The sequence below is a fragment of the Agrobacterium cavarae genome (genome assembly GCF_004310285.1).
GTDB classification, from domain to species: Bacteria; Pseudomonadota; Alphaproteobacteria; order Rhizobiales; family Rhizobiaceae; genus Agrobacterium; species Agrobacterium cavarae.
In genome coordinates this window covers 341,989-513,880 of the sequence record NZ_SISF01000033.1, presented here as the reverse complement: position 1 = coordinate 513,880, position 171,892 = coordinate 341,989, and the positions used below count along the sequence as shown (strand labels likewise).

The 171,892-nt window shown below is 59.3% G+C and carries 161 protein-coding genes, 1 tRNA gene, 1 other RNA gene and 1 pseudogene (1 of these 164 cut by a window edge); 90 read left to right on the top strand and 74 right to left on the bottom strand.

Annotated elements, in window-relative coordinates; translation table 11 throughout:
- Window positions 1–190: 190 nt before the first annotated feature.
- Both EYC79_RS20845 and hisN read left to right on the top strand, forming a co-directional pair.
- Window positions 191–1,075: an N-formylglutamate amidohydrolase gene (locus tag EYC79_RS20845; RefSeq protein WP_113266680.1), complete on the top strand. Its 885-nt coding sequence runs from the start codon at window positions 191–193 to the stop codon at window positions 1,073–1,075.
- 341 nt (window positions 1,076–1,416) lie between these two features.
- Window positions 1,417–2,193 (top strand): histidinol-phosphatase, encoded by a 777-nt coding sequence (hisN, locus tag EYC79_RS20840; protein WP_130979374.1) that lies wholly within the window; start codon window positions 1,417–1,419, stop codon window positions 2,191–2,193.
- Between the two features lie 18 nt (window positions 2,194–2,211).
- Here the strand turns inward: hisN and EYC79_RS20835 are convergent, their stop codons facing one another.
- Window positions 2,212–3,153, bottom strand: a complete 942-nt coding sequence (locus EYC79_RS20835; RefSeq protein WP_130979373.1) for an alpha/beta fold hydrolase — start codon at window positions 3,151–3,153, stop codon at window positions 2,212–2,214.
- A 423-nt stretch (window positions 3,154–3,576) separates the two neighbouring features.
- Here EYC79_RS20835 and EYC79_RS20830 point away from each other — a divergent pair, with 423 nt between their 5' ends.
- A complete protein-coding gene (locus tag EYC79_RS20830; protein ID WP_062598884.1) occupies window positions 3,577–4,059 on the top strand; it encodes an Hsp20 family protein in 483 nt (160 codons plus the stop codon).
- Between the two features lie 142 nt (window positions 4,060–4,201).
- On the opposite strand, the gene EYC79_RS20825 is transcribed toward EYC79_RS20830, so the two are convergent.
- On the bottom strand, window positions 4,202–5,242 hold the full coding sequence (locus EYC79_RS20825; protein WP_130979372.1) for a bile acid:sodium symporter family protein: 1,041 nt from the start codon (window positions 5,240–5,242) through the stop codon (window positions 4,202–4,204).
- 199 nt (window positions 5,243–5,441) lie between these two features.
- On the opposite strand from EYC79_RS20825, the gene EYC79_RS20820 reads away from it, so the two are divergent.
- Window positions 5,442–6,302 carry a LysR substrate-binding domain-containing protein gene (locus EYC79_RS20820; protein ID WP_130979371.1) on the top strand — a complete coding sequence of 287 codons (861 nt, stop codon included), beginning with the start codon at window positions 5,442–5,444 and terminating at the stop codon, window positions 6,300–6,302.
- Between the two features lie 12 nt (window positions 6,303–6,314).
- Here the strand turns inward: EYC79_RS20820 and EYC79_RS20815 are convergent, their stop codons facing one another.
- On the bottom strand, window positions 6,315–7,370 hold the full coding sequence (locus EYC79_RS20815) for a threonine aldolase family protein (RefSeq protein ID WP_130979370.1): 1,056 nt from the start codon (window positions 7,368–7,370) through the stop codon (window positions 6,315–6,317).
- 374 nt (window positions 7,371–7,744) lie between these two features.
- Between EYC79_RS20815 and gltB the strand changes: the two genes are divergently transcribed.
- Complete coding sequence (gene gltB, locus EYC79_RS20810; RefSeq protein WP_130979369.1) at window positions 7,745–12,499, top strand: glutamate synthase large subunit; 4,755 nt, start codon at window positions 7,745–7,747, stop codon at window positions 12,497–12,499.
- Window positions 12,500–12,682: 183 nt separating this feature from the next.
- A complete protein-coding gene (locus tag EYC79_RS20805) occupies window positions 12,683–14,140 on the top strand; it encodes a glutamate synthase subunit beta (protein WP_062427885.1) in 1,458 nt (485 codons plus the stop codon).
- A gap of 59 nt (window positions 14,141–14,199) precedes the next feature.
- Here the strand turns inward: EYC79_RS20805 and EYC79_RS20800 are convergent, their stop codons facing one another.
- Window positions 14,200–15,162, bottom strand: a complete 963-nt coding sequence (locus tag EYC79_RS20800; protein WP_130979368.1) for a GlxA family transcriptional regulator — start codon at window positions 15,160–15,162, stop codon at window positions 14,200–14,202.
- Window positions 15,163–15,242: 80 nt separating this feature from the next.
- Here EYC79_RS20800 and EYC79_RS20795 point away from each other — a divergent pair, with 80 nt between their 5' ends.
- Window positions 15,243–15,911: a DJ-1/PfpI family protein gene (locus tag EYC79_RS20795; protein ID WP_130979367.1), complete on the top strand. Its 669-nt coding sequence runs from the start codon at window positions 15,243–15,245 to the stop codon at window positions 15,909–15,911.
- Between the two features lie 82 nt (window positions 15,912–15,993).
- Here EYC79_RS20795 and EYC79_RS20790 read toward each other — a convergent pair whose 3' ends face one another.
- From EYC79_RS20790 to EYC79_RS20780, 3 genes are all read right to left on the bottom strand, one after another.
- Window positions 15,994–16,188 carry a hypothetical protein gene (locus tag EYC79_RS20790; RefSeq protein WP_130979366.1) on the bottom strand — a complete coding sequence of 65 codons (195 nt, stop codon included), beginning with the start codon at window positions 16,186–16,188 and terminating at the stop codon, window positions 15,994–15,996.
- A gap of 153 nt (window positions 16,189–16,341) precedes the next feature.
- Window positions 16,342–17,580: an SGNH/GDSL hydrolase family protein gene (locus EYC79_RS20785; protein ID WP_130979365.1), complete on the bottom strand. Its 1,239-nt coding sequence runs from the start codon at window positions 17,578–17,580 to the stop codon at window positions 16,342–16,344.
- 90 nt (window positions 17,581–17,670) lie between these two features.
- Complete coding sequence (locus EYC79_RS20780; RefSeq protein ID WP_062427985.1) at window positions 17,671–18,894, bottom strand: lytic murein transglycosylase; 1,224 nt, start codon at window positions 18,892–18,894, stop codon at window positions 17,671–17,673.
- Between the two features lie 200 nt (window positions 18,895–19,094).
- On the opposite strand from EYC79_RS20780, the gene galU reads away from it, so the two are divergent.
- Window positions 19,095–19,985: a UTP--glucose-1-phosphate uridylyltransferase GalU gene (gene galU / locus EYC79_RS20775; protein WP_130979364.1), complete on the top strand. Its 891-nt coding sequence runs from the start codon at window positions 19,095–19,097 to the stop codon at window positions 19,983–19,985.
- 318 nt (window positions 19,986–20,303) lie between these two features.
- Here galU and EYC79_RS20770 read toward each other — a convergent pair whose 3' ends face one another.
- Complete coding sequence (locus EYC79_RS20770) at window positions 20,304–21,872, bottom strand: surface lipoprotein assembly modifier (protein WP_130979363.1); 1,569 nt, start codon at window positions 21,870–21,872, stop codon at window positions 20,304–20,306.
- A gap of 152 nt (window positions 21,873–22,024) precedes the next feature.
- Between EYC79_RS20770 and EYC79_RS20765 the strand changes: the two genes are divergently transcribed.
- Window positions 22,025–23,020, top strand: a complete 996-nt coding sequence (locus tag EYC79_RS20765) for a KpsF/GutQ family sugar-phosphate isomerase (RefSeq protein ID WP_130979362.1) — start codon at window positions 22,025–22,027, stop codon at window positions 23,018–23,020.
- Here EYC79_RS20765 and EYC79_RS20760 read toward each other — a convergent pair.
- On the bottom strand, window positions 23,017–23,991 hold the full coding sequence (locus tag EYC79_RS20760) for a DMT family transporter (RefSeq protein ID WP_130979361.1): 975 nt from the start codon (window positions 23,989–23,991) through the stop codon (window positions 23,017–23,019). The genes EYC79_RS20765 and EYC79_RS20760 overlap by 4 nt on opposite strands.
- Before the next feature lie 62 nt (window positions 23,992–24,053).
- Between EYC79_RS20760 and EYC79_RS20755 the strand changes: the two genes are divergently transcribed.
- Window positions 24,054–24,665, top strand: coding sequence for a TetR/AcrR family transcriptional regulator (locus EYC79_RS20755; RefSeq protein WP_130979360.1), 612 nt, complete (start codon window positions 24,054–24,056; stop codon window positions 24,663–24,665).
- A gap of 106 nt (window positions 24,666–24,771) precedes the next feature.
- Here EYC79_RS20755 and EYC79_RS20750 read toward each other — a convergent pair whose 3' ends face one another.
- The 6 genes from EYC79_RS20750 to EYC79_RS20725 form a co-directional block, all read right to left on the bottom strand.
- Entirely contained in the window at window positions 24,772–25,236 is a 465-nt protein-coding gene (locus tag EYC79_RS20750; protein WP_062427894.1) for an NfeD family protein, read from the bottom strand.
- Window position 25,237: 1 nt separating this feature from the next.
- Complete coding sequence (locus EYC79_RS20745; protein WP_062427895.1) at window positions 25,238–26,293, bottom strand: SPFH domain-containing protein; 1,056 nt, start codon at window positions 26,291–26,293, stop codon at window positions 25,238–25,240.
- Window positions 26,294–26,336: 43 nt separating this feature from the next.
- Entirely contained in the window at window positions 26,337–27,386 is a 1,050-nt protein-coding gene (gene hemH, locus EYC79_RS20740; RefSeq protein WP_062439715.1) for a ferrochelatase, read from the bottom strand.
- A gap of 551 nt (window positions 27,387–27,937) precedes the next feature.
- Window positions 27,938–29,920 carry a 5'-nucleotidase C-terminal domain-containing protein gene (locus tag EYC79_RS20735; protein ID WP_130979359.1) on the bottom strand — a complete coding sequence of 661 codons (1,983 nt, stop codon included), beginning with the start codon at window positions 29,918–29,920 and terminating at the stop codon, window positions 27,938–27,940.
- Between the two features lie 210 nt (window positions 29,921–30,130).
- Window positions 30,131–30,499 (bottom strand): outer membrane lipoprotein Omp10, encoded by a 369-nt coding sequence (gene omp10 / locus EYC79_RS20730; RefSeq protein WP_062439721.1) that lies wholly within the window; start codon window positions 30,497–30,499, stop codon window positions 30,131–30,133.
- A gap of 195 nt (window positions 30,500–30,694) precedes the next feature.
- Complete coding sequence (locus EYC79_RS20725; protein WP_130979358.1) at window positions 30,695–32,137, bottom strand: homospermidine synthase; 1,443 nt, start codon at window positions 32,135–32,137, stop codon at window positions 30,695–30,697.
- A 242-nt stretch (window positions 32,138–32,379) separates the two neighbouring features.
- On the opposite strand from EYC79_RS20725, the gene EYC79_RS20720 reads away from it, so the two are divergent.
- Window positions 32,380–33,288 (top strand): sensor domain-containing diguanylate cyclase, encoded by a 909-nt coding sequence (locus tag EYC79_RS20720; protein ID WP_113327463.1) that lies wholly within the window; start codon window positions 32,380–32,382, stop codon window positions 33,286–33,288.
- Window positions 33,289–33,354: 66 nt separating this feature from the next.
- Window positions 33,355–33,654, top strand: a complete 300-nt coding sequence (locus tag EYC79_RS20715; protein WP_245495326.1) for a putative hemolysin — start codon at window positions 33,355–33,357, stop codon at window positions 33,652–33,654.
- A gap of 64 nt (window positions 33,655–33,718) precedes the next feature.
- On the opposite strand, the gene EYC79_RS20710 is transcribed toward EYC79_RS20715, so the two are convergent.
- Window positions 33,719–34,354: an aminotransferase class IV family protein gene (locus EYC79_RS20710; protein WP_130979357.1), complete on the bottom strand. Its 636-nt coding sequence runs from the start codon at window positions 34,352–34,354 to the stop codon at window positions 33,719–33,721.
- 96 nt (window positions 34,355–34,450) lie between these two features.
- Complete coding sequence (locus tag EYC79_RS20705; protein ID WP_130979356.1) at window positions 34,451–36,301, bottom strand: M3 family oligoendopeptidase; 1,851 nt, start codon at window positions 36,299–36,301, stop codon at window positions 34,451–34,453.
- Between the two features lie 170 nt (window positions 36,302–36,471).
- On the opposite strand from EYC79_RS20705, the gene EYC79_RS20700 reads away from it, so the two are divergent.
- From EYC79_RS20700 to EYC79_RS20690, 3 genes are all read left to right on the top strand, one after another.
- The gene (locus EYC79_RS20700) at window positions 36,472–38,019 is read left to right on the top strand and encodes a sigma-54-dependent transcriptional regulator (protein ID WP_130979355.1); all 1,548 of its coding nucleotides are present in this window, start codon (window positions 36,472–36,474) and stop codon (window positions 38,017–38,019) included.
- Between the two features lie 207 nt (window positions 38,020–38,226).
- Window positions 38,227–40,104 carry a peptidoglycan L,D-endopeptidase MepK gene (locus EYC79_RS20695; protein WP_062427903.1) on the top strand — a complete coding sequence of 626 codons (1,878 nt, stop codon included), beginning with the start codon at window positions 38,227–38,229 and terminating at the stop codon, window positions 40,102–40,104.
- Window positions 40,105–40,721: 617 nt separating this feature from the next.
- Window positions 40,722–42,926 (top strand): ice nucleation-like protein, encoded by a 2,205-nt coding sequence (locus EYC79_RS20690; RefSeq protein ID WP_130979354.1) that lies wholly within the window; start codon window positions 40,722–40,724, stop codon window positions 42,924–42,926.
- Between the two features lie 479 nt (window positions 42,927–43,405).
- On the opposite strand, the gene pyk is transcribed toward EYC79_RS20690, so the two are convergent.
- Window positions 43,406–44,845 (bottom strand): pyruvate kinase, encoded by a 1,440-nt coding sequence (pyk, locus tag EYC79_RS20680; RefSeq protein WP_062427905.1) that lies wholly within the window; start codon window positions 44,843–44,845, stop codon window positions 43,406–43,408.
- Entirely contained in the window at window positions 44,845–45,327 is a 483-nt protein-coding gene (locus EYC79_RS20675) for a DUF1036 domain-containing protein (protein WP_062427906.1), read from the bottom strand. The genes pyk and EYC79_RS20675 overlap by 1 nt, the downstream gene beginning before the upstream one ends.
- 194 nt (window positions 45,328–45,521) lie before the next feature.
- Between EYC79_RS20675 and EYC79_RS20670 the strand changes: the two genes are divergently transcribed.
- The 3 genes from EYC79_RS20670 (at window position 45,522) to EYC79_RS20660 (ending at window position 47,034) form a co-directional block, all read left to right on the top strand.
- The gene (locus EYC79_RS20670) at window positions 45,522–46,310 is read left to right on the top strand and encodes an N-formylglutamate amidohydrolase (protein WP_130979353.1); all 789 of its coding nucleotides are present in this window, start codon (window positions 45,522–45,524) and stop codon (window positions 46,308–46,310) included.
- A gap of 14 nt (window positions 46,311–46,324) precedes the next feature.
- Window positions 46,325–46,630: a DUF1244 domain-containing protein gene (locus EYC79_RS20665; protein WP_062427908.1), complete on the top strand. Its 306-nt coding sequence runs from the start codon at window positions 46,325–46,327 to the stop codon at window positions 46,628–46,630.
- A 149-nt stretch (window positions 46,631–46,779) separates the two neighbouring features.
- Window positions 46,780–47,034 (top strand): DUF2312 domain-containing protein, encoded by a 255-nt coding sequence (locus EYC79_RS20660; RefSeq protein ID WP_062427909.1) that lies wholly within the window; start codon window positions 46,780–46,782, stop codon window positions 47,032–47,034.
- Window positions 47,035–47,315: 281 nt separating this feature from the next.
- Here EYC79_RS20660 and EYC79_RS20655 read toward each other — a convergent pair whose 3' ends face one another.
- From EYC79_RS20655 to EYC79_RS20635, 5 genes are all read right to left on the bottom strand, one after another.
- On the bottom strand, window positions 47,316–47,921 hold the full coding sequence (locus EYC79_RS20655; RefSeq protein ID WP_130979352.1) for a tetratricopeptide repeat protein: 606 nt from the start codon (window positions 47,919–47,921) through the stop codon (window positions 47,316–47,318).
- A gap of 100 nt (window positions 47,922–48,021) precedes the next feature.
- Window positions 48,022–48,147, bottom strand: a complete 126-nt coding sequence (ykgO, locus tag EYC79_RS20650; protein WP_003497670.1) for a type B 50S ribosomal protein L36 — start codon at window positions 48,145–48,147, stop codon at window positions 48,022–48,024.
- A gap of 134 nt (window positions 48,148–48,281) precedes the next feature.
- Entirely contained in the window at window positions 48,282–49,361 is a 1,080-nt protein-coding gene (locus EYC79_RS20645; RefSeq protein ID WP_130979351.1) for a 5-(carboxyamino)imidazole ribonucleotide synthase, read from the bottom strand.
- Window positions 49,358–49,825 (bottom strand): 5-(carboxyamino)imidazole ribonucleotide mutase, encoded by a 468-nt coding sequence (gene purE, locus EYC79_RS20640; protein ID WP_205654450.1) that lies wholly within the window; start codon window positions 49,823–49,825, stop codon window positions 49,358–49,360. The genes EYC79_RS20645 and purE overlap by 4 nt, the downstream gene beginning before the upstream one ends.
- Before the next feature lie 76 nt (window positions 49,826–49,901).
- Window positions 49,902–50,105, bottom strand: coding sequence for a YdcH family protein (locus EYC79_RS20635; protein ID WP_062427987.1), 204 nt, complete (start codon window positions 50,103–50,105; stop codon window positions 49,902–49,904).
- Between the two features lie 506 nt (window positions 50,106–50,611).
- Between EYC79_RS20635 and EYC79_RS20625 the strand changes: the two genes are divergently transcribed.
- Window positions 50,612–50,788 (top strand): YdcH family protein, encoded by a 177-nt coding sequence (locus EYC79_RS20625; RefSeq protein WP_082447303.1) that lies wholly within the window; start codon window positions 50,612–50,614, stop codon window positions 50,786–50,788.
- Between the two features lie 142 nt (window positions 50,789–50,930).
- Here EYC79_RS20625 and EYC79_RS20620 read toward each other — a convergent pair whose 3' ends face one another.
- Window positions 50,931–51,695: a sulfite exporter TauE/SafE family protein gene (locus EYC79_RS20620; protein ID WP_062439758.1), complete on the bottom strand. Its 765-nt coding sequence runs from the start codon at window positions 51,693–51,695 to the stop codon at window positions 50,931–50,933.
- A gap of 180 nt (window positions 51,696–51,875) precedes the next feature.
- On the opposite strand from EYC79_RS20620, the gene EYC79_RS20615 reads away from it, so the two are divergent.
- From EYC79_RS20615 to EYC79_RS20595, 5 genes are all read left to right on the top strand, one after another.
- The gene (locus EYC79_RS20615; RefSeq protein WP_130979349.1) at window positions 51,876–52,529 is read left to right on the top strand and encodes a thiamine phosphate synthase; all 654 of its coding nucleotides are present in this window, start codon (window positions 51,876–51,878) and stop codon (window positions 52,527–52,529) included.
- Between the two features lie 8 nt (window positions 52,530–52,537).
- A complete protein-coding gene (locus EYC79_RS20610; protein ID WP_245495325.1) occupies window positions 52,538–53,773 on the top strand; it encodes a tetratricopeptide repeat protein in 1,236 nt (411 codons plus the stop codon).
- A gap of 451 nt (window positions 53,774–54,224) precedes the next feature.
- The gene (locus EYC79_RS20605; RefSeq protein WP_062599050.1) at window positions 54,225–55,025 is read left to right on the top strand and encodes an inositol monophosphatase family protein; all 801 of its coding nucleotides are present in this window, start codon (window positions 54,225–54,227) and stop codon (window positions 55,023–55,025) included.
- Window positions 55,026–55,408: 383 nt separating this feature from the next.
- Window positions 55,409–56,431 carry a hypothetical protein gene (locus EYC79_RS20600; protein ID WP_062427917.1) on the top strand — a complete coding sequence of 341 codons (1,023 nt, stop codon included), beginning with the start codon at window positions 55,409–55,411 and terminating at the stop codon, window positions 56,429–56,431.
- Between the two features lie 2 nt (window positions 56,432–56,433).
- Complete coding sequence (locus EYC79_RS20595) at window positions 56,434–57,465, top strand: peptidoglycan -binding protein (protein WP_062427918.1); 1,032 nt, start codon at window positions 56,434–56,436, stop codon at window positions 57,463–57,465.
- A 159-nt stretch (window positions 57,466–57,624) separates the two neighbouring features.
- Here EYC79_RS20595 and EYC79_RS20590 read toward each other — a convergent pair whose 3' ends face one another.
- Window positions 57,625–59,415, bottom strand: coding sequence for an ABC transporter transmembrane domain-containing protein (locus EYC79_RS20590; protein WP_130979348.1), 1,791 nt, complete (start codon window positions 59,413–59,415; stop codon window positions 57,625–57,627).
- Between the two features lie 236 nt (window positions 59,416–59,651).
- Here EYC79_RS20590 and rpmE point away from each other — a divergent pair, with 236 nt between their 5' ends.
- Window positions 59,652–59,873, top strand: coding sequence for a 50S ribosomal protein L31 (rpmE, locus tag EYC79_RS20585; RefSeq protein WP_062427919.1), 222 nt, complete (start codon window positions 59,652–59,654; stop codon window positions 59,871–59,873).
- 588 nt (window positions 59,874–60,461) lie between these two features.
- On the opposite strand, the gene rcdA is transcribed toward rpmE, so the two are convergent.
- The 3 genes from rcdA to EYC79_RS20565 all read right to left on the bottom strand — a co-directional run bounded on the left by rcdA (window position 60,462) and on the right by EYC79_RS20565 (window position 62,804).
- On the bottom strand, window positions 60,462–60,974 hold the full coding sequence (rcdA, locus tag EYC79_RS20575) for a protease adaptor protein RcdA (protein WP_062427920.1): 513 nt from the start codon (window positions 60,972–60,974) through the stop codon (window positions 60,462–60,464).
- A gap of 352 nt (window positions 60,975–61,326) precedes the next feature.
- Window positions 61,327–61,524, bottom strand: a complete 198-nt coding sequence (locus EYC79_RS20570) for a DUF1192 domain-containing protein (protein WP_130979346.1) — start codon at window positions 61,522–61,524, stop codon at window positions 61,327–61,329.
- The gene (locus tag EYC79_RS20565) at window positions 61,521–62,804 is read right to left on the bottom strand and encodes an MFS transporter (RefSeq protein WP_062427922.1); all 1,284 of its coding nucleotides are present in this window, start codon (window positions 62,802–62,804) and stop codon (window positions 61,521–61,523) included. Before EYC79_RS20565 ends, EYC79_RS20570 begins: the two co-directional genes overlap by 4 nt.
- 249 nt (window positions 62,805–63,053) lie before the next feature.
- Here EYC79_RS20565 and EYC79_RS23545 point away from each other — a divergent pair, with 249 nt between their 5' ends.
- Complete coding sequence (locus EYC79_RS23545; RefSeq protein WP_165457088.1) at window positions 63,054–63,209, top strand: hypothetical protein; 156 nt, start codon at window positions 63,054–63,056, stop codon at window positions 63,207–63,209.
- Window positions 63,210–63,351: 142 nt separating this feature from the next.
- Here the strand turns inward: EYC79_RS23545 and EYC79_RS20560 are convergent, their stop codons facing one another.
- The 6 genes from EYC79_RS20560 to tkt form a co-directional block, all read right to left on the bottom strand.
- Entirely contained in the window at window positions 63,352–63,831 is a 480-nt protein-coding gene (locus EYC79_RS20560) for a 2TM domain-containing protein (RefSeq protein WP_112358528.1), read from the bottom strand.
- A gap of 235 nt (window positions 63,832–64,066) precedes the next feature.
- Entirely contained in the window at window positions 64,067–65,092 is a 1,026-nt protein-coding gene (locus tag EYC79_RS20555) for a class I fructose-bisphosphate aldolase (RefSeq protein ID WP_130979345.1), read from the bottom strand.
- Window positions 65,093–65,358: 266 nt separating this feature from the next.
- Window positions 65,359–66,561, bottom strand: coding sequence for a phosphoglycerate kinase (locus tag EYC79_RS20550; RefSeq protein ID WP_062598855.1), 1,203 nt, complete (start codon window positions 66,559–66,561; stop codon window positions 65,359–65,361).
- Window positions 66,562–66,665: 104 nt separating this feature from the next.
- Window positions 66,666–68,483: a potassium/proton antiporter gene (locus tag EYC79_RS20545; RefSeq protein WP_130979344.1), complete on the bottom strand. Its 1,818-nt coding sequence runs from the start codon at window positions 68,481–68,483 to the stop codon at window positions 66,666–66,668.
- Window positions 68,484–68,676: 193 nt separating this feature from the next.
- A complete protein-coding gene (gap, locus tag EYC79_RS20540) occupies window positions 68,677–69,687 on the bottom strand; it encodes a type I glyceraldehyde-3-phosphate dehydrogenase (protein WP_113271630.1) in 1,011 nt (336 codons plus the stop codon).
- Window positions 69,688–69,832: 145 nt separating this feature from the next.
- Window positions 69,833–71,815 carry a transketolase gene (tkt, locus tag EYC79_RS20535; protein WP_130979343.1) on the bottom strand — a complete coding sequence of 661 codons (1,983 nt, stop codon included), beginning with the start codon at window positions 71,813–71,815 and terminating at the stop codon, window positions 69,833–69,835.
- A 388-nt stretch (window positions 71,816–72,203) separates the two neighbouring features.
- Between tkt and EYC79_RS20530 the strand changes: the two genes are divergently transcribed.
- From EYC79_RS20530 to EYC79_RS20500, 7 genes are all read left to right on the top strand, one after another.
- The gene (locus EYC79_RS20530) at window positions 72,204–72,476 is read left to right on the top strand and encodes a DUF4164 domain-containing protein (RefSeq protein WP_062427932.1); all 273 of its coding nucleotides are present in this window, start codon (window positions 72,204–72,206) and stop codon (window positions 72,474–72,476) included.
- Between the two features lie 12 nt (window positions 72,477–72,488).
- Window positions 72,489–72,866 carry a cell division protein ZapA gene (locus tag EYC79_RS20525; RefSeq protein WP_062427933.1) on the top strand — a complete coding sequence of 126 codons (378 nt, stop codon included), beginning with the start codon at window positions 72,489–72,491 and terminating at the stop codon, window positions 72,864–72,866.
- 79 nt (window positions 72,867–72,945) lie between these two features.
- Window positions 72,946–73,103: non-coding RNA, 6S RNA (gene ssrS, locus EYC79_RS20520), on the top strand.
- Between the two features lie 276 nt (window positions 73,104–73,379).
- On the top strand, window positions 73,380–74,642 hold the full coding sequence (locus EYC79_RS20515; protein WP_062427934.1) for a hemolysin family protein: 1,263 nt from the start codon (window positions 73,380–73,382) through the stop codon (window positions 74,640–74,642).
- On the top strand, window positions 74,642–75,238 hold the full coding sequence (locus tag EYC79_RS20510; RefSeq protein WP_130979342.1) for a 5-formyltetrahydrofolate cyclo-ligase: 597 nt from the start codon (window positions 74,642–74,644) through the stop codon (window positions 75,236–75,238). Before EYC79_RS20515 ends, EYC79_RS20510 begins: the two co-directional genes overlap by 1 nt.
- Window positions 75,235–76,059, top strand: coding sequence for a TIGR00282 family metallophosphoesterase (locus EYC79_RS20505; RefSeq protein WP_062598851.1), 825 nt, complete (start codon window positions 75,235–75,237; stop codon window positions 76,057–76,059). Before EYC79_RS20510 ends, EYC79_RS20505 begins: the two co-directional genes overlap by 4 nt.
- Window positions 76,060–76,202: 143 nt before the next feature.
- Window positions 76,203–77,042, top strand: coding sequence for an MBL fold metallo-hydrolase (locus EYC79_RS20500; RefSeq protein ID WP_205654442.1), 840 nt, complete (start codon window positions 76,203–76,205; stop codon window positions 77,040–77,042).
- Between the two features lie 89 nt (window positions 77,043–77,131).
- Here EYC79_RS20500 and EYC79_RS20495 read toward each other — a convergent pair whose 3' ends face one another.
- Window positions 77,132–77,635 (bottom strand): pyridoxamine 5'-phosphate oxidase family protein, encoded by a 504-nt coding sequence (locus EYC79_RS20495; protein WP_062439797.1) that lies wholly within the window; start codon window positions 77,633–77,635, stop codon window positions 77,132–77,134.
- Window positions 77,636–77,840: 205 nt separating this feature from the next.
- On the opposite strand from EYC79_RS20495, the gene EYC79_RS20490 reads away from it, so the two are divergent.
- Entirely contained in the window at window positions 77,841–78,587 is a 747-nt protein-coding gene (locus EYC79_RS20490; RefSeq protein WP_062427939.1) for a YebC/PmpR family DNA-binding transcriptional regulator, read from the top strand.
- 206 nt (window positions 78,588–78,793) lie between these two features.
- Here EYC79_RS20490 and EYC79_RS20485 read toward each other — a convergent pair whose 3' ends face one another.
- Window positions 78,794–79,795 carry an LLM class flavin-dependent oxidoreductase gene (locus EYC79_RS20485; protein WP_130979340.1) on the bottom strand — a complete coding sequence of 334 codons (1,002 nt, stop codon included), beginning with the start codon at window positions 79,793–79,795 and terminating at the stop codon, window positions 78,794–78,796.
- 217 nt (window positions 79,796–80,012) lie between these two features.
- On the opposite strand from EYC79_RS20485, the gene ruvC reads away from it, so the two are divergent.
- The 20 genes from ruvC to glmM all read left to right on the top strand — a co-directional run bounded on the left by ruvC (window position 80,013) and on the right by glmM (window position 97,597).
- Window positions 80,013–80,525 (top strand): crossover junction endodeoxyribonuclease RuvC, encoded by a 513-nt coding sequence (gene ruvC / locus EYC79_RS20480; RefSeq protein ID WP_112358521.1) that lies wholly within the window; start codon window positions 80,013–80,015, stop codon window positions 80,523–80,525.
- A gap of 51 nt (window positions 80,526–80,576) precedes the next feature.
- The gene (gene ruvA, locus EYC79_RS20475; protein ID WP_113227196.1) at window positions 80,577–81,194 is read left to right on the top strand and encodes a Holliday junction branch migration protein RuvA; all 618 of its coding nucleotides are present in this window, start codon (window positions 80,577–80,579) and stop codon (window positions 81,192–81,194) included.
- 75 nt (window positions 81,195–81,269) lie between these two features.
- Window positions 81,270–81,551, top strand: a complete 282-nt coding sequence (locus EYC79_RS20470) for an AbrB/MazE/SpoVT family DNA-binding domain-containing protein (RefSeq protein ID WP_062439812.1) — start codon at window positions 81,270–81,272, stop codon at window positions 81,549–81,551.
- Window positions 81,548–81,952, top strand: coding sequence for a PIN domain-containing protein (locus tag EYC79_RS20465; protein ID WP_130979339.1), 405 nt, complete (start codon window positions 81,548–81,550; stop codon window positions 81,950–81,952). Before EYC79_RS20470 ends, EYC79_RS20465 begins: the two co-directional genes overlap by 4 nt.
- A complete protein-coding gene (ruvB, locus tag EYC79_RS20460) occupies window positions 81,949–82,989 on the top strand; it encodes a Holliday junction branch migration DNA helicase RuvB (RefSeq protein ID WP_062598848.1) in 1,041 nt (346 codons plus the stop codon). The genes EYC79_RS20465 and ruvB overlap by 4 nt, the downstream gene beginning before the upstream one ends.
- A gap of 2 nt (window positions 82,990–82,991) precedes the next feature.
- A complete protein-coding gene (locus tag EYC79_RS20455; protein WP_165457087.1) occupies window positions 82,992–83,885 on the top strand; it encodes a metallophosphoesterase in 894 nt (297 codons plus the stop codon).
- A 54-nt stretch (window positions 83,886–83,939) separates the two neighbouring features.
- Entirely contained in the window at window positions 83,940–84,158 is a 219-nt protein-coding gene (locus tag EYC79_RS20450; RefSeq protein ID WP_062427947.1) for a hypervirulence associated TUDOR domain-containing protein, read from the top strand.
- A gap of 85 nt (window positions 84,159–84,243) precedes the next feature.
- The gene (locus tag EYC79_RS20445) at window positions 84,244–84,810 is read left to right on the top strand and encodes a DinB family protein (RefSeq protein WP_130979337.1); all 567 of its coding nucleotides are present in this window, start codon (window positions 84,244–84,246) and stop codon (window positions 84,808–84,810) included.
- 15 nt (window positions 84,811–84,825) lie between these two features.
- Window positions 84,826–85,338 (top strand): NUDIX hydrolase, encoded by a 513-nt coding sequence (locus EYC79_RS20440; protein ID WP_130979336.1) that lies wholly within the window; start codon window positions 84,826–84,828, stop codon window positions 85,336–85,338.
- Entirely contained in the window at window positions 85,335–85,859 is a 525-nt protein-coding gene (locus tag EYC79_RS20435; RefSeq protein WP_245495324.1) for an NUDIX hydrolase, read from the top strand. The genes EYC79_RS20440 and EYC79_RS20435 overlap by 4 nt, the downstream gene beginning before the upstream one ends.
- Window positions 85,852–86,292 (top strand): tol-pal system-associated acyl-CoA thioesterase, encoded by a 441-nt coding sequence (gene ybgC, locus EYC79_RS20430; protein WP_130979334.1) that lies wholly within the window; start codon window positions 85,852–85,854, stop codon window positions 86,290–86,292. Before EYC79_RS20435 ends, ybgC begins: the two co-directional genes overlap by 8 nt.
- Window positions 86,293–86,557: 265 nt before the next feature.
- Window positions 86,558–87,277, top strand: a complete 720-nt coding sequence (gene tolQ, locus EYC79_RS20425; RefSeq protein WP_062427952.1) for a protein TolQ — start codon at window positions 86,558–86,560, stop codon at window positions 87,275–87,277.
- A gap of 34 nt (window positions 87,278–87,311) precedes the next feature.
- The gene (gene tolR, locus EYC79_RS20420; protein WP_062439827.1) at window positions 87,312–87,776 is read left to right on the top strand and encodes a protein TolR; all 465 of its coding nucleotides are present in this window, start codon (window positions 87,312–87,314) and stop codon (window positions 87,774–87,776) included.
- A gap of 8 nt (window positions 87,777–87,784) precedes the next feature.
- On the top strand, window positions 87,785–88,969 hold the full coding sequence (locus EYC79_RS20415) for a hypothetical protein (RefSeq protein ID WP_130979332.1): 1,185 nt from the start codon (window positions 87,785–87,787) through the stop codon (window positions 88,967–88,969).
- A 77-nt stretch (window positions 88,970–89,046) separates the two neighbouring features.
- A complete protein-coding gene (gene tolB / locus EYC79_RS20410; protein ID WP_062427955.1) occupies window positions 89,047–90,360 on the top strand; it encodes a Tol-Pal system beta propeller repeat protein TolB in 1,314 nt (437 codons plus the stop codon).
- A 312-nt stretch (window positions 90,361–90,672) separates the two neighbouring features.
- Window positions 90,673–91,209 carry a peptidoglycan-associated lipoprotein Pal gene (gene pal / locus EYC79_RS20405; protein ID WP_062427956.1) on the top strand — a complete coding sequence of 179 codons (537 nt, stop codon included), beginning with the start codon at window positions 90,673–90,675 and terminating at the stop codon, window positions 91,207–91,209.
- A gap of 157 nt (window positions 91,210–91,366) precedes the next feature.
- On the top strand, window positions 91,367–92,383 hold the full coding sequence (gene ybgF, locus EYC79_RS20400; RefSeq protein ID WP_062427957.1) for a tol-pal system protein YbgF: 1,017 nt from the start codon (window positions 91,367–91,369) through the stop codon (window positions 92,381–92,383).
- A gap of 20 nt (window positions 92,384–92,403) precedes the next feature.
- A complete protein-coding gene (tilS, locus tag EYC79_RS20395) occupies window positions 92,404–93,732 on the top strand; it encodes a tRNA lysidine(34) synthetase TilS (RefSeq protein ID WP_130979331.1) in 1,329 nt (442 codons plus the stop codon).
- Window positions 93,733–93,862: 130 nt separating this feature from the next.
- Window positions 93,863–95,809, top strand: coding sequence for an ATP-dependent zinc metalloprotease FtsH (gene ftsH / locus EYC79_RS20390; protein WP_062427959.1), 1,947 nt, complete (start codon window positions 93,863–93,865; stop codon window positions 95,807–95,809).
- Window positions 95,810–96,244: 435 nt separating this feature from the next.
- On the top strand, window positions 96,245–97,597 hold the full coding sequence (glmM, locus tag EYC79_RS20385; protein WP_062426211.1) for a phosphoglucosamine mutase: 1,353 nt from the start codon (window positions 96,245–96,247) through the stop codon (window positions 97,595–97,597).
- 370 nt (window positions 97,598–97,967) lie between these two features.
- On the opposite strand, the gene EYC79_RS20375 is transcribed toward glmM, so the two are convergent.
- On the bottom strand, window positions 97,968–99,920 hold the full coding sequence (locus EYC79_RS20375; protein WP_418123453.1) for a putative bifunctional diguanylate cyclase/phosphodiesterase: 1,953 nt from the start codon (window positions 99,918–99,920) through the stop codon (window positions 97,968–97,970).
- Window positions 99,921–100,423: 503 nt separating this feature from the next.
- Between EYC79_RS20375 and EYC79_RS20370 the strand changes: the two genes are divergently transcribed.
- From EYC79_RS20370 to EYC79_RS20340, 7 genes are all read left to right on the top strand, one after another.
- The gene (locus EYC79_RS20370) at window positions 100,424–101,218 is read left to right on the top strand and encodes an outer membrane protein (RefSeq protein WP_062598840.1); all 795 of its coding nucleotides are present in this window, start codon (window positions 100,424–100,426) and stop codon (window positions 101,216–101,218) included.
- Between the two features lie 208 nt (window positions 101,219–101,426).
- Complete coding sequence (locus EYC79_RS20365; RefSeq protein WP_130979329.1) at window positions 101,427–102,605, top strand: phosphoserine transaminase; 1,179 nt, start codon at window positions 101,427–101,429, stop codon at window positions 102,603–102,605.
- An 80-nt stretch (window positions 102,606–102,685) separates the two neighbouring features.
- On the top strand, window positions 102,686–104,281 hold the full coding sequence (gene serA, locus EYC79_RS20360; protein ID WP_062598839.1) for a phosphoglycerate dehydrogenase: 1,596 nt from the start codon (window positions 102,686–102,688) through the stop codon (window positions 104,279–104,281).
- Between the two features lie 204 nt (window positions 104,282–104,485).
- Window positions 104,486–105,562 carry a Tim44 domain-containing protein gene (locus EYC79_RS20355; RefSeq protein WP_130979328.1) on the top strand — a complete coding sequence of 359 codons (1,077 nt, stop codon included), beginning with the start codon at window positions 104,486–104,488 and terminating at the stop codon, window positions 105,560–105,562.
- 366 nt (window positions 105,563–105,928) lie between these two features.
- A complete protein-coding gene (locus EYC79_RS20350; RefSeq protein ID WP_111848828.1) occupies window positions 105,929–107,116 on the top strand; it encodes an OpgC family protein in 1,188 nt (395 codons plus the stop codon).
- A 190-nt stretch (window positions 107,117–107,306) separates the two neighbouring features.
- A complete protein-coding gene (gene mnmA, locus EYC79_RS20345; protein WP_130979327.1) occupies window positions 107,307–108,503 on the top strand; it encodes a tRNA 2-thiouridine(34) synthase MnmA in 1,197 nt (398 codons plus the stop codon).
- A gap of 134 nt (window positions 108,504–108,637) precedes the next feature.
- Window positions 108,638–108,714, top strand: a tRNA-Met gene (locus tag EYC79_RS20340).
- 172 nt (window positions 108,715–108,886) lie between these two features.
- On the opposite strand, the gene EYC79_RS20335 is transcribed toward EYC79_RS20340, so the two are convergent.
- Window positions 108,887–109,741, bottom strand: a complete 855-nt coding sequence (locus tag EYC79_RS20335; RefSeq protein WP_130979325.1) for a hypothetical protein — start codon at window positions 109,739–109,741, stop codon at window positions 108,887–108,889.
- Window positions 109,742–110,300: 559 nt separating this feature from the next.
- Between EYC79_RS20335 and EYC79_RS20330 the strand changes: the two genes are divergently transcribed.
- Window positions 110,301–110,867 carry a serine O-acetyltransferase gene (locus tag EYC79_RS20330; protein WP_113181028.1) on the top strand — a complete coding sequence of 189 codons (567 nt, stop codon included), beginning with the start codon at window positions 110,301–110,303 and terminating at the stop codon, window positions 110,865–110,867.
- A 159-nt stretch (window positions 110,868–111,026) separates the two neighbouring features.
- Here the strand turns inward: EYC79_RS20330 and EYC79_RS20325 are convergent, their stop codons facing one another.
- The 3 genes and pseudogenes from EYC79_RS20325 to EYC79_RS20315 form a co-directional block, all read right to left on the bottom strand.
- Complete coding sequence (locus EYC79_RS20325; protein WP_130979324.1) at window positions 111,027–111,716, bottom strand: GDSL-type esterase/lipase family protein; 690 nt, start codon at window positions 111,714–111,716, stop codon at window positions 111,027–111,029.
- 199 nt (window positions 111,717–111,915) lie between these two features.
- Entirely contained in the window at window positions 111,916–114,048 is a 2,133-nt protein-coding gene (locus tag EYC79_RS20320; RefSeq protein ID WP_130979322.1) for a hypothetical protein, read from the bottom strand.
- Between the two features lie 315 nt (window positions 114,049–114,363).
- Window positions 114,364–115,020: pseudogene (locus tag EYC79_RS20315) on the bottom strand (outer membrane protein).
- Window positions 115,021–115,484: 464 nt separating this feature from the next.
- Between EYC79_RS20315 and EYC79_RS20310 the strand changes: the two are divergent.
- Window positions 115,485–115,874, top strand: a complete 390-nt coding sequence (locus EYC79_RS20310) for a hypothetical protein (protein ID WP_062598830.1) — start codon at window positions 115,485–115,487, stop codon at window positions 115,872–115,874.
- A 69-nt stretch (window positions 115,875–115,943) separates the two neighbouring features.
- Here the strand turns inward: EYC79_RS20310 and EYC79_RS20305 are convergent, their stop codons facing one another.
- The 8 genes from EYC79_RS20305 to EYC79_RS20270 all read right to left on the bottom strand — a co-directional run bounded on the left by EYC79_RS20305 (window position 115,944) and on the right by EYC79_RS20270 (window position 122,240).
- Window positions 115,944–116,147 carry a CsbD family protein gene (locus EYC79_RS20305; protein WP_130979321.1) on the bottom strand — a complete coding sequence of 68 codons (204 nt, stop codon included), beginning with the start codon at window positions 116,145–116,147 and terminating at the stop codon, window positions 115,944–115,946.
- An 82-nt stretch (window positions 116,148–116,229) separates the two neighbouring features.
- Entirely contained in the window at window positions 116,230–116,502 is a 273-nt protein-coding gene (locus tag EYC79_RS23635) for a hypothetical protein (RefSeq protein ID WP_205654440.1), read from the bottom strand.
- Between the two features lie 198 nt (window positions 116,503–116,700).
- Complete coding sequence (gene dps, locus EYC79_RS20295) at window positions 116,701–117,216, bottom strand: DNA starvation/stationary phase protection protein Dps (RefSeq protein ID WP_280956501.1); 516 nt, start codon at window positions 117,214–117,216, stop codon at window positions 116,701–116,703.
- Window positions 117,217–117,417: 201 nt separating this feature from the next.
- Window positions 117,418–117,678 (bottom strand): hypothetical protein, encoded by a 261-nt coding sequence (locus EYC79_RS20290; RefSeq protein WP_062425157.1) that lies wholly within the window; start codon window positions 117,676–117,678, stop codon window positions 117,418–117,420.
- 129 nt (window positions 117,679–117,807) lie between these two features.
- Entirely contained in the window at window positions 117,808–119,325 is a 1,518-nt protein-coding gene (locus EYC79_RS20285; RefSeq protein ID WP_062425156.1) for a tripartite tricarboxylate transporter permease, read from the bottom strand.
- Between the two features lie 91 nt (window positions 119,326–119,416).
- Complete coding sequence (locus EYC79_RS20280; protein WP_062439864.1) at window positions 119,417–119,911, bottom strand: tripartite tricarboxylate transporter TctB family protein; 495 nt, start codon at window positions 119,909–119,911, stop codon at window positions 119,417–119,419.
- On the bottom strand, window positions 119,908–120,852 hold the full coding sequence (locus EYC79_RS20275; RefSeq protein WP_111848846.1) for a Bug family tripartite tricarboxylate transporter substrate binding protein: 945 nt from the start codon (window positions 120,850–120,852) through the stop codon (window positions 119,908–119,910). The genes EYC79_RS20280 and EYC79_RS20275 overlap by 4 nt, the downstream gene beginning before the upstream one ends.
- Before the next feature lie 320 nt (window positions 120,853–121,172).
- On the bottom strand, window positions 121,173–122,240 hold the full coding sequence (locus tag EYC79_RS20270; RefSeq protein ID WP_245495323.1) for an ABC transporter substrate-binding protein: 1,068 nt from the start codon (window positions 122,238–122,240) through the stop codon (window positions 121,173–121,175).
- Between the two features lie 124 nt (window positions 122,241–122,364).
- On the opposite strand from EYC79_RS20270, the gene EYC79_RS20265 reads away from it, so the two are divergent.
- Window positions 122,365–123,045 carry a response regulator gene (locus EYC79_RS20265; protein ID WP_062439870.1) on the top strand — a complete coding sequence of 227 codons (681 nt, stop codon included), beginning with the start codon at window positions 122,365–122,367 and terminating at the stop codon, window positions 123,043–123,045.
- Window positions 123,042–124,415, top strand: coding sequence for a sensor histidine kinase (locus tag EYC79_RS20260; RefSeq protein ID WP_130979318.1), 1,374 nt, complete (start codon window positions 123,042–123,044; stop codon window positions 124,413–124,415). Before EYC79_RS20265 ends, EYC79_RS20260 begins: the two co-directional genes overlap by 4 nt.
- Window positions 124,416–124,470: 55 nt before the next feature.
- On the opposite strand, the gene EYC79_RS20255 is transcribed toward EYC79_RS20260, so the two are convergent.
- From EYC79_RS20255 to hmuQ, 4 genes are all read right to left on the bottom strand, one after another.
- Window positions 124,471–124,833, bottom strand: coding sequence for a hypothetical protein (locus EYC79_RS20255; protein ID WP_113305969.1), 363 nt, complete (start codon window positions 124,831–124,833; stop codon window positions 124,471–124,473).
- Between the two features lie 203 nt (window positions 124,834–125,036).
- Window positions 125,037–125,921, bottom strand: a complete 885-nt coding sequence (gene purU / locus EYC79_RS20250; protein ID WP_112520849.1) for a formyltetrahydrofolate deformylase — start codon at window positions 125,919–125,921, stop codon at window positions 125,037–125,039.
- Between the two features lie 217 nt (window positions 125,922–126,138).
- Window positions 126,139–126,678 carry a heme utilization cystosolic carrier protein HutX gene (gene hutX, locus EYC79_RS20245; RefSeq protein WP_418123437.1) on the bottom strand — a complete coding sequence of 180 codons (540 nt, stop codon included), beginning with the start codon at window positions 126,676–126,678 and terminating at the stop codon, window positions 126,139–126,141.
- Window positions 126,675–127,022, bottom strand: a complete 348-nt coding sequence (gene hmuQ / locus EYC79_RS20240) for a heme-degrading protein HmuQ (protein WP_130979316.1) — start codon at window positions 127,020–127,022, stop codon at window positions 126,675–126,677. Before hmuQ ends, hutX begins: the two co-directional genes overlap by 4 nt.
- Window positions 127,023–127,206: 184 nt before the next feature.
- On the opposite strand from hmuQ, the gene EYC79_RS20235 reads away from it, so the two are divergent.
- From EYC79_RS20235 to EYC79_RS20225, 3 genes are read left to right on the top strand one after another with little or no spacing between them, the layout of a single operon-like run.
- Window positions 127,207–128,094 carry a heme/hemin ABC transporter substrate-binding protein gene (locus EYC79_RS20235; protein WP_130979314.1) on the top strand — a complete coding sequence of 296 codons (888 nt, stop codon included), beginning with the start codon at window positions 127,207–127,209 and terminating at the stop codon, window positions 128,092–128,094.
- 11 nt (window positions 128,095–128,105) lie between these two features.
- Window positions 128,106–129,179: a FecCD family ABC transporter permease gene (locus EYC79_RS20230; RefSeq protein ID WP_376782323.1), complete on the top strand. Its 1,074-nt coding sequence runs from the start codon at window positions 128,106–128,108 to the stop codon at window positions 129,177–129,179.
- Window positions 129,176–129,958, top strand: a complete 783-nt coding sequence (locus EYC79_RS20225) for a heme ABC transporter ATP-binding protein (RefSeq protein ID WP_130979312.1) — start codon at window positions 129,176–129,178, stop codon at window positions 129,956–129,958. The genes EYC79_RS20230 and EYC79_RS20225 overlap by 4 nt, the downstream gene beginning before the upstream one ends.
- 9 nt (window positions 129,959–129,967) lie before the next feature.
- Here EYC79_RS20225 and EYC79_RS20220 read toward each other — a convergent pair whose 3' ends face one another.
- On the bottom strand, window positions 129,968–130,333 hold the full coding sequence (locus EYC79_RS20220; protein WP_130979388.1) for a YbaN family protein: 366 nt from the start codon (window positions 130,331–130,333) through the stop codon (window positions 129,968–129,970).
- A 256-nt stretch (window positions 130,334–130,589) separates the two neighbouring features.
- On the opposite strand from EYC79_RS20220, the gene EYC79_RS20215 reads away from it, so the two are divergent.
- Both EYC79_RS20215 and ung read left to right on the top strand, forming a co-directional pair.
- A complete protein-coding gene (locus EYC79_RS20215; protein ID WP_062425142.1) occupies window positions 130,590–130,985 on the top strand; it encodes a VOC family protein in 396 nt (131 codons plus the stop codon).
- 24 nt (window positions 130,986–131,009) lie between these two features.
- A complete protein-coding gene (gene ung, locus EYC79_RS20210) occupies window positions 131,010–131,702 on the top strand; it encodes a uracil-DNA glycosylase (protein WP_130979311.1) in 693 nt (230 codons plus the stop codon).
- A 100-nt stretch (window positions 131,703–131,802) separates the two neighbouring features.
- On the opposite strand, the gene EYC79_RS20205 is transcribed toward ung, so the two are convergent.
- The gene (locus tag EYC79_RS20205; RefSeq protein ID WP_130979309.1) at window positions 131,803–132,222 is read right to left on the bottom strand and encodes a hypothetical protein; all 420 of its coding nucleotides are present in this window, start codon (window positions 132,220–132,222) and stop codon (window positions 131,803–131,805) included.
- 314 nt (window positions 132,223–132,536) lie between these two features.
- Between EYC79_RS20205 and EYC79_RS20200 the strand changes: the two genes are divergently transcribed.
- Window positions 132,537–133,481, top strand: coding sequence for a VOC family protein (locus tag EYC79_RS20200; RefSeq protein ID WP_130979308.1), 945 nt, complete (start codon window positions 132,537–132,539; stop codon window positions 133,479–133,481).
- A gap of 60 nt (window positions 133,482–133,541) precedes the next feature.
- A complete protein-coding gene (locus EYC79_RS20195) occupies window positions 133,542–134,153 on the top strand; it encodes an alpha/beta hydrolase (protein ID WP_130979306.1) in 612 nt (203 codons plus the stop codon).
- A 53-nt stretch (window positions 134,154–134,206) separates the two neighbouring features.
- On the opposite strand, the gene EYC79_RS20190 is transcribed toward EYC79_RS20195, so the two are convergent.
- The 3 genes from EYC79_RS20190 to EYC79_RS20180 form a co-directional block, all read right to left on the bottom strand.
- Complete coding sequence (locus EYC79_RS20190) at window positions 134,207–134,788, bottom strand: transglycosylase SLT domain-containing protein (protein ID WP_062598816.1); 582 nt, start codon at window positions 134,786–134,788, stop codon at window positions 134,207–134,209.
- A gap of 103 nt (window positions 134,789–134,891) precedes the next feature.
- A complete protein-coding gene (locus EYC79_RS20185) occupies window positions 134,892–135,746 on the bottom strand; it encodes a TrmH family RNA methyltransferase (RefSeq protein WP_130979305.1) in 855 nt (284 codons plus the stop codon).
- A complete protein-coding gene (locus EYC79_RS20180) occupies window positions 135,736–136,122 on the bottom strand; it encodes a hypothetical protein (protein ID WP_111850334.1) in 387 nt (128 codons plus the stop codon). Before EYC79_RS20180 ends, EYC79_RS20185 begins: the two co-directional genes overlap by 11 nt.
- A 40-nt stretch (window positions 136,123–136,162) precedes the next feature.
- Here EYC79_RS20180 and EYC79_RS20175 point away from each other — a divergent pair, with 40 nt between their 5' ends.
- Both EYC79_RS20175 and rpoH read left to right on the top strand, forming a co-directional pair.
- Window positions 136,163–137,185 (top strand): RluA family pseudouridine synthase, encoded by a 1,023-nt coding sequence (locus EYC79_RS20175; protein WP_062425134.1) that lies wholly within the window; start codon window positions 136,163–136,165, stop codon window positions 137,183–137,185.
- 262 nt (window positions 137,186–137,447) lie between these two features.
- Window positions 137,448–138,350 (top strand): RNA polymerase sigma factor RpoH, encoded by a 903-nt coding sequence (gene rpoH, locus EYC79_RS20170; RefSeq protein WP_062425133.1) that lies wholly within the window; start codon window positions 137,448–137,450, stop codon window positions 138,348–138,350.
- Between the two features lie 301 nt (window positions 138,351–138,651).
- Here the strand turns inward: rpoH and EYC79_RS20165 are convergent, their stop codons facing one another.
- Window positions 138,652–141,060 (bottom strand): nucleoporin FG repeat-containing protein, encoded by a 2,409-nt coding sequence (locus EYC79_RS20165; RefSeq protein WP_130979303.1) that lies wholly within the window; start codon window positions 141,058–141,060, stop codon window positions 138,652–138,654.
- A 70-nt stretch (window positions 141,061–141,130) separates the two neighbouring features.
- A complete protein-coding gene (locus tag EYC79_RS20160) occupies window positions 141,131–142,429 on the bottom strand; it encodes an adenylosuccinate synthase (RefSeq protein WP_062425131.1) in 1,299 nt (432 codons plus the stop codon).
- Between the two features lie 219 nt (window positions 142,430–142,648).
- Here EYC79_RS20160 and EYC79_RS20155 point away from each other — a divergent pair, with 219 nt between their 5' ends.
- A complete protein-coding gene (locus EYC79_RS20155) occupies window positions 142,649–143,536 on the top strand; it encodes a DMT family transporter (protein WP_113274146.1) in 888 nt (295 codons plus the stop codon).
- Window positions 143,537–143,592: 56 nt separating this feature from the next.
- Here the strand turns inward: EYC79_RS20155 and EYC79_RS20150 are convergent, their stop codons facing one another.
- Entirely contained in the window at window positions 143,593–143,832 is a 240-nt protein-coding gene (locus EYC79_RS20150; protein ID WP_062439919.1) for a hypothetical protein, read from the bottom strand.
- A 196-nt stretch (window positions 143,833–144,028) separates the two neighbouring features.
- A complete protein-coding gene (locus EYC79_RS20145) occupies window positions 144,029–144,745 on the bottom strand; it encodes an SDR family oxidoreductase (protein WP_130979301.1) in 717 nt (238 codons plus the stop codon).
- Window positions 144,746–144,876: 131 nt separating this feature from the next.
- On the opposite strand from EYC79_RS20145, the gene EYC79_RS20140 reads away from it, so the two are divergent.
- Together EYC79_RS20140 and EYC79_RS20135 are read left to right on the top strand one after the other, a co-directional pair.
- On the top strand, window positions 144,877–145,809 hold the full coding sequence (locus EYC79_RS20140) for a LysR family transcriptional regulator (protein ID WP_130979300.1): 933 nt from the start codon (window positions 144,877–144,879) through the stop codon (window positions 145,807–145,809).
- A 154-nt stretch (window positions 145,810–145,963) separates the two neighbouring features.
- Window positions 145,964–146,692 carry a 3-keto-5-aminohexanoate cleavage protein gene (locus tag EYC79_RS20135; RefSeq protein WP_130979298.1) on the top strand — a complete coding sequence of 243 codons (729 nt, stop codon included), beginning with the start codon at window positions 145,964–145,966 and terminating at the stop codon, window positions 146,690–146,692.
- Window positions 146,693–146,790: 98 nt separating this feature from the next.
- Here the strand turns inward: EYC79_RS20135 and EYC79_RS20130 are convergent, their stop codons facing one another.
- Together EYC79_RS20130 and EYC79_RS20125 are read right to left on the bottom strand one after the other, a co-directional pair.
- Window positions 146,791–147,900, bottom strand: coding sequence for a coiled-coil domain-containing protein (locus EYC79_RS20130; protein WP_130979297.1), 1,110 nt, complete (start codon window positions 147,898–147,900; stop codon window positions 146,791–146,793).
- Between the two features lie 266 nt (window positions 147,901–148,166).
- Window positions 148,167–148,763, bottom strand: a complete 597-nt coding sequence (locus EYC79_RS20125) for a DUF1134 domain-containing protein (protein ID WP_062425158.1) — start codon at window positions 148,761–148,763, stop codon at window positions 148,167–148,169.
- A 335-nt stretch (window positions 148,764–149,098) separates the two neighbouring features.
- Between EYC79_RS20125 and chpT the strand changes: the two genes are divergently transcribed.
- A complete protein-coding gene (gene chpT / locus EYC79_RS20120) occupies window positions 149,099–149,758 on the top strand; it encodes a histidine phosphotransferase ChpT (protein ID WP_130979296.1) in 660 nt (219 codons plus the stop codon).
- A gap of 112 nt (window positions 149,759–149,870) precedes the next feature.
- Here the strand turns inward: chpT and EYC79_RS20115 are convergent, their stop codons facing one another.
- Both EYC79_RS20115 and ctrA read right to left on the bottom strand, forming a co-directional pair.
- Window positions 149,871–150,206 carry a GNAT family N-acetyltransferase gene (locus EYC79_RS20115; protein ID WP_245495331.1) on the bottom strand — a complete coding sequence of 112 codons (336 nt, stop codon included), beginning with the start codon at window positions 150,204–150,206 and terminating at the stop codon, window positions 149,871–149,873.
- Window positions 150,207–150,484: 278 nt separating this feature from the next.
- Window positions 150,485–151,189: a response regulator transcription factor CtrA gene (gene ctrA, locus EYC79_RS20110; RefSeq protein WP_062425123.1), complete on the bottom strand. Its 705-nt coding sequence runs from the start codon at window positions 151,187–151,189 to the stop codon at window positions 150,485–150,487.
- A gap of 445 nt (window positions 151,190–151,634) precedes the next feature.
- Between ctrA and EYC79_RS20105 the strand changes: the two genes are divergently transcribed.
- Window positions 151,635–151,985 carry a flagellar export protein FliJ gene (locus EYC79_RS20105; RefSeq protein ID WP_062425122.1) on the top strand — a complete coding sequence of 117 codons (351 nt, stop codon included), beginning with the start codon at window positions 151,635–151,637 and terminating at the stop codon, window positions 151,983–151,985.
- A 308-nt stretch (window positions 151,986–152,293) separates the two neighbouring features.
- Here EYC79_RS20105 and sciP read toward each other — a convergent pair whose 3' ends face one another.
- Window positions 152,294–152,569, bottom strand: coding sequence for a CtrA inhibitor SciP (sciP, locus tag EYC79_RS20100; protein WP_062426213.1), 276 nt, complete (start codon window positions 152,567–152,569; stop codon window positions 152,294–152,296).
- Between the two features lie 357 nt (window positions 152,570–152,926).
- Window positions 152,927–153,703, bottom strand: a complete 777-nt coding sequence (cysQ, locus tag EYC79_RS20095; protein ID WP_130979295.1) for a 3'(2'),5'-bisphosphate nucleotidase CysQ — start codon at window positions 153,701–153,703, stop codon at window positions 152,927–152,929.
- A 375-nt stretch (window positions 153,704–154,078) separates the two neighbouring features.
- Between cysQ and EYC79_RS20090 the strand changes: the two genes are divergently transcribed.
- From EYC79_RS20090 to EYC79_RS20060, 7 genes are all read left to right on the top strand, one after another.
- On the top strand, window positions 154,079–154,981 hold the full coding sequence (locus tag EYC79_RS20090; RefSeq protein ID WP_062426214.1) for a branched-chain amino acid ABC transporter permease: 903 nt from the start codon (window positions 154,079–154,081) through the stop codon (window positions 154,979–154,981).
- 4 nt (window positions 154,982–154,985) lie between these two features.
- Entirely contained in the window at window positions 154,986–156,380 is a 1,395-nt protein-coding gene (livM, locus tag EYC79_RS20085; protein ID WP_111850344.1) for a high-affinity branched-chain amino acid ABC transporter permease LivM, read from the top strand.
- Entirely contained in the window at window positions 156,380–157,246 is an 867-nt protein-coding gene (locus tag EYC79_RS20080; protein WP_130979294.1) for an ABC transporter ATP-binding protein, read from the top strand. Before livM ends, EYC79_RS20080 begins: the two co-directional genes overlap by 1 nt.
- The gene (locus EYC79_RS20075; RefSeq protein WP_062439933.1) at window positions 157,246–157,971 is read left to right on the top strand and encodes an ABC transporter ATP-binding protein; all 726 of its coding nucleotides are present in this window, start codon (window positions 157,246–157,248) and stop codon (window positions 157,969–157,971) included. Before EYC79_RS20080 ends, EYC79_RS20075 begins: the two co-directional genes overlap by 1 nt.
- Before the next feature lie 253 nt (window positions 157,972–158,224).
- Window positions 158,225–158,578 carry a DUF6867 family protein gene (locus EYC79_RS20070; protein WP_062426612.1) on the top strand — a complete coding sequence of 118 codons (354 nt, stop codon included), beginning with the start codon at window positions 158,225–158,227 and terminating at the stop codon, window positions 158,576–158,578.
- 116 nt (window positions 158,579–158,694) lie between these two features.
- On the top strand, window positions 158,695–159,813 hold the full coding sequence (locus EYC79_RS20065; RefSeq protein WP_062426218.1) for a branched-chain amino acid ABC transporter substrate-binding protein: 1,119 nt from the start codon (window positions 158,695–158,697) through the stop codon (window positions 159,811–159,813).
- 259 nt (window positions 159,814–160,072) lie between these two features.
- Window positions 160,073–160,309, top strand: a complete 237-nt coding sequence (locus EYC79_RS20060; RefSeq protein ID WP_062426219.1) for a hypothetical protein — start codon at window positions 160,073–160,075, stop codon at window positions 160,307–160,309.
- Window positions 160,310–160,560: 251 nt separating this feature from the next.
- Here EYC79_RS20060 and EYC79_RS20055 read toward each other — a convergent pair whose 3' ends face one another.
- The 5 genes from EYC79_RS20055 to EYC79_RS20040 form a co-directional block, all read right to left on the bottom strand.
- Entirely contained in the window at window positions 160,561–161,094 is a 534-nt protein-coding gene (locus tag EYC79_RS20055) for an AAA family ATPase (protein ID WP_130979293.1), read from the bottom strand.
- A 254-nt stretch (window positions 161,095–161,348) separates the two neighbouring features.
- Complete coding sequence (locus EYC79_RS20050; protein WP_062426221.1) at window positions 161,349–162,260, bottom strand: response regulator transcription factor; 912 nt, start codon at window positions 162,258–162,260, stop codon at window positions 161,349–161,351.
- The gene (locus EYC79_RS20045) at window positions 162,257–165,652 is read right to left on the bottom strand and encodes a hybrid sensor histidine kinase/response regulator (RefSeq protein WP_130979291.1); all 3,396 of its coding nucleotides are present in this window, start codon (window positions 165,650–165,652) and stop codon (window positions 162,257–162,259) included. Before EYC79_RS20045 ends, EYC79_RS20050 begins: the two co-directional genes overlap by 4 nt.
- 21 nt (window positions 165,653–165,673) lie before the next feature.
- Window positions 165,674–165,859, bottom strand: coding sequence for a hypothetical protein (locus tag EYC79_RS23540; protein ID WP_165457085.1), 186 nt, complete (start codon window positions 165,857–165,859; stop codon window positions 165,674–165,676).
- 10 nt (window positions 165,860–165,869) lie between these two features.
- Window positions 165,870–166,904, bottom strand: coding sequence for a glutamine synthetase beta-grasp domain-containing protein (locus EYC79_RS20040; RefSeq protein WP_062426224.1), 1,035 nt, complete (start codon window positions 166,902–166,904; stop codon window positions 165,870–165,872).
- Between the two features lie 500 nt (window positions 166,905–167,404).
- Here EYC79_RS20040 and EYC79_RS20035 point away from each other — a divergent pair, with 500 nt between their 5' ends.
- The 4 genes from EYC79_RS20035 to urtC all read left to right on the top strand — a co-directional run.
- Entirely contained in the window at window positions 167,405–167,590 is a 186-nt protein-coding gene (locus tag EYC79_RS20035; protein WP_062426225.1) for a DUF2735 domain-containing protein, read from the top strand.
- A 195-nt stretch (window positions 167,591–167,785) separates the two neighbouring features.
- Window positions 167,786–169,075, top strand: coding sequence for an urea ABC transporter substrate-binding protein (gene urtA / locus EYC79_RS20030; RefSeq protein ID WP_130979289.1), 1,290 nt, complete (start codon window positions 167,786–167,788; stop codon window positions 169,073–169,075).
- Window positions 169,076–169,314: 239 nt separating this feature from the next.
- The gene (gene urtB / locus EYC79_RS20025; protein ID WP_130979287.1) at window positions 169,315–170,922 is read left to right on the top strand and encodes an urea ABC transporter permease subunit UrtB; all 1,608 of its coding nucleotides are present in this window, start codon (window positions 169,315–169,317) and stop codon (window positions 170,920–170,922) included.
- Window positions 170,919–171,892: the 5' portion of an urea ABC transporter permease subunit UrtC gene (gene urtC, locus EYC79_RS20020; RefSeq protein ID WP_130979285.1), read on the top strand. The gene runs 196 nt beyond the window's last position; the window shows 974 of its 1,170 coding nt (coding positions 1–974); the start codon lies at window positions 170,919–170,921; its stop codon lies off the right edge, out of view. Before urtB ends, urtC begins: the two co-directional genes overlap by 4 nt.

Here is a 171,892-nt window from a genome sequence, read left to right as displayed (position 1 = left end):
TCTGAACCATATAAGTGACCGTAACTACAGAATTATTGGGATACCCTATCGCGATTGTACCATTGTCGGAGTAAATATCATGTGAATGGTAGAATCACGAGAGGGTGACTGCCTGCCAGTATGGACTTGCACTGGCGCAACTGGCAACATGATGCGTCTGGCAGAATTATGACATGGTAAACGGGACGGCATGGACTGGGTGACGGGCGAATATGAATTGTTCGAGGTGCGCGAGCCCACCGTGCACAGCATTCCCTTCGTCTATAACTCCCCTCACAGCGGCCGCTGCTACCCGGTCTCCTTCCTCGAAGCCTCGCGGCTGGATTCCTATGAGATCCGCCGCTCGGAAGATTGCTTCGTCGACGAGCTCTTTGCCAGCGCTCCCGACCTCGGCGCGCCGCTGCTGAAAGCCAATTTTCCCCGCGCCTATCTCGATGTCAATCGCGAGCCCTATGAGCTCGATCCGCGCATGTTCGATGGGGCACTGCCATCTTACGCCAATATCGGCTCCATGCGGGTTGCGGGCGGTCTCGGTACCGTGCCGCGCATCGTGGCGGAAAATATGGATATCTACGCCCACCGGCTTTCGGTGGAAGAGGGACTGGCGCGCATCGAGGGCATCTACAAGCCGTATCATACGTGCCTGCGCCGGCTGGTTTCACGCACCCATGCCAATCACGGCATGGCTGTCTTGATCGATTGCCATTCCATGCCCGGCAATATTCGTCTCGCAGGCTCGAACATCCGTCCCGATATCATTATCGGCGATCGTTACGGCACGAGTGCTTCCGCCGAGATTTCCCGTGCGGCACTGCATTTTCTCGAAGAGCTCGGCTTTACCGCCGTGTGCAACAAGCCCTATGCCGGCGGCTTCATCACCGAACATTACGGTCGGCCGATCCGCTCGCTGCATGCGTTGCAGATCGAGGTCAACCGTGCGCTTTATGTGGACGAGAAGACGTTTCTGAAAGCGGCGGATTTTCCGGCCATGCAATCGGCCCTGGAAATCTTCATGCGCCAGTTGGCGGCTTTCGTGTCGGAATACGCGATCGACATGGCGCTCGCCGCCGAATAAGGCGCTCAACACCCTCTCATTGTTCAACTGTTCCTGCCCTGCCGTTTTCGCATGGGCAAAAAAAAACCGCGCCTTCGCGCGGTTAAGTCTAGGGAGGAAACACCCAAGGAGGGTATTTACAGTCAAAGACTGTGATCTTCAGAGTAGAGAAATCTGCTTAATTGTCAATCATTTTTATTTTTGATTAAAAAATGCACAGCAATAAGGCGTTTGCTTTTCTGCTGTGCGAATTCTCAGATAATATGCCCTGCGCCTGAGCAATTTCACGTCTTGTTTGGGAGTGGACGAGAGACGGTCCAGCGCGCTATGTCTCTCTTCCATAAGAGACGCCGGGGACTTCCATGCTGCCAGATCGCAATTTCTTCTTCCGCCTTGCCGATGCCGCCAAGGCCGAGACGCTGCCCCGGTTTCGCACCGGCATCGCCGTCGATAACAAGCAGGCTGGCGGCTATGATCCGGTGACGGAAGGCGACCAGGCGGCGGAAGCGGCGATTCGTGCTTTGATCACCGAGCATTTTCCCGATCACGGCATTCTTGGCGAAGAGCATGGCAGCATCGGCCTTGACCGTGAGCATATCTGGGTGATCGACCCGATCGACGGCACCCGCGCCTTCATTTCCGGTGTGCCGGTCTGGGGAACGCTGATCGGCTTCCAATCGGGCGGGCGCGCGAAGATGGGTCTGATGGACCAGCCCTTTACCGGTGAGCGCTATTTCGCCGATGGGAACAAGGCCTGTTACAAGGGGCCGGAGGGTGAGAAGCAGATCAAGACACGGGCGTGCCAGTCGCTATCGGATGCCGTGCTCTTCACCACCTCGCCGCATATCTTCACGGCCGACGAGGCCAAGCGTTACGGCCAGATTCAGGACAAGGTGCGGCTCTTCCGCTATGGCGTGGATTGCTACGCCTATGCGCTGCTGGCCGCCGGTCATGTGGATCTCGTGATCGAATCCGGCCTGAAGCCCTATGATGTCGGTGCGCTGATCCCGATCATCGAGCAGGCGGGTGGCATCATCACCACCTGGGATGGCGGACGACCGGAAGGCGCGGGGCGGATCATCGCTGCTGGCAGCAAGGCTGTGCATGAGGAGGCGCTCGCGCTGCTCTCAGACCTCTGACCCTTCTGGAGTGGGACGCTATTCGTCCGGCGCGAAGAAGGCGTCGATCGCCGCAAGCGCCTGGGCACGGTAGATATCGCGTTCCTGAAACAGTTCGTGGCGCGCGCCAATGACCGGGATCAGCTGGGCTGCGCGGAAATTGCGCGACAATTCCTCCTGCACCGCATAGGGCGTGATGGTGTCGAGAACCGGGGCCAGCAGCAGGGTGGGAATGGTGATGCGGGTCAGGTGATCCTGCCGCGTCACTTTCGGCATGATCTTCATCACCTCATAGAGCCAGCGGGCTGTAGGCCTGCCGATGAAAAGCTCCGGATGGCTGTTGGCAATCGCAATGTTGCGGGCAAAGCGGTCGGCATCCGAGGTCAGCGGGTTGCCATCGAAATCCCGTTCGCGATTATCCCTGCCCAGTTGCTTGCCGCCAAAACCCGTCCATGTCAGCGCCGTGGCAACGGTCTTGATCCAGCGTGGCGAAACGGATTGGCCCCCAAGCCCGACAAAGGGCGAGCAGAGCGCCATGCGCTCGATGCGGTTGGACAGTTCCGGCGCCATGGAGAGCGCGATCAGCCCGCCGGTGGAGTGTGCTATCAAGAAGAAGGGCAGGCGGGTATCCGGCAGCACCACCTGTTCCAGAAAGAGCGATACATCCTTCTGGTAGTCGGAAAAACGGCGCACATAGCCAGCATCCGCCTTTTTCAAAAGCCGCGCCGAGCCGCCCTGGCCGCGCGTGTCGAAGGTGGCGACCCAGAAGCCCTTGGCCGTGAGATCGCGGATCGTCTCGAAGTATTTCTCGATCGTTTCATTGCGTCCGTGCAAGAGCACGATGGTGCCACGCGCGACCGGCCGCTCGGAGCGGAAGATCGCGTAGCGCAGGCTCTTCTTGCCATGGCCTTCAAAGGTTCCGACATGGTGGTTGTCGGGCACAGGGTTGCCTTTGGTCTCATGGAGAATGGCTTCGGTCATCGATATCCTGCCTCGGGGCAAATCGTGGTCGTGCGGAGAGGTGCTTCAAGGGGATAGGTTGAGCGATTGTGTCCGTCAAAGGAAAACATGCGCAAAACGGACGAGGCGGAAAAAATTGCCGGAACCGTCGGTTTAGCAGTCGCGGTTCCGGCCAGTCGGACAAAGAAGAAGGGACGATGCTTCTCTGCCCTCGAAGTTGCCTTCGATGGAGTGGTTCTAGCGGGCGCTCAATGAACGGATCTGGAACCTGCCATTCAGAAATCGTTCAGGTGTGTCGAATGCTTTTTTCCCTCTTGAACTGCCAAAACACCATTCCCACCTATTGCTTACGGTCGCCAGAACGGGGCCGTATCAAGGTTTCTTTCATCGCCAGAACGGGATGGAGAGCCGCTATCGCAAACAGTCGCTTCTAAGGAGGACACCATGCGTCACGTTGATTTTTCCCCACTTTACCGCTCCACCGTCGGTTTCGACCGTCTGTTCTCGATGCTCGACAGCATCGGCCAGCCGGAGCAGGCTCAGGCCTACCCGCCCTATAATATCGAGCGGACCGGCGAGAATGCCTATCGCATCACCATGGCGGTTGCCGGCTTCGACGAGACTGAACTCAGCATCGAATCGCGCGCCAATGTGCTGACCGTCAAGGCCGAGAAGGCTGAAGACACCAAGGCATCCGAGGGCGACTTCCTCTATCGCGGCATTGCCACGCGCGCCTTCGAGCGCCGCTTCCAGCTTGCCGACCATGTGGAAGTGCAGAATGCTTCGCTGAAGAACGGTCTTCTGCATATCGACCTTCTTCGCAACATTCCCGAAGCCATGAAGCCCCGCCGCATCGCGATTGCGACCGACGCATCGGACGCGCCGAAGCAGATCGAGGCACAGGTAACGCCAACCCAGGTGAACTAAACCTCGAGGTTAGCGCGTGAATGAGAAGACGGCTCCCGCAAGGGGGCCGTCTTTTTTGCGTTTCTGGATCGACGAACACACTCTGTCGTCATCCTCGGTACTGGCGCGAGGATCGACTGTCCTGAGCGGCGGGCAGGGAGACTTACGATGCTGTCTTGGCTGCGATCGCCGTCGCCTCCGGTGCATCTGCCACGGGCGCCGCGATCTTTGCGGCTTCCGCTTCCTTTGCCTTCTTCGCATAGTGCTGTGCAATCACGGCGCAGGCCATCAGCTGAATCTGGTGGAAGAGCATGATGGGCAGCACGATGGCGCCGATGCTCTGGCCGGCGAAGATGGCGCCTGCCATCGGCACGCCGCTCGCAAGGCTCTTTTTCGACCCGCAGAAGGTGATGGTGATTTCATCTTCCTTCTTGAAGCCAACCAGGCGGCTGCCAAACATGGTGAGGCATAGGACAAGGGTCAGCAGAACCATGTTGATGCCGATCACGACGCCGATGTCGCGCAAGGTGAATTGGTTCCAGATGCCTTCCACCACCGCATCGCTGAAGGCGAGATAGACGACCATCAGGATCGAGCCGCGATCGACAGGGGCCAGCAGCGTCTTGCGGGCGCGTATCCACTTGCCAATCCAGGGCTGCAATGCCTGGCCGGCAATGAAGGGAAGCAGAAGCTGCAGGAAGATCTGGCCGAACGCATCGAGCGAGAAACCGCCGCCATGGCCGCCAACGGTAAAGAGGAAGCCGACGAGAAGCGGCGTCAGGAACATGCCGAAAATGTTGGAGGCGGATGCCGCGCAGATTGCCGCTGGCACGTTGCCGCCGGCCATTGAGGTAAAGGCGATGGACGACTGCACGGTGGAGGGAAGCACGCAGAGAAAAAGGACACCCATATAGAGCGGCTGCGGCAAGATGCTGTCTGGAATATAGCCTACCGCAAGTCCGAGAAGCGGGAAGATGCCGAAGGTGACGAGAAGAATGACGATGTGCAGGCGCCAATGCAGCATGCCCGCCACCACGACGTCTCTCGATAGGCGCGCGCCATGGAGGAAGAAGAGCAGCGCGATAGCGCATTTCGTCGCGATGGAGAAGTAATGTGCCGGCTCTCCGCTGATCGGCAGCAGCGACGCGAGGATGACGGTGGCGACCAGCATCATGGTGAAGCGGTCTGGCAGGAAGCGGCTCATGGCGCGGCCTTTCTAGAATGTGGTGCGCAGAGGGGCACGGCGCTCTGCAATCGTTTGATCCGTCGTAGCCGATCTAAAGCGCCAGGACCATGAAAGATCCCGCAACCTCCAAGCCGGTTTGCGGATTGAAATCGGCCCTACTATCGCTCATCATGAAATCAGATGCAAAAACTAACAGTTATCACGTTTCGAGATAGCCATGCTGAACCTCCAACATCTTGCAAGCTTCGTCACGCTGGAGCAGACGATGAGTTTCACCCAAACCGCCGAACGGTTGGGGATCGGCCAATCGACCGTCAGCCAGCACATCCAGCGGCTGGAAGCGTCGCTCGGCCAAAAGCTGATCGCCCGTGATACCCATCGGGTGCGCTTGACGCCGGAAGGTGAGGCGCTTCTTGGCTATGCCCGCAATATGTTGGATCTCAACAACAAGGTCGCGGCCCTCTTTGGCGAGAGCAGGCTGCGCGGTCGCCTGCGTCTCGGGGTCTCGGAGGATTTTGTCGCAAGCCGTCTCACCGTCATTCTGGAGGAGTTCACGAGGCTCTATCCGCTGGTCGATCTGGAGCTGACGGTATCGCTCTCCGGCGTGCTCTATCAGATGCAGGACAATGGCGAACTGGATGTCGTGCTGGCGAAGCGCCGGCTTGGCGATCAGCTCGGTCATTTCCTTTATCGCGAACCGCTGATCTGGCTTGCCAAGGACCCGGATGCGATCCTAGCCCGCAAGGAAGCGCTGCCGCTCATCGCCTTCCCGCCGCCAAGCATCACACGCAAAGCCGCGCAAGAAGCGCTCGATCGGGCTGGCGTTGCCTGGCGGATCGTCTGCACCTGCGGAAGCCTCAGCGGGCTGACGGCAGCCGCCCGCGCCGGCATGGGCGTTCTTGTCCAGCCTCGCAGCATGGCGCCGTCCGGCTTGCGGGAGTTGCCGCAAGGCAGTCTGCCATCGCTGGAAGACGTGGAGTTCGTGCTGCAGCCGCGCAGGGGCGCGGATGCAGAACTGGTGCGGGCGCTGTCGTCGCTGGTCACGGCGAAGGGGATGGTCCCGGGCAGTTATGCTTGAGCGTGCAGCTTCTTACGCCCGACCGCAAATGCGCAAAAACGAATCCACATCGCTCTCTTCCGTCGCAAAGCTGGTAACGAGGCGGATCAGCTGTTCGTTTTCGCCGACCGGCTGCTGCATGTCGTGCGGGACGGGCCAGTCGTAGAAGCTGGCGCCGGCATCGCGGGCAGCCTTGGCAGATTGCTTGTCCAGTACGACGAAGAGTTCGTTGGATTGTGTGGGCCAGGCGAGGCGGGCGCTGTTGGAGGCCGAAAGGCCGTCACGCAGGCGGTTGGCCATGGCGTTGGCGTGGGCGGCAAGCTCCAGCCACAGGTCGTTCTGGAAATAGGCGTCGAACTGGGCTGCCATGAAGCGGGTCTTGGAGAAGAGCTGGGCGGAGCGCTTGCGGATGAAGGGCAGGTCTTCTGCCATTTTCGGGTCCATGTAGACGATGGCTTCCGCGCACCAGCAGCCGTTCTTCGTGGCGCCGAAGGAGAGGATGTCGACACCACGCTTCCAGGTCATTTCGGCAGGCGTTGTATCGAGCGCGGTCAGTGCATTGGCAAAGCGCGCGCCATCCATATGCAGCGGGACGCCAGCACCCTTGGCGATTTCGGAGATCGCGGAAATTTCATCGAGATCGTAAATAGTACCTTGCTCTGTCGCCTGCGTCATGGTCACCAGCATCGGCTGGCCCTGGTGAATGGAGCCCGGCGGAAAGCGGTCGATGGCGGCTTTCAGGTTCTTTGGCAGCATCTTGCCGTTTGGCCCTGCCACCGGCATCAGCCGCGAGGCATTGGAGAAGTAGATCGGCGCGCCGCACTCGTCCTCGATCACATGGGCTTCGGAATGGCAAAAGGCGATGCCGCCGGGGCGGGCGACGCTTGCGAGCGCCAAGGAGTTCGCCGCCGTGCCCGTGCCGACGAAGAAGACAGCGACTTCGCGCTCAAAGACTTTATTGAACTTCTTCTCAATCGCCTGGTCCAGTTCGCTGGTGCCGTAAGCGGCGGCAAAGCGGGTGGATTCCTTCATCAGCCGCTCGTTGATGGCCGGGTGGGCGCCAGCCCAGTTATCAGAGGCAAAAATCATCGTCAGCACTTTCAAGCATGTTGCGGGCAGGAATGTCGCGCGGTTGGGATGTTTGGCAAGACTAGGTCCGTGGTTTTACGAGCATATTTCAGCCAAGGCAAATCCGGTAATGAAAGCAATTATTTCGATACCCGCGGAGAAGAAAATTACGCGTTGCTATCTTCTGTTGAAATTTCACGTCACAATGGTTCTCTATAAATTAACGGCATCCCCTTGCGGAAGGTGGGTGTTTCTGTCATTGTTCAGACAGAATTAAGACAGCATTGCTGTCCTAAATTGAAATGCGGAGACGGATTTGGCTTTCAGGATTGAAGCCGGGTCGGCCTCCGCCTCTCTGCGTGACACCATGCAACGAGTTTGCAGGAGGGATGAAAATGACCATACGGCTGGAAGGCGAAAACGCCCAAGGACTTCAGACCCTGGCACTTCAGACGAATGACTGTCCGAGCGACGCGCCGAAGGCGATCGCGCCTCGCGCCACGATTGGCGGTCTTCCGGCCAAGCAGGGTCTTTACGATCCGCGCAACGAGCACGATGCCTGCGGCGTCGGCTTTGTTGCACATATGAAGGGTCAGAAGTCGCACCAGATCGTCAAGGACGGCCTTTTCATCCTTGAGAACCTGACGCATCGCGGCGCCGTCGGTGCCGACCCGCTGATGGGTGATGGCGCTGGCATCCTCGTGCAGATCCCCGACCGCTTCTTCCGTGAGGAAATGGCAAAGCAGGGCGTGACGCTGCCGAAGGCTGGCGAATATGCCGTCGGTCACATCTTCTTCCCGCGCGATCCGGAACGCATCGAGCATTATAAGAAGGTGATCGTCGATGTGATCGGCGAAGAAGGCCAGCAGTTTCTCGGCTTCCGCGACGTGCCGGTGGACAATGCCTCGCTCTCCAAGGCGGCGGACATTGCCGCGACCGAACCGCATCACGTGCAGGTCTTCATCGGCGCGGGTCGCGAAGCTGCGACCAATGCCGAATTCGAACGCCGTCTGTTCCTGATCCGCAAGGTTCTGTCGAACCGCATCTATGATGCCGGCGGCGGCAAGGAAGCGCAGGATTTCTATCCCGTGTCGCTCTCCTCCTCGACCATCGTCTACAAGGGCATGTTCCTGGCCTATCAGGTCGGCGCCTATTACAAGGACCTCGCCGATCCGCGCTTCGAAAGTGCGGTTGCGCTTGTTCACCAGCGGTTCTCCACCAACACCTTCCCGTCCTGGAAGCTCGCCCACCCCTACCGCATGGTTGCCCATAACGGCGAAATCAACACGCTGCGCGGCAACGTCAACTGGATGGCGGCGCGTCAGGCTTCGGTCTCGTCCGAACTCTTCGGCGACGATATCTCCAAGCTCTGGCCGATCTCCTATGAGGGTCAGTCAGATACCGCCTGCTTCGACAACGCGCTGGAATTCCTGGTGCGCGGCGGCTACTCCATGGCCCATGCGGTCATGATGCTGATCCCGGAAGCGTGGGCTGGCAACCAGTCCATGTCGGCCGAGCGCAAGGCATTCTACGAATATCACGCGGCCCTGATGGAGCCATGGGATGGTCCCGCTGCCGTTGCCTTCACCGATGGCAAGCAGATCGGTGCGACGCTCGACCGTAACGGTCTGCGTCCAGCCCGCTACCTCGTCACCGATGACGACCGCATCATCATGGCGTCAGAAGCCGGCACGCTGCCGGTGCCGGAAGAGCGCATCGTCAAGAAGTGGCGTCTGCAGCCTGGCAAGATGCTGCTGATCGACATGGAAAAGGGCGAGATCATTTCGGATGAGGACGTCAAGCACGAGCTTGCCGCCAAGCATCCGTACCGCACCTGGCTCGATCGCACCCAGCTGATCCTGGAAGACCTGAAGCCTGTGGAGCCGCGCGCGCTGCGCCGCGACGTGTCGCTGCTCGATCGTCAGCAGGCCTTCGGTTACACCAGCGAAGACACCAAGCTTCTGATGTCTCCGATGGCGACCACCGGCCAGGAGGCTGTCGGCTCCATGGGCACTGACACGCCGATCTCGGCCATGTCGGAAAAGTCCAAGCTGCTTTATACCTATTTCAAGCAGAACTTCGCGCAGGTCACCAACCCGCCGATCGATCCGATCCGCGAAGAGCTAGTGATGAGCCTTGTCTCCTTCATCGGCCCGCGCCCGAACCTTCTGGACCATCAAGGTGCAGCCCGCGCCAAGCGTCTGGAAGTGCGCCAGCCGATCCTGACTAATGGCGATCTGGAAAAGATCCGCTCCATTGGCCACACGGAAGACCGTTTCGACACCAAGACGCTCGACTTCACCTATGATGTGGAGCGTGGCGCCGAAGGCATGCCGGAAATGCTCGACCGTCTGTGCGAGCGGGCGGAGTCTGCCGTACGTGGCGGTTACAACATCATCGTTCTGTCCGACCGTCAGGTTGGTCCGGACCGCATCGCCATCCCGGCGCTGCTGGCAACGGCCGCCGTGCACCATCACCTGATCCGCAAGGGTCTGCGCACCTCGGTCGGTCTCGTTGTCGAAACCGGCGAGCCGCGCGAAATCCATCACTTCTGCCTGCTGGCCGGCTATGGTGCGGAAGCGATCAACCCCTATCTCGCCTTCGACACGCTGCTCGACATGCACAAGCATGGCGCCTTCCCGAAGGAAGTCTCCGACGATGAAGTGGTCTATCGCTACATCAAGGCGGTGGGTAAGGGCATCCTCAAGGTCATGTCCAAGATGGGCATTTCCACCTACCAGTCCTATTGCGGCGCGCAGATCTTCGACGCTATCGGCCTGTCGTCGGAATTCATCGAGCAGTATTTCTTCGGCACCGCCACCACCATCGAAGGTGTGGGCCTGAAGGAAATTGCCGAAGAGACCGTGACACGCCACATGGCGGCCTTCGGCAAGGACCCGATCCTTGCCAACACGCTCGATATCGGCGGCGAATATGCCTATCGCATGCGCGGCGAAAGCCACGCCTGGAGCCCGGATTCGGTTGCCACCCTGCAGCATGCCGTGCGCGGCAACAGCCAGGAGCGCTACCGCGAATTCGCCGAAATGGTGAATGACAGCAACCTGCGCATGAACACCATTCGTGGCCTGTTCAAGCTCAAGGGCGCCGAGCAGTCTGGTCGCAAGCCGATCTCCGTCGATGAGGTCGAGCCGGCGGTCGATATCGTCAAGCGCTTCTCCACCGGTGCGATGTCCTTCGGCTCGATCAGCCGTGAAGCGCATACCACGCTTGCGATTGCGATGAACCGCATCGGCGGCAAGTCCAACACGGGGGAAGGCGGCGAAGAGTCCGACCGTTACATGCCGCTTCTCAACGGCCAGCCGAACCCGGAACGCTCCGCCATCAAGCAGATCGCCTCCGGCCGCTTCGGTGTGACGACGGAATATCTCGTCAATGCCGACATGCTGCAGATCAAGGTCGCGCAGGGTGCCAAGCCCGGCGAAGGCGGTCAGCTGCCCGGCCACAAGGTGGATGCAACGGTCGCCAAGACCCGCCACTCCACGCCGGGTGTTGGCCTGATTTCGCCGCCGCCGCACCACGACATCTATTCGATCGAAGATCTGGCACAGCTGATCTACGACCTGAAGAACGTCAACCCTGAAGCCGATGTTTCGGTCAAGCTCGTCTCCGAAGTGGGTGTCGGCACGGTTGCTGCCGGTGTCGCCAAGGCGCGCGCCGACCATATTACCGTGTCCGGCTTCGATGGCGGCACGGGAGCATCGCCGCTCACCTCGCTGAAGCATGCCGGTAGCCCATGGGAAATCGGCCTTGCCGAAACTCAGCAGACACTGGTGCTGAACGGTCTTCGTTCGCGCATTGCGCTGCAGGTGGATGGCGGTCTGAAGACCGGTCGCGATGTCATCATCGGCGCGCTTCTGGGTGCCGACGAGTTCGGCTTCGCCACCGCGCCGCTGATTGCGGCAGGCTGCATCATGATGCGCAAGTGCCATCTGAACACCTGCCCCGTGGGCGTCGCCACGCAGGACCCGGTTCTGCGCAAGCGCTTCAAGGGCACGCCGGAACACGTCATCAACTACTTCTTCTTCGTTGCCGAAGAAGTGCGCGAAATCCTCGCTTCGCTTGGTGTTTCCAGGCTGGACGAGATCATCGGCGCTTCGGAGCTTCTCGAGAAAGATGAGATGCTGGCGCACTGGAAGGCACGCGGGCTCGATTTCAGCCGCATCTTCCACAAGGTGGACGCGCCGAAGGAAGCGACCTACTGGACCGAGCGCCAGAAGCACCCGATCGACGACATTCTCGACCGCAAGCTGATCGAGAAGTCCATGCCGTCGCTGGAAAACCGCGAGCCCGTGGTCTTCGAAGTGCCGATCAAGAACGTCGACCGCTCCGCCGGTGCGATGTTGTCCGGCGCGCTTGCCAAGCGCTGGGGCCATAAGGGGCTGAAGGACGATACGATCCATGTGACGCTGCGCGGCACCGCTGGTCAGTCCTTCGGCGCATTCCTGGCACGTGGCATCACCTTCGATCTGGTGGGTGACGGCAACGACTATGTCGGCAAGGGTCTGTCTGGTGGTCGCATCATAGTGCGTCCGCCGGAAAATGCCCGCATCGTTGCGGAAAACTCTATCATCGTCGGCAACACCGTGCTTTACGGCGCGATCACCGGCGAGTGCTACTTCCGTGGCGTGGCCGGCGAACGTTTTGCCGTGCGCAACTCGGGTGCGATTGCCGTTGTCGAAGGCGTGGGCGACCATGGCTGCGAATATATGACGGGCGGCATCGTCGTGGTTCTGGGTGAAACCGGCCGCAACTTCGCAGCCGGCATGTCCGGCGGCGTGGCCTATGTTCTGGACGAGACGGGCGACTTCGCCAAGCGCTGCAACATGGCAATGGTCGAGCTGGAGCCGGTTCCGGAAGAAGACGACATGCTGGAAAAGCTGCACCATCACGGCGGCGACCTCATGCACAAGGGACGCGTCGACGTTTCCGAGGACATGACACGTCACGATGAGGAGCGCCTCTACCAGATGATCTCCAACCACTTCCACTACACCAACTCCACCCGCGCCAAGGACATCCTTGACCGCTGGAGCGAGTTCCGTCCGAAGTTCCGCAAGGTCATGCCGGTCGAGTACCGCCGTGCGCTTGAGGAAATGGAGCGGCTGAAAATGGGTGTTGCGGCGGAGTAAATCCGCCGCTTGGCAACGGTTCATCGACTGATTTCGCTGCTCATCGCACTCGCCCTACCAGCGGCGATGTGGGTAGCCAGCGGCGAAATCAGATTTGAGTTTATCGTGCTGGGGGCGATCATGGGCATCGCTTACTGGTACTGGGGTCCGAGCGGGACCCTGCTTTGATGTGAGGAAAGTAACATGGGCAAGGTTACAGGTTTTCTGGAGATCGATCGTCAGGTTGGCAAATACCAGCCGGCGTCGGATCGTATTCGCCATTTCCGGGAATTCACCATTCCCATGTCGGATGCCGAGGTGCAGAAGCAGGCGGCGCGCTGCATGGACTGTGGCATTCCCTATTGCCATGGCCCGACCGGCTGCCCGGTGCACAACCAGATCCCCGACTGGAACGATCTGATCTATAACAACAATTGGGAGGAGGCGATCCGCAACCTCCATTCCACCAACAACTTCCCGGAATTTACCGGCCGTGTCTGTCCGGCTCCTTGCGAGGAAGCCTGCACGCTGAACCTCGAAGATGCGCCAGTCGCGATCAAGACGGTGGAACAGGCGATTGCCGACAAGGCCTATGAGCTTGGCTTCATCGTGCCGAAGCCCGCCACGGTCCACACCGGCAAGAAGGTCGCGATCATCGGTTCCGGCCCGTCCGGTCTTGCCGCTGCCCAGCAGCTTGGCCGTGCCGGTCACGAGGTGCATGTCTATGAGCGCGAAACCAAGGCCGGTGGCCTGCTGCGCTATGGCATTCCCGACTTCAAGATGGAGAAGAACTTCATCGATCGCCGCGTCGAGCAGATCAAGGGCGAAGGCGTCACCTTCCATTACGGCGTCAATGTCGGCGTCGACATGAGTGCAGAACAGCTGATGGCCGAGCATGATGCCGTGCTCTATTGCGGCGGCTCGGAAACCCCGCGTCCGGCCGGTATCGGCGGCACGGAGTTCCATGGTGTTCACGATGCCATGCCCTATCTGGTGCAGCAGAACCGTCGCGTCGGACGCGAAAATATCGACAGCGTCGGCTGGCCTGCCGATCCGATCCTTGCTGGCGGCAAGCATGTCGTCGTCGTCGGCGGTGGCGATACCGCGTCTGACTGCGTCGGAACCGCCTTCCGCCAAGGTGCCGTCAAGGTGACCCAGCTCGACATCCGCCCGATGCCGCCGGAGAAGGAAGACAAGCTTGCCGTCTGGCCCTACTGGGCAACCAAGATGCGCACCTCGTCCTCGCAGGCCGAAGGTGCCGCGCGTGAGTTCCAGGTGGCAACGCTTGAATTCGTCGGTGACGAGGATGGTGTTCTGACGGGCGTGAAGTGCTGCCAGGTGGATGAGCGCCGCAAGCCGATCGCCGGCACGGAGTTCATCATCAAGGCGGACCTCGCCTTCATCGCCATCGGCTTCTCCGGCCCCTTCACCGATAGCATTTTGAAGGAACTGGACGGCAAGCTGACGCTCAACACCGACCGTCGTGGCTCCACCAACGTCGTTGCCAATGATCGCGACTACAAGACCTCGATCGACAAGCTCTGGGCAGCCGGCGACGTGCGCCGCGGCCAGTCGCTGGTCGTCTGGGCCATCCGCGAAGGACGCCAGGCGGCGCGCGCCATCGACGAAGCCCTGATGGGAAGCTCGGTTCTGCCGCGCTGATCAGCGGCTCATCTGTCAGATTATCAAGCGCCCGGGACATCGTTCCGGGCGTTTGTGTTTCACTCCGCCGCCATGAACCGCTCGCGGTACGCTTGCGGGCTGACCCCGAAGCGGCGCTGGAACAGGCGACGTAGCGTTTCCTCGCTGCCGAAGCCGGCGCGGCGGGCAGCGCGCGAGACCGGCTGCGCTTGTTCCAGGAGGCGCCTTGCGGTTTCCAGACGCATTTTCTCCAGCGCTTTGGCCGGTGTCACTCCGGTCAGTTCGCGGTAGTGGCGGGAGAAACTGCGCAGGCTCATCCCTGCCTTGTCGGCAAGATCGCCAAGTGACAAGTCCTGCGTGATGTTTTCCATCATCCAGGCATGCAAGCCATCGAAACGCCCGCCTTCATCCTGAAGCGTGAGGGCCGCGCTGAATTGCGACTGCCCGCCGGGGCGCTTGAGGAAGACGACGAGCTGGCGCGCGACGGCGAGCGCGACATCGCGGCCGAGATCGTTTTCCACCAGCGCCAGTGCCAGATCGATGCCGGCCGTAACACCGGCAGAGGTCCAGATGCTGCCGTCCTGAATGAAGATCGGGTCGGGATCGAGCCGGACCTTGGGGAAGCGTTTCCGGAACTCGCCACAGCGCTGCCAGTGCGTGACTGCGCGTCTGCCGTCCAGCAGCCCGGTACGGGCCAGCAGAAAGGCACCGCTGCAGACCGATGCCGTTCGTCGCGCCACCTTGGAGCGCTCTGCGATCCAGCTGATCAAAGCCTGATCCTCGCAGGCACGGTAAACGCCCCAGCCACCGGGAACGATCAGCGTGTCGATCGGCTGGTCGCTTAAGGGCAGGGGAGAGGTGCCGATCGGCAATGCAGAGGATGTGACGATCGGATTGTCAGCGCCGACGGCCACGGGCTGATAGGGCGCCGGCTTTCCGGCGTGCAGATAGAAATCATTGGTCGAGGCGAAGACCTGCAAGGGGCCGGCGACATCCAGAAGCTGGACGTCAGGGAAGGCGAGGATTTCGATGCGGCGGGTCATTTTGGCCTGAAGCGTGGGATGAATGGCAATCTCGCCAAACGATGCGCGCCTATCATGCTCTCGTCAACAGGAGAGTTCACATGACCTATCGCTTCGGTTTCCTCGTCTTTCCGAATATCCAGCAGCTCGATCTGACCGGGCCTTACGAGGTCTTTGCGTCGGCGCAAGACAGCGCGGTGCATCTGGTGTGGAAGGACAAGAACCCGGTTCGCTCCGTGACCGGGATCAGCTTCACGCCGGATGTCGATTTCGACGATAGCCCGCAATTTGATGTGCTCTGCATTCCGGGCGGCGGGGGCGTCAATGCGCTGCTTGGCGATGAAGAGGTGCTAGAGTTTATCCGCAGCCAGGCAAAGGGCGCGCGCTTTATCACCTCCGTGTGCACCGGCTCGCTGGTGCTTGGCGCTGCCGGACTGCTGAAGGGCAAACGGGCGGCGACGCACTGGAACGCGATGGATTTTCTGCCCCATTTCGGCGCGACGCCCGTTCATGAGCGCGTGGTGAAGGACGGCAATCTGATCACTGCTGGCGGTGTGACCTCCGGTATCGATTTCGGTCTTTCGCTTCTGGCCGAGTTGATGGGCCGGGAGGAAGCTGAGATCGTGCAACTGTCGCTGGAATATGCGCCGGCGCCGCCCTTCCATTCGGGCACCCCGCAAGAGGCGTCGCCCGATATTCTGGACAAGGCGAAAGGTCGGATCGCGCGCTCACGTCAGGAGCGGGAACGGCTGGTCGGCCAGATTGCTTGATAGCGGTGGCTCACCAGCGCATCCCCACAAAAAAACGGCCCCCGTGCATCTGCGCGAGGGCCGTTTTCCACATGTGTGGACATCAATGCTTGTTCTTGTGGCTCTGCTGGCCGGCCTTCATGTGCTGCTCGGGCGAGCCACCCTGCTTGCCGCTGCTCTTGCTGTCCGCCGAGGACTTGGAAGATGCGCTGCGGGTTGTTGCCTTGTCGTCGCTATTCTTGTGCGACTGCTTGCCGGCTTTGACGTGCTGTTCGTGCGTGCCACCTTGATTGGCCATGACGGTATACTCCTCATATCCATCTTTTTATGCAAGGCCTCATGCCTTGCCGGGCGTTAACACGAGGCCAGCGTCGATCGTTCCGATTTTAATATTTCGTGATGACAAAGATCGTCGTTCGGGTAGCCGACTACCGTTTTTCCCGCAGGACGTTCATTTCGCGGCGGTTTCATCCGTTGGCGGCATGCGATAATCATCCACGCGGCCAAGCGGCGCATCTTCCATCAGTCCGCGCTTCGTCAGTCTTTCGCGTGGTGTTTCGACGACGGAGAATTTCGCAGGCGCCTGCTTTCCGCCCAGCAGTGCGTCGCCACCGTCGAGGTCAGGGTCGGTCAGGCTGATCGGTTGAGTACGTACCTGCTGCGCATCGATGCCCATAGCGGGCAGCGAGGTGAGGGAGGGCAGGTTGCTGCCGTCCAGCGTGCCGAGGCCGGGCTCGGCACTATCCAGATGGCGGCGGACGAATTTCTCCACGTAGAAGGCAAGCTTCTGCTTTCCGGCCTGCGTCATGCCGATGCCATCCGCTTCGCGCAGACGGGCCTGCTGGCCGTTCACATCATAGCCGGTGGTCACGTATTTGCCGCCTTCATCGACGAAGCCATCCCAGACATCGACGAACTCGCCGCCGAGCTTTTCGATATGGCTGCGGTAAAGCCGGTTGAACCCGACGAAATCGGCCGTCAGCGATGGCGACTGGAAGGCGGGCAGGCCGACCCAGAGCACCGGCACCTGCTGGCGCTTGGCAAGCGTGATCAGCGCATCGATGCGCCGCTCATATTCCTTGAACCAGATCTCGGTGCCGTATTTCTCCTTGGTGCCGCCAATGTCCATGGCCTGACGGTCGTTGGAACCCATCATGATGACGATGGTGGCGGGCTTGGTGTCCTTGATGAATTGCGGAAGGTTGGCAAACCAATCGTAGTAATCGGAGCGCACGAGGCCGGATGAGCCATTGGCGCGCACATCGATGGCAATGCTCGCCGAGGTCTCGAAGGTGGAGACCAGCGCTTCGCCCATGGCGCCGGCGAGAAAATCACCGACGACGAGAACACGTCGGGCATTCTCCAGCTTCTCCACCGGTGCGGGCTTGGCGGTGCGCATCTGCACCACCGAGGGCGTGCTGCGCGGTGCGGCAGGCCTGGTGACGGAGCGGCTGGAATTTTGCCGCTGCGGGGCTGCCTGCCGGCGCTGCTCGCGGCGTTCGGGCGCATAGAGACGATCATTATATTGGTTGGGGCCGCCGAAGAGCATTTCCATCAGCGTGCGGCGCTCGCGATACTCCTGCGCAATAGCAGGTGCTGTCCAGGAGGGCAGGCTGAATGTCACGACAAGAAGCGCGACGCTGCCGCGCTTCATGATCTTTGCAAAGGGTCCTGCTTCTCTTGTGGTCATGGCGTGATGTTCCCGAGACGGTCCCATTGATTATATTCTAATGTACGAGGCTCGTCAGGACTTTTATCCGCTAGGCGATCGGTTGCCCGATCAGTTACGAAGCGCTCTCAGCAAGGTCTGCGATGGCTCGCCGTCATTTTGCAGGCCCATGCGTTTCTGGATGGCGCTGATTGCCGCTTTGGAGCCGGAGCCGAAATTGCCGTCGATTTCGCCATCATAATAGCCGAGTTCCTTCATGCGCGTCTGAAGCTCGAACTTCTCCTTGATGTCGAGCGTGCCATTCGGGCGCGGCCACTTCTGCTGCATGCCGCCGAAACCGGCAATCTCGTCGGCCAGAAGGCCGACGGCCAGCGCGTAGCTGTCCGACGCGTTGTAGCGCTTGATGGTGAAGAAGTTCTTGGTCATCAGGAAGCCCGGACCGTTGGAACCGCCTTCGAGCTTCAGCGTCGCGCGATCCGAACCGCGCGGGAAACCCTTACCATTGGGGCGGAAGAAGCCGAGCTTCTGCCATTCGGCCAGGCTCTTCGTCTGGTCCGCATAGCGAGCACCACCCGCAGGCACGGCCGTCTCGTAGCCCCAGGTGCGGCCGGGCTCCCAGCCGTTCTTGGCCAGAAGATTTGCAGCGGTTGCCAGCGCATCCGGCACGGAATGCCAGATGTCGCGCTTGCCGTTACCGTCCGCATCGACCGCATAGAGCAGGTAGCTCGTCGGGATGAACTGGGTGTGGCCCATGGCACCCGCCCAGGAGCCGGTCAGCTGCTTTGGCGTCACATCGCCCGACTGCAGGATTTTCAGTGCGGCAATCAGCTGGGTGCGGGCAAACTTGGCACGCTTCGGGTCGGAATAGGCGAGCGTCGCCAGTGCCTGAGGAATATTATGCAGGCGTTCGGGCTTTTCCAGCACCGCGCCGTAATTGGATTCCATCGACCAGATGGCGAGGATGACGTGCTTGTCGACGCCGAAATTGCGCTCGATCCAGTTGAGCGTCGTGGCGTGCTTCATCTTCATCTCGCGGCCGATGCGCACCGTGTAGGGGTTCACGCGGCTGTCGAGATAATCCCATATCTGAGTGGTGAATTCGGGCTGGAAGGTTGCCTTGCGCAGCGCGTCCGGATCAGGTTCAGTTACGCCTGCAAAGGCTTTCTGATAGGTCGCGCGCGAAATGCCTTCCTTGGCGGCTGTGGCATAGAACTGGTTGATCCATTGTTTGAAACCCGCATCTGCACTTGCAGTGACGGGCGTCAAAGCAATGGTCAGGCCTGCGAGTGCCACGCAGCCAAATTTACGGACGCCGGAAAGGATCATCTTTTTCATCGTCAGTCTTTCGTTTCTCTCGAATGTCAGTTCGATTGCGAGATACGCATCGGGCTTCACGATGGGGTACCAAATTAAAGTCAACAAATTCTTTACCATTAACGATAGGTAAGGTCACGCTTTGCAAAAACTTGCCACTTTTGTCATAACAAGTTCGTGTGCGTTACTTAAATGCCGTTGAAATCTCTGAGGAGGGATGTGTGGTAGAAAAAAAGAAAATTCGGAAAGCGGTCTTTCCGGTGGCTGGCCTTGGCACCCGTTTCCTGCCGGCAACCAAAGCTGTTCCGAAGGAAATGCTCACCGTCGTTGACAAGCCGGTCATCCAATATGTGGTGGACGAAGCGGCTGAGGCTGGTATCGAGCATTTCGTATTCGTGACCGGACGCGGCAAGGGCGTGATCGAAGACTATTTCGATATCCAGTTCGAACTGGAGCAGATGCTGCGCGAGCGCAACAAGAATGCCGAACTGACGCTGCTGACGAACATTCTGCCCAAGGCCGGCACGGCCAGCTTCACCCGCCAGCAGGTTCCGCTCGGTCTTGGCCATGCGGTCTGGTGCGCCCGTGACATCGTCGGCGACGAGCCTTTCGCGGTTCTTCTGCCCGACATGATCATGACCGGCGACAACAAGTCCTGCCTCAAGGGCATGGTCGAGCTCTACGATCAGAGCGGCGGCAACGTTCTGGCGGTCGAAGAATGCGCACCGGAACTCGCCCATCGTTACGGCATCGTCGCGCCCGGCGAAGAGATCGGCAACGGTTTCCGCATCATCGATATGGTGGAAAAGCCCGCCAAGGGCACGCAGCCATCGAACTACTTCATCAATGGCCGCTATATCCTTCAGCCGGAAATCTTCACGCTTCTGGAAACGCAGGAGCGCGGTGCCGGCAATGAGATCCAGCTGACCGACAGCATGCTGAAGCTTTTGAAGCAGCAGGATTTCACCGCTTATCCGTTCCGCGGCGAGACCTACGACACCGGCGCCAAGGATGGCTTCATTCTGGCAAACCTCGCTTTCGCCCTGCAGCGCGAGGACATCCGTCCGCTGATCGAAGGCCCGCTGAAGGACATCATCGCCAAGATGGGCTGATGACCGTATCGCTCCTGACCTGCCATGTCGGACTTGGTCCCAAGTGGCGGGGGAGGCATCGGTTCTGAAAAACGTCAATCCCGGCATCGTGCCGGGATTTGTTTTTGTGGCATAGGCCCACACTTGTCCGGTGCCATGGTCGGGGCTCGTTCAGTCAAACCAAGTCTTTGGTCTGAAAAGACTTTTCTTGCCGCGCAGACGCGCGTCGGCTGGATTCCTGTGACAAGCACAGGAATGAGGGTGCAAACGATAGCTATGGCTCATTAAACCGGACAGCAGTGGGTCAAGCTGAAGGATCACCCTGACAGCACCAACGGCCTATCGCTTGAGCGTCAGGCCAGCGCCGATGCGCCAATTGTGGTTGTTGGTCACGGGCGTGGTGTCGTAGCTGACGTCGGTGGTGAAATCGAGGTAGCGGTTGATATTCCAGGTCAGACCGGCACCAAGCGTATATTTCGTCTCGTCCCTGATGCTGGAGGTCTGGAAGTTGCGGTGTTCCAGTCCGGTCGTCAGCCGTGCCACGAGGTCATAGCGCAATTGCTGGATCAGGCCGACGGTCAACTGACGCGTCACCCAGCCGCCCTCAGGGCCGCCGGCAAAGTCTTCGATGTCCGTCTTCAGGCCGAAGTTGACGTCCGTTCCGCGCATCGGCGACCAGGTCAGTGTGCCATCGGTGGTCAGCGCGTTGACGGATGCCAGGCGGCTATCGTCATAGTCGCGCCGAAGAAGGCCGACGGCCACTTCGCCGCGCCACTTCTCGCCAAGATCGATCTGCGTTCCGACCTTCGCGCCATAGGAGACGGATGAGCGCTGGTAGCCGGTTCTGTCTGTCTTCTGGTCGTAGGAGCTGAGCGCCCCTGTCGCTTCCAGGAAGGGAATGAGGGCGGGCGACACTTCATAACCGACACGTCCGCGGACGGCGGCACCTGAGCGATCGCGATCGGACAGGCTGATCGGCTGGCCGTTGAGCCCCTTGGCGTCGGTATAGACGGTGCGCGACAGATCGAGTGCGGCAAGCGTCTTGACGAGGGCGACATTGTGCTCGATCGATGCACCGGTGGTGAAGAGGTGCTCGCCGCCCTGCACCGCCGCACCGGTAATGGCGTTCGGATCGGTTGTATCCTCGCGGCTGAAGGTGTAGCCGGCTTTCAGCCTGGCTGTCGTCTGGTCGGCCAGATCGAGGCGCAGTTCGGCCTGCACATTGGCGCTCGGACTTTCGCCCGCGCTGCTGCCGCCGAGATTGCGCTCGTAGATCCCTTCGCCGGTGACGGTCAGCGCATGGCGGGACCAGTCGCTCGTCAAGGTGCCGCGAATGCCGGTCGCCAGATAATTGCGGTTGGTCGATCCTGTGGCAAATGTCTTGTTCTCATGGTTGATCGTCTGGCTGATGGAGGGGCGCAGCGTCAGCGTGCCGATGCGGATGCCGGGCGCGGTGCCATCATCGATCGCAACCTTTTCGCCGCCGTCAAGCGTGGTCTCATAGGTGTTTTCCCGCCGATCGACCGGTTCTATCGCTTCATCGACTGGCTCCGCCACGGCGCTGCCAGGATCGACGCTTGTGCGCGTACCGTTCGTGGTCGTGGTGCCGGTGGTCGGTCTCGGCGTGGGAACGACGGTCGCGGCAGGCGTCGGGTTCTTGCCGGAGGCCGGATCGTTGGCATAAGGGTCGGCGCTTTGCAGCCCGGCAGGCTGCACCGGCGTGTTCCGATCCGTATTCTGTCCGGTATTCTGGCCCGTGTTCTGGCCTCTATTCTGCCCGAGCGTCTGCGCCTGCGCGGGCAGGGGCAAGGCGAGGGAGAGGGACGCGCACAGCGACAGGCAGGCCGGCAGAGCGGCGGCTGCTCTGCGCAACGTCTTTTGACGTAGCGCGGTGCTGTGAGAGGTCATGCGTTTCACCCGGTTCGGTATCTTGGTTACTCAAAGGTAAAGTCGCATGGTTAATATCTGGTTGATTATGCGCCCTCTTTCGGCTCACCATCAGGGGCAGGAGCGGATTTCGCCAATAGACAGGCAAAGACGAAAATAGTAACAGTCCCGCCATGACCACGAGATCTGCTGCCCTGACCGAAAACAACGCCATCGAGTCTGCGCTGAGAACCGTTTCGATCGAGCGGAACGGGTTGGCGGCGCTGGAGACTGCGCTTTCCGGAGAGCTTGGCGACGCCTTTGCCAAAGCCGTCGATGTGATCGGCAACATCACCGGGCGGCTGATCATCACCGGTGTCGGCAAGAGCGGCCATATCGGCGCCAAGCTTGCGGCGACCTTCGCCTCCACCGGCACGCCTGCCTTCTTCGTGCATGCGGCGGAAGCCAATCATGGTGATCTGGGCATGATCGGTGGCAATGATGTGGTGCTGGCGATTTCCAAGGGTGGCGAGAGTGCCGAGCTTCGCAGCATCATCAATTACACCCGCCGCTTTGCCATTCCGCTGATCGCGCTGACCTGCGCCAAGGGCGGATCGTTGGCGAAAGCCTCCGATATCGTCCTTCTGATGCCGGATGAGGAAGAGGCCTGCCCGCACCGGCTGGCGCCGACCACATCCACCTTGATGCAGCTTGCCCTTGGCGATGCGCTGGCGATTGCGCTTCTGGAAGCACGCAAGTTTACCGCTGGCGATTTTCGCGTGTTTCATCCCGGCGGAAAGCTCGGTGCCAGCCTGACGCTTGTTGGCGACATCATGCACACCGGCGAGCGCGTGCCGCTGGTGGCGCAGGGGACCCCGATGGCCGAGGCGATCCGGGTTCTGGCGCAGAAGCATTTCGGCTGCGTTGCGGTACTGGATGAAGATGGCCGCCTTTGCGGCATCGTCACCGAGGGCGACATGGCGCGCAACCTGACGCGCAATCTGGCGGAACTGACGGTAGACGACATCATGACACGGACGCCGAAGACCGTGACGAAAGAGGTTCTGGCGACGGCTGCACTCGCCACGCTCGAGAAGCACCATATCGGCTCGCTGATCGTCATCGATGCCGACAAGCGGCCGATCGGCCTCGTTCACTTCCACGATCTGCTTCGCATCGGCGTGGCTTAATCCCCCGTCATCGCAGGCTTGCGTCTGTTGCCGTAAAGCGTGAGCAGGAGACCCGCCGCGACAATCAGCGTCGCCCCCATCACGGTTTGGAGGGTGGGCACGTCTCCAAATATCAGAAAGCCCAGAATGCTGACCCAGATGAGGCTCTGATATTCCAGCGGCGCCAAGAGAGACGCCGGCGCAAGACGATAGCCTTCCAGGAACAGCACCTGCGCGAGCACGATCTCTATTCCCAGGATCGCGCACATGCCGATTTCGAACCAGCTGGCTGGCATGGTCCAGTCCATCAGCAGGCCGCTGACCAGACAAAAGACGAGACCCGTCGTCAGCAACTGCGCCTGCGTGCTCTCTCTCGTCGCGGCCTTGCGGGTGTAGACAACCGTGAGAGCCCAGAACAGGCCGGAAGCAAAAGCAAGGAGCGTTGGCGCGAGGTTGAGGGAACCGGCCGGGTTGGCGGCGATCACCGTGCCGATCATCCCCATGACGACCGCTGCCCAGCTTGCTCTTCCCACCTTTTCGCCGAGGATCGGTATGGAGAGGACGACGATGATCAGCGGGGCTGTGGCGTAAAGCGTCGTGACCTGTCCAAGCGGCATAAGCTTGGCCGCGGCGAAGAAACAGAAGGTGCAGGCGATTTGAAACAGTGCCCTCAGCGCTGTTGCCCACTTATAGGGGCTCTTGATGACCTCCCGGCACGCGGCAGGCTTTATCACGAGGGTGGCAACCACCATCACGAAGCTGCGGATGAAGATGAGCTGCCATACGCCGAACAGGTCTCCCATCCACGTCATCGTGGCATAATGCATTGAGTACATCATGTAGGAGCCGCAGACCAGGATGATGCCGAGTGCGGTTTTCTCGCGGGTGATGGTCACCGATGACGTTGCGGCGTTTTCTTCGTGCACCTGCAGACATTGAGGCGTGGCGGGACCTTCGCGAGGGGTGCTGAGTATGATGGTTTCATTTGACATCGGCCACCCACAAACCCCTTAATGCCTCAATGTGAATCACATAGTAGACCGGTCGTCTAGTCATGGCACGAGAGAATGCGACACGACACAAGCTTATTTGCGAAGGGCTGGAAGGCCTGATGGCGCATGGCTATGAGGGGGTGGGTATCGGGCCGATCCTTGCCAGTGCGGATGTCCCAAAGGGATCGTTCTACCATTTCTTCAAAAGCAAGGACGATTTCGTCGGCGCGATCATCGAGCATTACGCCGAGATTTGGGACGGGCGGCGCAAAGACATCTTTGCCGATGAGAGGCTGAGTTCGCTGGAACGTCTCGATGCCTATCTTGCAGTGCTGGAAGGTACGATCCAGGAAGAGCACCCAGCAGGCGGTTGTCTGCTTGGCGTCTTGGGACAGACCATTTCAGGCCGAAGCGCCATGCTGCGGGCGAAGCTCGCTGAGGCTTACCGTTCCTGGGAAAACAGCATCGCGGGTCTTCTTCAGGAGGCGGAGAAGGCTGGAGAGTTGAGGGCGGGTGTCGATCCGCAAATGGCTGCCGTGGAGCTGATCGACGCTTATGAAGGTGCGATCATCCGCGTCAAGCTGAACGATGATCTGGAAGCCTTTGCGCGTTTTCGAAAATTGGCGATCGCGAAACTGCGTCGTGACCGCGATGAGCAGGTCCGCAGCGCATAGAGCCAGCCGAAGGCGACAAATCGGCCGACATCGGCCTTACGTCATCGCCCGAGAGTGTTTCTAGCCAACACGGAAACGTGCTTGTGGCTTAACCCTTTGAGCGGCGTCAGCCTTCAGCCTTCTCCACCGTCAGGGTGCGGCCATGGGCCGAGGCGATGCGCACGCGCGTGCCGGCGGGCTGGTCGGTGCCTTGGACCGGCCACCAGGTGTCATCCAGACGAATGCGGCCGCGGCCTTCGGTGATCGGCTCCTGAAGGGTGGCCGTGCGGCCGATGAGGCTTGCCTCGCGCTGGTTGAGGAAGGGTTCGTCGGTTGTCGCATGCTTGCGGTCATAGTAGCGGCGACCGGCGATGGCGAAGACGACGGAGAGTGCTGCAAAGAGCAGGAGCTGGATCTGCCAGCCCCAGAAACCCATGTCCCACAGCGCCAGAGACAGCGCGCCGACCACCAGGGCAGCCGCACCGATCCAGATCAGGAACACGCCGGGTGCCGCCAGTTCCGCCACCAGCAGGATGGCCGCCAGCAGCCACCAGCTCCAGGGACCGAGATCGGCGACGAGTTTCTGGATCATGTCACTTGTCCGTCGGGCCGGCGAAAGGGTTTGGAACGGTCACGTTGACCGTCTGGCCGCTGGGGCGGTTGGATGGCGGAACGGAGGAACGGCTTGTCGTGGCGCGGGGCGCTGGTGGCGGGGTCGTGCCGTCATTGTCCCTGCCGAAGACCTCGCGGGCAATGGCGCCGATGCCGCCGAGCGAGCCGATCAGCGAGGAGGCTTCCATCGGCATCAGCACGATCTTGGAATTGGTCGCCTTGCCGATATCGGCGAGCGCCTCGGTGTATTTCTGGGCGATGAAGTAGTTGATGGCGTGGATATCGCCGGCGGCGATCGCTTCCGAAACCATGCGGGTCGCATTGGCTTCGGCTTCTGCCAGACGTTCGCGCGCCTCGGCATCGCGGAAGGCGGCTTCGCGCTGGCCTTCGGCCTCCAGAATGGCCGATTGCTTGGCACCTTCGGCGCGCAGGATCTGCGCGTTACGCGAACCTTCCGCCTCCAGAACCTGGGCGCGCTTTTCACGCTCGGCCTTCATCTGGCGGGCCATGGAGGTGACCAGATCCTTCGGCGGCGCAATATCTTTGATTTCGATGCGGGTGACCTTGATGCCCCACGGGCCGACCGCTTCATCGACGACGCGCAGCAGGCGGTCATTGATCGCATCGCGGTTGGACAGAAGCTCGTCGAGGTCCATCGAGCCCATGACGGAGCGGATGTTCGTCATGGTCAGGTTCTGGATGGCGAATTCCAGATTGGCGATCTGGTAGGCGGCCTGGGCGGCGTTCAGCACCTGGTAGAAGGCCACCGCATCGGACGACACGCTGGCATTGTCCTTGGTGATGACTTCCTGGGTTGGAATATCCAGCACCTGCTCCATCACATTCATGCGTGCGCCGATCCGCTCGATGAAGGGGGTGATGATGTTGAGGCCGGGCTCCAGCGTGCGGGTGTAGCGGCCAAAGCGCTCCACCGTATAACGGTATCCCTGCGGCACGGTTTTGATACCGGCAACCAGCGTCAGGATGACAAGAACAACCGCCGCAATGACAAAAATATCGAAACCGCTCAAGTCCATTCCTGCTCTCCTGTTCAATCACCGGGCGAAAGAAAGGGTGGGATCAGACCCAGCCCTGCAATTCCTTGCGCACAACTTTTTCGAGAACCCGCATACCATCCGCACTGTCGTTGAGGCAAGGAATATGGGTGAACTTCTCGCCGCCATGGTGGAGGAAGCTCTCGCCCGCTTCGCCGGCAATTTCTTCCAGCGTCTCAAGACAATCGGAAACGAAGCCGGGATTCATCACGGCAATGCGCTTGACGCCTTCGCTTGCCAGCCTCTCCACCGTCTTGTCGGTATAGGGCTGCAGCCACTCTTCCGGTCCGAAGCGAGACTGGAAGGTGATGAGGAAGCGGTCCTTGTCCAGACCCAGCTTCTCGCGCAGCAGGCGACCGGTCTTCATGCACTGGCAGTGATAGGGATCGCCCTTCCTGAAGTAGGATTGCGGAATGCCGTGGAAGGACGCAATCAGCTTTTCAGGCTCCCAATCCAGCGTCGCCAGATGGGCCTTTACCGAGCTGGCCAGAGCATCAATATAGGTTTCGTCATCGTGATAGGGCGGCACGGTGCGCAGTGCCGGCTGCCAGCGCATCTTCATCAGATGCTCAAAGGCCTTGTCGTTGACGGTGGCCGTGGTCGCGGCGGCATATTGCGGGTAGAGCGGGAAGAGCAGGATCTTCTCGCACCCCTCGGCCTTCAGCGCATCGATCTTGGAGGCGATCGAGGGCTGGCCATAACGCATGCCCCAATCGACCACCACATTCGGCAGGTCGGTCAGTGCTTTTGCCATCAACTCGGACTGGTTGCGGGTATAGGTGCGCAGGTAGCTTTCGTTCTTCTCGTGGTTCCAGATTTCCTCATAGGCCTTGCCGACCTTTTGCGGGCGCTTGTTCAGCACGATGCCGTAGAGGATCGGATACCAGAAGAGGCGCGACCACTCGATCACGCGCTTGTCGCTCAAGAACTCCGCGAGGTAGCGGCGCATGGACTTGTAATCCGTGCCATCCGGCGTGCCGAGATTGACGAGAAGAACGCCGACCTTGCCGAAGGAAACCTTCGGATGGTCCTTGGGCAGGTGGCTTGCGGGGAAAGCGGTGATATCTGCGGCCATTAACTTGTCCTGAACTCTCATGAATCGCGGAAGACTACGTCCGCTTTGATCTCTTGGATCAATCTTTAGACCATCAATCCCCTGATCTGAATTGATTTTTGACAAAGCGCACGTGGCATATCAGCGCGATGCGGGATGATTGAGCGGTTGACGCCCCGTTGCGAGGGCCGCGGCATTGGCATTGTCCCTTCCGGGCACTCGTAAGCCGGTGGAAAGATGGATCCTCGGGTCAAGTGTAAAGACCGGACACATCCCTGACATCTGTTCGGAGACATCCCTGACACTTTTGCCGGATGGCAGAGGAGGGGTTGGATCCCGCTTGGCAAGATCGGCGAAACAGGCAATCCGGTTAAAGGTCCTAAGATCGGCGGATGGTCCATTGTGAATCTCGGACGACGAAAACCTCTCGACCGTCATCCTCGGGCTTGACCCGAGGATCCATCTTGTCAATGGCTTGCGGGCGATCATGTCCACCCTCGGCCCGGGGACGAGTGGAAAACCAAAAGCCGGCCCGCAATGCGAACCGGCTCTTGTCATCAATCAACCAAAGATCAGTTGGCCGGGATGGTCAGCTCTTCGCCCACCTCGATGTGGTTTGGACGGCGCAACTCATTGGCTTCGGCGATCTTCTTCCAGTCGATGCCCTTGCCGTATTTCTCCTCGGCGATCTTCCACAGCGAGTCGCCCTTGGTGACGACATATTTTGCTGCCGCGGTGGCGGCTGCCGGTGCGGATGGCGTCGTGGTGGAAGGAGCAGCCGGAGCTGCAGGTGCGGCGGTAGACGGCGCTGGTGTTGCCGGTGCTGGCGTGGCGGGAGCCGGTGCAGCAGGAGCAGGCGCGGGTGCCGCAGGAGCCTGAGCCGTGGTGGCCGGAGCGGGTGCTGCCGGTGCGGCGGGCTGCTTTGGTGGGGCGACGTAACCGGCAGGCGTTGCGTCTACGATGCGACCGTCCGTGTAGGGCTTGTAAGGGCTGTGCGCGCCGATATAGGCAGCCACCGCATCTTCCAGGCTCGGTCCGAAGTCATAGGGGTTGATCGCCTTGGTGGCGAAGGTCTTGAAGCCGTCGCCGCCGGTGCGGGTGTAGTTGTTGGTCACGACGCCATAAGTCTTCTCCGGGTCGAGCTTGACGAAGTTGTCGCCTTCCTTGACCTCGACGGAGACGATGCGGCTTCCGGCAGGCTTGGAACGATCGAAGGTGTATTTCAGGCCCGACGCCTGGACGAAGCGACCCGCACCTTCCTCGATCTGGCTTGCGCCATTTTCGAGAGCCGCGACAAGGTCGGCGCCCTTGATCTGGAAGGTGGCGATGGAGTTCTGGAACGGCAGAACCGTCAGAACTTCACCCATGGTGACCGGGCCGGCATCGATGGAGGCGCGAAGACCGCCGCCGTTCTGGATGGCGATGGTGATGCCCTGATCCTTCACGCGGTCAAGCAGCGCGTCGGCAACGAGGTTGCCCATCGAGCATTCCTTGGCGCGGCAGACCTCACGCGAGCCGTCGATCGGGGCTTCGCTGACTCCGATTTCCTTCTTCTTCATCTCTTCCAGCGGTGCGGCGAGTTCTGCCACGCGCTTGTTGTAGGCATCGTCCTGGGCAACGGCTGCGTCGAGCAACTTCGGTGCGCCGCTGACGGATTTTACCACGCCGTTATCGTCGAAGGTGACGGCGAGATCGCCGAGATATTTGGAGTAGGCATAAGCGGTGACGACCGGAACATCGACGCCCGATGGGTTCTTGACCATGGTCGGGTAGGGGCCGGCGGCCTTCGGATCGGTGCTGGAGAGCAGCGTGTGGCTATGGCCGCCGACGATGACGTCGATGCCATCCACTTCTCTCGCGATTTCCTGATCGCGCACATAGCCGACATGCGAAAGCAGCACGATCTTGTTGACGCCCTGGTCCTGCAGTTCCTTCACCGCGCCCTTGAGATAGGCGACCTCATCCTCGAAGGAGACCTTGTCGCCCGGAGAGGAGGTTTCGCCCGTATCGGTGGCGAGAACGGACACCACGCCGACCTTCTGGCCGCCCATGTCCTTGACGACATAGCCCTTGAACTTGTCCTTCAGTTCCGAGCCGTCGGCAATCTTGGTGTTGCCGGAAATGATCGGGAACTTGGCGGCGTTGATGAACTTCAGAAGTTCTGCCGGGCCATCATCGAATTCATGGTTGCCGATCGCCATGGCGTCGAAGCCGATGCCGTTCATGAATTCGGCAACCGGGCCGCTCTTGTACTGCGTATAGAAGAGCGAGCCCTGGAACTGATCGCCGGCATCGAGAACCAGAATATTGGCGTTCGGGCCAAGCTCGGCGCGACGCGCGTCGATCGCGCCCTTCACCCGGGCAATGCCGCCAAAGCATTCTTTCTTTTCCGTCTCGGCAGCCGAGCAGGTGGAATCATATTTGTTGATCGGCTCGATGCGGGAGTGAAGATCGTTGATATGCAGGATGTTGAGTTGATAGTCGGCAAGTGCTGCACCCGCCGAAAGCGCGACCACGGACGCGGTCATCAGGCTAAATCTCAAAATCCTGTTCATCAGTCTCTCTCCTGTTGATGTCGTGCTTTTCGTTTCAGACCGTCAACATTCACAGCTAATGCAAGACTGTGACAGCCATTCGAAGGCATGTTTCCATCTTGAAGCATCTGCCGCAAGTAGAATTCTTGTGGTGGAGTGACAATAAAAAAACGCGCGCTACACGCGCGCGTTGAATAAGAGATCGCTCTTTATTCGGTGGGGCCTTTCGGCTCAGCCCTGACGAGTCAGAGTGAACTGGCTGTTGGTATCCGTCGTGCAGTTCAACTGACCGGGGGAAATCAGGGCGCAATTGACGCGCGACTGGGTGTTGCGCACCAGCGAGGTCATGTTGATCTCGTAAAGGGTGGGGGAGATCGCCACGTAGGTTCCGGATGCCAGAAGCGTGTTGGTGTCGGAGGAACGGGTGGAGAAGGACCCGTTCTGGAACGTGGAGACGATGCCGTTACGGTCGATCCAGCGGCCATCCACTGCGGGGCGCTGCGAAATCGACGGCATGGGCCGCATGGGGCTTGAGGCTGGAGCACAAGAAGAAACGGCAACTGCAGCCAACAGCAAGGCAACACTTGTCTTGAAATACATTATTCTTTTCTCCTGCGATTCTTCAGCCAATGGTTAATGACCATGGCGCGAGTTCCGGTTTATTGCAAGCGAACGACAGGCGATACACACCGGTTCCGGCATCGCACCACAAAACCGCAAGCGTGGCAAAACTGCATCAATGCGCAGCGGGACGCGCTCAGGTTTTGGCCTGAGCGCCTTCCTTTCCATCAGGGCTCAGCGCACCAGAATGTTGCGGAACTGCCAGGGGTCGTCCTTGTCGATATCGTCCGGGAAGAAGCCGGGACGACCGTCCAGCGGGGTCCAGTCGGTGTAATGGCCTTCCACCGGGCCGAGATAGGGCTTCTGGATTTCGAGGCAGCGGCGATAATCCATCTCGTCCGCTTCGACGATGCCGACGTCCGGATTTTCCAGCGCCCAGACCATGCCGGCCAGAACCGCGGAACTGACCTGAAGGCCGGTGGCATTCTGGTTGGGGGCAAGCTTGCGTGCCTGTTCCAGCGTCAGGCGCGAGCCATACCAGTAGGCGTTCTTCTCATGGCCGTAGAGGAGCACGCCGAGCTCGTCGGCGCCATCGACCAGTTCGTCCTCCGTCAGCACATGCTGCACGGCTTGCGCCTGTCCGCCATTGCCGAACATCTCGTAGAGAGACAGAACCGCGTCGTTGCAAGGGTGGTAGGCATAGTGGCAGGTGGGGCGGAAGGCGACCTTGTCATCCTCGTCGCGCACGGTGAAGTAATCGGCAATCGAGATCGCCTCGTTGTGGGTGACGAGCAGGCCATATTGTGCGCCATGGGTCGGGCACCATGTGCGCACGCGGGTATCGGCACCGGGCTGCTCCAGATAGATGGCTGCCTTCGATCCCTTCTTGTGCTTCCTGGCGTTTTTCGGCTTCCACGTTTCGTGGCTGCCCCAGCCCAGTTCGGCGGGCTGCAAACCTTCGGCGATGAAGCCTTCCACCGACCAGGTGTTCCAGAAAGTGCCAAAGGGTTTGGGCTCGCGGGCGCGCTGCGTGTCGCGCTCTGCCACATGCACGCCCTTGACGCCCAGGGTCTGCATCAGCTTTGCCCAGCCTTCGCGGTCGCCGGTTCTCGGCTCCTCGATCTCAACGCCCATATCACTCGCCAGATTGACGAGCGCCTGCTTGACGAACCAGGAGACCATGCCGGGATTGGCGCCGCAGGTGGAAATGGCCGTCGTGCCGCCGGGATGTTTTTCCTTGGCTTTCAGCATGGTCTGGCGCAGCCGGTAATTGGTGCGGGCAGAATTGTCGGCCTTGTCGTCAAAGTAAAAGCCCGGCCACGGCTCGACGACGGTGTCGATATAAAGCACGTCGTGCTTGCGGCAGAGCTTCATCAGATCGACGGAGGACGCATCCACCGACAGGTTGACGCAGAACCCGCCCTTGCCGCCTTCGACCAGCGGCGTCATCACGTCCTTGTAATTATCCTTGGTCAGATGGGTGCGGATGTGGCGAATGCCTTTCTCGGCCAGATCATCGGCGATGTCCTCGCGCGGATCGATGACCACGAGTTTCGTCCGGTCGAAGGTAAAGTGCCTTTCGATCAGCGGAAGCGTGCCACGGCCGATAGAGCCGAAACCGATCATGATGATGGGGCCGTTGATCTCCCCGTAGATCGGGTATGCAGCTTCCGTCATTTCAATTCCCTTCGTAAACTATGGTCTAAAACCAGATTATCCATTCGTATCAATAAAGTACAACCACATGACGCGAATATGAAGCACGTCTTCATTCTCTCTTTACTATCGAGAATGATGCATCCTTTCTCGCAATCGCAATTTTGACACGAGCCGATATAATTGTCTGCTAAATAAGCGGCCATGAGGGACGCTGGCCGGATTTCAGGTGACGAATGTTCCGTCATGATGAGCAGTCTTATATCGGCGGTCTTCTGGAGCGCGTGGCGGCGTTGCAAGACGTAACGCCTGTTCTTATCGCGCTCTACGATACGGAAGACCGCGTTCGCTATGCCAACCGGGCCTTTCGCGAAGCCTTCCATCTTTCCGAAGACAGCTTTCCCACCTGGGCCGAGATCATCCGTTTGAATTATCAGAACCGTCAGGGCCTGATCATCAATACAAGGGATTTCGAGGCCTGGCTTCTCTCCGCTCAATCCCGGCGCGGCAAGCAGGCCTTTCGCGGGCTCGAACTCGATATGCATGACGGGCGCTGGATCTGGATGACGGAGACGGTGGAAACGGATGGCTGGATGCTGTGCGTCGGCACCGACATCACCGCACTTCGTCAAAACCAGCGTAGTCTGCGGCAGGATCGCGACCTTGCGCTGCGCGCCGCGCAGACCGATGAGTTGACCGGAACCTCCAATCGACGTTTTGTTTTCGCTCGCCTGGCAGATCACGCCGAAAATGTCGACAAGGACATCGAGCCCCCGTTCAGCATTTCCATCATCGATATCGATCTGTTCAAGGGGGTCAACGACCGCTTCGGTCATCAGGGTGGCGATGCGGTGCTGCGCGACTTCGTCAAGCTTGCCCATTCGACCATTCGCCGGCCGGACTATTTTGGCCGTGTCGGCGGCGAAGAGTTCATGCTCGTGATGCCACGAACCGGACTGGAAGAATGCGCCTCGATCGTCGGACGCATTCTGGAAAAAGCGGCAGAGTCACGACCCTTCGCCGACCATCCCGAATTTTCCTATAGCTGCTCGGCCGGCATTGCGCTCTACAAGGCGGGTGAGGGCAGCAACGAACTCTACCATCGCGCCGATCGGGCGCTCTATCTCGCCAAGCAGAATGGCCGCGCCCGGCTTGAGTGGATTGTCAATTAGCGCTAAACATTAAAGTCTTTTCTAAATCATGGGCTTAGTCACAGATCGGTCCAGATCGACGTGATAGTGCCGGGTGTCGCATCATCGATCATTCAAGAGGAAAATGTAATGAAAACGATATTGCTCGCTCTTTCCGTCAGTGCAACGATTTTTGGCCTCGGCTCGAGCGCAATGGCAATGAGCAATCCTGCTTCAGATTTCTGCGCGAAGATGGGCGGTCGTTCCGTCAGCGCCAAACTGTCCTCCGGTGACGAAATCGGTTTGTGCTACCTGACGAAAAACAAGATCGTTGAGGAGTGGACATTGTTCCGTATGTTCGATGGTAAAGTTCCCGCGAAGTCGAAGAACCCTTTTCTCGCCAAATGAGACTGAGGTTTCAGTGATTGTCGACCGGGCTCTATTTAAATCCGGTCGATCATCCCTGCTCGAACTAGACCAGTTCGGCCGGCACCAGCCCGTGCAGCGAGTTGCCGACGAAAATCTTCCTGCCTTGCAGATCTTCGGGCTTCAGCGCCTGTCCACGCGCCTTGCGCTCGCGGATAAGATCTGCGCGCAAAACACCCGGCAGAATGCCGCTATCGAGCGGTGGGGTCAGCAATTGGCCGTCCGGGCCTTCGACAAAGAGGCTGGTGGCGGAGCCTTCGCAGATTTCACCACGCTCGTTGAGAAGCAGGACCTCGTCAGCCTCCTTGGATGAAAACTCGGCACGCGCGGCATCATAGGGTTCGCGCCGCGAGGATTTGTGCCGGTAGAAAGTGTCGCTGGAATCGAGCCTGGTCTTTTCAGCGATCTTCAGCCGCCAGACAGCATCCGGCGCAAGCGGCTGAAAGGGCTCTGCGGCAATCTCCAGCTCGCCCTTGTAGTTCATCACCAGAGCGACCTTCAGAGGGCCGTCGCCGTTCACGGTTGTTTTGAGTGCCGAGGCCGGATCTTTCGGCGGGCGAAAACCCAGCGCATCGGCAGACCGCAGCAGGCGGCGCAGATGCTGTTCCAGCCGCTGGAAGCCGCTTTGCGGCTCCCATCGCAATGTTTCCCTCAAGGTAAGGTCAGCGGGCTTGCGCTTCATGCTCCTGGTCCGTCTTCTGCATCTGTTCCGACGGGATATAAAAACCGGCGAAGCTTGTCCGAAATGGGAGCGTCGCCGATTTTTGTTGTCACGGTCTCATTTTGACGGCGCGTCGAGGGCTTCCAACTCGTCGATCAGCCCTTCGATCATCGACAGACCCTTGCTCCAGAAGGAGGGGTCGGTCGCATCAAGGCCGAAGGGTTTCAGAAGCTCCGAATGGTGCTTGGTGCCGCCAGCCTTCAGAAGCTCGAAATACTTCGCCTGGAAGCCCTCGTCGGCATTCTGATAGACGGCATAGAGCGAGTTCACCAGGCAGTCGCCAAAGGCGTAGGCATAGACATAAAAGGGCGAGTGGATGAAGTGGGGGATATAGGTCCACCACGTCTCGTAACCCTCCGAAATGCGGATCGCCGGCCCGAGGCTTTCTTCCTGCACCGACAGCCACAATTCACCGATCTGCTCGGCGGTCAGTTCACCCTCCTTGCGGGCGGTATGCACCTTGCGCTCGAATTCGTAGAAGGCGATCTGGCGAACGACGGTGTTGATCATGTCCTCCACCTTGCGCGCCAGCATGGCCTTGCGCTCGCGCGGATCGGTGGTGGCTTCCAAAAGCTTGCGGAAGGTCAGCATCTCGCCGAAGACCGAGGCCGTCTCGGCAAGGGTCAGCGGCGTGGCGCACATCAGCGCACCCTGCTCACCGGCTAGAACCTGGTGCACGCCATGGCCAAGCTCGTGGGCAAGCGTCATGACGTCGCGCGGCTTGCCAAGATAATTGACCAGAACATAAGGATGGGCGGACGGCACCGTTGGATGGGCAAAGGCGCCCGGCGCCTTGCCGGGGCGGGCGGGCGCATCGATCCACTCCTCATCGAAGAAGCGGCGGGCGATATCGGCCATTTCCGGGGCAAAGGCGCCATAGGCGGAGAGCACCATATCCTTCGCGTCACCCCAGGGGATGATGGCGTTGGACGTATCTGGAAGCGGCGCGTTGCGATCCCAGTAGTTCATCTGCTCCATGCCGAGCCAGTTGGCCTTCATCTTGTAATAGCGATGCGACAGACGCGGATAGGCCTCGCGCACGGCAGCCGCGAGCGCATCGACCACCTCGCGCTCGACGCGGTTTGCCAGATGGCGGCTGTCGGCAATGTCTTCGAACTTGCGCCAGCGGTCGGAGATTTCCTTGTCCTTGGCCAGCGTGTTGGTGATCAGCGTGAAGACGCGCAAGTTTTCCTTGAAGGTGGCGCTGAGCGCGGCTGCCGCCTTGCGGCGCGTTTCCGGATCCGGCTCCTGCAGCATGTTGAGCGTCGGCTCGAGCGGCAGGGCTTCGCCGTCAACGTCAAAGCGAAGGTCGGTCATCGTTTCGTCAAAGAGGCGGTTGAAGGCGGCTGCACTCGTCATGGATTTTTCCAGGAACAGCTGCTCCAGGCTGTCATCCAGCTGATGCGGCTTATCCTTGCGCAGGTCCACCAGCCACGGCTTGTAGTGCGCCGCAAGCGCATCCTTGTCGAATGCGGCATCGATCAGCGCATCGTCGATGCGGTTGAGTTCCAGCGGGAAGAACAGAAGGTGCGAGGCGATATCGGTGAGCTTGGCTTGGGCATCGCCGTAGAGCTTTCCATTGGCCGGGTTCGACGTATCGGAAAAGTAGGTGAGGCCCGCAAAGGAACCGATGCGGCCGAGAATGTCGTCCAGTGCTTCATATTCCTTCAATGCCGCACCGATGCCCTCATCGCCCGAACGGCTGGCGGCAGCTTCAAGCTTGCCCTTCCATTTCGTCTCGAATGCCTTGGCATCGCTCTCGGCCTTTTTCAGGTCGCCCTTGTATTCAGCGGAATCGGCTGAGGGGTAAAGATCGGAGAGCTTCCAGACCGGCAGGTCGCCAAGAGCAGCGCTTGCGCTTTCGGCGGGAGAGAAGGCAGGCATGGGGGTCGATGTCGTCAAGGTCATGAAACGCGTCCTTTTTGTCTTCGCATCGAAGCATATGGGTGCCTTTGTTTCCTGTGGCAATGCTTAAAATGCAAGCAATTCTCACAACCCGATGTTGAAGTCTTGCGTGGCAAAGTCGAGCCAAAGAGCCTGCATGAGGCAGGTTCATAAACCGGAAACCGGAGCTCGAAATGACCGTTCACGTTCTCATTGTCGAAGATGATCCCGTCCAGCGCCGTGTGCTGAAACAGGCCGTGGAGCAGAATGGACATGCGTGCCTGTTGGCCGAGGGCGGCAAGGCGGGCCTTGGGTTTTTGAAAACACGTGGGTCGGAGATCGGTGTCGTCGTCATCGATCTGGCGATGCGCGGGCTGGACGGTCTTTCCTTCATCCAGGCGGTTCACGATCTCGGCATGGACGTTCCCGTTGTCGTCCAGACCGGGCAGGGCGGCATCGACGCGGTTGTCGAGGCCATGCGGGCAGGCGCTTTCGATTTCGTCGTCAAGCCGGTTTCGCCCGAACGCCTTGGAACGGCGATTGCCGGTGCGCTGAAATCCGACGATCCAAAGGGTCGATCCCTGCGGCGCGCGCGCCACCAGCCGATTGGTCTTGCGGATATCGTGTCAGCCAGTCCTGCGATGGCACGGGTGGTGGATCTGGCAAAACGCGCCAGCCACTCCACCATTCCGGTGGTGCTGGAAGGCGAGGCGGGTGTCGGCAAGGAGATGATTGCGCGCGCCATCCATGCGGGCAGCGACCGGGCGACGAAGCCCTTCGTCATTTTGAACTGCAGCGCGATTGCGCCTGAACTGATCGAGAGCATGCTATTTGGCGGCTCAACGATGGATGAAGGTGAGGCTGGCGAGCGCCAGCAGGCCAAGTTCCTGCAGGCCGATGGCGGCACGCTGTTTATTGATGAGCTTGGCGATCTGCCGCTCGAGGTGCAGGTGAAGCTTCTTCGGGCAGCGCAAAGCGGAGAGATCGAAGCCGCGGGATCGTCCAGGCGCCGCAAGGTGAATGTGCGGCTGATTTCCGCCACGGCGAAGAACCTGATCGAAGAGGTGAAGGAAGGCCGCTTCCGCGAAGACCTTTATTACCGCCTCAATGTCTTCCCCATCACCATTCCGGCATTGCGCCGCCGCAAGGAAGACATTCCCTTCCTGGCGCGCACCTTTGCCGAACGATTTTCCCTCGAGCAGAAACTGCCGCAGACGGTCGGCGTCAGTGCCGCAGCACTTGCGCTGCTGACCGCCTATGACTGGCCGGGCAACATCCGCCAACTGGAAAATGCCGTCTTCCGCGCAGCCGTTCTGGCGCAGGGCCGCGAGCTGGCACCAAGCGATTTCGTCCAGATCACCGCGCAGGTTCCAGGCTTCGAAGGCAATGCGCGAGAGGCAGGCGCACACGCCGCGGATCGGTCCGTGGCTGGAACCGCGCCTTCGCTGGTCGAGGTCAAGGCATCTGAAGCACCGGGTACGCATGGGACTGCAAGCGAGGAGGCAGACGTGGAGAATGATGGCGTTTTTCCCAGCGGCAGTCTGATCGCCAGTACCGATGAGACCGGCAATGTGCGCACCATTGCCGAAATCGAAGAGGAACTGATCCGGTTCGCACTGCGATTCTACCGCGGACAGATGAGCCAGGTGGCGCGAAAACTCGGTATCGGGCGCTCTACTCTCTACCGGAAGTTGAAGGATTATGGCATTGATCCCGATAATCCGATGCATGACGCGGCATGACGATGAGGGATGAAACCTAAATTAGGCGTTCGGATTTTTGTTAACCCCTGAGCAAGGATATTCGCTTACCCTTCATAAACCTCTTGTTAGTTGTCTGTTCACTATATAGAGGAAGGTTGTATGTGTGTGGCAAATTTGCCATCGTGTCACCGTAATTGAGGTTCAAGTGGGACAATGTGACAAATTGTCTGCCAGGCGGGGATCGAATTGCCATATCTGAATCGGAATAACGCGCATGCGGGCAAGTCTGCGCGCGGCTTGATCAAAGATATATGCACGAAGCTGTCGGCACGCGTTGTCACCGTTGCGTGCCTGATGTTAGCCGCAATGCCCATCTTCAGCGTTTCAGCGACGGAAGCCGCCGCCGAGACACGCAGTTTGAAGCTCTATTATATCCACACCAAAGAAAAAGCCGTCATCACATTCAAGAGAAACGGCAAGTACGATCAAAAGGGCCTGCAGGAACTCAATCGCTTCCTGCGCGACTGGCGTCGCAACCAGCCCACCAAGATGGATCCGCGCCTTTTTGATCTGGTCTGGGAAGTGTATCGCCGCTCCGGCGCCACGGACTACATCAACGTCGTTTCCGCTTTCCGCTCGCCTGAGACCAATGGCATGCTGCGTTCGCGCACTAAGGGTGTTGCCAAGCACAGCCAGCACACGCTCGGCAAGGCGATGGACTTTTTCATTCCCGGCGTGAAGCTCGCCCGCTTGCGTGAGATCGGCATGCAGATGCAGATCGGCGGCGTCGGCTTCTACCCAACCTCCGGCTCGCCCTTCGTCCATATGGATGTCGGCAATGTCCGTGCATGGCCGCGCATGAGCCGCCAGGAACTCGTTCGCATCTTCCCGAACGGCAACACCATTCACCTTCCCGCAGACGGAAAGCCGCTGCCGGGTTACGATCAGGCTCTGGCCGATTACAAGAAGCGCGTGAGCTCTTCGTCCATCCAGGTGGCGAGCACCGCTGGCTCCGGACCTGCGACATCTTCTTCCGGCGGCAAGCGCAAGACTCTTCTTGCAGCCCTCTTTGGCGGTGGCGACGAGGATGAAGATTCCGAAGAAATCGCGACACCTGCACCTGCCGGTCGTTCGCCTGCCCCTGCTCCTGTAGCGGAAGAGGCGGAAGAAGCCCCGGTCGCGGTGGCCTCTGCGGCGCCCGTGCCGAGTGCCGTGAATGCGCCGCTTCCGACCGCACGTCCGGCCTTCCGTGGCGAAGAAGCTTCGACTGGCCTAGCGACGGCGCTTTATTCGCCAGGTCGCAATGCCGCTCAGGATGCGCTCCAGGCTGCGACCACGCCAACACCGACAGCCGCACCGGCTGAACAGAAGTTCGCCGATCTGGCCGAGGTCTCGGTTCCGGTTCCGACCCTGCTTGGACCGCGCGGCATGCGTGGTGATGCTCAGGGTTCGGTCATGACGGCGTCACTCGATTCTGAAAATGCACCGGCCGATGCGCTGGTCGCCCATGTGCCGGTTCCGGCCAATCGTCCGGCTGTTGCAGAAGCACTGATCGCCTCTGCCAATGCCGATACGGAAGGCCAGGATGACGTAGCCGACAGCCAGGCATCGCTCTCTCCGACGGTGATTGCTGCTCTGGAACAGAGCGGACAGGATGCACGCTCTGCCGTGACGGCTGCTGCCATGCCGACGGCTGCACCATTCCCGTCATCGGCTGCTGCCTATGCTGCACCGACCCCAGTTGAGGCGCCGCGCCAGGTTGCCAAGCTTGATCCGATGGTGACGCCGAAGGCAAAGAGCTTTGGCGACGAGTTCGATCCGAAGCCAGCGGCTGCCAACAATAGCGGCCTCAATGCCGGCCTGCCGACCAAGGGTGGTCGCCCAAGCAAGCAGGATGCCGTCGTATCGCAGCAGGCCATGGTCAGCGGTGGACGCCTGACGCAGGAAGCGATTTCCGATTGGGCGCTCAGCCAGAACAAGGGTGCGACTGTCCGTGCGGTGAAGGCACCACGCGTCAGCAACCGCATGCTGAGCCACGATATGTCGGCCTCGAATGCGAGCTTCCGCCAGGGTGCCAAGGCGATCGACTCCAGCCGCTTCAGCTCACCGGTCAGAATGCCTTAATCAGCTTCTGCAGAGCATAAGATAAGTGACGGCGCGGAAATCGACATCGATTTTCGGGTCGTTTGTTTTTGCAGGCGACCACGCTGTGTCTCACCAAAGCGCCGTGCGTCCTACTGGACGCACAAAGGACTCTTTCCTTTTTGAATCGACGCATCGTGCTTTTGCGAAAATCAAGGCCGATCTTCGGGCCGATGCTGTAGAGAGTCCCCACGGAGAGGGCGTCTCAGGCGATTGAGACAATGTCTGTTCTTGCCGAAGCGTGCGCGGAGCTTTCGTCAGCCACGCTGTCACCTTGACGGGCGTTGATGGCGCTGTTAACGCTTTTTTCATTGCTTTGTTTGTCGCGGCGAAAGTTATGTGTGTCTCGCCGCACGTCATTTGTTTTAGGTCGCGCAAAGGCAGTGGTCTTGAGAGACGCTGCACGCATGAAGCTCTTTCAATGCGCCGGTTCTGACGAACCATGTCCCTGATGAATTCCGTGTTCCTGTGTCGATAAAAGACGCGCCGCAAGGCCGTTTTCAATCTCGTCTCAACGCTCTTTCCTTCGGCCACGGGCACGAAACGCGTTGAGGCTGGTTCGTCGTCACATGGGCATGCCACTCGACGGTATACGCGCCATGACCACGATTTCCTTGCTCGCCACACGCCAGATCGCCATGCTCTCCACCTCCGTGATTGCGGGGTTGACGAGTGCCGATGTCGACGCGCTGAGTTCGGCGCAGATCAAGGCGCTGACCAGCACGCAGATCGGCGCGCTCAATACCTCCGTGATTTCGTCGCTTTCCTCTGCCGATGTCGGTGCCATCGCGCCGAAGTCGATCATCGGTCTGACCCTGTCGCAATTGATGGCCATCGGCACGACACAGGTATCCGGGCTGACGACAGCGCAAGTCGCATCGCTCTACAGCAGCCAGATCGATAATCTATCGAGCGCGCTGATCGAAGCGTTGAACTCGGCCCAGGTGGGTGCCTTGAGCAGCGCACAGCTCGCGGCGCTCTCGTCTGCCGAGATCAACAGTTTCACCACCGATGAACTGGCCGCCATCAAGAAAGTCAATATTGGCGGACTGTCGAGCGCCGTCATCGCCGGGCTGTCGACGACGAAGTTTGCGGCGCTGACGCCTGCCCAGCTTGCCGCATTCAGTTCAACGCAGATGAGCGCCTTGACGAGTGCGCAGCTCGCAGCGCTGACGCCGGCGCAGATGGGTGCATTGACGCCGAAGCAGATCGCCGGGCTTTCGACCGACGTCCTCCATAGCCTCAGTTCCGGGCAGGTTGCCGGCCTGACAAACCGTCAGATGTCGGCACTCTCCGCCACCCAATTTGATGCTCTCAGCAGTGCCGGCCTTGCAGCCCTTGGCAGCCAGCAGGTGAGCGGATTGACAGCCGCACAGGCGGCAACGCTGACGGCCGCCGAGCTCAACAGCTTCTCAGCCGATGAGATCGCAGCGATCAAGAAGAACGTCGTGGCGGGCATCAGCACCGCCGCGATTGCCGGTCTTTCCACCAGCCTTGTCTCGGCAATCACGACGGCGCAGATCGCCGGCCTGAATTCTGCGCAGTTGAGAGCCCTGACGGCAGCCCAGCTTGCCACGCTCTCGAGCGGGCAGATCGCCGCGCTGAAGCCGGACCAGATCGCCAGCCTCACCACGGACGCAATCGCTGCCCTGAATGATGCGACCCTGTCGGCGCTCACCACGCGCCAGATTTCTTCGCTGACCGCTGCGCAATTCGACGTCTTGAGCTCCGACGACATCGCGCTCTTGAACGAAAATCAGGTCGCCGGCCTGACCTCCGCGCAACTCGCCACGCTGTCCTCTGCGGAACTCAACCGCTTCACCACGGCAGAGATCGCCGCTCTGAAAAAGGGTGCTTTGACAGGGCTGTCCACGGCGGCGATTGCTGGGCTCTCCACCACCCTGATCGCGTCAATGACGACAGCCCAGATCTCGGCCTTGACGTCCTCGCAGTTTCAGGCGCTGACCTCCTCCCAGCTTTCGGCGCTGACGGCGACACAGATCTCCGCGCTAAAGCCGCAGCAGGTCGCCAACCTGTCGACCGCGGTGATCGCGGGCTTGAGCGACGCGACGCTTTCGGCGCTCACCACACGCCAGATTTCGGCGCTCACCACAGCGCAATTCGGGTCGCTCGACAGCGCGGATATTGCGCTTCTCAGCGCAGCCCAGGTCGCGGGACTGACCTCGGCGCAGCTTTCAACACTGTCTGCGGCAGAACTCAACAGCTTCACCACGGCGGAGATCGCAAGCCTGAAGAAGAACGTGTTGGGCGGCTTGCCGACAGCCACCATCGCCGGCCTTTCCACCACCTTGCTGTCGGCGATGACGACAGCCCAGATTGCGGGCCTTTCCAGCGCGCAGGTCAACGCCTTGACCTCTGCTCAGATTTCGGCGCTGACGCCGAGCCAGTTCGCGGCGCTTTCGACCACTCAGATCGCGACGCTTTCCACTGCAACGATCGCCAATCTCACCACGGCGACGCTTGCGGGCATGAGCACACGCCAGATTGCCTCCCTGACGACGGCGCAGTTCGATGCACTGAGTTCCGCTGGTATCGCAGCACTGACCGAAACTCAGGTCGGCGCTCTCAACAGCACGCAACTGGCAACCTTGTCGGCTGGTGAACTCAACAGCTTTACCACCGCCGAAATCGCCGCCATCAAGAAAAAGGCGATTGCCGGGCTCAGCACAGGCGCCCTGAGCGGCCTCGACACCAGCCATCTCTCTGCCTTCTCGTCCAGTCAGGTGGACGGGATGAGCCCCGCGCAGGTCGATATCGTGATCGCAGCCTATCGGAGTGTGTGATCGAGAGATGGGTTAAGGGTAAGGATTGCCGGAAAACGGCACCAGCCTCCGTCCTCAGTGCCGCGATCATCATCGCAGTTCTGAAGCCCTCCTTCGAGTGCGGCTTGGCTGCGGCTGCGCGGACCTTACAAAATCCCTTCAACGCGCCATCCCGGACGCGATCAGAGATTAAGCACGACCAGTCTCAGGGCACAGCAGACATTTTCACTTTGCGCATGTAACGGGCTGGTGTCCGACTCAAGCAAGGCGGAAGGGATGAAACCCAAAAGCATGTCGCGCAATAGTGCGCAGCGGTTTTGCGATAACGACATGCGATAACAAGAACCTAAAGCGTTTGAGCGAATCTGAAAGATCGCGACACGCTTTAACAGAAACTTCCCAAGCACTCGGAGTGGATTGGGGCAGCGTCGCTGCGCATCAAGCGCGAAACGGCGAAGGACAAGAGGGCGGAGCTTCGCTCTCGCCCTCTTTCACTGCGATCAAACGCCGCTCTGGCCGTCCTGGGCAATATAGGCGATGCGGACCATGTTGGTGGCGCCGGGCGTGCCGAGGGGGACGCCGGCCGAGATGATGATGCGATCGCCGGGCTTGCCGAAGCCTTCGGCCACGACGATGCGGCACGCGCGGTTGACCATGTCGTCGAGGTCGCTGGCATCCCCGGTGACGACGCAGTGCAGGCCCCAGACAACCGACAGACGGCGCGCCGTCTGAATGATCGGCGAGAGTGCAATGATCGGAACCTGCGGGCGTTCACGCGCGGCGCGAAGGCCGGTGGTGCCGGACGAGGTGTAGGTGACGATGGCCGCGAGGCGCAGCGTCTCGGCAATCTGGCGGGCAGCGAGCGAAATCGCGTCGGCACCAGTCGCCTCCGGCTGGGCGCGCTGCGCGTAGATGATGTTGGAGTAGTGCGGGTCCTGCTCGACGGTGCTGGCAATGGAAGCCATGGTGGAGACGGCTTCGACCGGATAATCGCCGGAAGCGGATTCAGCCGACAGCATGATCGCATCCGCGCCTTCGAAGACGGCGGTAGCGACGTCGGAGACTTCAGCGCGGGTCGGGACCGGTGCAGAAATCATCGATTCCAGCATCTGCGTCGCAACAACGACCGGCTTGCCGGCGCGGCGGCAGGCGCGGGTCAGCTGCTTCTGGATGCCGGGAACGGCTTCGAGCGGCATTTCCACGCCAAGGTCGCCACGGGCCACCATCAGTGCGTCGGAGAGCTCGATGATCTCTTCGATGCGTTCGAGCGCCTGCGGCTTTTCAATCTTCGACATCAGGCCGACACGGTTGCCGGCAATCTTGCGCACTTCCGCCAGGTCTTCCGGGCGCTGGACGAAGGACAGCGCGACCCAGTCGACTTCTTCGGTTGCGAGAACTGCGGCAAGGTCGGCGCGGTCCTTGTCGGTCAGAACGCCAACGCCGAGCAGCGTGTCGGGCAGGCTGATACCCTTGCGGTCGGAAATCTTGGTGCCGGAAACGACGGTGGTGACGATGCTCTTGCCGTCGCACTTTTCGGCGCGCAGATGCAGCTTCCCGTCATCGATCAGCAGGCGGTCGCCCGGCTTGACGGATTCGAGAATTTCCGGATGGGGCAGGAACACGCGGTTCTTGTCGCCAGGGGCTTCGTTGTTGTCGAGCGTGAAGGTCTGGCCAGCGACGAGATCGACCTTGGTATCGGCAAACTTGCCGACGCGCAGCTTCGGTCCCTGCAAATCCGCCAGAATGCCGATCGGGCGGCCGTTGCGGCTCTCGACAGAGCGGATGCGCTGGATCAGCGTGCGCATCACGTCATGGCTCGCATGGCTCATATTGATGCGGAAGAGATCGGCGCCGGCAAGATGAAGCTTCTCGATCATCGCCTCTTCTGCCGAAGCGGGGCCAAGAGTTGCAAGGATTTTGACTTTGCGGTTACGCTTCATCAGTTCTGACTTTCCTGTGTTCCTGGCGTGTCCGAAAGCTGGACCATCCAGCTTCCCTGTCGGCCAGTATCGTATTCCTTGAAGCCCATGCGCTGGAAGCTGCGGGCATAGCAATCATCGACGCCGTTGATCTTGAACTCGTTTTCGGCCACGCACATGTTGACGTCGCCAGTCCAGCGCCCGCCGCGGGCCGCATCCTCGGCGTAGAGATAGTAGTAGCGCGATTGCAGCTCACCCTCGATCAGCGTGGCGCATGTGGAGGCAGGCACCTGCCACCAGCCTTCGCTGACCCAGCCTTCCTTTGCGCGATAGCCGATGGCAACGCCGACAAGGTTCTGCGTGCTGTTGCAGACGCGGAAATCCGCCAATGCCGGCTGCGCTATCAAAAGGGGAGAAGAGAGGACGGCGGCTGCGGTGAAAATGCGGATCGCGCGCCGATGTTTCTCGAGGAGAGCGGGGAATGTGTATGTCACGGCGTCCATCCGGATTCCATGGTTATAGTGAAAACACTTCTAGGCGCGGAGGCCCAAGAATGTCAACGCGAGTTTAATCGATTATATTATCAGGTCGGGTCTCTGGTGCGGTGCTGTCGATGGCCGTTTACCCGTGCAAACTTGCGCGTGGCGTCAAGCCATGCCATCAAGCGTCTCTCCCTTAGCTGCCCCAGAAATCAATTATGCCAGACTTTCAGCCATACGAAATCATAGAAGGCGATTATGACAAAGGCATGGTTTTGCTTGCAGACCATGCCATGAACCTTCTTCCACAAGCTTACGGCAATCTCGGTCTACCGCAAGCCGCGTTCGAGCGCCATATCGCTTATGACATTGGTGTGGAAGGTTTGACCAGAAAGCTTGCGGCTAGTCTTGGCGTGCCTGCCGTTCTCGGCCGCTTCTCGCGTCTGTTGATCGATCCCAATCGCGGCGAGGACGATCCGACGCTGATCATGAAGATTTCCGATGGCGCCGTCGTGCCGGGCAACCATCCGATCACGGACGAGGAGTGGGAGAGGCGGCTCGAAACCCATCATCGCCCCTATCACAATGCGGTTGATACGGTTCTGACCAGAACGGCGCAGACGTCTGGCAAGGCACCACTGGTGTTTTCGCTGCATTCCTACACGCCGTTCTGGAAGTCCGTTCCGCGTCCCTGGCATGCGGCGGTTCTGTGGGACACGGACCACCGTGCCGTTCACCCGCTGATTGAGCATCTGAGGGCGAGCGGCGATATTCTTGTGGGCGATAACGAGCCTTATGATGGCGCGCTGAAGGGTGACACCATGTATCGCCACTGCATGATGAAGGGCATCCCGCACGCGCTTCTGGAAGTGCGCCAGGACCTGATCGGCGATGAGGCTGGCATTGCCGCCTGGGCTGATCGTCTCGCTCCCATTTTTGCCGCAATGAATGACGATCCCACCCTGCATGAGTACAAGCAGTTCGCCTCGCGGACTGGTCCTTATTGAAAGGCGACATCGATATGAGCGAGCTTGACGAGAAGCAAAGAACTGAGTTCGAGGCAGCCGCCTTCCGCAGGCTGGTCAACCATCTGCGCAATCGCCCTGAGGTGCAGAATATCGACCTCATGAACCTTGCCGGCTTCTGCCGCAACTGCCTATCCAACTGGTATGCGGATGCGGCAAAGGATGCCGGTACCGATCTCAGCAAGGACGAGGCGCGCGAGATCATCTACGGCATGCCCTATGAAGACTGGAAGCGTCTTCACCAGAGCGAAGCGAGCGATGGCCAGAAAGCCGCCTTCGAAGAAAACCGCCCGAAGGAATAGCTGTCTCCCACCCGATTAGGCTTGACGTGAGGCCTTTCCACGGGCAGTTCACCAGCCGGGAATTTTGGCTGCCTTTGATGAGCAGCAGGCGAAGATTTCGCCGCACAGAAACGGGCTCGAAGCGAGCCGAACTATTGAAGGATCATGGAATGGACGAAACAGCCACAACCGAAACCGTCGCCGCCGCCGAACTTCGCCAGTTCATCGAGCGCGTCGAACGCCTCGAAGAAGAGAAGGCGGCAATCCAGGGTGACATCAAGGATGTCATGGGTGAAGCCAAGGGCCGCGGCTACGACACCAAGGCGATCCGCACCATCATCCGTCTTCGCAAGAAGGACGCCAATGAGCGCATCGAGGAAGAGACGATCCTGCAGACGTACATGGCTGCGCTTGGGATGGAGTGAGCTTCGGGCTTGCTCGATAAGTGACCTGTTTAATCGCCGCTTCTGCGGCGATTTTGCTTTTTGGAAGGCGCATGGATTGCTGTGGCGCCGACCTCTCCATCGTCATGCTCGGGTTTAACCCGAACATCCATCTCCGTTGCATTCGCGTCGACGGGTTTGGATCCTCGGGTCAAGCCAGAGGAGGACGGCAGAGTGTGGCGCAGCGCCGTCACCAGTGATAGTGACTGTACCGAACGGGCATCAACGACGCCCCATCCCGCAGGGCAAAAGCGACAGGCGTATCAGCTGCGCGTGCCAGCCAGCTTTTCGGAAAGCTCGCCCATTTCCTTCTGCGCTTCCTTGTCGGCGGGGTAGAGCGTCAGGTAGCGCTCCCATACCTTCATCGCGGTCTCATTGCGCTCTGAGCTTTCCAGAATATTGGCGAGACCGGCAAGGGCGGGGAAGAAGCGGGGTTCTTTTTCCAATGTGCTGTTGAGGTCGGCCATGGCCTTGCGGGTGTCGCCATCGGCCAGATGTATCATGGCGCGGCGGTACCAGGCGCCGGCGTAGTCCGGGTCGAGGAAGATGGCCTGGTCGAGGAAGTCATAGGCTGCGGCGCTGCGCTTCTGTTCATTGGCCTCTTCGGCCCATTGCATCAGCAGATTGATGGTGGGGCTGCCGGAATCGCTCCACTGGCCAACGATTTCGGTGGCGATGACGCGGGCCTTCTTGGCGTCGCTCTCCTTCTTCAGATTGTTGAAGAGATCGCCGACCGGGTCTTTGGAGGCAGGCTGCTCAGGCTGAGGCGCTGTCGTTACCGGCTCCGCAGCATGGGCGGTAAGCGTCGCGGCCGGGGCAAGCGGGCTGAGCGAGGCGAGGAGGAGGGCACAAAAACGAAATTGGCGCATGCGGATCACGATAATCCGTATGCGCCAATTAGGAAATCGAATTCTGTCTGCTATCAACAAAGTGATCCGCCTTTTCAAACGGAGCACTGCAGAAACGCAATCAGCCCTGACGAGCCTTGAAGCGTGGGTTCTGCTTGTTGATGATGTAGACGCGGCCCTTGCGGCGAACCAGACGGTTGTCGCGGTGACGAGCCTTAAGCGCTTTGAGCGAGTTCTTGATCTTCATTTTTCTGGTCCGCAGTTTGGCGGGCTTTCGCACGCATAATCTAAACAATCAAAAGCGCGCAACGGGGCGCGCCTTTTTCGGTTGGCAGGCAGATACCCTTTCAGCACCGGCCTGTCAACACGCTACGCAAGCTTTTACCGGGAAAACCCCGGCTTTCCAGCCTTGGTGAGTTGCGTCACATGGCCCATCTTTCGGCCCGGACGGGCCTCCGTCTTGCCGTAAAGATGCACAAGGCAGTCTTTTTGGCTCAGCCAATCCGGCACGCTGTCGATGTCGTCGCCAATCAGATTGGTCATCACGCAATCGGAATGACGCGCGGTGCTGCCAGGCGCCAGGCCCGCGACGGCGCGGATATGCTGCTCGAACTGCGAGACCACGCAGGCCGCTTCCGTCCAGTGACCGGTATTGTGGACGCGCGGCGCCATCTCATTGGCCACCAGCGAACCATCCGCCAGCACGAAGAACTCGATGCCGACGACGCCCACATAGTTCAGCGCGGCGAGCAGCTTCTGCGCCGATTCGACCGCAACTGTTCTTGCCGCGTCAGAGAGATCGGCGGGAATCGTCGACGTATGGAGAATGCCGTTCAGGTGAACGTTTTCGGCCGGATCGTAGCAGGTGACGGTGCCATCCTGAAAACGTGCGGCAATGATGGAAATCTCACGCTCGAAGGGAATGAAACTTTCGAGAATCAGCGGCACCTTGCCGAGCGCATCGAAGGCGCCGGTCAGATCTTCCCCGCCCTTGAAGACGCGCTGACCCTTGCCGTCATAGCCCATGCGCCGCGTCTTCAGCACACCCTTGCCGCCGAATGCTGCAAGTGCTGCTTCAAGACCCGCCTGATCGTCCACGGCGCGGAAATCGGCTGTGGGGATACCGCAGCCATTGAGGAAGCGTTTTTCCGTCAGGCGGTCCTGCGAGGCGCTCAGCGCTTCAGCCGGCGGATAGACCGGCACAGAGGCGGCGAGCGTTTCGGCCGCGACGACGGGCACGTTTTCGAACTCGTAGGTCACGACATCGCAGAGGCTTGCCAGTTCGGCGAGCGCCTTTTCGTCATCGTAAGCCGCAACGATCTGGCGGTTGCAGACCTGCGACGCCGGACAATCGGCCTGCGGTTCCAGCACGACGGTGCGGAAATTCAGGCGGGCGGCTGCCATGGCCAGCATGCGGCCAAGCTGGCCGCCGCCGATGATACCGATGGTGGACGATTTCATTGCGGGGCGTCCATGGGATATTCGGCAACGATGGCCGTCTGACGGGCGCGGTAATTGTCCAGCCGGTCGGCCAGATCCTCGTCGAAAAGCGCCAGCACGGCGGCGGCCAGAAGGGCGGCGTTGATGGCGCCCGCCTTGCCGATGGCAAGCGTGCCGACCGGAATGCCCGCCGGCATCTGCACGATGGAATAGAGGCTGTCCTGTCCGGACATGGTTTTCGACTGAACGGGAACGCCGAAGACGGGGAGAGGGGTCAGCGCTGCCGTCATACCGGGAAGATGGGCGGCGCCGCCGGCACCGGCGATGATGACCTTGAAGCCCTCATCCTTCGCATTGGTGGCGAAATCGAACATCCGCTCCGGCGTGCGGTGGGCGGACACGATGCGCGCCTCATATTCGATATCGAGCGCATCCAGCGTATCGGCGGCGTTTTTCATGGTCTCCCAGTCAGACTGGCTTCCCATGATGATGGCGACGGGCGGCGTTTCGGTGGTCAAGCGGCCTCTCCTTGTCCAGAGGGTTGTCAGGGTCCAGAGCTTATCAGGCGATGATATCCGGAATGATCTGATCTTCGATCTGGGTCATCTTGTCCTTGATGGCCAGCTTCTTCTTCTTCATCCGTTGAATTCTGAGCGCTTCGCAATTGGTCTGGATCATCGCGTTGATGGCCGTGTCGTAATCCTCATGCTCCTGCCTCAGCCTTGCCAGCGTAAGCCGGACGTCCGCCTGTTCCTGGTCGGCCATCTCGTCGTCCCCATTGTAATGAACCGGACCGCCATCCGGCATCTCTGTTGTTGGTCTTCGTGCCTGTACCATCAAATGGCGGTAACGGGAAGTTTCCTTAGAGCGCTTCCTTGTCAAATGGCAACGTTCTGCCGGAGCAGGTTTTCGTCAGGGCAAAGGCGATTGGCGAAGGGCATACCCAAAGGTACGGCCGAGCCGATCGCCTTTGATCCTGGCGGAAAAATCCCCGGCCCTTCGGGTTGGTTGAAACGGGCCACCTGCTTGCCCGGACGGCTTGGCCGTATGCGTTGGCTACGGCACGCGCCATCCGGACAATCAGTCGATCCCGTTTGAACCAACAGAACTGTTTCCATTTAACAAGGAAGCGCTCTTATAGCATTTTTGCCGCACTATTGCCCCGATTTCGCCTTCGACAAAGCGCGCTTTCCGTGTCACAGTGCTGTCGTAAACCTGAAACTCCAGCGATGGAGCGCTGGAGGTAGGTTCAACAAGGAAGGACGTGCCGCATGACCATTCAGGCTCATATTGCATCGCTCGAAAAGAAACACGGTGCTCTGGAGGAAGAGCTCGAGAGTATTCTTGCTTCCCCGTCTTCCGACGATCGGGAGATTGCCAATATCAAGCGCAGAAAGCTGCGTCTTAAGGACGAGTTGCAGAGGCTGAAAGCGACCACGAAACATTGATTTTCAATAACTATTGAGACCGCAGGGCGAGTTTTCGCCTGAGAAGCGGTAAAAGTTCAAGGCCCTGGTTGCAAAGCGCGATCAGGGCCTTTCCGTTTTGTCTGTAGGAGGCTGCGGATGCATGCGCCGCAAGGGACATTTGTTACGCCGGCAAGCCATCCCAGAGCAGTTTCAACGCCGCGATAAACGCCATTCCATACATCAGCGGATAGAAGACGGCGGGCTTCATGTATTTGACAACCTTCGCACCTGCAAATGTGGCAATCATCGCCACCGGCAGCAGCGTGGCCGAGGTGGTGAGGTTGGTGGAATCCAGCGCCCCCAGCGCAAAATAAGGAATGAGCTTGATCGCATTCATGATGGCGAAGAAGCGCACGCTCATGCCGGTATAGGTCTTCGGATCCAGCTTGAGCGGCAGCACATAGATCTGGAAGGGTGGACCACCGGCATGCGCGACAAAGCTTGCATAGCCGGAAAGTGACGACCAGAGCGTGGCGGCAGCCGGTCTCTGCGGTTTTGGCGCAATCTCCTGTCCGCGGCGGGCGCGGAAGGTCTCGTAGAAATAGCGCAGCACGAAGAGGATGGTGACGGTTGCGACGACGAGGCGCATCGCGTCGGGAGAAATCAGCGTCGAGGTAGCCCAGCCGAGCGCAATGCCGGCAATGGCGCCCGGCAGCATCAACAGCAGCGTTTCCCGGTGGTTGTGGTGACGCCACGCCCAGAGCGCCACCAGATCCATGACGATCAGAATGGGAAGGAAGATCGCCGCCGCCTGCACCGGCGGCACGGCCAGCGCCATCAGCGGCACGCCCATCAAGGCCAGGGCACCGCCGAGCCCGCCTTTCGACAGGCCGACCAGAACGACAGCGGGAATGGCAACAAGGAAGAAATGGAGATCGAGCGACATGGTCAGGACTTGAGATGAGCGTGTGAGACGACCATTGGAACAGGCCGCGGGGGGAAAGGACGACAAAGAGTCCAGCTATGAACTGTTGATCCTTCGTGCAGTCCGGTTTATCGGAAACAGTATATGAAAACGAGTGCAGATTGGCGATGAAGCGTTCTTTCTGCGGAAAATGGAAAAATCATGGGTTCTCCTGAAGATCGCTGCCGTCTGGTTCTGATCGTGCCGCAAGCCGAAGATGCTGGCCTGCAAGCCAAGGCGCTGGAGGATGCCCTGAGGGGCGGCGACGTCGCCTCCGTCATCATTCCCCAATACGCTCTCGATGACGACAGCTTCCAGAAACGCGCGGAAGTGCTGGTGCCGATCGTGCAGGCGGCGGGTGCCGCAGCGCTGGTTGCCGGTGACAGCCGCGTTGCCGGCCGCGTGAAGGCCGATGGTCTGCATGTGATAGGCGGCGTGGAGCCGCTGGCGGAAGCGGTGGAAAAGTTCACGCCGAAGATGATCGTCGGCGGCGGCAATGCCGATGACCGGCACAAGGCGCTGGAGCAGGGCGAAGCGAACCCGGACTATATCTTCTTCGGCAAGCTGGAGGGTGATATCAAGCCGGAGCCACACCCGAAGAACGTCGCACTCGGCGAATGGTGGGCGTCGATGATCGAAATTCCGTCGATCGTCATGGGCGGTTCGGATGTCGCCTCGGTGGTTGCGGTTGCCGAAAGCGGCGTGGAATTCGTGGCACTGCGCCAGGCCGTCTTCGCTCACGCGGGCGGCGCGGCGCATGCCGTTGCCGAAGCTAATGCATTGCTTGACGAAAAAGCGCCACGGTTTGGCGGTTGATACGGGCGATGATCCTTCGCTTGCTCCGCCTTTCCCCATCGATCTCGCTTCTGGCGATGGCTTTTGCCATCACCGCGACCCCTGCCTTTGCGCAGGGCCAGGCTCCAGCGGCCGGCCAACAGCCAGCGCCGCAGCAGGGTGAGCCGCAGGCAAGCCCTGATCTTTTGCCGGGCCTTCAGCCGCAGGCGCAAGGTGTCGATGGCGCCGGCGAGGAAGACACCGATTTTGGACCGGTGGTGAACCAGGAACCGGACGTGCTGTCGCGACCGACAGACCAGGATGCCGATCCGCTGCGGAAAGGCCGGGTGACCGGCGGCGATCAGAAGGATCTCCAGCCTTCGGAGGGCGTCACCGTCTATCAGCGCATGGGCGCCGAGCTTCCGCCGCTGCCGAAGGAAAAGGAATTCAAGGGCAAGATCGACGAGGCCTATGGCCATTACCAGCGCGGTGAATATGTGCAGGCGCTGGACAAGGCGCTGACGCGCGCGCAGGACGGCGATGCCGCAGCGCAGACGCTGGTCGCTGAAATGATGAGCCGCGGCCTCGGCATTGCCCGCGACGACAAGACCGCCACCTTCTGGTACGAGCAGGCCGCCAAGAATGGCGATCCCGTTGCCATGTTCAAATATGCGCTGATCCTGATGGAAGGCCGGCTCGTCAAGCACGACAAGACGCTTGCCGACGACTACATGCGCCGTGCGGCTGAGGCAGGCAATCCGGAAGCCGAATTCAACTGGGCACAAATCCTCGTTTCCCAGACGCCCGGGCCAAAGGGTCTGATGGCGGCGCTGCCCTTCTATGAGAGGTCGGCGGAAAAAGGGATTGCGGATGCCCAATATGCCGTGTCGCAGATCTATTTGAACGTGCCGGAGGTGCCGAAGGAAAAGAAGGCAAAGGCGCGCGAATGGCTGACGCGTGCCGCAAAGGCGGGCTTCGATACCGCGCAGGTCGATCTCGGCATCTGGCTGGTCAACGGCACGGCCGGCGATCGCGATCTGGAAGAAGGTTTTCGCTGGCTGAATGGTGCCGCTCAGCGCGGCAATGTCGTGGCGCAGAACAAGGTGGCGCATCTCTACATCCAGGCGCTCGGAACGCGCCCCGATCCGATCGAGGCGGCCAAGTGGTATGTGCTGTCGCGCCGCGCAGGTCTAAAAGACCCGGGGCTGGAAGATTTCTATCTCGGCATCGAGGACAGTCAGCAGAAGCAGGCGATCGACGCGGCCAACAAGTTCCGGCCCAACTGAGGGCGAAGGCGCCGCCACGGCTCACGAGGCGAACGGGTCGTCCTTTTACTGTTTCAATTGTTGGGAGGCCCACCGTCGCACGACGTTGTGATAACGCCGAACCTCTCTTCACCGTCATCCTCGGGCTTGACCCGAGGATCCACTGTCGAACCGTTAAGCAGTTGAAAAAGATGGATCCTCGGGTCAAGCCCGAGGAGGACGAACGAGAGGTTTTCACACTTGATCACAGGATTATCTCAACCGGTACTTCGAGACGCTTGATTGGCGTCAAGGCCCCGGAAAAGCAGATGCGCCGTGTACCGTGGCATTTCACCTTTTTGCGCGACTATGCTTTAGCCTTGAATTTCGGTGCGTTTTGTGGTCTTGAACCCGCAAATCTAAAATAGAAACCAATATGCCTGCCTGCCCCGATCTTGCGCGGCCGGTTCAGCCACCTTCCAGGAATGTTTTCATGGCCCGTTCAGCCCTTCTCAATGTCATGGTTCAGGCCGCCTTGAAGGCGGGAAAATCTTTGTCGCGTGACTTCGGTGAAGTGCAGAACCTGCAGGTATCGGTCAAGGGACCGAGCGACTTCGTGTCCCAGGCGGATCTGAAGGCTGAAAAGATCGTTCGCGAGGAGCTGATGAAGGCACGTCCGACCTATGGCTTCCTCGGCGAAGAGGGCGGCGAGGAAATCGGCACCGATGGCGCCCATCGCTGGATCGTCGATCCGCTGGACGGCACCACCAACTTCCTGCACGGCATTCCGCAGTTTGCGGTCTCCATCGGTCTGGAGCGCAGCGGCGAAATCGTCGCCGGCGTCATCTTCAACCCGGCAACGGACGAGCTTTACACCGCCGAGCGTGGCGGCGGGGCGTTCCTCAATGATCGCCGCATTCGCGTTGCGGCCCGCAAGCAACTTTCCGACAGCGTCGTCTGCTGCGGCGTTCCGCATCTCGGCCGCGGCAACCACGGCAAGTTCCTCGTCGAACTTCGCCATGTAATGGGCGAGACCGCAGGCGTGCGCCGCATGGGTGCCGCTGCTCTCGACCTCGCCTATGTCGCAGCCGGTCGCTTCGACGGCTTCTGGGAAGCGGAACTGTCCCCCTGGGACATCGCCGCAGGCATCGTGCTCATCCGCGAAGCCGGCGGCTTCGTTTCCGATATGGGCGGCGCGAACAGCATGCTCGAAAGCCGCAGCGTGGTTGCGGGCAACGAGTATATCCAGAAGGCGCTGCTGGACGTCGTCAACCGTCCGGTTCCTGGCCGCTGATAGGGACCGAGGCGTCTCCTCTGACGCCCCCATTCCTGTGCCCGTCACAGGACTCCGGTCGGACCAAATCTTTGGTTTGGAAGAATGTTTTCTCGTCGCGCTGACGCGCGACGGCTAAGCTTCCCGTGACGGTACAGGAGTGAGGGTGGGTCAAGGAATCCTTGCTCAAGGCACTTGCCCGGTCTACCGCGACGCCTATGCGTTCGATCCCTACGGTACGACCGAACCTCACCTTAGCCTCCCTTTCATTCTTTGAAAAAGCTTTGTTCTCAAAAGGCTTTTCACTTCAATTCGTCGTAATTTTACTCTAGCTTCCGCTCCGAACCATGTTGATGCCCCAGTCTTGAGGGCAAGGTCATGGCAGCATCAAAGGAACGGGCCCTATGGCGGATACGGAACTGCTCGATGTCGGCGTCGAGAAACCGCTGACGAAAGAATATCATCACAAGCTGTCCAGCCCGACGCCGTTCTTATGGACGATGATGATCTTCCTCATCATCGTTGCCTTCCTTGCCGCCATTCTCTTCCGGCAGGCCCAGTCAGCCTTCATGACCAATCCGGGTCTGAACGGCTTCATTCTCGGCGTTCTCGCCATCGGCATCGTTCTGGTGTTCATGCAGATCTTGAGCCTGCGCCCCGAAGTGCGCTGGTTCAACAATTTCCAGGCGGCCGGAAGCGTCGACAAGGCCGGGCGTCCGCCGAAGCTCCTGGCGCCGATGCGGGCGCTGATCGGCAAGCGCGGCGAAGTGCGGGTCTCGACCGTCACGCAGCGCTCCATTCTCGATTCCATCGCCACGCGTCTGGATGAATCGCGCGACACGTCGCGCTATCTCATCGGCCTTCTGGTCTTCCTCGGTCTGCTCGGTACCTTCTGGGGTCTGATCGGCACGATCGGCGCCATCAGCGACGTCATCCAGGGCCTCGATCCGACATCCGGCGACAGCAGCGATATTCTCTCCTCGCTGAAATCCGGCCTGACGGCGCCGCTGTCGGGCATGGGCACGGCGTTTTCGTCCTCGCTGCTCGGTCTTTCCGGCTCGCTGATCCTCGGCTTTCTCGATCTTCAGGCGGGCCGCGCGCAAAACCGCTTCTACACGCAGCTGGAAAACTGGCTGTCGTCTGTTACCGATCCGGGCGTCGATCTGTCCGTTGATGGCAAGCCCGTTGCGGCGAGCGGTGCGGCGGGTACCGAGCGTTCACTTGCCGCCATGCATAATCTGGCGGAGGGCATTCAGGGGCTGGTGAAGAATATGCGCGGCGAGCAGCAAATGCTGCGTGACTGGATCGAAGCGCAGCAGGAGGAATCCAAGGCGCTCCGTCGCACGCTTGACCGTCTCACTGCACGAATGGATGCCGACCAGAAGGCGGCCAGGCGATCCACTCCCCACGATAACGGGAGCGCGTGATCATGGCGCTTGCGCGCAACCGCCGTCGCGACAGAGGTATCGATTACTGGCCGGGCTTCGTCGATGCGCTGTCGACGCTGCTCATGGCGATCATGTTTCTGCTCACCGTCTTCGTTCTTGCACAGTTCGTGCTCTCGCGCGAAATCTCCGGCAAGGACGAGGTCATGACGCGCCTCAACAACCAGATTGCCGAGTTGACCGAATTGCTGGCGCTGGAAAAAGGCAGCAAGCAGGATATCGAAGACACGCTTGCCAATCTGCAATCGACCCTTGCGCAATCTGAAAACGAACGCTCGCGTCTGCAGGCGCTACTCGATTCCGGTGCGGGCAACAGTTCCGCCGCCAATGCCCGTGTCGGGCAGTTGACGGGTGAGCTTGAGGATGCGCGCGAAGCCGGTGCCAGAGCCTCGACGCAGATCGAATTGCTGAACCAGCAGATCGCCGCACTCAGAGCTCAGATCGCTTCCGTCGAGGCGGCACTGCAGGCGTCGGAAGCCAGGGACACATCCTCTCAGGTGAAGATCGCCGATCTCGGCCGTCGTCTGAACGTGGCGCTGGCGCAGCGCGTACAGGAGTTGAACCGCTATCGCTCCGACTTCTTCGGACGCCTGCGCGAAATCCTCTCGGACCGCGAGAACATCCGCATCGTCGGCGACCGCTTCGTCTTCCAGTCGGAGGTCCTGTTTCCGTCGGGCGGCACGGATCTCAATCCGGAGGGGCAGGTGGAAATGGCGAAGCTTGCCGCAGCGCTGATCGATCTTGCCAAGGAAATCCCACCGGAGATCAACTGGGTGCTGCGTGTCGATGGTCACACCGACAATGTGCCTCTGTCCGGCTCCGGACGTTTTCGTGACAACTGGGAGCTATCGTCGGCCCGCGCCACCTCCGTCGTCAAGTTCCTGATTTCCAAGGGCGTGCCGGCCAACCGTCTGGTCGCAGCCGGTTTTGGCGAATATCAGCCTTTGGCGGAAGGCGAGACGCCGGAAGCCCGTTCGCAGAACCGCCGTATCGAGTTGAAGCTGACGGAGCGCTGATCCTCTTGGGGCGATGGGGGGGCGCTTTGCGCTCGCATCGGGATCGCGGCCTTTAAAGCGTGTCGCGATCTTTCTGATTCGATCCCCAACGATTTAGTTCTGTACTTGATCGCGAGTCGTTATCGCAAAACCGCTGCGCAGTTCTGTGCGGACCATGCTTCAAGCCGCGTCGTTGGCGTCCGTGTTGAATTGCAGGCGTGCCAGCTTGGCATAGAGACCGCCCTGGCGGATTAGGCTTTGGTGCGTGCCTTCCTCGATGATGCGGCCTTCATCTATCACCAGAATGCGGTCGGCCTTGAGCACGGTCGCGAGGCGGTGGGCAATGACGATGGTGGTGCGCTTGGCGATCAGCTCGTCCAGCGCCTTCTGCACCAGCGTTTCACTTTCGGCATCCAGCGCTGAGGTCGCTTCATCCAAAAGCAGGATCGGCGCATCGCGCAGGATGGCGCGGGCAATGGCGATGCGCTGGCGCTGGCCGCCGGAAAGCGTGACACCGCGTTCGCCGGCCACGGTGTCGTAACCTTCCGGCAGTCTGGCAATGAAGCCATCCGCCTGCGCGGCGAGCGCTGCTGCCCGGACCTGCTCACGCGTGGCATCCGGTCTGCCGAAGGCGATGTTGTCGTGGATGGAGGAGGCGAAGATCGCCACATCCTGCGGCACAATGGCGAGCCTGGAGCGCAGCTCCTTCAAGGTGACGGAGCGGATATCGGTGCCGTCGATGGTGATGCGGCCGGATTGCGGATCGTAGAAGCGCATCAAAAGCGAGAACACGGTGCTTTTTCCAGCGCCCGACGGGCCGACGATCGCCACTGTTTCGCCGGCGGCGACGTGGAAGGAAAGGTCGGAGATAATCGGTTTGCCTGCACCCTTCGGATAATGGAAGGCCACATGCTCGAAGCTTGCTTCGCCGCGCGGCGGAACGGGCAGCAAAACGGGGGAGGCCGGTTCTTCGACGGGGGACTTCTCCTCCAGCAATTCAGAGAGGCGTTCGGCTGCACCTCCTGCCTGCGACAGCTCGCCCCAGACTTCCGAGAGCTGACCAAGCGAGCTTGCGGCGATGACGGAATAGAGAACGAACTGGCTGAGCGTACCGGCGGAGATCGCGCCGGTCAGGACGCTATGCGCGCCATACCACAGAATCGCGACGACGCTGCCGAAGACCAGGCTGATGGCAACGGCCGTTAGAATGGCGCGAGCGCTGATCGCCGCGCGGGCGCCATGATAGGCCTTCTCCACGGCGGCATCGTAGCGGCTGTTTGCCAGCATCTCGGCATTGAAGGACTGGATGGTGCGGCTGGCGGAAATCGTCTCGGAGGCGAAGGCAGACGAGGCGGCAAGCGTATCCTGCGTGGTTCTGGAACGCGAGCGCACCGAGCGGCCAAAGGCGATCAATGGAAAAACGATGAAGGGAATGGCGAGAAGTGCAAGACCCGCAAGCTTCGGGCTGGTATAGACCATCATTGCCACGGCGCCGAGACAGAGCAGGGTGTTGCGCAGCGCCACGGAAGCGGACGAGCCGAAGGCGGAGCGGATCTGCACCGTGTCTGCGGTAAGGCGCGAGGTCAGTTCGCCGGAATGGTTGGTATCGAAGAAGGCCTGCGACAGCGAGGTCAGATGGGCGAAGACATCACGGCGCAGATCGGTCACCACACGCTCGCCGATGATCATCACATAATAATAGCGCATGGCGCTGGCGAGCGCGAGAATGATGGCGATCGCCAGCAGCATGGCAAAATAGTTGTTGATCATCGCGCCATCGGTCGCTTCAAAACCGTGGTCGATGATGCGGCGCACGGCAAGCGGTAGCGCAAGCGTGGTGGCGGAAGACAGCACGAGCGCAAAAAGGGCCGCGGCAACCAGACCGCGATAGCGCTTGAGGTAGGGAAACAGGCTTGCCAGAGGTTTCAGCGTCCTGCGCCTTGCGGGCTTGTGTGCCTCAATGTCTGCCACGTGCATTACTCCTTGGTGCCGCAGGATCAACAGGTCCGGCGGCGACGCCGTTTTGGCGTCTTGATATGTGTCTTGCCGTGATCGGCAGGCACTTGTTATCTCGGCGCCCTTCATGTATAGGCTCCGCATCAAATTGGGAAGCCATGGCCTAAAGGGCTCAGGTTTCATTTATTGAATCGGCTCAGTTGACGCAATTGCGGCAAATGGTCCGCACCCACTTACGCAGGAAGATTGTCATGAAGGCTGAAATCCATCCCGACTATCACATGATCAAAGTTGTCATGACCGATGGTACCGAATACGAAACCCGTTCGACCTGGGGTTCCGAGGGCGCAGTTATGAACCTCGAAATCGATCCCAGATCCCATCCGGCCTGGACTGGTGGCAACCAGCAGCTGATGGACCGCGGCGGTCGCGTTTCCAAGTTCAACAAGCGTTTCGGCGGCCTCGGCCTCTAATCCGTTTGATCATGGACGGCAAAATAACCTCGGAGCGATCCGGGGTTTTTTGTTGTCTGGATGGCGGAGCGAGCCTACGGGACGGGCTCAAGGGACAAGATGTGGCCGGCTGGTCTGCGTCGAGCTCGCCATGTGACGCGGAGGCTCCCGTCCACGATCATGCATTGAGGTTCAACTTCTCCTCACCGTCATCCTCGCCTGAAGGGGACTGCCGTGGATTAACTGGCGCGCCAAAAACCTCGGTCCTCATTCCTGTGCTTGTCACAGGAATCCAGTCAGACCAAGTCTTTGGGCTGAAAGAACGCTTCCTCGCCGCGCAGACGCGCGTCGGCTGGATTCCTGTGACAAGCACAGGAATGAGGGTGGAGGGGAGAGCGTTACCTACAGCATTGGTCAAGGCTGATGGCGGCAACCGAGAGGTCTTCGCGTTGATTATGGGGCTTATCCAGGCATGGTTCCAAGAACCGGATTAGGCGCCAAGAAGCCAAAAAAATCAGATCCGTCTTACCCCGTGGCGGGCGAACCCCAGACAACAAAAAAGCAGGCCGGAGCCTGCTTCTTCAAAATCATGCGTCGGGAATAGCGCGTTCAGTTGCTGTTGAACGCGGTGCGCAGCAGGTTGAGCTGTGCCTGAACACTGTTTTCGTTGTCCGGTACCTTTGCTTCCGACGGGCGGTAGATTTCGCGGTCGAGAAGGGCAACGCGGTTCTGCAGGCGAAGCGAACGCTCGACGAGATCGCGGAAGGATTCCGGCAGGTCGTTCCAGCCTGGGGCATTGCGATCGACGTTGAAGTTGTCGAGGCGCACCTTGTTCTTTTCGTTGAGAACCTGGTCGCGGGTCATCTCGCCATTGTTGACGGCGCGCTGCAGCAGCAGCCAGGAGGCCATCTGCATCAGGCGGGTGGTGAGGCGCATGGACTCCGCGGCATAGAGCACCGATGCCATGCGCGGCAGCACCTTGGAGGCTGCGCGACCGGAGCCATCGAGGTAGCTTGCCGTTTCTTCCACCAGGCCCATGCCCTCGGCATAGAGAGTCTTGAACTGGTTCGAGGCTGCGGCGCGGCCGGCGAAGCTGATGGTATTCAAAACCTGTTCCGACATTTCTTTAATCCCTGCTTACGCATGATACGGTGAGGCAACGGAGTTAGCGGGTGAATTGTTCCGGCCTTTGTATTTTCAGGATGATACCAATACCGCAAATGCGCAAGCTGATTATTAAAGAAAGGTTAATACCCACAGTTTTGCAGGTTTTCCAACAGAATAAAAAAAGAGCCGCAAAAGCGGCTCTCAAGGTAAAACAGGGAGAAAAATCAGACCAATTCGCCGATAGGAGAAACTGCCTGAGGTTCAGCAGAACTGAACATGTATAGTAATCTCTCAGAAAGCTTAATATTGGGTTAATGGTAAACGAAAAACTGTCTCGCGGGGTAACGTTTGCTCGGCATTCTTGCTCTCATCTGGTGCGAAACAGATTTTCCGCGGCCTTGCGGCCCGCCGACTTCTTCTCCTTTTCACCCTCCAGCCGTTCGATTTCAGCTGACAGAATATTGATGCGTGCGGTCAGTTCATCCACCGAAAGCAGCGTCAGGTCGGCGCCGATGATATGCGTGGAGTTCTGCTTTTGCGGAAGATCCTCGTTGAAGATACTCATATTCCTGCTCCCTTCTGCAAATCTGCTTCCTCTTCAGGATATTGCGGTGCTCTGGGGTCCAGCGAAGCGCTTTCCGGTGTCAGTAGCGGCGCAGGGGCCGTCGGCATGGTGGAGAAGTTATCCTTCTCCGCGGTGGTGAGCGCGGCGCGCTGCCTCGAGCGGAAGATAGAATAAGCCGTAATCAGAAGATGCGAAACCGCTGTCACCAGAAACAGCGCGTAAGGACCAAAGGAGGTCATGATCGGGCCACCAAGCGTCGGGCCGATAATGGTGCCGATGCCGTAAAGCAGAAGCAGGCCGCCCGAGACTTTGACGAAATCTTCCGAGGAGGCGAAGTCGTTGGCGTGTGCGACCGCAATCGGGTAGAGCGCATTGGCGGCGGCACCATAAACGCAGATCATTCCAATCAGCACGTAGACATGTGTCGGGTGGATGATCGCAATCGCAAGGCCCGCGACGGCGGCGAGCGCCGAGAGGCCTGCCAACACGAAACGACGGTCGATACGGTCGGACAGCTTGCCGGCCGGAAATTGCGCGAGCGCGCCGACGAAGATGGTGGAGCTGACCATGATGGCGATGGTGGTGGGATCAAGCCCCGCACGCGCGCCGAAGACAGCGGCAAGCGTACCATAGGCGCCATTGGCGATGCCAACCAGCAGGATGCCGACGAAGGATACCGGCGAATTGCGGTAGAGCGCCCGAAGATCGAGCTTGACCTTCTTCAGCGGCTGCGGGCTCTCTGCTTTCGACAACATGGCTGGAAGGATCGCGACGCAATAGATGATGGCGCAGACCATGAAGAGCGATGTATTGCCCACATGGCCGAAGGGGATGACGAGCTGTCCGGCCACCACGCCGAAGAGCGTAATGGCAATATAGAGCGAGAAGATCGCGCCACGGCTTTCATTGGTGGCGCGCTCGTTCAACCAGCTTTCGATGATCATCGAGGTTCCGGCGGTGCAGAAGCCCGTCAGGGCACGCAGGGCAACCCAGGACACGTCGTCGATGAAGAGGCCGGTCAGGAGAACGGTAAGGCAGATGACCGCAACGAAGCTGCCGAAGGCACGGATGTGGCCGGCCCGGCGCACGATGGCGGGTGCGACGAAACAGCCGATGACGAAGCCTGCCGCCCAGGAGGTGCCGAGAAAACCGAGCACTTCGTTGGAGTAACCTTCTTCCGAACCGCGCACCGGCAGAAGCAGGCCCTGCAGGCCGTTGCCAAGGAAGAGGAAGAGGGTGCTGGTGAGAAGAGCGAATACGGGTAGAATATTTCTGCTCATAAAGTCTCTCTCATGCTGATGCTATTGCCGGTATCATGCGGAAGATGGTGCGAATAAGACGCCGCCATGGTGAGCATAAAAATGTCCACCCTGTGACGATGTAGAATGAGTTTGACATTTGGCTCACGGATGCGGCAAGCCCCTAAATAGACATTTGCAGTTGAACCGGCGGCAGCTGCCAAGGGTTCCCTCAGAAGATGGCAGAAACGGTGGCACACAGCTTGCCCGATTGAGCCAAAAGGTTGCGTGATGACGAAGGCGATCGGCCTTTTGCTACTTCTGGCCATGGGTATCCAGCTCATCCGCCCGCTCGGATTCCCGGGCTTTAGACGACGCGCCGATTTTTGGAAGATCGCCGTGGTGGCCTTTGTTCTGTGGACGCTGGTGCTGCTCCTGCGGCCTTGAATTTTGGCGCTCCCATCGATGATGGAAGCGCCTGCAGCATCGGCCCGAAAATCGCTCTCGATTTTCGGAAAGCACGATGCGTAGCTTCAAAAAGCCAAAGCGTCTTTTGTGCGTTTAACAAAACGCACGGCGCTTTAGATGATCAGAGCTTGCGCCCGAGATAATCCTCGACCTTCTTGCGCTCCCATGCGGCATTGAGGAAGGGCACGAGGTCGAAGGTGGTCATGCCGTTCATCGCAAGGGCGACACCCCAGCCGAGGGCCGGCCAGATGGCCCAGAAGTAATGGGGGCTGGTAACAAGGTTGATGACGACCAGCATGGCGATGACCAAGACATATTGCGCGACATGCAGGTAGAACTTCTTGATCTTTCGCACGCGCTCGAACGCAATGGCTTCTTCGGCTTCTCTGGAGTCGACAGCAATGCTTTGCATATCCGTTTCCTTTTCTACGGTCAGTTGCGACACGTCGATCTCGAAGACGGATGCCAGCGTGGCGAGCGTTTCCAGGCTCGCGGATTGGCCGCGCTCGATACGCTGAATAGTGCGCACGCTCAAGCCACTGACGATTGCCAACTGCTCCTGCGACCAGCCACGCTGTAGCCTGAGTTTCTGTACCAGCATTACTTTCTCCAAGGTTCGACGCGGTCGACATTTCCGCAAACCGCCATCGATCACCACGCCATCCGCCCGACTGTCGGGTTGCTGTCGGGACGGTGACGGGCCTGTCATGGCGGCATACTGCGCCGGGCGAGCGTGAATTTGAAGAGCGGCGAGCCGCCGCGAAAAGAAAAAGCCGCTCGAAAGGAGCGGCTTTCCGGTACAGTCTTAGATAGGGCTTACGTAGAGAGGAGCGACGTCACGCCGCCTTCTCAAGCTCCTGCTTCCAGTTGCCGCGCGCTGCCAGAGAATTCATCTCGGCGCGGTGGCGGAAGGCGCGCTGGCCGGCTGCGACATTTTCCTGCTTGCCGCCCCAGGCATGGAGTGCTGCTTCCTGCAATGCGCGGCCATAGGAGAAGGTGACCGACCAGGGCAGGTCATAGCCGGCATTGATAGCCGAGAGGTGGGCTGTGGCTTCTTCCGATGACTGGCCGCCGGAGAGGAAGGCGATGCCGGGCACAGTGGATGGCACGGTGGCATTCAGCACCTTCACGGTCTTTTCGGCGACCTCTTCAACGCTTGCCTTGCGGGCATTCTTGCCGTCGATCACCATGTTGGGTTTCAGGATCATGCCTTCAAGATCGACGCGGGCATCGTAAAGATCGGTGAACACGGTGCGCAGCACCCATTCGGTCACCTCGGCACAACGGTCGATGCTGTGGGTCCCGGGCTTGCCGTCCATCAATACTTCCGGCTCGACAATCGGCACGATACCGGCCTGCTGGCAAAGGGCTGCATAGCGGGCAAGCGCCTGGGCATTCGCCTTGATCGCCCCCCATGTCGGAAGCCCATCACCGATCGCGATCACACCGCGCCATTTGGCAAAGCGCGCACCGGCCTCGTAATAGATCTTCAGGCGATCCGCCAGGCCATCAAGGCCCTCGGTCACCGTCTCGCCGGGAAAGAAGGTCTGCGGCTTGGCGCCCTTATCCACCTTGATGCCGGGAACGGCGCCGGCGGCCTTGATGATCTCGACGAAAGGCGTGCCATCGGCGGCCTTCTGGAAGAGGGTTTCCTCGTAGAGAATGACGCCGGAGATGCATTTCGTCATCGCCTCTTCGGTGCGGAACAGCATTTCGCGATAATCACGGCGGCTGGTTTCGGTCGATTCCAGACCGATCGTATCGAAGCGCTTCTTGATCGTGCCGGTGGACTCATCCGCCGCCAGCAGTCCCTTGCCGTTCGACATCATTTTTTGTGCAATATCTTGAAGACGTTCGGTCATGTGCAGTTCTCCCAATACATAATCATACTCAGATACCAGACAGAGGCAGAAAGATGGCAGGCTAAAGCCTTGAATCGTTTGAAAAGGTTTTGATGTGTCAACGTTTTTTAAGGCTGTCTACGACGTGTGAAATCGGCGAAAAAGAAGACGCTTGATGCGCCGTTTGGTTCCGAAGACGAGGTGGTTGCTGAAGCAATAAAAAAACCGACGCCGGTTGTGGCGTCGGTCAATCGTTTTTCACTCAGGCGCCTCTTGGTAGAAACGCGTTACTTCTGTTCCTGCAGAATGGCGACGCCGGGCAGGACCTTGCCTTCCATCCATTCGAGGAAGGCACCGCCGGCTGTCGAGATGTAGGTGAAGTCTTCCGCAACGCCCGCATGGTTCAACGCTGCGACCGTATCACCGCCGCCGGCGACGGAGACGAGCTTGCCGGACTTGGTGCATTCGGCGGCATGACGGGCGGCAGCGACGGTTGCCGTGTCGAAGGGTTCGATTTCGAAGGCGCCGAGCGGGCCGTTCCAGACCAGCGTTTCGGCGCGGGAGATCCAGCCCTTGATGGCTTCGACCGATTTGGGACCGACATCGAGCACCATGGCGTCTTCGGGGATGGCGTTGATATCGACAATCTCGTTGGCGGCATTGGCCTTGAACTCGCGAGCAACGACGCCGTCATCCGGCAGCACGATGGCGCAGCCAGCTGTCGCGGCCTCGATCATGATCTGCTTTGCGGTTTCGGCCAGATCATGCTCGCAGAGCGACTTGCCGACCTGCGTGCCGCGGGCGGCTAGGAAGGTGTTGGCCATACCGCCGCCGATGACGAGTGCGTCGACCTTCTTGACGAGGTTCATCAGGAGATCGATCTTGGTGGAGACCTTGGCGCCGCCGACGATCGCAACGACCGGGCGGGCAGGGGCGCCAAGACCCTTTTCCAGCGCTTCCAGTTCCGCCTGCATGGTGCGGCCGGCATAGGCCGGCAGATGGCGTGCGAGACCCTCTGTGGAGGCATGGGCGCGGTGGGCGGCGGAGAAGGCGTCGTTGACGTAGACATCGCCATTCTTGGCAAGCTCGGTGACGAAGGCCGGATCGTTCTTTTCCTCGCCCTTGTGGAAGCGGGTGTTTTCCAGAAGCAGGATATCGCCATCATTCATCTTGGCGATGGCGTCTGCAGCAGCCGGGCCGATGCAATCGGTGGCGACGTGGACGGCGTGGTCGAGAACCTCTTCAAGCGCAGGCGCAATCAGCGACAGCGACATGTCGGCAACCGGCTCACCTTTCGGGCGACCGAAATGGGCGAGAAGAATGACCTTGGCGCCCTTGTCCGAGAGCTCCAGAATGGTGGGTGCCACGCGTTCCAGGCGGGTCTTGTCCGTCACCTTGCCGTCAGCAACCGGCACATTGAGATCGACGCGAACAAGAACGCGCTTTCCGGAAATGTCGGTGAGGTCGTCAAGGGTCTTGAAGGCGGGCATAGATCAATCCTGTAAAACGTGTTTGAAACAATGTCTTCGGGCGCGACCATACTATGCCTGACCGACGACGCAAGGCGTTTTCGTCACGATGCCATGACGCGCTTTCACTTCGCGTTCAGGCGCGCGCGGCGCCTTTCCTTGCGGTGCTCGCGGGCACGGTGGATGATGTCTTTCAGGCTGATGAAGATCGGCAGCGTGGTCGCCGGTTCGACCGGTTCGAGCGAAATGCCGATGCTGGAAATCGCGTGGTTTTCATCGAGATCGCGGACGATCAGGATCAGCGAGCCAAGACGGATGCGATCGGCATATTCGGCCTTTCCGCCAAGGCGGGTTTCGATCAGTTCGCCAACGGTGAGGGACTGCTCCTGCGCTGTGATCAGCCCCGGCCCGTAGGATGCATCCAGTTCCGTCGCCGGGCGTTGCGGCGAGATGGCAAAGGTGCCGAAAATGTCTTCGTCATCGGCGGTTACCGGCTTGGCACTGGCAAAGAGGCGGTCGAGCAGCCTTGCATTGCTGGGGATGACGAAGAGATAGACGAGATCGTTTTCCCGAAGCCTGCCGGCATATTGATAGCGGATGGAGGTGCCGTCGCGCACGACCAGAGATGGCATGGCCCAGCGGGGAATGCGCTCGCCCTGCAGGATCGCGCTGCCCTTGGCCACGCGGTAGGAGATCAGCTCGTGGGTTGCCGTGCCGGGCAGATCCACTTCCAGCTTGTCCACCTCGCCCATCCGTGGCGGCACCACGAGGCCAAGACGGGTTGCGACGGGCTTGATCGTCCAGCCCTGCAAGAGAAGCGAGACCAGCACGATGATGAAGGCGGCGTTGAAATAGATCTCGGCATTGTTGAGCCCCCCAAGTGCGGGCAGGATGGCGAGCAGAATGGAGACGGCGCCACGCAGACCCACCCAGGCAACGAAGCTCGTTTCCTGCTGGGTGTAGTTGAAGGGCATGAGGCTCAGCCACACCGCAAGCGGTCTTGCGACGAAGATGAGGAAGAGCGCAAGCAGGATGGCGGGAATGATGATGGCTGGGAACTGCGAGGGTGTCGCAAGCAGGCCGAGCATCAGGAACATGATGATTTGCGCCAGCCATGTCATGCCTTCGTGGAAACGGCGGATGGCGCCCTTGGCAAAAATCTTGCGGTTGCCCGAAACGATGCCCGCGACGTAGACGGCGAGGAAGCCACTGCCGTTCAACGCGCCGGTGAAGGAGAAGACGAGGAGCGCTAAGGCCAGAACGAGGATGGGTGCGAGCCCGCGATCCATAGTGAAGCGGTTGACGACCTTGACGATCATCAAGCCGCCAAGCACGCCGAAGATCAGGCCAAGTCCCATTTCTTCGAGGAACATCAGCAGGAAGCCGGTATCGAAACCCGCCAACCCCTTGCCGCGGCCAACGACCTCCACTAGGGCGATGGTCAGAAAAATCGCCATCGGATCGTTGGTGCCGGACTCCACTTCCAGCGTGGAGCGCACCTGGTCGCGAATATGGATGCCGCCGATGCGCAGCAGGAAGAACACGGCTGCCGCATCGGTGGAGGCGACGATGGAGCCGAGCAGCAGTCCTTCCAGCCAGGAGAAACCGAGCAGCAGCGCAGCAGCGCCCGCGAAGAACACCGCCGTCAGGACGACACCGACCGTGGCAAGTGTGAGGGCGGGCCGGGACGAGAGCCGGAAGGTCTGTAACGGCGTGCTGAAACCGGAATCGAAGAGGATGACCGCCAGCACCAGCGAGCCGAGCATATAGGCCAGCGCACTGTTGGTGAATTCGATGCCGAGACCATCCTTGCCCGCGGCAAGGCCGATCATCAGGAAGAGAAGCAGCAGGGGCGCGCCGAAGCGATAGGCGATCAGGCTGGAAAAGGCGGCTGCAAGCACAAGGACGTTGGCGACCAGCAGCAAGAGATAAAATGATTCCAATGCCCTAACCTTTGCAAACGATGCTTTGAAGCTGGCGCACAGCCTCCCGTCTGCGACTACCGAATCTTGTCAGTGATTGTTCAGGTTGAAAATGGACCAGAGCAAGGCGGGAGTGCCAGCGCCGGCGACGGACCCATAAAAAAACCGGCGGGATTGCTCCCACCGGTTCTTTGGATTGTCATCGACCGCCAGATCAGATGGTCTTGGCGAAAGCCACGGCCGTGTCGGACATGCGGTTGGAGAAGCCCCACTCGTTGTCGTACCAGGAGAGCACGCGCACGAAGTTGCCTTCCATGACCTTGGTCTGGTCGGTGGCGAAGATCGAGGAGTGGCTGTCGTGGTTGAAGTCACGCGAAACCAGCGGCTCGTCGGTGTAGCCGAGAACGCCCTTCAGCGCGCCGTTCGACGCAGCCTTGATGGCTTCGTTGATTTCTTCGACCGAGGTTGCCTTCTTGGCGACGAACTTGAAGTCGACGACCGAGACGTTTGGTGTGGGAACGCGGATCGAGGTACCGTCGAGGCGGCCCTTGAGGTGCGGCATGACGAGACCGACCGCCTTGGCAGCACCGGTCGAGGTCGGGATCATCGACAGCGCTGCAGCGCGGGCGCGGTAAAGATCCTTGTGCATGGTGTCCAGCGTCGGCTGGTCGCCCGTGTAGGAATGGATCGTCGTCATGAAGCCGTGGTCGATGCCGATCAGGTCATCGAGAACCTTGACGACCGGTACCAGGCAGTTGGTGGTGCAGGAGGCGTTGGAGATGACGAGGTGGTCCTTCGTCAGCTGGTCGTGGTTTACACCAAAGACAACCGTCAGGTCGGCGCCGTCGGCTGGAGCCGAAACGATGACGCGCTTTGCGCCAGCGGTCAGGTGCGCGGCAGCCTTGTCACGGGCGGTGAAGATGCCGGTGCATTCCAGCGCGATATCGACGCCGAGTTCGCCATGCGGCAGCGTTGCGGGGTCGCGAACGGCGGTGACCTTGATCGGCTTGCCGCCGCCAACGGTGATCGTGTCGCCTTCGACCTTCACCTCGGCCGGGAACTTGCCGTGAATGGAGTCGTAACGCAGCAGGTGTGCATTGGTCTCGACAGGGCCAAGATCGTTGATGGCGACGACTTCGATGTCGGTGCGGCCGGATTCGACGATGGCGCGAAGGACGTTACGGCCGATGCGGCCGAAGCCGTTAATGGCTACTTTTACAGTCATTTACAGTCTCCCGATCAATAATTTACGTCTGAATGGAATAGCTTGGGCGCGAAGTGGTGAAGGCGTATGGCGCGCTTCACCGCTTGCGGCGGTCGACGACCGAAGGTCATGGCGTGCAAGCCGCCCTGATCTTCGGCCAATGGGATCAGCCGAGCTTTTCTTCGGCTGCGGCGACAACCGCTTCCGCGGTGATGCCGAAATGCGGGAAGAGGTCCTTGGCCGGTGCGGAGGCACCGAAGGACTGCATGCCGACGAAAGCGCCGTCATTGCCGATGAAGTAATCCCAGCCCTGGCGAATGGCCGCTTCGACGGCGATCTTGACCGGCGCGTCGCCGATAATCGCCTGACGATAGGTTTCCGGCTGCTCCTTGAAGAGTTCGAAGCAGGGCACGGACACGACGCGGGCGGAAATGCCCTTGTCCTTCAGCGTTGCGGCGGCCTTCAGCGCAAGCTCCACTTCCGAGCCGGACGCGAAGATCGAGACCTTCGCGTCGCTTGCCGAAACCAGTTCGTAGGCGCCGTAGGCAACGAGGTTCTTCTCCTCATAGTCCTTGCGGGCCGGCGTCAGGTTCTGGCGTGTGAGTGCCAGCGCGGAGGGACGATGCTTTTCATGCAGGGCAAGCTGCCAGGCTTCTGCCGTTTCCGTCTCGTCTGCCGGGCGGAAGACCAGAAGGTTCGGAATGGCGCGAAGTGCTGCGATCTGTTCCACCGGCTGGTGGGTCGGGCCGTCTTCGCCAACGCCGATCGAGTCATGCGTCAGGACGTGAACGACGCGGATGCCCATCAGTGCGGCAAGGCGGATCGACGGACGGCAATAGTCCGAGAAGATCAGGAAGCCGCCGGAGTAGGGGATCAGACCGCCATGCAGCGAAATGCCGTTCATGGCCGCAGCCATGCCGTGTTCGCGGATGCCGTAATGCATGTAGCGACCGGAGAAGTCGGTCGGCGTGATCGACACCATCTGGCTGGTCTTGGTGTTGTTGGACGGTGTCAGGTCGGCGGAGCCGCCGAGCATCTCCGGCACAACGCCGTTGATGACTTCCAGCGTGTCTTCAGAAGCCTTGCGGGTGGCAACCGTCGGGTTGTTGGCCGCAATTTTCTTCTTGAAGGCGTCGATGGAGCTGTCGAAGTTGCCGGGCAGATCGCCGGCGAAACGGCGCTTGAATTCGGCCTTCTTCCCACCCTCGACCGCTTCCAGGCGGGCTTCCCACTCCTGGCGTGTCTTGGTGGAGCGCAGGCCTGCCAGACGCCATGCGTCGAGCACGTCTTCAGGAATGACGAAAGGTTCGGCTTCCCAGTTGAGATGCTTGCGGGTTGCAGCGATTTCTTCTGCGCCGAGCGGCGAGCCGTGCACCTTGTGGGTGCCGGCCTTGTTCGGGGCGCCGAAGCCGATCGTGGTCTTGGCGGCGATGAAGGTCGGACGATCGGACTTGTGGGCTTCTTCGATGGCCGCGGCAATCGCTTCCGGATCGTGACCGTCGATCTCGATCGTGTGCCAGTGAACGGCCTTGAAGCGTTCGATCTGGTCGGTGGAGTCGGACAGGCCGACTGCGCCGTCGATCGTGATGTTGTTGTTGTCCCAGAAGAGCACGAGCTTGTTCAGGCGCAGATGGCCGGCAAGCGCGATCGCCTCATGGCTGATGCCTTCCATCAGGCAGCCGTCGCCGCACAGAACGTAGGTATAATGGCTCTGCAGGTCGGAGCCGAATTCTTCTTCCAGCTTGCGCTCGGCAATCGCCATGCCGACAGCATTGGCAATGCCCTGGCCAAGAGGACCGGTGGTGGTCTCGATGCCGGTGGCATGACCATATTCCGGGTGGCCGGCGGTCTTGGAGCCGAGCTGACGGAAGCGCTTGATCTCGTCGATCGTCATGTCTTCGTAGCCGGTCAGATACAGGCACGAGTAGAGCAGCATGGAGCCGTGGCCGGCGGACAGCACGAAACGGTCGCGGTCGGGCCAGTGCGGCGCCTTGGGATCGAATTTCAGGTAGCGGGTAAAGAGAACGGTGGCGACATCCGCTGCTCCCATCGGCAGGCCGGGGTGGCCGGAATTGGCCTTCTCCACAGCATCCATGGCAAGAAATCGGATTGCATTGGCCATCCGGTCGTGTTTGTCGCGAGAAATCATGGCTTTTCCGTTTGTTCCGGGTGAAAGGAGATAGTCGTTCTAACTATCCAAAAAGCGGGTTGATCCATAGCAGGTAGGGCGGCTCTGTCAATAAATCCAGCCTGATGTTGCGGTTCGATCGGTCACAAAAATCGTTTCGCATCAAAAGATTCGCTCGCCGCCCTTGGCCACATTCGATCTCGCGCAAGCTTCGCGCCGCGCTGTGGCCATAATCAGGCAGGGATGGCGAAGCCCATGTTTGCGACTTTGCATTCATCCACAGCCCAAAGTGCTTGAATGTATTGGTTTGATTGACGCGGGCGCAAAACGGGTAATATCGTATCAATGCCTTGAGTGACATCGGGCGGCAACGATTCGGGCGTGCCGCTTATGCGGTTTGGAAGAAACGATGACGGCGGAAAAAACAATACAAGTCGCGCTGTCGGAGCTCAGCTCCGCAATCACCAGCCTTGAAAACGCCCTCGACATGCGCCTGGAGCGCCAGCGGGAAAGTGCCGAGGTGGAGGGTGAGGTCAAGCGCGTGCACGTGGATCGTGCCCGTCTTGCACAGGAGCTCGACCAGTCGCAGTTCCGCGCCAATCGCCTGGAAGAGGTGAACCGCGAGGTCTCGCGCCGCCTGGTGACCGCCATGGAAACCATCCGCGCCGTACTGGACAGATAAGAGGAGGCCCGCATGGCTCAAGTCACCGTGATGATCGACGGCAAGGCCTATCGCATGGCCTGCGAAGCCGGGCAGGAAGACCACCTGACCGATCTCGCAGCGCGTTTCGACCGCTATGTCGGCCATCTGAAGAGCCAGTTCGGCGAAATCGGCGATCTGAGGCTGACCGTCATGGCCGGCATCATGATTACCGACGAGATGTCCGAGCTGTCGCGCAAGATCGAAGCGCTGGAAAACCAGGTGGCGTCCTTGCAGCAGAACCGCGACGGCATGGCCGAAAGCAAGGCGAAGGCCGACGAGCAGATCGTGCTCGCCATCTCCGATCTCGCCATGCGGCTGAACGGCATTACCGAGAAACTGGTGGAGAGACCGAAGCCTTCGGTCAATTGAGCTTGCGAGCGTAAGGCTGCCATCAAGATTGTCTTCGATAGCCTCTTTCGAAACGGACCGATCCATCATATATAGAGCGTGCGTTCTGCGCTTCTCGACAGGAACCACAATCCCTGGGGCCATACTCGATCCAAAGGGAGCTGTCCCTGGCCAGCCTCGTGGGGCTGGACACACGGTGCCCACCTACGTTTGTAGGCACCCAGGATCGTAAACATCCATCGGTCGTCGCGGACGCACTTTATCATTTTTGCCTTATGCTGCCGTGCTCATTTCTGGCGTGGCAACAAACCATCGGTTTCAAATCGCGTCCTTTTGCTTGAACGGGATGCCACGATTATTTTATCCGCTTTACGATGAAAGCTTTGCAATGGCGCTATGTTGTCATTGCATTGGTGGAACAAATCTTTATTATTCGGATTGGTATGTCCGTTCAGCCTGTCCTCAAGGCGAATGCGGTTGCAACCGCGACGTGCCGTTCAACAGCCCAAAGAGCTAAACTTGTTTACTGAAATTATGATCGTGGTCCTGCTCACCGTATTGAACGGGGTGCTCGCCATGTCCGAGCTTGCTGTCGTCTCTTCCAGACCGGCGAGACTTAAAGTGCTGGCCGCTCAAGGCAGCAAGGGCGCCACGATGGCGCTCAATCTTTCTGAAAATCCCGGACGGTTTTTGTCCACCGTGCAGATCGGCATTACGCTGGTCGGCGTTCTCTCCGGTGCCTTTTCAGGCGCCACACTTGGTGCCCGCTTCACGCTTTGGCTCGCTGAACAGGGCGTGCCGGACCGTGCCGCCGATGCGCTTGGCGTCGGCGTCGTGGTTGTTGCCATTACCTATCTATCGCTGATCGTCGGCGAGCTTGTGCCGAAGCAGATCGCGCTACGCGACGCTGAGAAGGTCGCGGCCCGCGTCGCGCCTGCCATGGTGTTCCTGTCGAAGATCGGCGCGCCCGTCGTCTGGCTTCTCGACAAGTCGGGCAGGATCGTGCTTGCCCTTCTCGGTCATAGCGGTGAATCCAACGCTTCCGTCACCGATGATGAAATCCGCACCGTTCTGGCCGAAGCGCACAGTGCCGGCGTGATCGAAACCGAGGAATCGGCGATGATCACCAGCGTCATGCGCCTGGCCGACCGCAATGCCCGCGGCCTGATGACGCCGCGTCGCGATGTGGAAGTCGTCGATATCGAGGATACGGCTGAGGAGATCCGCGAGCAGCTTCGTGCCACCCAGCGTTCGCGCCTTCCGGTGCGCAACGGTGCCTCGGATGAAATTCTCGGCGTTCTCTTCGCCAAGGATGCCTTCGATGCGCTGGCGTCCGGCAAGGAACTCAACATTCGCGAGTTGCTGCGTGAAGTGCCGGTTGTTTCCGACCTCACCAGCGCCGTTGACGTCATCCAATCTCTGCGCCGTTCCACGGTGCATATGGTTCTCGTCTATGACGAATACGGCCATTTCGAAGGCATAATCAGCTCCGGCGACATTCTGGAGGCCATTACCGGTGCCTTCCAGGAGGACGACGGCGAAGAGCCTGCGATGGTGGAGCGCGAGGATGGCAGCTTCCTGGTTGCCGGCTGGATGGCGGCCGATGAGTTTGCCGATCGCATGGGCTTCCAGATCGATGAGGATGCCGAGTTCGAAACCGTCGCCGGTCTGGTGCTGGACGAGTTCCGCCGCCTGCCGGAACTGGGCGAGCACATAACCCGCAACGGCTGGCGTTTCGAGGTTATCGATCTCGACGGCCACCGCATCGACAAGGTCCTGGTCAGCCGGGCTGCGTGATGAACGAAGCCGGTTCTCTGACAAAAGCGCAATTGCGTCTCGAGCGTCTCGCCCTGCGGGACGCTCTTTCCGTTGAGGAGCGCCAAACAAAAAGTCTTGAGATGGCGCAGTTGGGTGCGCAGGCTCTGTCCTTTAGCCCCGGGACGATCGTTTCCGGTTTCATGCCGATCCGCTCCGAAGCCGATACCCGGCCGCTGATGGAAGCCCTGCGCGACAAGGGCGCCACGCTTTGCCTGCCGGTGATGCTCGACCGCGAGACCATCGTCTTTCGCACCTTCGCCCGCAACGCCGAACTGGTGAAAACGGGCTTCGGCACGAGCGGGCCGGATGAAAGTGCCGCCGTCCTCGATCCGCATATCCTGCTCGTGCCGCTTTCCGCCTTCGATGGCCACGGTCAGCGCATCGGCTATGGTGCCGGGCATTATGACCGCGCCATTGCCCGACTGCATGCAAAAGGACTGGAACCACTGTTGATAGGCATTGCATTCGATTGCCAGGAAGTGCCATCAGTGCCGGCTGAAGCGCATGACGTTGCGCTGGACGCGATTTTGACCGAAAGCGGCTTGCGGCATTTTTCTGGCAGGGCAGGGGCATGAGACTACTTTTTCTCGGAGATATGGTGGGCAAGACCGGACGCACGGCCGTCTGGGAAAAATTGCCGGGGCTGATCTCCGACCTGAAACTGGATTTCGTCATCGTCAATGGCGAGAACGCCGCTGGCGGCTTCGGGATTACAGAAGACATCTATCTGGAAACGATCAATGCAGGCGCGGATGTCGTCACCACCGGCAACCATGTCTGGGACCAGAAGGAAGCGGTGTCATTCTGCGAGCGCCACGACCAGTTCCTGCGGCCCGCCAACTACCCGAAGGGCACGCCCGGCAAGGGTTCCGGCCTGTTCTATGCCCGCAATGGCGCGCGTGTGCTGGTTGCCAACATCATGGGCCGCGTCTTCATGCATCCTGAGCTGGATGATCCCTTCAGTTCGGCGGAGAGCATTCTGGCGGCCTGCCCGCTTAAAGAGCAGGCGGATGCGATCATCTTCGATTTTCACGCGGAAGCGACCAGCGAGAAGCAATGCTTCGGCCATTTCGTCGACGGTCGCGCCAGCTTCGTCGTCGGCACGCATACGCATGTGCCGACCGCTGACGCCCAGATCCTGAACGGCGGAACCGCCTATATGTCGGATGCCGGCATGTGCGGCGATTACGATTCCTCGCTTGGCATGGAAAAGGAAGAGCCGATCAACCGGTTCATTTCGAAAATGCCGAAGGGTCGCTTCGAGGCGGCCAGTGGTCCTGCGACATTGTGTGGCGTTGGGGTCGAGATTTCCGATAGCACCGGGTTGGCGGAGAAGATCGCGCCTTTGCGGATCGGACCGAGACTGGCGGAGACTGTGCCTGCGTTTTGGGCTTGATGGGTTTGCGGCCGGTTCGGGGGTAAGCTACGCCCAACCCGTCCAATGACAACAATGTGAGCGCGCCCCAACGCTTACACCTAGACGAACCCCCATCCTTGCCGCATCTTTTCGTCCATTCGCCTTTTCCGGGGAGTGGTGCCATGCCTCGCATGTTCATGCCTGCATTGATCGCCATGCTGTTCAGCGCCGTGTCTGTCGCGGCGCAGGAGCCTCCCGATCGACCGCCCGTCAGCCAGTGCCAGGCGATTGCGCAGGCTCTTCCCCGCGTCACGTTTGCGAGCTTCAAGCCGACCGATGTCAAGAAGGCCCAGTTGAGCGACCGCGAGGAGGTGAAAATCCAGTATATCGGGCATTCGACCTACACCATCGAGTCGCCAGAGGGTGTGGTGATCGCCACCGACTATAATGGCGTCTATCGCCCGCCGGTCATGCCGACCGTGGCGACGATGAACAATGCGCACACCACGCATTATACCCTCTCGCCGGAGCCTGAGATCAAATATGTGCTGCATGGCTGGAGCGATGTGCCGGGTGACAAGGCCGTGCACAAGCTGGAGGTGGGCGACGTCTATATCCGCAACGTCACCTCGGATATTCGCAACCGCTGGGGTGGCGGCGGTCTTCTGACGAAGGACGGCAATTCGATCTTCATTTTCGAGGTGGCGGGCCTTTGTATCGGCCATCTCGGGCACCTGCATTACGAGCTGACGGAAACCCAATATGCTGAGATCGGCAGGCTGGATGTGCTGATGGTGCCAGTCGATGGTGGGTTGACGATGGGTGCCGACAGCATGAGCCGGATCGTCAAGCGGCTGCGCTCAGCGCTTATCCTGCCCATGCACCAGCCGAGCGCGCTGGAGCGGTTCCTCGTCGCCTTCGGCCCACAGTTCAAGATTGCCTATGCCAGCGATCCGGTGATCCGCGTCTCGATGCGCAATCTTCCCAAGCAGCCGCAGATCCTCGTGCCGCAGGGCATGTAGCCGCATTGGCGCAAACGTCATACGTTAAAGCAAAAACGCCGCGCGTCCCTAGGATGCACGGCGTTTTTCCAGACAAGTTTAGATCAGGATTACGCGAAGGTCAGGTGCTGGCGAACACCGACATCCGGCATCTTTTCATCGGACATATTGGCCTTGGCGATTTCCCAGCCGAATTTCAGCGTGCTGTCGGTGGACGCCCAGATATCGGCATCGTCCACGTGAAGAGCCAGCATGACGAGCTGCGGGTCGCTCTTGCCGTGCTCATACCAGGCGGCGGTGACGGAGTTCCAGTATTCGTCGAGCTTGGTCTTGTCGTCGCGCACTTCCAGCTTGCCGGACAGGCAGGCGTGATAATCATGATCCTTGCCGATGACACAGAAGTGGGCACGCGAACCGGACTTCAGCGACTGAACAAGGTCGGTATCCTTCTTGGAGAAGAACCAGATGGTGTTGGTCTTCGGATCGGCATGCGGTGCCATGGGCTGCATGTGGTTGTGGAGACCTTCCAGACCCAGCATGCCTGCATGGACGGAATTGATCTCGTCCCAAAGCTGACGGGCGGGTTGTTCGCGTGCTTCAGTCAGACTTACCATTCAGTGATCTCCTTGCGGTTCCTGTTCCTTCCGGCAGCGATCCGGTCATGATCGCGCCGCCTGTGATCACAACGGCGGGAGAGGATTTCTGTTCCTTGCAGCGCTGTCATGTGGATGCGAGAAGAAGGGGGTTACGGGCTTGAACAGCCGCGCCATCGCACTTATAAAGCCCACAATCCAAACAAACGATCCGATCAGGGGTGCCATGGCTGGCCATTCACAGTTCAAGAACATCATGCATCGCAAGGGGAAACAGGATTCGATCCGTTCGAAGATGTTCTCCAAGCTTGCGCGTGAAATTACCGTTGCAGCCAAGTCCGGTCTTCCGGACCCGACCATGAATGCTGCTCTTCGCCTGGCCGTGCAGAACGCCAAGGCGCAGTCCATGCCGAAGGACAATATCGACCGCGCCATCAAGAAGGCATCCGGCGCGGATGCGGAAAACTACGATTCCGTCCGCTACGAGGGCTACGGCCCAGGCGGCACGGCGGTCATCGTCGAAGCGCTGACCGACAACCGCAACCGCACGGCATCCAACATCCGCTCGATCTTTACCAAGGCCGGCGGCGCGCTGGGTGAAACCGGTTCGGTTTCCTTCTCCTTCGACCGCGTTGGCGAAATCACCTACAAGGCGTCGGTTGGCGATGCGGACAAGGTGATGGAAGCGGCGATCGAAGCCGGTGCCGAAGACGTGGAAAGCAGCGAAGACGGCCACACGATCATCTGCGGCTTTGAAGACATCAACGAAGTCTCCAAGGCGCTTGAAGCCACGCTCGGCGAAGCCGACAGCGTCAAGGCCGTCTGGCGTCCGCAGAACACCGTTCCGGTGGATGAGGAAAAGGCGCAGTCGCTGATGAAGCTGATCGACAACCTTGAAGACGATGACGACGTGCAGAACGTCTATTCGAACTTTGAAGTGTCCGAAGAAGTAATGGCGAAGCTGTCAGCCTGATATCGGCTTCGACCATTCCGCGACGTCATCCTCGCCCATGAGGCGAGGATCTAACCCACGTGTGACGCGTCGAAAGTGTGGATCCTCGCCTCAAGGGCGAGGATGACGCTGGAGAGGGGCACAAGCCCGCTCCATCGACCTGATGATGAAGCAGCGACAAGCGGTCGGCTTCTATCAAATGCAGGGACAGGATTGCATCCTGGCTTTTACGCGGCCTTCTTTACGCCATTTCGTACCTCGGCGAAAACCTCGACAGACCGCAGCCGCTTGTTGATGTCGTGGATCGGCATGGAGACGATCAATTCATCTGCGCCGGTTTCGCCCAGGAACTGCTGCAGTTTGCGGTCGATGGTCGCGTGCGAGCCTACGGCGGCGTAACGCAGCGTGTGTTCGACCGTGATCCGCTCCATGTCGTTCCAGTAGCCATCCATGCTCTCGACCGGCCGCGGGAAGGGCGTGCGGACGTTCTTGCGCAGATTGACGAATTGCTGCTGGGCCGAGGTGAAGAGATGCCGGGCTTCCTCATCCGTATCCGCACCGACGCCCATGATGCCCACCATGACATAGGGCTCCGAGAGCGTTGGTGACGGCTGGAAGCGTTCGCGGTAGATGGCGATGGCATCCATCAGCATATCGGGCGCGAAATGCGAGGCGAAGGAATAGGGCAGGCCAAGGGCTGCGGCCAGATGGGCGCTGTAGATGCTGGAGCCCAGCAGCCAGATCGGCACGTTTGAGTTCACGCCCGGCACGGCAAGGATCGCCTGATCCGGTTCGGGCGCGCCGAGATAGCGTTGAAGCTCGACAATATCATGCGGAAAGTTTTCGGCTCCGGCATCGAGATTGCGGCGAAGTGCACGCGCCGTGCGCATATCCGTTCCGGGTGCACGACCAAGGCCAAGATCGACACGGCCGGGCAACAGTGCTGCCAGCGTGCCGAACTGTTCAGCGATCACCAGTGGAGAGTGGTTGGGCAGCATGACGCCGCCCGAGCCGACGCGGATGCGCGAGGTTGCGGCACCCACATGGGCAATCACGATCGATGTGGCGGCACTTGCGATCCCCGGCATGCCGTGATGCTCGGCCAGCCAGAAACGCTCATAGCCGTGTTCTTCCGCCTTGATTGCCATGCGGCGGGAGTTATCGAGCGCCTGGCTTGCGTTCTCCCCATCGCCAATCGGGGACAGATCGAGAATGGAAAAGGGAATCATGGCATGCTCCTTCCGGTTCCGGCCTTTATTTAGGACCTTATTTAATGTGTGGCGTCGTGTTTGCCATCCTCGTCGTAGCGAATTGATCCATGGTTCAAAAAAACTGACGGCTTAAGCGTGGATGGAGATCCGCTGGCGCGGCGCATTTTCTCATTGAATGTTTTTGTTTTGTTCACTTATGGCTGGCAGGTTTCCTGACCAGACGATAGGGTGAGACATGCAAAACGCGATTCGAATTATCGGCATTGATCCGGGCTTAAGGCGTACCGGCTGGGGCGTCATCGAGACGATCGGCAACAGCCTGCGTTTCGTGGCGTCCGGCACGGTAACGTCCGATGGCGACATGGACCTCGCCTCGCGCCTTTGTCAGCTGCATGACGGGCTGGCGGATGTCGTTCATTCCTATCAGCCGGATGAAGCGGCGGTGGAGCAGACCTTCGTCAACAAGGATGCGGTGGCGACCCTGAAGCTTGGCCAGGCGCGTGGCATTGCCATGCTCGTTCCCGCCCGTGCGGGCCTGCATGTGTCCGAATATGCGCCGAATGCCGTGAAGAAGGCGGTGATCGGTGTGGGGCATGGTGAAAAGCAGCAGATCCACATGATGCTGAAAATCCTGATGCCGAAGGCCGAGTTCAAGGGCAACGACGCCGCCGATGCCCTGGCGATTGCCATCTGCCATGCGCACAACCGCGGGGGCGACCGGATGCGCCGGCTTCTTGCTGCGGGCTAAGCGGGCGTTCTTCGGCTTTTCACCTCTCTCTCAAACATCACGGATGCGACGATGATCGGCAAACTCAAAGGCACCATAGAGGAAATCGGCGACGACTACGTTCTCGTTGACGTTCATGGCGTCTGCTACGTGGCGCATTGTTCGGCGCGCACTCTGTCCAGGCTTGGTTCCGCGGGCGAGGCGGTGGTGCTGTTCATCGAGACCTATGTGCGCGAGGACCAGTTGAAGCTTTTCGGCTTCATGAGCGCTCTTGAGCGCGAGTGGTTCAATCTGTTGCAGAGCGTGCAGGGTGTGGGCTCCAAGGTGGCGCTTGCGGTTCTCTCTACCCTCTCGCCGTCCGAACTCGCAAACGCCATCGCACTGCAGGACAAGGCTGTTGTCTCCCGCGCACCCGGCGTTGGCCCGAAGGTTGCGATCCGCATCGTCACCGAATTGCGCAACAAGGCGCCGGCCTTTGCCGGAGAGGCGGCAGGTACCATCGGTCTCAAGCAGGAAATCGGCGAAGGCGCGGCACCCGCACCTGTGGCCGATGCCGTCTCGGCTCTGACCAATCTCGGCTACTCCCGCGACCAGGCCGCCAATGCGGTGGCTGCCGCCTTGAAGAATGGTGGTGAGGGTGGCGATAGCGCCAAGCTGATCCGATTGGGCTTGAAGGAGCTTTCGCGATAAATCGGACATTTGTGTTTCTGGCGGATGAATGATAAGATTTCCGCCATATGAAGTTTTTTCTTACGGGTGCTTATAATGGGATGGGAAGTTGTCGTTTCGTCGAAGGGGCAGGTGACGTTGCCGAAAGACATGCGTGAAGCGCTCGACCTCAGGCCCGGTGATCAGGTCGTCTACTCCATCATCGATGGCGAAGTGGTGCTGACGCCAAAGAATGTTGATTTCAATGATCTCGCTGGCCTTTTAGGTAAGCCTCCCAAGGGCCGTGCCACCTTGGAAGAAATAGACGAGACCGTCAGCAAGGCTGCAGGCCATAACGTCGTCGATACCGATGATGATCAGGCGGATGCCGCTGCATGATGGTCTATGGCGTGGATACGAACGTCGTTCTTCGTCTTTTCGTTGATGATGAGCCAGGCCAACGGGAAGCAGCGCTGCGTTTCGGAGCAGGGATTGGCCGCGACTACACTGTCTTCGTAACGCTTCTCACTCTGATCGAGCTCAGTTGGGCTTTGAAGTCACAATACGGTTTCGATCGACGACAGATCAGCTTGGCCATTCGCAAGTTGCTGCACACAAGGGGTTTGGTCGTTGAAGGACACGATAAGGTCGTCACAGCCGTCCGTCTGGTTGAGCGCCATAATGCCGACTTCACGGACGCGCTTATCGCGTGTCAGTCGCTCGGCGAAGGCTGCAAAACGATTTATACCTTCGACATCAAGGCAGCGCGAAAAATACCCGGAATGGAACTTTTGACATGAGTGAGGCTGCACGGCTGATTTCTTCTGAGAAGCGCGGCGAGGATATCGACACGACGCTGCGCCCGCAGACGCTGGATGATTTTACCGGCCAGGCGGAGGCGCGCGCCAATCTGAAGATTTTCATCGAGGCAGCGAAGAACCGCGGCGAGGCGCTGGACCACGTGCTCTTCGTTGGCCCGCCAGGCCTCGGCAAGACGACGCTGGCGCAGATCATGGCGAAGGAGCTTGGGGTCAATTTCAAGTCCACCTCCGGCCCGGTCATCGCCAAGGCGGGCGATCTTGCAGCACTTTTGACGAACCTTGAAGAGCGCGACGTTCTGTTCATCGATGAAATCCACCGGCTGAGCCCGGCGGTGGAGGAAATCCTCTATCCGGCGATGGAGGATTTCCAACTCGATCTGATCATTGGCGAGGGGCCTGCGGCACGCTCGGTGAAGATCGATCTGTCGAAATTTACCCTTGTTGCCGCCACCACGCGCCTTGGTCTCTTGACCACGCCGCTTCGCGACCGTTTCGGCATTCCGGTGCGGCTTTCTTTCTACACGGTGGATGAGCTGGAACTGATCGTGCGCCGTGGTGCGCGGTTGATGGGTCTGCCGATGACGGATGAGGGCGCGCGCGAAGTTGCGCGCCGCGCGCGTGGGACGCCGCGTATTGCCGGGCGCTTGTTGCGCCGCGTGCGCGACTTTGCCGAAGTGGCCCGCGCCGAGGCTGTGACCCGCGAGATTGCCGATCAGGCGCTGACGCGGCTTCTGGTCGACAATATGGGTCTCGATCAGCTGGATATGCGCTATCTGACGATGATCGCAGTGAATTTCGGCGGCGGGCCAGTTGGCATTGAAACCATCGCCGCCGGTCTCTCAGAGCCTCGCGATGCGATCGAAGATATCATCGAGCCCTATATGATCCAGCAGGGATTTATCCAGAGAACGCCACGTGGCCGTATTTTGACCGCGACAGCGTGGAAGCATCTCGGTATGCAGCCGCCTAAGGATCTGGAAGCGGCGCAGTTTCGCCTATCTCTCGAGGACGAGTAAATTTGATCACGCGTCGAGCGCTTCTTAAAATGGCCGCGACTGCCAGCGCAGGCTTCTTTTCTCTTGGGGCCTATGCAGGTGGTGTCGAACCTATGCTGCGGCTTGCCACGACGCGCTATCGCATCACCCCACCCAACTGGCCGGCCGGGCAGAGCCTGCGCCTCGTCATCCTTGCCGATGTGCATGCCTGCGAACCGTGGATGTCAACGGAACGGATTTCGGGCATCGCCAACTATGCCAATACGCTTGGCGGAGATATCATTCTGCTGCTTGGCGACTACGTCACCGGCATGCAACGCTTCATCACCGATATCGTCCCGCCAGCGGAATGGGCAAAGGCGCTTTCCGGCTTGACCGCACCCTATGGCGTTCACGCCGTGTGCGGCAATCATGACTGGGCGCAGGATGCCGAAGCCCAGAGGCTGCGGCTGAAGGAAACCGTGTCGCACAGGGCGCTTCGCGCCGTCGGTATCACCGTTCATTCCAACACCGCGATCCGAACGGGGAGCGAAGAGCATCCCTTCTGGATCGCTGGACTTGAGGATCAGTGGGCCTTTCGCGAAAGTGGCGAGGCTGTCGGGCTCGACGATCTTCCCGGAACGATGGCGCAGATTACCGATGACGCGCCGATCATCATGATGGCCCATGAGCCGGACATTTTCCCGACGATCCCGGAGCGAGTGTCACTCACCCTGTCAGGTCACACGCATGGCGGGCAGGTCAATCTCTTCGGCTGGCGACCTGTCGTGCCATCGCTCTTCGGCGAGCGATATGCCTATGGGCACAAGGTGGAGAACAATCGCCACCTTGTCGTGTCGGGCGGGCTTGGTTGTTCCGGCGCCCCGATCCGCTTCATGTCGCCGCCGGAAATCGTCGTGATCGATCTGGTCGGCTGACGGAACCAGATGACCGCCACCGCCTTTTCCCGTTCTTTCAATGGGAGAAGCCGCATGACGACATATCGCAAAGGCACCAAGGTCAGCTGGAAGTGGGGCAATGGCAAGGGCGAGGGCAAGGTGGCCGAAAGCTTTACCGAGGATGTCGAACGCAAGATCGACGGCTCGACGATCAAGCGCAAGGCCAGCAAGGATGAACCTGCCTATCTGATCGAGCAGGAAGATGGCGGCAAAGTTCTGAAGAGCCATTCGGAGCTCGACAAGGCGAGTTGAGCCGACACCTCGCCGCCACTGATGAAAAAAGGCTCAAGGCGCGATCGCCTCGGGCCTTCGGCCGATATGCAAAAGGGGTGGCGAGATGACCTATGATTCAACGCGGATATTCAAAAAGCTGGCGCGCAACAACAGGCTTGCCAATCTGCGCCTGCACCACGCCTGTCTTCAATTAACCGCTGATGAGTTGGTGGCACCGCGCACCAGCTTTTTTCCGACGATCCGCAAAACGCTGAACCACATATACCTGGTGGATCTCTTCTATCTCGATGCGATGAAGGGCGGATCGTTGGGGCATAGCGTTTTCGGCGAGCCTGAGCCCTATAGCGACATGGCGTCCTTGGCAGAGGCGCAAGCGGCACTCGATATGGATCTGATCGCTTTCGTCGACGGCCTCGACGCGGACGGGCTTGCCGCTACGGTCCAGGTTCATCGGGGTGGGCGGGTACAGCAGGATCGCTGTGACGATATTCTTTCGCACCTCTTTCAGCACCAGACGCACCACCGCGGTCAGCTTCATGCGATGCTCTCCGGCACGCGCCTCAAGCCGCCACAGCTGGATGAATTTATCGTCGGTGACGATGCGCCTGTTCGCAAAACGGAATTACAGGCATTAGGATGGACGGAAACTGATTTGATGTTTCCTGTTTAATCCTTTGGATACCTGATGGTTGAAGACACCCGCATTCGCATGAAATTCAAGCCGAAGCGCATTTTCCAGATGCGCGTCGCAGGCATCGCCTTTCGCAACGGCCATGTGCTGGTGCACCGCGCAACCCATGAGAAATTCTGGACCTTTCCCGGCGGGCGCGCCGAAATGGGCGAGCGATCGCAAGAGACGCTGGCGCGCGAAATGGTGGAAGAACTGGGTGCCGAGGTCTCCGTTGGGCGGCTGCTGTGGGTGGTGGAGAACTTCTTCCACTACGAGGGCAAGGACTGGCACGAGCTTGGCTTCTATTACCTGATGGACCTGCCCGAGAGCTTCCCCTTCGATGAGGAAAAGATCGTCCACCGGGTTCAGGACGGCAAGAATGCGCTTGAGTTTCGCTGGGCCAGGGCGACGACAGAAGCATTGACGGCACTCGACATCCCGCCCTATTTCATCGCCGCAGAGATCGAAAACTTGCCCGCCTCCACACGCCACGTGGTCTGGGATGACGGCAATCTGGACGACAAATGAGCGACCCTCAACCGCGCCACATGATCCGGCTGGACCACAAGCCGCAGCTCTTCAGCTTTCGTGTGGCAGCCCTGATTTTCCATGAAGGCCATCTTCTGGTGAACCGGAGCGTGGCCGATCGTTACTGGGCGCTGCCGGGGGGCCGGGCCGAAATCGGGGAAAGCACCGACGAAACGATCCTGCGCGAGATCGAGGAAGAGCTGCATGTGAAGGCGCGCATCGAGCGTCTCGTCTGGTCGGCAGAAAGCTTCTTCACTTACGGCGACTATCAGGCGCATGAGATGGCCTTCTATTATCAAATCCGGCTGGAAGAGGCGTTTCCGTTTCATGAGAATGATATCGTTCACCGCGTCGCCGATGGCGGCGAGGTGGAGTTCCGCTGGTTGCCCGCAACTGCGAAAGCCCTGCGGGAAAACGATCTGCGTCCGATCTTCATTGCCGATAGTATAGAGGCACTGCCGGAGCGGCATCGGCATGTGATCGTGCGCGAAGGCAATCAACCCAGGACAGACAATGACTGACATCACCGTTTCCCTTTCCGGAGAGTTGATCGAGCTTGGCCACAGGCTGGTGCAGCGGGTCTATTACGAGGACACGGATTTTTCCGGCCTCGTCTATCACGCGCGCTACCTTCATTTCCTCGAGCGCGGCCGCACCGACTATCTGCGCTGCCTTGGCTGCGAGCAGAGTGCACTCCTGACGGCGGATGAGGAGGGGCTGGTCTTTGTCGTTCACCGCATGGAGATCGACTTCAAGACACCGGCGCGGATGGACGATGTGCTGACCATCACCACCATCACCGAAAAGGCGGGCGGGGCAAAGATGGTGCTGAACCAGGAGATCCGTCGTGGCGAGACGCTGCTGGTTGCAGCGAAAGTGATCATTGCCGTCATCAACGCCAAAGGAAGACCAAGACGTCTGCCGGAGACGGTCGCGGAGAAGTTTTTGAAGTAAACCGGAGGGCGGGACAGAAAACCCGCCTGCGGCCCCATGTTTCGTAACACTCCCTTAACCATAATGTAGTCTTACTGAAACGCCCGGTATTTGTGGGCTATGCGCCTTCCTTTTACCAAATTTACCGGCGAATAAGGCGTACTGGCACTTATCGGGGCAAAGGCGACGGGCTGGCGGATTTTCAACCGCGACGCTTAACGCATCAATGCGTGTTTGAATCGCCCGGTCATGCACCGGGCGTTTGGATTCGGGGATTGGAATATTTATGGAACAGGCAGGTTTGGCAGCGGCAACGCATGATGTGAGTCTTTGGGCACTGTTCATGCAGGCAGGACTCATCGTCAAGCTGGTGATGATCGGCCTCTTAGCCGCCTCGGTTTGGACGTGGGCCATCGTCATCGACAAATATATGAGCTTCACCAAGGCGCGGCGCCAGTTCGATCAGTTCGAACAGGTGTTCTGGTCCGGCCAGTCGCTTGAAGAGCTCTACCGCACCCTGGCCGAACGCCAGAATGGCGGCCTTGCGGCGATCTTCGTGGCCGCCATGCGCGAATGGAAGAAGTCCTTCGAGCGCGGCGCACGGTCTCCGATCGGTCTGCAGATGCGTATCGACCGGGCCATGGATGTGACAATGTCACGCGAAGCCGAGCAGTTCGAAGCGCGTCTCGGTTCGCTGGCGACCATCGGTTCTGCCGGTCCGTTCATCGGTCTTTTCGGTACGGTTGTCGGTATCATGACCTCGTTCCAGGCGATTGCCGGTTCGAAGTCCACCAACCTTGCGGTCGTGGCGCCCGGTATTGCCGAAGCGCTTCTGGCAACCGCAATCGGCCTCGTGGCCGCTATTCCGGCGGTCATGGCCTACAACAAGTTCATGGCTGACGCGCACAAGCTTTCCTCGCGCATGGAAGGTTTTGCCGACGAGTTCTCCGCGATCCTGTCTCGCCAGATCGACGAGAAGCTGCAGACGCGTCAGGCCGCGCAGTAAAACGCAACGCCGAAAGCCAGTGGAGTAAAACGCGATGGGTATGTCAGCAGGCGGTAGCGGTGGTGGTTCGGGCGGTCGTCGCGGCCGTGGACGCGGTCGTCGTGGCGGCGGCGGTGCGATCAGCGAAATCAACGTGACGCCCCTCGTGGACGTCATGCTGGTGCTGCTCATCATCTTCATGGTGGCAGCACCGATGATGACGGTCGGCGTGCCGGTCGATCTGCCGCAGACCTCTGCCTCCGCTCTGAACTCGGAAACGCAGCCGATCACCATTTCGGTCAATGCCAATGGCCAGATCCATCTGCAGGAAACGCCGATCGAAGCGGCGGAAGTGGCGGACAAGCTGAAGGCGATCGCCACCACCGGATACAATGAACGCGTCTTTGTGCGCGCCGATTCCGTCGCCGCTTACGGCGTTGTCGCGGATGTCATGGCGCGTATTCAGGGTGCGGGCTTCAAGAATATCGGCCTCGTAACGCAACAGAAACAGGACAATTGACCTCGGCGATGAAGGGTAGCATTACCACATCTGCGATCGTGCACGCCTCGCTGCTGGCCTTTGCCCTTGTGTCCCTGGGCTCGCCGGCACCGCTCGAGGTGTCTCAGGCCGAGTCGATGCCTGTCGAACTCGTGTCCGTCGAGGAAATGACGCAGATTCAGCAGGGTGACAAGAAGGCGCCGAAGGCGGAGAAATCGGCGCCGGTCCCGACCACGCGTCCCGACACCGTGCCCAATGCGCAGAATGTCGGCAACAACAATGCCGACCTCGATGCGCCGCCGACGCCAACCGAAAAGCCCAACAACAATGATAGTGCTGCCGCTCCGCCCAAGCAGGAGCAGCCGGCACCCGTGGTCGATACCAATCCGAACGACGTCAAGGACATCGTGAAGGAAGAGACCGCGCCGAAGCCGCAGGAGATCGCGGCCCTTCCACAGCCAAAGCCTGAAATCGCGACGCCGCCGAAGCCAGCCGAGCCACCGCCAGCCGAGCAGAAGGCCGAAGAGCCGCCTCCGCAGAACCAGGAACCGGCAGAAATTGCCGTGCCGCAGAACGTGCCGCGCCCCAATGCGCGTCCGCAGCCGCCGGAACAGAAGCCGGAGCCGCCAAAGCCCGAGCCGCAGAAGCCGGCTGAGCAGAAGCCTGCGGAAAAGCCGACTGAAAAGAAGACCGACCAGGCCAAGGCCAATGAAAAGCCTTCCGACAAGAAGGTCTCCGATCGCAAGCAGGAAACGGCAAAGGCTGCCGCAACCCAGCAGAGCGAGTTCAATGCCGATGAAATCTCTGCACTTCTCAACAAGCAGGCGCCTTCCGGCGGTGGCGCGAAGCGCTCCACCCAGACGGCAGCCCTTGGTGGCAAGAAGACGATCGGCACGGGCCTCAGCGCCAGTGAGATGGATGCTCTGCGCGGGCAGATTTCCAAGAACTGGTCGATGGTTGCCGGCCTGACCGATGTGGCGCAGGTGGTCGTTGAAGTCCGCGTCCATCTCGACAGATCGGGTGAGATCGTTGGCCAGCTTGAGGTTTCGGCGACAGGCGGACCGGACGGAACGCGCCGTGCGGTGGAAGGCAGCGCAAGGCGCGCCGTCACCCGATCCGCGCCCTTTACCAATCTCCCACCGGATAAGTACGACGGTGAAAAAGGATGGAACACCTTGTTGTTGACGTTCACGCCGGAAGACTTCGGTGTCTAAGCAGCCGCTTTCGGCGCCGGGCATCCGTATTCCAATCGATGTGCAATTTATGAAAAAAAGCTGAAAGGCTTGTCTCGATGATCAAGTTCTCTTTCCTTCGCGCGATGATGGTGGCCTCCGGCCTCATCCTGTCGTTCGTTGCGATCACTCCAGCCAACGCGGAAGTTCGGCTCAATATCACCAAGGGCAATGTGCAGCCGCTGCCGATTGCGATCACCGATTTCATGTCGGGTGACGGCATCGGTGCGCAGGTTTCCGCTGTGGTTGCGGCAGACCTGCAGCGCTCCGGCCTGTTTGCGCCGATCAACAAGAGCGCCTTCATCGAAAAGATCAGCAATCCGGACCAGTCCCCGCGCTTTGAAGACTGGAAGGTCATCAATGCCCAGGCACTGGTGACGGGCCGCGTGACGAAGGAGGCCGATGGCCGTCTTCGCGCCGAGTTCCGTCTGTGGGACACCTTTGCCGGCCAGCAGATGATGGGTCAGCAGTTCTTCACCCAGCCGGAAAACTGGCGCCGCGTCGCTCATATCATCGCCGATGCCATCTATGAGCGCATTACCGGTGAAAAGGGCTACTTCGACACCCGCGTCGTTTTCGTTTCCGAAAGCGGCCCGAAGCAGCAGCGCAAGCGTCAGCTCTCCATCATGGACCAGGATGGCTTCAACGTTCGTAACCTGACCAACACCAACGATCTGGTGCTGACGCCGCGCTTCTCGCCGAACCGGCAGGAAGTCACCTATATGTCGTTCGAAGGCAACCAGCCGCGCGTCTACCTGCTGCAACTGGAAACCGGACAGCGCGAAGTCGTCGGCAACTTCCCGGGCATGACCTTCTCCCCGCGCTTCTCGCCGGATGGTCAGAAGGTGATCATGAGCCTTCAGCAGGAGGGCAATGCCAATATCTACACGATGGATCTGCGCTCGCGCACCACGACGCGTCTGACGAATACCGGTGCGATCGACACGGCACCGTCCTATTCGCCGGACGGCCAGCGCATCGCCTTTGAAAGCGACCGTGGCGGACGCCAACAGATCTATGTGATGAATGCCGATGGCTCGGGCCAGACGCGTATTTCCTTCGGCGACGGGTCCTACTCTACGCCGGTCTGGTCTCCGCGCGGCGATCTGATTGCCTTTACCAAGCAATCGGGCGGCAAGTTCTCCATCGGCGTGATGAAGCCAGACGGTTCTGGCGAGCGCATTCTGACGTCCGGCTTCCACAATGAGGGACCGACCTGGGCGCCGAATGGACGTGTGCTGATGTTCTTCCGTCAGAATGCCGGCGCCGGTGGTCCGCAGCTCTATTCCATCGATCTGACAGGTTATAACGAGCAGATGGTCAAGACCCCGACCTATGCGTCCGACCCTGCTTGGTCGCCACTGCTTGACTAAAGCGTATTGCGATCTTTCAGATTCGCTCCCTGCGCATTAGGCCTTGTTCTTTCGCATGTCGTTCTCGCAAAGCCGCTCTACCGTTTTGCTTCGACCATGCCTGATAAATACCCGCCACAGCATCTCGAACCGGAGTTGTTGTGGCGGTTTTGTGGAGAATACCGGGAATGCGCCTCTTTCTTGCCGCAAAATGCTGTGAGGGAGCAGAAAAGTGGGACATTTCCGTTTTGTTAACCATAAGCGTTCGGGGGCCGTTAACCTCAATCGGTTAGCGTCTGGCAACGTTATCGAAATCCTAAGGAGAGACCGGCGATGAGCCGTACACAAACTTCGGCGCTTAGCCCAATGCAGAAAATCGCCCGCAATCCGGCTGTTATCGCTCTGACGCTTGCTCTGGCGCTTGCCGGTTGCGCGAACAAGAAGAACATGCCGAACAGCGCTGGCGAGCTTGGCCTCGGCGGTGGTGCTGGTTCCGCAACGCCTGGTTCGCAGCAGGACTTCACCGTCAATGTCGGCGACCGCATCTTCTTCGATACCGACTCCACCTCGATCCGCGCCGACGCACAGCAGACGCTGCAGCGCCAGGCCCAGTGGCTTGCTCGTTACCCGAACTACGCCATCACGGTTGAAGGCCATGCCGATGAACGCGGCACGCGCGAATACAACCTGGCGCTCGGTGCACGCCGTGCGGCCGCCACCAAGGAATTCCTGGCATCCCAGGGCGTTCCGGCCAACCGCATGAAGACCATCTCCTACGGCAAGGAACGTCCGGTCGCCGTTTGCGACGACATCTCCTGCTGGTCGCAGAACCGCCGCGCGGTTACCGTTCTCGGTGGCGCAGGCATGTAATTGCCTCGCGCAATCGTGATGAAATTTGCAAAGGCGGCCCTCGGGTCGCCTTTCGTTTTTTTCATAGTTTGGCCGAAGTTAAGTTGCTTTTTCATCGCAGATGGAAAAAATCCGGAGTTGCGCCGCTGGGGCGCAAATCAATGAGACAGGAAGCACTATGAAGAAACTTGTCGTGGCGGGAATGCTGGGGCTTGCAGCCTGCACCGGCTTCAGCGGCACTGCAGTGTCGCAGCCGTTGTTTGGCTGGGGTGGGAACCCTAGCACGACCAATTCGCGGGCTCCGGTGGTCAATGTCCAGGCCAACGAGACCTACCGCGTACAGCAGCTTGAAGAGCAGATCCGTCAGTTGAACGGTCGTATCGAAGAGATGAGCTTCCAGCTTCTCCAGATGCAGGAAACCATTCGCAAGGCGCAGGAAGACAATGAGTACCGCTTCCAGGAACTGGAAGGCGGCGGCAAGTCCTCTGCACCGGCTGCAGCACCCAAGAAAAAGGCCGAGGCGGATCTTCCGCCTGCAGGCTCTTCCGCCGGTCCGTCTGACGATGTCGCAACAATTATCGGAGAGCCGTCCACCAACGGCGCTTCGGTGCCAGGCAGCGCAGCACCCACCGGTCCGCGGTCCAACGCGGCACCCGGCGAGACGACGCTTGGCTCGATCGAGCTCGATTCGCGTGGCCTGCCGGTTGGCGGCACGCTGAATTCCAGTGCCAACAATTCTGCAGGCGCGCTTCCAGGTGTAAGCACGGGTGGCAAGTCCACCAGCACCGATCCGGTCAATACCGCGGCGCTGACCAGCGAAAACGATATCTACCAGGCGGCTTACAGCCATGTGCTTGCTGGCGATTACAAGCAGGCGGAGCAGGGCTTCGAACAGTATATCCAAGGCTATCCCAACGGCTCGAAGGCGGCGGATGCCAGCTTCTGGCTTGGCGAAGCGCAATATTCCCAGGGCAAGTTCACCGCTGCGGCGAAGACCTTTCTCGACGGACACAAGAATTACGGCAAGTCTCCCAAGGCACCTGAAATGCTGCTGAAGCTCGGCATGTCGCTTGCCGCACTTGATAACAAAGACACCGCCTGCGCCACGCTGCGCGAAGTTCCGAAGCGCTACCCCAGCGCCTCCAAGACCGTTCTTGGCAAAGTTACCAGTGAACAGAAGCGCATCGGCTGCTGAGCCTGCTCGCCGCCCCCGCTATGGCACCCCTCTCTTCTCCGCTAGCGCCGATCGAGGCAGCGCGGAATCTTCTAGAACGCATTTCAACACCCGCCCTTCTTCTGGTGGCGGTCTCAGGTGGAAGTGATTCCACCGGCCTGCTTCTTGCCCTTCACGAGGTTTTGCGTGTCTCCGGTCGAGACGATGTCCAGCTTCATGCCGTGACCATCGACCACGCTTTGCGCCCCGAAGCGGCGGATGAAGCGCAAGCCGTTCAATCCTTGTGCCGCGGGCTGAATATTCCCCATGACATCCTTCGCTGGAATGACAAGAAGCCGAGAACCGGCATCTCCGCCGCAGCGCGGCTCGCGCGGTATCGGCTGATCGGAGAGGTCGCCGAGACGATCAGCGCAACAGCCATTGTGGTCGGACACACGCTGGACGACCAGCGCGAGACAATCGCGATGCGCAGTCAACGAAGCGCGCAGGCTGGCATGCCCGGCCTCTCCGGCATGGCGGATGCGGTTCTCTACAATGCCCGCCACTGGGTGCTGCGCCCGTTCTTGAGCGTGCGGCGCGAGGATATTCGCGACTATCTCGCCGCCAAAGGGCAGGGCTGGTTCGATGACCCCAGCAATGAAGACGACACGTATGAGCGGGTGCGCGTGCGCAAGCTCTCAAGGGATGCCGAACCACCGTCCCGAGAGCCGTTGCTCGACAGGACGGAACTCGCATCCCGCGCCGCGGCTTTCGTCTCTGGCGCGGTGCAGGCTTATCCGGGTGGTCTGATCAAGCTCAGCGCCGATTGCCTTGGCGATGATCCCGCCGTCATCCGCTATGCCCTTACTGCGCTCACTTGCGTTGCAGGTGGCCGCGCCTATCCGCTTGCAGCGGAGAGCATGGACCGGGTGATGGCCTTCGTCACCGCCAGAGAGCCAGGCAGGCTGACGGCAGGGCGAGTCATCTTCGACCGGCGCAAGGATGGGTTATACCTGATGCGCGAGAACCGGGACGTGCCGACGATCACCGTTGCTCCCGGCGAGACCGCGAGGTGGGATGAGCGGTTCGAGATCGTCAATCATTCTCTGGCTCCGGTGACCGTTTCCGGCGGGGCGGTTGCTCACGGAGAGGATACCACGCTCACCACCGTTCCGGCTGGCGTGCTGAAACGCGCGAAGCTCTCGCAGCCACGTGTTACTCCGGAGGGTGCAGGGCAGGGGGAGGCTGATCTCCGATCGATCACCATGCGCCCATTGCTAGCTCCCTACGACCTGTTTCTCCCGCGCTTCGACCTCGATTTGGCCAACGCAATTGCGCTCAGTCTCGGGCGCGGCGTCTATCCGCAGCTTCCGCTGCAAAGTTTGTGGTAAATTTCGCAGAGTTTTTACCGCAAAACACATCTCCTTCCTCCCTTCGCCTTGGCAACCGCAACTGTCCTCCTTATGTTAGGGGCAACATAATGGCGGGCGGTCATCCGTCCGTTGGAGTTCGGGGAGTTCAATGAACCCAAATTTTAGAAATTTCGCCCTGTGGGCGGTGATTGCTCTTCTGCTGATTGCTCTTTTCAGCATGTTTCAGACGTCGCCGTCTCAATCCGGCTCGCGCGAAATTCCATATTCGCAATTTATTCGTGATGTCGATGCAGGCCGTGTCCGTGAAGTGACGGTAACGGGCAACCGCGTTCTTGGTACCTATACCGAGAATGGAACGACCTTTCAGACCTATTCGCCGGTCATTGACGACTCGCTGATGGACCGTCTTCAGCAGAAGAACGTCACCATTGTCGCGCGTCCTGAAAGCGATGGTTCCTCCGGTTTCCTGAGCTATCTCGGTACGCTGTTGCCGATGTTCCTGATCCTTGGTGTGTGGCTATTCTTCATGCGGCAGATGCAGGGTGGATCGCGCGGCGCGATGGGCTTTGGCAAATCCAAGGCGAAGCTTCTGACGGAAGCACATGGCCGCGTCACCTTTGACGATGTCGCCGGTGTCGACGAAGCCAAGCAGGACCTGGAAGAAATCGTCGAATTCCTGCGTGACCCGCAGAAGTTCCAGCGTCTCGGCGGCAAGATCCCGCGCGGCGTGCTGCTCGTCGGTCCTCCCGGTACGGGTAAGACGCTTCTGGCGCGCTCGGTTGCCGGTGAAGCCAATGTGCCGTTCTTCACCATTTCCGGTTCCGACTTCGTTGAAATGTTCGTTGGTGTGGGTGCATCCCGTGTCCGCGACATGTTCGAACAGGCGAAGAAGAACGCGCCCTGCATCATCTTCATCGACGAAATCGACGCCGTCGGTCGCCATCGTGGCGCCGGTCTTGGCGGCGGTAATGATGAACGCGAACAGACGCTGAACCAGTTGCTGGTCGAGATGGACGGCTTCGAGGCCAATGAAGGCATAATCCTGATCGCCGCGACCAACCGTCCCGACGTTCTTGACCCCGCACTGTTGCGTCCAGGCCGTTTCGACCGTCAGGTCGTGGTGCCGAACCCGGATATCGTCGGTCGCGAGCGCATTCTGAAAGTGCATGCGCGCAACGTGCCGCTGGCGCCGAATGTCGATCTCAAGGTGTTGGCCCGTGGCACGCCCGGTTTCTCCGGTGCCGATCTGATGAACCTCGTCAACGAAGCAGCCCTCATGGCCGCGCGCCGCAACAAGCGCGTCGTCACCATGCAGGAATTTGAAGACGCCAAGGACAAGATCATGATGGGTGCGGAACGCCGCACGACCGCCATGACCGAGGCCGAAAAGAAGCTGACCGCTTACCACGAGGCAGGCCACGCCATCACGGCGCTGAACGTGCCGGTGGCCGATCCGCTGCACAAGGCGACGATCATTCCGCGCGGTCGCGCGCTCGGCATGGTCATGCAGTTGCCGGAAGGCGACCGCTACTCGATGAGCTACAAGTGGATGGTGTCGCGCCTTGTCATCATGATGGGCGGCCGCGTTGCCGAAGAACTGACCTTCGGCAAGGAAAACATCACCTCGGGCGCATCCTCGGATATCGAGCAGGCGACCAAGCTTGCGCGTGCCATGGTGACGCAGTGGGGCTTCTCCGACGAACTCGGACAGGTTGCCTATGGCGAGAACCAGCAGGAAGTCTTCCTCGGTCACTCCGTGTCGCAGTCGAAGAATGTTTCCGAGGCAACAGCGCGGACGATCGACAGCGAAGTTCGCCGTCTGATCGACGAGGCTTACACTGAAGCGCGCCGCATCCTGACCGACAAGCACGACGAGTTCGTGACTCTTGCCGAAGGCTTGCTCGAATATGAGACGCTGTCGGGCGAAGAGATCAAGTCGCTGCTGAAGGGCGAAAAGCCTGCCCGCGATATGGGCGACGATTCGCCCCATAACCGCGGCTCGGCCGTGCCGAAGGCGGGCGCCAAGAAGGATGGCCCGAACGAGGCGAAGGGCGATGGCGAAGCGGAAGGCGGCATGGAGCCCCAGCCGCACTGAGTTTCGTGCATAAGTTTACGACGGGAAGGCCGCTTCGAAAGAGCGGCCTTCTTGTTTTTTAGGTGTCGCCGGCGACGCTTGCTTGTCCAAAAGCTGTCGCAAATTTTTCCGTCGTCATGGTCGGGCTTGACCCGACCATCCATTGGCAACAACCGTAAGCGATTGAAACATATGGATCCTCGGATCGAGCCCGAGGATGACGCAGGGTGTGGGGGCGGCGGCGCCAGTACCATAGCTTCCCGTCTGTAATCAGCCCCTCTTATTGTTGTCGCTTCGCCCGCGAAGCCTCCGCTTTCCTGGGGAGAACCTGGGCCGGTCACGACATATATTTCGTTTTTGCGGTAATTTACGTGCTGCCAGACTCGCTTTGTGGCATCTAGCGAAAAAAGGTTGCCGCATCTTAGTGCACGGCGCCGCCATATATTTGGAGTTCACATGACACGTCGCTATTTCGGAACTGATGGCATTCGCGGGCAATCCAACGTTTTCCCCATGACGCCGGATCTGGCGATGCGGGTGGGGATTGCCGTCGGCACGATCTTCCGTCGTGGCCATCACCGTCATCGCGTCGTGATCGGCAAGGATACGCGTCTGTCCGGCTATATGCTGGAAAACGCCCTGGTCGCCGGTTTCACCGCCGCCGGTCTCGATGTCTTCCTGCTCGGCCCGATCCCGACTCCCGCCGTTGCCATGCTGACCCGCTCGCTTCGTGCCGATATCGGCGTGATGATTTCCGCCTCGCACAATCCCTTCGCAGATAACGGCATCAAGCTCTTCGGCCCGGATGGCTATAAGCTTTCCGACGAGCTGGAGCTGGAAATCGAAGACCTGCTCGACAAGGACATCCATGCACAGCTTGCCAAGCCGCATGAGATCGGTCGCGCCAAGCGCGTCGACGGCGACATTTATCGCTATATCGAATTCGTCAAGCGCACCCTGCCACGCGACGTGACCTTGAGCGGGCTCAGGATTGCAATCGACTGCGCCAATGGCGCGGCCTACAAGGTTGCACCGACAGCGCTTTGGGAGCTCGGCGCCGAGGTCGTGACCATTGGTAACGAGCCGAACGGCACCAACATCAATTTCGAGTGCGGCTCGACGCATCCGGACGCGTTGCAGAAGAAGGTGCATGAAGTGCGCGCCGATATCGGCATCGCGCTCGATGGCGATGCCGATCGTGTCATCATCGTCGATGAACGGGGCCAGATCGTCGATGGCGACCAGTTGATGGCGACGATCGCCCATAGCTGGGCCGACGACAATATACTGCGTGGCGGCGGCATCGTCGCAACCGTCATGTCCAATCTCGGCCTCGAACGCTTCCTTGGCGACAAGGGGCTGACGCTGGCGCGCACCAAGGTGGGCGACCGTTACGTGGTCGAGCACATGCGCAACCACGATTTCAATGTCGGCGGCGAGCAATCCGGCCATATCGTGCTTTCCGATTACGGCACAACGGGCGATGGTCTTGTCGCGGCGCTTCAGGTTCTGGCGCGCGTCAAGCGCTCGGGCAAGACGGTCAGCGAAGTGTGCCGCAAGTTCGAGCCCGTGCCGCAGCTCTTGAAGAATGTCCGCATTTCTGGTGGCAAGCCTTTGGAGAACCCGGTGGTGAAGCAGGCGATTGCCGATGCCGAAAGCGCGCTTGCCGACAAGGGCCGTCTCGTCATTCGCCCATCCGGCACCGAGCCGCTGATCCGCGTCATGGCAGAAGGCGATGACAGTGCCCAGGTCGAGCGGATCGTCAACGATCTGGTCGGTGTGATTGGCAGCGTCAAGTCGGCGGCTTGAAGGTAATCAACTGATAGGACGGGGAAAGGTAACGTCTTTCCTCATTCCTGTGCTTGTCACAGGAATCTAGCCGCCGCGCGTCTGCGCGGCGAGAGGAGTTCTTTCAGACCAAAGACTTGGTTTGACGGGATTCCTGTGACAAGCACAGGAATGACGAACGTAACTATCAATGCTCCCGTTCCTTCGTCGCCGTCGCGGTGCAACTCGTCGAAGACACAGAAAAGATAAGCTCGATCAAAGACATACGTCGTACGTCACAACATCGAACCGGACAGCAATGGGTCCAGACCAAGGGTGATCAAGAGGCGAGGTCAGAACGCCTCGGTATTTTTGCTGCGCTTGCTTTGCCGCCCGCTTGCCTATGACCGCGTCACGCCCACTGCTGAAGGCTGTCCTCAACACATCCGTTCAGAAAGGCATGCACATCATCCGCCTGGATCGGACGGGAAAAGACATAGCCCTGCACCAGCGTACCGCCGAGCGCCTTGATGACGGCGAGTTCGGCCTGAGTTTCGACGCCCTCCACAATCGTGTCCAGGCCCATTTCACGGCTGAGCGTCAGCAGCGAGCGGACGATGTTGTAGCTGGCGTCGCTATCCTGAATGTTTCTGACGAAGCTGCGGTCGATCTTGAGCTTGGTCAGCGGTAAAGAGTGAAGCGAGGTCAGGCTCGAATAGCCGGTGCCGAAATCGTCGAGCGAAATGCCGCAGCCGATCTTTCGTAGCATCTCGACGGATTTGCGTGCCTGCCGGGTGTCGTGAATGATCGCGGTTTCGGTGATCTCGAGATCCAGCCGCTGCGGGTCGAAGCCGCTATTGGCGATGATGGCGATGATGCCAAGCGTGGCTTCAGAGCTGTTGATGTCCTGGGCAGAGAGATTGAAGGACAATCGAATGTGCTGCGGCCATGTCTTCGCAGCGGCCAATGCCTTTTTCAACAGCGGTTTGGTCAGCATGTTGATGATGCCGGCGCGCTCTGCGATCGGAATGAACTGTGCCGGTGGGACAGTACCGAGAAGCTTGCTGTTCCAGCGCGCAAGCGCTTCGAAACCGACTGTCTTGCCGGAGTTGACGTCGAGGATCGGTTGATAGACCACCGACAACTCGTTTGCGAGATCGGCTTGCCGCAGCGTCTGCTCCACGCGCGCATCGCGGTGGATTTCGACGATATGCTTGGTGGTGAACAGGGTGCTGTTGCCGCGATGTTCGCGCTTGCTCTGGTAGAGCGCATAGTCGGCCCGGTCGAACAGTTCCTCGGGCGTGGACGCCACATCCGGATAGATGGCGATGCCGATCGAGGCGGAAATCATGATCGTCGCATCCGGCGTTTCAAAGGGGATGCGGAGTTTGGAGCCCATCAGGTTTCCCGCGGCAAGAACGGTATTCTCGTTCACCTGACCGGAGATGATGAAAGCAAACTCATCGCCACCCAAGCGCGACAGGAACATGCTTTCGGCGTTGCAGACGTCTTGCAGCCTCTCACCGACCTCTTTCAAAAGCCGGTCGCCAGCGGAGTGCCCGTAAAGGTCGTTGACGGGTTTGAAGCCGTCTAGATCGATCACACCGACGGCGAGGCGATGATTTTCCGCCTGGGCGAGGGTGAAGGACGTGTCGAGATGATGAAAGAAGGCGCGGCGGTTCGGGAGTTCGGTCAAGCTATCGATATTGGCGAGCTTGAGGTTCTCGTTGCTCAGGGCTTCGGTCTTCTGCTGCGCCAGCACCATTTGCTCGAAATTATCGTAGTTGATCTTCAGCACGACCAGCATGCCGAAACAGACGAGCAGAATGTTGATGGCTGTGGCAATGAGCGTCAGGTGCCCGGTGGATGCGAAGAAAACGACGAAGGTGCCGTTGACGATCGCCGTGACCATGAGGGCGGCAGAGCGCACATGCATCATGCAGAAGATGCAGGAAATGACGGTGATCGCCATATAGAAGGCGACATGTGATTTCTGGAAGGCGTCCCCATAGGGATAGAGAAGACAGGACCATGTGGTAAAGGACGCGGCAATTACCGCCCCAAGGATGTTGATCCGCCTCATGCTGGATGCGACAGCCGCAATGGGCGGAGTATCACCTCTAGACCGTAGCCAAAAGAGGATGCGCGCCCCGCACATCACGGTGAAGAGGCATGGGACGCCAAGCGACAGCAGCCTCGGCGCGGTGTGCAGATAGGTTAAGGCCAGCGCCCACGTGCTCGAGAGTAGAATGAAGTACATCATCGGCATCTGCTGGCTGAAGGCCACATATTGCGCTCTCAACAACACCGGATTGTCCCGAGGTGTGGGAGAGAAGTCGAAGATGCTTTTCAGATTGGTTTTCAACGAAGGCCACTCTCGAACAGTTGTTGTGTCGTCTTCTCAACGGGATTGTCGTGATGCAGTTGCTAGCGAACGCTGTGAGTGGCTTCGTCGTGGTCGCTTGTGGGGACGATGACGGGCAAAGTCTAAACGTTCTGCGTTTGAACCATCTGGAAGGGTCTAAGTTTCCCGATGTTCACACACGTTTCGTTTTATACTGTGTGCCGGTTAATACTGTTGTCTATCAAAAGGGAATAATTCTACAGAAACGTACCGGTTCGGCGCAGCGGCGTAGACTTGCTGACGTGCAGCTTTTGGATGTGCTGGAGCGCATTCCTGCGTGTGAATGCGCACTTTGAGGTGTAGACGTTGCTTCCTTTAACCGGGTGTTGACTGTATTTATTAGCAAAACGACCTGTACTGGCCGTGATATTAATCGTCACTTAACCAATTTCCTTCATGTTTCATAAGTGAAGAATTCACTGGTGTACGCGCCGTTCGCGTATGCCGTTTATGGAGCCGCCCACATGAAGAAGAGCCTGATCGGTGTCGTTGCCGCTCTGATGGCAGGTCAGCACGCACTCGCTGCGGATGTCTATCAGTCAGCCCCACCAGCCTATATTGAGCCCGCACCGGAAATTCAGGTGAAGGAAGCAAGCGGCTGGTATCTGCGTGGCGATGTCGGCTATTCCTTCAACAAGTTCCGTGGCGGCAGCTTCAACCGGGCAGTGTCGGCATCCGCGATGGAAGATGTGAGCTTTACCAGCACGTCCCAGAAGGACAGTGTCCTCTTCGGCGCAGGCGTGGGCTACCAGATCAACAATTATCTGCGAACCGACCTGACCCTCGATTATCTGTCGAAGTCGAAATTCCGGGGCTCCGCTCCAAGCCTCGAGTCGCACACCTCGCTGCAGGCCTTTGGCCTGATGGCGAACGCCTATGTCGATCTCGGCACCTATGGCCGTGTTACCCCCTATCTCGGTGCAGGTATCGGTGGCGCGCATGTGAAGTGGGATACGTTCAAGACCGATTCGGGTTGCTGCGAATTCGATGGCAAGGGCAGCTGGCGCTTCGCTTACGCTTTGATGGCCGGTGCCTCGGTTGATGTCACCTGCGACTTCAAGGCCGATATCGGCTATCGCTTCCGCCAGATCGGCCAGGGCGAAATGTTCGGTCTCAATGGCGCTGCTGGTCCTGGTCGCGACAAGGGCTTGACCTCGCATGAAATCCGTCTCGGCGGCCGCTATGTCTTCAATGGCTGCGATACCGCACAGTACATGCCACCAGCCGATATTCCGGTTCAGCCTGCCGTTTACAAGTAAACGTCACAGACCGACTATAGACTTCGACCGCTCGTATCTCATCGATACGGGCGGTTTTCGTTTGTGCGGTTATCGGCTTCTGGCGCAGATCGGACAAAATTATCGAAGCTTGCGACATATTCCGCTTGACGGAAACGGGCGAGAGGAATAGCAACGGTGTCAGGACACTCCACCCTAACGTGGAGCGCCTATCTGGAAGGATAGTCAAATGACAGATATAGTGAAGCCGGACGTGCGTCCGGGCAATACGCATTTTTCTTCAGGTCCCTGCTCGAAGCGCCCCGGTTGGTCGCTTGAAGTTCTCGCCGATGCACCGCTTGGCCGTTCGCATCGTGCCAAGGTTGGCAAAGCCAAGCTGAAGCAGGCCATTGATCTCACCCGCGAAATTCTGAATGTTCCCGCCGATTATCGTATCGGTATCGTTCCCGCATCCGACACCGGCGCCGTTGAAATGGCCCTGTGGTCGCTGCTTGGCGAACGCGGCGTGGACATGGTTGCCTGGGAAAGCTTCGGTGCCGGCTGGGTGACCGATGTCGTCAAGCAGCTGAAGCTCAAAGATGTTCGCAAGTTCGAGGCCGATTACGGCCTCCTGCCGAACCTTGCAGAGGTCGATTTCGACCGCGACGTGGTCTTTACCTGGAACGGCACCACCTCCGGTGTTCGCGTTCCCAACGCCGATTTCATTCCCGCCGATCGCAAGGGCCTTACCATTTGTGACGCAACCTCTGCCGCATTCGCGCAGGATCTCGATTTCGCCAAGCTCGATGTTACGACCTTCTCCTGGCAGAAGGTTCTGGGCGGTGAAGGTGGCCATGGCGTCATCATTCTTTCGCCACGCGCCGTCGAGCGTCTGACGACCTATGTTCCCGCCTGGCCACTGCCGAAGATTTTCCGCATGACGTCCGGCGGCAAGCTGATCGAAGGCATCTTCACAGGTGAGACGATCAACACGCCCTCGATGCTCTGCGTTGAAGACTATATCGATGCGCTTCTCTGGGCGAAGAACCTGGGTGGCCTCAAGGCGCTGATCGCCCGTGCCGATGCCAATGCCAAGGTCATCTTCGACTTCGTCGCCGAGAACAACTGGATCGCCAATCTGGCGGTTGCCGATGAGACGCGCTCCAACACCTCCGTCTGCCTCAAGATCGTCTGCAAGGATGTTGCAGCCCTTGATGCTGGCGCCCAGGCCGATTTCGCCAAGGGCATGGTTGCCCTTCTCGAAAAGGAAAACGTCGCGCTCGACATCGGCGCCTATCGCGACGCGCCGTCCGGCCTTCGCATCTGGGCTGGTGCGACCATCGAAACGGCCGACATGAAGGCTGTGATGCCCTGGTTGAAGTGGGCTTTCGAAACGCAGAAGGCAACGCTTGCCAAGGCTGCGGCCTGATCAATTCCGGCCCTGCGCGTTGCAGGGCCGCACACACTTTTCGCTTTCACGCATAAACCGCTTTTCAAGGAGCCCACACCATGGCACCTCGCGTACTCGTATCTGACGAACTGTCGGAAACCGCCGTTCAAATCTTCCGCGACCGTGGCGTCGAGGTCGATTTCCAGCCGAAGCTCGGCAAGGACAAAGACAAGCTTGCCGAAATCATCGGCAATTATGATGGTCTGGCCATCCGCTCTGCCACCAAGGCGACGGAAAAGCTTATCGAATCGGCCAAGAACCTCAAGGTCATCGGCCGCGCCGGCATCGGCGTCGATAACGTCGATATCCCCGCTGCATCGCGCCGCGGCATCATCGTCATGAACACGCCTTTCGGCAACTCCATCACCACGGCAGAACACGCCATCGCGCTGATGTTTGCCGTTGCCCGCCAGCTTCCGGCAGCGGATACCTCCACCCAGGCCGGCAAGTGGGAAAAGTCGAAATTCATGGGTGTCGAAATCACCGGCAAGACGCTCGGCGTCATCGGTGCCGGCAATATCGGCTCCATCGTCTGCTCACGTGCGCTCGGTCTGAAGATGAACGTGCTGGCTTACGATCCCTTCCTGTCGCCGGAACGCGCACAGGAAATGGGTGTGACCAAGGTCGAGCTCGATGAGCTTCTGGCCCAGGCCGACTTCATTACGCTGCACGTGCCGATGACCGACAAGACGCGCGGTATTCTGGGTGCGCAGAACCTTGCCAAGACCAAGAAGGGTGTCCGCATCATCAACTGCGCCCGTGGCGGTCTGGTGGATGAGGCAGCGCTTGCCGACGCCATCAAGTCCGGCCATGTGGCTGGCGCCGGTTTCGACGTCTTCGAAGTCGAGCCTGCAACCGAAAGCCCGCTTTTCGGCCTGCCGAATGTGGTCTGCACGCCGCATCTCGGCGCGTCCACCACGGAAGCACAGGAAAATGTCGCGCTGCAGGTTGCCGAGCAGATGTCGGATTACCTCGTCAAGGGTGCGGTTTCCAACGCCATCAACATGCCTTCGATCACCGCTGACGAAGCGCCGCGTCTGAAGCCCTTCATCAAGCTTGCCGACGTCCTCGGCTCTTTCGTTGGTCAGGTGCAGGAAAGCGCCACCAAGGAAATTGAAATCCTGTATGATGGTGCAACCGCCAACATGAACACCAAGGCGCTGACGAGCGCGCTTCTGGCCGGTCTCATCCGTCCGCAGGTGGCAGACGTCAACATGGTTTCCGCACCGATCATGATCAAGGAAAAGGGCATCATCCTCTCCGAGGTCAAGCGCGACAAGACCGGTGTCTATGACGGCTTCATCAAGCTCACCGTCAAGACCGAAAACCAGGTTCGTTCGGTTGCCGGCACGGTGTTCTCGGATGGCAAGGCCCGCTTCATCCAGATCAAGAACATCAACATGGATGCCGATGTCGGTCAGCACATGATCTACATCACCAACACCGACGTGCCTGGCATGATCGGCTTCATGGGCACGACGCTCGGTGAGGCAGGCGTCAACATTGCAAACTTCCAGCTTGGCCGCGAAGCCAATGGTGGCGATGCGATTGCGCTGCTCTATGTCGACGGCCCCGTTTCGGAAGAGGTGCTCGACAAGCTGCGCGCCAACCCGGCCATCCGTCAGGTCAAGCCACTGACATTCAACATCGACTGATCGGCGAGAGCCTTCTTGACCGTTTTAGCCCGGTGCGGATCCTATCTGCACCGGGCTTTTTATTGCGCGATGAAGCGTAAATCTACCGAGGATTGCATATCACGAAATATTTATGGTTCTCACCCTCAAAACAAAGACCGATAGTTGCTATATGCCTTTTGTTCTTTGTCGCTCAATGGGAGGGCGACCCAACAGGAGATGACGATGTTTGCTGCCATTCGGCGCTTTAAAGGTTTGTTCGCAGTTGCCGCTCTGGGGATTGCGGTTTCGTTCGTGGCTGTCGATATGGCAGAAGCGCGCCGCGCGAGCGGCGGTTTCGGCAGCCGCGGCACGCGGACCTTTTCGGCACCGCCCGCAACCAATACCGCACCGGGCCAGGCCGCGCCGATGAACCGCAGCATGACGCCGAACACGAACCAAGCGACCCAGCCAAATGCAGCGCAGCCGGCACGTCCAGGCGCGCAGGCGCCGCAGCAGAACCGCGGCATGTTCGGTGGCATGATGGGCGGTCTCATGGGCGGCCTGTTGATGGGCGGCCTGTTCGGCATGCTCATGGGTGGCGGCTTCGGCGGTCTGGCTGGCTTCTTCGGAATGCTGCTGCAGGGACTGCTGATCGGCGGTCTCATCATGCTCGCCATGCGTTTCTTCGCCTCGCGCCGCAAGGCCGCTGAGCCCGCTTATGGCGGTGCAGGCGGCTCGAACAACGCGCGCAGCGACTATTCCGCCAATCAGCCCCAGGGCCATGGTGGTTTCAAGATCCCGCAGATGGGCTCGCGTGCCGGTGCCTTTGGTGGCGCTGCTGCCGCAACGGCGGCTGCCGAATCCGTGGTTGCCAAACCCGTACCGCATGAAAATGCCATGTCCGAAGGCGACGAAATCGGCGTGACGCATGGCGACCTCGAAACCTTCCAGCACATGCTGCAGCAGGTTCAGTCCGCTTATGCTGCGGAAGACTACGGTACGCTACGCAAGCTGACGACGCCGGAGGCCATGTCTTATCTTGCCGAAGAACTCAGCGACCATGCCACGAGCGGCGTGAAGAACGATGTACGCGATGTGACGCTCTTGCAGGGTGACGTTGCCGAAGCCTGGCACGAAGAGGGCCAGGATTACGCGACCGTTGCGATGCGTTATTCGGCGATCGACATCATGCGCGACCGCGCCACCGGCAAGGTCATCGAAGGCAATGAGCACGAACCGGAAGAATCGGTCGAGATGTGGACCTTCGTTCGCAAGGGCGGATCCGACTGGCAGGTGGCCGCAATCCAGGCCGCTGCGTAACGCGCATCGATTTCTTCCAATGATTTATGGCGCCGGGGTCAGACCCCAGCGCCTTTTTCTTTTTTGCCGCTTTGCACTGGTGAGCAGGCGGTTCAGGCGACCGGCGTGAAATGGGGGAGGGACGGTGCCCAACCTTGTCCACGTATTGCCTTTTTTCGTTCATCCCGCATTCAGTCGCGGCCTTCTAACCAGACAGGCACACGTCAATGTGAACCGCTCGCGTTTTAGCAAATGCGCGCATAGGCGGAACTCCCGCCTTTTATTCGCGTTGACAATCCGAACTTCGGGCCGACCTTCGGACAACACCCGAGCAGAGGAACACGGCGACCAGCCACAGCGCGGTCCGCGAAATGGAGAGCTTTAACGATGAAACGCTTCGACCTGATCGACGGGATGCGCGGCTATTTCCTCGTCTTTATGCTGATCAACCATCTGGTCTTCGCAGGCGGTTTCTGGCTGGTGGAAATCAACCATCGCCAGTTTGCCTTCGTTGAGGACGCACAGGGCTTCGTGTTCCTGTCCGGCCTTCTGATCGGCATGGTGTATGCCCGCAAGATGGTGAAATACGGCTACGAGGCCGGGCGCGACATGATCTGGAACCGTGCGCTCGAACTGTACAAATACGCGATGGGACTGGTGATCGCCGTCCTCTTCGCACGCATGGTCATCCCGCACGCTCCTTATATCTGGTACAATTGGCTCGGCATGACGTCCTTTGACGATCCGCTTCGTCTGGCGGCCATAGCCACCTTCCTGTTCCAGCCGACCTTCATGGACATCCTGCCGCAATATATCGTCTACATGATCTTTGCGCCCTTCCTGGTGAAACTGTGCATCGACGGCAAGTGGGCCTATGTCATGGCCGGGTCTCTGCTGGTGTGGATGGCGGGACAGCTTGGCCTGCAGCAGCTCTTCACCGCGCCGATGAACGAGATCGTCAAGGGCGTGGACGAGCAGGGCATTCGCGTCAGCTTCAACCTGTTTGGCTGGCAGCTGGTGTTCTACACGGCACTGGTACTCGGCGCGATGACTGCGCAAAACCGTATTCCGTGGACGAAGATATTCTCGCCGGAGCGTAGCTGGATTGCCAAGGCCGCGCTGATCGTCTGCGTGTTCTTCGTGCCGCTGCGCATTGCCACCGCCTGGAACCTGATGCCGGAATTCGTGCTCGGCAAGTTCTCGACCATGGAAATCCGCGCCGACTTCGGCCCGGTTTACCTGATCAACTTCCTTGCCGTCGGTGTTGGCCTCACATGGCTCATCATCGCCGGTCCAAAGCATCACAACCCGATCGTGCAGAAGATCGCCGCTGGCGTCATCTGGGTGCTGTCCCTGAAGTTCCTGCAGCTTCTTGGTCGCCACTCGCTGCAGGTCTATGTGTGGCACGTCGCCATCGTCTACGGCATCTACTATCTGGATGGCCGCACGGCAGAGCTGACGCAGATCCAGAAGACAGCGATTGCCGTCGTCGGTATCGCGATGCTGGCGATCCCCGCTCTCTGGCGCGAACGAGACAAGTGGATCGGCAACAGCCAGAAGACTGCTGGCGCCTGATCCGGCAACGCAACGACAAATCCTCTACGGGGTGGCACGTGCCGCCCCGTACTTGCGTTTAAGGGCTTTTCTTTCTATATGCAGCGCTTGAAAATCCAAGCTTCCATGCCTCTCTTGAGGCGGAGCCTCATGGATTTGACGACAGGCGGCGGGGCCTTTACCCCCGTTATGACTGACGATTGGAAAAACCTTGAATACGCTCGACTTTGACAAGAAGCCGGAAGATACCCGGATTGTCGTTGCCATGTCCGGTGGCGTCGATTCCTCCGTGGTGGCTGGCATTCTCAAGCGTGAGGGCTATGACGTCCTCGGCATCACCCTGCAGCTTTACGACCATGGCGCCGCCGTTCATCGCGCTGGCTCCTGTTGTGCGGGCCAGGATATCGACGATGCACGCCGCGTGTGCGAAACGCTCGGCATTCCCCATTACGTGCTGGATTACGAAGCGCGTTTTCGTGAGACGGTGATCAACCCCTTCGCCGAAGCCTATGCCATGGGCGAAACGCCTGTGCCCTGCGTGGCCTGCAACCAGACGGTCAAGTTCGCCGATCTGCTGGCCACCGCGCAGGAACTGGGTGCCGACGCGCTGGCAACCGGCCACTATATCCGTTCGCGCCGCAACCCGGTGGCGGGCAACCCCAACCGCCGCGCGCTCTATCGCCCGATCGATAGTGACCGTGACCAGAGCTGGTTCCTGTTTGCAACGACACAGGAGCAGATCGATTACCTGCGCTTTCCTCTTGGCGGCCTCTCCAAGGCGGAGACGCGTGCGCTGGCGGAAGAGATGGGCCTGGTGGTGGCCAAGAAGGCTGACAGCCAGGACATCTGTTTCGTGCCGCAGGGCAAGTATACCGACATCATCAACAAGCTGAAGCCGAATGCAGCCCTTGTGGGCGATATCGTCCATCTGGATGGCCGCGTGCTCGGCCGCCACGACGGCATCGTGCATTACACGATCGGCCAGCGCCGCGGCATCGGGGTCGCAACCGGCGAGCCACTCTATGTCGTCCATCTCGACGCCCGCGGACGCCGCGTCATCGTCGGCCCACGCGAGGCGCTGGAGACCCACCGCGTCTATCTGCGCGACATGAACTGGCTCGGCGACGCAGCACTTGAAGAGGATGCGGCCGGCGGCTTTGCCTGCTATGCCAAGGTCCGCTCCACCCGCCCACCGGCGGAAGCCGTTCTCCATACCGACGAGAAAGGCATCTATGTCGATCTCGCCGTCGGCGAGGCGGGTATCGCACCCGGTCAGGCCTGCGTTCTCTACTCCGCACCGGGCGCGGACGCGCGCGTCTATGGCGGCGGTTTCATCGAGCGCTCGGAACGCTCGGCAGAGGCCGAGGCATCGCTCAAAGCTCTGCTCGCCAACCCGGTCGCAGCCTGAAATCGGCACTCCGGCCAAGTCTGTCGAAAGACTGACTTTTTGCGCATCTTGCGCTTGACACTTTAGGGAGCGGCACCTTATAAGCCGCTCATCCTGATGAAACGGGCCGCACATCGCAGCTTTGTTTCCCTCGTGGCGGGGTAGCTCAGGTGGTTAGAGCAGCGGAATCATAATCCGCGTGTCGGGGGTTCAAGTCCCTCTCCCGCTACCATTCTTTACGTGTTCATACCGAATACATGGGTAATAGTTTCTACCTAATGTACTCTTTGGCGCTGTATTCTGTAGCGCGATTTCGGAATTTTGACACGAGAAACTGGAATTTTGTTTATTCCTAACCCGTGTCAAAGCGTCTAACGCGACTTCAAATTGGTTTACTCTCTCGATTAAAGTGTCACGAGCTCGCAGTAGCTCGCTGCCTCAGGACTAACGATGTCATGGTAGCCGGTCACTCCTGTCTCAGTGGCCCAAGTAAACCGGAATTCTTTCTGATGGGAATACCGCTCAGGTTTCAGGAAGGCCCGCGCGGGACCGAGCATATCCGCGAAGTCGGTACCCAATATGATGTCTCGGTTATCTCCCTCTTCAGGAATGTCCTCGTTAGTCAGGCCAACTAGAACTCGCCCATCACTATAGACGCATCTGGCAAAGTGGCATTCAAGTCCACCGAGGGTCTCCGATATAGCCATGCCGAAAGCTTCGGGGTCCTTGATCCTAATCGCTGCATCGTAGCCGAACTTTTCAATTACAACTGGCGCCGCGTCGCCTGCGAAGCAGCATAGTATCCATTCATTCAACCCCCCAATCACTTGGCGCACAATAGTGCCACGATTTCCAATTCCGAACATGATGGTTTCACCTTCGGATCTGTCACCGATCTCGGGGTGCTCGTATTGTCGGAAATGAGCGATTGAACCTAGCCGCAGCTTGCCGGTCTCAAGGAAGGCTCTTGCATGATCGGAGCGCATCATTTTAATAATCGGTCTAGCAGGTATCCGATCAATCTTCATGTCAAGCACATAGGTGAGTTTAGGCGAATTCCCGGGAAGCCTGCGTTGTAGTTTCCTCGCCATCTCTTTCATCTCATCCTCTGGGAGACGGCCTCGTAACATGATCATTGAGCCGAGGGCCGCGATCCCATCAACAACAGCTACAGGCGTGCCATCAATCGTTTCAACGAATTGTCCGTCCCGCATAAACGTCGCAGTAAGTCCGTCTTTTATCACTAAGTCTCTAGCCATCTGATTCCCCTCCGTTGTGGCTATCGAGAATATCGAGTGCATCACGAGCGATGAATAGATCATCAGCCACTGACGCTGCTTTGTGGAAGACTTTGATTGCTCTGCGCAGATCTGGATAACTTCACAATTTGATCAAGATGGTCTGTAAGTTCAGAGATATTAATAAACGTAACCATTCAAACCTCCGCGACAATGTGGCGAAATACTACGCATTGACGCAGGGCTCATCCATATCGATTTTATAGCTTAGCGTTGCGCGCCATTACGGCGCGTAACGCCTGTAGTTGTTCACTAGGAGCTTCTACACCTCGACGAATGTCCAAGGCATTCTCGACCGCTTCCTGAAGTCGACGAAATCGAGCCTCTGCACGCACACCCTGCAATGGGCATGAAAGAAGGGTGTCCGCATTCTGTGGCTGGCATCCGCATTCGGCTATGCGACCTTGAAACCTCTAGTTTAAACCACAATCCCACCGTCGCGCCAGGAAGTGGTAAGGGTTCATCATGAAATATAAAGAGAGAAAAGAAGGAGACTAGCGTGTATTGAGAGGTGTCTAACATGCTTAAGCGCGATCATAGGGGAGTATCGCATATGCATTGGAGAGAAGACCTAAATATTAACACGAATAAGTTGTCTTTGGCGCAGGCGGTTATCAGATATTTTATATCACCGAGTTTCAAGGTCGTTACCCGCTACCGCATGTACCGGTGGCTTTACCAGCGCGGATTGCTCGGCCGTATTCTCCACAAGCCGCTATTCGTGGCCAATGTCAAAATGGGTGCGTATATCTCGCCGAAAGCTGTAATCGGCAAAGGATTTCACCTGCCGCATCCAGTGGGCATTGTAATCGGCGAAGGTGTCAAACTGGGCGACAACGTAACGATCTTCCAAGGCGTTACGCTCGGTGTCTCGAAGGAAGGCAAGGGAGATTATCCCACGCTTTCTAATGACGTCACTGTCTACGCAAACTCGGTTCTTGTTGGCGAGATTAATGTGGGCCCCGGCGCTCAAGTTGCCGCTCTGAGCTTCGTGAACGAGGACGTTCCAGGAGGAATGGTGGCTGCGGGTTCGCCGGCAACAATGAGAAACCCGCGTGACCGGCTCCCCGTATCCTTGAACGGCTGAACACGATCGTAAAGACGTCTCTCGCGCCCATCGTCTCAATGGGAGCAGCCCCGGGCGAGCCCATGTGGAGCGATCCAATGTGTATGGAGTACGCTCTCCCGGGGCGTCTTTTAATGGTGTAATGGACTGGTGTACGCCATGGGGTGTCGCTTGGCAGTCCTAGAGTAACAGACGGGACTGCTCGTCTTGAAAAATGAATTCCACTGCCTGTTTCCACAGCAGGTATCCATCGTAATTTAAGTGTACGTAATCCACGCTTTGCGCTTCGGTCAGTTCTCGCCCGTTCGTTACGGACTTGTTGACATCTACAAAGGTGCATTTCTCAGATTTACAAAGCTGTCGTTGCCGCTCGATGAGTTGAGAAATGAGCTCGTTTGCGGCGGGACGGCGCGTCATGATTGTCGATTGCAGAAATACGGTGTTCCCATCCTTATTCAGTTGGCGAACGATCTCTGTCAAATTGTGCATAATGTCGTCAACGCCCACTCCGGCCAAAATGTCATTGACGCCACCCATGACGAGCACGCGGTTACGGGTTATATTCAGGCTTTTGACCCGCTCAAGCATTCCACTTGTTGTGTCTCCCGCCAGTCCCAAATTGAGTATATCTGAGCGATTAAGCAAAGCTGGCCAATTGGCGAACTGGGTCAGCGAGTCGCCCATCATGACGAACCGAGACGATGGCATCCCACTCGCTAAAACAGCTTTGTATTGAACGTGAACCTGATCTTCGGACAAAGGTTTGCCGAGGGTCATCCATGCGGCTTTTCGAATTCCACCTCGGACCACGCTGCTGGATTGATCAAGAACAGCTCCAGCGGCGATCAGTACGCCAGCGGTCACAAGCATAGAGGCCCATCGTAAGAATTTGCGCAAGTCATCCCCCCAGACGCGAACATCTTTTATTTAGATGTTTTTATATTAGAGGATTCTTTTATTACTTATTTCGATCCCGTCAACAGGGAGTATGAGAGCTTTCGAAATAACACATTAAAAAGATCTGCGGGCTTCAGCTTGGAGTGAAGTCGTCTGCATTTTGCAGGTGCAATCAAGTCGATTCCTGCACCTTGTACCAATTTGCTTGCACCTTACGGACATCCTCATCAGAAAGCGGTCGATCTGCAATTGCCAGATAAGCTCTGTTTGCTTTGGCCTGATTTTGGTAGGGCACCGACTGCAACCGTTCATCACCGTCTCCGTGAACGACTGGAGCGTAGGGCATTTCGGCTATGCTTCCGTCCATGTGCCCGAATGGCTGTACGCCGCCGCCGCTGACGTAAAGCCGGTTCTTTGCCGTGAAGAATTTCATGTGGTCGGGGGCGTCTTCGTAATTATAGACGGCCGAAGGCTCGTGCACGTGAACCATCAGTTGTTCCTGACCGACCTTATAGAGGTACTGCAGGTTATCGCGCGTCTGCTGCGGAAGCGGCGCATCGAACTTTATAGGCGAAGAGTCATCGATATTCTCGAGGACGGATGCGGTTAGCGTCAGGTCCTGATTGTCCGTCTGAGACGTGTTGATCACCTCATTGGTGAACCTGCGGATCAGGGCAGTCCAATAATTGTATTTTAGCAATGTCTGCATGAGGCCGTCGTAGTTAAATTTCGTCGTAAGATCGGCGAGTTTACGGCGTGCGACGACACTTGCGGCGTCCTTTGTAGCAGACGGCTTGGTCGCAACCGCCGGCACAGCATGATGATGTCCCAGCATCCAGATTGCGTCTGACCGCGTATCAGCCTGCGGATCACCTTTCGACAGACTCCACGTTACCTGTACGTTGTTATCGGCTGCTCCGCTTTCGAGCATCGCGAACGATAGAATCGTGAAGCCGTTGCGACCGAGGTTGAACGTCTCTTCCGACCTATAACTGTTCAAATTACTGTTGTCGGGGCTATGAATGCCTTGAAGGCCCGTATCCGGATCGGTGTAGCCAAACTGGAGCGTACTGTTTGTATTGAATATCAAGTTCACGTTTCCGCGCTCGCCGGCAACTCGCCCGGTAGAAGGGTCTGCCCTGCGCATGTCGATCAGGTCGATATTGAACAAAGCCTTGACCTCAGCGAGTGTCGCCGCAAGATGCTGCTGGCCAATAAGCGCCATGCGCGCCTGGATAGCTCGGATTTGCCCCATTGACCTATTTTTTGTGACGACAACGCCGCCGACCAGGATGTTGCCGCGGTTGCGCTTCGACAGTTTTTTGTCGCTGCCGGAAAAGATAGAGCCGATAGCGAGATCAGGGTTGTCCATCGATCCACCCAGAATAGCAGATGTCTGAGCTTCGCTGAGGGCCACATCCTTCGTGATTGCGCCATTCTCGAATTCCCGATAGCGGGTGGATGAGAAAATGTGGGTGGTTACATATTGCGCGTTCTTCGGGAACCGATAGGTCGCGCCTGATTTTTTGCCGGTTGCTGAAATGGTCGTGCCGCCAGTGGCGATGCTCACGCGATCAGGACCGGAGCCACCGCCACCAGCGTAGGCTTGGAACCGGTTCGCCTTGCCATTGCCAAGGGTGACAATGTTGTTACGAGCGTTCAAACCATCGAGCGGATCGTTTCCATTCGGAACGCCCCTCATGACGTCTTGTGCAGAGGACATGCGTTGATTGGGCGACCAAAGAATATGAACCTCGAACTGTTCTCCTGAAGACAGATGTATGGGTAATGTCACCGACAAGGCGCTCGCGCCTGCGAGATCGATTCCCGTGCCACCCCGATCAGTTAACCTTACCTCCTGTGCATCACTGCCTTTCCGCATCGCTGTGGCGAAGCGGGGGACGATGCCCGCAGCGCTCATGACGGGCGTGCCATCTATGGCGACCATGGTCAGTTGAGAGCCATTTTGGTCAGGCCAAGACAGGAAACCTGCATTTGACGGAATTGCTGACACCGTTTCTCGACCAAGCGCGTCACATCCATTTTGGAAGACTGCACCCGTGTCGATATCCGTTCCCTTGACAGTCGGGGAGGTCCAATCGGCGACCATCCGGGCATTACCGAAGGCGGCAATAGTGCTCGCCTTGTCGGCCTTGGCGATCGGTGCGTCGAGCGGGATACCAGCGCGAGGCGCCGTTGCCGTCATTGCCACCGCACGTCCTGTGCTTTTCGCAAGCGATGGGGCTATTGTGCCAGCCGAGAGAACACCAAGGCCAAGGATCAGATTTCTACGATTGCTGTCCAATGCGAGCCTCCGCCGCTCGGCCTAACGATACCGATGGTCTCGTACTGTCAGACAGATGATAGCCGCAACCGGCTCACCAATGCTAGTCTCGGAACCCGCAGCACCAGCCGTCAGCTTTCAATGTGCTTGTTGCAGCATTGAGGCAGGTTACTATCCCAACCGCGCTATCTTGGTTCAGCAGAACAATCGATGCTGCTGCCTGCAGAGATAGAGACAGGAGAATGCCCGATAGGCCTACCTGTGGGGTAGGATCGCACCAGACAAAAAGCCCGGCGCAGTGGCCGGGCTTTCTCAGATCAACGTGTACTTCTAACCTTAGAACTTCACGCCAAGACCGACGCGGATCGCGTGTTGGTCGACGTCGGAGTTGAGCGTTGCGCCGCCACCGAGGTCGAAGTCCTTGTCGCCGAAGTCGGTGTAGCGGTATTCGATGCGGCCGAACATCATGTCGGTGAAGGCGTAGTCGACGCCCACGCCAACGGTGTAGCCGTTGAAGGTTTCCTTTTCGCTGGCGCCTGGGACTTCAGCGAAGCCACGGGCATAGGCCCAGCCGGCGGTACCATAGACCAGTGCGCGGTCGAAGGCGTAGCCGACGCGGCCGCGGACGGAGCCCTGCCAATCGAGACCGTAGTCAACCGTGGCGATCCCGCCGAGGTCTGCCGTGTCATCGGCCCAGTTCTTTTCGAAGTCCGCTTCAAGGCCGACGACCCAGTTGTTGCCGAGTTCGTGGTTGTAGCCGACGAAGCCGCCGAGAAGGCCGCCGTCAACGTCAGCAGAGCCGGTTGCGCCGAGGAGCGAAACGTCCTGGTTGGCCCAGTTATAGCCGCCCTGAATACCGATGTTGAAGCCGGTCCAGCTGAAGGCAGGGGCAACGTCGGCGACGGGTGCAGCCGGGGTTTAGTAAACGGCGTCCGCTGCCATGGCGGTGGAGGCTGCGAGAAGGAATGCCAGTGTGGCGATCGTCTTTTTCATGGTCTTTACTCCCTTATATGAGAGAGTACTAAAACGCATTTTGGTTGAAAAATCTGTAGATTTTTATGCAACAGTTAGCGATCGATAAGCCAAAAAATCCCTTTGAAGTTGCGTTGCGGTTTGCGCGCGCAAAGGAGTTCAAGCTGTTCGTTGTCGTGGCAGCAGGGAATAGGCGTTGTCAGTATGCCCGGCCTTGCGCCGTGCCTTGTATATTCCAAGATCAAATAGGCCCTAATACTTGTAAATGCATACAAATCTTGGGAAGATTTGCTGCGTCCAGCTTCTTTCTGCGCACAAATTTCGTTGATAGTGTTGTTTTTATGAAATCGACACTTCACCCGGCGCGCATATAAATGTTAGGGTCTCCTTAAGTTCCCCGTACCGGCAATAGCGCCACGGATGTGCGCAAGCGGTCTGCGCCTCCTGAATGATTGACGGGGGGCGATCAGGATTTGGAGTGGGACATGGATTGCCTGTTGGGCAGGGACCCAAGTGAAGTTGGGTATCATACGTGGGACATCATCGAGAACCGATTGTCGCTCGATCGCGTCTGCGCAGCGATGTGTGGCGTACCAGAGGCGGAAGGGGCAGAGGGGATTCCGATCGAGGCCTTTTTGATGAAGATCGACCTTGCCAATAGGGAGCGGGTGGCGAAGGCCATCCATGACAGTCTTCTCTACGGCAATTTCTACCAGGAAGAATATCCGGTTGAATATGAGCCTGGTCTGTTTCGTCTCGTGCGGGTGGGCGGTCGGTTGATCTACGACCGGGACGGCGTGCCTCTCAGGGGGATCGGCTGGATGGTGGATGTCAGCCCCGAAAAGATACTGGGCGAGGGCATCACCCGCCAGTAGCGCAATCCAAACGTGAAAACGGGCCGCGTGTTACGCAGCCCGTTCTCGGATAAATTTGCTAGTGTGCGGTTACCAGCCCTGGCGGCCGTACCAGCTGTCGACGTCGCTCTTGACGCGATCCTTTTCAACGCCATAGCGCTCCTGGATCTTACCCTCCAGCTGGTCGCGCTTGCCTGCGATCTGGTCCAGATCATCGTCAGTGAGTTTGCCCCACTGCTCCTTGATCTTGCCCTTGACCTGCCTCCAGTTACCTTCGACGCGGTTCCAGTCCATGGTGGTGTCTCCTCTATTGCATTCTGGAGATATAACGGGCGCATGAAGCTGTGGTTCCAATAAATGAATGATTGATAATTCGTTAAAATCTGATTCGACATCCGATTCGATCAGGTGTAAAAATTAAGTGTTCATGGAAATTAACATCGTTTGTCAGCATGTTGCGGGAGGATGAGCCTTGTCGTACGCGGCATTTCAACGAGTCGGCGGACAGTTGTCGCCCCAGCAGGTCACGGATCTGCAGACTATATTTGACGGTGTTTGTTTCGAATGCTTGGAGGATCGCAGCAGTCAGGTGGCGAATGAATGTGCCGCCGTGCTGATCAGAAGCGCCCAGCGCGGCATTCTTGATCACGACATGCTTCGGGACATCGGCCGCGCAGTCTTGCGGCGGCACTAAAGCGCGTCGCGATCTTTCAGATTCGCTCCTTCGCTTTAGGCCTTGTTTTGTCGCATGTCGTTATCGCAAAACCGCTGAACACTTTTGCGCGACATGCTTTAGTCCGCACTATCTTGGTGAAAGCGCCCGGTCTTGGCCGGGCGCTTTGTCGTGTCAGGCTTTTTCCTGCACGTGGGCTTCAAGGAACCACAGCGACTTGTCGAGATCGCGCGAGGCGGCAGTGAAGATATCCGCCGTGCTGGCGTCGCCTGCCTCATCCGCCTCATCGATCGACTTGCGCACCAGATTGGCGACATCGCCATAGCGCTCGATCAGCTCATCCAGATGATCATGGATCTTGTAGATATCGGTCGGGTAAGCCTTGAGCTTAGTGGTGGACGAGACCGCCTGAAGGCTGCCGAGTGCGGTGCCGCCGAGCTGGACGGCGCGTTCTGCGATAATGTCGGTGTGGTTGTCGATCAGCTTGCGGAAGCTGTCGAGAAGCTCGTGCACGGCAATGAACTGCGAACCCTTGAGGTTCCAGTGTGCCTGCTTGGTAAGGAGTGCCAGATCGATCATCGAAGCCAGCGCTTCGTTCAAAAGCCCGATCACCGTGGATTTGGTGTTGGAGGGCAGGTCGTTTCTGGTCTTGTGGGCTTTCATTTTCTTCTCCTGGACGGTCGCGGCGATGCGCCGCTTGTGCTGTTCAGGAGAGGAACGGGCAGCGGCTTGTGATGTTCCGTTGCCGTCAAAGGGACGAGGGAAAATTTGCGCGGCGCTTAAAGCGTGTCGCGATTTTCAGATCCGCTCCATACGCTTTAAGTCCTTGTTTTGTCGCATGTCGCGCAAAACCGCTGCACACTTTTGCGTGGACCATGCTTTAGCGCGCGGTCAGTTTTCCGGATAGTCGCTGATGATCTCGCGGCGCAGAAGGGTCAGCGAACGGTCCGGCTCGATCCGATAGGTTTCCAGCGCAAGGCGTCCGTCGCCGGTGCGGAAGCTATGGCTGAAGGTGGAGCCTGCCGGCGACTTCACCAATCTCTCTCGCGGCTGGCCGCCATAGGTAATGCTGCCAGGAATGGGTTCGACGGTGGACCCGGCTGTGGAGCAGGAGGCAAGCGCCAGAACGAGGAGAAGGCCGAGTTTACGCATGGTGGCTCCCGTTGAATGTAGGTGAAGTATGAGAGTGTAACTCAGGCTCTTCGCGTCTGTTCCAAAGGAAAGAGCCCCGCATCGTGCAAGATACGGGGCTCTTTGTCTTGGGAGGTGTTCTGGTTACGATCAGTCTTCGTTGGCCGCAAGCTGCGTCAGAACCTGGCCGCGTCCGCGAATACGCATGATCAGCGGAACGATGAAGGCTGCTGCGGCGACGAGGAAGAGGCCGACGGCGATGGGCGAGGTGAAGAGGACGCTCGGGTCACCCTGGCCGATGGCAAGTGCACGGCGCAGCTGTTGTTCGGCAAGCGGGCCGAGGATGAGGCCAACGACAGCCGGCGCGATCGGATAGCCGAAGATGCGCATGATATAGCCGAGGATACCGAAGGCGAGCAGCATGCCGAGTTCGAAGACCGATGGATTGGCGCCGATGGTGCCGAGCGTCGCAAACAGCAGAATGCCGGCATAAAGCCATGGCTTCGGAATGGTCAGCAGCTTCACCCACAGGCCGATCAGCGGCAGGTTGAGAACCAGCAGCATGAGGTTGGCGATGAAGAGGCTGGCGATCAGGCCCCAGACGAGCTGCGGATTGGTGGCAAACAGCAGCGGGCCGGGCTGCAGGCCATATTGCTGGAAGCCCGCGAGCATGATGGCGGCGGTTGCCGTGGTGGGCAGGCCGAGCGTCAGGAGCGGAACGAGCGTGCCGGCTGCCGATGCGTTGTTGGCCGCTTCCGGACCGGCAACGCCTTCGATGGCGCCTTCACCGAATTCTTCCGGATATTTGCTCAGCTTCTTCTCCGTCGCATAGGAGAGGAAGGTACCGATTTCCGCACCGCCCGCAGGCATCGCACCGATGGGGAAGCCGATCAAGGTGCCGCGCAGCCATGGCTTCCAGGAGCGTGCCCAGTCCTGCGCGCTCATCCAGATGGAGCCCTTGACGGCTTCGATCTTGTCCTGGCCGGTCTGGCCCTGAGCAACGATGAAGAGCGTCTCGCCAATGGCGAACATGGCAACGGCAAGCGTCGTGACTTCGACACCATCGAGAAGGTCCGGAACGCCGAAGCTCATACGCGTCTGCCCGGTCAGCTGGTCGATGCCGATAATGGCAAGCGTGAAGCCGATGAAGAGCGAGGTGAGGCCGCGCAGAGCCGAATCGCCGAATGCCGACGAGACGGTGACGAAGGCAAGAACCATCAGTGCGAAATATTCGCGCGGGCCGAAGACCAGCGCCAGCTTGACGATATAGGGCGCGACGAAGGCAAGCGCTATTGTTGCGATCAATCCGGCAACGAAGGAGCCGATGGCGGCGGTGGCAAGAGCCGGCCCGCCACGACCCTTGCGGGCCATCTTGTTGCCTTCGAGTGCGGTCACGATCGAGGCGCTTTCGCCCGGCGTGTTCAGAAGGATCGAGGTGGTCGAGCCGCCATACATGCCGCCGTAATAGATGCCGGCAAACATGATGAGCGAGCCCGCAGGGTCGAGCCTGTAGGTGACGGGCAGGAGAAGCGCCACGGTAAGAGCCGGGCCAATGCCGGGCAGAACGCCGACGGCCGTGCCGAGTGTCACGCCGATCAGCGCGTAGAGCAGGTTCATGGGTTGGGCTGCAACCTCAAGACCGTGCAAAAGGAATTCGAATGTGCTCATGGACAGATGTTCCCCTGTCGGGCGAGGCTGCCGCGGAATTCGCGTCCCACTGCGGTCAAACCTCTGATCTTTGTTGTTTTATAATTTGCGGTCAGATGAAGAGCTGCTCGATCGGGCCAGCGGGTAGAGACAGCTGCAGCAGGCGCGCGAAGATGAACCACACGACGAAGCTGATCGCGATGCCGAGTGGGATCGAATAGTGGAGCTTCTTCTTGCCGAAAGCGCGCGCGGTGAAGGCAAACAGCAGGCCGGTGGCAATGGAAAAGCCCGCAACCTTCAACAGCAACATCTGTGCGGCAAGGCCTGCAACAACCCAGACCACGGGTCCGACTTCCTGATGGTCGCGCTCGGGGAAATCCCCACGCCAGGCTTCGATCGCCGTCCAGATTGCCAGACCCACAAGACAGAAGCCGATGGCGTAAGGTACCGTTGCCGGACCAACAGGCGAGTAGCCGGTGACGCTGGCCAGACGGCCTGAATCCCAGAAGATGACGGCGGCAATGGCGACCAGCGCCACCGCGATGAGGAGCGCCGCCCAATCAGGGCGGCGTTTTTGTGATTGTGAGGGGTTGATACCCTGGCTCATTTTACAAGTCCGATGTCTTTGAGAATGGTTTCGGTCGCGGCCGTATCCTTGGCAAGCTCCGCCTTGAAGGCTTCACCGGCGAGATAGGTATCCGTCCAGCCCTTGGTCTTCAGCGTTTCCTGCCACTTGGCGGATTTGACCAGCTTCTCGATATCGGCGTTCACAGCCTTCTCCTGATCCGCCGTCAGGCCGGGAGGAGCGGCAACCATGCGCCAGTTCTGCACGACCACATCGAGGCCGCTTTCCTTCAGCGTCGGTGCGTCGACGCCTGGAAGCTTCTCTGCGCTGGTGACGGCGAGAAGGCGAAGCGTTCCGGCCTTCACCTGGCTTTCGAATTCGCCATAGCCGGAAATGCCGGCGGTGACCTGGGCGCCGAGGATGGAGGCGAGTGCTTCGCCGCCGCCGGAATAGGCGATGTAGTTGATCTTGGTCGGATCGACGCCGGCAGCCTTGGCAATCAGGCCCGCCGTGATGTGGTCGGTGCCGCCAGCCGAACCGCCGCCCCAGGACACGCTGCCCGGATCCTTCTTCAGCTGCGCGACCAGATCGTTGATGTTCTGGATTGGCGACGAGGCAGGAACGACGATCGCTTCAAATTCGCCGGTCAGGCGGGCAATCGGGGTGACGTCGTTCAGCGTGACGGGCGCCTTGTTGGTGAGGATGGCACCCACCATGACGTAACCGCCGACGATCAGCGCGTTGGCGTTGCCCTTCTGCTGGCTTGCGAACTGGGCAAGACCGATGGTGCCGCCAGCGCCTGGAACGTTTTGAACCTGCACGCTCTTGGAAATGCCCTCTTCCTGCAGAACCGTCTGCAGCGAGCGGGCCGTCTGGTCCCAGCCGCCGCCCGGATTGGCAGGCGCGATGATGGTGTAATCAGCGGCTGCTGCGGGAAGAGCGATGGCGCCAGCCAGAAGCGAGGCGAGGAAAAAATGCTTCAAAGTGAATCCTCCTTGAATGCCGTTTCGGCATTGTTGCGATCATTGACAACGGAAGGAGCACGCACATTTACCGACCTGGCGCGAAGACGCTGCCTGTTGAACGGTATGATGCGATGAGACTTGCCTCCCGCTTCCCCGGCCGCCTCCACGGCATGAAGAAGAATTGCAGAGCACCATACAAAGCTGTCATTTAACTGACGCGGGATGAAGGTTGCGCTGTTTACGGGCTGTTAATTTTTACGAGAGGGTGTTTTGTTTCAGTCGCATCACCCCGGGCATCCCTCATTCCTGTCACAAGGACAGGAATGAGAAGCGGGGTATTACTGCGACCGTAAGGCCTCGTTCCAGCGCTCGATGATGCGGGCGCGCTTGACCTGGTCGAGATAGACCATCAGGCCGGGGCTGACGGGAACAGGGCGCAGTTGCGCACCGTGGATGGCCTGCATGGTGTTGGCGGTGTTTTCGCCGGCCACTTCCGGACTGACGGCCGGGATCTGCAGTTGCCGTGCCATGATCGTCTGGCCCTCTTTCGACATGAAGAACTGCAGATAGCGGCGGCCGAGTTCTGGATTGGCTGCGGCCTGCGGCACGAGGCCGATGCGCGACATGACGACGGTATAATCGCTTGGCAGCATGATGCCGACATCCGGGTGGCGGGCGGCCCAATCGGCAGCGTATGAACCGAGGATGTTGTAACCCAGCACGAAGCGGCCATCGGAGATGCGCTCGAGAATGGCGGAGCTGGTGGAATAGACCTTCACGCCCGCCGCACCCATGGCCTTGATGACGTTCCAGATATCGCCGAACTGCTCCTGGTCGCGCGACATGAAGAGAAAGCCGACGCCGGAGCGCTCGATGTCATAGGTGGCGATGCGGCCGTGGATATCCTTGGCGTGGCGCTGAAGATAATCGACGAACTCGGCGCGGCTTGTCGGTGGCTTCTCGTTGACGAAGCTCGGCTTGTGATAGACGAAGACGGCGGGTTCGAAGGTCAGCGCGTAAGCGGTGTTGCGCCAGTTGGCCCAGGCGGGCCAGAGCGCGCTGCCGGGCAGGTCGGAGCGCTGGGCGTAGCCGTCATTGCTGAGCTTGACCTGCAGGTCCATGGCGGAGGAAAAGGCAAAGTCGGCGGTCTTCTTGCCGCTATCGGTCTCTGCCACGATGCGGTCATAGATCTCGCCGGTCAGCATGTCCTCATAGGAGACGGCCACATCCGGGTTGGCGCGCTGAAAGCCTTCGATCATCGGGGTTGCGAGCGGCTCATCGAGCGAGGAATAGACCACAAGCGTCTGCGCATCCTTCTTCCCCGAAAGCGCGGGAAAGAGCATCGGCTGCGCTTGCGAGGCGGCAGTGCCGAGAAGGACAAGACAAAGGGCAAGGGCAATACGCATGGGCGCAATCATGCCGCAGGGCGCTGTTCTTCACAAGCGGGGTTCATGAGCAGTCGCTTCGAGATGGGCATTCACAAGCGCGAGCGACTTCGCTAACGTCCGGGGGGAAAGAGGGATTTGACGTTTGCGCATTCTGCTGGTGGAGGACAATCAGGTTCTGTCGGAGGGACTGTCTGCGCTGTTGCGTGGCAGTGGCTATGCCGTGGACGTGGTGTCCGATGGCAATTCGGCCGATGCGGCAATTGCCGCTGAAAATTTCGACCTTGTCATTCTCGATCTCAACCTGCCGGAAAAGGATGGTATCGATGTGCTGCGCTCCATGCGCGCGCGCCAGGACAAGGCTGCCGTGTTGATCCTGACGGCGCGCGGCACGCCTGAGGAGAAGGTGAGGGGGCTCGATCTCGGCGCCGACGATTACATGATCAAGCCCTTCGACATTGCCGAGTTCGAGGCGCGGGTGCGGGTGCTTTTGCGTCGTAACGCCGGCCTGCGCTCCTCTCTCGTCAGCTTCGGCAATGTCTCCTTCGATCTCACCTCGCGCACCTTTTCCGCCGGTGGTCATCCGATCGATCTTCCGGCGCGCGAAGTGGCGCTGCTCGAGGTCCTCTTCATGCGCGCAGGCAAGGTGGTGGCGAAGGAGGCGATCGTCCAGTCGCTGACAGGCTTTGACGACGAGCTTTCCGGCAATGCCATCGAGCAATATGTCAGCCGGTTGCGCAAGCGCCTGGCACCGCACGGGCTGACGGTAAAGACGGCGCGCGGCATTGGCTATTATCTCGAAAGGCTGGCCGAGGCCGCCGAATGAGAAAGGTCGCCTATTCGCTTCGGCGCAGGCTTCTCGGCTGGCTCTTGGTGTCTACCGCGATCATCGGCTGCGTGGCACTGGCCGACACCTATCGCGAAGCGATCAACACCGCCAATATCGTCTCGGACCGCGTACTCTCCGGTTCGGCGCTTGCTATTGCCGAGCGCGTCGTCGTGGCGGAGAACGGCACGCTGGAAGTCGATATTCCCTATGTCGCGCTGGAGATGCTGACGTCAGCTGCACAGGATCGCGTGTTTTACCGGGTGGACGGGCCGAACGGCCAGTTTCTCACGGGCTACCAGAACCTTCCTTCGGTGAATGGCCTGCAAGGCGATAGCCCGCGCTACATGGACGGCGTGTTTCGTGGCGAGCCGATCCGGATTGCAGGCCTGCGCCGCTTTGCCTCCACCGGGATCAACTCCGTGCCCTTTACGGTCACGGTGGCGGAAACCACCATTGCCCGCAGCCGGCTTGCCCGCGCCATCATCCTGCGCTCGGCGCTGCGACTGCTGCTGATGATCCTCGGTGCCGCAGCGATTGTCTGGGTGGCAGTGACTATATCGCTTCGGCCTCTCTATCGCTTGAGCGAGGCGATCGACGAGCGCAGCCCGGACGATCTGCATCCGATCCGTCAATCCGTACCGGTCGAGGTCGAGAACCTGGTGGAAACGGTCAACTCCTTCATGGTCCGGCTGCAATCGGCACTCGATGCTTTGCGCCATTTCACCGGCAATGCCAGCCACCAGTTGCGCACGCCGCTTGCCATCATCCGCACCCAGTTGGCGCTGGCCGCGCGTGCCCAGACGCTGGAAGAGGCCAAGGCAGCAGCCAAGAAAGGCGATGCTTCCGTTGCGCATGCCGAGCACATTCTGGCGCAGCTTCTGCGCATGGCCAATATCGATGCCGCGGGCTCCGGCGAGAAGCAGAGCCTCATCGCTGTCGATCTCGTTTCACTTGCCCAATCGGTGACGGCGGATTTCGTGCCGAGTGCGGCAGATGCCGATATCGACCTCGGTTTCGAGGAGGTGGAGCCTGCGACCGTCGAGGCTGAACCGCTGCTGCTTCGCGAACTTCTGGGCAACCTCATCAGCAATGCGATTGCCTATGCGGGGCGCGGCAGTGAGATCACCGTGCGGGTGCGCAAGATCGATGGCAGGGCCTGTCTGGAAGTGGAGGACAACGGCATCGGCATCCCAGCCGAGAAGCGCGCTATCGTCCGCCAGCGCTTTGCGCGCGGCGAGGGGAATGTGGCGCCCGGCGCTGGGCTGGGGCTGGCGATCGTCGAGGAGATCGCGACGCTCTTCAAGGCGGAACTTGTGCTCGAAGATGGCGCGGGTGGACAGGGGCTGAAAGCGTCGATCCGGTTCTGATCGACAAGCGTGAGGCGGCAGGGCAGCGCATCGCCACCCTGCCACATACAAAGGCTTAATCGTTCATCTTGTCGATGAGCTGCATCATGATATCGGCGCAAGCTTTCATCGGTTCATCGTCGGCGCATTTGACGTCGATCTTGGTCTCGCCGCTCTCGATGCGGAAATGCGCACCCTTGGAAGGTGGCGGCGGCGGAGGCATATGACCGCGCGGGCCGTCCGGACCTGGACCATCTGGGCCGGGGCCGCGCTCCATGGGGCCGCGAGGGCCTGGTGGCGGTGGTGGCGGCGGAGCGTCGGGCTTTGCCATTCCGTCAGCCGGTGCTGCCGGCGGAGGCGGCGGTGGTGGTGGCTGCTGGGCAAAGGCGGTTCCGGCCGCAAGGAAGAGCGCGGCGCCAGCGATAATCAACTTTTTCATGGGGAAGCCTCTTGGTTGGACTGCGCAGGAGAAACGGCACGGAGCGCCGTCAGTTGCTTATGGTCCAAAATTATTTTTGGCTTCCGTGGTACTTGAAGCGTGTCGCGATTTTTCAGATTCGCTCCCACGCTTTAAGTCCTTATTCTGTCGCATGTCGTTATCGCAAAACCGCTGCACACTTTTGCGCGACATGCTTTAGCCAATCAGCCCATCCGCTCCGACGCGTAGGAACCCGGGCTTGGCGGGAAGACCACGGTTCGGTTGCCGTTGATGAAGGTGCGGTGGTGGATATGCGCATGGATGGCACGGGCCAGAACCTGGCTTTCGACATCGCGGCCAAGCGAGACGTAATCATCTGCCGACTGGGCGTGGGTGATGCGCACCGTGTCCTGCTCGATGATCGGACCTTCGTCGAGATCGGCGGTGACGTAATGGGCGGTGGCGCCAATCAGCTTCACGCCACGCTCATAGGCCTGCTTGTAGGGGTTGGCGCCCTTGAAGCTTGGCAGGAAGGAGTGGTGGATGTTGATGATCTTGCCGGACATCTTGCGGCACATGTCATCGGACAGAACCTGCATGTAGCGTGCCAGGACCACGAGCTCCGTGCCGGTGCTTTCGATCAGGTCGTTCAGCTGCGCTTCGGCCTTCGGCTTGTTTTCCTTCGTCACCTTGATGTGGTGGAAGGGAATGTCGTGGTTGACGACAACCTTCTGGTAATCGAAGTGGTTGGAAACGACGCCGACGATATCGATCGGCAGCGCGCCGATCTTCCAGCGATAGAGCAGATCGTTGAGACAATGACCGAAACGCGAGACCATCAGCAGCGTCTTGGTGCGTTCGCCATCGCTGAAGATCTCGGCTTCCATCTTGAAGCGCTCGGCAACCGGCTTGAAGCCTTCCTTGATGTCTGAAAGCGACACGCCCTCTTCCGAAATGAAGGAGACGCGCATGAAGAACTTGCCGGTTTCGAGGTCGTCAAATTGCGAAGAGTCGACGATGTTGCAACCCTTGTCCGCGAGATAACCCGAGATGGCCGCGACGATGCCGCGTGTGGATTTGCAAGCTACGGTCAATACATAGGTCGTCATCTGGTCTTACCCCTCGCGATCTTTATGGTGCCTAATAGCGCAAGCGTGCGTGGGCGCAAGTCCTCCATCGCGCCGCTTTTGCGCTTCAGATCAATGTGTTGAATTCATAAGCCAGAGGAGGCGCGTGGAACATGCCGGGAGCGACATCGGCTGTTCAAAGCAGGAGTGGCGTCGGGCCGCCGCGATGGGATCTTCGGCAGCCCCGGATTCACGGCCGTCAGTGGTGAAAACTGTTCCGCAGGGTCTCGAAGCGGGCGACCTGGTGGGGCAGCAATTCCTTCTCCTTGTCGCGGCGCACGAAGATCTTGAACATGGCGCTGCCCGCCGCGTTCATGAACCAGACCGAGAGCGACCGGCGTCCATGAAAGGTCCGGTCGACGAAGGCGATGGAGGCGCAGGCCTCTTTCTTGATATGGCCGCCAATCGGGCTATCGCCGTGGATGTTGAACCAGCCATGGCCCTCGCTGCCCTCTGGCAGGGTGCCTGCCACTTCGAAGACGATATCCGGCGTCTGGACGATCATCAGGATTTCGCCCCAGCTTCGCAGCTCGTCCCAGATGGCGTTGAAGCTCTCGGCAGGCGCCTGGACAGCAGCACCGGGTGGCAGGATCGCCAGAATTTCGGCAGGTGTCACCTCAGCCTTGCCGGCAATGGCTTCCACCACTCCATCGGGCTTTTCGGCGAGCGCGGCTTGAGCACGGGCGCGCCGTTCGTTTGCCTCGCTCGAAGCGTTCAGCGTTGCGGCGGTCATCGTCATGCGGCGACCGAACGGGTTTCGCCGTTGGCGTCTTCATGGATGATGACATCGAAGCCTTCGAAATGCGGGCCGGAGAGATATTCGACCTTGCCGCGATTGTTGCCGGCATTGGCATGGGCAGCGCGGAACTGCTCGGAGCGCGTCCATGCGGTGAAATCGTCCTTGGTGGCCCAGACGGTGTGCGATGCGTAGAGCGTATGGTCGTCGGCCTTCGGGCCTTTCAGCATATGAAACTCCAGATAGCCGGGCATTTCGGCCAAATGGCGCCTGCGCTCGCGCCAGATGGTCTTGAAGGCCTCTTCATAGCCCGGGACGACGCGAAAGCGGTTCATTGCGATAAACATTGGGGTCTCCATTAAGTGGTGTATGCCACTCAGGATATTGAGCGCCTTGGCAAATGAAAAGAGGAAAATAGAAAAGATAACGCTCATACTCCACTTTATCGGATTGTGCGCATTTTAAAGATGTGTAAATAACTCAACTTATAGGCGGCACGCCTGCCGCACCGTTCGATAGCAGGGTTATGACATGCCGGTTTTCACGCGTTCCGCTCTCTTTGGTGTTGTTTTGCCAGCGCTTGTCGCGTTGGTGCCGTTGCAAGCCGTAGCCTCGGACAAGGGCAATCCTGAGGCGAAGCGGATCGTTGCCGTCGGTGGCACGATCACGGAAATCCTTTATGCACTGGGTGCGGGCGAGCGCGTGATCGCGCGCGATTCCACCAGCACCTATCCTGCCGAGGCCGTGCAAAAGCCGGATGTCGGCTACATGCGGGCGCTCTCCTCGGAAGGCGTTCTGGCGCAGAAGCCGGACCTCATCCTTTCCGAAGACGGTGCCGGACCGCCGGATGTGATCGGCATCCTGAAAGCCAGTGAAGTGCCGATGGTGACGATCGATACGCCGCCAGATGCAAAGGCCATCGCCAAGAAAATTGAGGATGTCGGGGCCGCTGTCGGCCTGGAAGGCGAGGCGACGGCACTGGCCGACAAGGTCGATGCCGAACTCGCTTCGCTTTCCAAGGATGTTGCTGCCGTCGGGACAAACAAGAAGCGCGTCCTCTTCGTTCTTTCGATGGCCGGTGGTCGCATCATGGCGGCGGGCAAGGATACCGAAGCTGCGGCGATCATCGAGCTTGCGGGTGGCGTCAATGCCGCGCCTGAGATCACCGGCTACAAGCCGCTGACGGACGAAGCGGTGATTGCCGCAGCCCCTGATGTCATTCTCACCATGCAGCGGGGCAATCATGCGGCGAAGCCCGAAGAGGTCTTTGCGCTGCCCGCCTTCCAGTCCACACCCGCTGCTGCGGCAAAAGCCCTGATCAGCATGGACGGGCTTTACCTGATCGGCTTTGGCCCGCGCACGCCCGCCGCCGGCCGTGAGCTTGCGTCGAAACTCTATCCGGAGATCGTCAAGCCGTGAGTGCGATTGCGATGAATGCGGCTGCGGGAAGGGTGCCAGGAGATCGCTCCCGCAAGGGCGTCGTGACGCTTGGCGCACTCTGCCTCATCCTGTTTCTCGCCTGTCTCGTGTCGTTGGCAAGCGGCCCGACAGGCGTTGGCTTGCATGAACTCTGGCTTTATTTTACCGGCGGTGCCGAGGGCATGGATGCGCGCGACCGCATCATTCTGGAGGCCGTTCGCCTGCCGCGCACCGGGCTTGGGCTGATGATCGGCGCTGCCCTTGCCGTTTCGGGTGCGATGATGCAGGGGCTGTTTCGCAATCCGCTGGCCGATCCGGGCCTTGTCGGCGTGACCTCCGGGGCCGCCCTTTTTGCCGTTGCAGCGTTGGCGCTGGGCGGCGGGCTTCTTGCGCCGCTATCGCTCTTCCTCGGCGTCCACTTTCTGCCGGTCATGGCCTTTGCCGGCGGGCTGATCAACACATTCCTTCTCTACATCATTGCCACGCGCAATGGCGCCACCTCGACCACGGTGCTGATCCTTGCCGGTATTGCGGTGGCCGCCTTGAGCGGTGCCCTGACGGGCCTGATGATCTTCATGGCCGACGACCGGGCGCTGCGCGACATCACCTTCTGGAGCCTTGGCTCGCTCGGCGGCGCCACCTCCACCAAGGTGCTGGCGACGCTGCCCTTCGTGCTGGCGATCCTTGTCAGCATTCCCTTTGTCTCGAAGGGGCTGGATGCGCTGATCCTTGGCGATGCCGCGGCATTCCACATGGGCATTCCGGTGCAGCGGCTGAAGCGGATCGTTATCGTCGTCGTGGCCGCTGCCTGTGGTGCAAGTGTCGCGGCGGCGGGCTCCATCGGCTTCGTCGGCATTGTCGTGCCGCACCTGCTGCGCCTCGTCATCGGCTCGTCGCATCGCTTCCTGCTGCCGTCCTCGGCGATTGGCGGAGCGGCACTTCTGCTGCTTGCGGACAGTTTTGCCCGAACCGTCGCCGCTCCCGCCGAATTGCCGATCGGGGTGGTCATGGCGCTGATCGGTGCGCCGGTGTTCCTCTTCCTGCTACTTGGCAAGAATGGTCTTGGTTTGAGGAGCACGACATGATTTCGGCGCGCAATGTCACCGTCACGCGCGGAGAGCGGCATTTGATCGATGACGTGTCGATCAGCCTTGCACCTGGGACTTTCAGTGTCATCATCGGCCCCAATGGTGCGGGAAAATCGACCTTGATGAAGGTGTTGTGCGGCGAGATGGCGCCCGATCAGGGTCATGTCGCCTATGGCAATGTCGACCTCTCGGTTTTCTCTCCGGTGCAACTCGCGCGCCGTCGCGCGGTGCTGCCGCAGAGCACGGTGCTTGCCTTTCCCTTCACCGCGCTTGAAATCGTGCGGATGGGTGCGGTGGCGCAAGGGTCGCGCACCCCGGATGAACAGGCACGACGCGCGCTTGCGAAAGTGGGCTTGAACGGCTTCGAGGGCCGGGCCTACAACATGCTGTCCGGCGGAGAGCAACAACGGGTGCAGTTTGCTCGTGCGCTCGCCCAGGTGCCGCTTGCCGTGGAGAACGGCGAGAGCCGTGTGCTGCTTCTCGACGAGCCGACCTCCAGCCTCGATCTCGGTCATCAGATTTCCGTCCTGGAAACGGCCAAGGACTTTGTTGCGGCTGGCGGCACGGTGCTCGCAATCCTGCACGATCTCAATCTTGCGGCGGAGTTTGCCGATCAACTTATCGTCATGCACCGGGGCACCGTCACCGCCTGCGGATCGGCGCTCGAGACCATCAATGACGAAACGATTGCCCAGGTTTATGGCGTGAGCGGCGCGGTGGGGCGTCTGCCGGCCGATCATATCGCCTATGTGCTGCCCCAGGCGCGGCACCGTTAGGCCGCTCGTTCAGTCCTTGGGCGGCGATGGCCGCGTGACGACGAAAGTTCCGGCACCAATCATCACCGCCGCGACGATCAGCGCATGAAGCGCCATCGGAGCCATGATGACGAGGTAAAACAGATAACTCATTGTCATCAAAGAGACTGCGGCGATCTTGGCGCGCCGCGGAATGGCGCCGTGTTCGCGCCAGTTGCGCAGGGATTTGCCGAAGCGTGGGTGGTTCAGCAGCCAGGCTTCCAGTCGCGGCGACGATTTGGAAAAACACCAGAGCGCCAGCAGAAGAAATGGCGTCGTCGGCAACACGGGCAGAAACGCGCCGACCACACCGGTGGCGACCATCACACAGCCGAGACAGAGATAAACAATGCGCATATCTGCCGGTAACACAGGCGTGCCATTCCTGACAAAGAAAAAGCGTGGCAGACCCTCGTTCCGAGCCAAGGGGTTGAACTCTCTGCCTTTCGGCTTTATCTGGCTGCCAAAATGCCGGGGTACAACCGGCCAAGCATAGTCCCTGCAAATATGCGTGAGCGTTTTGGGACAAGGACATGCGACAAAACAAAACTCGAAGCGTGAGGCGCGAATCCGAAAGATCGCGACACGCTTTAACAGGAAGAAGGAAAACACCATGGCCAAGCTGATCCACTCGATGGTCCGGGTGCTGGACGAGACGCGTTCGGTGAATTTCTACAAGCAGGCTTTCAATCTCGATGTTGCCGAGCGCTTCGAATTCGAAACCTTCACGTTGATTTATCTGAGCAACAGCCAGGGCGACTTCGAGCTGGAATTGACGGTCAACAAGGGCCGCGAGGTGCCGTATGCTCTGGGTGACGGCTACGGCCATCTTGCCGTCAGCGTCGAAGATGTGGATGCCGAGCATGCCCGCCTTTCCGAACTCGGCCTTTCGGTTGGCAAGATCATCGAGGCGGACTACAAAGGCATGCCGTTCGCCAAATATTTCTTCATCTGCGATCCGGACGGCTACAAGATCGAAGTGCTGCAGCGCGGCAATCGCTTCAAGTAAGCAGCTTACAGGGGACGGCTCACCATGGCAGAGGCTGGCGTGAAACTCGAAGAGAGCTGGAAACAGGCGCTTTCGGGTGAGTTCGACAGCCAATATATGCAGAAGCTGAAAGGTTTTCTGCTGGCCGAAAAGGAAGCCGGCAAGCAGATCTTTCCCAAGGGGCCGGAGTATTTTCGCGCGCTCGATCTGACCCCGCTCAACGAGGTCAAGGTCGTGATCCTGGGGCAGGACCCGTATCATGGTCCGGGCCAAGCCCATGGTCTTTGCTTTTCCGTGCGCCCCGGCGTGCGCATTCCGCCCTCACTCGTCAATATCTACAAGGAATTGCAGAGCGATCTCGGCGTCCATCCGGTCAAGCACGGCTTTCTGGAAAGCTGGGCCAAGCAGGGCGTTCTGCTTCTCAACAGCGTCCTGACGGTGGAGCAGGCGCGGGCCGCCTCGCATCAGGGGCAAGGCTGGGAGACGTTCACCGACGCCGTCATCCGGGCCGTCAACGAGCAGTGCGATCATGTCGTCTTCCTGCTCTGGGGCGCTTACGCCCAGAAGAAGGCGTCATTCGTCGATCAGCGCAAACATCTTGTGCTGAAATCGGCCCACCCATCGCCGCTTTCCGCCCATAATGGCTTTTTCGGCAACCACCATTTCTCCAAGGCCAATGCCTTCCTCATCTCGCATGGACGAGACCCGATCGACTGGCAGTTGCCGGACGAGGTGTGAGGGCTGTGATCGTCAGGGGGCATGCAAAAACCCGCAGCGCCGAATGAGCAACTGCGGGTTCCAACACGACCGTCCGAGCGGTCTCAGCCTTTAACGTCAATCACTTGACGACGTTGATCTCGGCGACAGAATCTCGCACCACACCGTCCTTGTATGAGTTGCGGATCACAACCTTGTCAGTGCCGGTGAACCCCTTTTTCGAGGTGTAGTAAGCGGCGGCCCCTTGCACGTCTTTTCCCGTGCATTTTGCATAGGTCCCGTGGAACTTTCCATCTAGCTTTTCGTGGACGATGTCGACGGTGCCGTGTTGAGGGGCTTGCAGAACGCGCAGTTCCGGGATGACGCGAGCGCTGCAATCTCCCTTCACCGCCACAGCCCAATCGATTTTGGTGGGCTCGCCGCTGAGGGCGTTCTTTGTATAAGTGGTTTGCTTGATGCCTTCGGCATTCGTGGTGACACAGCTTGCTACTGCAGTGGAAATCAATATTGCGGCAGAAATTTTAAGGAGGATCTTGTTCATGGTGGTTGTCCCAACCGAGGAATTTACACGCGAAATCTAGAAGTGCCGGTAGTACAGTCAAATTAAATTTCGTTTAGAATTGCGCATGTATTTCAGCGACTTGAGATATATTGAGAAAACAACTGTCAGCGAGGAATCTGCGTAATTGCGGATAAGCTGGTGACGACTGGCAGCCGAAAACTGTTCTCAGAAAAAGAACGATCCGTTCTGATTGTTCACTCTATGCGTCAGGGCCGATCTGCACCATCTTCAGCCCATCAAACACGGCACCTGCTTCCAGAATGAAGCCTCCGCCGAAGCACAAGGGTTTTATCATGTTGAACCAGATCAAGGGCCTGCACCACGTCACCTCCATGGCCGCGAGTGCATCGGGCAACAACCGCTTCTTCACCGATACGCTGGGTCTGCGCCGGGTCAAGCAGACCGTCAATTTCGATGCGCCGGATGTCTATCACCTCTATTATGGTGATGAGGTCGGTTCGCCGGGTTCGGTCATGACCTACTTCCCATTTCCGCATATTGCTCGCGGGCGTCCGGGCACCGGCGAAGTCGGCACCACGCTGTTTTCAGTTCCAGAAGGTTCGCTCGGTTATTGGCAGGATCGTCTTTCCAAGGCGAATGTCGAGGGGCTGAAGAGCGATGAAGCCTTTGGCAACAAGCGCCTGCATTTTGCTGGCCCCGATGGCGATGGCTTTGCGCTGGTGGAAGTCAAGGATGACAGCCGGGCGCAGTTCACGGGCAATGGTGTCGGTCAGGATCAGGCGATCCATGGTTTCCAGGGTGCGTCGCTGCGCCTACGCGATGAGGGTGCGACGGCAGAGCTCTTGAAGTTCATGGGCTATCAGGAGATGGACCGCCAAGATGGCGTTGTCCGTCTTGGCATTCCCGGCGGCAATGGTGCCGATGTGATCGATATCGAGACCATGCCGAATATCTCCGGCGCGCGTCTGGGTGCCGGTTCCGTCCATCACATCGCCTTTGCTGTCGAAAACCGCGCCAAGCAGTTGGAGGTTCGCAAAGCGCTTATGGACACTGGCTATCAGGTGACACCGGTCATCGACCGCGACTACTTCTGGGCGATCTATTTCCGTACGCCGGGTGGGGTGCTGTTTGAGATCGCCACGAACGAGCCGGGCTTCGATCGCGATGAAGATACCGCGCATCTGGGTGAAACGCTGCAATTGCCTGAGCAGCACAAGCATCTGCGGCCCTTCCTCGAGCAGCATCTTGAGCCGCTCGATGGCTCGCTAAAGGCTTGAACATCAGGGGAACGAGGCTGGCTCAAACGCCGGCCTCGTCGAGGATTTGAGGAGTACGAGATGAGCACCGACAGTTACATTCATAAGCTGCGCGTCGGCACGCCCGGCCAGCCGGCTTTCTTTGTCTTTCACGGCACTGGTGGCGACGAGAACCAGTTCTTCGATTTCGCCTCACGGCTCTTGCCGAATGCCACAGTGATTTCGCCGCGCGGCGATGTCTCCGAACATGGTGCGGCGCGTTTCTTCCGCCGCAAGGCGGAAGGCGTCTACGATCTTGACGACCTCGACCGGGCGACCCGCCGCATGGCCGATTTCATTACGGCGCACCGCGACGCGCATCAGGCAGGCAAGGTTGTCGGGCTCGGCTTTTCCAATGGCGCGAATATCCTTGCCAATGTCCTGATCGAGTTTCCCGATCTCTTCGATGCGGCAGCCCTGATGCATCCGCTTATTCCGTTCCAGCCGAAAGCGGCGCCTGCGCCGCAAACGCGCCGGGTTCTGATCACGGCTGGAGAGCGCGACCCGATTTGCCCGGTGCCGATGACCAAGGCCTTTGCGGACTATCTGAAAGCCCAAGGCGGAGAGGTCACGGAAGAGTGGCATCCGGGCGGGCATGAGATTCGGTCGAATGAAATCGAAGCGGTGCGGGCGTTTTTGACGCCCTATATGTGAGGCATAAGAGACGCGGCGGCCGAGCCCATTTGCTGCTCAGCCGCGGCTTTTTCTCAATAGCCGCATTGGCGAAGCTGTGCTTCGTAGCGGATCGCCATATTGGCCGAGCGGCGTGCCGCCTTCTGGATGGCCGTATTGTTGCGCCATACACCATTGGCGTAGCCGCCATGGCCGGAGTAATAGGCGAGATAGAGATTGTAGGGGTCATTCAGCGCAATGCCGTTCTGGCGGTTGCTGGTGGAGTGATACCAGCCGACGAAATGGATGGCGTCGGTGAAGTCGGTGCGGCTGGCGCCCCAGCGACCGGTTTCGCGCCGGTATCGATCCCACGTGCCGTCCAGCGCCTGGGCATAGCCGTAAGCGGTGGATTTGCGCTTCCACGGAATGAAGCCGAGAAGCTTGGTGCGCGGCGGGCGGGCATAGGGCTGGAAGCTCGATTCCGTATAGATCGTGGCCATCATCACCGGCACGGGCACGCCGAACTCGCGTTGTGCGGCCTCAGCATCCTTGCGCCAGTTGTTGAACATGCCGTTGCGCTGTTCGAAAATGGCACAGGCATTGGTGATTTGCGACGGGGCTGTCGCACAACCTGCCAGAACGATCAAAAGAAAAAGGGCGACAAAAACGCTACGCATCGCGAAAACCTTTCGTTCTGCGTATTAGTAAATCGTAAATCTTAATGCTCGGTTTTGAGACAGGGTTAATGCAAATGCGATCTGTTAAGGATCGATTAACCGCTCAGATACGTCCGATGGCGGAGGCCATCTGGTAGAGCGCGAGACCGGATGCGGTGCCGGCGTTGAGGCTATCGAGCTGCGGCGATTGGGCGATGCGGGCCGAATGGAAGCGCGAAAGCACGGCAGGCGGAAGGCCCTCTCCTTCGGTACCGATCACGAGCGCCATGCGGGGCGAGGGCGGGATGTGTCGGATCTCCGTTTTGCCCGCTGGCGAGAGGCTCCAGATCTCGAAACCTTCATTTGCCAGTGCTTCCAGCATGGAAAGCGCGTCACTCCCGCGATGATAGGGCACCGACAGGACCGAGCCGACCGAGACGCGCAGCGCCTTGCGGTAGAGCGGATCACAGGAGGTGGCGTCCAGAAACACCGCGTCCGCCATGAAGGCTGCGGCGTTGCGAAACATGGCGCCCATATTGTCGTGGTTGGAAAGGCCGCAGCCTGCGACGACGAGTGCGGTTTCCGGGAGGCTGGCAATCGTCTGCGCTCTTTCGCGGCTTCCCACCCGCACGCCCAGAGCCAATATGCCCCGGTGCAGGTGAAAGCCGACGATGGTGTCCAGCACCTCGGCCTCTGCGACGTAGACCGGCACGTCTGCCGGAAAATCGGAGAGAATATCCAGTACGCCGGCGAGGCGATTTTTCAGGATCAGGATGCATTCGGCGCGGAAATCGCTGCCCGTCTTGTGGGCTGCCGCCAGCATGCGCAGCACCACCGTGCCTTCGACGATGAATTTGCCGTGCCTGCCGGTCAGGTCGCGTTCCTTGATATCGCGAAAGGCAGCGATCCTTGGATCGTCTGCTCTCTCAATCGCAATGGGACGCGCGCCATTCGGCAGGGCAGGCAGATCATTGAGCATCGATGGTGACGTCTGCGACGAAGCGGCGTGTCTGGACATTGAAGACCAGAGCCTTGCGCGTGCCGTTGGCGAGGCGACCATAGAACAGCATGTCGCCATTGGCGAAGGAGACGTTCTCGATGGTAAAGCCCTGCGGCAGGCTGGCCGTTGCCGAGACCGGCTGATCGGACGGTACCTGCATGGACTGGCTCGCCGCCGGTGTGGCGGTTTTCGATGGTCCCATCGCCTTGTAGACAACCGCGCCGAAGACGGCCATAAGGCTGATAAACATCACCAAGCCCGACACGATCTGCAAACGGATCATCTTGCGGCGAACTTTTTCCATGGCCGGGTCTAGCGGCTTGTCGTCCTGTTCGTCTTGCTCGATCTGCGTCATCGGGGTCCTTGGAAGTCTCGGATTGATCGGAAAAATAACAATGAACGACCCCTTTAAACAAGGCGAAGACGCAAGGAAAGTCCTGATTGCTGGCGATGATGCCGAAGGGCGCCTCGATTCCTGGCTGGCAGCCGAAGTTGGGGGCGATCTTTCCCGCAGCCGCCTCAAGGCGCTGATCGAGCAGGGGGCCGTCTTCGTCAATGGTGTGGCTGTCACCGAGCCGAAAAAGAAGATCCGCGTCGGCGACCGCATCGAGATCACCATGCCGGAGCCGGAAGATCCCGAACCCAAGGGTGAGGATATTCCGCTCGAGGTGGAATATGAGGATGATGACCTGATCGTGCTGATCAAGCCCGCCGGTCTCGTGGTGCATCCGGGTGCCGGCAACTGGACCGGAACGCTGGTCAATGCGCTGATCCATCATTGCGGCGATAGTCTCTCCGGCATTGGTGGCGTCAAGCGTCCGGGCATCGTTCACCGGCTGGACAAGGAAACCAGCGGTGTGATGGTGGTCGCCAAGAACGACAATGCCCACCGGCATCTGGCCGCACAATTTGCCGACCACGGCCGCACCGGCCCGCTGGAGCGCGCCTACAAGGCGATCGTCTGGGGCCGCCCGAAGAGCCTGCGCGGTACGATCGACGCGGCCTTGGGACGCAGCACCGACCGAACGAAACGCGCCGTCAAGCGCGAGGATGCCGACGATGCGCGCGAAGCCATCACCCATTATGAGGTGGTGGAGCGCTATCACGAAAAGCCGGATGCAACCTCGCTTGCCTCCATGGTGGAATGCCAGCTGGAGACCGGACGCACCCACCAGATCCGCGTTCACATGGCCCATATCGGCCATCCGCTGATCGGCGATCCCGAATATGGGGCGGCCTTCCGCACCAAGGCGAACCTTCTGCCGGAGCCGGCGAAGATCGTCGTCAACCGCTTCCCGCGCCAGGCGCTGCATGCCTATTTGCTGGTCTTCGAACATCCGCGTACCGGCGAGGTGATGGAGTTCGAAACGGATATGCCGGACGACATGGCGGAACTGGCGGATGCGTTGCGGGCTTAAGCCGTAAGCAACCGCTGAGGGCGCGCGCCACCCTGCCGTTTTTCAGTGATGATTTTTTTGGGAACGATTTCAGCCGAGATCTGTTTTTTCAACGTCCCGTGATGAGGTATTATTGGTTGATATGGGAGTGGCGCGTTTCCTTGAAACGTGACATCCGCATACATATTTAAGACATGGCTTGAAGCGGGGTCGGAAATGAACCGCGATAAGGTTCGCCTTAGGTTTGGGAACCGTGCCTGAAAAAACATAAAGGGGGTGCTTTATGGCCCGCAATAGTTTGCCATCGATTACGGCTGGTGAAGCCGGTCTGAACCGATATCTAGACGAAATTCGCAAGTTCCCGATGTTGGAACCGCAGGAAGAATATATGCTCGGCAAGCGTTATGCCGAGCACGGCGATAGAGATGCCGCCCACAAGCTCGTGACCAGTCACCTTCGCCTCGTTGCCAAGATCGCCATGGGTTACCGTGGTTACGGTCTGCCGATTGGCGAAGTCGTGTCGGAGGGCAATGTCGGCTTGATGCAGGCGGTGAAGAAGTTCGATCCTGATCGCGGCTTCCGTCTTGCGACCTATGCCATGTGGTGGATCAAGGCGTCGATCCAGGAATATATCCTGCGCTCGTGGTCTCTGGTCAAAATGGGCACGACCGCCAACCAGAAGCGCCTCTTCTTCAACCTGCGCCGTCTCAAAGGGCGTCTGCAGGCGATCGATGACGGCGATCTGAAGGCCGAGCACGTCAAGGAAATCGCGACGAAGCTGCAGGTGTCCGAGGAAGAAGTCATCTCGATGAACCGCCGCCTGTCCGGCGACGCCTCGCTGAATGCGCCGATCAAGGCGTCCGAAGGCGAATCCGGCCAGTGGCAGGATTGGCTGGTGGACGACCAGGAAAGCCAGGAAGCGGTGCTGATCGAGCAGGACGAGCTGGAAACCCGCCGCCGCATGCTCTCCAAGGCACTCGGCGTTCTGAACGATCGCGAACGCCGCATCTTCGAGGCACGCCGTCTGGCGGAAGATCCGGTGACGCTGGAAGAGCTGTCCACCGAGTTCGACATCAGCCGCGAGCGCGTTCGCCAGATCGAAGTCCGCGCCTTTGAAAAGGTGCAGGACGCGGTGCAGAAGCAAGCCGAAGAGGCTGCCAAGGCACTCCGGCTCGTGGACGCCTGATACGTTTAAAGCGTGTCGCGATCTTTCAGCTTCGCTCCCTACGCTTTAAGTCCTTGTTTTGTCGCATGTCGTTATCGCAAAACCGCTGCACACTTTTGCGCGACATGCGTTAGAGCGCCGTGCGTCCTATTGGACGCACAAAGGACGCTCTATCTTCTTTGATCTACGCATCGTGCTTTCCGAAAATCGATTTCGATTTTCGGGCGGATGCTGCAGGCATTCGATGAATACACCTTCCAAGCAAAAGCCCCGGTGAAATCTTCACCGGGGCTTTTCGTTTTGGTCGAGTTATCCGAACAGCTTACTGCGCGGGCGTCGGCGATGCCGCCATCCATTCGCGAAGCGCGGTTTCAAATGCGGACTTGCCGTCAGCGCCCTTCTGCAGCGTCAGAAGCGCCCGGCGACCGTTGCGGTAGGACACCGGAATGTCGATCCAGTCACGGGTTCTGAGCAATTCCAGATTGGTCTTGCGTGCGTCAGGAAAGTCGTTCAGCGCGATCATGTGGAAATCGTCGGTGATCTTTGCAGGAACGGCGATGAGTGCGTTGCCGCGGTCCTGTTCAGTGGACTTCATGGCAATGCGCTGGACGCTGTCGATGGCGCCACCTTCGAAGCCCGGCGAGACCGAGAAGACGATCTCGACCAGATGGCTTGCGGGAAGCGACGGATCGGTGTTGCGCTTGAAGGTGATGAGTGCGCTGAGGCCACGGCCGGGGATGGTGATCTGGCCCTGAACCTCAGGCGATGGCTTGCCAGCCTCGTCCTTCTCGTTCTGCAACGTCCAGGAGACCGTCCCTTCGATTGCTGTCGGAACCGTCTGGCCGAGCACTTCCTCGTAAAGGAACATGCGGTCGCCGGTTGCTGCGGCTGCGGGCGTCGCGGCCTGCTGTGCGGCGGGCTGGCTGCCAGAGGCGGCCGGTGCCGCGGCAGCGGTATTCTGGGCCGAAGGCGCTTCGTTCTGCTGATAGACCGATTGGCCTTCTGCGGTCACAGGCTGGCCATTGGCGCCCGGGCCTGGGCCTTCGTCCTTCTCGGTACCATCGGCCAGAAGCCGCTGGGTGAACTTCGTGCCGGTGACGGAGCCATCATCGGCAGGGCGCGTCGCTGCCGGCGTCGCGGTCGAAGCCTGGCCCTGGGCCGGTGTCTGGCCGTTGGCCGCTGGCTGATTGCCAGCCGGTGTTTGGCCATTGGCCGGTGCCGATGCAGTCTGTGAGTTTCCGCCCGATGGTGTCTCGGTCGAGGTGCCCGTCTTGGCCGAATTGACCAGACCGCCGACCATGTCGTTCAGGGCCTCGCGGTTCATCCAAGCGGCATAGCCACCGCCTGCAAGCAGCACGAGGAGGCCAAGGCCAAGAACCATGCCCGCGTAATTGCGCTTCGGCTTTTTCTTCGTCGCATAGGCGGCGGCCGGAATGCCGGCGCCGGTAAAGCCGCTGTCGAAGTTATTGCCGGCCGTCTTGTCGGAGCGATCGTTTGCGCCACCATCATAGCCGATCAGTTCTTCGAGATCGTCCCAGGGCGTGCGTTCCTTGTCGTCCTTCTTGGCGCTTGCCGCAAAAGGATCTTCATCGGCGCGGGGCAGGGAAGGCGAGGACTTCGGCGGCAGATCGAGTGCCGTGTCCTGAAAATACGAAGAGAAATCGTCGACCGGAGCCGCGGCCTTGCCAGCGGCATTGGCTTGCGCCGTTTCAGACTGGTCGAGACGGGCGTCATGCTCGTCGAAGGCGGCATAATGCGTATCGTCGGCGGCGGGACGGTTCTCCGGCTCTACGCTGACATTGCCATAGTAATTGGAATGGCCGTCGAAGCCAGCCGTGTAGGGAAGCGGTGCGTTCTCATGCAGCACGGTTTCAGTGCTGAAGGGTTCTGCCTCACGCGGTTCATCATCCTGACGGATTTCCTCATGACGGTAATCGTCATGGGCAACCTCGTCGTGGCGATAAGCGGCATGAAGCTGATCGTCAGCCACATGGTCGCCGACCGTTGTCTCTTCGCGCTCCCACGGGGCGGGCTCGAGATGGCTGTCCTGGCCGACCCAGTCGCGGTGCGCGTGGTCTTCCTCGGCGACGGGCTCATGACGCGCTTCGACGCCATGGTGCTCGTCCTCATGCTCATGAGAATAGGCCGAGGCCTCGTGCCGATAGGTCTCCGGCTCCTGATGAGGTTCATGTGCCTCATCGAATGCCGGGCGCTCGTAACGCTCGGCTTCTTCTGCCGTCTCCTCGGCACGATAGGCCGGCTCTTCGGCAGGCTCAGCCTGATAGGCGGGCTCGCGCTCTTCGTGCCGTTCCACATCTTGGTGGGCAGCATAGGTTTCGTGCTGCTCAGGCTCGGCCTGCTGATCAGGATGGGCGGGCTCCGCCTCTTCCCGATAGTCATCGGCGTGGCGCTGTTGCTGCGCGACGCTTTCTTCATAATAGGGCGACGACACGTCTTCGGTCGCAGGCGCCGCGTAAGCGGCGGCCGCGCCATCGTCTTCGTCCTCCACTGCGGGAAGTGCTTCGGAATACTCGCCCTCGACCTCGGCAATCGCCGTGTCGAGCTTCATGATCTGCCGCTGGAGCATTTCTTCCGGCGGGCGCGGCTTCATGTTTTCAAGCTGGCGCACGACGGCGATACGTGCCTTGTCGTACACCTTGGCCCGGTTTTCGGGAGTATTGTTCGCCAAGCCATCCACGGCCTTGCGAATGACTGCTACAAAATCCGCCATCAGCACTTTCTCGTCGGGACCGGCAACACGCTGACCCGAAATGGTTTATGAAGTTTGATCGCCGAGGACATTAGTCCTCAAACGGGTCAGTCACAAGTATGGTGTCGTCACGCTCCGGGCTGGTGGACAGCAGTGCCACGGGCGCGCCGATCAGTTCCTCGACCTGACGCACATATTTGATCGCCTGGGCCGGCAGGTCTGCCCACTTGCGGGCACCGACGGTCGATTCCTTCCAGCCCTCAAGCGTGATGTAGATCGGCTCGACGCGAGCCTGTGCGCCCTGGCTTGCCGGAAGGTGATCGATTTCCTGGCCGTCGAGCTTGTAGCCGACGCAGATCTTCAGTTCGTCCAGGCCATCGAGAACATCGAGCTTGGTGAGCGCAATGCCGGTGATGCCGTTGGTGGCGACCGACTGGCGCACCAATGCCGCATCGAACCAGCCGCAGCGGCGCTTGCGGCCCGTAACGGTGCCGAATTCATGACCCTTCTCGCCCAAGAACTGGCCGATCTCGTCGTGCAGTTCGGTCGGGAAGGGGCCTTCGCCGACGCGCGTCGTATAGGCCTTGGTGATGCCCAGAATATAGCCGAGCGAGCCCGGGCCCATGCCCGAACCGGCAGCCGCCTGACCCGCCACCGTGTTGGACGACGTCACATAGGGATAGGTGCCGTGGTCGATATCGAGAAGCGAGCCTTGCGCGCCTTCGAACAGGATGCGCGCACCGGCGCGGCGCTTCTTGTCGAGCAGCAGCCAGACCGTTTCACTGAAGGGAAGAATGCGATCGGCAATCGATGTCAGCTCTTCCATGATGGTTTCATGCGCAACTTCGGCAGCGCCGAAACCGCGACGAAGGGCATTGTGGTGTGTCAGAATGCGGTCGACCTTGGCCGACAGCGCTTCGCGGTCTTCGAGATCCATCACGCGGATGGCGCGACGGCCGACCTTGTCTTCATAGGCTGGACCGATGCCACGGCGGGTGGTGCCGATCTTGGTGCCACTGTTGGAGGCGGCGTCTTCGCGCATGCCGTCCAGTTCGCGGTGCAAGGAAAGGATAAGCGTGGCATTGTCGGCGATGCGCAGGTTTTCGGCCGTCACCTTGACGCCCTGGGCTTCCAGACGGCCCATTTCCGCAATCAGCGCGTGAGGATCGACCACCACGCCATTGCCGATGACGGCAAGCTTGCCGGGACGAACGACGCCGGAAGGGAGCAGGGACAGCTTGTAGCTGACGCCATCAATGACAAGCGTATGACCGGCATTGTGCCCACCCTGATAGCGCACGACCACGTCGGCGCGCTCGGAGAGCCAGTCAACAATCTTACCCTTGCCTTCGTCGCCCCACTGCGAGCCGACCACGACTACATTCGTCATTTCTTGCTTTCCTGCTCATGGCGCCGGGGCGCCCCTACCTCAAACCCGCAAATCTATACTGCGTTGTTTTGCGGAAAGCGACCCTGTTTATGCAGCGGAATTTTGCTTTTGTAGGATAATTGTGCCCATCCTATGGCTGAAAAGCGTGCAACTGCCCTTGCGAAGCTGTGAGGGCGAGTGCAGAAATCGGGCACGTCTTTGAATGAAAGTTCTGCGCCCGTGCCCTCCAGAGCCTATCTCGTCCTCACCATTGCCGCATTGTGCTGGGGCGGCAATGCCGTCGCGGGGAAGCTTGCGGTGGGCCATATCAGCCCGATGGTGCTGACCTTTCTGCGTTGGGTGGTTGCGGTGGCGATCATTGTCGCGATCTCATTGCCTCAACTGGCACGCGACTGGCCGGTGGTCAAAAAGCGACTGCCCTATTTCTTCATCCTCGGTACGGTGGGATACACCTGTTTCAACGCGGCCCTCTACTCGGCGCTGAAATACACAACCGCCATCAATGCCGCCGTCATCCAGGCTGTCATTCCGGCGGTGATCTTCATCTTCAACTTCGCGCTCTTTCGCACCAAGGTGCTCGCCGTCCAGATCATCGGCTTCATGCTGACCATCTGTGGGGTTGCGCTTCTCGCATCCCGCGGCGATCTGATGTCGCTCGTGCGGCTGGAGTTCAATCCAGGCGATGCGATCATGCTGCTCGCCGTGCTCGCCTACGCGATCTACACCGTGATCCTGCGCTGGAAGCCGGCGGTGGACTGGCGCACGCTGATGGCCATTCCAGCGACGGCCGCTCTTCTGACCTCGATACCGCTGATGGGATGGGAAGTCTTGAGCGACCAGGCGATCTGGCCCGAAGCGAAGGGTTGGGCGATCGTGCTTTATACTGCACTCTTCCCGTCGCTCGTGGCGCAAATCTCTTTCATCAAGGGCGTGGAAGAGATCGGTCCGAACCGCGCCGGGCTCTTCATCAACCTCATACCGGTTTTCGGCACGTTTCTATCGGTGATGATCATCGGCGAGACGCTGCACCTCTATCAGATCATCGCCCTTTTGCTGGCGCTTGGCGGCATTGCGGTGGCCGAACGAAAAAAGCCGCCTGTCGTGTAGGCCACAAGGGCGCAGCGACGGGCGGCAGTCGGTCATGAATCTCTTGGATATTCGGTTCAGCGCAGCTTTTCGAACTGGTCGAAGCGCTGGAAGTAGAAGTCGAGCGAGGCGATCGCGGCCTTGCGCTCGATGTCCACTTGCTCGCCCTGTGTGATCGACGGGGCTGATGCAATGAGGTTGCGCTCGATCTTGGCAAAGCTTCTGGCGAGACCGCCGGGGCCTGCCGCGTCTGCGTGGCTTGCGATGGATGCGATAACGATGCCGCACAGTGCGGCTGCGAAAAGCTTCTTCAACATGTCTAACCCCGTTTCGTGGCCGGCTTGCCCGCCGGTTTCTTTTGCGCTTCGGTTACCGGGCCGGTTTTTCTTTCGTTGTCCGGCCTCTGTTGAAGACGACATTACGAGGCATAATTTTCGGGGCGTTTAAATCGATCGGTACAATTTTATCGGTCTTTATTTTTAATGCCGCTCATCGCATTTTTTTTGGCGATCCTCACCAGGGAACGTCACATCCTTCCCGGTCGAGATAGCGAAGACCTGGCTTTCCCTGCTGCGCGAGAAGCGTGGTGACGATCTGCGGTACGGTTTCTTCCATGCCGAAGGGCGCATCGGGGCCGCCAAGTCCGGTGCGGATCCAGCCTGGCGCCATCAGCACCAGGGCGCGAGAATCGTGGGCATGGCGAGCCGCATAGCTGCGCATATATTGGTTCAGCGCAGCCTTGGAGCCGCGATAGACCTCATGACCGCCATTCTTGTTGTTGGAAATGCTGCCTTGCCCGGACGACATTACGCCGATCAGACCAACCGGCGTCACGCAATGCTGCAAGCCTTCGACCACCCGCATGGGACTAAGCGCATTCGTGACCATCACGCGGATGAACTCATCGGTTGACACCTCCGCAATGGTCTCATCCTGATTGGTGTTCGCCGTACCAGCGTTCACGAACAGGATGTCGATCTGTTCCTCCGCCAACCGATCACGTAACGCGGCGATCTGCTCCGGTTCTGTGACGTCGAGCTGTTCGATTTCGACACGGCATGGATGTGCGTCTGCAAGGTCGTGCAGCTGGCTTCGATCCGATCCGCGCACCGTCCCGATCACATTCCAGCCGCGTCCCAAAAATTCCGCCGCCATTGCATGGCCAAGTCCGCGCGATGCGCCGACGATGAGAGTGGTTTTGTTGGTTTCGTTTGCATGGTTCGAGGTCATGATCTCGCCTTTCCTTCTTGATGTCGGACGCCATCATCCTCCTCGCAGATGAAATGCGCCAGACGCACAGGATGCAAACTATTGTTGCACAAGGCGCTATGCATCTGTCGGGTATCGGATAGAGTGTTTCGATGGACACCATCGACCTCAATCTTTTGCCGGCACTGGATGCGCTTCTGACTGAAGGAAGCGTAACGGCGACAGCGCGGCGGCTGGGCCTGAGTTCATCCGCCATGAGCCGGACGCTTGCCCGATTGCGTGCCGCAACCGGCGATCCTCTGCTCGTAAGGGCAGGTCGCGGGCTGGTGCCAACCCCACGCGCCATCGCGCTGCGTGAGCGCGTTCATGTGCTGGCGCGCGATGTGCGCGCCGTTCTGAGCCCGCAGGACGGTACCCTCGATCTGGCCACGCTGGAGCGGACCTTCACGATCCGGGCCAATGAAGGTTTCATCGCCTTGTTTTCCGCTCCCTTAGCCGCCGCGGTGGTTGCGACCGCTCCCCATGCGCGCCTGCGCTTTGCGCCGAAGCCGGTTAAAGAGGCGGGACCGCTCCGGGATGGAACGATCGACCTGGAGATCGGAGTGCTGGGCGACTTTGCGCCCGAGGTTAGAACGCATCTTCTCTTTCGCGACCGCTTTGTCGGCGTTGTCCGACACGAGCATCCGCTGCTCTTAGCACCGGTGACGCCTGAGCGGTATGCCGCCGCCCGGCATGTCGTCGTGTCCCGACGCGGGCAATTCACCGGGCCGGTCGATGACGCTCTTGAGACGCTCGGCCTGACCCGCGAGATCGTGGCCGTGGTGCCGGGCTTCCCCGATGCCTTGCGGATTGCGCGCCAGTCCGATCTCGTCGCACTGGTCACACAGTCCTGCCTGTCCTATCCATGGTTCGAAGATCAGTTGGTCAGCTTCCCGCTACCGGTGGAAACGCCGGAGATCGCCGTCGTGGCGCTTTGGCATCCCCGCATGGAAGCCGATCCCGCGCATCGCTGGCTTCGCGAGACAGTCATTGCCGTATGCCGGTCCTCCGCGCCGTCGTCGAAACCGCAGGACAATGGCCGCTAGAGCGCCGTGCCTCCTATTGCACGTACAAGGGATGCTCTATCGTCCTTAATCCAGGCATCGCGCATTCCGAAAATCGATTCCGATTTTTGGGCCGATGCTGTCGGCAAAATCTGGGAAGCCACGTCCGCCACAACAAAAGCGACAGGAAGCTCACATGATCGTCCAAGCCTGCATCAACGGAGCCCGTCCCGCCGATTACCATCCGAATTTGCCCCTGACGGTCGATGGCATGGTCCGCGATGGTGTTGCCTCGATCGAGGCGGGTGCCGCCGAACTGCACATCCACCCGCGCGATGACTCGGGCCGGGAGAGCCTTGAGGCCGTCGATGACACGATCCGTGCCATGCGCCGCGCCTGCCCAGGCACGCTGATCGGCGTTTCCACGGGCGCATGGATCGAAGCAAATGCAGCAACCACGCGGGCACGCATCGCGGCTTGGCGTGAGCGGCCCGATTATGCGTCGGTCAATCTCTCCGAACCGGATGCTCCCGCGGTGATGGCGATTCTTGACAGGATCGGAGTCGGCATCGAAGCCGGTCTGGCGACGATCGCCGACGCGAAGCGGCTCATCGCATTGCCGGATTGTCCGCCCCTGTTCCGGGTGCTAATCGAAATCGAAGAGCAGGATATCAACAAAGCCGACGAGATCGCCGATGGCATCGCGCAGGTGCTGGCCGACGCCGGGCTGTCCCGGCCAATCCTGCTGCACGGCTTCGATGCGACCGTCTGGCATTTCGTGCGACGCGCGCGAGAGCGGCGCTGGTCGACGCGGGTCGGACTGGAAGACGGCCCGTCAAAGCCGGATGGCACCCTGTCCAGCGGGAATGCCGAGCTGGTCGCCGCGGCTGTCGCAATATTCGCGCCGAACCGATGGGTCAGCTGATCCTTCACGCCGTGTATCGTTGCGCGTGGCTGAGGCTACACCTATTCCCAAGAGGGCCGATGCTGGTGCTCGCCCTCGCTACAGCGTGAGCATTCTTCTCATGATGACCCGGCGCGGCGCGCCATCAGCTCGCTGGCACGGTTGGCAAGGCTTTGGCGGCCACCGGCGCTTTCGGCATTGGCGATGAGAGCGGGGATGGGGGAGCTTTCGCCTTCCTGCGCGGCAGTGAGCGCGATCATGCGTGCGGCAATCTGACTGATCTCGTTGCGGATCGCCTCATCATGGGTGTCGCCCTTGATATTCAACAGCCGCTCCGTCAGCGCCGTGCCCTGATTGCGGATATCCTCGATTTCACGCGGAAGCCGTTCTGGCGTTTCCACAGAGGTTTCAGACTGGATGAGCGGAAGAGGGGCGGTGCTCAGCGCATCCTTGCTGCCCTCGTTGCCGCTCATGCGCTCTTTCAGGCGGGCGATTTCCTGGGCGCGACGCTCCAGCAGCATCTCGCTATCGGCATTGCGCGCCATTTCCTTGGCAAGCTGATCTTCAAGGCGAGCGATCTTGCGGCTTTCGCGGTTCATATGCTGGGCGGTCTCGCGCGCTTTTGCGGCGGCGTTTTCCAGCTGGCGGGTGATGTCCTCACGCTCCTTGCGCCAGGAGGTCGCCTTGCTTTTACCTTGCTCCACTTCCAGATCGCGGGCCGACAGCGCGATCTTGAGATCGTCCAGTTCGCGGGAAATGGCGCTGACGCGCTTGGTGAGATTGGAGATTTCCTGGGTGCGGGCAATCGCCGTTTCTTCAGCATCGTTGAGCTTGGTCGTCAGCCGGGCGACGGCGTCCTCGTGACGGCGGGCCTTGGCGCGCAGGTCGCCGGCCTCCAGCGTCATCTGCTCGAGCTGCAGTTTCAGCTCGCGGGTTTCGGCAAGAAGCCGTCCGGCGTCGCCCTGGGCCGCCTCATTCTTGAACTTCAGCGCCAGAGCCTTCTCCCGCTCGGAATCCAGTTCCTGACGGGTGCGGGCATTTTCCGCGGCATAGAGCGCACGCGCCATGTCCTTTTGCGCACGCACCTCCTGCGGGCTCATTGGCATCGTCGCACGCAGTCGCTTTTCGGTATAGGACACGATGCGCCGATGGATCGCAGGGGCAATCAACGAAACCAGCAAAATTGCGCAGAGAAAACCAAGGCCGAAAATAAGGGCGTACTCAATCACGCGTGGTCGTCTCCACAGGAAGCGCCATGGGTCGATGACCCAAAATGGCAGCTCATTTCATCGTCGCGGCGAAGACTGTCATGGCAATCTTGCGCCAGGCGGTCATCGCCTTACACGCTAAAGCGCCGTGTGTCCTATTGGACGCACGAAGGACGCTTTACCTTTTTGAAGCTACGCATCGTGCTTTCCGAAAATCGATTCCGATTTTCGGGCCGATGCTGTAGTCGCGTTAGAGGACTTTACTGCAAAAGTGAGCGGCTGACGAATCAGAAAGGGTTCCAGGTCGGCTGCGGGGTGAGTTTCAGATAGCCGACATTGATGCCAAGACGCGCGCCGATGCCGGTACGGATCGGGGCGATGGTGACGTCGCTGTTCTTCAAAACCGTCATGCCAACGCCGGCGACGATGAAGGCCGAGCCGCTGACGCCGCCATAACGACGATAGAGCGCGTTGACGGAAGGAAGGTTGTAGACGAGCATCATGGCGCGCGTGCCCTGGCCGCCGTAATCGAGACCGAGTGATGGGCCCTGCCAGAAGACCGGATGCTGGCCGGCATTCTTCGTATACAGCGTGCCTTCGCCATAGGTGAGGCCCGCAACAAAGGCGCCGGAGCCTTCCTGGCCCAGAATGTAGCCATTCGGCAGACCATATTGCTGGAATGCGCGTTCCACGACCTTCGCAAGGCCGCCCGTCGTCTCGCCGAAGAAGCCGTGACCGGCATCGACAATTTCCTGGATTGTGTATTGATCGCTGCTTTGTGCCGATGCCTGCGCAGCCGACAAAGACAGGCTCGCGAGCATCACGAAAATCTTTACCAGTCCGAGGCGTGCGATGGTGCGGAGTTGGTTAAGTCGCATCGTCAGTTCCGTCCGTCTGTTTGTTACCATTGCCGTGTTAAGACATTTGGCATTTTGAGACCATGATATTAACAATCGGTTTACCAAATATGGTGTCATTATGGCTTAGAGCGTTTCCTTGCTAAATGGAATCGGTCCGGCGAAGCACGTTTTCGACAGGACATATTGTATTTAACAAGGAAAAGCTCATGAGAGCGCCTCGCGTCCTTTCGGACGCCCGTGGGGCGCTCCAACAGTTTGAGGTGACGCGTCGTGCTTTTCCGAAAATCGGTTCCGATTTCCGGGCCAATGCTGAAGCAATTTTTATAGGGTCCGCGCTCCATCCGCGCAGGAGAAAATCTATGACATCAAAATTCAATATCTCGCTCTCCGGCCCGGATCTGGCGGCACTTCTGTGCAGCCGCGTCTGCCACGACGTCATTTCGCCGGTCGGAGCCATCAATAACGGTCTTGAACTTCTCGACGAAGGCGGCACCGATGCCGATGCGCTGGACCTTATCCGCACCTCGGCGCTGAATGCCTCCGTAAGGCTGAAATTTGCACGTCTTGCCTTCGGTGCTTCCGGCTCGGCCGGTGCGTCGATCGACACGGGCGAAGCGGAGAAGGCTGCCAAGGATTTTGCCGCTGCGGAAAAGAAGGTGGAAGTCACCTGGTCCGGTCCGCGCGCCATCGTCGCCAAGAACCGCGTCAAGCTGCTGCTGAACCTCTTCCTTGTTGCCTATGGCGCGATCCCGCGCGGCGGCAATGCGGATATCGTCCTGGAAAACCCCGAAGGCGATGCCCGCTTCGAAATCACGGTGAAGGGCCGCATGATGCGCGTGCCCGCCAAGTTTGCAGCCCTTGCGGAAGGCACGGAAGAAGAGGCAATCGACGCCCATTCCGTCCAGCCTTACTACACGCTGCTTCTGGCGGAAGAAGCTGGCATGAAGATTGAGTACAAGATTTATGAGGACCGCGTGGTCTTTACAGCCTCCATGGCCGGGGCCGCCGAAGCGGCCTGATTCTGATGTGGGCTGCCGTGAGGTGGCCCATTTTTTGTGCCGAGTGAAATGTGGGGGTGGCTGCGAACCAGTCGTCGCTGTCGATCACGTCACATGACGCTTCGCCGGATCGTCAAAACCGCGTCACCATCACCGCGTTGGCATAGGATTGGTCGCCGATCCGGAACGTAGTCTGGCCCTCGCGTGTAAAACCGAGACGTTCATAGAAGGCGATGGCGTCCTGATTCTCACTGTTGACCGCGAGCCACACGCCGTCACATTGCCGTTCGACGCAGAGCCTGAAAACTTCATCGAGAAGCCGTTTGCCGATGCCTTTTCCCTTGTGTCGCGGCTGAACATAGAGCGTTGCGATTTCTGTTTCCGGGCCGTTCTCGAAAGGGGCGGGGCTATGGAGCGTGACGCGCACGAAGCCGTCTATGCCGTCGCTATTGTCGGAGACGAGAACGATCTCGTTTTCATCATCGATGAAGGCTTCGAATATCTGCGTGGTGAAGGTCGAGAGGCGTAATCGGCAAAGAATTTCGACACGCCGTTCCTGAGATAGGTGCCGATCCAGACTTCGATGGAGAGTGCCGCAAGGCTAGAGGCGTCGTCTTTAGAGGCTCTGCGAATCGTCATGACATGCTCTTTTTCCGTTGTCTCGCGGTGTCGCAAAAAACAAAACCCGCCGTTTGCGCGGCGGGTTTGTCATGACAATCATGCTTGGGAGGCATGTTCAGGAGATAATCAGGCGGTCTCGAGATATTCGGTGTTGCTGTCCGGCTCGCGCAGAACGTAGCCGCGGCCCCAGACCGTTTCGATGTAGTTCGCGCCGCCTGCTGCGTTTGCGAGCTTCTTGCGCAGCTTGCAGATGAACACGTCGATGATCTTCAGTTCAGGCTCGTCCATACCGCCGTAAAGGTGGTTGAGGAACATTTCCTTGGTGAGCGTGGTACCCTTGCGGAGCGACAGAAGCTCCAGCATCTGGTATTCCTTGCCCGTCAGGTGAACGCGCTGGCCGCCAACTTCAACAGTCTTGGCATCCAGGTTGACGATCAGTTCGCCGGTGGCGATGACCGACTGGGCGTGACCCTTGGAGCGGCGCACGATGGCGTGAATGCGGGCAACCAGTTCGTCCTTGTGGAACGGCTTGGTCATGTAATCGTCGGCGCCGAAGCCGAGACCGCGCACCTTGTCTTCGATACCAGCCATGCCCGACAGAATGAGGATCGGTGTCTTGACCTTCGAGAGACGGAGTGTTCTCAAGACCTCGTAACCGGACATATCCGGGAGGTTGAGATCGAGAAGGATAATATCGTAATCGTAGAGCTTTCCAAGGTCCACGCCTTCCTCACCGAGGTCGGTCGTATAGACGTTGAAACTTTCTGACTTCAACATCAGCTCAATGCTCTGAGCCGTTGCGCTGTCGTCTTCAATAAGTAGAACCCGCATAATTATCCCCTTTGCCGCCCGCGGTTGGTAAATCAATGCCTTTGCGCGATGCGGATCCAGACGTTGCCTGATTTGCAGGCTGCCACCAAATGGTTAACAAATTCTTCTCTCCTTTGGCAAGGTATGCAGAATTTATTAAATAATTCGGGCACTCTGCTGTTTTTCAACGTGAATCCCTCATCGCCAAACATGAACCAATAGATGAGGAAAACCCCCTAAGTGATTCAATCGACTCTTGCATTGTCGTGCCCAGTGGTTTTTTGGGCTTGGCATTTACCGACCCTTAAATGATCTCCCTTATCATTAACGATGCCCGTAAATGAAAAGTTAACAGCGCAGTTTTTTTATTAATGGCGGGTAACTTTTGAGAATCATTCCGGCACAGCCGGAGTGGCGGGTTGGTTCCTGTTTGAACCGGGGTCTCGCTATCCACGGAGTATTGAGTATGAAGTCGCGTGACAGCCTAGTTCGCCTGAAGGAATTTCAGGTCAACGAAAAACGTCGTCAGTTGCAGCAGCTGCAGTCGATGATGTCCGAATTCGAACGGATGGCCAAGGAGTTGGTCCATCAGATCTCGCTGGAAGAAAGCAAGTCCGGGATCAGCGATCCCAGCCACTTCGCCTATCCGACGTTTGCCAAAGCTGCGCGCCAACGTGCCGACAACCTTCAGGTCTCCATTCGCGAACTGAAGATGCAGCAGGAAGCCGCGGAAGCCTCTCTGGAAGAAGTGCAGGCCGAATATGACAAGGCCGCGGCACTGGAAAACCGCGATACGGCGGTGCGCGCCCGCGCTTGACGCTTTTGCGTTAACGCGAGTGCTTTGATCCTGACGTCATTGACGGCGGCCAGCTGATCAGGAGGCTGCTTTCAATGACGCTGTGTCATTTTTGTAGATGACGGTCCGCCTGGCGAAAGCCGGGCGGATTTTTTTATGGGTTACCGACCGATCAGATCGGGGGGGGCGGGGAGAAATCCCAACCACTTGCTATTAAGACAGTGTGAGGCTCGAAAACAAAAAAGCGCCATGCCGTCCCGGATGAGCGGGATGGCGTGACGCCGTATCTGGCAAGGCTGGACGCAACCAATGCGCCCAAGCCTAAACTCTTAGTGGCGGTATTGCTGAATGCGCGTGGTGCGCAGGCCGGCGAGGCCATGATCTGCAATCGAAGACTGCCAGGACAGGAATTCTTCCACTGTCAGCGTATAGCGCTCACAGGCTTCCTCCAGGCTGAGAAGACCCCCGCGCACGGCGGCGACGACTTCGGCCTTTCGGCGGATAACCCAGCGACGGGTGTCGGCTGGTGGCAGATCGGCAATCGTCAAGGGGCTGCCATCGGGACCGATGACATATTTAACTCGCGGGCGTATCATTTCGGTCATTGGACACTCTACACAAACTCAAGACCATATGTTGGGCACTTTAGGGGCGTACCTTTAAAAAATACCTAAGCGTGCAGAGATAATTTATTAACAATTTGAATGATTTCGCTGCGTTTGTTCGTGCTTCGCGGCACATACGCGCAAAATGAGCGCTTTACAGCTCACGGAATTGTCAAAAATTTTTTTGCCGGAAACCAAATTCGGGAGAGGTTGCAAGGCGCGCGCGGATGGGCGGCTGTGGCTTCTACGGGTTATGTTGCAGGCCCGCACCCAGCTCATCGCATGGCATTGGATTGCATCTTTGGAGCGCCAAGTCGCTCGGTAAGAATGAGACTCCTGCGGCGATACGGGAAGCCGTTATCGCGGGGGAGCGCCCCAGGCGATAAAGTCGGGGTTGGCCAGCATGTCGTCATTGCTCTGGTTGATTTCGTAGCGCAGCGGCAGGCCCGCCATATCGAGCGTGATGCCACCGGCAGCCCTGAGCACCGCGTCGCCTGCGGCGGTGTCCCACATCATGGTGCGGCTGAAGCGCGGGTAAACGTCGGCCGCGCCTTCCGCGAGCATGCAGAATTTCAGCGACGAGCCAATGGAGATGCTGTCGATCAGGCCGTTTTCGGCAACGAAGGCCTCGGTCTTCGGCGTGCAATGGGAGCGACTGATGACGGCGACCGGCATGGGTGGTTTGGCACGGCAGCGAATGGAGTGGTTCGACACGCTCTCGAATTCTCCTGAGATGAAGAGCTTGCGTGCCGTTTCCTTTTCGCCGGTCCATGCCACGCCAAGGGCCGGCGCATAGACGACGCCGAGCACAGGCGTGCCGTCGCGGATCAGCGCGATATTGACGGTAAAATCCTGCTTGTCTGAAATGAATTCCTTGGTTCCGTCCAGGGGATCGACGAGGAAAAAGTCGCCTTTGATTTCGGGGATGTGGCCGCTGGCGGCGGCTTCTTCGGCGACGACCGGAATGCGGGGAAAGTCGCGCGCGAGGGCGGAGAGGATGACCTCTTCGGCGCGTTCATCGGCTTCGGTGACGGGAGAGCAGTCATTTTTGTAGGTGACCTGCGGACCTGCGGCATGAACCGCCATGATTTCCCTACCAGCGCTCAAAGCCGCGGCGATCAGACTTTCCAGCATTTCCATTCCTTCAGAACCCGCAAGCCCACAGCCCTTCTGCTGCAAGGCTTTCTGTCATCACGAGAAGCGATCCGGTGAAGGTTGGTTACGCCTGAAGAGAGCGATGGTCAAATATATCTATTTATAAACAAAGTGGTTGTCTTCAGCGCTTAAAATTTCGGGCCTTGTTGCCGCTTTCATCATCTTTTTGATGCCGATTGCAGCAATCGGTGGGTCAACATTAAATTTTGTGCATATTTCCACCTTTTTAGCTTCACATTTTTAACGAACGCGATATGGGTTTGGGTCAAGAGGGACCAAAACAGCAATGAGAGCCCTCAGGAAGCAACATAAACGAGGTGCGTTCCAACTTGAGGACGTGCCCGGGGGAAAAATATGGAGTATTTTATCCAGCAGCTCATCAACGGGCTGACTCTTGGATCGATCTACGGCCTCATCGCTATTGGCTACACGATGGTCTACGGTATCATCGGCATGATCAACTTCGCTCACGGCGACATTTTCATGCTTGGCGGCTTTGCCGCGTTGATCGTCTTTCTCATTCTCACATCCTTCATCGCAGGCATTCCGGTCGCCATTCTTCTGTTGGTGATGATGGTCGTTGCCATGCTGGTGACGGGCCTGTGGAACTGGGCAATCGAGCGCGTCGCTTATCGTCCGCTGCGCGGCTCGTTCCGCCTTGCGCCGCTGATTACGGCAATCGGCATGTCGATCGTGCTGTCGAACTTCATCCAGGTGACGCAGGGTCCGCGCAACAAGCCAATCCCGCCCATGGTCACCGAGACTTATCATTTCGGCGCAATCACCATTTCGCTGAAGCAGCTTCTCATCGTGGCCATCACCTCGGTGCTGCTGTTCGCCTTCTGGTACATCGTCAACAAGACGCCGCTTGGCCGTGCACAGCGCGCCACCGAGCAGGATCGCAAGATGGCGGCGCTGCTTGGCGTCGATGTCGACCGGACCATTTCGGTGACCTTCGTCATGGGTGCAGCGCTCGCCGCCGTCGCCGGTACGATGTATCTGATGTATTACGGCGTGGCCTCGTTCAATGACGGCTTCATCCCCGGCGTGAAGGCTTTCACGGCTGCGGTTCTGGGCGGTATCGGCTCGCTTCCGGGTGCTGTTCTCGGCGGTCTTCTGATCGGGCTTATCGAGTCGCTCTGGTCGGCCTATTTCTCCATCGCCTACAAGGACGTGGCCGCCTTCGGTATCCTGGCTTTCGTGCTGATATTCAAACCGACTGGCATTCTGGGCCGTCCGGAAGTCGAGAAGGTTTAAGCACATGGCAAACATTCCTTCTGACAACACCGCCGAGCAGGACGTCATGGCAAGAGCGGTGAAGGAAGCCATTATTGCTGGCTTCGTTTCCCTCGGCATGTTCCTGCTCTATGTGGGCATCGTCACCTATCAGGATATCAACAACCAGCTGGTCTGGGGCACACGTTGGGGTCTCCTGGCGATCTTCGTCGCCGTCGCCGCCATCGGTCGCTTCGTCGTGGTCGGCGTCATCGAGCCGCATCTCGACCGCCGCAAGCTTGCCAAATCCAAGGCTGGCATTCTGGAAATTTCTGAGGAAAAGAACTTTTTCCACAAGCATTTCCTGAAAATCGCGCTGGTGTTCCTGCTGCTCTATCCGATGGTTGCCGTCTATTTCCGAGGCGCTCAGGGCTCGCTGATCTTCGTCGACAATTTTGGTATCCAGATCCTCATCTATGTGATGCTCGCCTGGGGCCTGAACATCGTCGTCGGTCTGGCGGGTCTGCTCGATCTCGGTTATGTCGCCTTCTATGCCGTCGGCGCCTATTCCTACGCGCTGTTGTCCAGCTATTTCGGCCTGTCCTTCTGGGTGCTTCTGCCGCTTGCCGGGATTCTTGCCGCCTTCTGGGGAATCATTCTCGGCTTCCCGGTGCTGCGTCTGCGCGGCGACTATCTCGCCATCGTGACACTTGCCTTTGGTGAGATCATCCGGCTTGTGCTGTTGAACTGGACGGATGTGACCCGAGGCACATTCGGTATTTCCGGAATTGCCAAGGCTTCGGTCTTTGGTATCTGGTCTTTCGATGTTGGTGCGCCGAACAACTTCGCCAAGGCTTTCGGCCTGCCGATGTCGTCGGGTTACTACAAGATCTTCCTCTTCTACGTGATCCTGCTTCTGTGCATGCTGACGGCCTATGTCACCATCAAGCTGCGCCGCATGCCGATCGGTCGTGCCTGGGAAGCGCTGCGTGAAGATGAGATCGCCTGCCGTTCGCTCGGCATCGATACGGTCAAGACCAAGCTCACCGCCTTTGCAACAGGTGCGATGTTTGGTGGCTTTGCGGGGTCCTTCTTTGCCGCACGTCAGGGCTTCGTCTCTCCGGAAAGCTTTGTCTTCCTTGAATCGGCCGTCATCCTCGCCATCGTCGTTCTTGGTGGCATGGGCTCGCTGACCGGTATTGCGATTGCTGCCGTCGTCATGGTTGGCGGTACGGAACTGCTGCGTGAGATGGAATTCCTCAAGCACGTCTTCGGTCCGGACTTCACGCCAGAGCTTTACCGCATGCTGCTCTTCGGCCTTGCCATGGTTATCGTCATGCTGTTCAAGCCACGCGGCTTCGTCGGCTCGCGTGAACCCACGGCCTTCCTGAAGAAACGCAAGTCTGTCTCCGGCAGCTTCACCAAGGAAGGTCACGGCTGATGGCTTCCGGAAACACTGCGATGAACAAGAATACCATCCTGAAGGTCGAACATCTTTCGATGCGCTTTGGCGGGTTGATGGCGATCAACGACCTTTCCTTCGATGTGAAGCGCGGCGATATCACCGCGCTGATCGGTCCGAACGGGGCCGGCAAGACCACCGTGTTCAACTGCATCACCGGCTTCTACAAGCCGACGATGGGCATGATCACCATGGTGCGCAGCAATGGCGAGGAGCATCTGCTCGAGCGTCTGCCGGACTTCGAAGTGACCAAGAAGGCCAAGGTTGCCCGTACCTTCCAGAATATCCGCCTGTTTTCAGGCCTCACGGTTCTGGAAAACCTCCTGGTTGCGCAACACAACAGGCTGATGAAGGCCTCCGGCTACACCATCCTCGGCCTGCTCGGGCTTCCGACCTATACGCATGCGGCCGAAGCATCGGTCGAAAAGGCCAAATACTGGCTGGAGAAGGCCGATCTCATTGATCGTGCCGACGATCCGGCGGGCGATCTGTCCTACGGCGCGCAGCGCCGTCTGGAAATTGCGCGCGCCATGTGCACCGAGCCTGAGCTTCTGTGCCTCGACGAACCGGCCGCCGGTCTCAACCCGAAGGAGTCGCTTGCGCTCAACGCCCTCTTGCGCGGCATTCGCGACGAGGGAACCTCGCTGCTTCTGATCGAACATGACATGTCGGTTGTCATGGAAATCTCCGACCACGTCGTGGTCCTCGAATATGGGCAGAAGATTTCTGACGGTACGCCCGATCATGTGAAGAACGATCCCAAGGTCATTGCCGCCTATCTTGGTGTCGAGGACGATGAAGTGGAAGATGTGATTGCAGAAGAACTTGACGGGAGAGCAGTCTGATGTCTGACACTCTCCTGAAAATTCAAGGCGTTGAAACCTATTACGGCAATATCCGCGCTCTGGCTGGCGTGGATGTGGAAGTGAAAAAGGGTGAGATCGTCTCCTTGATCGGCGCCAATGGTGCCGGCAAGTCGACCCTGATGATGACGATCTGCGGCGCGCCTCAGGCACGCAATGGCGAAGTCATTTTCGACGGCGAGGATATTACCCGCCTGCCGACGCACATGATTGCCCGCAAGCGCATCGCCCAGTCGCCTGAAGGCCGCCGAATTTTCCCGCGCATGTCGGTGCTGGAAAATCTGCAGATGGGCGCCAATCTCGACAACCTCAAATACTTCAAGGAAGATGTCGAGAAGGTCTTCACCATGTTCCCGCGCTTGAAGGAGCGCCAGAGCCAGCGTGGCGGCACGCTTTCGGGCGGCGAGCAGCAGATGCTCTCCATCGGTCGCGCGCTGATGTCGCGTCCGAAACTTCTGCTCCTCGACGAGCCGTCTCTCGGCTTGGCTCCTTTGATCGTCAAAGGCATTTTCGAGGCGATCAAGAAGCTCAACCAGGAAGAGGGGCTGACTGTCTTCCTCGTGGAGCAGAACGCTTTCGCGGCCCTGAAGCTTTCCGACCGCGCCTATGTGATGGTCAATGGCAAGGTGACGATGAGCGGTTCTGGCAAGGAGCTTCTCGCCAATCCGGAAGTGCGTGCAGCCTATCTCGAAGGCGGACGCCACTGACGATGAGAGGGTGCGGGGGTCGTCGATCCCCGTCCTTTGAAAAGGCGCAAAAGTTTTTATGATTTTGTGCCGCTGCCCATGAAAAAATGCTTGCTTTCGAAGGCGTTGGGCGCAAATCTGCTGAGAGCCTGTCAGACTGCATAGCCGGTTTGGCGGATCAAAAACAAACAATAAAGCTTGCCGGAAAACGGTCAAGCGAAACAGAAAACAGGATCGTTTGCTTCTCGTGGCGGCGGTGCTGATTGGGGAAAAGATGCAGGGCCTTTTTTTCGAAACCGATAGTGGCGTTCGCTATATCTTGCGTGGCCTCGTCGTTCTTCTCGGCTTCTGGACTGCCTGGCGTACAGGCAAGTCGGTTGCCGATGGCTGGGGTCAATATCCGCAGGTGGTGATTTACGCTCTGCTTCTGGGCTGCGTCATGCGCTTTTTGCATTACGCGCTCTTTGCCGGTCCGTTGTTGAACGGCTTCTACTACCTGATCGATGTCGCGGTTCTCCTGGCCTTCGCAACGGCCGGCTTCCGCATCCGCCGGACCAGCCAGATGGTCGATAACTACTACTGGCTCTACGACCGGACATCGGCATTTTCCTATAAGAAGAAACATTGACAGACGGGTTTTTCTGAAATCAGAATTCCCTCCTGAGAGGAACAGCCTGGACAGTTAATTTGGGTGCTGGACAGGTCGAGAAAACCAACCCAATCAAAGGAACTGGGAGTAATATAATGAAGAAGTCTCTTCTTTCCGCAGTTGCGCTGACCGCAATGGTCGCGTTCAGCGGTTCGGCATGGGCCGATGTCCTGATCGGCGTCGGTGGTCCGTTGACTGGCCCTAACGCTGCTTTCGGCGCTCAGCTCCAGAAGGGTGCAGAGCAGGCCGCAGCGGACATCAATGCTGCTGGCGGTATCAACGGCGAGAAGATCAAGATCGTTCTCGGCGACGACGTGTCCGACCCCAAACAGGGCATCTCGGTTGCCAACAAGTTCGCAGCCGATGGCGTGAAGTTCGTCGTCGGCCACTTCAACTCCGGCGTTTCCATTCCGGCATCTGAGGTTTATGCTGAAAACGGCATTCTCGAGGTCACGCCTGCTGCGACCAACCCGGTCTTCACCGAGCGCGGCCTGTGGAACACCTTCCGTACCTGCGGCCGTGACGACCAGCAGGGCGGCATCGCCGGCAAGTACCTCGCGGACCACTTCAAGGATGCCAAGGTCGCCATCATTCATGACAAGACCCCTTATGGTCAGGGCCTTGCCGATGAGACCAAGAAGGCTGCCAACGCCGCTGGCGTGAAGGAAGTCATCTATGAAGGCGTGAATGTCGGCGACAAGGACTTCTCCGCCCTGATCGCCAAGATGAAGGAAGCTGGCGTTTCCGTTGTTTACTGGGGCGGCCTCCACACCGAAGCCGGCCTGATCATCCGTCAGGCAAAGGACCAGGGCCTCAAGGCCACGCTCGTTTCCGGTGACGGTATCGTTTCGAACGAACTGGCTTCGATTGCTGGCGACGCCGTTGAAGGCACGCTGAACACCTTCGGTCCTGATCCGACCCTGCGTCCGGACAACAAGGACCTGGTTGCGAAGTTCAAGGCTGCAGGCTTCAATCCTGAAGCTTACACGCTTTACTCCTACGCCGCCGTTCAGGTAATTGCCGAAGGTGCAAAGGCTGCCGGTTCTCTCGACGCTGAAGCCGTTGCTGCAGCGCTGAAGAAGGGCACCTTCAAGACCGTTCTCGGCGATATCTCCTTCGACGAAAAGGGCGACCCGAAGCTTCCTGGCTACGTCATGTACGAGTGGAAGAAGGGCCCGGACGGCAAGTACAGCTACTTCCAGCAGGGCATGTAATCTGCTTTCTGGATTTGAGATTGATGGAGCCCGGCAGCGATGCCGGGCTTTTTCCGTTCTTTGGCTCCCGGTAGTATCGGCCTCCGGCGGCAAGCTCAGTCTTCTATCAAGCATCCTGCTGTCGTTCCCGGCGGAGAGAGGACAGAGTGAGACCCACCTTTGAGCATGTTCGATCACGATAAATTAGATAAATGTGATGATGGGCGGAACCGGCTGCGACGCGCCACGTTTCCCGCAGCCTCAATTCAGGAGTTCATGAATGAAAAAGCTTGTTGTTTCCGCAGTGCTCGCCGCCGCGTCGTTCTTCTCGGTCACCGCACCATCCTTCGCTGAAACCGTCACCGTGACGACGTCGCAGCGCGTCATGCGTGAGCCGGTCCGTGAAGAATACCGCCCGCGCCACTACCGCCATGCCCCGCGTGATTGCTTCGTCAAGAAGGAACGCATCCGCCGCCACGGTGAGATCATCGTCCGCAAGACGCGCGTTTGCCGCTAATCTCCGTGCTTGTCCTCCCCTCCGATGGTGTCGGCGGGGAGGGCAGGTCTGATGCTGTTCTTTGTTGAGTGGGTGTGTATGGCGGACAGAGTTCCGCCTTTTTTGCATTGTGGGGGATCTGAGTGGTGGCTACCCCCTCTGTCCTGCCGGACATCTCCCCCTCAAGGGGGGGTCGGCAAAGGGCGCCGACGCAGTTTAGCGTCGACGTTCGGGATTTTTGCTTCGTATCGGTTTAAGCGGGCCCGTCTTTTTCATTTGTCTTGAAGCAGGTTCAGCACAAATTCCACTCGCTCATCAACGCCCGTCTTCGGCAGGATGGCGACGTCATATCCCAGATCATCGTAATCGCGGCAGAGCCGCTCATACTCGTCTACGGCGTCCTCGAAGCCGTGGCGGCGTTCGTTGTCGGTTGCGTAGATTTCGGGCCACGGGGGCGTGAGGAAGACCCGATTGTCGTAACGAAATTCGCTACACAGCCTTTCATACCATAGGTCGTCACCAAGATGGCGAAGCGCGGAGGCGGCGTCGATCAGGCTACGGTCAAAGATCGAAATGCCTGATGTGTCGCGGGCGGCTGCGTAGTCCTGTTCCGCCATCGCAAGTGCTTGCTCAAGGAAGGCTTTGAGGTCGAGCCAGGGGAGGGCTGTGCCTCCCGTTTTCAGCTGTTGTGCGACGACGCGTCGGCCCGGTTCTTCCACCGTGGCGAACCCGTGTTTTGAAAGGTTTGAGAGGAGCGTGGATTTGCCGCCGCCGGAGCAGCCGGAGAGGATGACGAGTTTGGCCATGGGTTTATCCTTACAGCATCAACCCGAAAATCGACCTCGATTTTCGGAAAGGCGATGCGTCAATTCAAAAAAGTAGAGCGTACTTTGCGCGCCCTGTAGGACGCACGGCGCCTTAATGGATGAGATGTGCAGACCCGTCGTGATCAAGCGGCAAGGGCGCAACGGAGCGTGACACTGTGGAGCGCGCAAGGGCTCGCAGATCGGAGGTTATTTATCGGGGAAGAAGGCGGCGGAGACAGACGGCTCCTGGGATCTCAGCTATCGTGCAGCACATTTGCCGCTTTCACTGCGGCAGAGGCGCGGTTTTCGACGCCGAGTTTGACGTAGATCTGTTCCAGATGCTTGTTCACCGTGCGGGCCGAAAGGCCGAGAATTTCGCCGATATCGCGGTTGGATTTTCCCTTGGCGATCCAGACCAGCACTTCCGATTCCCGCGTCGTTAGCGAGAAGCGGTCACGCAGCAAAGCGTCGCCGGATTTGTCGTTGGTGGTGGTGAGGCGGAAGAGATATTCGTCGGCGCCGACGGCACCCAGAAACGTAAATTGCAGTGAAGGCCGATCCGACTGCGTGATCACCAGCGGCGTGTCACGGGAGGCCTGCTTCTCCATCCATTCGCCAATGGTGCGCGACACGATATCGAGGCCATCATTGCTGCCGGTTGCGGCGTTGATGAGGCGCGTTGCCTGTGGCGTGGACCAGAGGATCGTGCCATCGGCGCGCACCGCCAGAAGGTGACGGCCAGCGGCATCCAGCGCGACGCGCGCGCTTTGGGCCGAGCGGGCATTGGAGAGGTGAACCCGAAGCCTGGCGCGCAGTTCGTCGATATTGATCGGCTTGCTCAGATAATCCACGCCGCCGCATTCCAGCGCGCGCACCACATGCTCGGTTTCGGTCAGCCCGGTCATGAAGATCACCGGCACCTGCGCCACGGCGGCGTTCGCCTTCAAGCGCAGGCAGGTTTCGAAGCCATCCAGGCCCGGCATGACGGCATCGAGCAGCACGAGATCGGGCGTCACGCGCTCGACGATGTTGAGGGCTGCCTGTCCCGAGGTTGCGATCAGCACCGAGAAGCCGGACTGTTCCAGCGCCTCGGTCAAAAAGCCGAGCGCTTCCGGGCTGTCATCGACGAGAAGAACGATATCGCGGGGCTGCAACGATCGGTTCATCCGTGTCCGTCCTTTCTGTCGAAAGCCTGGAGATAATCGGCATAGCCGGCGAGGTCGAAAGCGCGCACGAAGCGGCGGGCTTCTTCGGTAAAGGCGAGGTTTTCAGGTTCAGCCGCAAGGCTATCAAGTTTGGCTTCGATGCCACGAATATAGCCTATTTCGCCAAGTGCAATCAGATCCTGTAAATGAGCCGGTGCCGGTGCCTGTATTGCGCCGGGCTTTGCTTGACTCTGGGCCAATGAGACCGGGGGCAGGTCGGTATCATAAACCCATTGCAGACCGAGATGAACGGCCAGCCGGTCGCAGAGCTTGCGGATATCCACGGGCTTTGCCAGCGTGTCATTATGGCCATCCGTACCAGCGCCGATGATGGCGGTATCGCCGATATTGGCCGAGAGCATGAGGATGGGCGCCGTTTGGCCTGCGTCGCGCAGCCTGTCCACCAATTGCCAGCCGCTCATTCCCGGCATGGAGATATCGATGAGGAAGGCGTCCGGCTGCATCGCCTCGATCAGCGCCAAGCAGTCGGGCCCGCTTTGCGCCGTCAGCACGACGAAATCGAGCGGAGACAGCACCTCCATCATCAGGTCGCGGTGATCTTCGTTGTCATCGACAACGACGATGGTGCGACGTGGACCGGCATAGGAAACGATCTTCTTTTCCGGTGCGAGTGCCGTGCTGGGACGATCGACGGAGGAGAGCATCAGCCGCACCCGGAAGGTCGAGCCGACATCCTTTTCGCTTTCGACGGAAATCTCGCCACCGAGCGTGTTGGTCAGCAGTTGAGTGATGGTGAGCCCAAGGCCGAGACCAGGCATCGGCTTGATGCTTTCGGCTTCGCCACGCTGGAAAGGCTCGTAGATACGGGCGAGATCCTTTTGCGCGATACCGCGCCCGGTATCGGTGACGGTGAAGGTGGCGACCTGGCTGCGATAGGTGACGTCGAAGCTGACAGTGCCTTCGTCGGTGAACTTGATGGCATTGGAGAGCAGGTTGACGAGGATCTGGCGCAGGCGTTTCTCGTCGCTGCGCACATATTGCGGCAGGCCTCGTGCCCGCTCATGACGGAAGGTCAGCCCTTTGGCCTGCGCCTGCGGGCGGAACATGTCGATGATCTGGTCGAGAAAATCCTGAATGTTGATTTCGTTGGATTGCACCTGCAGGCGGCCCGCCTCGATCTTGGAGATATCCAAGAGACCGTCGATCAGGCCAGAGAGGTGATCTGCGGAGCGGCGGATGACCTTGATGGCGGACTGGCGCGGCGCGGGAATGGTCTCGTCGCGCTCAAGGATCTGGGCGTAGCCGAGCACGGCGTTAAGCGGGGTGCGCAATTCGTGGCTGAGCCCCACCACATAGCGGCTCTTGGCGCGGTTGGCGGCTTCGGCCGTTTCCTTGGCGTTTTGCAAGGCGGCATCGGTCTTCTGGTGGGCGGCGATTTCCTTCAAAAGCAGCGTGTTCTGGCGAGAGGATTCCTCCTCCGCCACGACGCGGCTGTCATGGGCGAGCACCAGGAACCAGCAGACGATGCCGGCAATGACGGCAAAGACGAAGAAGACGATCAGGATGGTGCGGTTGACGACATCCGCCGTCGCTGGCGTGCCGGTGCCGACCTGATGGGCGATCAGCCCCAGAATGCCGCCAATGGCGGCAACGGCGAGTATCGAGAAGATGGCGTAGCGGCCTAGCCGGGTCGACAGCTTGGCGACGAGCTGTTCCGGCAGGAAGGTCTTGGCCACCTGGGCCGTCTGATAATTTAGTCGCGCCTTCGGCTTGCACATATCGTGGCAGCGGCTGTCCAGCGAGCAGCAGAGCGAACAGATCGGACCGGCATAGGCGGGGCACCAGGCCATGTCTTCCGGCTCGAAAGGATGCTCGCAGATGGAGCAGGTGATGCTGGAAAGCTCCTTCCACTTCTGGCGCGGCTTGCGCGCCAGGTAGAATTTTCCCTTCGTGCCCCAGGCAATCAGCGGCGAGGCAATGAAGGCGACGATGAGGGTGATATAGGGCGCCAGCGATGCGGCAAGCGTGCCGAACAGACCGAAATGGGCGCTGAGTGCAATCGTTGCGGAGAGCGCCATGGAACCGACGCCGACGGGATTGATGTCGTAGAGATGGGCGCGCTTGAACTCGATGCCGGGCGGGGCAAGCCCAAGTGGCTTGTTGATGAAGAGATCGGCGGAGATGGTGCATAGCCACGCCATGGCGACGATGGAGAAGATGCCGAGCGTTTCTTCCAGCAGCCGATAGATGCCAAGCTCCATCAGAAGGAGCGCAATCGCCACGTTGAAGACCAGCCAGACGACGCGGCCCGGATGGCTGTGGGTGAGGCGCGAGAAGAAGTTCGACCAGGCGAGCGAGCCCGCATAGGCATTCATCACGTTGATCTTCAACTGCGACACAACGACGAAGGCCACCATCAGGATCAGCGCGGCATTGTGGTTCGGGATCATGTAGCCGAAGGCGGTCAGATACATCTGCGACGGGTCGGCGGCACGATCCACCGGCACGCCGGAGGACAGCGTCAGCACCACGAGGAAGGAGCCCGCCAAAAGCTTGGGAACGCCCACCAGAACCCAGCCGGCACCGGCGAGGAAAACGCCGAACTTGTGGCGCCACTTGCTCTGACCTTCGGCCGGCAGGAAGCGCAGAAAGTCCACCTGTTCGCCGATCTGTGACATCAGCGCCAGGATGACGGCGGAGGCCGCACCGAATTCGATGAGGTTGAAAGAGGCGATTTCACCCGGCGAGGCAGAGGCATGGTGGATGCCGGAGAAGGCGAGCCAGAGATCGAACTTCTGCCAATCCATCAGGGCGATGAAGATGAAGGGCAGAACGTTGAGGACGATCCAGAAGGGCTGCGTCAGGATCTGGAACTTGCTGATAAGCCGCACGCCATGGGTGACGAGCGGAATGACCATGACGGCAGAGATGATGTAGCCGATCCACAGCGGGATGCCGAGCGCCAGTTCCAGCGCGCCGGACATGATCGACGCCTCGATGGCGAAGAGCATGAAGGTGAAGGCGGCGTAGATCAGAGAGGTGATGGTCGAGCCGATATAGCCGAAGCTTGCACCGCGCGTCAGAAGGTCGATATCAACGCCATGGCGGATGGCGTAGCGGCTGATCGGCAGGCCGACGAGCAGCATGGCGACCGCAGCAGCAACGATGGCGAAAAAGGCGTTGGTCGTGCCGTAGGAGAGGGTGATGGCACCGCCAATGGCTTCCAGCGCCAGAAAGGAGATCGCGCCGATGGCGGTGTGAGAAATGCGGCTCGAGGAGAATTGCCGGGCGCTCTTGGCGGTAAATCGCAGCGCGTAATCTTCCAGCGTCTGGTTCGCGACCCAGCGGTTATATTCGCGTCTGACGGGGATGATGCGTTGCCGTGCGGCCATGCCAGTGTTCCACAGCCTCCACTAGAGCTTGGTGTCCGTATCTCTCTCCGGCGTCATGGTCGGGCTTGACCCGACCATCCACCAGCGGATGGAAACCTGGATCCTCGGGTCAAGCCCGAGGATGACGAGCGCGCCGCGGTCGTTGAGTCCACGTTGCCCGCAAACGGCAGACGGAAAAATGGCGTCGCCCGGACAGAGCGACGCCATTCATTTTACATTAGGCAGCAGCCGACTTTGCCGTCGGGACTTCTGCGATCGTCTTCAGCACGACGGAAGCGATCTGGTATGGGCAGCCCTGGGAGTTCGGACGACGGTCTTCGAGGTAACCACGATAGCCGTTGTTGACGAAGGAGTGCGGAACGCGGATCGACGCGCCACGGTCTGCAACGCCGTAGGAGAACTTGTTCCACGGAGCGGTCTCGTGCTTGCCGGTCAGGCGCAGGTGGTTGTCTGGACCGTAAACGTCGATGTGCTCTTTCCAGTTCTTTTCGAAGGCAGCCATGAGGGCTTCGAAATACTCCTTGCCGCCAACTTCACGCATGAACTTGGTGGAGAAGTTGCAGTGCATGCCAGAACCGTTCCAGTCGGTGTCGCCGAGCGGCTTGCAATGGAATTCGACGTCGATGCCGTACTTTTCGCACAGGCGAAGAAGCAGGTAGCGAGCGATCCAGATCTGGTCGGCGGCACTCTTGGAGCCCTTGCCGAAAACCTGGAATTCCCACTGGCCCTTGGCCACTTCGGCGTTGATGCCTTCGTGGTTGATGCCTGCTTCGAGGCAGAGGTCGAGATGCTCTTCGACGATTTCGCGAGCGATCGAACCGACGTTCTTATAGCCGACGCCGGTGTAGTATGGGCCCTGCGGAGCTGGGTAGCCCTGCTCTGGGAAGCCGAGCGGACGACCGTCTTCGTAGAAGAAGTATTCCTGCTCGAAGCCGAACCAGGCGCCTTCGTCGTCAAGGATGGTTGCGCGGCTGTTGGACGGATGCGGTGTGACGCCATCCGGCATCATGACTTCGCACATGACCAGCGCGCCGTTGGTGCGGGCAGGGTCGGGGTAGATTGCGACTGGTTTCAAAACGCAGTCAGAGCTGTGGCCTTCGGCCTGCATGGTGGAGGAGCCATCAAAGCCCCAAAGCGGAAGCTGCTCGAGTGTCGGGAATTCGTCGAATTCCTTGATCTGCGTCTTGCCGCGCAGGTTTGCTACCGGCTTGTAACCATCCAGCCAGATGTACTCGAGTTTGAACTTAGTCATTACGAACCTCTCATGGGTTAAGATGCGAAGCCTTGATTGTTTTCGTCCGGTTACCGGTGGAAAACGCTCTCGCTTTCAAGGGCTGCCGATAGATATGCATGCCGCGTGCCAATTCGCGCCCGTCTCGAATTGACGCGTCATTTTTTTCTACCAACCTCGCTGGCGAACCGGTTGGTACGGCAAAATTCCGTCCTGACGTGCGGTGAGGGTTTTTCCCAAATTTTTAGAATTATGAAGGCTTTATGAAGCGAAATTGGCCGATTTTCTGCTGAAACTGTAAGCGATAGGGCCGTTCTGAATGTTTTTTGACCTGAAAGTGCGAAATTTGAGTGATTAGCTGCATAAAGACTATTCGATTAACCGACGCGCAATCAATGTGATTAAAAATTAGGCTTTGTGATATTTTTTTAAGCGGATGGGGTGAATTTCGGCTTTCAATCGGCTATAGTCCGGAACGAAGCATGGTGCTGAGGTGTTTGACTGGAAGAAAAGAGGCCGTCATGAGAACCGAACCCAATTTTGAAAGTGCCAAGATCTATCAGTTCCCCGTCGGAGGCCGCGCAGGCTACCGAGGCTTTCGCAAGGATGCGTCGGTTCAGTCCATCCAGGCAGAGGCTCCGCGTGTGGACTTCGACAGCTGGTACCATCAGGACGCCATTGCCGAGGACGAAAAGCCCCATAACTGAGGTATCTCGCGTTCTCGCTTATCCCGCCGGCTGACCTTGGGTCGGCCGCCCACACTTCCATGTGCTGATTTCGCCACCCCACCTACGTCAAACGACGTATACGGTTTCGCGGCACCGAGCCCGATAGTCCCCTCCAGCAGCGGTTCAACATGCCGCTGAGGCCTTCACGGCCCAACACGAAGAGGGGTTCTTCCGATGACTTTCAGCAAGATGCTCACTGGCGCGCTGCTCGGCGCCATCATGTCCACCACTGCATTCCACGGCGCATTTGCCGCTGACGACACGATCAAGATCGGTGTGCTGCACTCGCTCTCCGGCACGATGGCGATTTCGGAAACGACGCTGAAGGACGCCATGCTGATGCTCATCGACGAGCAAAACAAGAAGGGCGGCGTTCTCGGCAAGAAGCTGGAAGCCGTCGTCGTCGATCCAGCCTCCGATTGGCCGCTCTTTGCCGAAAAGGCGCGTCAGCTGATCAGCCAGGACAAGGTTGCCGCCGTCTTCGGTTGCTGGACCTCGTCTTCGCGCAAATCCGTTCTGCCGGTGTTCGAAGAGTTGAACTCCATCCTCTTCTACCCCGTGCAGTATGAGGGCGAAGAGTCCTCGCGCAACATCTTCTACACCGGTGCCGCACCGAACCAGCAGGCGATGCCCGCCGTCGATTACCTTGCCAACACCGAAGGCGTGGAGCGCTGGGTTCTCGCCGGTACGGACTATGTCTATCCGCAGACCACCAACAAGATCCTGAAGGCCTACCTGATGTCGAAGGGCGTCAAGGAAGAGGACATCATGATCAACTACACGCCATTCGGTCATTCCGACTGGCAGACGATCGTCTCCGACATCAAGAAGTTCGGCTCTGCCGGCAAGAAGACCGCCGTCGTTTCCACCATCAATGGTGACGCGAACGTTCCCTTCTACAAGGAACTGGCGAACCAGGGCGTGAAGGCTGAAGACATTCCGGTCGTCGCCTTCTCCGTCGGTGAAGAAGAGCTTGCCGGTCTCGATACCACGCCTCTCGTCGGCCACCTTGCCGCCTGGAACTACTTCCAGTCCGTCGATACCCCGGTCAATGCCGAGTTCATCAAGGAATGGCACGCCTTTACCAAGAACGACAAGCGCGTGACCAACGACCCGATGGAAGCCGCCTATATCGGCTTCAACGCCTGGGTGAAGGCCGTCGAGGCTGCCGGCACCACGGATACCGACAAGGTTCTGGACAGCATCATCGGCGTTTCGGTGCCGAACCTGTCTGGCGGTTACGCCACCGTCATGCCGAACCACCACATCACCAAGCCGGTGCTGATCGGTGAAATCCAGTCGGACGGCCAGTTCCAGATCGTGCAGCAGACCGCGCAGGTCGTGGGCGACGAGTGGTCCGATTACCTGCCGGACTCCAAGGACCTGATTTCCGATTGGCGCAAGCCAATGTCCTGCGGCAACTTCAACGTTGCGTCGGGCAAGTGCGGCGGCAAGGGCATGTGATTTGGTGATCCTTCTCGAGGCGCTGATGCGCCTCGACTGGACTCCGGCTCAACTCCGGGGTGAGGGAGACCGGGCAAGCGCCCTACACACTGCCGTCATCCTCGGGCTTGACCCGAGGATCCACTGTTTACACTCACTCTCTCTAGCGTCGCTGGTTTCTGGCTGACGTGATGGATCCTCGGGTCGAGCCCCGAGGATGACGTCGAGAGGGAGGGAGGCTCCAAGGGGGACTTGGGACCATGTTTTTCCGACTGTTGGCCGTGATCGGCCTTTTGTTCAGCCTGACGGCTTCGGCGCTTGCCCAGCAGGGCGATGCCAAGCCGTTGATCGATGCGCTGGGCAAGGCCGACTTCAAGCAGGCTGAAGCGCTGATCGGGCAGATTGCTGCGACCGGCGATGCACGCGTCGTGCCTGCACTCGAAGCGCTTGCCGCCGGTGAACTCTATGTTCGCAAGGCTGACAACCTGGTGTTTCTCACCAAGCCCGCCGGCGATAATCTGACGCTGATCGATCCGGTGACCGGTGAGGCGGTCGGTGAAGCGCCGAAGGCGGCGGTGACGAAGATCAAGGTCAACAATACGCTGCGCCGTGTCACGCGTGCAGCACTTGGCGGTCTAACGCTGCTGAGCCCGGATCGTGGCGTGCGGCTTGCCGCGGCGGACGCCGTGTTGAAAGCGCCGAGTGCTGAAAATCTCGGGCTGTTGGAAGCCGCTCTCGCCAAGGAAACCGACGGCCAGGTTCGCGCACGCATGGAAGAGGCGCGTGCCGTTTCCCTCCTGAGTTCCGACCGCTCCGTTGAAGACAAGCGCGGTGCCATCGACACGATCAAGACGATCGGCGGGCGTGATGCCATAAGCATCCTGATGGCTGCATCATCCTCCGTCGATGCCAGCCTGAAGCCGGACATCGACGCGGCGATCTCGCATATCCAATCCTCGCTGGCGCTATGGGATGCCGCGCAGAATATCTGGTACGGCCTTTCTCTCGGCTCCGTGCTGCTGCTTGCCGCCATCGGCCTTGCCATCACCTTCGGCGTGATGGGCATCATCAATATGGCCCATGGCGAGATGGTGATGATCGGCGCCTATTCCACCTTCATCGTGCAGGACATCATTCGTAGCCACTTCCCTGGACTGTTCGACTGGTCGCTCACCATCGCGCTGCCGGTCGCCTTTATCGTCACCGGATTTGTCGGTCTCGTCATCGAGCGCGGCGTGATCCGCTTTCTCTATGGCCGGCCGCTGGAAACACTGCTGGCCACCTGGGGTATTTCGCTGATCCTCCAGCAGGGCGTGCGCTCCATCTTCGGGCCGACCAACCGCGAGGTCGGCAGCCCAAGCTGGATGTCCGGCTCCTTCAGCGTCGGCTATCTGAATTTCACCTGGAACCGCGTCTGGATCGTCTGTTTCTCGCTGTCGGTGTTCTTCGCTCTGCTTCTGCTTTTGAAGCGCTCGTCCTTCGGCCTGCAGATGCGCGCCGTGACCCAGAACCGGCGTATGGCCTCTTCCATGGGTATCCGCACACCCTGGGTCGATGCCTTCACCTTTGCGCTCGGCTCGGGCGTTGCGGGTCTTGCGGGCGTCGCGCTCAGCCAGATCGACAATGTGTCGCCCAATCTTGGCCAGAGCTATATTATCGACAGCTTCATGGTCGTGGTCTTTGGCGGTGTCGGCAATCTTTGGGGAACGCTGGTCGGCGCGCTGTCGCTTGGTGTCCTCAACAAGTTCCTGGAGCCGACCGTCGGTGCCGTTCTCGGCAAGATCCTCGTGCTCGTCCTCATCATCCTGTTCATCCAGAAGCGGCCACGCGGTCTCTTCGCACTCAAGGGAAGGGCGATCGAAGCATGATTACCGGCTTTCTCCTTCGCGCGCTCGACCGCCGCATCTCGATTGCCATCGGCATCATTCTGGCCGTGGCGCTCATCATTCCGGCGCTGAACCTGCTCTTGCCGCCCAGCAACCCGCTGCATGTGCCGACCTATATGATGTCGATGCTCGGCAAGTATCTGGCTTACGCGCTTCTGGCGCTGGCACTTGATCTCGTCTGGGGCTATTGCGGCATTCTCTCGCTTGGCCACGGGGCGTTCTTTGCGCTCGGCGGCTATGCCATGGGCATGTATCTGATGCGCCAGATCGGCTCGCGCGGCGTTTATGGCGATCCGGTGCTGCCGGATTTCATGGTCTTCCTCAACTGGAAGGAACTGCCGTGGTTCTGGCACGGCTTCGATATGTTCTGGTTCGCCATGGTGATGGTGCTGGTCGTGCCCGGTCTGCTTGCCTTCATCTTCGGCTGGTTCGCCTTTCGCTCGCGCGTCAATGGCGTCTACCTGTCGATCATCACCCAGGCCATGACCTATGCACTGCTGCTTGCCTTCTTCCGCAACGACATGGGTTTTGGCGGCAATAACGGCCTGACAGACTTCAAGGATATTCTCGGCTTTTCCGTTCAGGCGGATGGCACACGTGCGGTACTCTTTGCCATGACCGCACTGATGCTGGCGCTGTCCCTGATGATTGCCTCCGGTATCGTCAACTCCAAGTTCGGCAAGGTGCTGGTGGGTGTGCGCGATGCCGAAAGCCGGGTTCGCTTCCTTGGCTTTCGCGTCGAAAACATCAAGCTCTTCACCTTCGTCGTTTCGGCGATGATGGCGGGCATTGCCGGTGCGCTTTTCGTGCCGCAGGTGGGCATCATCAATCCGGGCGAATTCGCGCCGGCCAACTCGATCGAAGTGGTTGTGTGGACGGCCGTTGGCGGTCGCGGCACGCTGATCGGGCCAATCATCGGCGCGCTGCTGGTCAATGGCGGCAAGAGCTATTT

Bases quoted from the DNA above. Each gene is read 5' to 3' on its own strand.
- tolQ (WP_062427952.1), top strand. From the start codon at position 86,558: ATGGAACAGGCAGGTTTGGCAGCGGCAACGCATGATGTGAGTCTTTGG.
- EYC79_RS20830 (WP_062598884.1), top strand. From the start codon at position 3,577: ATGCGTCACGTTGATTTTTCCCCACTTTACCGCTCCACCGTCGGTTTC.
- EYC79_RS20160 (WP_062425131.1), bottom strand. From the start codon at position 142,429: ATGACGAATGTAGTCGTGGTCGGCTCGCAGTGGGGCGACGAAGGCAAG.
- EYC79_RS20785 (WP_130979365.1), bottom strand. From the start codon at position 17,580: ATGACCACAAGAGAAGCAGGACCCTTTGCAAAGATCATGAAGCGCGGC.
- EYC79_RS20735 (WP_130979359.1), bottom strand. From the start codon at position 29,920: ATGAACAGGATTTTGAGATTTAGCCTGATGACCGCGTCCGTGGTCGCG.
- EYC79_RS20700 (WP_130979355.1), top strand. From the start codon at position 36,472: ATGACCGTTCACGTTCTCATTGTCGAAGATGATCCCGTCCAGCGCCGT.
- livM (WP_111850344.1), top strand. From the start codon at position 154,986: ATGGCAAACATTCCTTCTGACAACACCGCCGAGCAGGACGTCATGGCA.
- EYC79_RS20600 (WP_062427917.1), top strand. From the start codon at position 55,409: ATGGCGGATACGGAACTGCTCGATGTCGGCGTCGAGAAACCGCTGACG.
- EYC79_RS20525 (WP_062427933.1), top strand. From the start codon at position 72,489: ATGGCTCAAGTCACCGTGATGATCGACGGCAAGGCCTATCGCATGGCC.
- gltB (WP_130979369.1), top strand. From the start codon at position 7,745: ATGACCATACGGCTGGAAGGCGAAAACGCCCAAGGACTTCAGACCCTG.
- purE (WP_205654450.1), bottom strand. From the start codon at position 49,825: ATGGGAAGCCAGTCTGACTGGGAGACCATGAAAAACGCCGCCGATACG.
- EYC79_RS20750 (WP_062427894.1), bottom strand. From the start codon at position 25,236: ATGATCCAGAAACTCGTCGCCGATCTCGGTCCCTGGAGCTGGTGGCTG.
- EYC79_RS20470 (WP_062439812.1), top strand. From the start codon at position 81,270: ATGGGATGGGAAGTTGTCGTTTCGTCGAAGGGGCAGGTGACGTTGCCG.
- EYC79_RS20845 (WP_113266680.1), top strand. From the start codon at position 191: ATGGACTGGGTGACGGGCGAATATGAATTGTTCGAGGTGCGCGAGCCC.
- EYC79_RS20255 (WP_113305969.1), bottom strand. From the start codon at position 124,833: ATGAAAAAGTTGATTATCGCTGGCGCCGCGCTCTTCCTTGCGGCCGGA.
- hutX (WP_418123437.1), bottom strand. From the start codon at position 126,678: ATGACGATGACCGCCGCAACGCTGAACGCTTCGAGCGAGGCAAACGAA.
- EYC79_RS20080 (WP_130979294.1), top strand. From the start codon at position 156,380: ATGGCTTCCGGAAACACTGCGATGAACAAGAATACCATCCTGAAGGTC.
- EYC79_RS20280 (WP_062439864.1), bottom strand. From the start codon at position 119,911: ATGAGCCAGGGTATCAACCCCTCACAATCACAAAAACGCCGCCCTGAT.
- ctrA (WP_062425123.1), bottom strand. From the start codon at position 151,189: ATGCGGGTTCTACTTATTGAAGACGACAGCGCAACGGCTCAGAGCATT.
- EYC79_RS20565 (WP_062427922.1), bottom strand. From the start codon at position 62,804: ATGAGCAGAAATATTCTACCCGTATTCGCTCTTCTCACCAGCACCCTC.
- EYC79_RS20435 (WP_245495324.1), top strand. From the start codon at position 85,335: ATGAGCGACCCTCAACCGCGCCACATGATCCGGCTGGACCACAAGCCG.
- EYC79_RS20285 (WP_062425156.1), bottom strand. From the start codon at position 119,325: ATGAGCACATTCGAATTCCTTTTGCACGGTCTTGAGGTTGCAGCCCAA.
- EYC79_RS20215 (WP_062425142.1), top strand. From the start codon at position 130,590: ATGGCCAAGCTGATCCACTCGATGGTCCGGGTGCTGGACGAGACGCGT.
- ykgO (WP_003497670.1), bottom strand. From the start codon at position 48,147: ATGAAGATCAAGAACTCGCTCAAAGCGCTTAAGGCTCGTCACCGCGAC.
- EYC79_RS20595 (WP_062427918.1), top strand. From the start codon at position 56,434: ATGGCGCTTGCGCGCAACCGCCGTCGCGACAGAGGTATCGATTACTGG.
- EYC79_RS20515 (WP_062427934.1), top strand. From the start codon at position 73,380: ATGATCGTGGTCCTGCTCACCGTATTGAACGGGGTGCTCGCCATGTCC.
- EYC79_RS20620 (WP_062439758.1), bottom strand. From the start codon at position 51,695: ATGTCGCTCGATCTCCATTTCTTCCTTGTTGCCATTCCCGCTGTCGTT.
- tolR (WP_062439827.1), top strand. From the start codon at position 87,312: ATGGGTATGTCAGCAGGCGGTAGCGGTGGTGGTTCGGGCGGTCGTCGC.
- EYC79_RS20820 (WP_130979371.1), top strand. From the start codon at position 5,442: ATGCTGAACCTCCAACATCTTGCAAGCTTCGTCACGCTGGAGCAGACG.
- EYC79_RS20795 (WP_130979367.1), top strand. From the start codon at position 15,243: ATGACCTATCGCTTCGGTTTCCTCGTCTTTCCGAATATCCAGCAGCTC.
- EYC79_RS20335 (WP_130979325.1), bottom strand. From the start codon at position 109,741: ATGGCTAGAGACTTAGTGATAAAAGACGGACTTACTGCGACGTTTATG.
- pyk (WP_062427905.1), bottom strand. From the start codon at position 44,845: ATGAAGCGTAACCGCAAAGTCAAAATCCTTGCAACTCTTGGCCCCGCT.
- rpmE (WP_062427919.1), top strand. From the start codon at position 59,652: ATGAAGGCTGAAATCCATCCCGACTATCACATGATCAAAGTTGTCATG.
- cysQ (WP_130979295.1), bottom strand. From the start codon at position 153,703: ATGCTGGAAAGTCTGATCGCCGCGGCTTTGAGCGCTGGTAGGGAAATC.
- EYC79_RS20825 (WP_130979372.1), bottom strand. From the start codon at position 5,242: ATGAGCCGCTTCCTGCCAGACCGCTTCACCATGATGCTGGTCGCCACC.
- EYC79_RS20675 (WP_062427906.1), bottom strand. From the start codon at position 45,327: ATGGACGCCGTGACATACACATTCCCCGCTCTCCTCGAGAAACATCGG.
- EYC79_RS20560 (WP_112358528.1), bottom strand. From the start codon at position 63,831: ATGCTGGTACAGAAACTCAGGCTACAGCGTGGCTGGTCGCAGGAGCAG.
- EYC79_RS20835 (WP_130979373.1), bottom strand. From the start codon at position 3,153: ATGACCGAAGCCATTCTCCATGAGACCAAAGGCAACCCTGTGCCCGAC.
- EYC79_RS20445 (WP_130979337.1), top strand. From the start codon at position 84,244: ATGACCTATGATTCAACGCGGATATTCAAAAAGCTGGCGCGCAACAAC.
- EYC79_RS20145 (WP_130979301.1), bottom strand. From the start codon at position 144,745: ATGACCTCGAACCATGCAAACGAAACCAACAAAACCACTCTCATCGTC.
- pal (WP_062427956.1), top strand. From the start codon at position 90,673: ATGAGCCGTACACAAACTTCGGCGCTTAGCCCAATGCAGAAAATCGCC.
- chpT (WP_130979296.1), top strand. From the start codon at position 149,099: ATGACATCAAAATTCAATATCTCGCTCTCCGGCCCGGATCTGGCGGCA.
- ruvA (WP_113227196.1), top strand. From the start codon at position 80,577: ATGATCGGCAAACTCAAAGGCACCATAGAGGAAATCGGCGACGACTAC.
- EYC79_RS20140 (WP_130979300.1), top strand. From the start codon at position 144,877: ATGGACACCATCGACCTCAATCTTTTGCCGGCACTGGATGCGCTTCTG.
- ruvB (WP_062598848.1), top strand. From the start codon at position 81,949: ATGAGTGAGGCTGCACGGCTGATTTCTTCTGAGAAGCGCGGCGAGGAT.
- EYC79_RS20670 (WP_130979353.1), top strand. From the start codon at position 45,522: ATGCCAGACTTTCAGCCATACGAAATCATAGAAGGCGATTATGACAAA.
- EYC79_RS20220 (WP_130979388.1), bottom strand. From the start codon at position 130,333: ATGCGCATTGTTTATCTCTGTCTCGGCTGTGTGATGGTCGCCACCGGT.
- EYC79_RS20060 (WP_062426219.1), top strand. From the start codon at position 160,073: ATGAAAAAGCTTGTTGTTTCCGCAGTGCTCGCCGCCGCGTCGTTCTTC.
- EYC79_RS20570 (WP_130979346.1), bottom strand. From the start codon at position 61,524: ATGAGTATCTTCAACGAGGATCTTCCGCAAAAGCAGAACTCCACGCAT.
- EYC79_RS20635 (WP_062427987.1), bottom strand. From the start codon at position 50,105: ATGGCCGACCAGGAACAGGCGGACGTCCGGCTTACGCTGGCAAGGCTG.
- gap (WP_113271630.1), bottom strand. From the start codon at position 69,687: ATGACTGTAAAAGTAGCCATTAACGGCTTCGGCCGCATCGGCCGTAAC.
- EYC79_RS20505 (WP_062598851.1), top strand. From the start codon at position 75,235: ATGAGACTACTTTTTCTCGGAGATATGGTGGGCAAGACCGGACGCACG.
- ung (WP_130979311.1), top strand. From the start codon at position 131,010: ATGGCAGAGGCTGGCGTGAAACTCGAAGAGAGCTGGAAACAGGCGCTT.
- tolB (WP_062427955.1), top strand. From the start codon at position 89,047: ATGATCAAGTTCTCTTTCCTTCGCGCGATGATGGTGGCCTCCGGCCTC.
- EYC79_RS20800 (WP_130979368.1), bottom strand. From the start codon at position 15,162: ATGACCCGCCGCATCGAAATCCTCGCCTTCCCTGACGTCCAGCTTCTG.
- EYC79_RS20485 (WP_130979340.1), bottom strand. From the start codon at position 79,795: ATGATTCCCTTTTCCATTCTCGATCTGTCCCCGATTGGCGATGGGGAG.
- EYC79_RS20440 (WP_130979336.1), top strand. From the start codon at position 84,826: ATGGTTGAAGACACCCGCATTCGCATGAAATTCAAGCCGAAGCGCATT.
- EYC79_RS20770 (WP_130979363.1), bottom strand. From the start codon at position 21,872: ATGACCTCTCACAGCACCGCGCTACGTCAAAAGACGTTGCGCAGAGCA.
- EYC79_RS20185 (WP_130979305.1), bottom strand. From the start codon at position 135,746: ATGCTCAATGATCTGCCTGCCCTGCCGAATGGCGCGCGTCCCATTGCG.
- rpoH (WP_062425133.1), top strand. From the start codon at position 137,448: ATGGCCCGCAATAGTTTGCCATCGATTACGGCTGGTGAAGCCGGTCTG.
- EYC79_RS20610 (WP_245495325.1), top strand. From the start codon at position 52,538: ATGATCCTTCGCTTGCTCCGCCTTTCCCCATCGATCTCGCTTCTGGCG.
- EYC79_RS20500 (WP_205654442.1), top strand. From the start codon at position 76,203: ATGCCTCGCATGTTCATGCCTGCATTGATCGCCATGCTGTTCAGCGCC.
- EYC79_RS20200 (WP_130979308.1), top strand. From the start codon at position 132,537: ATGTTGAACCAGATCAAGGGCCTGCACCACGTCACCTCCATGGCCGCG.
- EYC79_RS20815 (WP_130979370.1), bottom strand. From the start codon at position 7,370: ATGATTTTTGCCTCTGATAACTGGGCTGGCGCCCACCCGGCCATCAAC.
- purU (WP_112520849.1), bottom strand. From the start codon at position 125,921: ATGACGACCTATGTATTGACCGTAGCTTGCAAATCCACACGCGGCATC.
- EYC79_RS20165 (WP_130979303.1), bottom strand. From the start codon at position 141,060: ATGGCGGATTTTGTAGCAGTCATTCGCAAGGCCGTGGATGGCTTGGCG.
- urtB (WP_130979287.1), top strand. From the start codon at position 169,315: ATGTTTTTCCGACTGTTGGCCGTGATCGGCCTTTTGTTCAGCCTGACG.
- EYC79_RS20660 (WP_062427909.1), top strand. From the start codon at position 46,780: ATGGACGAAACAGCCACAACCGAAACCGTCGCCGCCGCCGAACTTCGC.
- EYC79_RS20790 (WP_130979366.1), bottom strand. From the start codon at position 16,188: ATGGCCAATCAAGGTGGCACGCACGAACAGCACGTCAAAGCCGGCAAG.
- EYC79_RS20665 (WP_062427908.1), top strand. From the start codon at position 46,325: ATGAGCGAGCTTGACGAGAAGCAAAGAACTGAGTTCGAGGCAGCCGCC.
- glmM (WP_062426211.1), top strand. From the start codon at position 96,245: ATGACACGTCGCTATTTCGGAACTGATGGCATTCGCGGGCAATCCAAC.
- EYC79_RS20055 (WP_130979293.1), bottom strand. From the start codon at position 161,094: ATGGCCAAACTCGTCATCCTCTCCGGCTGCTCCGGCGGCGGCAAATCC.
- EYC79_RS20765 (WP_130979362.1), top strand. From the start codon at position 22,025: ATGACCACGAGATCTGCTGCCCTGACCGAAAACAACGCCATCGAGTCT.
- EYC79_RS20045 (WP_130979291.1), bottom strand. From the start codon at position 165,652: ATGGCCGCACGGCAACGCATCATCCCCGTCAGACGCGAATATAACCGC.
- EYC79_RS20370 (WP_062598840.1), top strand. From the start codon at position 100,424: ATGAAGAAGAGCCTGATCGGTGTCGTTGCCGCTCTGATGGCAGGTCAG.
- serA (WP_062598839.1), top strand. From the start codon at position 102,686: ATGGCACCTCGCGTACTCGTATCTGACGAACTGTCGGAAACCGCCGTT.
- ybgC (WP_130979334.1), top strand. From the start codon at position 85,852: ATGACTGACATCACCGTTTCCCTTTCCGGAGAGTTGATCGAGCTTGGC.
- EYC79_RS20105 (WP_062425122.1), top strand. From the start codon at position 151,635: ATGAAGTCGCGTGACAGCCTAGTTCGCCTGAAGGAATTTCAGGTCAAC.
- ftsH (WP_062427959.1), top strand. From the start codon at position 93,863: ATGAACCCAAATTTTAGAAATTTCGCCCTGTGGGCGGTGATTGCTCTT.
- EYC79_RS20555 (WP_130979345.1), bottom strand. From the start codon at position 65,092: ATGACCGAACGTCTTCAAGATATTGCACAAAAAATGATGTCGAACGGC.
- sciP (WP_062426213.1), bottom strand. From the start codon at position 152,569: ATGACCGAAATGATACGCCCGCGAGTTAAATATGTCATCGGTCCCGAT.
- EYC79_RS20710 (WP_130979357.1), bottom strand. From the start codon at position 34,354: ATGAAGCGCAAGCCCGCTGACCTTACCTTGAGGGAAACATTGCGATGG.
- EYC79_RS20625 (WP_082447303.1), top strand. From the start codon at position 50,612: ATGACCATTCAGGCTCATATTGCATCGCTCGAAAAGAAACACGGTGCT.
- EYC79_RS20530 (WP_062427932.1), top strand. From the start codon at position 72,204: ATGACGGCGGAAAAAACAATACAAGTCGCGCTGTCGGAGCTCAGCTCC.
- ybgF (WP_062427957.1), top strand. From the start codon at position 91,367: ATGAAGAAACTTGTCGTGGCGGGAATGCTGGGGCTTGCAGCCTGCACC.
- EYC79_RS20415 (WP_130979332.1), top strand. From the start codon at position 87,785: ATGAAGGGTAGCATTACCACATCTGCGATCGTGCACGCCTCGCTGCTG.
- EYC79_RS20040 (WP_062426224.1), bottom strand. From the start codon at position 166,904: ATGACTAAGTTCAAACTCGAGTACATCTGGCTGGATGGTTACAAGCCG.
- EYC79_RS20760 (WP_130979361.1), bottom strand. From the start codon at position 23,991: ATGTCAAATGAAACCATCATACTCAGCACCCCTCGCGAAGGTCCCGCC.
- EYC79_RS20705 (WP_130979356.1), bottom strand. From the start codon at position 36,301: ATGACCTTGACGACATCGACCCCCATGCCTGCCTTCTCTCCCGCCGAA.
- EYC79_RS20150 (WP_062439919.1), bottom strand. From the start codon at position 143,832: ATGTTGAAGAAGCTTTTCGCAGCCGCACTGTGCGGCATCGTTATCGCA.
- EYC79_RS20050 (WP_062426221.1), bottom strand. From the start codon at position 162,260: ATGAACCGATCGTTGCAGCCCCGCGATATCGTTCTTCTCGTCGATGAC.
- EYC79_RS20330 (WP_113181028.1), top strand. From the start codon at position 110,301: ATGCTTAAGCGCGATCATAGGGGAGTATCGCATATGCATTGGAGAGAA.
- EYC79_RS20490 (WP_062427939.1), top strand. From the start codon at position 77,841: ATGGCTGGCCATTCACAGTTCAAGAACATCATGCATCGCAAGGGGAAA.
- EYC79_RS20755 (WP_130979360.1), top strand. From the start codon at position 24,054: ATGGCACGAGAGAATGCGACACGACACAAGCTTATTTGCGAAGGGCTG.
- EYC79_RS20615 (WP_130979349.1), top strand. From the start codon at position 51,876: ATGGGTTCTCCTGAAGATCGCTGCCGTCTGGTTCTGATCGTGCCGCAA.
- EYC79_RS20090 (WP_062426214.1), top strand. From the start codon at position 154,079: ATGGAGTATTTTATCCAGCAGCTCATCAACGGGCTGACTCTTGGATCG.
- EYC79_RS20230 (WP_376782323.1), top strand. From the start codon at position 128,106: ATGAATGCGGCTGCGGGAAGGGTGCCAGGAGATCGCTCCCGCAAGGGC.
- EYC79_RS20365 (WP_130979329.1), top strand. From the start codon at position 101,427: ATGACAGATATAGTGAAGCCGGACGTGCGTCCGGGCAATACGCATTTT.
- EYC79_RS20225 (WP_130979312.1), top strand. From the start codon at position 129,176: ATGATTTCGGCGCGCAATGTCACCGTCACGCGCGGAGAGCGGCATTTG.
- EYC79_RS20235 (WP_130979314.1), top strand. From the start codon at position 127,207: ATGCCGGTTTTCACGCGTTCCGCTCTCTTTGGTGTTGTTTTGCCAGCG.
- EYC79_RS20195 (WP_130979306.1), top strand. From the start codon at position 133,542: ATGAGCACCGACAGTTACATTCATAAGCTGCGCGTCGGCACGCCCGGC.
- EYC79_RS20075 (WP_062439933.1), top strand. From the start codon at position 157,246: ATGTCTGACACTCTCCTGAAAATTCAAGGCGTTGAAACCTATTACGGC.
- EYC79_RS20550 (WP_062598855.1), bottom strand. From the start codon at position 66,561: ATGCCCGCCTTCAAGACCCTTGACGACCTCACCGACATTTCCGGAAAG.
- hemH (WP_062439715.1), bottom strand. From the start codon at position 27,386: ATGGCCGCAGATATCACCGCTTTCCCCGCAAGCCACCTGCCCAAGGAC.
- EYC79_RS20310 (WP_062598830.1), top strand. From the start codon at position 115,485: ATGGATTGCCTGTTGGGCAGGGACCCAAGTGAAGTTGGGTATCATACG.
- EYC79_RS20745 (WP_062427895.1), bottom strand. From the start codon at position 26,293: ATGGACTTGAGCGGTTTCGATATTTTTGTCATTGCGGCGGTTGTTCTT.
- EYC79_RS20180 (WP_111850334.1), bottom strand. From the start codon at position 136,122: ATGACGCAGATCGAGCAAGACGAACAGGACGACAAGCCGCTAGACCCG.
- EYC79_RS20450 (WP_062427947.1), top strand. From the start codon at position 83,940: ATGACGACATATCGCAAAGGCACCAAGGTCAGCTGGAAGTGGGGCAAT.
- EYC79_RS20135 (WP_130979298.1), top strand. From the start codon at position 145,964: ATGATCGTCCAAGCCTGCATCAACGGAGCCCGTCCCGCCGATTACCAT.
- EYC79_RS20260 (WP_130979318.1), top strand. From the start codon at position 123,042: ATGAGAAAGGTCGCCTATTCGCTTCGGCGCAGGCTTCTCGGCTGGCTC.
- ruvC (WP_112358521.1), top strand. From the start codon at position 80,013: ATGCAAAACGCGATTCGAATTATCGGCATTGATCCGGGCTTAAGGCGT.
- EYC79_RS23545 (WP_165457088.1), top strand. From the start codon at position 63,054: ATGACGAAGGCGATCGGCCTTTTGCTACTTCTGGCCATGGGTATCCAG.
- EYC79_RS20205 (WP_130979309.1), bottom strand. From the start codon at position 132,222: ATGAACAAGATCCTCCTTAAAATTTCTGCCGCAATATTGATTTCCACT.
- omp10 (WP_062439721.1), bottom strand. From the start codon at position 30,499: ATGTATTTCAAGACAAGTGTTGCCTTGCTGTTGGCTGCAGTTGCCGTT.
- EYC79_RS20605 (WP_062599050.1), top strand. From the start codon at position 54,225: ATGGCCCGTTCAGCCCTTCTCAATGTCATGGTTCAGGCCGCCTTGAAG.
- EYC79_RS20725 (WP_130979358.1), bottom strand. From the start codon at position 32,137: ATGACGGAAGCTGCATACCCGATCTACGGGGAGATCAACGGCCCCATC.
- EYC79_RS20305 (WP_130979321.1), bottom strand. From the start codon at position 116,147: ATGGACTGGAACCGCGTCGAAGGTAACTGGAGGCAGGTCAAGGGCAAG.
- EYC79_RS20070 (WP_062426612.1), top strand. From the start codon at position 158,225: ATGCAGGGCCTTTTTTTCGAAACCGATAGTGGCGTTCGCTATATCTTG.
- EYC79_RS20780 (WP_062427985.1), bottom strand. From the start codon at position 18,894: ATGAAAAAGATGATCCTTTCCGGCGTCCGTAAATTTGGCTGCGTGGCA.
- EYC79_RS20325 (WP_130979324.1), bottom strand. From the start codon at position 111,716: ATGCTTGTGACCGCTGGCGTACTGATCGCCGCTGGAGCTGTTCTTGAT.
- hisN (WP_130979374.1), top strand. From the start codon at position 1,417: ATGCTGCCAGATCGCAATTTCTTCTTCCGCCTTGCCGATGCCGCCAAG.
- EYC79_RS20035 (WP_062426225.1), top strand. From the start codon at position 167,405: ATGAGAACCGAACCCAATTTTGAAAGTGCCAAGATCTATCAGTTCCCC.
- EYC79_RS20655 (WP_130979352.1), bottom strand. From the start codon at position 47,921: ATGCGCCAATTTCGTTTTTGTGCCCTCCTCCTCGCCTCGCTCAGCCCG.
- EYC79_RS20690 (WP_130979354.1), top strand. From the start codon at position 40,722: ATGACCACGATTTCCTTGCTCGCCACACGCCAGATCGCCATGCTCTCC.
- urtA (WP_130979289.1), top strand. From the start codon at position 167,786: ATGACTTTCAGCAAGATGCTCACTGGCGCGCTGCTCGGCGCCATCATG.
- EYC79_RS20510 (WP_130979342.1), top strand. From the start codon at position 74,642: ATGAACGAAGCCGGTTCTCTGACAAAAGCGCAATTGCGTCTCGAGCGT.
- EYC79_RS20645 (WP_130979351.1), bottom strand. From the start codon at position 49,361: ATGAAATCGTCCACCATCGGTATCATCGGCGGCGGCCAGCTTGGCCGC.
- EYC79_RS20465 (WP_130979339.1), top strand. From the start codon at position 81,548: ATGATGGTCTATGGCGTGGATACGAACGTCGTTCTTCGTCTTTTCGTT.
- EYC79_RS23540 (WP_165457085.1), bottom strand. From the start codon at position 165,859: ATGGCGTCGCTCTGTCCGGGCGACGCCATTTTTCCGTCTGCCGTTTGC.
- EYC79_RS20290 (WP_062425157.1), bottom strand. From the start codon at position 117,678: ATGCGTAAACTCGGCCTTCTCCTCGTTCTGGCGCTTGCCTCCTGCTCC.
- tkt (WP_130979343.1), bottom strand. From the start codon at position 71,815: ATGATTTCTCGCGACAAACACGACCGGATGGCCAATGCAATCCGATTT.
- EYC79_RS20350 (WP_111848828.1), top strand. From the start codon at position 105,929: ATGAAACGCTTCGACCTGATCGACGGGATGCGCGGCTATTTCCTCGTC.
- EYC79_RS20805 (WP_062427885.1), top strand. From the start codon at position 12,683: ATGGGCAAGGTTACAGGTTTTCTGGAGATCGATCGTCAGGTTGGCAAA.
- EYC79_RS20175 (WP_062425134.1), top strand. From the start codon at position 136,163: ATGAACGACCCCTTTAAACAAGGCGAAGACGCAAGGAAAGTCCTGATT.
- EYC79_RS20270 (WP_245495323.1), bottom strand. From the start codon at position 122,240: ATGCGTATTGCCCTTGCCCTTTGTCTTGTCCTTCTCGGCACTGCCGCC.
- EYC79_RS20495 (WP_062439797.1), bottom strand. From the start codon at position 77,635: ATGGTAAGTCTGACTGAAGCACGCGAACAACCCGCCCGTCAGCTTTGG.
- rcdA (WP_062427920.1), bottom strand. From the start codon at position 60,974: ATGTCGGAACAGGTTTTGAATACCATCAGCTTCGCCGGCCGCGCCGCA.
- EYC79_RS20065 (WP_062426218.1), top strand. From the start codon at position 158,695: ATGAAGAAGTCTCTTCTTTCCGCAGTTGCGCTGACCGCAATGGTCGCG.
- EYC79_RS20355 (WP_130979328.1), top strand. From the start codon at position 104,486: ATGTTTGCTGCCATTCGGCGCTTTAAAGGTTTGTTCGCAGTTGCCGCT.
- hmuQ (WP_130979316.1), bottom strand. From the start codon at position 127,022: ATGTTTATCGCAATGAACCGCTTTCGCGTCGTCCCGGGCTATGAAGAG.
- tilS (WP_130979331.1), top strand. From the start codon at position 92,404: ATGGCACCCCTCTCTTCTCCGCTAGCGCCGATCGAGGCAGCGCGGAAT.
- EYC79_RS20190 (WP_062598816.1), bottom strand. From the start codon at position 134,788: ATGCGTAGCGTTTTTGTCGCCCTTTTTCTTTTGATCGTTCTGGCAGGT.